Source organism: Actinoplanes sp. NPDC048988 (assembly GCF_043197815.1).
Taxonomy (GTDB): domain Bacteria; phylum Actinomycetota; class Actinomycetes; order Mycobacteriales; family Micromonosporaceae; genus Actinoplanes.
The window spans coordinates 571,093-801,778 of the sequence record NZ_JBICTW010000001.1 but is presented as its reverse complement, the minus strand read 5'-3'; the positions used below and the strand labels follow the sequence as shown (position 1 = coordinate 801,778).

At 73.2% G+C, this 230,686-nt stretch carries 124 protein-coding genes and 2 pseudogenes (2 of these 126 running past the window's edge); 72 read left to right on the top strand and 54 right to left on the bottom strand.

Annotated elements, in window-relative coordinates; translation table 11 throughout:
* The 5 genes and pseudogenes from ACGFJ7_RS03390 to ACGFJ7_RS03370 form a co-directional block, all read left to right on the top strand.
* On the top strand, positions 1 to 8,408 hold the 3' portion of the coding sequence (locus tag ACGFJ7_RS03390; RefSeq protein WP_392640622.1) for an SDR family NAD(P)-dependent oxidoreductase. Its footprint begins 646 nt before the window's first position; 8,408 of the gene's 9,054 nt are visible here — the last part of the coding sequence; its start codon lies off the left edge, out of view; it ends in the stop codon at positions 8,406 to 8,408.
* The gene (locus ACGFJ7_RS03385) at positions 8,405 to 18,658 is read left to right on the top strand and encodes an SDR family NAD(P)-dependent oxidoreductase (protein WP_392640619.1); all 10,254 of its coding nucleotides are present in this window, start codon (positions 8,405 to 8,407) and stop codon (positions 18,656 to 18,658) included. Before ACGFJ7_RS03390 ends, ACGFJ7_RS03385 begins: the two co-directional genes overlap by 4 nt.
* A 25-nt stretch (positions 18,659 to 18,683) precedes the next feature.
* Positions 18,684 to 29,078 (top strand): SDR family NAD(P)-dependent oxidoreductase, encoded by a 10,395-nt coding sequence (locus tag ACGFJ7_RS03380; protein ID WP_392640617.1) that lies wholly within the window; start codon positions 18,684 to 18,686, stop codon positions 29,076 to 29,078.
* A gap of 47 nt (positions 29,079 to 29,125) precedes the next feature.
* The gene (locus ACGFJ7_RS03375; RefSeq protein ID WP_392640614.1) at positions 29,126 to 41,212 is read left to right on the top strand and encodes a type I polyketide synthase; all 12,087 of its coding nucleotides are present in this window, start codon (positions 29,126 to 29,128) and stop codon (positions 41,210 to 41,212) included.
* Positions 41,213 to 41,245: 33 nt separating this feature from the next.
* Positions 41,246 to 51,259 (top strand): annotated as a pseudogene (locus ACGFJ7_RS03370) (type I polyketide synthase); the annotation flags it as partial.
* A gap of 119 nt (positions 51,260 to 51,378) precedes the next feature.
* Here the strand turns inward: ACGFJ7_RS03370 and ACGFJ7_RS03365 are convergent.
* Both ACGFJ7_RS03365 and ACGFJ7_RS03360 read right to left on the bottom strand, forming a co-directional pair.
* Complete coding sequence (locus ACGFJ7_RS03365; RefSeq protein WP_360242639.1) at positions 51,379 to 51,606, bottom strand: DUF5988 family protein; 228 nt, start codon at positions 51,604 to 51,606, stop codon at positions 51,379 to 51,381.
* A 51-nt stretch (positions 51,607 to 51,657) separates the two neighbouring features.
* Positions 51,658 to 53,517, bottom strand: a complete 1,860-nt coding sequence (locus ACGFJ7_RS03360) for a BTAD domain-containing putative transcriptional regulator (protein ID WP_392640611.1) — start codon at positions 53,515 to 53,517, stop codon at positions 51,658 to 51,660.
* A gap of 281 nt (positions 53,518 to 53,798) precedes the next feature.
* On the opposite strand from ACGFJ7_RS03360, the gene ACGFJ7_RS03355 reads away from it, so the two are divergent.
* The 5 genes from ACGFJ7_RS03355 (at position 53,799) to ACGFJ7_RS03335 (ending at position 82,549) form a co-directional block, all read left to right on the top strand.
* On the top strand, positions 53,799 to 54,227 hold the full coding sequence (locus ACGFJ7_RS03355) for an SRPBCC family protein (protein WP_392640606.1): 429 nt from the start codon (positions 53,799 to 53,801) through the stop codon (positions 54,225 to 54,227).
* Positions 54,228 to 54,344: 117 nt separating this feature from the next.
* A complete protein-coding gene (locus ACGFJ7_RS03350) occupies positions 54,345 to 55,313 on the top strand; it encodes a hypothetical protein (RefSeq protein WP_392640603.1) in 969 nt (322 codons plus the stop codon).
* A gap of 41 nt (positions 55,314 to 55,354) precedes the next feature.
* A complete protein-coding gene (locus ACGFJ7_RS03345) occupies positions 55,355 to 71,794 on the top strand; it encodes an SDR family NAD(P)-dependent oxidoreductase (RefSeq protein ID WP_392640600.1) in 16,440 nt (5,479 codons plus the stop codon).
* 29 nt (positions 71,795 to 71,823) lie between these two features.
* On the top strand, positions 71,824 to 81,879 hold the full coding sequence (locus ACGFJ7_RS03340; protein ID WP_392640597.1) for a type I polyketide synthase: 10,056 nt from the start codon (positions 71,824 to 71,826) through the stop codon (positions 81,877 to 81,879).
* A 4-nt stretch (positions 81,880 to 81,883) separates the two neighbouring features.
* Positions 81,884 to 82,549: a class I SAM-dependent methyltransferase gene (locus ACGFJ7_RS03335; RefSeq protein ID WP_360242621.1), complete on the top strand. Its 666-nt coding sequence runs from the start codon at positions 81,884 to 81,886 to the stop codon at positions 82,547 to 82,549.
* Positions 82,550 to 82,692: 143 nt separating this feature from the next.
* Here the strand turns inward: ACGFJ7_RS03335 and ACGFJ7_RS03330 are convergent, their stop codons facing one another.
* Complete coding sequence (locus tag ACGFJ7_RS03330) at positions 82,693 to 84,021, bottom strand: methylaspartate mutase (RefSeq protein ID WP_360242618.1); 1,329 nt, start codon at positions 84,019 to 84,021, stop codon at positions 82,693 to 82,695.
* Entirely contained in the window at positions 84,018 to 84,509 is a 492-nt protein-coding gene (locus tag ACGFJ7_RS03325) for a cobalamin-dependent protein (protein WP_360242615.1), read from the bottom strand. Before ACGFJ7_RS03325 ends, ACGFJ7_RS03330 begins: the two co-directional genes overlap by 4 nt.
* A gap of 109 nt (positions 84,510 to 84,618) precedes the next feature.
* Here ACGFJ7_RS03325 and ACGFJ7_RS03320 point away from each other — a divergent pair, with 109 nt between their 5' ends.
* The gene (locus ACGFJ7_RS03320) at positions 84,619 to 85,485 is read left to right on the top strand and encodes a methyltransferase domain-containing protein (protein WP_360242612.1); all 867 of its coding nucleotides are present in this window, start codon (positions 84,619 to 84,621) and stop codon (positions 85,483 to 85,485) included.
* A gap of 28 nt (positions 85,486 to 85,513) precedes the next feature.
* Here the strand turns inward: ACGFJ7_RS03320 and ACGFJ7_RS03315 are convergent, their stop codons facing one another.
* From ACGFJ7_RS03315 to ACGFJ7_RS03290, 6 genes are read right to left on the bottom strand one after another with little or no spacing between them, the layout of a single operon-like run.
* Positions 85,514 to 86,713, bottom strand: a complete 1,200-nt coding sequence (locus tag ACGFJ7_RS03315; RefSeq protein ID WP_392640591.1) for a methylaspartate ammonia-lyase — start codon at positions 86,711 to 86,713, stop codon at positions 85,514 to 85,516.
* Positions 86,713 to 87,777, bottom strand: a complete 1,065-nt coding sequence (locus ACGFJ7_RS03310) for a hypothetical protein (protein WP_360242606.1) — start codon at positions 87,775 to 87,777, stop codon at positions 86,713 to 86,715. Before ACGFJ7_RS03310 ends, ACGFJ7_RS03315 begins: the two co-directional genes overlap by 1 nt.
* Positions 87,778 to 87,812: 35 nt before the next feature.
* On the bottom strand, positions 87,813 to 88,871 hold the full coding sequence (locus ACGFJ7_RS03305) for an HAD-IIIC family phosphatase (RefSeq protein ID WP_392640589.1): 1,059 nt from the start codon (positions 88,869 to 88,871) through the stop codon (positions 87,813 to 87,815).
* 5 nt (positions 88,872 to 88,876) lie between these two features.
* The gene (locus ACGFJ7_RS03300; protein WP_360242600.1) at positions 88,877 to 90,010 is read right to left on the bottom strand and encodes an acyl-CoA dehydrogenase family protein; all 1,134 of its coding nucleotides are present in this window, start codon (positions 90,008 to 90,010) and stop codon (positions 88,877 to 88,879) included.
* The gene (locus tag ACGFJ7_RS03295) at positions 90,003 to 90,278 is read right to left on the bottom strand and encodes a phosphopantetheine-binding protein (RefSeq protein WP_360242597.1); all 276 of its coding nucleotides are present in this window, start codon (positions 90,276 to 90,278) and stop codon (positions 90,003 to 90,005) included. The genes ACGFJ7_RS03300 and ACGFJ7_RS03295 overlap by 8 nt, the downstream gene beginning before the upstream one ends.
* Positions 90,275 to 91,138 carry a 3-hydroxyacyl-CoA dehydrogenase family protein gene (locus ACGFJ7_RS03290; protein ID WP_360242594.1) on the bottom strand — a complete coding sequence of 288 codons (864 nt, stop codon included), beginning with the start codon at positions 91,136 to 91,138 and terminating at the stop codon, positions 90,275 to 90,277. The genes ACGFJ7_RS03295 and ACGFJ7_RS03290 overlap by 4 nt, the downstream gene beginning before the upstream one ends.
* 185 nt (positions 91,139 to 91,323) lie before the next feature.
* Between ACGFJ7_RS03290 and ACGFJ7_RS03285 the strand changes: the two genes are divergently transcribed.
* On the top strand, positions 91,324 to 96,678 hold the full coding sequence (locus tag ACGFJ7_RS03285) for a type I polyketide synthase (RefSeq protein WP_360242591.1): 5,355 nt from the start codon (positions 91,324 to 91,326) through the stop codon (positions 96,676 to 96,678).
* Between the two features lie 36 nt (positions 96,679 to 96,714).
* The gene (locus ACGFJ7_RS03280; RefSeq protein WP_392640586.1) at positions 96,715 to 112,485 is read left to right on the top strand and encodes a type I polyketide synthase; all 15,771 of its coding nucleotides are present in this window, start codon (positions 96,715 to 96,717) and stop codon (positions 112,483 to 112,485) included.
* A 59-nt stretch (positions 112,486 to 112,544) separates the two neighbouring features.
* Here the strand turns inward: ACGFJ7_RS03280 and rfbA are convergent, their stop codons facing one another.
* Positions 112,545 to 113,429, bottom strand: coding sequence for a glucose-1-phosphate thymidylyltransferase RfbA (gene rfbA / locus ACGFJ7_RS03275; RefSeq protein ID WP_360242585.1), 885 nt, complete (start codon positions 113,427 to 113,429; stop codon positions 112,545 to 112,547).
* 198 nt (positions 113,430 to 113,627) lie between these two features.
* Here rfbA and ACGFJ7_RS03270 point away from each other — a divergent pair, with 198 nt between their 5' ends.
* Positions 113,628 to 114,818, top strand: coding sequence for a cytochrome P450 (locus ACGFJ7_RS03270; RefSeq protein WP_360242582.1), 1,191 nt, complete (start codon positions 113,628 to 113,630; stop codon positions 114,816 to 114,818).
* A gap of 10 nt (positions 114,819 to 114,828) precedes the next feature.
* Here the strand turns inward: ACGFJ7_RS03270 and ACGFJ7_RS03265 are convergent, their stop codons facing one another.
* The 4 genes from ACGFJ7_RS03265 to ACGFJ7_RS03250 are packed head-to-tail and all read right to left on the bottom strand — an operon-like array spanning position 114,829 to position 119,815.
* Positions 114,829 to 116,043 (bottom strand): macrolide family glycosyltransferase, encoded by a 1,215-nt coding sequence (locus tag ACGFJ7_RS03265; protein WP_360242579.1) that lies wholly within the window; start codon positions 116,041 to 116,043, stop codon positions 114,829 to 114,831.
* A 16-nt stretch (positions 116,044 to 116,059) separates the two neighbouring features.
* On the bottom strand, positions 116,060 to 117,271 hold the full coding sequence (locus ACGFJ7_RS03260) for a macrolide family glycosyltransferase (protein ID WP_360242576.1): 1,212 nt from the start codon (positions 117,269 to 117,271) through the stop codon (positions 116,060 to 116,062).
* A gap of 22 nt (positions 117,272 to 117,293) precedes the next feature.
* Entirely contained in the window at positions 117,294 to 118,688 is a 1,395-nt protein-coding gene (locus tag ACGFJ7_RS03255) for an NDP-hexose 2,3-dehydratase family protein (protein WP_392640580.1), read from the bottom strand.
* Positions 118,689 to 118,705: 17 nt separating this feature from the next.
* Positions 118,706 to 119,815 (bottom strand): DegT/DnrJ/EryC1/StrS family aminotransferase, encoded by a 1,110-nt coding sequence (locus tag ACGFJ7_RS03250; RefSeq protein WP_360242570.1) that lies wholly within the window; start codon positions 119,813 to 119,815, stop codon positions 118,706 to 118,708.
* A gap of 175 nt (positions 119,816 to 119,990) precedes the next feature.
* Here ACGFJ7_RS03250 and ACGFJ7_RS03245 point away from each other — a divergent pair, with 175 nt between their 5' ends.
* The 18 genes from ACGFJ7_RS03245 to ACGFJ7_RS03160 all read left to right on the top strand — a co-directional run bounded on the left by ACGFJ7_RS03245 (position 119,991) and on the right by ACGFJ7_RS03160 (position 135,140).
* Positions 119,991 to 120,755, top strand: a complete 765-nt coding sequence (locus tag ACGFJ7_RS03245; RefSeq protein WP_360242567.1) for an NAD-dependent epimerase/dehydratase family protein — start codon at positions 119,991 to 119,993, stop codon at positions 120,753 to 120,755.
* A gap of 33 nt (positions 120,756 to 120,788) precedes the next feature.
* The gene (locus tag ACGFJ7_RS03240) at positions 120,789 to 121,793 is read left to right on the top strand and encodes a Gfo/Idh/MocA family oxidoreductase (RefSeq protein ID WP_360242564.1); all 1,005 of its coding nucleotides are present in this window, start codon (positions 120,789 to 120,791) and stop codon (positions 121,791 to 121,793) included.
* Complete coding sequence (locus ACGFJ7_RS03235; RefSeq protein ID WP_360242561.1) at positions 121,790 to 123,034, top strand: macrolide family glycosyltransferase; 1,245 nt, start codon at positions 121,790 to 121,792, stop codon at positions 123,032 to 123,034. Before ACGFJ7_RS03240 ends, ACGFJ7_RS03235 begins: the two co-directional genes overlap by 4 nt.
* Positions 123,031 to 123,867 carry a metallophosphoesterase gene (locus tag ACGFJ7_RS03230; RefSeq protein WP_360242558.1) on the top strand — a complete coding sequence of 279 codons (837 nt, stop codon included), beginning with the start codon at positions 123,031 to 123,033 and terminating at the stop codon, positions 123,865 to 123,867. Before ACGFJ7_RS03235 ends, ACGFJ7_RS03230 begins: the two co-directional genes overlap by 4 nt.
* Positions 123,864 to 124,523, top strand: a complete 660-nt coding sequence (locus tag ACGFJ7_RS03225; RefSeq protein ID WP_392640574.1) for a 4'-phosphopantetheinyl transferase — start codon at positions 123,864 to 123,866, stop codon at positions 124,521 to 124,523. The genes ACGFJ7_RS03230 and ACGFJ7_RS03225 overlap by 4 nt, the downstream gene beginning before the upstream one ends.
* 32 nt (positions 124,524 to 124,555) lie before the next feature.
* Positions 124,556 to 125,077, top strand: coding sequence for a hypothetical protein (locus ACGFJ7_RS03220; protein ID WP_392640571.1), 522 nt, complete (start codon positions 124,556 to 124,558; stop codon positions 125,075 to 125,077).
* 215 nt (positions 125,078 to 125,292) lie between these two features.
* Positions 125,293 to 125,553, top strand: coding sequence for a hypothetical protein (locus tag ACGFJ7_RS03215; protein WP_360242552.1), 261 nt, complete (start codon positions 125,293 to 125,295; stop codon positions 125,551 to 125,553).
* Complete coding sequence (gene atpB, locus ACGFJ7_RS03210; RefSeq protein WP_360242549.1) at positions 125,550 to 126,338, top strand: F0F1 ATP synthase subunit A; 789 nt, start codon at positions 125,550 to 125,552, stop codon at positions 126,336 to 126,338. Before ACGFJ7_RS03215 ends, atpB begins: the two co-directional genes overlap by 4 nt.
* Before the next feature lie 70 nt (positions 126,339 to 126,408).
* Positions 126,409 to 126,636 carry an ATP synthase F0 subunit C gene (locus tag ACGFJ7_RS03205; protein WP_360242546.1) on the top strand — a complete coding sequence of 76 codons (228 nt, stop codon included), beginning with the start codon at positions 126,409 to 126,411 and terminating at the stop codon, positions 126,634 to 126,636.
* Between the two features lie 30 nt (positions 126,637 to 126,666).
* Entirely contained in the window at positions 126,667 to 127,221 is a 555-nt protein-coding gene (locus ACGFJ7_RS03200; protein WP_360242543.1) for a F0F1 ATP synthase subunit B, read from the top strand.
* Positions 127,221 to 128,042, top strand: coding sequence for a F0F1 ATP synthase subunit delta (locus ACGFJ7_RS03195; RefSeq protein WP_360242540.1), 822 nt, complete (start codon positions 127,221 to 127,223; stop codon positions 128,040 to 128,042). Before ACGFJ7_RS03200 ends, ACGFJ7_RS03195 begins: the two co-directional genes overlap by 1 nt.
* Before the next feature lie 90 nt (positions 128,043 to 128,132).
* On the top strand, positions 128,133 to 129,782 hold the full coding sequence (gene atpA, locus ACGFJ7_RS03190) for a F0F1 ATP synthase subunit alpha (protein WP_360242537.1): 1,650 nt from the start codon (positions 128,133 to 128,135) through the stop codon (positions 129,780 to 129,782).
* A 2-nt stretch (positions 129,783 to 129,784) separates the two neighbouring features.
* Positions 129,785 to 130,714: a F0F1 ATP synthase subunit gamma gene (locus tag ACGFJ7_RS03185; protein WP_360242534.1), complete on the top strand. Its 930-nt coding sequence runs from the start codon at positions 129,785 to 129,787 to the stop codon at positions 130,712 to 130,714.
* Positions 130,714 to 132,156 (top strand): F0F1 ATP synthase subunit beta, encoded by a 1,443-nt coding sequence (atpD, locus tag ACGFJ7_RS03180; protein ID WP_360242531.1) that lies wholly within the window; start codon positions 130,714 to 130,716, stop codon positions 132,154 to 132,156. The genes ACGFJ7_RS03185 and atpD overlap by 1 nt, the downstream gene beginning before the upstream one ends.
* A 236-nt stretch (positions 132,157 to 132,392) precedes the next feature.
* Positions 132,393 to 133,448 (top strand): LCP family protein, encoded by a 1,056-nt coding sequence (locus ACGFJ7_RS03175; protein WP_360243598.1) that lies wholly within the window; start codon positions 132,393 to 132,395, stop codon positions 133,446 to 133,448.
* Between the two features lie 69 nt (positions 133,449 to 133,517).
* Positions 133,518 to 133,799, top strand: a complete 282-nt coding sequence (locus ACGFJ7_RS03170; RefSeq protein ID WP_360242528.1) for a F0F1 ATP synthase subunit epsilon — start codon at positions 133,518 to 133,520, stop codon at positions 133,797 to 133,799.
* 9 nt (positions 133,800 to 133,808) lie between these two features.
* Entirely contained in the window at positions 133,809 to 134,273 is a 465-nt protein-coding gene (locus ACGFJ7_RS03165) for a DUF2550 domain-containing protein (RefSeq protein WP_360242525.1), read from the top strand.
* 60 nt (positions 134,274 to 134,333) lie between these two features.
* Positions 134,334 to 135,140: a PhzF family phenazine biosynthesis protein gene (locus ACGFJ7_RS03160; protein WP_392640563.1), complete on the top strand. Its 807-nt coding sequence runs from the start codon at positions 134,334 to 134,336 to the stop codon at positions 135,138 to 135,140.
* Here the strand turns inward: ACGFJ7_RS03160 and ACGFJ7_RS03155 are convergent.
* Together ACGFJ7_RS03155 and ACGFJ7_RS03150 are read right to left on the bottom strand one after the other, a co-directional pair.
* On the bottom strand, positions 135,115 to 136,179 hold the full coding sequence (locus ACGFJ7_RS03155) for a hypothetical protein (RefSeq protein ID WP_392640560.1): 1,065 nt from the start codon (positions 136,177 to 136,179) through the stop codon (positions 135,115 to 135,117). The genes ACGFJ7_RS03160 and ACGFJ7_RS03155 overlap by 26 nt on opposite strands.
* Positions 136,180 to 136,423: 244 nt before the next feature.
* Positions 136,424 to 137,002, bottom strand: coding sequence for a cob(I)yrinic acid a,c-diamide adenosyltransferase (locus tag ACGFJ7_RS03150; protein ID WP_392640557.1), 579 nt, complete (start codon positions 137,000 to 137,002; stop codon positions 136,424 to 136,426).
* Between the two features lie 42 nt (positions 137,003 to 137,044).
* On the opposite strand from ACGFJ7_RS03150, the gene murA reads away from it, so the two are divergent.
* Positions 137,045 to 138,334: a UDP-N-acetylglucosamine 1-carboxyvinyltransferase gene (gene murA, locus ACGFJ7_RS03145; protein WP_392640554.1), complete on the top strand. Its 1,290-nt coding sequence runs from the start codon at positions 137,045 to 137,047 to the stop codon at positions 138,332 to 138,334.
* A 7-nt stretch (positions 138,335 to 138,341) separates the two neighbouring features.
* Here murA and ACGFJ7_RS03140 read toward each other — a convergent pair whose 3' ends face one another.
* Positions 138,342 to 138,698 (bottom strand): hypothetical protein, encoded by a 357-nt coding sequence (locus ACGFJ7_RS03140; RefSeq protein ID WP_360242507.1) that lies wholly within the window; start codon positions 138,696 to 138,698, stop codon positions 138,342 to 138,344.
* A 134-nt stretch (positions 138,699 to 138,832) separates the two neighbouring features.
* On the opposite strand from ACGFJ7_RS03140, the gene ACGFJ7_RS03135 reads away from it, so the two are divergent.
* Positions 138,833 to 139,681, top strand: a complete 849-nt coding sequence (locus ACGFJ7_RS03135) for a 3-hydroxyacyl-CoA dehydrogenase family protein (protein WP_360242504.1) — start codon at positions 138,833 to 138,835, stop codon at positions 139,679 to 139,681.
* A gap of 45 nt (positions 139,682 to 139,726) precedes the next feature.
* The gene (locus tag ACGFJ7_RS03130; protein ID WP_360242501.1) at positions 139,727 to 140,080 is read left to right on the top strand and encodes a hypothetical protein; all 354 of its coding nucleotides are present in this window, start codon (positions 139,727 to 139,729) and stop codon (positions 140,078 to 140,080) included.
* Here the strand turns inward: ACGFJ7_RS03130 and ACGFJ7_RS03125 are convergent.
* From ACGFJ7_RS03125 to ACGFJ7_RS03105, 5 genes are read right to left on the bottom strand one after another with little or no spacing between them, the layout of a single operon-like run.
* Complete coding sequence (locus tag ACGFJ7_RS03125) at positions 140,028 to 141,314, bottom strand: hemolysin family protein (RefSeq protein WP_360242498.1); 1,287 nt, start codon at positions 141,312 to 141,314, stop codon at positions 140,028 to 140,030. The genes ACGFJ7_RS03130 and ACGFJ7_RS03125 overlap by 53 nt on opposite strands.
* Before the next feature lie 38 nt (positions 141,315 to 141,352).
* Positions 141,353 to 142,090 carry a hypothetical protein gene (locus tag ACGFJ7_RS03120; protein ID WP_360242495.1) on the bottom strand — a complete coding sequence of 246 codons (738 nt, stop codon included), beginning with the start codon at positions 142,088 to 142,090 and terminating at the stop codon, positions 141,353 to 141,355.
* On the bottom strand, positions 142,077 to 144,674 hold the full coding sequence (locus tag ACGFJ7_RS03115) for an FtsK/SpoIIIE domain-containing protein (protein ID WP_360242492.1): 2,598 nt from the start codon (positions 144,672 to 144,674) through the stop codon (positions 142,077 to 142,079). Before ACGFJ7_RS03115 ends, ACGFJ7_RS03120 begins: the two co-directional genes overlap by 14 nt.
* 38 nt (positions 144,675 to 144,712) lie before the next feature.
* Positions 144,713 to 146,017, bottom strand: a complete 1,305-nt coding sequence (locus ACGFJ7_RS03110; protein ID WP_392640548.1) for a hypothetical protein — start codon at positions 146,015 to 146,017, stop codon at positions 144,713 to 144,715.
* 8 nt (positions 146,018 to 146,025) lie between these two features.
* Positions 146,026 to 146,652 (bottom strand): DUF4126 domain-containing protein, encoded by a 627-nt coding sequence (locus ACGFJ7_RS03105; RefSeq protein ID WP_360242486.1) that lies wholly within the window; start codon positions 146,650 to 146,652, stop codon positions 146,026 to 146,028.
* Between the two features lie 52 nt (positions 146,653 to 146,704).
* On the opposite strand from ACGFJ7_RS03105, the gene nucS reads away from it, so the two are divergent.
* Together nucS and ACGFJ7_RS03095 are read left to right on the top strand one after the other, a co-directional pair.
* Positions 146,705 to 147,364, top strand: a complete 660-nt coding sequence (gene nucS, locus ACGFJ7_RS03100; protein ID WP_360242483.1) for an endonuclease NucS — start codon at positions 146,705 to 146,707, stop codon at positions 147,362 to 147,364.
* Between the two features lie 115 nt (positions 147,365 to 147,479).
* Positions 147,480 to 147,836 (top strand): aldo/keto reductase, encoded by a 357-nt coding sequence (locus ACGFJ7_RS03095; RefSeq protein WP_360243595.1) that lies wholly within the window; start codon positions 147,480 to 147,482, stop codon positions 147,834 to 147,836.
* On the opposite strand, the gene ACGFJ7_RS03090 is transcribed toward ACGFJ7_RS03095, so the two are convergent.
* Genes ACGFJ7_RS03090 through ACGFJ7_RS03080 form a run of 3 tightly spaced genes read right to left on the bottom strand, consistent with a single transcriptional unit; the run spans position 147,735 to position 151,372 of the window.
* Positions 147,735 to 149,231 carry a DUF6297 family protein gene (locus tag ACGFJ7_RS03090; protein ID WP_360242480.1) on the bottom strand — a complete coding sequence of 499 codons (1,497 nt, stop codon included), beginning with the start codon at positions 149,229 to 149,231 and terminating at the stop codon, positions 147,735 to 147,737. The two genes, ACGFJ7_RS03095 and ACGFJ7_RS03090, sit on opposite strands and share 102 nt — an antisense overlap.
* A complete protein-coding gene (locus ACGFJ7_RS03085; protein WP_360242477.1) occupies positions 149,228 to 149,866 on the bottom strand; it encodes an ABC transporter ATP-binding protein in 639 nt (212 codons plus the stop codon). The genes ACGFJ7_RS03090 and ACGFJ7_RS03085 overlap by 4 nt, the downstream gene beginning before the upstream one ends.
* 15 nt (positions 149,867 to 149,881) lie before the next feature.
* The gene (locus ACGFJ7_RS03080; protein WP_360242474.1) at positions 149,882 to 151,372 is read right to left on the bottom strand and encodes an aldehyde dehydrogenase family protein; all 1,491 of its coding nucleotides are present in this window, start codon (positions 151,370 to 151,372) and stop codon (positions 149,882 to 149,884) included.
* 60 nt (positions 151,373 to 151,432) lie between these two features.
* On the opposite strand from ACGFJ7_RS03080, the gene ACGFJ7_RS03075 reads away from it, so the two are divergent.
* Positions 151,433 to 151,771 (top strand): hypothetical protein, encoded by a 339-nt coding sequence (locus tag ACGFJ7_RS03075; protein ID WP_360242471.1) that lies wholly within the window; start codon positions 151,433 to 151,435, stop codon positions 151,769 to 151,771.
* 131 nt (positions 151,772 to 151,902) lie between these two features.
* On the top strand, positions 151,903 to 152,676 hold the full coding sequence (locus ACGFJ7_RS03070) for an alpha/beta hydrolase (RefSeq protein ID WP_360242467.1): 774 nt from the start codon (positions 151,903 to 151,905) through the stop codon (positions 152,674 to 152,676).
* Here ACGFJ7_RS03070 and ACGFJ7_RS03065 read toward each other — a convergent pair.
* The 5 genes from ACGFJ7_RS03065 to mce form a co-directional block, all read right to left on the bottom strand.
* Positions 152,673 to 153,866, bottom strand: a complete 1,194-nt coding sequence (locus tag ACGFJ7_RS03065) for a helix-turn-helix domain-containing protein (RefSeq protein WP_392640540.1) — start codon at positions 153,864 to 153,866, stop codon at positions 152,673 to 152,675. The genes ACGFJ7_RS03070 and ACGFJ7_RS03065 overlap by 4 nt on opposite strands.
* A 54-nt stretch (positions 153,867 to 153,920) precedes the next feature.
* A complete protein-coding gene (locus ACGFJ7_RS03060) occupies positions 153,921 to 155,024 on the bottom strand; it encodes an AI-2E family transporter (protein WP_392640537.1) in 1,104 nt (367 codons plus the stop codon).
* A gap of 297 nt (positions 155,025 to 155,321) precedes the next feature.
* A complete protein-coding gene (locus ACGFJ7_RS03055; protein ID WP_360242457.1) occupies positions 155,322 to 156,782 on the bottom strand; it encodes a Laminin subunit beta-1 in 1,461 nt (486 codons plus the stop codon).
* 253 nt (positions 156,783 to 157,035) lie between these two features.
* Positions 157,036 to 158,382, bottom strand: coding sequence for a DivIVA domain-containing protein (locus ACGFJ7_RS03050; RefSeq protein ID WP_360242454.1), 1,347 nt, complete (start codon positions 158,380 to 158,382; stop codon positions 157,036 to 157,038).
* Between the two features lie 180 nt (positions 158,383 to 158,562).
* Complete coding sequence (gene mce / locus ACGFJ7_RS03045; protein ID WP_392640533.1) at positions 158,563 to 159,051, bottom strand: methylmalonyl-CoA epimerase; 489 nt, start codon at positions 159,049 to 159,051, stop codon at positions 158,563 to 158,565.
* A 56-nt stretch (positions 159,052 to 159,107) separates the two neighbouring features.
* Between mce and ACGFJ7_RS03040 the strand changes: the two genes are divergently transcribed.
* The 3 genes from ACGFJ7_RS03040 (at position 159,108) to ACGFJ7_RS03030 (ending at position 161,855) form a co-directional block, all read left to right on the top strand.
* The gene (locus ACGFJ7_RS03040; RefSeq protein ID WP_360242448.1) at positions 159,108 to 160,289 is read left to right on the top strand and encodes an acetyl-CoA C-acetyltransferase; all 1,182 of its coding nucleotides are present in this window, start codon (positions 159,108 to 159,110) and stop codon (positions 160,287 to 160,289) included.
* On the top strand, positions 160,286 to 161,239 hold the full coding sequence (meaB, locus tag ACGFJ7_RS03035; RefSeq protein ID WP_360242445.1) for a methylmalonyl Co-A mutase-associated GTPase MeaB: 954 nt from the start codon (positions 160,286 to 160,288) through the stop codon (positions 161,237 to 161,239). Before ACGFJ7_RS03040 ends, meaB begins: the two co-directional genes overlap by 4 nt.
* Before the next feature lie 160 nt (positions 161,240 to 161,399).
* Complete coding sequence (locus tag ACGFJ7_RS03030; protein ID WP_360242442.1) at positions 161,400 to 161,855, top strand: hypothetical protein; 456 nt, start codon at positions 161,400 to 161,402, stop codon at positions 161,853 to 161,855.
* Positions 161,856 to 162,546: 691 nt separating this feature from the next.
* On the opposite strand, the gene ACGFJ7_RS03025 is transcribed toward ACGFJ7_RS03030, so the two are convergent.
* The gene (locus ACGFJ7_RS03025) at positions 162,547 to 163,152 is read right to left on the bottom strand and encodes a PadR family transcriptional regulator (RefSeq protein WP_392640528.1); all 606 of its coding nucleotides are present in this window, start codon (positions 163,150 to 163,152) and stop codon (positions 162,547 to 162,549) included.
* Between the two features lie 53 nt (positions 163,153 to 163,205).
* On the opposite strand from ACGFJ7_RS03025, the gene ACGFJ7_RS03020 reads away from it, so the two are divergent.
* Positions 163,206 to 164,357 (top strand): FAD-dependent monooxygenase, encoded by a 1,152-nt coding sequence (locus ACGFJ7_RS03020; RefSeq protein ID WP_360242436.1) that lies wholly within the window; start codon positions 163,206 to 163,208, stop codon positions 164,355 to 164,357.
* A gap of 33 nt (positions 164,358 to 164,390) precedes the next feature.
* Positions 164,391 to 166,064 carry a methylmalonyl-CoA mutase family protein gene (locus ACGFJ7_RS03015; protein WP_360242433.1) on the top strand — a complete coding sequence of 558 codons (1,674 nt, stop codon included), beginning with the start codon at positions 164,391 to 164,393 and terminating at the stop codon, positions 166,062 to 166,064.
* On the opposite strand, the gene ACGFJ7_RS03010 is transcribed toward ACGFJ7_RS03015, so the two are convergent.
* The gene (locus ACGFJ7_RS03010; RefSeq protein WP_360242430.1) at positions 166,040 to 166,615 is read right to left on the bottom strand and encodes a helix-turn-helix domain-containing protein; all 576 of its coding nucleotides are present in this window, start codon (positions 166,613 to 166,615) and stop codon (positions 166,040 to 166,042) included. The two genes, ACGFJ7_RS03015 and ACGFJ7_RS03010, sit on opposite strands and share 25 nt — an antisense overlap.
* A gap of 96 nt (positions 166,616 to 166,711) precedes the next feature.
* Between ACGFJ7_RS03010 and ACGFJ7_RS03005 the strand changes: the two genes are divergently transcribed.
* Both ACGFJ7_RS03005 and ACGFJ7_RS03000 read left to right on the top strand, forming a co-directional pair.
* Positions 166,712 to 167,659 carry a tetratricopeptide repeat protein gene (locus ACGFJ7_RS03005; RefSeq protein ID WP_360242427.1) on the top strand — a complete coding sequence of 316 codons (948 nt, stop codon included), beginning with the start codon at positions 166,712 to 166,714 and terminating at the stop codon, positions 167,657 to 167,659.
* A gap of 16 nt (positions 167,660 to 167,675) precedes the next feature.
* A pseudogene (locus ACGFJ7_RS03000) lies at positions 167,676 to 168,570 on the top strand (arginase family protein); the annotation flags it as partial.
* 782 nt (positions 168,571 to 169,352) lie between these two features.
* Here ACGFJ7_RS03000 and ACGFJ7_RS02995 read toward each other — a convergent pair.
* Positions 169,353 to 171,263 (bottom strand): penicillin-binding transpeptidase domain-containing protein, encoded by a 1,911-nt coding sequence (locus tag ACGFJ7_RS02995; protein WP_392640525.1) that lies wholly within the window; start codon positions 171,261 to 171,263, stop codon positions 169,353 to 169,355.
* Positions 171,264 to 171,473: 210 nt separating this feature from the next.
* Here ACGFJ7_RS02995 and ACGFJ7_RS02990 point away from each other — a divergent pair, with 210 nt between their 5' ends.
* Positions 171,474 to 176,408 carry an NAD-glutamate dehydrogenase gene (locus tag ACGFJ7_RS02990; RefSeq protein WP_392640523.1) on the top strand — a complete coding sequence of 1,645 codons (4,935 nt, stop codon included), beginning with the start codon at positions 171,474 to 171,476 and terminating at the stop codon, positions 176,406 to 176,408.
* Here ACGFJ7_RS02990 and ACGFJ7_RS02985 read toward each other — a convergent pair.
* Positions 176,386 to 177,009 (bottom strand): GntR family transcriptional regulator, encoded by a 624-nt coding sequence (locus ACGFJ7_RS02985; RefSeq protein ID WP_392640521.1) that lies wholly within the window; start codon positions 177,007 to 177,009, stop codon positions 176,386 to 176,388. The two genes, ACGFJ7_RS02990 and ACGFJ7_RS02985, sit on opposite strands and share 23 nt — an antisense overlap.
* 52 nt (positions 177,010 to 177,061) lie before the next feature.
* On the opposite strand from ACGFJ7_RS02985, the gene ACGFJ7_RS02980 reads away from it, so the two are divergent.
* Positions 177,062 to 177,598 (top strand): YbhB/YbcL family Raf kinase inhibitor-like protein, encoded by a 537-nt coding sequence (locus ACGFJ7_RS02980; protein WP_360242416.1) that lies wholly within the window; start codon positions 177,062 to 177,064, stop codon positions 177,596 to 177,598.
* A 1,143-nt stretch (positions 177,599 to 178,741) separates the two neighbouring features.
* Positions 178,742 to 180,889 carry a heavy metal translocating P-type ATPase gene (locus ACGFJ7_RS02975; RefSeq protein WP_360242413.1) on the top strand — a complete coding sequence of 716 codons (2,148 nt, stop codon included), beginning with the start codon at positions 178,742 to 178,744 and terminating at the stop codon, positions 180,887 to 180,889.
* A 320-nt stretch (positions 180,890 to 181,209) separates the two neighbouring features.
* On the opposite strand, the gene ACGFJ7_RS02970 is transcribed toward ACGFJ7_RS02975, so the two are convergent.
* From ACGFJ7_RS02970 to ACGFJ7_RS02960, 3 genes are read right to left on the bottom strand one after another with little or no spacing between them, the layout of a single operon-like run.
* Positions 181,210 to 181,962: a TetR family transcriptional regulator gene (locus ACGFJ7_RS02970; protein WP_392640519.1), complete on the bottom strand. Its 753-nt coding sequence runs from the start codon at positions 181,960 to 181,962 to the stop codon at positions 181,210 to 181,212.
* On the bottom strand, positions 181,943 to 182,464 hold the full coding sequence (locus ACGFJ7_RS02965; protein ID WP_392640517.1) for a thiol-disulfide oxidoreductase DCC family protein: 522 nt from the start codon (positions 182,462 to 182,464) through the stop codon (positions 181,943 to 181,945). Before ACGFJ7_RS02965 ends, ACGFJ7_RS02970 begins: the two co-directional genes overlap by 20 nt.
* Positions 182,461 to 182,883 (bottom strand): hypothetical protein, encoded by a 423-nt coding sequence (locus ACGFJ7_RS02960; protein ID WP_360242407.1) that lies wholly within the window; start codon positions 182,881 to 182,883, stop codon positions 182,461 to 182,463. Before ACGFJ7_RS02960 ends, ACGFJ7_RS02965 begins: the two co-directional genes overlap by 4 nt.
* Before the next feature lie 295 nt (positions 182,884 to 183,178).
* Here ACGFJ7_RS02960 and ACGFJ7_RS02955 point away from each other — a divergent pair, with 295 nt between their 5' ends.
* Genes ACGFJ7_RS02955 through ACGFJ7_RS02945 form a run of 3 tightly spaced genes read left to right on the top strand, consistent with a single transcriptional unit; the run spans position 183,179 to position 186,091 of the window.
* The gene (locus ACGFJ7_RS02955; RefSeq protein WP_360242404.1) at positions 183,179 to 184,369 is read left to right on the top strand and encodes an ROK family transcriptional regulator; all 1,191 of its coding nucleotides are present in this window, start codon (positions 183,179 to 183,181) and stop codon (positions 184,367 to 184,369) included.
* A 26-nt stretch (positions 184,370 to 184,395) separates the two neighbouring features.
* The gene (locus tag ACGFJ7_RS02950) at positions 184,396 to 185,196 is read left to right on the top strand and encodes an ABC transporter ATP-binding protein (RefSeq protein ID WP_392640514.1); all 801 of its coding nucleotides are present in this window, start codon (positions 184,396 to 184,398) and stop codon (positions 185,194 to 185,196) included.
* 1 nt (position 185,197) lies between these two features.
* Positions 185,198 to 186,091, top strand: coding sequence for a ribokinase (locus ACGFJ7_RS02945; RefSeq protein ID WP_360242398.1), 894 nt, complete (start codon positions 185,198 to 185,200; stop codon positions 186,089 to 186,091).
* A 7-nt stretch (positions 186,092 to 186,098) separates the two neighbouring features.
* Here ACGFJ7_RS02945 and ACGFJ7_RS02940 read toward each other — a convergent pair whose 3' ends face one another.
* The 4 genes from ACGFJ7_RS02940 to ACGFJ7_RS02925 are packed head-to-tail and all read right to left on the bottom strand — an operon-like array spanning position 186,099 to position 188,379.
* Entirely contained in the window at positions 186,099 to 186,986 is an 888-nt protein-coding gene (locus tag ACGFJ7_RS02940; protein WP_360242395.1) for a methyl-accepting chemotaxis protein, read from the bottom strand.
* Positions 186,986 to 187,519 carry a PAS domain-containing protein gene (locus ACGFJ7_RS02935; RefSeq protein ID WP_360242392.1) on the bottom strand — a complete coding sequence of 178 codons (534 nt, stop codon included), beginning with the start codon at positions 187,517 to 187,519 and terminating at the stop codon, positions 186,986 to 186,988. The genes ACGFJ7_RS02940 and ACGFJ7_RS02935 overlap by 1 nt, the downstream gene beginning before the upstream one ends.
* A 39-nt stretch (positions 187,520 to 187,558) precedes the next feature.
* Positions 187,559 to 187,915, bottom strand: coding sequence for a hypothetical protein (locus ACGFJ7_RS02930; protein WP_360242389.1), 357 nt, complete (start codon positions 187,913 to 187,915; stop codon positions 187,559 to 187,561).
* A 5-nt stretch (positions 187,916 to 187,920) separates the two neighbouring features.
* Positions 187,921 to 188,379 carry a DUF6232 family protein gene (locus tag ACGFJ7_RS02925; RefSeq protein WP_360242386.1) on the bottom strand — a complete coding sequence of 153 codons (459 nt, stop codon included), beginning with the start codon at positions 188,377 to 188,379 and terminating at the stop codon, positions 187,921 to 187,923.
* A 55-nt stretch (positions 188,380 to 188,434) separates the two neighbouring features.
* Between ACGFJ7_RS02925 and ACGFJ7_RS02920 the strand changes: the two genes are divergently transcribed.
* Genes ACGFJ7_RS02920 through ACGFJ7_RS02905 form a run of 4 tightly spaced genes read left to right on the top strand, consistent with a single transcriptional unit; the run spans position 188,435 to position 193,126 of the window.
* The gene (locus tag ACGFJ7_RS02920) at positions 188,435 to 189,208 is read left to right on the top strand and encodes an enoyl-CoA hydratase/isomerase family protein (protein ID WP_392640509.1); all 774 of its coding nucleotides are present in this window, start codon (positions 188,435 to 188,437) and stop codon (positions 189,206 to 189,208) included.
* 40 nt (positions 189,209 to 189,248) lie between these two features.
* The gene (locus tag ACGFJ7_RS02915; RefSeq protein WP_360242380.1) at positions 189,249 to 189,851 is read left to right on the top strand and encodes a hypothetical protein; all 603 of its coding nucleotides are present in this window, start codon (positions 189,249 to 189,251) and stop codon (positions 189,849 to 189,851) included.
* Between the two features lie 26 nt (positions 189,852 to 189,877).
* Entirely contained in the window at positions 189,878 to 191,482 is a 1,605-nt protein-coding gene (locus ACGFJ7_RS02910; RefSeq protein ID WP_360242377.1) for an Hsp70 family protein, read from the top strand.
* Between the two features lie 21 nt (positions 191,483 to 191,503).
* Positions 191,504 to 193,126 (top strand): acetolactate synthase, encoded by a 1,623-nt coding sequence (locus tag ACGFJ7_RS02905; RefSeq protein ID WP_360242374.1) that lies wholly within the window; start codon positions 191,504 to 191,506, stop codon positions 193,124 to 193,126.
* On the opposite strand, the gene ACGFJ7_RS02900 is transcribed toward ACGFJ7_RS02905, so the two are convergent.
* From ACGFJ7_RS02900 to ACGFJ7_RS02890, 3 genes are all read right to left on the bottom strand, one after another.
* Positions 193,123 to 193,464, bottom strand: a complete 342-nt coding sequence (locus ACGFJ7_RS02900) for a PLDc N-terminal domain-containing protein (protein ID WP_360242371.1) — start codon at positions 193,462 to 193,464, stop codon at positions 193,123 to 193,125. The genes ACGFJ7_RS02905 and ACGFJ7_RS02900 overlap by 4 nt on opposite strands.
* Positions 193,465 to 194,630: 1,166 nt before the next feature.
* Positions 194,631 to 194,933: a DUF202 domain-containing protein gene (locus tag ACGFJ7_RS02895; RefSeq protein ID WP_392640504.1), complete on the bottom strand. Its 303-nt coding sequence runs from the start codon at positions 194,931 to 194,933 to the stop codon at positions 194,631 to 194,633.
* Between the two features lie 10 nt (positions 194,934 to 194,943).
* Positions 194,944 to 195,324: a DUF202 domain-containing protein gene (locus ACGFJ7_RS02890; RefSeq protein WP_360242365.1), complete on the bottom strand. Its 381-nt coding sequence runs from the start codon at positions 195,322 to 195,324 to the stop codon at positions 194,944 to 194,946.
* A gap of 366 nt (positions 195,325 to 195,690) precedes the next feature.
* Here ACGFJ7_RS02890 and ACGFJ7_RS02885 point away from each other — a divergent pair, with 366 nt between their 5' ends.
* From ACGFJ7_RS02885 to gatA, 10 genes are all read left to right on the top strand, one after another.
* A complete protein-coding gene (locus ACGFJ7_RS02885; protein WP_360242362.1) occupies positions 195,691 to 196,470 on the top strand; it encodes an electron transfer flavoprotein subunit beta/FixA family protein in 780 nt (259 codons plus the stop codon).
* A gap of 12 nt (positions 196,471 to 196,482) precedes the next feature.
* Positions 196,483 to 197,406, top strand: a complete 924-nt coding sequence (locus tag ACGFJ7_RS02880) for an electron transfer flavoprotein subunit alpha/FixB family protein (protein WP_360242360.1) — start codon at positions 196,483 to 196,485, stop codon at positions 197,404 to 197,406.
* Positions 197,407 to 197,476: 70 nt separating this feature from the next.
* Positions 197,477 to 198,652: a cysteine desulfurase family protein gene (locus ACGFJ7_RS02875; protein ID WP_360242357.1), complete on the top strand. Its 1,176-nt coding sequence runs from the start codon at positions 197,477 to 197,479 to the stop codon at positions 198,650 to 198,652.
* 20 nt (positions 198,653 to 198,672) lie between these two features.
* On the top strand, positions 198,673 to 199,869 hold the full coding sequence (mnmA, locus tag ACGFJ7_RS02870; protein ID WP_392640499.1) for a tRNA 2-thiouridine(34) synthase MnmA: 1,197 nt from the start codon (positions 198,673 to 198,675) through the stop codon (positions 199,867 to 199,869).
* Complete coding sequence (locus ACGFJ7_RS02865) at positions 199,862 to 200,866, top strand: methionine synthase (RefSeq protein WP_392640496.1); 1,005 nt, start codon at positions 199,862 to 199,864, stop codon at positions 200,864 to 200,866. Before mnmA ends, ACGFJ7_RS02865 begins: the two co-directional genes overlap by 8 nt.
* A 76-nt stretch (positions 200,867 to 200,942) precedes the next feature.
* The gene (gene ligA / locus ACGFJ7_RS02860; RefSeq protein ID WP_392640493.1) at positions 200,943 to 203,282 is read left to right on the top strand and encodes an NAD-dependent DNA ligase LigA; all 2,340 of its coding nucleotides are present in this window, start codon (positions 200,943 to 200,945) and stop codon (positions 203,280 to 203,282) included.
* A 438-nt stretch (positions 203,283 to 203,720) separates the two neighbouring features.
* Positions 203,721 to 204,281, top strand: coding sequence for a hypothetical protein (locus ACGFJ7_RS02855; protein ID WP_392640490.1), 561 nt, complete (start codon positions 203,721 to 203,723; stop codon positions 204,279 to 204,281).
* A 233-nt stretch (positions 204,282 to 204,514) separates the two neighbouring features.
* Complete coding sequence (locus ACGFJ7_RS02850; RefSeq protein ID WP_392641281.1) at positions 204,515 to 206,392, top strand: putative bifunctional diguanylate cyclase/phosphodiesterase; 1,878 nt, start codon at positions 204,515 to 204,517, stop codon at positions 206,390 to 206,392.
* A 525-nt stretch (positions 206,393 to 206,917) separates the two neighbouring features.
* Entirely contained in the window at positions 206,918 to 207,217 is a 300-nt protein-coding gene (gene gatC / locus ACGFJ7_RS02845) for an Asp-tRNA(Asn)/Glu-tRNA(Gln) amidotransferase subunit GatC (RefSeq protein ID WP_392640488.1), read from the top strand.
* Between the two features lie 5 nt (positions 207,218 to 207,222).
* Positions 207,223 to 208,686: an Asp-tRNA(Asn)/Glu-tRNA(Gln) amidotransferase subunit GatA gene (gene gatA / locus ACGFJ7_RS02840; RefSeq protein ID WP_360242341.1), complete on the top strand. Its 1,464-nt coding sequence runs from the start codon at positions 207,223 to 207,225 to the stop codon at positions 208,684 to 208,686.
* 18 nt (positions 208,687 to 208,704) lie between these two features.
* Here gatA and ACGFJ7_RS02835 read toward each other — a convergent pair whose 3' ends face one another.
* Positions 208,705 to 210,162 (bottom strand): M1 family metallopeptidase, encoded by a 1,458-nt coding sequence (locus tag ACGFJ7_RS02835; RefSeq protein ID WP_360242338.1) that lies wholly within the window; start codon positions 210,160 to 210,162, stop codon positions 208,705 to 208,707.
* 126 nt (positions 210,163 to 210,288) lie between these two features.
* Here ACGFJ7_RS02835 and gatB point away from each other — a divergent pair, with 126 nt between their 5' ends.
* Entirely contained in the window at positions 210,289 to 211,788 is a 1,500-nt protein-coding gene (gene gatB / locus ACGFJ7_RS02830; protein ID WP_360242335.1) for an Asp-tRNA(Asn)/Glu-tRNA(Gln) amidotransferase subunit GatB, read from the top strand.
* Between the two features lie 218 nt (positions 211,789 to 212,006).
* On the opposite strand, the gene ACGFJ7_RS02825 is transcribed toward gatB, so the two are convergent.
* From ACGFJ7_RS02825 to ACGFJ7_RS02810, 4 genes are read right to left on the bottom strand one after another with little or no spacing between them, the layout of a single operon-like run.
* Positions 212,007 to 213,050: a hypothetical protein gene (locus tag ACGFJ7_RS02825; protein WP_392640483.1), complete on the bottom strand. Its 1,044-nt coding sequence runs from the start codon at positions 213,048 to 213,050 to the stop codon at positions 212,007 to 212,009.
* Between the two features lie 41 nt (positions 213,051 to 213,091).
* Complete coding sequence (locus ACGFJ7_RS02820; RefSeq protein WP_392640481.1) at positions 213,092 to 214,732, bottom strand: metallophosphoesterase; 1,641 nt, start codon at positions 214,730 to 214,732, stop codon at positions 213,092 to 213,094.
* A gap of 46 nt (positions 214,733 to 214,778) precedes the next feature.
* Positions 214,779 to 215,960: a PQQ-dependent sugar dehydrogenase gene (locus tag ACGFJ7_RS02815; protein WP_392640478.1), complete on the bottom strand. Its 1,182-nt coding sequence runs from the start codon at positions 215,958 to 215,960 to the stop codon at positions 214,779 to 214,781.
* A gap of 48 nt (positions 215,961 to 216,008) precedes the next feature.
* The gene (locus tag ACGFJ7_RS02810; RefSeq protein WP_360242323.1) at positions 216,009 to 216,383 is read right to left on the bottom strand and encodes a PH domain-containing protein; all 375 of its coding nucleotides are present in this window, start codon (positions 216,381 to 216,383) and stop codon (positions 216,009 to 216,011) included.
* A gap of 65 nt (positions 216,384 to 216,448) precedes the next feature.
* On the opposite strand from ACGFJ7_RS02810, the gene ACGFJ7_RS02805 reads away from it, so the two are divergent.
* The 3 genes from ACGFJ7_RS02805 to ACGFJ7_RS02795 all read left to right on the top strand — a co-directional run bounded on the left by ACGFJ7_RS02805 (position 216,449) and on the right by ACGFJ7_RS02795 (position 220,557).
* Positions 216,449 to 217,525, top strand: coding sequence for a WD40/YVTN/BNR-like repeat-containing protein (locus ACGFJ7_RS02805; protein WP_392640476.1), 1,077 nt, complete (start codon positions 216,449 to 216,451; stop codon positions 217,523 to 217,525).
* Positions 217,525 to 217,821: a MoaD/ThiS family protein gene (locus tag ACGFJ7_RS02800; protein ID WP_392640474.1), complete on the top strand. Its 297-nt coding sequence runs from the start codon at positions 217,525 to 217,527 to the stop codon at positions 217,819 to 217,821. Before ACGFJ7_RS02805 ends, ACGFJ7_RS02800 begins: the two co-directional genes overlap by 1 nt.
* 102 nt (positions 217,822 to 217,923) lie before the next feature.
* Positions 217,924 to 220,557 (top strand): EAL domain-containing protein, encoded by a 2,634-nt coding sequence (locus ACGFJ7_RS02795; RefSeq protein ID WP_392641279.1) that lies wholly within the window; start codon positions 217,924 to 217,926, stop codon positions 220,555 to 220,557.
* 677 nt (positions 220,558 to 221,234) lie between these two features.
* Here ACGFJ7_RS02795 and ACGFJ7_RS02790 read toward each other — a convergent pair.
* From ACGFJ7_RS02790 to ACGFJ7_RS02775, 4 genes are all read right to left on the bottom strand, one after another.
* Positions 221,235 to 223,724, bottom strand: a complete 2,490-nt coding sequence (locus tag ACGFJ7_RS02790; RefSeq protein WP_392640471.1) for a glycoside hydrolase family 2 protein — start codon at positions 223,722 to 223,724, stop codon at positions 221,235 to 221,237.
* An 18-nt stretch (positions 223,725 to 223,742) separates the two neighbouring features.
* Positions 223,743 to 224,522: a carbohydrate ABC transporter permease gene (locus ACGFJ7_RS02785; RefSeq protein WP_392641277.1), complete on the bottom strand. Its 780-nt coding sequence runs from the start codon at positions 224,520 to 224,522 to the stop codon at positions 223,743 to 223,745.
* Between the two features lie 77 nt (positions 224,523 to 224,599).
* Positions 224,600 to 225,583: a sugar ABC transporter permease gene (locus ACGFJ7_RS02780; protein ID WP_360242305.1), complete on the bottom strand. Its 984-nt coding sequence runs from the start codon at positions 225,581 to 225,583 to the stop codon at positions 224,600 to 224,602.
* Positions 225,584 to 225,641: 58 nt separating this feature from the next.
* Positions 225,642 to 226,928, bottom strand: coding sequence for an extracellular solute-binding protein (locus tag ACGFJ7_RS02775; protein WP_392640468.1), 1,287 nt, complete (start codon positions 226,926 to 226,928; stop codon positions 225,642 to 225,644).
* A 300-nt stretch (positions 226,929 to 227,228) separates the two neighbouring features.
* On the opposite strand from ACGFJ7_RS02775, the gene ACGFJ7_RS02770 reads away from it, so the two are divergent.
* Both ACGFJ7_RS02770 and ACGFJ7_RS02765 read left to right on the top strand, forming a co-directional pair.
* Positions 227,229 to 228,242 (top strand): LacI family DNA-binding transcriptional regulator, encoded by a 1,014-nt coding sequence (locus ACGFJ7_RS02770; protein ID WP_360242299.1) that lies wholly within the window; start codon positions 227,229 to 227,231, stop codon positions 228,240 to 228,242.
* A gap of 38 nt (positions 228,243 to 228,280) precedes the next feature.
* Positions 228,281 to 230,686, top strand: partial view of an MFS transporter gene (locus ACGFJ7_RS02765; RefSeq protein WP_392640465.1) — the 5' portion only. The gene runs 315 nt beyond the window's last position; 2,406 of the gene's 2,721 nt are visible here — the first part of the coding sequence; it begins with the start codon at positions 228,281 to 228,283; its stop codon lies off the right edge, out of view.

Genomic DNA, 230,686 nt, shown 5'->3' with positions numbered 1-230,686 from the left:
GGGTGCTCAGCACCGAACGATTCGGCGGCCTGTCGCCCGACGGCGTCTGCCACACCTTCGACACGGCGGCCAACGGCTACGCCCGCGGCGAGGGCGGCGTCTGCCTGCTGCTCAAACCGCTGAGCCGGGCGCTGGCCGACGGGGACCGGGTGGTCGGCGTGCTGCGCGGCAGCGCCGTGAACAACGACGGCGGCGGCCGGTCGCTGACCGACCCCGACGCGCGGGCCCAGGCGGCCGTGCTGCACGAGGCGTACCGGGACGCCGGTGTGGATCCGGCGGCGGTGCGGTACGTCGAGCTGCACGGCACCGGGACCCGCGCCGGTGACCCGGTGGAGGCGGCCGCACTGGGCGAGGCGGCCGGCGCGGCCGACGGGCGTACCGAGCCGCTGCAGGTCGGCTCGGTCAAGACCAACATCGGGCATCTGGAGGCGGCCGCGGGCCTGGCCGGCCTGCTCAAGGTTCTGCTCTGCGTCGATCGCGGCGAACTGGTCGCCGGTCTGAACTTCCGTGCCGCTCCCGAGGACATCCCGCTGGACCGGCTCAACCTGCGCGTGCGGACCGAGGCGGGGCCGTGGCCCGAGGGACCGCGCCTGGCCGGAGTGAGCGCGTGGGGGATGGGCGGCACGAACTGTCACGTGGTCGTCGCCGGACCTCCGTCCTGGCCGGCCGGCGAGCAGGCGGAGCCCGGGGAGCCGGCGGCACCGTTCGTGCTGAGCGCCCGGGACCCGCAGGCGCTGCGGGAGACGGCCGGGCGGCTGGCCGAGCGGCTGGCCGACGGGCCGGACGGGGTCGCCTCGGCGCTGGTGCGCACCCGGACCGCCTTCGCGCATCGCGCCGTGCTCCTCACCGGGCCGGCCGAGCTGCGAGCCCAGCTCGGCCTGCTGGCCGAGGGAGAGCCGGCGCCCGGCGCGGTCACCGGGGTGGCGACCGAGCGAGGCGGCACGGTCTTCGTCTTCCCCGGCCAGGGCGCACAGTGGGACGGCATGGCCGGCGAGCTGTACCGGACGTCGCGGGCCTTCCGGGAGAGCATCGACCAGTCGGCGAGCGCCCTCGGGCCGTACGTGGACTGGTCGCTGCTCGACGTGGTGACCGGGGCGCCGGGCGCGGCTTCGCTCGACCGGGTGGACGTCGTGCAGCCGGTGCTGTTCGCCATGATGGTCGGCCTCGCCGCGCTCTGGCGCGAGCTGGGTGTCCACCCGGACGCGGTCGCCGGGCACTCGCAGGGCGAGATCGCGGCCGCGTACGTCGCCGGGGCCCTCGACCTGGACGACGCGGCTCGGATCGTCGCCCTGCGCAGCCGTGCCCTGCGCGAGCTGGCCGGCACCGGCGGCATGGTCTCGGTGGCGCTGGGCGCCGAGGAGGTGGACGGGTGGCTGGCCCGGCTCGCCGCCGGCGGTGTCGAGGTCGCGGCGGTCAACGGGCCGGCCGCGACGGTGGTCTCGGGCGAGCGGGCCGGCCTGGAACGGCTGGTGGCCGCGCTGACCGAGGCCGGCGTGCGGGCACGATGGATCCAGGTGGACTACGCGTCGCACGCGGCGGGCGTCGAGCCGCTGGCCGGGCCGCTGACCGCCGCGCTGGCCGGGATCCGGCCGCGCTCGGCCACGACCGCCTTCTACTCCACCGTCACCGGCGAGCGGATCGACACCACCGCGCTCGGCGCCGACTACTGGTACGGCAACCTGCGACGGCCAGTCCGCTTCGCTCCCGCGGTCCAGCGGTTGATCGCCGAGGGACACCACACGTTCGTCGAGATGAGCCCGCACCCGGTGCTCGTCGGACCGGTGCAGGACACGGCCGACGGCGCGGGCGAGGACGTGGTCACCGTCGGCTCGCTCCGGCGCGGCGAGGGTGGCCTGCGGCGGCTGCTCACCTCGGCCGCTCAGGCGTACGTCCGAGGGCTCGCGGTGGACTGGACGGCGGTGGTGCCGCGGCCGGGCGGGCCGCCGGCGCGACTGCCCACCTACCCGTTCCAGCGCCGGCGCTACTGGCTGGACACGTTCAGCGGGGGCGCCGCCGCACCGGAAGCCGTGCCCGCGAACGACAGCCGATCGCTGCTGCGAACGGTACGGGCCGCGGTCGCCGGCACCCTGGGGTACTCGTCGGCCGACGACATCGACCCGGCTCGCACCTTCAAGGAACTGGGGCTCGACTCCGCGATGGCGGTGGACCTGCGTGGACGGCTCGCCGTCGCGCTCGGCGTCCGCGCCACCCCCGCCATGATCTTCGACCACCCGACGCCGGCCCGGCTCGCCCGGCACCTCGGCGGCGCGACGGCGGCCCCTGAGCCGGAGGAGAGCGTGGCCGCGTCCGGTGAGCCGGTGGCGATCGTCGCCATGGCCTGCCGGTTCCCGGGCGGGGTGGACTCGCCCGAGGCGCTCTGGCGGCTGCTCGCCGAGGAACGCGACGCCATCACGCCGTTCCCCGAGAACCGCGGCTGGGACCTCGGCGCGCTCTTCGACCCGGACCCCGACCGGCCCGGCACCACGTACGCCCGGGCCGGCGGCTTCCTGCACGACGCCGACCGGTTCGACGCCGGCCTCTTCGGGATCTCGGCCCGGGAGGCGCTGGCCATGGACCCGCAGCAGCGGCTGCTGCTGCAGACCGGCTGGGAGGCGCTCGAACGGGCCGGCATCGCCGCCGAGGAGCTGCGCGGCACCCGGACCGGGGTCTTCATGGGCGTCATGAGCCAGCAGTACGGCCCGCGGCTCAGCGAGGCACCGCCCGAGCTGGGCGGGCACCTGCTCACCGGCGGCTCGGTCAGCGTCGCGTCCGGGCGCCTCGCGTACGTGCTCGGCCTGGAGGGGCCCGCGCTCACGGTCGACACCGCCTGCTCCTCGTCGCTGGTCGCCATGCATCTGGCGCGGGCCTCGCTGCTCGCCGGCGAGTGCACGACGGCGCTGGTGGGCGGGGCTTGCGTGATGACCGATCCGGGGCTGTTCACCGAGTTCAGCCGCCAGCGGGGACTCGCGCCGGACGGACGGTGCAAGCCGTTCGCCGCCGCCGCGGACGGCACCGCGTGGGCCGAGGGCGCGGCCGTCCTGGTGCTGGAACGACTCTCCGAGGCGCGGCGCAAGGGCCATCCGGTGCTGGCGTTGCTGCGCGGGTCGGCGGTCAACTCCGACGGTGCCAGCAACGGGCTGGCCGCGCCGAACGGGCCGGCCCAGCAGCGGGTGATCCGCCAGGCCCTCGCGTCGGCGGGACTGCGACCGGCCGATGTGGACGCGGTCGAGGCGCACGGCACCGGCACCCGGCTCGGCGACCCGATCGAGGCCGGGGCGCTGCTCGCCACCTACGGCGCCCAACGGCCCGCCGACCGGCCCCTGTGGCTCGGATCGATCAAGTCGAACATCGGGCACGCCCAGGCTGCGGCCGGCATGGCCGGTGTGATCAAGATGGTGATGGCGATGCGCCACGGGACGCTGCCGGCGACGCTGCACGTCGACGAGCCGACACCGTTCGCCGACTGGACCGGCGGCGCCGTGCGGCTGCTGACCGCGGCGCGGCCGTGGCCGGCGCCGGACCACCCGCGCCGGGCCGGGGTGTCCTCGTTCGGCATCTCCGGCACGAACGCCCACGTCGTCCTCGAGCACGCGGAGCCGGAGCAGGAGCAGGAGCCGGAGCAGGAGCCCGAGCCCGAGCCGGGCGTCGTGCCCTGGCCGCTGTCGGCGAACGATCCGGCGGCCCTGACCGACCACGCGAGGCGTCTCGCCGGCGCCGTGGCCGGACTCAACCCCCGCGACGTGGCCGCCACCCTGGCGCGTCGCACTGCCCTGGCTTACCGGGCTGTCGTCACGGGCCGCGACGAGGCCGAGCTGACCGGCCGGCTCGAGGCGCTGGCCGCGGGCGGCACACCGGCCGGAGTGGCCGTGGGCACGGTCGCCGAGCAGGGCCGCGTCGTCTTCGTCTTTCCCGGTCAGGGCACCCAGTGGCAGGGCATGGCCGTGCGGCTGCTGGCCGAGTCGGAGCCGTTCGCCCGGCAGATCGCCGCGTGCGAGCGCGCGCTTCGGCCGCACGTCGACTGGTCGCTCACCGCGGTGCTCCGGGGTGAGCCCGGCGCCCCGCCGCCGGAGCGGGTCGACGTGGTCCAGCCGGCCCTGTTCGCGGTGATGGTCGCGCTCGCCGAGCTGTGGCGCACGGCCGGCGTGACACCGGACGCGGTGGCCGGGCATTCCCAGGGCGAGATCGCCGCGGCGTACGTGGCGGGCGCCCTGAGCCTGGAGGACGCGGCCCGGGTCGTGGCCCTGCGGGGCAAGGCGCTCCGCTCGATCGCCGGCTCCGGCGCGATGGCCTCGATCGGCCTGCCGGCGGCCGAGGTGGCGGACCGGCTGGGCGACGGCGGGCCGGCCGTCGCGGCCTTGAACGGTCCCACCAGCACCGTGGTCGCCGGGGACGCCGGTGCCGTACGGCAGCTGGTCGAAGATCTCACGGCGGAGGGGGTGCGCGCCCGCCTCATCCCGGTCGACTACGCCTCGCACAGCGCCGGTGTCGAGCCGCTGCGCGACCTCCTGCACCAGGAGCTCGCGTCGATCGAGCCCCGCTCGGCGCCGATCACGTTCCTGTCGACCGTCACCGCCGAGGCCGTCGACACGTCCCGGCTGGACGCCGGCTACTGGTACCGCAACCTGCGCGAGCCGGTCCGCTTCCAGCCGGCCGTGTCGGCCCTGCACGAGGACGGGCACACGGTGTTCGTCGAAGTCAGCCCCCATCCGGTCCTCGTCTACGGCATCCAGGAGACGCTCGACGAGGTGGGCCGCGGCGTTGCCGTCGGAACTCTCCGCCGCGACGAAGGCGGCCTGGAGAGGTTCCTCGCCTCGGCGGGCGAGCTGTACGTGGCCGGCGTACCGGTCGACTGGTCCGCCTTCGGCGCGGGCGGGCGCCGGGTCGACCTGCCCACCTATCCGTTCCGGACCGACTCGTACTGGCTGACCGCTCCCGGTCGCGACGATCCGGCCCAACTCGGCCTGGACCGGGCCGCGCATCCTCTGCTCGGCGCCGAGGTCGACCTGCCCGACGGCGGCCGCCTGCACACCGGGCGCCTGGGCCTCGACGCGCACCCGTGGCTGGCCGGCCATCACATCCTCGGCACGGCCATGCTGCCGGCGGCCGCCTTCGTGGACCTGGTGGACTCGGTCACCCACGGCCGCATCGAGGAGCTGACGCTCGAGGCGCCGCTGCGGCTGCGGCCGGGTGCGACGGTCGCCCTGCAAGCCGGCGTCGGCGCGCCCGACGAGACCGGCCGCCGCACCGTCGTCGTGCGGTCGCGTGACGGCTCGTCCTGGACGCGGCACGGCACCGCCGTGGTCACCGCCGAGCGGCCACCGGAGCCCGGCGTCCCGGCCGGGGCGTGGCCGCCGGAGGGGGCGCGGGAGGTCGACCTCGAAGCCGAGTACGGCGCGCTGGCCGAGGCCGGTTTCGCCTACGGCGGCGCCTTCCGCGGCGTGCGGCGGGCGTGGGCGGGCGACGCCATGATCTGCGCCGAGGTCGAGCTCGACGACGACCGGCGGAGTGATGCGGCGGGTTACGGCCTGCATCCGGCGCTGCTGGACGCGGCCGCGCAGACGGTCCTGCTCGGCGGTGGCACACCGGCGTTGCCGTTCGCCTGGACCGACGTGGTGCTGTACCGCCCGGGCGCGACCGTCCTGCGGGTCCGGGCCACCCGCCTGGCCGCGGACCGCTTCTCGCTGCTGCTCACCGATCCGGCGGACCGCCCGGTGGCCGTCGCCGGCTCGCTGCTGATGCGCCCGCCCGCCGCCGGCGGCACACTGCTGCATCGGCTCGACTGGGTCGAGGCGCCCGCGGGCGCACCGGCCGGGCCGCCCGGGGTGGTGCTGCGGGGCCCGGATCGGTACGGGCTCGCCGGCGCCCTCGGCGAGCCGCCGGCCGCCCCGGAGGCCGCGACCGTGCTGTTCTGCCCCGACCCGTGCGTCGACGAGGGCACCGTGGCCGAGCGGACGCTGACGGCGACCCACCGGCTCCTCGACGTGGTGCAGGAGTGGCTGGGCGAGGACCGGCAGCCGCCGGCGCGGTTGGTGATCGTCACCTCCGGAGCCGTGGACGGGCCGATCGACCCCGTCCAGGCGGCGATGTGGGGCCTGATCCGGACCGCTCGCACCGAGCACCCCGGCGCGTTCGCCCTGCTCGACGTGGACGGGCCGGTGCCGGCCGAGACGCTGCGGGCGGCGCTGGCGGTGCCGGGCGGGCAGGCGGCCGTCCGCGGCGGCCGCGTCCGGGTGCCGCGGCTGAACCCGGTTACCGGGGACGATCTGCCGCCGGTTCCCGACGGGCCCTGGCGCCTGGAGAACCCGGTCCGGGGCACCTTGGACACCCTGCGGCCGGTGCCGTGCCCCGAGGCCGCGGCGCCGCTCGCGGAGCACGAGATCCGGGTCGCCGTCCGGGCCGCCGGGATGAACTTCCGCGACGTCCTCAACGCGCTCGGGCTCTACCCGGGCGAGGCGGGAGCGCTGGGCCTGGAGGGCGCGGGGGTCGTGCTGGAGACCGGCGCCGGGGTGCGCGGGCTGAGGGCCGGCGACCGGGTGATGGGCCTCATGCGCGGCTCCTACGGGCCGACCGTGGTGACCGACCACCGGCTGGTGGTGCCGATCCCGGCCGGCTGGTCCTTCGGCACGGCCGCGAGCGTTCCGGTGGCCTACCTGACCGCCTACCACGCCCTGGTCGGCCTGGCGGCGCTGCGGCCCGGAGAGTCGTTGCTGGTGCACGCGGCCGCCGGTGGGGTCGGCACCGCCGCGGTCCAGCTCGGCCTCCATCTCGGCGCGCGGGTGTACGGCACCGCCGCCCCCGCCAAGTGGCCCGCCCTGCGCGCCGCCGGCCTGCCCGAGGAACGGATCGCCTCGTCCCGGGACCTCGGCTTCGAGGACCGCCTGCGCGCGGCGGCCGGTCCGGCCGGCATCGACGTGGTGCTCAACGCGCTGGCCGGCGACTTCGTCGACGTCTCGCTGCGGCTGCTCGCACCGGGCGGCCGGTTCGTGGAGATGGGCAAGACCGACCCGCGCGACCCGGCGCAGGTGGCCGAGCAGCACCGTGGCGTCCACTACGCGGCCTTCGATCTCACCGAACTGCCGCCGGAGGAGATCCAGCGGATGCTGCGCGCGGTGCTCGACCTGTTCGCCGAGGGTGGACTGCGCCCGCCCCCGGTCCGTTTCGCCGACGTGCGCCGCGCGCCGGAGCTGTTCCGGTCGCTCAGCCAGGGCGGCCCGGGCGGCAAGCTGGTGCTCACCGTGCCGGCTCGGCCCGGCCGCCACGGGACGGTCCTGGTCACCGGCGGCACCGGCGGGCTGGGCCTGGTGACGGCGCGGCACCTGGCCGTCGAGCACGGGCTGCGCCGGTTGCTGCTGCTGAGCCGGTCCGGGGCCGCGGCCGAGGGCGCCGCCGCGACGATCGCCGAACTCACCGCGGCCGGTGTCGACGTGGACGTGGTCGCGTGCGACGTCGCCGACCGTGCGAGCCTGGCCCGGGTGCTCGCCCGGATCCCGGCCGAGCATCCGCTCACCGCCGTGGTGCACGCGGCCGGTGTGCTCGACGACGCCGTGGTCACGGCCCAGGATCGCGACCGCCTGGCCGCCGTGATGGCACCGAAGACTCGGGCCGCCTGGCACCTGCACGAGCTGACCCAGGATCTGGACCTGGCCGAGTTCGTGCTCTTCTCGTCGGTGGTCGGCGTGCTCGGCGGAGCCGGGCAGGCCAACTACGCCGCCGCCAACGCCTCCCTGGACGCCCTGGCCTCGGTGCGGCGCGCACAGGGCCGGCCGGCCCGGTCGCTCGCCTGGGGCCTCTGGGCCGAGGCGAGCGGGATGACCGGCCGGATGACCGATCGTGACCGCGAACGGATGCGGCAGGCGGGCGTGGCGCCGATGAGCACGGCCGCCGGGCTCGCCGCGTACGACCTGGCCCGGGACCGCGACGAGGCGGTCCTGGTGGCCGCCCGGCTGGACCGGGCGCCGGCGCCGCCCGAGGCCACCCCGTCGCGGCCGGAGCCGGACCTGGCCGGCCGGCTGCGGGCCATGTCCACCGTGGAGCGCGGCGACTACCTGGTCGGCCTCGTCCGCGAGCACGCCGCCGCGGTGCTGGGCCGGGGCGGCCGGGAGACGGTCACGCCCGGCCAGTCGTTCCGGGCTCTCGGCTTCGACTCGCTGACCTCGGTGGAGCTGCGCAACCGGCTGAGCCGGGCGGCGGGGCTGCGCCTACCGGCCTCCGCGGTGTTCGACTTCCCCACCCTGGAGCGACTGGCCGGCCGGATCGGCGAGCTGCTGATCCCACCGCGCCCGTCTCCGCCCCCGTCCCCGCCGCCCGCCGCGGGCGACGGCGCGCCGGCCGGCGACATCGACGAGATGGACGCCGAGGCGCTGATTGTGATGGCACTGAGCGCGAACCCGGAATCGGAGCACCGATGACCGCATCGACCGACCAGCTCGTCGCCGCCCTCCGCTCGGCTCTCAAGGACGCCGAGGCCCTGCGCAAGGAGAACCGGCGGCTCACCACCGAGGCGGCCGAGCCGGTCGCGATCGTCGGCATGGCCTGCCGGTACCCCGGCGGCGCGGACACCCCGGAGAAGCTGTGGGACCTGGTGGCCGGCGAGGTCGACGCGATCCGCGGCTTCCCGGCCGACCGCGGCTGGGACCTCGGCGAGCTCTACGACCCCGACCCCGCGGTCACCGGCACCTGCTACGTCCGCGAGGGCGGCTTTCTCGACGGCGCGGGCGAGTTCGACGCCGGCTTCTTCGGCCTGGGACCGCGCGAGGCCGCGGCCATGGATCCGCAGCAGCGGCTGCTGCTGGAGGTGGCCTGGGAGACGGTGGAGCGGGCCGGCATCGACCCGCACTCGCTGGACGGCAGCCGCACCGGTGTCTTCGTCGGCGCCATCGCACAGGACTACGCGCCGAGCGCCCTGGTGCCGCCGGAGGCGGAGGGCCACGTGCTCACCGGCACCACCACCAGCGTCGCCTCCGGCCGGCTGGCCTACGCGCTCGGCCTGCGGGGCCCGGCGCTCACCGTGGACACCGCCTGCTCGTCCTCTCTGGTGGCGCTGCACCTGGCGATCCGGTCGCTGCGGGCCGGTGAGTGCACGATGGCGCTGGCCGGCGGGGCGACCGTGATGGCCACGCCCGGTCTGCTCGTCGAGTTCAGCCGGCAGCGCGGTCTCGCGCCGGACGCGCGCTGCAAGGCGTTCGGCGCCGGCGCGGACGGCACGTCGCTGGGCGAGGGCGCCGGTCTGCTGTTGCTGGAGCGGCTCTCTGACGCTCGCCGTAACGGCCACCCCGTGCTCGCCGTCGTGCGCGGCTCGGCGGTCAACTCCGACGGCGCCAGCAACGGGCTGACCGCGCCGAACGGGCCCGCGCAGGAGCGGGTGATCCACGACGCCCTCGCCTCCGCCGGGCTCACCGTCGCCGACGTGGACTTGCTCGAGGCCCACGGCACCGGCACCGCGCTCGGCGACCCGATCGAGGCGCAGGCGCTGCTGGCCACGTACGGGCAGCGGGAGACCGGCGCCGGGCCGCTGTGGCTCGGCTCGATCAAGTCGAACATCGGGCATGCGCAGGCCGCGGCCGGGGTGGCCGGCGTGATCAAACTGGTGCTGGCGATGCGGCACGGCGTCATGCCGCGCACGCTGCACGCCGACGAGCCGTCCGGCCACGTGGACTGGTCGGCGGGCGCCGTCTCGCTGCTGCGGAGCGCGCGGCCCTGGCCGCCGGCCGGCTCCCGGCCGCGCCGCGCCGCCGTGTCGTCGTTCGGCATCAGCGGCACGAACGCGCATCTGATCCTGCAGGAGGCGCCCGACGAGGAGCCCGTCCCGCCACGCTCGCCGCTGCTGGCCGGGCCGCCCGCGTTCGTGCTGTCGGCGAAGGACCCGGCCGTGCTGCCCGCGCAGGCGGCCCGGCTGTCGCGGGTGCTCGACCGGGCCGACCCGGCCGACGTGAGTCACTCGCTGGCGAGGGGCCGGTCGGCGTTGCGGCACCGCGCCGTCGTGCTCGGCGGCGACCGGGACGCCCTCGACCGGCTCGCCGCCGGGGAGACCGGCCCGATGATCGTCACCGGCACGGCGCCCGAACCGGGCCGGGTGGCCGTGCTCTTCACCGGTCAGGGCAGCCAGCGGGCCGGCATGGCGGACGAGCTGTACCGGGCCGCGCCGGCCTTCGCCGCCGCCTTCGACGAGATCACCACCCACCTGAACGAGCACCTGGAGCGCCCCGTCCGGGAGCTGCTGCGCACCGGTGACCTCGAGCGCACGGCGCACGCCCAGCCGGCGCTCTTCGCGGTCGAGGTCGCGCTCTTCCGGTTCCTGGAGAGCGCCGGGATGACCGCGCACTATCTGCTCGGCCACTCGATCGGCGAGCTGTCCGCCGCGTGCGCGGCCGGAGTCTTCTCGCCCGCCGACGCGGCCCGGCTGGTGGCCGCCCGCGGGGCGCTGATGCAGTCGATGCCGGCGGGCGGGGCCATGCTGGCCGTCGAGGCGGGCGAGCGGGAGGTCGTGGACGCCCTGGCCGGCCTGGGCGAGGCGGTGGATCTGGCCGCGGTCAACGGGCCCCGCGCGGTGGTGGTCTCCGGCGACGCCGCCGCGATCGACCGGCTGGACCGGATCTGGGCGGGCGAGGGCCGGCGGACCCGGCGCCTGCGGGTCAGCCACGCCTTCCACTCCCGGCACATGGACGGCATGCTGGCCGAGTTCCGCCGGGTGGCCGGGACGGTGTCGCCGCGCGAGCCGCGGATCCCGGTCGTCTCCAACCTCACCGGCCGTCCGCTCACCGCCGAGCAGGCGAGCTCACCGGACTACTGGGTGCGGCAGGTGCGCGAGACCGTCCGGTTCGCCGAGGGCGTGCGCTGGCTGGACGGTCAGGGCGTCACCGCGTACGTCGAGGCCGGGCCCGACGGGACGCTCGCCGCTGCGGTGCGCGACTGCGTGCCCGAGGGCCCGGCGATGGTCTCGCTGCTGCGCCGTGACCGTCCTGAGGTCGCCACGGTCGGCGACGCGCTGGCCCGGGCCTGGGTGGCGGGCGCGGACGTGGACTGGGCGGCGCTCGGCGGCGGCCGCCGGATCGACCTGCCGACCTATCCGTTCCGTCGCCGGCACCACTGGCTGCCGGCTCGGCCCGCCTCGGCGAGCGCGGAGGGACTGGGCCTGGGCGCCGTGCGGCATCCCCTGCTCGGCGCCGCCGTGCCGTTGCCGGACTCCGGCGGCCGGGTCTTCACCGGCCGGGTGTCGCGGGCGGCGCAGCCGTGGCTCGAGGACCACGTCGTGCACGGCGCCACCGTGCTGCCCGGCACGGTCTGGGTCGAGCTGGCCGCCCAGGCGGCGCGCCGGTGCGGGCTCGGCGAGGTGTCCGAGCTGACCCTGCACGAGCCGTTGCTGATCGGCGCGGACGACGTCGCGATCCAGGTCGCGGTGGGCCCGGCCGCGGCGGACGGCGGTTGCCCGGTCACCGTGCACGTCCGGCCCGCCGCCGGGCCCGACGATCGACCGTGGACGAGGCACGCCTCCGGGGTGCTCGGCGTGGCCACGCCGCCGCCCGCCACCGGATGGGCCGCCGTGTGGCCGCCGGCCGGGGCCGAACCGGTGGACCTGACCGACCGTTACACCGGCCTGGACGCGGCCGGTCTCACCTACGGCCCCGCCTTCCGCGGGCTGAGCGCGGCGTGGCGGCGCGGGCCGGAGGTCTTCGCCGAGGTGGAGCTCGACCCGGCACTGCATGCCGACGCGAGCGCTTTCGCCGTGCATCCGGCGCTGCTCGACGCCGCCCTGCACGCCGTCGGGCTGGCCGCGGACATGGACGACCTGACGGGCCGGCCCGTGCTGCCCTTCTCGTGGACCGGGGTGGACCTGGACGGCGCCGGCCGGACCGGTCTGCGTGTCCGGGTGTCGACGCTCGGCGCTGACCGGGTGCGGGTGGACGCGGCCGACGAGGCGGGCCGGCCGGTGGCGACCATCGGCTCGCTGTCGCTGCGCCCGGTCTCCGCCGAGCGCTTCGCCGGCACGGGATCCGGGGCCCTCTACCGTACGGAGTGGACGCCGGTCACCGATCCGGCCGCCGAGGGCGAGGCGGTATTCGTCGACTTTCCCGGCGCCGGGGATCCGGCGCGGGCCGCCCGGTGGGCGCTGGCGCGGGTGCGGCCCTGGCTCGAGGAGGGCACCGGCCGCCTGGTGATCGTTCTCCGCGGCGCCGCCTCCCTCGAGGCGGCGGCCGTGCGGGGTGTGCTGCGGTCGGCCGAGACCGAGCACCCCGGCCGGTTCGGGCTGCTCGACCTCGACGACGGCGCCGAGACTCCCGTGGTCGATCGGGCCGAACTGGCCGTCCGGGACGGCGTGGTGCTCGAACCACGGCTGGCCGCCCTGCCCGCGCCGGCCGGCGGCGACGCCGTGCCGTTCGGGCCGGACGGCACGGTACTGGTCACCGGGGGCACCGGCGCGCTCGGCCGGCTGATCGCCCGCCACCTGGTGACCCGGTGGGGCGTACGGCATCTCGTGCTCACCGGCCGTCGCGGCCCGGCCGCCGAAGGAGCCGGCGAGCTCGTCGCCGAGCTGAGCGCGGCCGGGGCCGAGGTGCGGGTCGTGGCTGGCGACGTCGCCGACCCCGCCGGCCTGGCCGAGGTGCTGGCGCGGATCTCCCCCGCCGCGCCGCTGCGCGGGATCGTCCACGCGGCCGGCGTCCTCGGCGACGCCCCGGTGCGCGAGCTGACCGGTGACCGGATGGACGAGGTGCTGGCGGCCAAGGCCGGCGGGGCGCTCCTGCTCGACGAGTTGACCCGGGGCACCGAGCTGACCGCCTTCGTGCTGTTCTCCTCCGTGGCGGGCATCCTGGGCACCGCCGGACAGGCGGCCTACGCGGCGGCCAACGCGGTGCTCGACGAGCTGGCCGTGCGGCGCCGCGCGGCCGGTCTCGTGGCCACCTCCCTCGCCTGGGGGCCATGGGACGTCGAGGACGGCATGGTGGGTGGCCTGGCCGGCGCCGACCAGCGGCGGCTCGCCGGTCTCGGCCTGGCACCGCTCGCCCCGGCCCAGGCGCTGGAGCTGTTCGACGCCGCCTGCCGCACCGCCGAGCCGGTCTGCGTGCCGCTGCGGCTCGACCACCGCGCCCGGGCTGTCCCGCCCGTGTTGCGGGGCCTGCTCGGTGACCGCCGGCCACCCGTCCCGGCCGCCGGTAACGGGGTCGTGCGGCGGCTGCGCGACATGTCCGGCGAGGACCGCGAGGCGTACCTGCTGGACCTGGTGCGGGCCCGGGTCGCCGCGGTGCTCGGCCATTCCGGTGCGGACGCCGTGCCGGCCGACCGGACCTTCAAGGAGCTCGGTTTCGACTCGCTCAGCGCGGTCGAGCTGCGCGACGGCCTGGCGGCGGCGACGGGTGCCCGCCTGCCCGCCGGCCTCGTCTTCGACCACCCCACGCCGCGGGCGGTCACCCGGGCCGTCCTCGAGACGCTGGCCCCGCCTCCCGCCGCCGACCTCGCCACGGCGCCCGCCCGCCCGGTGGACGAGCCGGTCGCGGTGGTCGGCATGGCCTGCCGCTATCCCGGCGGGGTGACCACCCCGGAGCAGCTGTGGCGCCTGGTCGACGGCGGCGTCGACGCCGTGAGCGACTTCCCGGCCGACCGCGGCTGGGATCTGGCGGCCCTCTACCACCCGGACCCCGAGCACCCCGGCACGTCGTACACCCGGCACGGCGGTTTCCTGTACGACGCCGCCGCCTTCGACGCCGCCTTCTTCGGCATCTCCCCCCGCGAGGCGCTGGCCATGGATCCGCAGCACCGGCTGCTGCTGGAGACCGCCTGGGAGGCGTTTGAGCACGCCGGCATCGACCCGGACGCGATGCGCGGCAGCGACACCGGCGTCTTCGCCGGTGTCATGTACCACGACTACGGCACCCGGCCCCAGGACGCACCGGAGTCGCTCGGCGGCTACCTGCTGACCGGTACCGCCGGCAGCGTCATGTCCGGTCGGATCGCGTACTCGTTCGGCTTCGAGGGGCCCGCGGTCTCCGTCGACACCGCCTGCTCCTCCTCGCTGGTCGCCCTGCACCTGGCCGCCCGGTCGCTGCGCTCGGGCGAATGCTCGCTGGCGCTCGCCGGCGGCGCCACGGTGATGGCCACCCCGGACACGTTCGTCGAGTTCAGCCGCCAGCGCGGGCTGGCTCCCGACGGCCGCTGCAAACCCTATGCGGCCGAGGCGGACGGCACGGGCTGGTCGGAGGGCGCGGGGATGCTGGTGCTGGAGCGGTTGTCCGACGCCCTCCGGCACGGCCACCCGGTGCTCGCCGTCGTCCGCGGCTCCGCGGTCAACTCGGACGGCGCCAGCAACGGCCTCACCGCACCGAACGGCCCGGCCCAGCAGCGGGTGATCCGGCGTGCCCTGGACGGCGCCGGGCTGGCACCGGCCGATGTCGACGTCGTGGAGGGACACGGCACCGGCACCCGGCTCGGCGACCCGATCGAGGCCGAGGCGCTGATCGCCGTCTACGGCCGGGAGCGCGGTCCGGAGCGGCCGCTGTGGCTCGGGTCGATCAAGTCGAACATCGGGCACACCCAGGCCGCGGCCGGCGTGGCCGGCGTGATCAAGATGGTCGAGGCGCTGCGGCACGAGCGGCTCCCGCGCACCCTGCACGCCGGCCGGCCGACGCCGGAGGTGGACTGGGACTCCGGCGGCGTGCGGCTGCTCGACGAGGCCGAGGCCTGGCCGGCCGGCCCGCGGCCGCGCCGCGCCGCCGTCTCCTCCTTCGGGATCAGCGGCACGAACGCCCACGTCATTCTCGAGGAGGCGCCCGCCGCGCCGCCCGCGCCGGCCCGGCCGGCCGTACCGCCGGCGGCGCTGGCCTGGCCCCTCTCGGCGCGTGACCCCGGGGCGTTGCGCGAGCAGGCGCGCCGGCTGCACGACTTCCTGCGGCGCCACCCGGAGATCGCGGCCGGGGACGTCGCCCGCACCCTCGGCGTGCACCGGGCCGCGCTGGCCGAACGAGCGGTCGTCGTCGGCCCCGACCGCGAGGCGCTGCTCGACGATCTCGCGGCGTTCGCGGCCGGGCGCGAGTCGCCGCACGTCGTCCACGGCACCGCCGACGGCGCCCGGCGGCCGGTGTTCGTCTTCCCCGGCCAGGGATCGCAGTGGGCCGGCATGGCGGTCCGGATGCTCGCCGAGTCCGAGCCCTTCGCGCGCGAGATGGCCGCCTGCGAGCAGGCTCTCGCGCCGTACCTGGACTGGTCGCTGCTGGACGTGCTGCGCGAGGCGGACGGCGCGCCCGCCCTCGATCGGGTCGACGTGGTGCAGCCGGTGCTGTTCGCGGTGATGGTCTCGCTCGCCGCGGCCTGGCGGTGGGCCGGAGTGGAACCGGCCGCCGTCGTGGGGCACTCGCAGGGCGAGATCGCCGCGGCGTACGTGGCCGGCGCGCTGTCCCTGGCCGACGCGGCGCGGATCGTGGCGTTGCGCAGCTCCGCGCTGCGCCGGATCGCCGGGCGGGGCGGGATGGCCTCGGTGGCGCTGCCCGCCGAGGAGGTGACGGCGCGGCTGGAGCCGTACGGCGGACGGCTCTGCGTCGCGGCGTACAACGGCCCGGCCGCGGTGGTGGTGGCGGGCGACGCCGACGCCCTGGACGACCTGATCGCCGTGATGACCGCGGAGCAGGTGCGGGTGCGGCGGATCGCCGTCGACTACGCCTCGCACTCCCCGCACGTCAGCGCGATCCGGGACGAACTGCTGGAGCTGCTGGAACCGGTCACCCCGCGCACGCCGGCCGTGCCCATGTACTCCACTGTCACGAGCCGGCCCCTCGAGGAGGGCGAGGTCCACGCCGCGTACTGGTACGAGAACCTGCGCCGCCCGGTCCGGTTCGCGCCGGTGATCGAGCAGCTCGCGGAGCGCGGCTTCGATACGTACGTCGAGGTCAGCCCGCATCCCGTGCTCCTGACCGCCGTACGCCAGGTGGTCGAGACGGCTCTGCCCGACCCGGCCGTGGTGGCGACCATGAAGCGTGGCGACTGCGGCGCCCGGCGCATGGCCCTGGCCGTCGCCGAGGCCGCGGTGCGCGGCGCCGAGGTGAACTGGGCGCGCCTGTCGCCCGGCGAGCGGATCAGCCTGCCGCTCTACCCCTTCCAACGCGAGCGGTTCTGGCTGGTGCCCGGGTCCGGCCGGTCCCGGGGCGAGCACCCGCTGCTTCCCGTCGCCGTTCCCGATCCGGAAAGCGGCCAGTGGACGCTGGTGGGCGACGTCTCGGTGCGGCGCCACCCCTGGCTGGCGGACCACACCGTCGGCGGCGTGCCGGTGCTGCCCGGCACCGTGGTCGCCGAGATGGCCCTGCACGCGGCCGAGCGGATCGGCCCGGCGTCCGTGGACGAACTGGTCCTGCACGTCCCGGTGCCGTTGACCGGCGACATCGAGGTGCAACTGCGGGCCGGCGCCGAGAACGACGGCCGCCGCGCGCTGCGGTTCTTCTTCCGCCCGGCCGGCGGCGAGGAGCCATGGTCGTCCTTCGCCGACGGCTGGCTCGCGGCCGCGCCGGCCACGGAATCCGCCGCTCTCCCGGCGGGCGCCTGGCCCCCGGCCGGCTCCGCACCGGTCGGTGTCACCGATCTCTATGCGCGGATCGCCGAGGCCGGCGTCGGGTACGGCCCGGTCTTCCAGGGTGTACGGCGGGTCTGGCGGGCCGGCGCCGACGTGTACGCCGAGGTAGGGCTCCCCGAGACGGCAGTGGCCGACCGGTGGAGCGGCCCGCATCCGGCGCTGCTGGACGCGGTGCTGCAGGTGCGGGAGGCGGCGTGGCCACACACCGGCGATCAGGTCCTGATGCCGTTCTCGTGGCAGGGGCTGCGGACGTTCGCGACGACGGCGACCAGCTTGCGGGTACGGATGTCCCCGGCCGGCGACGACGCCGTGGCGCTGGCCGTGACCGATTCCGACGGTCGTCCGGTGCTCGCCGCCGAGTCGTACGTTGCCCGGCCGGCCCGTGCCGGCCGCGTCGCCGGCGCCGGCCGCCTGTACCGACCGGCATGGGTGCCCGCCGAGGCCGGCGCCGCCCCGGCACCGGAGATCGAGGTGCTGACGGCGACCGGCGCCGGCGATGTCCACGCCGCCGTATCGGACGTCCTGAAGGCGGTGCGGGCCTGGTTGTCCGCCGACCGGGGTGCGGCGACCCTCGTCGTGACCGTCCCGGACGATGACGACCCGGCCGGGCACGCGGTCCGTGGCCTGATCCGCACCGCTCAGGCCGAGCATCCGGGCCGCCTCGTGCTGCTGGTGACCGAGAACGGGCGGGCCGGCGAGTCCGAGGCCCGGGCGGCCGTGGCCACCGGCGAGCCGCAAGTGGCCCTGCGCCACGGCGAGCTGCACACCCTCCGGCTGACTCCGCTACCCCCGCGGGCCGCCGGGGAACTCGGCTGGCGGCCCGGCGGCACGGTGCTCGTCACCGGCGCCGGCGGCGGCCTCGCCCCGCTGGTGGCCCGCCACCTCGTGACCCGGCACGGCGTCACGAACCTGGTGCTGGTGAGCCGGCGGGGCCCCGCCGCGCCGGGTACGGCCGAGCTGGTCGCCGAGCTGAGCGGGCTCGGCGCCACCGCGACCGTGCGGGCCTGCGACGTCGGCGACGCCGCGGCGGTCCGTGAGCTGATCGCCGGCATCCCGGCCGGGCATCCCCTCACCGCCGTGGTGCACACCGCGGCCGTCCTCGACGACGGGATCCTCACCGACGTGCGGCCCGAGCAGGTCGACCGCGTCCTGCGGGCCAAGGTGGGCGGCGCCCTCAATCTGCACGAGGCCACCGAAAACCTGGATCTGGCGGCCTTCGTCCTGTTCTCCTCCGCCGCCGGCCTCCTCGGCGGGGCCGGACAGGCCGGATACGCGGCCGCCAACGCCGCCCTCGACGGCCTGGCCCGGCACCGGCACGCCCGAGGGCTGCCGGCGCTTTCGCTGGCCTGGGGCCTGTGGGCCGAGCGTGGCGGCATGGCCGGCCGTCTCGGCGACGTCGACCTGCGGCGCGACCACCGCCTCGGGTTCCGCGAGATGACCGCCGAGGACGCACTGCACCTCTTCGACCTCGCGCTCACCGGCACCGATCCCGTGGTGGCGCCGATGAATCTCGACCTCGCCGTCCTCCGCGGCCGGGCCGGCTCCGGGGACATCCCGGCGATCCTGCGGGCGCTCGTGCCGGCCGGGCCCCGGACCGCGCCCGGCGGCCGCGACGCGGAGCTGATCGACCGGCTGGGCGCCCTGGCCGAGGACGAGCAGCTGCGCGTCCTGGAGGACCTCGTGCGCCGTCGCGCCGGCGAGGTGCTGGGCATGGACCGCCCCCTGCCGTCCGGCAAGGCCTTCCGCGAGCTCGGCTTCGACTCGCTGACCGCGCTCGAGCTGCGCAACCGGCTCGGGTCGAGCACCGGGCTGCGGCTGCCGGTGACGCTGGTCTTCGACCATCCCACGCCGGGCGCCGTGGCCGCGCGGCTGCGGCGGGAACTGGCCGGCGGCGAGCAGCGGCCGCCCGAGCCGGCCGTGGACGACGCCGAGCTGCGCCGGATCCTCGCGACCGTTCCGCTGGCCGGGCTGCGGGCCGAGGGGCTGCTCGATCCGCTGCTGCGGCTCGCCGCCGCCGGCTCCGTGGCGACGGCGCCCGAGACCGACGCCCTGGCCGACCTCGATCTCGACCAACTGGTCGACATCGCCCTCGACGGCATCGAACCATGACCGACTCACCGGGTGGAGATGGACAGTGACGTACTCCGCGGACAAGGTGGCCGACGCGCTGCGTACCTCGCTTCGGGAGGTCGAGCGCCTGCGCCGGCAGAACCAGCAGATGGCCGACGCGGCGCGCGAGCCGATCGCCGTGGTCGGCATGGCCTGCCGGTTCCCCGGCGGGGTGGGCTCGCCGGAGGCCTTGTGGGACCTGGTGGTCTCGGGATCCGGCGCGGTGTCCGGCCCGCCGCCGGCCCGCGGATGGAGCCGGGACTGGCCGGGCGGGTTCCTGGCCGAGGCGGGCGAGTTCGACCCCGCCCTGTTCGGGATCTCGCCGCGGGAGGCGCTGGCGATGGATCCGCAGCAGCGGCTGCTGCTGGAGACGTCGTGGGAGGGGCTGGAACGCGCGGGCATCGACCCGATGTCGTTGCGCGGCACCGACACGGGCGTGTTCGCCGGGACGAACGGCGAGTGGTACAGCGCGGTGCGCGGCGACGACGGCGAGTCGATGTCGGGCACGGCGACGAGCTTCCTGGCCGGCCGGGTGTCGTATTCGTTCGGGTTCGAGGGTCCGGCGGTGGTGGTGGATACGGCGTGTTCGTCGTCGTTGGTGGCGGTGCATTTGGCGGCGCAGTCGTTGCGTGGTGGTGAGAGCACGTTGGCGTTGGCGGGTGGGGTGACGGTGATGGCGTCGCCGTTGGTGTTGGAGGAGTTTGAGCGTCAGGGTGGGTTGTCGTCGGATGGCCGGTGTCGTGCCTTTTCGGAGGGTGCCGATGGGACGGTGTTGGCTGAGGGTGTCGGCGTGCTGGTGTTGGAGCGGCTGTCCGACGCGCGGCGCAACGGGCGGCGGATTCTCGCGATTGTGCGGGGGTCGGCGGTCAACCAGGACGGTGCGTCGAACGGTTTGACGGCGCCGAATGGTCCGTCGCAGCAGCGGGTGATCGGTGCGGCGTTGGCGTCGGCTGGGTTGGAACCCTCCGATGTGGATGCGGTGGAGGCGCATGGGACGGGCACCAAGTTGGGTGATCCGATTGAGGCGCAGGCGTTGCTGGCCACGTATGGCGCGGATCGTGACGAGCCGCTGTGGCTGGGGTCGATCAAGTCGAACATTGGCCATACCCAGGCGGCGGCTGGTGTGGCTGGTGTGATCAAGATGGTGATGGCGATGCGGTATGGGGTGTTGCCGTCGACGTTGCATGTGGATGAGCCGTCGCCGTTGGTGGATTGGTCGGCGGGTGCTGTCGAGTTGTTGAGGCAGTCGCGTCCGTGGCCGGAGGGTGATCGTCCGCGCCGGGCGGGGGTGTCGTCGTTCGGTATCTCGGGCACCAACGCCCATCTGATCTTGGAGCAGGGTGAGGAACCGGAAGCTGCCGAGCCCGCTGGTGCGGGGCCGGTGCCGCTGATCATTTCTGGGCATACGGCGGATGTGGTGCGGGAGCAGGCCGAGCGGTTGGCCGCTGTCCTGGACACGGTCGACATTTCCGACATGGCCAGCGGGTTGGTTCGAGGCCGAGCGGTGCTCGAGCATCGTGCCGTTGTGGTGGCCGCCGATCCGGCGGAAGCGGCGGCCGGTCTGGCTGAGGTGGTGCCGGGCAGCGCGGAGTCCGAGCCGGAGCTGGGGTTTGTGTTCTCGGGTCAGGGTGCGCAGCGGTGGCGGATGGGCCAGCAGCTCCAGCGGTTCGACGTCTTCCGGGACACTTTGACGGAGATTTCTGCATATTTCCCAGGCCTGGAGGATGTTCTTTACGGCGATGATGCCGAGGCGGTGACCGCGACCGGGTGGGCGCAGCCGGGCCTGTTCGCCTTTGAGGTGGCTCTGTTCCGGTTGTTGGAGTCGTGGAATGTTCGCCCGGCCGTCGTGGTGGGTCATTCGGTCGGGGAGATCAGTGCTGCGCATGTCGCCGGGGTGTTGTCCCTGGAAGATGCGTGCCGGTTGGTGGTGGCCCGAGCAAGCCTGATGCAAGCGTTGCCGGCCGGTGGGGTGATGGCCGCGGTCGAGGCCACCGAGGCCGAGCTTGCTGAGCTGATCGAGGGCGAGTCGTTGGTGTCGATTGCCGCGGTGAACGCTGTCCGGTCGGTGGTGGTGTCCGGTGACGAGGCCGGGGTGCGCAGGGTCGTTGGGGATCGGCGGGTGCGGTGGCTGACGGTTAGTCACGCGTTTCATTCGCCGTTGATGGAGCCGATGTTGGCCGGGTTCGCTTCGGTGTGTGAGCAGCTGACTTTCCACCCGCCCCGGATCCCGGTGCTGGCTAGTGGTGACGTGACTTCTGCGGCCTACTGGGTCGATCAAGTAAGGGCGACCGTGCGTTTCGCGGACGCGATCGCCGCCGGGTCCCATGTCGGTCAGTGGGTGGAGGTTGGCCCGGACACGGTCTTGGCGGGGTTGATCGACGGCGACGCGGTGGGGTTGCTGCGCCGTGGCCGGGATGAGGTGCGGACTCTGCTGGCTGGCGTTGGCCGCCTGTGGTCGAGTGGTGTGCCGGTGGATTGGGCGGCGATCGTGCCGGATCGGGGTCCGGTCGACCTGCCCACCTATCCGTTCCAGCACCGCACCTACTGGCCCGCCCCGCGGAGTGCCTCCCGTGCCGGATGGCGGTACGACGTGCGCTGGACTGCCGTCGAGGAGCCGGAGCAGACACACGGCGACGGTGTGTGGTTGCTCGTCGTCCCGCCGGGACACGAGCTCACCGATCCCTGCGCGGCCGCGCTCGCGGCCACCGGCCGTACGCCGCTCGTGCTCGTCGCCGACGCCGGGACGTCGCGCGGCACGCTGGCGGCCCGGGTGCGGGACGCCCTGGCCGGCCGGATCGCCGAGGGGGTGCTCCGGCTCGGATCCGGCGCCGACGACCGCGCCGAGGTGACGGCGCTGACCACGCTCGTGCAGGCGCTGGCCGACGCCGAGGTGGACGGCCGGCTCTGGTCGGTCACCACCGGCGCGGTCGCGATCGAACCCGGCGAGACGGTACGGCCGTGGCAGACGGCGGTGTGGGGGATGGGCCAGGTCGCGGCGCTGGAACACCCGCGGCGCTGGGGCGGGCTGATCGACCTGCCCGCCGGCTCGGAACCGGCCGTGGCCGAGTGCCTCATCCGTCAGGTCACCGCCGCGTCCACCGAGGATCAACTGGCGCTGCGAAGCGACGGTGCGTATGCCCGGCGGCTGGCCCGCGTCACCGCAGAGGTCGAGCACGCGTGGAAGCCGCGTGGCACCGTGCTGGTCACCGGCGGTACCGGAGCCCTCGGTGCCCACGCGGCGCGCTGGCTCGCCCGTAACGGCGCCGGGCATCTGGTGCTCGCGAGCCGCCGGGGACCCGGAGCCGAGGGCGTGGACGCGTTGCGGGCCGAGCTCGAGGAGACCGGCGTACGCGTGACCGTGGCGGCCTGCGACGTCACCGACCGGGAGGCGCTGGCCGCCTTGCTCGATCGGATCGGGTCCTCGCTGACCGCGGTGATCCACACGGCGGGGGTGGGCGAGTACCGGCCGATCCTGGAGGCCGGCCCCGACGAGGTGTTCACCGCCAAGACCGTGGGTGCGGCCCATCTCGACGAGCTTCTCGGCGACCGGGAGCTCGACGCGTTCGTGCTCTACTCGTCGGTCGCCGCGGCCTGGGGATACGCGGGCGGCGCCGGATACGCGGCGGCGAACGGCTACCTCGACGGGCTCGCGCGGCGCCGGCGTGCCCGGGGCCTGACCGGCACCTCGATCGCCTGGGGCAGCTGGGCCGGTGCCGGGATGGCACTCACCGCACCGGATCGGGTGCTGGAGCGCAACGGCGTCCGGGCCATGGCGCCGGCGGCCGCGGTCCAGGAACTCGGCCGGGCCGCGCGCGGCGACCGGGCGTACGTGATCGTCGCCGACATCGCGTGGGAGCGGTTCGCCCCGACGTACACCGTGGCGCGGCCCAGCCCCTTCCTGGCCGGATTGCCCGAGGTGGCGGAGATGTTGCGGCCGCCGGTCGCCCCCGAGATCACGGCCGGCCCGCCGGCCCTGGCCGGGCTGACCCCGCAGCGGCGGTACGCCGAGCTGCTCACGATGATCCGCGAGGAGGCGGCGCGGATCCTGGGCCACGAGTCGGCCGAGCTCGTCGGCGTCGAGCGGGCGTTCCGCGACCTGGGTTTCGACTCGCTGACCGCCGTGGAGCTCCGTGACCGGCTCAGCCGGCGGACGGGGATGCCGCTGTCGGGCACGCTGGTCTTCGACCACCCCACCGCCGCGCGTCTCGCCGACCACCTGACCGGGTTGATCGCCGGTGCCGCACCGGAGACCCCGGCCGCGCCCGGCCGTGCCGTCGCGGACGAGCCGATCGCCATCGTCGGTATGGCCTGCCGGTTCCCGGCCGGCGTCGACTCGCCCGAGGATCTCTGGCGGCTGCTCCTCGACGGGGCGGACGCGGTGGCGCCGTTCCCGGCCGACCGCGGATGGGACCTCGACCCGCTGGCGTCCCGCGCGCGGGAAGGTGCGTTTCTGGCCGACGCGGCCGGCTTCGACGCGGCGTTCTTCGGGATCTCGCCGCGCGAGGCCCTGGCCATGGACCCGCAGCAGCGGCTGCTGCTCGAGGTGGCCTGGGAGGCGGTGGAGCGGGCCGGAATGGACCCGTCGGCGCTGCGCGGCACGCCGGCCGGGGTGTTCGTCGGCATGTCGGAGCAGAACTACGCCGGTCACCTGCGCGGATCGGACACCGAGGCCGACGGTCACCTGCTGACCGGGAACACGGCCAGCGTCGCGTCGGGGCGGCTCGCCTACGTGCTCGGGCTCGAAGGACCCGCGGTCACGGTCGACACCGCGTGCTCGTCGTCGCTGGTGGCGATGCACCTCGCGGCGCAGTCGCTGCGCGGCGGGGAGTCGTCGCTGGCCCTGGCGGGCGGCGTGACGGTGATGGCGACGCCGGAGGCGTTCGTCGAGTTCACCCGGCAGGGCGGGCTCGCGCCGGACGGCCGGTGCAAGTCGTTCGCGGCGGCGGCCGACGGCATGGGCTGGGGTGAGGGTGTGGGCGTGCTGGTGCTGGAGCGGTTGTCGGACGCCCGGCGGAACGGGAGGCGGATTCTCGCGATCGTGCGGGGGTCGGCGGTCAATCAGGATGGTGCGTCGAACGGGTTGACGGCGCCGAATGGTCCGTCTCAGCAGCGGGTGATCGGTGCGGCGTTGGCGTCGGCCGGGTTGCATACCTCCGATGTGGACGCCGTGGAGGGGCACGGGACGGGAACGCGGCTGGGTGATCCGATCGAGGCGCAGGCGTTGCTGGCCACGTATGGCGCGGACCGTGACGAGCCGCTGTGGTTGGGGTCGGTCAAATCGAACATCGGCCACACCCAGGCCGCGGCCGGTGTGGCCGGTGTGATCAAAATGGTCATGGCCATGCGGCACGGCGTATTGCCGTCGACGTTGCATGTGGATGAGCCGTCGCCCGTCGTGGATTGGTCGGCGGGGTCGGTGGAGCTGGTGACCTCGACGCGGGAGTGGCCGCGGTCGGATCGTCCGCGCCGGGCGGGAGTGTCGTCGTTCGGTATCTCGGGCACCAATGCCCATCTGATCCTGGAGCAGGGTGAGGAGCTGGAGGCTGCCGAGCCGGCCGTCGAGGGGCCGTGGCCGCTGATCGTTTCCGGTCGGTCGCCGGAGGCGGTGCGCGAGCAGGCCGTCCGCCTGGCCGATCGCCTGGACGCGGTCGACGTGGCCGACATGGCCGCCGGGCTGATCCGGAGCCGGGCGGCGCTCGATCACCGGGCGGTGGTCGTAGCGGGGGACCGCGACGAGGCGGCGGCCGGTCTGGCTGAGGTAGTGCCGACGGCTGCTGTGGCGGAGCCGGAGCTGGGGTTCGTCTTCTCGGGTCAAGGTGCGCAGCGGTGGCGGATGGGGCAGCAGCTCAAGCGGTTCGACGTCTTCCGGGACACCTTGGCCGAGATTTCTGCCCATTTCCCGGGTTTGGACGCTGTTCTTTACGGCGATGATCCTGAGGCGGTCACGGCGACGGGTTGGGCGCAGCCGGGCCTGTTCGCGTTTGAGGTGGCTCTGTTTCGGCTGTTGGAGTCGTGGAATGTTCGCCCGGCGGTCGTGGTGGGTCATTCGATCGGGGAGATCAGTGCTGCGCATGTCGCCGGGGTGTTGTCTCTTCAGGATGCGTGCCGGTTGGTGGCGGCCCGGGCGAGTCTGATGCAGGCGTTGCCGGCGGGTGGGGTGATGGCCGCGGTGGAGGCCAGCGAGGCCGAGCTTGCTGAGCTGGTGGAGAGCGAGCCGTTGGTGTCGATTGCCGCGGTGAACGCTGTCCGGTCGGTGGTGGTGTCCGGTGACGAGGCCGGGGTGCGCAGGGTTGTGGGGGATCGGCGGGTGCGATGGCTGACGGTTAGTCACGCCTTCCATTCGCCGTTGATGGAGCCGATGCTGGCCGAGTTCGCTTCGGTGTGTGAGCAGCTGACTTTCCACCCGCCTCGGATCCCGCTGTTGGCTAGTGGTGACGTGACTTCTGCGGCCTACTGGGTCGAGCAAGTTAGGGCGACGGTGCGTTTCGCCGACGCGATCGCCGCCGGATCTGATGTGAGCCAGTGGGTGGAGGTCGGCCCGGACACCGTCTTGGCGGGGTTGATCGACGGCGATGCGGTGGGGTTGCTGCGCCGGGGCCGGGATGAGGTGCGGACTCTGCTGGCTGGTGTCGGCCGCCTGTGGTCGAGTGGTGTGCCGGTGGATTGGGCGGCGATCGTGCCGGATCGGGGTCCGGTGGACCTGCCGACCTACGCGTTCCAGCACCGCCACTACTGGCCCCGGGCATCGCGCCGCCTCACCGACGTGACCGGCCACGGCCTGGCCGCCACCGGCCACCCGGCCCTGACCGTCCTGGTACCGACCCCCGACGGCGACGACGTGCGCTTCACCGGCCACTTCTCCCCGGCCGCTCAGCCCTGGCTGACCGACCACACCGTCCTGGGCTCCGTCGTCGTCCCAGGCGCGGCGATCGCCGATCTGCTGCTGACCGCCGGGGCCCAGGCCGGCTGCCCCACGCTGGCCGAGCTCACCCTGGACGCGCCGCTGGTCCTCGACGACGGGGACGTCCGCCTCCACGTGGTCGTCCGCGGCCCGGACCCCGCCGGGGACCGCCCGGTCGAGCTCTACGCCCAGCGCGGCGCGGACGCCCCTTGGCAGCGCCACGCCGGTGGCCTGCTCACCTCGGCCACGCCGATGCCCGGGACGACCGCCGGCCCGTGGCCGCCCGCCGGGGCCGAGCCGCTGGACCCGGAGGAGGTGTACGCCCGCCTCACCGCGCTCGGCTTGGGCTACGGGCCGGCCTTCCGCGCCGTGCGCCGGGTCTGGCGGACCGGGGACGACCTGCTGGCCGAGGTCGCGGTCGCCGCCGAGGAGGCCGCCGCGTTCGCGATTCATCCGGCCCTGCTCGACGGTGCCCTGCATCCCGCCGTGCTCGGCGACGACGGGGAATCCGGCGCGCGGGTGCCGTTCGCCTGGCGGGGCGTCTCCGTGTATCGCCGCGGGGCCGCCGAGCTCCGCGTGCGCCTGCGCCGTCCGGACGCCGGCACGCTGTCGCTCACCGCCACGGCGCCGGACGGCGCGCCCGTGCTGTCGGTGGAGCGGCTCGACGTACGGCCGATGGCGGCCCCCGCGGCGACCGGCGACGACCTGTACCGGATCGAGTGGCAGCCCGTCGCCCTGCCGCCGGGCGAGTCCGTGACCGCCGCCGTGGTCGGCCCGAATCCGTGGGGCATACCCGTGCCCACCGTCGACCTCGACGAGTTGGCCGCGGGCGGCGCCCAACCCGTCCTCTGCTGCGGTGACGGCCGGCCGGAGCCCGAGGCGGTGCGGCGTACGGCGGGGGACCTGCTCGGGATCGTGCGGGAGTGGCTGGCCGACGAGCGCTTCGCCGGCACCGGCCTGACCGTGCTGACCAGGCACGCCGTCGCGACCGGTCCCGGCGACGACCCGGCCGACCTGGCCGCCGCCGCGAGCTGGGGACTGCTGCGTTCGGCGCAGGCCGAGCATCCCGGCCGGATCCGGCTGGTCGACACCGACGCGGAGCTCTCGGCCGATCTGCTGCTCTCCGTCCTCGCGGCCGGTCTGCCCGAGGTGGCGCTGCGCCGGGGACACGCCTACACGCGACGTCTGGTCCGCGCGGCCGGCGACCCGCCGCTGTCCGTGCCGGACGGCCACTGGCACTTGGCCGGCAATGAACCCGGAACGCTCGACGGTCTCGCCCTGCTGCCCGCTGTCGCGCCCGCCGGGCCGCCGGCGGCCGGACGCGTCCGGGTGGCGGTGCGGGCGGCGGGGGTCAACTTCCGTGACGTCCTGGCCGTGCTGGGCATGTATCCCGGCGAGGTGAGCCTGGGCGTGGAGGGTGCCGGCGTCGTCCTCGAGACCGGGCCGGGCGTCACCGGGCTGCGACCCGGTGATCGCGTCGCCGGGCTGCTCGACGGGGCCTTCGCCCCGGCGGCCGAGGCGGATCACCGGCTGCTGTTCCGGATGCCGGAGGAGTGGACGTTCGCCGCGGGCGCCGCGACGCCCATCACCTTCCTGACCGCCTACTACGCCCTGGTCGATCTGGCCGGTGTGAAGCCGGGGGACCGGGTCCTGATCCACGCCGGCGCCGGTGGCGTGGGCACCGCGGCCGTGCAGCTGGCCCAGCACCTGGGCGCGGAGGTCTTCGCGACCGCGAGCCCCGGCAAGTGGCCCGCGCTGAGAGCCGCCGGTCTGCTCGCTGACCACATCGCCTCCTCCCGCGACCTCGGCTTCGAGGAGCGGTTCCGAGCCGTGACCGGCGGCCGCGGCGTGGACGTGGTGCTCGACTCGCTCGCCGGCGAGTTCGTCGACGCGTCGCTGCGCCTGCTCGGCCCGGGCGGCCGGTTCCTCGAGATGGGCAAGACCGACGTCCGCGACCCGGAGACCGTCGCGCGTGCTCACCCCGGCGTGCACTACCAGGCCTTCGACACCCGTGAGGCCGGGCCGGATCGCATCGCTCAGATGTACGCCGAGCTGCTGCGTCTGTTCGCCGCGGGCGCGCTGCGGTTGCCTCCGCTGACCGCGTGGGACGTGCGGCGGGCGCCGGCCGCGCTGCGGGCCCTGAGCCGCGCCGAACTCATCGGCAAGGCGGTGCTGACCATGCCGCGCGCGCTGCGGACGGACGGGACCGTGCTGATCACCGGGGGGACGGGAGCCCTCGGCGCGTGCCTGGCCCGGCATCTGGTCACCCGGCACGGCGTGCGGAACCTGGTGCTGACCAGCCGTCGGGGGCCGGACGCGCCGGGCGCCGCCGGCCTGAGCGCCGAGCTGGTGGCGGCGGGCGCCGACGTCACGGTGGTGGCCTGTGACGTCGCGGACGATGAGGGGCTGGCCGAGGTCCTGCGCCGGATCCCCGGCGATCGCCCGCTGCGCGGCGTGGTGCACGCCGCCGGCCTGCTCGACGACGGGCTGTTCATGTCGCTCACCCCGGAGCGGCTGGCGGCGGTGTCCCGGCCCAAAGTGGACGGCGCCTGGAACCTTCACCGCCGGACCGCGCACCTCGACCTCGACCTGTTCGTGCTCTACTCGGCCGCCGCCGCCACGCTCGGCAGCCCGGGACAGGCCAACTACGCCGCCGCCAACGCGTATCTCGACGCCCTGGCCGCGCATCGGCAGGCCCGCGGCCTGCCCGCCCGCTCGCTCGCCTGGGGGCCCTGGGCGGCCGAGGCCGGCGGGATGACCGCGGCCTTGGGCGAGCGCGACAGCGCCCGGCTGAGCCGGTCCGGTCTGGTGCCGCTCACGCCCGAGCAGGGCCTGTTCCTCTATGACGCCGCGAGCACCGCCGACGAGCCGGTGCTCGCCCCGATCCGGATGAACCTGGCGGCGTTGCGCGGGCGCGACGCGGGCGAGGTGCCGGCCGTCCTGAGCGACCTGATCGGCCGCCGGCCCGCGGCGGTGCCCGTCGGAACGCCCTCGGCGGTGCCCTGGGCGCAGAGGCTGGCCGGCCGCGACGGCGCCGAGCAACTCGCCGACCTGCTGGAGCTCGTCCGCGGCGAGACGGCCGGTGTACTCGGCCACGCCTCGGCCGCCGAGGTCGAGCCGGAGCGCGCGTTCAAGGAGATGGGCATGGACTCGCTCACCTCCGTCGAGCTGCGCAACCGGCTCGCGGCGGCCACCGGGGTGCGCCTGCCCGCCGCGCTGGCCTTCGACCACCCGACACCGGCCGCGGTCGCGGAACACCTGCACGGCCTGCTGTGCGCCGGAGCCGACCCGGCCGAACAGGCCTGGGCGGCGCTCGACGCCGTGGAGGCGATCGTGACCCGGCTCGGTGCCGGCGACCCGGTCCACGCCCGGCTCACAAGCCGTCTGCAAGGGCTCTTGGGAAAGCTGGACGGCATCGGCGCGGACACCGGGTCCGCGGTGGCCGTTCAGGACCTGTCGTCGGCCTCGGCCGACGAGGTCCTCGCCTTCATCGACAGCGAACTGGGCGGCTTGAACTGACCGTGCCCGCCGGCGTTCGCGCGCCGCGGCGAGATGGAGCTGAACCCGTGGCTGACGAGGAAAAGCTGGTCGACTACCTCAAGCGGGTCACCGCCGATCTGCACAAGACCCGGCAGCGGCTGCTGGAGATGGAGTCACGGACCCACGAGCCGATCGCGGTGGTGGCCACGGCGTGCCGGTACCCGGGCGGCGTCGGCAGCGCCGAGGACCTGTGGCGGCTGGTCGGTGACGGTGTCGACGCGGTGACGACGTTCCCCGAGGACCGCGGCTGGGACCTCGGCGCGCTGTTCGGCCCGGATCCCGACCGGCCCGGCTCCTCGGTCACCCGGCACGGCGGCTTCCTGCGCGACGCGGGCGCCTTCGACGCGGGCTTCTTCGGCATCTCGCCGCGCGAGGCGCTCGCCATGGACCCGCAGCAACGGCTGCTGCTGGAGACGTCGTGGGAGCTGTTCGAAGGGGCCGGCATCGACCCGCGCGCGGTCCGCGGCAGCCGCGGCGGCGTCTTCGTGGGGGTCGCCGACCAGGACTACGGCGTCTCCCTGGCCCGGCCGCCGGCCTGGCTGGAGGGCAACCTGCTCACCGGCGTGACCACCAGCGTCGCGTCCGGCCGGATCGCCTACACCTTCGGGCTGGAGGGCCCGGTCCTGACCGTCGACACGGCCTGCTCGTCGTCGCTGGTGGCGCTGCACCTCGCGGTGCGCGCGCTGCGCGGTGGCGAATGCGACCTGGCGATCGCCGGCGGCGCCACCGTGATGGCCACACCCCGGCTCTTCCAGGAGTTCTCCCGCCAGCGTGGCCTGGCCCCCGACGGCCGCTGCAAGGCGTTCGCCGCTTCGGCCGACGGCACCGGGTGGGGCGAGGGCGCCGGTGTGCTGCTGCTCGAACGTCTCTCCGACGCGCGCCGCAACGGCCGCCGCGTCCTCGGGCTGATCCGCGGTAGCGCGATCAACTCCGACGGCGCCTCCAACGGGCTGACCGCGCCGAACGGCCCGTCGCAACAGCGGGTGATCCGCCAGGCGCTCGACGACGCCCAGCTCACCCCGGGCGACATCGACGCGGTGGAGGCGCACGGCACGGGCACCGCGCTGGGCGATCCGATCGAGGCCGACGCGCTGCTCGCGGCGTACGGGCGGCAGCGGTCCCGGCCGCTCTGGCTGGGCTCGGTGAAGTCGAACATCGGGCACACCCAGGCCGCGGCCGGGGTGGCCGGCGTGATCAAGATGATCGCGGCCATGCGCGAGGGCGTGCTGCCGCGCACGTTGCACGCGGACGAGCCGACCCCGCACGTCGACTGGTCGGCCGGCGAGCTGCGGCTGCTGACCGAGGCGCGGCCGTGGGCGAAGGACGGCGACGTCCGGCGGTGCGCGGTCTCGTCGTTCGGCATCAGCGGCACGAACGCGCACGTCGTGCTCGAACAGGCCCCGCGGGCCGAGGCGCCGGCCGGGCCGCGGCCGGAACCGCCGGCCGTGCCGGTGGTGCTCTCCGCGCGCACCCCGGAGGCCCTGAGGGCGCAGGCCCGGCAGCTGATCGGCCAGGACGCCGACCCGGCCGACGTCGCCCGCACCCTCGCCACCGCCCGCTCGGCGTTCCGCTACCGGACCGGCTTCGCCGCCACCGGCCGCGACGACCTGACGAGCCGGCTCGCCGCCGTGGCCGACGGGCCGGCGGCCGAGCCGCTGCGCCGCGACCCGGGCGGCACCGCCTTCCTCTTCACCGGCCAGGGCGCGCAGCGGCTCGGCATGGGCAGCCGCCTCTACGCCGTCCACCCCGCCTTCGCCGCCGCCTTCGACGAGGTGTGCGAGGCGCTCGACGCCCACCTCGAGTCGCCGATCCGGTCGATCATTGCCGGCGGCGACATCGAGTCGCTGTCGCGGACCGTGCACACCCAGGCCGGCCTGTTCGCGGTCGAGGTCGCGCTGTTCCGCCTCCTCGCGTCCTGGGGCATCCACCCCGACGTGGTCGTCGGGCACTCCATCGGGGAACTGGCCGCCGTGCACGCCGCCGGCGCGCTCTCGCTGGCCGACGCCGCCCGCCTGGTCACGGCGCGAGGACGGCTCATGCAGCGGCTCCCGGCCGGCGGCGCGATGATCGCGGTGCGGGCCACCGAGGCCGAGGCGGCCGAGGCGCTCGCCGCGGCGGACGGCCGGGTGAGCCTCGCGGCGGTGAACGGGCCGGAGGCGGTCGTGCTCTCCGGCGACGAGGAGACGGTCACGGCGATCGCCGCCGGCTTCGCCGAGCGGGGGCGCCGCACCCGGCGGCTGACCGTCAGTCACGCCTTCCACTCGGCGCACATGGACCCGATGCTCGACGCCTTCCGCGCGGTCGCCGCCGAGGTCAGCATCGCCGAGCCGGTGGTGCCGATCGTGTCCACAGTGACCGGAACGCCGATCGACCGGGCCCGGCTGGCCGACCCCGACCACTGGGTGCGTCAGGTGCGCGGCACCGTCCGCTTCGCCGACGCCGTCGTGGCCGCCGCCGGGCGGGGAGCCGGCACCTTCGCCGAGATCGGGCCGGACGCCGTACTGACCCCGCTCGGCCGCGACAGCGTGCCGGACGCCGAGTTCGTGCCGGTGTTGCGGTCCGACCGGGACGAGGCGGTCGCGGTCGCCGCGGCGCTGGCCCGTTTCTTCGAGCGCGGGGTCCCGGTGGACTGGGCCCGCGTCCACGCCGCCACCGGCGGCCGGATCGTCGACCTGCCCACCTACCCCTTCCAGCGCGAGCACTACTGGCTCACCGACGACAGCCGGTCCGGCGACGAGGGCGGCACCCCGGAGCCGCCCGCCGCCGAGCCGCCGGCCGTGGCCCCGGCCCTGTCGGCCCGTCTCGCCGGGCTCGATCCGGCCGGCCGGCATCGCGTGCTGCTCGATCTGGTGCGGGGCGAGGCCGCCGTCGTGCTCGACCATCGCTCGGCCGCCGCCGTCGACCCCGACCTGGCGTTCCGCGAGCTCGGCTTCACCTCGCTCTCGGCCGTGCAGTTGCGCGACCGCCTGGCCGCGGCCGCCGGCCTGACCCTGCCGGCGTCGCTGGTCTTCGACCACCCGACCCCCGGCGAACTGGCCGCCCACCTGGCCGCCGTGCTGGCCGGCGAGGAGCCGGACGACGACGCGCCGCCCACGGCGGCCCGGCCGGACGAGCCGATCGCCGTCGTCGCGATGGCCTGCCGCTATCCCGGCGGGGTCGAGTCACCCGAGCAGCTGTGGCAGCTCGTCGACACCGGCGGCGACGCGATCGGCGGATTCCCGGCCGACCGGGGCTGGGATCTCGACCGGCTCTACCACCCGGACCCGGAACACCCCGGCACCAGCTACACGCGCGAGGGCGGATTCCTCTACGGTGCCGCCGAGTTCGACGGCGCGCTGTTCGGGCTGTCGCCGCGGGAGAGCCTGGCCATGGACCCCCAGCAGCGGCTGATCCTCCAGATCAGCTGGGAGGCGTTCGAACGGGCGGGCATCGACCCGCTGTCGATGCGGGGCTCGCGCACCGGCGTCTTCGCCGGAGTGGCCGGCCGCGACTACGGCAGCGACCTGACCGAGACGCCGGAAGGGCTGGAGGGGCATCTGCTCACCGGCAACGCGCTCAGCGTCGTCTCCGGGCGGGTCGCCTACACCTTCGGCCTCGCCGGGCCGGCCCTCACCGTCGACACCGCCTGCTCGTCGTCGCTGGTCGCGCTGCACCTGGCCGCGCAGTCCCTGCAGCGCGGCGAGTGCTCGATGGCGCTGGCCGGAGGGGTGACCGTGATGGCCACGCCGGTCGAGTTCGTCGAGTTCTCCCGTCAGCGCGGGCTCGCGGCCGACGGCCGGTGCAAGGCGTTCTCGGCCGGCGCCGACGGCACGGGGTGGGGCGAGGGCGCCGGTGTGTTGTTGCTGGAGCGGCTCTCGGACGCGCGCCGCAACGGGCACCCGGTGCTGGGGGTCATCCGCGGCTCGGCGGTGAACTCGGACGGGGCGAGCAACGGGCTGAGCGCGCCGAACGGCACAGCCCAGCAGCGGGTGATCCGGCAGGCCCTCGCGGCCGGCGGGCTGCGGGCGTCCGATGTGGACGCGGTCGAGGCGCACGGCACCGGCACCACCCTGGGCGACCCGATCGAGGCCGAGGCGCTGCTGGCCACCTATGGCCGCCGGCGGGACACCGAGCGCCCGCTCTGGCTCGGCTCGGTCAAGTCGAACATCGGGCACACCCAGGCCGCGGCCGGTGTGGCCGGCGTCATCAAAATGATCATGGCGATGCGCAACGGCGTGCTGCCACGCACCCTGCACGCCGACGAGCCGAGCCCGCACGTCGACTGGTCGGCGGGCACCGTCCGGCTGCTGCGGGAGGCGCGCGAGTGGCCCGGCACCGGCCAGGCCCGGCGAGCGGCCGTCTCCGCGTTCGGGGTGAGCGGCACCAACGCGCACGTCGTCCTGGAGGAACCGCCCACCGATCCCACGCCCGCGGCACCCGCACAGCCCGGGCTCTTCCCGGGAACGGCGGACGTCCCGTGGGTGCTCTCCGCCCGCGGTGAGGCCGCGCTGCGCCGCCAGGCCGACCGGCTGGCCCCGTGGGCGGACGGCGAGGCCGGCGCCGACGCGGTGGCACGAGCCCTGGTCACCGGGCGGGCCGCCCTCGAGCACCGGGCCGTCGTGCTGGCCGACGGGCCCGGCCGCCGCCGCGCCCTGACCGCGCTGTCCAGCGGCGAGCCCGATCCGGACCTCGTGACGGGCGAGGCCGTGACGGCCGGGCCGGCCGTCTTCGTCTTCCCGGGCCAGGGCGCCCAATGGGCCGGCATGGCCGCCGGGTTGCTCGACCGGTCCCCGGTCTTCCGGGCCGCCGCCGACCGCTGTGAGCAGGCCCTGTCCCCGTACGTCGACTGGTCGCTCGCCGCGGTGCTGCGGCAGGAGCCGGGGGCGCCGTCGCTGGACCGGGTCGACGTCGTGCAACCCGCCTCCTGGGCCGTCATGGTGGCGCTGGCCGAGCTCTGGCGGGCCGCCGGCGTGGCACCGGCCGCGGTGATCGGCCACTCCCAGGGCGAGATCGCCGCGGCCTGCGTCGCCGGTGCGCTCGACCTGGCCGACGGTGCCCGCGTGGTGGCCCTGCGCAGCCGCATCCTGCTCGCCCTCTCCGGTCGCGGAGCGATGGCCTCGGTCTCCTGCCGGCCGGCCGAGGCCGAGCGCCTGCTCGCCGGCCGGCGCGACCGTCTCTCGCTGGCCGCCGAGAACGCGCCCGGCGCCGTCGTCGTGGCCGGTGAGCCCGAGGCGGTCGACGAACTGCTGGCGGTCTGCGCGGCCGACGGCGTACGGGCCCGGCGGATCGCGGTCGACTACGCCTCCCACTCGGCCCACGTCGAGGAGATTCGGGACGCGCTGGCCGAGGCGCTCGCCCCGGTCACCGCCCGGCCGGCGCGGCTGCCGTTCTTCTCCACGACCGAGGACACCACTGGGGACGCCGGTGAGGTCGCCGACGCCGGCTACTGGTACCGCAACCTGCGCGGAACGGTCCGATTCGCGCCCGCCGTCCGGGCCGCGCTGGACGCCGGTTTCCGCACCTTCATCGAGGTCAGCTCGCACCCCGTGCTCGGCGCGGCCGTCCTCGCGGTCGCCGAGGAGCACGGCGACGGCGACGAGGTCGTCCTCGCCCGGACCCTGCGCCGCGACGGCGACGACGTCCGCGAGTTCGAGACCGCGGCGGCCGAGGCCTACGTCCGTGGCGTGCCGGTCGACTGGACGGCCGTGCTGGGCTCCGCGGATTCCCCACTTCCCCAGCTGCCCACCTACCCGTTCGAGCGGGACCGGTACTGGCTGTCGGCCCCGGCCCGGACGGCCGCGGGGGACACGGACCCGGCCGGCGACTGGTTCTGGTCGGCGGTCGATCGCGCCGACGCCGGGCTCCTCGCCGGACGGCTCGGCTCGGAGAACGAGGACGCCCTGCGCCGGCTGCTCCCGGCGCTCGCGTCGTGGCGCCGCACGCACCGCGACGAGCAGGTCATCGACTCCTGGCGGTACCGGGTCGCCTGGCGCCCGCTGCGCCCGGACCCGACCCCGGTCACCGGCCGGTGGCTGCTCCTGGCACCCGCCGGGGAGAACGAGACGGCCCAGACGTTCGCGGCCGACCTGGCCCGGCTCGGTGCGCGGGTGGAGCGGATCGACATACCCCGGGACGCCGCCCGCGCGTCCCTGGCCACGCTGGTGGCCGACGCGGCCGCGGCCGGTCCGGTCGACCGCGTGCTGTCCCTGCTCACCCTCGACGACACGACGGCGCCCGGCCACCCCGACGTTCCGTACGGCTTCGCCGCCACGGTCGCCCTCGTCCAGGCGCTCGGCGACGCCGGCATCGACACCCGGCTGTGGTGTCTCACCCGGGCCGCGGTCACCACCGGGGCCGGCGATCCGCTGCGCCACCCGGCCCAGGCCCCGGTCTGGGGCTTCGGCCGAGTGATGGTGCTCGAACACCCGGACCGCTGGGGCGGCGTGGCCGACCTGCCGGAGAGCCCGGCCCCCGCGCTCCGGGAGGACCTTCTGCGGCACATCGCCGGCTCCTCGGCCGAGGACCAGATCGCCGCCCGCCCGTCCGGCCTGCTCGCCCGCCGCCTGGTCCGGGCCCCGCTCGACGGCGCGCCGGCGATCCGCCGGTGGCAGCCGGCCGGAACGGTCCTGATCACCGGCGGGACCGGCGCCATCGGCGCCCACGTCGCCCGCTGGGCGGCCGGTCGCGGCGCGCCCCGCATCGTGCTGACCAGCCGGCGCGGGGCCGGCGCCGAGGGCGCGGGCGAACTCGCGGCGGAACTGACCGGCCTCGGCGCCGAGGTCACGATCGTCGCCTGCGACGTCGCCGACCGGGCGGCCCTGGAGCGGCTGCTCGCCGACATCCCCGTCGACCAGCCGCTGGACGCGGTCTTCCACGCGACCGGGGTCCTGGACGACGGCCTGATCGACACCCTCACCCCGGAGCAGGTGAACCGGGTGCTGCGGGCCAAGATGACCGCCGCCCGTCACCTGCACGAGCTCACCGCCGGCCGGGAGCTGTCCGCCTTCGTACTGCTGTCGTCGGCCGGCGCCACGGTCGGCGCCCCCGGCCAGGGCAACTACGTGCCCGGCAACGCGTATCTCGACGCGCTGGCCCAGCACCGCCGCTCGCTCGGCCTGCCCGCGACCACTGTCGCCTGGGGCGCGTGGGCGGGCACCGGAATGGCCACCGGCGCTGTCAAGGACCTGCTCGACCGGCACGGTGTGCCGGCGATCGAGCCGCGGCTCGCGCTGACCGCCCTCGAGCAGGTGCTCGACCACGACGAGACGCTCACCCTGGTCGCCGACACCCGCTGGGACCGCTACTACGTCGCCATGACCGCGGTCCGGCCCAATCCCCTCTTCGCCGAGATCCCCGAGGTGATCAGCCTGCCGGCCGACCGGGGCCGGGCCGAGCCCGCGGACGTCGCGCCGGGCGCCGGCGACCTGCGCAGCCGGCTGGCCGGGCGGCCCGCCGACGAACGCCGGCGTCACCTGGCCGACCTGGTCCGCGCCACGGCGGCGGCGATCCTGGGCCACGCCGGGGCGGACGCGGTGAACGCCCGGCGGCCCTTCACCGAGCTCGGCTTCGACTCCGTCTCCGCTGTCGACCTGCGCAACCGGCTGCGCACCGCGACCGGGTTGCGGTTGCCGGCGACCCTCATCTACGACTACCCGAGCCCGGTCGCGCTCGCCCGCCATCTCGACGGCGAGCTGGGCCTCGACGGTGAAATGAGCCTCGACGGCGAGGCCCCGGCGATCGCCACGCCGCCCGCGCCGGCCGCGGTGGACGAGCCGATCGCCGTGGTCGGCATGGCATGCCGGTTCCCCGGCGGGGTGGGCTCGCCCGAGGCGCTGTGGGACGTGATCGCGTCCGGGGCGGACGCCGTCTCGGCGGCGCCGCCGGACCGGGGCTGGGACCGCGCCTGGCACGGCGGGTTCCTCACCGCGGCGGCCGAGTTCGACGCGGAGCTGTTCGGGATCTCGCCGCGGGAGGCGCTGGCGATGGATCCGCAGCAGCGGTTGCTGCTGGAGACGTCGTGGGAGGGGCTGGAACGCGCGGGCATCGATCCGACGTCGCTGGCCGCCAGCCGTACCGGCGTCTTCATCGGCGTCTCCGGCAGCGACTACGCGCTGGCGTTGCGCGCCTCCGAGCACGACTCCGGTGGGCACGTGATGACCGGCAACGCGACCAGCGTGATCGCCGGCCGGGTGTCGTATTCGTTCGGGTTCGAGGGTCCGGCGGTGGTGGTGGATACGGCGTGTTCGTCGTCGTTGGTGGCGGTGCATTTGGCGGCGCAGTCGTTGCGTGGTGGTGAGTCGTCGTTGGCGTTGGCGGGTGGGGTGACGGTGATGGCGTCGCCGTTGGTGTTGGAGGAGTTTGAGCGTCAGGGTGGGTTGTCGTCGGATGGCCGGTGTCGTGCCTTTTCGGAGGGTGCCGATGGGACGGTGTTGGCTGAGGGTGTCGGCGTGCTGGTGTTGGAGCGGCTGTCCGACGCGCGGCGCAACGGGCGGCGGATTCTCGCGATTGTGCGGGGGTCGGCGGTCAACCAGGACGGTGCGTCGAACGGTTTGACGGCGCCGAATGGTCCGTCGCAGCAGCGGGTGATCGGTGCGGCGTTGGCGTCGGCCCAGTTACAACCCTCCGATGTGGACGCCGTGGAGGGGCACGGGACGGGAACGCGGTTGGGTGATCCGATTGAGGCGCAGGCGTTGCTGGCCACGTATGGCGCGGATCGTGACGAGCCGCTGTGGTTGGGGTCGGTCAAGTCGAACATCGGCCACACCCAGGCCGCGGCTGGTGTGGCTGGTGTGATCAAGATGGTGATGGCGATGCGGTATGGCGTATTGCCGTCGACGTTGCATGTAGATGAGCCGTCGCCGTTGGTGGATTGGTCGGCGGGTGCCGTGCAGCTGTTGACCTCGGCGCGGGAGTGGCCGCGGTCGGGGCGTCCGCGCCGGGCGGGGGTGTCGTCGTTCGGTATCTCGGGCACCAACGCCCACCTGATCCTGGAACAAGGCGAGGAGCCGGAAGTTGCCAGGCCCGCCGAGAAGGGGCCGTGGCCGCTAATCGTTTCCGGTCGGTCGGCCGAGGCGGTGCGCGCGGGGGCCACTCGGCTGCGGAGCCTGCTCGAGACGGCGGACATCTCCCTCGTGGCCGGCGGGCTGATCCGGAGCCGGGCGGCGCTCGATCACCGGGCGGTGGTCGTAGCGGGGGACCGCGACGAGGCGGCGGCCGGTCTGGCTGAGGTAGTGCCGACGGCCGCTGTGGCGGAGCCGGAGCTGGGGTTCGTGTTCTCGGGTCAAGGTGCGCAGCGGTGGCGGATGGGTGAGCAGCTCCAGCGGTTCGACGTCTTCCGAGACACCTTGGCCGAGATTTCTGCATATTTCCCCGGCTTGGAGGATGTTCTTTACGGCGATGATCCTGAGGCGGTGACCGCGACGGGGTGGGCGCAGCCGGGCCTGTTCGCGTTCGAAGTGGCTCTGTTCCGGTTGCTGGAGTCGTGGAACATTCGCCCGGCCGTCGTGGTGGGTCATTCGATCGGGGAGATCAGTGCTGCGCATGTCGCCGGGGTGTTGCCCCTGGAAGATGCGTGCCGGTTGGTGGCGGCCCGAGCAAGCCTGATGCAAGCGTTGCCGGCGGGTGGGGTGATGGCCGCGGTTGAGGCCAGCGAGGCTGAGCTCGCCGAGCTGATCGACGGCGAGGCGTTGGTGTCGATTGCCGCGGTGAACGCTGTCCGGTCGGTGGTGGTGTCCGGTGACGAGGCCGGGGTGCGCAGGGTTGTCGGGGATCGGCGGGTGCGATGGCTGACGGTTAGCCATGCGTTTCATTCGCCGTTGATGGAGCCGATGCTGGCCGAGTTCGCCTCCGTATGTGAACAGCTGACTTTCCACCCGCCCCGCATCCCGCTGTTGGCTAGTGGTGACGTGGCTTCTGCGGCCTACTGGGTTGATCAGGTAAGGGCGACGGTGCGTTTCGCCGACGCGATCGCCGCCGGATCTGATGTGAGCCACTGGGTGGAAGTCGGCCCGGACACGGTTCTGGCGGGGTTGATCGACGGGGTGGGGTTGCTGCGCCGGGATCGTGATGAGGTGCGGACTCTGCTGGCTGGTGTCGGCCGCCTGTGGTCGAGTGGTGTGCCGGTGGATTGGGCGGCGATCGTGCCCGGTCGGGGTCCGGTCGACCTGCCCACCTATCCGTTCCAGCACCGCACCTACTGGCCCGCCCTCCCCGCGCCGGCTCGCGCCGACGGGTCCTCGTGGCGGTACGAGATCGACTGGGCCCCGATCGCGGGTCTTCCCACGCCGGCGCCCGGTCGATGGCTGGCCCTCGCCGTCCCCGGCGACCCCCTCACGGACGTCTGCGCCGACGCCTTTCCCACCGCTGGCTGTGACCTCTCCGTCCTCGCCGTCGCCGCCGACGAGACCCGGCCGAGTCTCGCCGCGCGGTTGCGCGACGAGGCGCCCGCCGGGGTCCTCCTCCTCGCTTCGCCCGAGGCGGGGCATGCCGCCCTCGCCATGCTCGTCACCGTCGTCCAAGCGCTCGGCGACGCCGGTGTCCCGGCGCCGCTGTGGTGCGTCACCCGGGGCGCGGTGGCCGCACCCGGCGACGACACCCCGGTCGACCCGTGGCAGGCCGCGGTCTGGGGACTCGGCCGCGTCGCCGCGCTGGAGCATCCCGACCGCTGGGGTGGCCTGGTCGACCTTCCGCCCTCCGCCGCCGGCGCGCGCCTGCTGCCCCGCGCGGTCGGCGCACCCGAGGATCAGATCGCGCTGCGCGGTGACGCCGCGTACGGCCGGCGCCTGCGCCGCACCCGGCCGCAACCGCCGGCACGGCCGTGGCGGCCGGCGGGCACCGTGCTGGTCACCGGCGGGACCGGCGCGCTCGGTGGCCGTACCGCTCGATGGCTGGCGGAGGCCGGCGCCGAGCATCTGCTGCTTCTGAGCCGTCGCGGCGACCGGGCCGAGGGCTCGGCCGAGCTGGCGGCCGAGCTGACCGCCGCCGGGGCGCGGGTCACCGTGACGGCGTGCGACGTCACCGACCGCGCCGCCCTGGCCGCCGTCCTCGACGACCTTCCACCCGAGCTGCCCCTGACCGCGGTGGTGCACACCGCCGGCGTGCTCGAGACCGGTCCGCTGGCCGAGCTGACCCCCGGCGAGCTCGACGCGGCGCTGCGGGCCAAGGTCGTGGCGGCGCGCAACCTGCACGAGCTGACCGCTGACCGCGACCTGGACGCGTTCGTGCTCTTCTCCTCGATCGCCGGCGTGTGGGGCAGCGGCAACCAGGGTGGCTACGCCGCGGCCAACGCGTATCTCGACGGTCTGGCCGCCATGCGCCGGCAGGCCGGCCTTCCCGCCACCTCGGTGGCGTGGGGCGCCTGGGACGGCGGCGGGATGTCGCAGGGGCCGGCCGCCGCGTGGCTCAGCCGCCGTGGTGTCGTGCCGATGGACCCCGAGGTCGCGGTGACGGCCATGGCGGAGACGGCCGGTGCCGGCGCGCCCGGCATGATCGTCGCGGACATCGCCTGGGACCGGTTCGTGCCCGGCTTCACGATGAGCCGGCGCCAGCCGCTGATCGAGGAGATCGACGAGGTCGCGGCCGTGCTCGGCGCGGCCGACGCGCCACCGGCCGGCGACGCGGCCACGGATCTGTCCGGGCGGCTGTCGGCCCTGCCACCGGCGGAACGGACCCGGGTGCTGGTCGATCTGGTCGGCCGCACCGCCGCCGGGGTGCTGGGCTACCCGGCCGACGAGCCGGTCCCCGCCGACCGGGCCTTCAAGGACCTCGGGTTCGACTCGTTGACCTCGGTGGACATGCGCCGGGCGCTGAGCGAGGCCACCGGCCTGCGGCTGCCGGCGACGGTGGTCTTCGACCATCCGACCCCGCAGGCGCTGGCCGCCTTCCTGGACGACAAGCTCGGCCGGGACACCGCGCGAGCCGGCACCCCCGTGCTGGCGCAGCTCGACCTGCTGGAGGCCACGCTGGCCGGGCTGGCCGCCGGCGACGCCGTACGGCCCAAGGTCGCCACAAGGTTGCGCGGCCTGCTTCTGCAGTGGGGCGACCAGGGCGCCGCCGCGGGCGACGGCGAACGGCTGGACGAGGCGAGCGACGAGGAACTGTTCGCATTCATCCGCACCGAGCTCGGCCGATCATGAGCCGTCCCGCCGGGGCGGAAGGAGAGGGTGGCAATGGCGAAGGAAGAGGAGCTCCGCGAATACCTGCGCTGGGTCACCAACGACCTGCACAGGGCGCGGCAGCGGCTGCTGGAGATGGAGAACCGCGAACGCGAGCCGATCGCGATCGTGGGCATGTCGTGCCGGTACCCGGGCGGTGTCGACTCGCCGGAGGCGCTGTGGCGGCTGGTCGACGGGGGCGCCGACGCGGTCGGTGACTTCCCGGCCGACCGGGGCTGGGACCTCGACGCGCTCTACGACCCGGATCCCGAACGCTCCGGCACCTGCTACACCCGGCAGGGCGGTTTCCTGTACGACGCGGCCGACTTCGACCCGGGCTTCTTCGGCATCTCGCCGCGCGAGGCGCAGGTCATGGACCCGCAGCAGCGGCTGCTCCTGGAGACCTCGTGGGAGGTCGTCGAGCGGGCCGGCCTGGACCCGCGCGCCCTGCGGGGCAGCGCGACCGGCGTGTTCGTGGGCGTCTCGGGCCGGGACTACGGCGACGGGTTGGACGCCGTGCCGGCCGGTGCGGAGGGCTTCCTGCTGACCGGCACCGCGACCAGCGTCGCCTCGGGCCGGATCGCCTACACGCTCGGCCTCGAGGGCCCGGCGGTCACGATCGACACCGCCTGCTCGTCGTCGCTGGTCGCGATGCACCTCGCCTGCCAGGCGCTGCGGCTCGGCGAATGCTCGATGGCGATGGCGGGCGGCGTGGCGGTGATGTCGACCCCGGCCGTGCTGGTCGAGTTCAGCCGCCAGCGCGGGCTGTCACCGGACGGGCGGTGCAAGGCGTACGCCGACGCGGCCGACGGCACCGGCTGGGGCGAGGGCGCCGGCATGGTGCTGCTGGAACGGCTCTCCGACGCGCGCCGCCGCAACCACCGGGTGCTCGGCGTGATCCGCGGCTCGGCGGTCAACCAGGACGGCGCCTCCAACGGGCTGACCGCCCCGAACGGGCTCGCCCAACAGGCCGTCATTCGGCAGGCGCTGGTGCACGCCGGTGTCGCCGCCGACCAGGTGGACGTGGTCGAGGGACACGGCACCGGCACGACCCTGGGCGACCCGATCGAGGCGCAGGCGCTGCTCGACGCGTACGGGCCCGGCCGGCCGGCGGACCGCCCGCTCTGGCTCGGCTCGGTCAAGTCGAATCTCGGGCACACCCAGGCGGCGGCCGGAGTGGCCGGCGTGATCAAGATGGTCATGGCGATGCGGCACGGCGTTCTGCCCAAGACGCTGCACGTCGACCGGCCGAGCCGGCACGTGGACTGGTCGGCGGGCGCGGTGTCGCTGCTGACCGAGAGCCGCCCCTGGCCCGCCGGCGAGGACCCGCGCCGCGCGGCGGTGTCGGCCTTCGGCGTCAGCGGCACGAACGCCCACCTCATACTCGAGCAGGACACCGGCCCGTCCCCGGAGGCCGGGGCGCCGGCGGCCGAGCCGTTCGGCGGCTCACCGACCGTGCCGTGGCCGCTCTCCGGCCGGACGCCCGAGGCGCTGGCCGGCCAGGCCGCCCGGCTCCTCGCGCCGGCCGCGCCGGACGGTACCGACCCGCGCCGGGTGGCCGCGGCGCTCGCCACGACCCGCAGCGGTTTCGAACACCGCGCCGTGGTGCTCGCCGCCGACGCCGGCGCCCGGACCGCCGCGCTGGAGGCGCTCGCCGCCGGCCGGGAGGCGCCCCAGGTGGTGCTCGGCTCCGTGGTGCCCGGTTCCGGGCCGGTCTTCGTCTTTCCCGGTCAGGGCTCGCAGTGGGCCGGCATGGCGCGGCGGCTCGCCGAACGGGTGCCGGCCTTCCGCGCGAGCATCGAGCGCTGCGCCGCGGCGCTGGACCCGCACACCGGCTGGTCGCTGACGGCGGTGCTCGGGCAGGAGACGAGCGCGCCGCCGCTGGACCGCGTGGACGTCGTGCAGCCGGCCCTGTTCGCGGTCATGGTCTCGCTCGCCGAGCTGTGGGAGTCGCTGGGGGTGCGCCCGGCCGCCGTGATCGGTCACTCGCAAGGGGAGATCGCCGCCGCGTACGTCTGCGGCGCCCTGTCCCTCGACGACGCCGCGAAGGTGGTCGCCCTGCGCAGCCGGGCCCTGCGGGGCATCGCCGGCCGGGGCGGGATGGTGTCGTTCGCCCTGCCCGCCGGCACGCTGCGGGAATGGATCGACCGGGATCGCCTGGAGCTGCACCTGGCCGCCGTCAACGGCCCCGGCGCCGTGGTCGTGGCCGGCGAGCCGGGCGCGCTCGACGCGCTGATCGCCCGCTGCGCCGAGCAAGGGATCCGTGCCCGGCGGGTGCCGGTGGACTACGCCTCGCACTCGCCGCACGTCGACGAGCTCACCGGCGAGATCCGTGGCCTGCTCGCCGGTGTCGAGCCGGGGGCGGCCCGGGTGCCGTTCCTCTCGTCGGTCACCGGCGAGCCCTTCGACACCACCGGGCTCACCCCGGAGTACTGGTGCCGCAACCTGCGCGAGACGGTCGAGTTCGAGCGGGCCGTCCGGGCCGCCCTCGATCAGCGGTACGGCGTCTTCGTCGAGGTGAGCCCGCACCCGGTGCTCCTGCCGGCGATCCAGGAGACGATCGAGGCGGCCGGCCGGCCCGGTGCCACAGTGGGCACCCTGCGCCGCGACGAGGACGACGTGGAACGGATGATCCGGTCCGCGGCCGAGGCGGCCACCCGCGGGCTGCCGGTCGACTGGACGGCGGTGCTCGGCGGAACCTTCGCGCCGGTGGAGCTGCCCACGTACGCGTTCCAGCGCACCCGGCACTGGCTGGACGAGCAGCGCCCGGCGGCCCCGGCCTCCGGCACCCCGGACGAGAGCGAGCCGGCCTTCTGGGACGCCGTGGAGCGCGGTGACCTGGCCGAGCTCGGCCGCGTGCTCCGGGTCGACGCCGGCCTCGACGCCTGGCGCCTGGTGCTGCCCGAGTTGAGCGAGTGGCGGCGCGACCGGCGGCAGGAGTCGGCGGTCCGGTCCTGGCGGTACCACGTGCGGTGGAAGCCGATGCCGCCGACGGCCGCCCCGCCCGCGACCGGATCCTGGGCCGCCCTGGTGCCCGCAACGGCCGCGGACCGGCTGGAGCCACTGGTGGCGTCGCTCGGCGCGCGCCCGGTGGTGGTGCCGGAGACGGGCGACCAGGACGTCCTCGCCGGTCTCCTCGGCGACCTGGACGTAGACGGAGTGTTCTCTCTGCTGGCCCTCGGCGATCCGGGGCGGGCGCTGACCGGCACCCTGGCGCTGATCCGGGCGCTGGCCGGCCTCGGGCGCCGCACACCGCTGTGGGTGCTCACCGAGGGCGCGGTGTCGGTGGGTCGCTCGGACCCGCCGCCGGTGCCCGATCAGGCCGCGGTCGCGGGCCTGGCCCGGGTGGCCGCGCTCGAGCATCCGGAGATCTGGGGCGGCCTCGCCGATCTGCCGGCCGGCCTCGGTGACGGCGTCGAACGGCTCGCGGCCCTGCTGACCGGCGACGAGGATCAGGTGGCGGTGCGCTCCTCCGGGGCGTACGCGCGCCGCATGGTCCGGACCCGGACCGGGCCGGACGCCGGGACGCCCTGGCAGCCGCGCGGCACCGTCCTGGTCACCGGCGGCACCGGTGCCATCGGCGGTGAGGTCGCCACCTGGCTGGCCCGTTCGGGGGTCCGGCATGTGGTACTGACCAGCCGTCGCGGCCCGGACGCGCCGGGCGCCTCCGAGTTGCGTGACCGGCTACGCGCGCTCGGCGCCGAGGTCACCGTGGCCGCGTGCGACGTGGCGGACCGGGCGGCGCTGGCCGCGCTCCTGGACGAGGTGGGCCCGGTCTCGGCCGTGGTGCACGCCGCCGGCGTCGGCCAGTTCACCATGCTGGCCGACACCGATGCCGGCGAGATGGCGAGCGTCGTCTCCGGCAAGGTCGAGGGCGCCCGCAACCTCGACGCCCTGCTCGACGGCGAGCAGCTGGACGCCTTCGTGCTCTTCTCGTCCGGGGCCGCGGTGTGGGGCAGTGCCGGACAGGGCGCCTACGCGGCGGGAAACGCCTACCTCGACGCCCTGGCCGAGGCGCGCCGCGCTCGCGGTGCCGTCGCCACCTCGGTGGCCTGGGGCAGCTGGGCGGGCGGCGGCATGGTCGACGACGAGGCCGACGCGCTGCTGCGCCGGCGCGGCGTGCGGCCGATGGCGCCCGAGCGGGCCGTCCGGGCCCTCGCCGACGCGGTGGGCCGCGACGACGCCACCGCGGTGGTGGCCGATGTGGACTGGGCGCGGTTCGTGCCGACCTTCACGCTGGCCCGGCGGCGGCCGCTGATCGAGGACATCCCGGAGGTCGCGGAGGCGTTGCGTGCGCCGGCGGCCGCCGCCGAGGACGGCGCCTCCGCGCTGCGTGAACGGCTGCGCGAGCTCACCGACGGCGAGCGGCGCGGCGAGCTTCTCTCGCTCGTGCGGACCCAGGCCGCCCTGGTCCTCGGGCACTCCTCGGCCGACGCGGTCACGGCGTCACGGGCCTTCCGCGACCTCGGCTTCGACTCGCTGACCGCCGTCGAGCTGCGCAACCGGCTCACCACCGCGACCGGGCTGCGGCTGCCCACGACGATCGTCTTCGACCAGCCGTCGGCCGAGGTCCTCGCCCGTCACCTGCTGGCCGAGCTGCTGCCCGACGGCTCCTCGGCCGCCACCGCGCCCACGGCGGCGGCACCGGCCGACGAGCCGGTGGCGATCGTGGGGATGGCGTGCCGGTTCCCCGGCGGCGCCGACTCCCCGGAGGCGCTCTGGCGGCTGGTCCAGGACGAGACCGACGCGGTGACCGGCTTCCCGGCCGACCGTGGCTGGGACGTCGACCGGCTGTTCCACCCGGACCCGGATCACCCCGGCACCTCGTACGTGCGGCACGGCGCTTTCCTCGACGGCGCCGCCGACTTCGACGCGGACTTCTTCGGCATCAGCCCGCGCGAGGCGCTGGCGATGGACCCGCAGCAGCGGCTGCTGCTGGAGACGACCTGGGAGGCGCTGGAACGGGCCGGGGTGGATCCACGCCGGCTGCGCGGCAGCCGGACCGGGGTGTTCGCCGGCGTGGCCGGCGGCGACTACGCCGATCGGGCCGCCACCGCGCCGCCCGGCGCCGAGGGATACCTCGGCACGGGCAACGCGGCGAGCGTGGCCTCCGGCCGCGTCGCCTACCTCTTCGGGCTCGAGGGCCCGGCGCTGACCGTGGACACGGCGTGCTCCTCGTCGCTGGTGGCGCTGCACCTCGCGGCGCAGGCGCTGCGCCGCGACGAGTGCTCCTTGGCGCTGGCCGGCGGCGTCGCCGTGCTCTCCAGCCCGAAGGCGTTCGTGGAGTTCTCCCGGCAGCGCGGGCTGGCGCCGGATGGACGGTGCAAGCCGTTCGCCGCGGCCGCCGACGGCACCGCCTGGGGTGAGGGCGTCGGCGTCCTCGTGCTGGAGCGGCTCTCCGACGCCCGGCGCAACGGGCATCGGGTGCTGGCGCTGGTGCGCGGCTCGGCGGTCAACTCCGACGGCGCCTCGAACGGGCTCACCGCCCCCAATGGGCCGTCGCAGCAGCGTGTCATCCAGCAGGCGCTCGCGTCGGCCGGTCTGACGCCGCGCGAGGTCGACGCGGTGGAGGCGCACGGCACCGGCACCACCCTGGGCGACCCCATCGAGGCGCAGGCGCTGCTCGCGACGTATGGCCAGGACCGTGACGGCGCACCGCTGTGGCTGGGCTCGGTCAAGTCGAACATCGGCCACACGGCCGCGTCGGCGGGCATGGCCGGGATCGTGAAGATGGTCATGGCGATGCGGCACGGCGAGCTGCCCCGCACGCTGCACGTCGACGAGCCGACCCCGCACGTGGACTGGAGCTCCGGCGGCGTCCGTCTGCTCACCGACCCCGTGGCCTGGCCCGAGACCGGCCGCCCGCGCCGGGCCGGCGTCTCGGCCTTCGGCATCAGCGGAACCAACGCCCACGTGATCCTCGAGCAGGGACCCGGCGGCGCACCCGCCGAGCCGCCGGCCGGGACCCCGGCCGGACCGGTCGCCTGGCTGCTCTCCGCGGCCGGCCCGGAAGCGTTGCGGGACCAGGCCCGGCGCCTGCGCGAGAGCCTGACCGGCCGGCCGCTGCCGCCGGCCCGCGACGTCGCCGTGGCGCTCGCCACCACCCGGGCCGCGCTGGAGCACCGGGCGGTGCTCGTGGGCGCCGAGACCGGCGAGCTCCTGGAGCGGCTCACCGCGATCGAGGACGGTCGCCCGCGGGCCGGCGTGTGGCCGGGAACGGCGCGCTCCGGCAAGCTGGCCGCGCTCTTCTCCGGGCAGGGCGCGCAGCGGGCCGGCATGGGCCGGGAGCTCTACGTGTCCCATCCCGTCTTCGCCGAGGCGCTCGACGAGGTGTGCTCGCACCTCGACCCGCATATGGACCGGCCGCTGCGGGACGTGCTCTTCGACGCCGAGACCCCAGACGCCGACCACCCGATGCACCGCACCGAATACACGCAGGCCGCGCTCTTCGCGGTCGAGGTGGCACTGTTCAGGCTGCTCAGCGCGTGGGGGGTGACGCCCGAAGCGGTCGGCGGCCACTCGATCGGGGAGATCACCGCCGCCCACGTGGCCGGGATCCTCTCGCTGGCTGACGCGTGCCGGCTCGTGGCGGCCCGGGGGCGCCTCATGCAGGCGTTGCCCCCGGGCGGCGCCATGATGGCCGTGGAAGCGGACGAGGCCACCGTTCGGCAGCTGCTGGCCGGCCGGGAGCACGAGGCCGCCGTCGCCGCCGTGAACGCGCCCCGATCGGTGGTGGTGTCCGGTGTGGAGGCCGCGGTCCGCGCGGTGGCCGACGCGGTCGCCGAGGGCGGTGGCCGGGTCAAGCGGCTGCGGGTCAGTCACGCGTTCCACTCGCCGCTGATGGCGCCGATGCTCGCCGAGTTCGGCCGGGTCGCGGAGGATCTCACCTACGAGCCGGCCCGGATCCCGGTGCTGTCCGCCCTCACGGGCGCCCTGGCGACCGGCGACGACCTGCGCACCGCCGAGTACTGGACCCGGCACGTCCGCGAGGCGGTCCGCTTCGCCGACGGGGTCGCGGCCCTGCGGCGGTTCGGCGCCGACACGTTCCTCGAGGTCGGGCCCGACTCGGTGCTGACCGCGCCGGCCCAGGACTGCCTGGCCGCGTCCGACGGCGAGGTGACCTGCGTGGCGGTGCAGCGCGGTGGGCGACCCGAGGCGGAGAGCCTGATGGCCGCCGTCGCCGCCCTGGTCGCGCGGGGGACCGAGCCGGACTGGGCGGCGGTTCTCGGAGCCGCGCCGGCCGCGCCGGTGGCTCTGCCCACATATCCGTTCCAGCGGCGGCGCTACTGGCTGGCATCGGTGCCGGGCGACGACCCGACTTCCCTGGGACTCTCGGATCCGGGGCATCCGCTGCTCGGCGCCGGGCTCGACCTGCCCGGCACCGGCGAGCACGCGTTCTCGGCCCGGGTGTCCGCGCGTACCCACCCGTGGCTGCTCGACCACGCGGTCGCCGGCTCGGTCGTCGTGCCGGGCACGGCGTTCGTCGAGATGGTGCTGGCCGCCGGGGCTCGGGTCGGCGCGGCGCACGTCGAGGAGCTGACCCTCACCGCACCGCTCGTGTTGGCGGAGGGCGCCGAGGTGGTGCTGCGCGTCGTGGTGGGGGAGCCCGACGGTGACGAGCGCCGGACGGTCGCCGTCCATGCGCGCCGGCACGGCGCCGAGGAGGCGTGGGCCCAGCATGCCTCCGGGGTGCTGACACCGCAGCCGGCATACCCCGGCGACGTGCCGTTGTGGCCGCCGGACGCCGAGCCTCTCCCGCTCGGCGACCACTACGCGGCGATGACCGGTACCGGATTCCGCTACGGGCCGGCCTTCCAGGGCCTGGTCGCGGCCCGGCGGATCGGCGGCGACATCGGCGCCGAGGCACGGCTGCCCGAGACGCTCGACCCGGACCGGTACGGCATTCACCCCGCGCTGTTCGACGCGGCCCTGCACGGCATCGGGCTCGGCGCGTTCCTGCCGGCCGGTGGCCGGCCGCGGCTGCCCTTCTCCTGGCGTGGTGTCACCCTGTACCGGCCGGGAGCCCGGTCGCTGCGGGTACAAATCCGGGCGGCCGGGAACGGTGCGGTCGCCGTCGTCGCGGCCGACGAGCACGGCGCGCCGGTCTTCACGATCGAGGAGCTGACGCTGCGCGAGCTGCCCGAGGACGCGCTGAGCGACACCGGCGAGCAGGTCCTGCTGCGCGCGGCGTGGGAGACGGTCGACACCGCCGGGCTGCCGGCCGGCGGCGCGCGCTGGGACGCGTTCGGGGACCCCGAGCTCGTCCGCCGGCTCGCCGGCGCGCCGGACGCCGAGGTGCTCGCGCACGCCGGCCTGGCCGAACGGGACGCCGCGGGCGCTCCGGTGCCGGACGCGGTGTTCTGGGCGGTGCCCGGCACCGGCGAGGGCGTACCGGAGCCGGACGCGGTCGCCGAGGTGACGGAGGAGGCCCGGCGTACGTTGCGCGACTGGCTGGCCGGGGAGCGCTCCGGCGTGCCGCTGATCGTGGTGACGAGCGGCGCCGTCCGCGAGGTGCCGGCGCCCGGCGGGGCGGCGGTGTGGGGCATGGTGCGCTCGGCCCAGCAGGAGCATCCGGGCCGGTTCGTGCTGCTCGACATCGACGACGATCCCGACTCGGTCTGGGCGCTGCCCGACGCGGTGGCGGCCGCCCTGCACGGCGAACAGACCCAGCTCGCGCTGCGCGGTGGCGAGGTGTCGGCGCCCCGGTGGGTCCCGGCCGCCGAACCCTCGCCCGGCGATCCGGGCCTGGCCGAACCGGGCTGGGGCGACGGCACGGTGCTGGTGACCGGGGCCACCGGCTGGCTCGGTGGTCTGGTGGCGCGGCACCTCGCGACCGCACACGGCGTCCGCCGGCTGCTGCTCGTGGGCCGGCGCGGGCGGTCCGCCGAGGGCATGCCCGAACTCATCGACGACCTGACGGCGGCCGGGGCGGAGGTGGACGTGGCCGCGGCCGACGTGGCCGACCGCGACGAGCTGGCCGCGGTGCTCGCCGCCGTGCCGGCCGAGCGTCCGCTGACCGCGGTCGTGCACGCGGCCGGGATCGTGGCCGACGCCGTGGTGAGCTCGCTGTCCGCGGAACGGCTACGGGCCGTGCTGCGCCCTAAAGTGGACGGTGCGATCAACCTGCACGAGTTGACCCGCGAGCACGAGCTCGCCGCCTTCGTGCTCTTCTCCTCGATCGCCGGCACCTTCGGCGGCGCCGGGCAGGGCGCGTACGCCGCGGCGAACGCGTTCCTCGACGCCCTGTCCACGCACCGCCGGGCGGCCGGCCTGGCCGCCGGCTCGCTGGCGTGGGGGCCGTGGGACGCCGAGGCCGGGATGACCGCGGAGCTCGGCGCGGCGCATCGCGACCGGATGCGCCGGGCCGGCCTGCTTCCGCTGTCGGCGCGGCAGGGCCTGACGCTCTTCGACCGGGCGCTGCGGCTCGATGCCGGCACGGTGGTGGTGGCCAGGGCCGAGAAGAAGGCCGCGGGACCGGCGGACGCGGGCGCCACCGTACGGCCGGCCGTTGGCCCGGACCGGCCGGATTTCCGGACGCTGCCTCCCGCGGAGCGGGTCGTCCGGCTCACCGAGGTGGTGCGTGAGGCGGCCGCCGCGGTGCTCGGGCACGGGTCCACCGCGAGTATCCGGGCCGACCGCGCCTTCAAGGACGTGGGGTTCGACTCGTTGACCGCGGTGGAGCTGCGCAACCAGCTCACGGCGGCCACGGGAGTGCGCCTCCCGGCCACGTTGATCTTCGATTACCCCGCGCCCGCCACGCTCGCCGAGCACCTGTCCGCGCAGATCGGCGGGGCGGACAGCGGCGCCGCCGCGGCCCCGGACGTGGACGCGCTGGAACGGTGGCTGCTCACCGGGGCGGGCGACGCCGACGACCGCAAGGCCGTCGCCGGTCGGCTGCGGGCCCTGCTGGGCCGGTGGGAGGCCGCGGCCGCGACGGCACCGGAACGCGCCGAGGCCGACATCGCCGGAACCACGGCGGACGAACTGCTCAGCATCATCGACCAGGAGTTCGGCGACCTGCCCCGCTGATCGCACCGGCCGCCGCCACCGGAGCACACGGTGGCGGCGGCCCGGGTTGTGCGGGGCCTCGCGCCAGGGCACAGCGAAAGGCCGGGTAGCTCGCGCTACCCGGCCTCCGGCTCGTCGCGTCACTCGGCGATGGTCGTCCGCATCGTCCAGCGGAACACCAGGGGACTGCCGGCGGACGCTTCGTCGGCACGTTCGAAATGCTCATAGCCGCCGTAGTACGGCACCTTCACCTTCCGGTCCGCGGCGGCGACGGTGATCCGCCGCTGGTCGGCGGGGATGTCGACGGGACCGCCTTCCAGGGTCGCGGTGACGGCTTCGTCGGGCGATGAGACGTGGAGCTGGGTCAAGGGGAACACCTCCAGTTACGTCGGCCGGCCCGCCGCGCGGACCGGCCCGGCTCAGGCCGCCGCCGCCGTGGCGGGCAGCCGGGTGGCGCCGGTCCGGGCTTCCGCCCTGTTCCGCGGCCGGGCCGCATCGTCGCGGCCGGTCCCGGTGCCGAGAAGGTAGTCACGGAGCAGCGGGTGCATCGCATACCGGCCGATGCCGCGGGATTCCAGCATGTTGGCGTCCACCAGCGACTCCAGCACGCGTTCGGCCTCGGCCGGGTCCAGCGCCGCCGCCATGGCCGCCGCGCCGACGTCGAAGCTCTCCGCCGGGTGGGCGCCGAGCAGGGTGATCACCCGCTGCTGCGTGGCGTGCAGGCGGCGGTACGACTCGGCGAAGCTCGCGTCGAGGCTCAAGGTCGCCGTGGACAGCCGGTTCAGCCCGTCCGGGTCGCGCAGCCGTTCGATCAGATCCCCGAGCCGCCAGGACGGGCGGTTGCCGAGCCGGGCGCCGACGATGCGCAGCGCCAGCGGAAGGCGGTGGCAGAGGTTCGCGAGGATGCCGACGTTGTCCGGCTCGCCGGCCGTGCGTGCCTCACCCAGCATCCGTCCCAGCAGCATCCCGGCGTCCCGTTCGGACATCGGCTCCAGGGTCATGGTGTGCCGGGTGCGCAGGCCGTCCAGCCGCCCGCGACTGGTGATCAGCACCAGGCAGTTGCGGCTGCCGGGCAGCAGCGGCTCCACCTGGGCCAGGCTCGCGGCGTCGTCCAGCACCACCACGACACGGCGGTGCATCAGCTGCGTACGCCACATCGCGGCGCGCTGTTCGAGAGTCGCCGGCAGCGCCTGCTCGCCCACGCCGAGCAGCAGCAACAGCGCGCCGAGCGCGTCCGCCGGGTCGCGCGGCCGCCGATCGGGCCGGTGGCCGTGCAGCTCGAGGAAGAGCTGCCCGTCGGGGTAGTGGTCGGCCAGCAGATGGGCGACGTGCACCATGAGGGCCGTCTTGCCGACGCCGGGCATGCCGTTCACCGCGTTGACCAGCAACGCCGTGCGGCTCGGGTCGTCCGGGGTGATCACTTCGAGCAGCCGGTGCACCTCGTCGGTGCGCCCGGTGAAGTCCTCGACGTCCGGCGGCAGGTTGTGCCGCCCGGCGGTGTCCGCGCTGTGCCGATGCTCCAGTACCGCGTCGTTGTTGAGGATCTGCTGGTGCAGCGCCTGCAGGGCGGATCCGGGCTCGACACCCAGCTCCTCGACGAGGGCGTGCCGGGCGGCGCGGAAGACGTGCAGCGCCTCGGCCTGCTGCCCGCAGCGGTAGAGGGCCAGCATGAGCAGCCGGACCAGCCGCTGGCGCAGCGGATAACGCTGGGTCAGCACGCGCAGCTCCGGAACGACCTCCTGGTGCCGGCCGAGGCTCAGCTCGTGTTCCAGCCACTCGGCCATCACGGCGACCCGCGACTCGTCCAGCGACACCGCGTAGACCTCGGCGAACTTGGCGCTGATGTTCGCCAGCGCGGGACCTCGCCAGCACTTGAGGGCACTCTTGAGCAGGTCGCAGGCCTCGTCCGGGCGGCCCTGCTCGGCCGCGGCCCGGCCCCGGTCCATCAGGTCCTGGAAGAGCTCGGAGTCGAGTTCGCCCGGCTCCACCCGCAGCCGGTATCCGTCCGCGTCGGTGCGGATCCGGTCGGCGCCGTCCGGGCCGGTCGCCGCCAGGCGGGACCGGAGCCGGCAGACGTACGAGTGCAGGGTGGCCGCGGCGGTCGGCGGTGGCTCGCCGTCCCAGATCGCGTCCGACAGCCAGTCGATCCGCAACGTCTGATTGGCGTTCACGACCAGGGCGGCGAGCAGCGTCTTGGTCTTGGGGCCGCCGACCGCGATCGTCTCTCCGCTGTCGGTGCCGGCCTCCACCGGACCGAGGATGCGGAACTTCATGGTCATCCCCCGATCATCACGAGCGTCGCGGCCCGGGCCGCGGTGCTGCCGGCGGGCCGTTGCCGTGTCGGACGAGATCGACGCTAGGGGCGGCGTCCGGACGCCGGTAACCCCTAACAGCGGCACGGCCGGAGGGGTCGGGGTTAGGGGTGCGCCCTGATACGTAGCTTATTAATCCATTCTTGTGATGCGCTGGCAACCGCCTTGCATTCCGATGATCGGGTCTTCAAATAGCGGCCGGCGGCGGCGTACGTTGCATTTCCCGACATGAATTCGAGGAGTCGTCGATGGCACGCGCACAAGCAAGCGCCGAGTATTCGGAATCCCCGGAGGCGGTGTGGCGCACGCTCACCGACCTGCGGCGGCAGCCACAATGGGTCGCTTTTCACAAGCAGTGGATCGCCGAGCCGCCGGAGCGCCCGGCGGAGGGCGCCACCTTCAAGGAGAGCGTCGCGATCCTCGGGCCACCGGCCACGGTGGACTGGGAGATCGTCACCGTCAAGAGCCGTGAGCTGCTCGAACTGTCCGGCCAGGGTACGACCGGAGTGGCCGCCCGGCTCGTCTACCAGGTGACCGCCGGTGCGGCCGGCAGCGTCCTCTCCATCGACATGGAGCTCACCGGCGGTCCGGTCGTCGGCCCGATCGGCGACATGATCCAGGATGCCGCGCAGAAACTCGTCGAGAGCAGCCTCGCCGCTTTCCCGGCCGCCCGCTGAGCGCCGGCGGCCGTACAAGCGCACTGCAAGGCCGCTGGCAGCCGGGCCGCCTACCGTGGCCCGCGGCGGCGCATTCCGCCCCTTGCCGGTCGTCCCGCTCGAAGAAAGGTTATGCACATGGCCCTTGCCTACACATTCGGCGGCGGAATGGCGATGGAGGCCCCCGGCCGGGCGCTCTACGACAGCTTTCCGGCCATTCGTGACTGGTTCGCGCAGGTCGCCGAATGGACGGGGATATCGCCCGACCGTATACTGACCGAGGACTTCACGGCGGCCTTCCACTCCGGCGACGTCTCGGCCCACCCCGATCTGCGTTTCGTCGCCGAGGCGCGCCAGGCGGCGTACTCGATCGGCATCGCCGACGTGCTCGCCGACCGCGGCATCCGGCCCGACATCATCGGCGGCTCCAGCCTCGGCTTCCAGATCGGCGCGACCATCGCCGGTGCGATCGACCGCCGCGAGTTCTTCGAGTACCTGCGGCACGCCACCTCGTCCCCGCTGCACCCGGAGGGCGAGCCGCCGCAGGGCATCGCCGTCTGCGTGGTGCCGCACGACGAAGGCGTCGAGGGCTTCATCGGCGGCCGCGCCGGCGTGGACCTCGCCTGCGAGATCGGTCAGTTCATCGACGGCCGCAACGGCATGTACATGTTCTCCGGCTACGTCGACGCGCTGCGCGAACTCGCCGCCGAGAAGCCGGCCGGCCTGGTCAACGTGGTCACCGTGCTCGGTGGCGGCCACAGCCCGCTGCAGCAGTTCCGCCACGACTGGATCGCCCCGCACGTCGCCGGCATGACGTTCACCGATCCGGCGGTGCCGCTGGTCTCCGGGCTCAGCGACCGCAAGCTGACCACCGCCGGCGAGGTGCGGGCCGACCTGCTCGCCAACTCGATCACCACCACTCGGATGGCGCACGTGATCCGCGGCCTCGAACGGGAGGGAACCCAGCTCGCGCTCGTGCTGGGCGTCTCGTCGGGTGCCGGCATGTTCGTCTTCCCGTTCCAGGTCTTCCCGGTGGTCGCACCGGCGGACTTCGAAGCCGTGGGCTCGGCCGTCTACGAGGCCGGGATCCCCCTGGGCGCCCGCTGACCGGGCGTCACCAGCACCACTGATCGACTAGAGGGGCGAACGTGGCCAACGAAGAGCAGCTCGTCGAATACCTCCGGCGGATGACCACCGACCTGCGCCACGCGCGCCGGCGGATCGACGATCTGGAGGCCGCGGCCGGCGAGCCCATCGCGATCGTCGGCATGGCCTGCCGCTTTCCCGGCGGGGTCACCGACCCGGAGTCGCTGTGGGAGCTGGTCGCGTCAGGCACCGACGCGGTCGGCGACTTCCCCGAGGACCGGGACTGGCCACTCGACACGCTCTACGACCCCGACCCGGACCGCCCCGGCACCGCGTACGTCCGGCAGGGCGCCTTCCTGCACGATGCCGGCGAGTTCGACCCGGGCCTGTTCGGCATCTCGCCGCGCGAGGCGCTGGCGATGGACCCGCAGCAGCGGCTCCTGCTGGAGACGGCCTGGGAGAGCCTGGAGCGGACCGGCATCGACCCGTTGTCGCTGCGCGGCAGCCGTACGGGCGTGTTCGCGGGTTTGATGTACCACGACTACGCGTCGCAGATCGGGGTGGCGCCCGAGGAGATCGAGGGCTACCTCAGCACCGGCGTGGCCGGCAGCGTCGCCTCGGGCCGCATCTCCTACACGTTCGGTCTCGAAGGCCCGGCGGTGACCGTGGACACCGCGTGCTCGTCGTCGCTGGTGGCGCTGCACCTGGCGGCGCAGTCGCTGCGCAGCGGGGAGAGCACCCTGGCGCTCGCGGGCGGTGTCACGGTGATGGCCACCCCCGGCACCTTCGTGGAGCTCTCCCGTCAGCGGGGCCTCGCTCCGGACGGCCGGTGCAAGTCGTTCGCGGCCGGCGCCGACGGCACCGGTTGGGGCGAGGGTGTCGGCCTGCTGGTGCTGGAGAAGCTGTCCGACGCGCGGCGCAACGGCCGGCAGGTTCTCGCGATCGTGCGGGGGTCGGCCGTGAATCAGGACGGCGCCTCCAACGGGCTGACGGCGCCGAACGGGCCGTCGCAGCAACGGGTGATCCGCGAAGCGCTGGCCTCGGGCGGACTTCGCACGTCCGATGTGGACGCGGTGGAGGCGCACGGAACCGGTACGCGGCTGGGTGATCCGATCGAGGCGCAGGCGTTGCTGGCCACGTACGGCGCGGATCGTGACGAGCCGTTGTGGTTGGGGTCGATCAAGTCGAACATCGGGCACACCCAGGCCGCGGCCGGTGTGGCTGGTGTGATCAAGATGGTGATGGCGATGCGGCACGGGGTGCTGCCGTCGACGTTGCACGTGGATGAGCCGTCGCCGTTCGTGGACTGGTCAGCGGGTGCCGTCCAGCTGCTGACCTCGGCGCGGGAGTGGCCGCGGTCGGATCGTCCGCGCCGGGCGGCCGTGTCCTCGTTCGGCATCTCGGGCACGAACGCCCACGTCGTCCTCGAGGCCGCGCCGCGGGAGGACCCGGCCGAGCGCCCGGAACTGCCCGTGATGCCGCTGATCCTTTCCGGTCAATCGGCCGAGGCGGTACGGGATCAGGCCGCCCGCCTGTCCGCGGCACTGCCCACGACGGGTCTCGCCGACATGGCGAGCGGGCTGGCGCGGGGGCGCGCCCGACTCGATCACCGAGCCGTTGTGGTGGCCGCGGATCCGGCGGAGGCGGTGGCCGGTCTGGCTGAGGTAGTGCCGACGGCTGCTGTGGCGGAGCCGGAGCTGGGGTTCGTGTTCTCGGGTCAGGGTGCGCAACGGTGGCGGATGGGCGAGCAGCTCCAGCGGTTCGACGTCTTCCGGGACACCTTGAGCGAGATTTCCGCTCATTTCCCGGGTCTGGAGGACGTTCTTTACGGCGATGATCCCGAGGCGGTCACGGCGACCGGGTGGGCGCAGCCGGGCCTGTTCGCGTTCGAGGTGGCTCTGTTCCGGTTGCTGGAGTCGTGGAACATTCGCCCGGCCGTCGTGGTGGGTCATTCGGTCGGGGAGATCAGTGCTGCGCATGTCGCCGGGGTGCTGTCTCTTCAGGATGCGTGCCGGTTGGTGGCGGCCCGAGCAAGCCTGATGCAAGCGTTGCCGGCGGGTGGGGTGATGGCCGCGGTCGAGGCCAGCGAGGCCGAGCTCGCTGAGCTGGTGGAGAGCGAGCCGTTGGTGTCGATTGCCGCGGTGAACGCTGTCCGGTCGGTGGTGGTGTCCGGTGACGAGGCCGGGGTGCGCAGGGTTGTGGGGGATCGGCGGGTGCGATGGCTGACGGTTAGTCACGCCTTCCATTCGCCGTTGATGGAGCCGATGCTGGCCGAGTTCGCTTCGGTGTGTGAGCAGCTGACTTTCCACCCGCCTCGGATCCCGCTGTTGGCTAGTGGTGACGTGACTTCTGCGGCCTACTGGGTCGAGCAAGTTAGGGCGACGGTGCGTTTCGCCGACGCGATCGCCGCCGGATCTGATGTGAGCCAGTGGGTGGAGGTCGGCCCGGACACCGTCTTGGCGGGGTTGATCGACGGCGACGCGGTGGGGTTGCTGCGCCGTGGCCGGGATGAGGTGCGGACTCTGCTGGCTGGTGTCGGCCGCCTGTGGTCGAGTGGTGTGCCGGTGGACTGGGCAGCGATCGTGCCCGGTCGGGGTCCGGTCGACCTGCCGACCTACGCGTTTCAGCATCAGCGGTATTGGTTGCCGGCCGCCGCCGGTGCCGGTGACGCCGCCTCGCTCGGGTTGCTTCCGCTGGATCATCCGTTGCTCGGTGCGCTGGTCACCACGCCTGACAGTGACCGGTTGGTGTTCACCGGGCGTCTCTCGGTCGCGGCTCAGCCCTGGCTGGCCGATCATCTGGTGCACGGCACCACCCTGTTGCCCGGCACCGCCCATCTGGAATTGGTCACTCGCGCCGCTGCCGAGACCGAGCATCCCCACCTGCACGACCTCACCCTCCACCAACCCCTCACCCTCGACGGACGGGAGGACGTGCAGCTGCGCCTGACCGTCGAGCCCGCCGACGACACGGGCCTGCGCGCGTTCACCGTGCACTCGCGCCCCGGCCACGCGGACGGCGGGCCGTGGACCGCGCATGCCGCCGGTCTTCTCGGCGCCGAGGAGCCGATGACCGAGGCCGCCCCGGCCGTCTGGCCGCCCGAGGGCGCCGAGGAGCTGCCGGTCGCCGGCCTCTACGAGCGGATGGAGGAGGCCGGCTTCCGCTACGGACCGTCCTTCCGCGGCCTGCGTGCGGCCTGGCGGCACGGCGACGAGATCCTGGCCGAGGTGGCCCTGCCCGAGGAGGCGGCCGGTCAGGCCCGCCGGTACGGCCTGCACCCGGCCCTGTTCGACTCGGCCCTGCACGCCCTGGCCCTGACCGGCGACGACAGCGGGCGCATCCCGTTCGCGTTCTCCGGTGTGCGTCTGCGGCCGAGCGGGGCCGCCTCGTTGCGGGTGCGGATCGCGGGCGCCGTCGGCGACGCCGGGCCGCTGGCGCTGCGGCTGACCGATTCGGCCGGTCTCCCGGTGGCTGAGGTCGACGCCCTGACGCTGCGCGAGGTCACGCCGGAGCAGGTGCACGCCGCCGCGGCGGGGGACAGCCTGCACTCCGTACGGTGGGAAGCCGTCGCCCTCCAGGAGCGCGACCTGTCGTGGGCGGTGTGCGGATCGCCGCTCGAGGCCGTTCCCGGCGCACCGCACCACCCGGACCTCGACGGCCTGCTCGGCTCGCTCTCCGGCGCCGCGCCGGACGTCGTGCTCGCGCCCCTGCCGGCCCTCGGCGAGCCCGATCCCGCGACGGCCACGCACGCGCTGACCCGTCACACCCTCGACCTGCTGCAGCGCTGGCTGAGTGAACCCGCTCTGCGCGAGTCCCGCCTGGTTCTGGTGGCGGACGACAGCGACGGCGCCCCGGCCCCGGCTCGGGCCGCCGCTTTCGGGCTGGCGCGAAGCGTGCAGGCCGAGCATCCCGGGCGCGTCGTCCTGCTGCACCTCGGCGCCGGCTTCGCCGAGCCGCAACTGATCGCGGCGGCGCTCGGCACCGGCGAACCCGAGCTGGCCTTCCGGGACGGCGCGGTGACCGTGCCCCGCCTGCGCCCGGTGGCCGACGCCACCACGACCGACGCCGCCCCGGAGAGCACGCGTTGGAGCGAGGGTACGATTCTGATCACCGGCGGCACGGGCGGCCTCGGCCGCCGCGTCGCCCGGCACCTGGTGCGGGCGCACGGCGTACGTGACCTGGTGCTGCTCGGGCGGCGGGGAGCGCAGGCGCCTGGCGCGGCCGGACAGCGCGGCGAACTGGAAGCCCTCGGCGCCCGCGTGCGGATCGTGGCCGGCGATGTCGCGGACCGGGAGGCCCTCCCCGCGATCCTGGCGGCCGAGCCCGGTGTGACAGCGATCGTGCACGCCGCCGGGACGCTCGACGACGGTGTCGCCGAATCGCTGACGCCCGAGCGGCTCGACCACACGCTGGCGGCCAAGGTCGACGGCGCCGTACACCTGGACGAGCTCACCGCCGGCCGTGACGTCGCCCTCGTGCTCTTCTCCTCGGCCGCGGGCGTCATCGGAAGTGGCGGGCAGGCCGCCTATGCCGCCGCCAACGCGTTCCTCGACGAGTTCGCCGTGCGGCGGGCCGCGGCCGGTCGTCCCACCGTCGCGCTCGCGTGGGGTCCCTGGGACGCGGAGGGGATGACGGAACGCCTCGCCGGCGCCGACCTCTCCCGGATGACGTCCTCCGGTCTGCTGCCCCTCAGCGAGCAGGATGCTCTGGCGCTGCTCGATCGCGGGCTCGCGCATCTGGGCACCCCCGTGGCGGCGCTGGTGCCGCTGCGGCTGGACCGGGCCGTCCTGCGACGCCAGGCGGCCACCGCCGAGCTGCCGGCGGTGCTGCGTGGCATGGCGCCCCCGCCCCGCCGCCAGGTCATGGCCGGCGGGCCGGCCGGCACGATGGCCCGCCAGCTGCTGGCGGCGCCCGAGGAGGACCGGCGGCGTATCGTCGCCGACCTCGTACGCGGGCAGGTCGCCGAGGTGCTGGGCCACAGCGTCGAGGCGATCGATGTGACGCGTTCCTTCCAGCAGATCGGCTTCGACTCGCTCACCGCGCTCGACCTGCGCAACCGGCTCGCCGCAGCCACCGGCCTGCGGCTGGCGGCCGGGTTGGTCTTCGACCGTCCCACCCCGGCGGCCGTCGCCGATCACCTGCTGACCGAGTTGCTCGGCCAGGACGAGGGCCTCGGGCGTACGGCGGTGAGCACCGCCACCGACGAGCCGATCGCGATCGTCGGCATGGCCTGCCGCTACCCGGGCGGCGTCACCGGCCCCGACTCGCTGTGGCAGTTGCTCGCCGGCGAGGTGGACGCGGTCACGGCGTTCCCCGGCGACCGCGGCTGGGACCTGTCGTCCGGCGGCCACGGGCGGCGCGGTGCCTTCATGGACGGGGTGGCGGACTTCGACCCCGCCCTGTTCGGGATCTCGCCGCGGGAGGCGCTGGCGATGGATCCGCAGCAGCGGTTGCTGCTGGAGACGTCGTGGGAGGGGCTGGAACGCGCGGGCATCGACCCGTTGTCGCTGCGCGGCAGCCGTACCGGTGTGTTCGCCGGGATCATGTCGCACGACTACGGCTCCTGGTTGCGGCACGACCCGGGCCTGATCGCCGGGCACGGCGGTCTCGGCGTGGCCGGCAGCGTGCTGACCGGGCGGGTGTCGTACTCGCTCGGGTTCGAGGGCCCGGCCATCACGGTCGACACCGCGTGTTCGTCCTCGCTGGTGGCCGTGCATCTGGCCGCGCAGTCGCTGCGCAGTGGCGAGAGCACGCTGGCGCTGGCCGGCGGCGTCACGGTGATGTCGACGCCCGACATCTTCGCGGAGTTCGCGGCCGACGGCCTGGCCGGCGACGGCCGGTGCAAGCCGTTCGCGGCCGCGGCCGACGGCACCGGCTGGGGCGAGGGTGTCGGCGTGCTGGTGCTGGAGCGGCTGTCGGACGCCCGGCGGAACGGGCGGCGGATTCTCGCGATCGTGCGGGGCTCGGCGGTCAACCAGGACGGTGCGTCGAACGGTTTGACGGCGCCGAATGGCCCTTCGCAGCAGCGGGTGATCGGTGCGGCGTTGGTGTCAGCGGGTCTGCGTGCGTCTGATGTGGATGCGGTGGAGGCGCACGGGACCGGTACGCGGCTGGGTGATCCGATCGAGGCGCAGGCGTTGCTGGCAACGTATGGCGCGGATCGTGACGAGCCGCTGTGGCTGGGGTCGATCAAGTCGAACATTGGCCACACCCAGGCCGCGGCTGGTGTGGCTGGTGTGATCAAGATGGTGATGGCGATGCGGCACGGCGTGTTGCCGTCGACGTTGCATGTGGATGAGCCGTCGCCGTTGGTGGATTGGTCGGCGGGTGCTGTCGAGTTGTTGAGGCAGTCGCGTCCGTGGCCGGAGGGTGATCGTCCGCGCCGGGCGGGGGTGTCGTCGTTCGGTATCTCGGGCACCAACGCCCACCTGATCCTGGAGCAGGGCGAGGAACCGGAGGCCGCCGAGCCCGCCGTGGCGGGGCCGTGGCCGCTGATTATCTCGGGGCACAGGGCGGATGTGGTGCGGGAGCAGGCCGAGCGGCTGGCGGCTGTCCTAGACACGGTCGACATCTCCGACATGGCCAGCGGGTTGGTTCGGGGCCGGGCGGCATTCGGTCATCGTGCCGTTGTGGTGGCCGCCGATCCGGCGGAAGCGGCGACCGGCCTGGCTCAGGTCGCGGCGTCCCCCGTCCCGGCCGCGGAGCCGGTGCTCGGGTTCGTGTTCTCCGGTCAGGGTGCGCAGCGTTGGCGGATGGGGCAGGAGCTGCGGCAATATGCGGTCTTCCGCGATGTCCTGGCCGAGGTTTGCGCCTATTTCCCGGGTTTGGACGCTGTTCTTTACGGCGATGATCCTGAGGCGGTCACGGCGACCGAGTGGGCGCAGCCAGGCCTGTTCGCCTTTGAGGTGGCTCTGTTCCGGCTGTTGGAGTCGTGGAACATTCGCCCGGCCGTCCTGGTCGGTCACTCGATCGGGGAGATCAGCGCTGCGCATGTCGCCGGGGTGCTGTCTCTTCAGGATACGTGCCGGTTGGTGGCGGCCCGAGCAAGCCTGATGCAGGCACTTCCGGCCGGTGGGGTGATGGCCGCGGTTGAAGCCACCGAAGCTGAGCTCGCCGAGCTGATCGACGGCGAGGCGTTGGTGTCGATTGCCGCGGTGAACGCTGTCCGGTCGGTGGTGGTGTCCGGTGACGAGGCCGGGGTGCGCAGGGTTGTCGGGGATCGGCGGGTGCGATGGCTGACGGTTAGCCATGCGTTTCATTCGCCGTTGATGGAGCCGATGCTGGCCGAGTTCGCCTCCGTATGTGAACAGCTGACTTTCCACCCGCCCCGCATCCCGCTGTTGGCTAGTGGTGACGTGGCTTCTGCGGCCTACTGGGTTGATCAGGTAAGGGCGACGGTGCGTTTCGCCGACGCGATCGCCGCCGGATCTGATGTGAGCCACTGGGTGGAAGTCGGCCCGGACACGGTCCTGGCCGGGTTGATCGACGGGGTGGGGTTGCTGCGCCGGGATCGGGATGAGGTGCGGACTCTGCTGGCTGGTGTTGGCCGCCTGTGGTCGGGTGGTGTGCCGGTGGATTGGGCGGCGATCGTGCCCGGTCGGGGTCCGGTCGACCTGCCGACCTACGCGTTTCAGCATCAGCGGTATTGGTTGCCGGCCGCCGCCGGTGCCGGTGACGCCGCCTCGCTCGGGTTGCTTCCGCTGGATCATCCGTTGCTCGGTGCGCTGGTCACCACGCCTGACAGTGACCGGTTGGTGTTCACCGGGCGTCTCTCGGTCGCGGCTCAGCCCTGGCTGGCCGATCATCTCGTGCACGGCACCACCCTGTTGCCCGGCACCGCCCATCTGGAACTGGTCATCCGCGCCGCCGCCGAGACCGAGCATCCCCACCTGCACGACCTCACCCTCCACCAACCCCTCACCCTCGACGGTGACGTCCTCGTCCGAGTGGTGGTCGAACCGGCCGCCGACGGCCGCCGGGCCGTCGCGGTCCACGGCCAGCGCCCCGGCGAGACGGAGTGGACCCGGTACGCCGAGGGCATCCTCGGCCAGGCCGCCGCGGCCCGCCCCGAGCCGTTCCCGTCCTGGCCGCCGGCCGGCGCCGAGCCGGTCGACCTGACCGGCCTCTACGACCGGCTCGCGCTCTCCGGCCTCGAGTACGGCCCCGCCTTCCGCGGCCTGCGCGCCGCCTGGCGGCACGGCGGCGAGATCCTGGCCGAGGTCGCCCTGCCCGACGACGTGGCGGTGCACGCTCCCGGTTACGGCCTGCACCCGGCCCTGCTCGACTCGGCCCTGCACGCCGTCGCCCTCCTGCCGGCCACCGGCGACGACGAGGCCGGCCCGTCCCGGCTGCCGTTCCTGTGGTCCGGGGTCAGCACCTACGCGCCGGCCGGCGCCGCCCTGCGGGTGCGGATCACAAGTGCGGGCCCGGGAAACGTGGCGCTGAGCTTCGCCGACCCGGCCGGCGCCCCGGTCGTGGACGTCCGCTCGCTCACCCTGCGCCCGGTCACCGCCGGCCAGCTCGGCGCGGCCGCCACCCGCAACTGGCTGTTCCGGCCGGTCTGGACCCCTCTCACCGACCTCGCCGGTCCCGCCGGCGGCGTCGTGCGGCTGGACGTTCCCGGCGAGCTGCCGGCGGGTGACCTGGCCGAGCGGGCCGAGGCGGCCGTCACGAACCTGCTCGCCGATCTCGTGTCGTGGCTGTCCGACGAGCAGCACGCCGGCTCGCGGCTGGCCGTCGTCACGCGGGGTGCCGTCGCGCTCGGCGACGAGGTGCCCGACCCTGTGGGCGCGGCGTTGTGGGGACTGGTGCGTTCGGCCCAGACCGAGCATCCGGGCCGGCTGCTGCTGGTCGACGTGGACGACGACCCGGCCTCGCGACGGCTGCTGGAGACCGGCCTCGACGGCGACGAACCGCAGGTCGCGATCCGCGCCGGCGCCCGCTTCGCGCCGCGCCTGGCCCGGGTGCCCGCCGCCAACGACGCCGGGCCGGTCAACGACGCCGGGCCGGTCAACGACGCCGGGCCGGTCAACGACGCCGGGCCGGTCAACGACGCCGGGCCGGTCAACGACGCCGGGCCGGTCAACGACGCTGGGCCGGCCAACGACGCTGGGCCGGCCGACGGTGAGGCGGAGGCAGCGTGGGCGCGGGGTGCGGTGCTGATCACCGGCGCGACCGGAGCGCTCGGCGAGGCCGTGGCGCGCGACCTGGTGGACACCCGCGGCGTGCGCCGTCTGCTGCTCCTCAGCCGTCGCGGCCCGGAGGCGCCCGGCGCCGAACGGCTGCGCGCCGAGCTGGCCGAGCGCGGCGCCGAGGTCGAGCTTCGGGCCTGCGACGTCGCCGATCCCGCCGCCCTGGAGGCGGTGCTGCGCCACTACACGCACCCGATCACCCACGTGGTGCACGCCGCCGGTGTCCTCGACGACGGTGTGCTCACCGGCCTCACCCCGGACCGGGTCGCCCGCGTGCTCCGGCCCAAGGTCGCCGCCGCCGTCGCCCTGGACCGGCTGCTGCCCGACGCCCGTTTCGTCTTCTTCTCGTCCGCTTCCCACCTGGTCGGCGGGGCCGGTCAGGCCCACTACGCCGCCGCCAACGCCTTCCTCGACGCGTTCGCCCAGCGGCGTGGGGGCGGCGCCCAGTCGCTCGCCTGGGGACCATGGGCGGGCGCCGGCATGGCCGGGGACGTGCCCCGCGCCGGCGACGGCGGGATCGTCCCGCTGCTTCCCGCCGAGGGCCTGGCCCTGTGGAACGCGGCCGTCGAGCGCACCGACGTGGTCCTCGTGCCGCTGCGCCTCGACCTCGCGGCGGCCGCCGCCGCCCCGGAGGTGCCCCCGCTGCTCCGCGGTCTCGTCCGGCCGCGCGCCGCGGCGGCCGCGAACCCGGGCCGTGGCCTGCGCCACCTGGCCGGGCTGACCGGCCGGCAACGCCGGGAAGCCCTGGAACATCTGGTCCAGGCGCAGGTCGCCGACGTGCTCGGCTGGGGCTCGCCCGATGCCGTGGCAGCCACCACCCCGTTCACCGACCTGGGGCTGGACTCGCTCGGCGCGATCGAGCTGCGCAACCGGCTCGACGCCGCGACCGGGCTGCGCCTGCCCGCCACCCTGGCCTTCGATCACCCCACGGTGGCCGCCGTGGCCGCGCTGCTGGACGAGGAGGACGGCGAGAGCGGCGACCACCGGACCGTCGCGGCCACGGGTGCGGGTGACGACGACCCGATCGTCGTGATCGGCATCGGATGCCGGTACCCCGGCGGCGTCCAGTCGGCCGACGACCTGTGGCGGCTCGTGCGGGACGGGCGTGACGGGGTGTCGCCGTTCCCCACGGACCGGGGCTGGGACCTTTCCGCCCTCCACGACCACGACCCGGCCGCGGACGGGCGCTCGTACGTCCGGGAGGGCGCCTTCCTCGACGGCGCGCCCCTGTTCGACGCGGCGTTCTTCGGCATCTCCCCGCGCGAGGCGCTGGCGATGGACCCGCAGCAGCGACTGCTGCTGGAGACCGGCTGGGAGGCGCTCGAGCACGCGGGCATCGACCCGGAGACGCTGCGCGGCGGGCGGACCGGGGTCTTCGTCGGCGTCTCGGCTCAGGATTACGCCGCGCTCCTGACGGCGGCCGACGAGCCGCTCGACGGGTACGTCGCGACCGCCAACTCGTCCAGTGTGGCCTCCGGCCGGATCGCCTACCTGTTCGGTCTGGAGGGGCCGGCGGTCACCATCGACACGGCCTGCTCGTCCTCGCTGGTCGCCATGCACCTGGCCGCACAGTCCCTGCGTACCGGGGAGAGCTCGCTGGCCCTGGCCGGCGGCGTGTCGGTGATGGCGACCCCCGCCGCGTTCGTCGCGTTCTCGCGGCAGCGGGCCTTGGCGCCGGACGGCCGCTGCAAGCCGTTCGCGGCGGCCGCCGACGGCACCAGCTGGGGCGAGGGCGTCGGGCTCGTCGTCCTGGAGCGGCTGTCGGATGCGCGGCGCAACGGCCACCGGGTTCTCGCCGTGCTGCGCGGCAGCGCGGTCAACTCCGACGGCGCCTCCAACGGCCTCACCGCGCCCAACGGCCCCTCGCAGCAGCGGGTCATCCGCCAGGCGCTGGCCAACGCGCGGCTCACGCCGGCCGAGGTGGACGCGGTGGAGGCGCACGGTACGGGCACCCGGCTGGGCGACCCCATCGAGGCGCAGGCGCTGATGGCCACCTATGGCGCCGACCGGCCGGGCGAACCCCTCTGGCTCGGCTCCGTCAAGTCGAACATCGCGCACACCCAATCCGCCGCCGGCGCGGCCGGTGTCATCAAAATGATCATGGCGATGCGGCATGGCGTGCTGCCGCCGACCCTGCACGTGGACGAGCCGTCCCCGCACGTCGACTGGTCGGCCGGCACCGTACGGCTGCTGACCGAGGCGCGGCCCTGGCCGGGAGCCGCGCGGCCACGCCGGGCGGCGGTGTCCTCGTTCGGCATGAGCGGCACCAACGCCCACGTCGTCCTGGAGCAGGCGCCCGAGGAGGCGGCCGTGGCGCCGGACCCGGTGCCGGAGCATCCGCTCTCCTTCGTCCTCTCCGCCCGCGACGAGGCGGCCCTGACCGCCCAGGCCGAGCGGCTGCGCGAGCACCTCGCCGAGCGGCCCGGCCTGCCGTTGACCGGCCTCGCCCACGCGCTTGTGCGCACCCGGGCGGCCGGCCGCTTCCGCGCTGTGGTCCGGGCGGGCGATCGCGAGGAACTGCTCACCGCCCTCGCCGGGCTGGACACCGCGATCACCGGGACCGCGCCGGCCGACCCTCGGCCGGTCCTGGTCTTCGGCGGTCAGGGTGCGCAGTGGGCGGGGATGGCGGCGTCGTTGTGGTCGGTGTCGCCGGTTTTTGCGGAGTCGATGGTGGCGTGTGAGGCGGCGTTGGAGCCGTTTGTGGGGTGGTCGTTGCGGGAGGTGGTGTTGGGGGGTGGGCCGGGGTTGGAGCGGGTTGATGTGGTGCAGCCGGTGTTGTTTGCGGTGATGGTGTCGTTGGCGCGGTTGTGGGAGTCGTGTGGGGTGCGGCCGTCGGCGGTGGTGGGTCATTCGCAGGGTGAGATCGCGGCGGCGGTGGTGGCGGGTGCGTTGTCGTTGGTGGATGGTGCGCGGGTGGTGGGGTTGCGGTCGCGGGCGTTGCGGGCGCTGGCCGGCACCGGCGGCATGATCTCCGTGGTGCTGCCCGAGGCCGAGGTGCGTGAGCTGATCGCCGCCTGGCCGGACCGGCTCTTCGTCGCGGCCGTCAACAGCCCGCGGGCCACGGTGGTGGTCGGCGAGGCCGAGGCGCTGACCGGATTCGAGCGCGAGCTGTCCCGGCGCGGCGTCATGCGGTGGCGCATCCCGGGCGTCGACTTCTCGGCCCACTCGCCGGCCATCGACGTGCTCGCCGCCGAGATCGCCGCCGACCTGGCACCGGTCACCCCGCGGGACACGCCGGTGACGATCTACTCCGCGGTCAGCGGCGAGGTCGTGCCGGGAAGCGAGCTCGACGGCGCCTACTGGTACCGCAACGTCCGCGAGAGCGTGCGCTTCCAGGACGCGGTGACCGCCGCCCTGGCCGCCGGGCATCGCCGGTTCCTCGAGGTCAGCCCGCACCCGGTGCTCGTGCCCGCGCTGGCCGAGGTCTTCGAGGACGGCGGGTTCGACGACGCCGTGGCGATCGGCACGCTGCGCCGGGAGGACGGCGGCTGGGATCGCTTCACCGCCTCCGCGGCCGAGGCCTGGGCACACGGCATGCCCGTGCGGTGGGAGTCTCTCCTGCCGGAGAGCTCGGCGTCCTTTGTGGAACTGCCGTCCTACCCCTTCCAGCGCGACCGCTTCTGGCTCGAGGTCGGCCCGGCCGCCGGCGACGTGACCGCTCTCGGCCTCGGCACGGTCGACCACCCGTTCGTGGGCGCCGCGGTCGACCTGGCCGGCGGCTCCGGGGTGGTGCTCACCGGCCTGCTCTCCCGGCCGGCGGCCCCCTGGCTGGCCGACCACGCGCTCAACGGGCAGGTCCTGGTCCCGGGCGCCCTCTTCGCCGAGCTGGCCCTGCAAGCCGGTGCCCGCTCCGGCCACCCCGGCCTGGAGGAGTTGCGCGTCGAGGCGCCGCTGATCCTGCCCGCCGACGAGGCCGTGTTCGTGCAGGTCCGCGCGGAGGAATCCGGCGACGGCCGGCACGACGTGACGATCCACGCGCGCCCGGCCGGCGGCTCGGCCTGGACCGCCCACGCCGCCGGCGTGCTCGCCTCCGCCGCACCGCCGGCCACGAGCGAGTCGCCGGCGGTGCCCGCGGACGCGCGGCCGGTCGAGGTGGCCGGGCTGTACGAGCGCCTGGCCGAGGCCGGCTACGAGTACGGCCCGGCGTTCCGCGGGCTGATCGCCGCCTGGAGGCGGGGCGACGAGGTGTGGACCGACATCGCGCTGCCCGAGCCCCGGGCCGCCGAGGCCGATCGCTTCGGCTTGCATCCGGCCCTGCTCGACGCCGCCCTGCACGGGCTCTTCCTGCGCGACGACGGCGACGGCGCGCTGCGCCTGCCGTTCGCCTGGACCGGCGTGCGGCTGCGGGCGACCGGCGCCACCGTCCTGCGGGTTCGGATCTCGCCGGCCGGCGCCGACGGGGTGCGCCTGGTCATGTGGGACCCGGCCGGCCAGGTCGTGGCCGAGGTGGACACGCTGGTGCTGCGCGAGGTGCGCGCCGGCGAGCTGAGCCCGGCGCCACGGCAGCCGCTCTTCCACGTGGACTGGCCGGTCCTGACCCGGCCCGGCGCGGCGGCAAGCATCGCCGTGCTGGGCGCCGACCCGTTCGGCATCCTGGACGCGGCGACCCCGGTCCTGGCCGGGATGGGCGCGCTCGACGACGGCGACCGGCCGGACGTGCTGCTGGCCTGTGTCACGTCCGGGAACGGTGGCGATCTGGCCGCCGCCGCCCACGACGCCGCCGGGTGGGCGCTCCGCCTCGTCGGCGACTGGCTCTCCGCCGACCGCGGCGACGTGCAGCTCGCGGTGGTGACCCGCGGCGCCGTCGCGGCCCGCGACGGCGAGGACGTGCCCGATCTGGCCACCGCGCCGGTCTGGGGCCTGCTGCGGTCGGCCCAGTCCGAGCATCCGGAACGGTTCCGGCTGATCGACGTGGACGGCTCGGCCACCGCCGAGCTGCTGAGCGCCGCCCTCGCCACCGACGAGCCGCAGCTCGCGGTGCGCGACGGCGAGGTGCTGGTGCCCCGGCTGGCCCGGATCGAGAGCATGGACGCGCTCGTCCCGCCCGTACGGACTCCCGCCTGGAAGCTGGAGACGGTCGGCAAGGGCACCTTCGAGAACCTCGAACTGATCTCCGTGCCGGAGATGCTCGAACCGCTGGGGGAGGGGCAGGTACGCCTGGCGGTGCGGGCCTCGGGCATGAACTTCCGGGACGTGATCGTCGGCCTCGACATGGTCGCGGGCCAGGACCACCTGGGCGGCGAGGCGGCCGGCGTGGTGCTCGACGTCGGCCCCGGCGTCGACAACGTCGCACCGGGCGACCGGGTGCTGGGCCTCTGCTTCGGCTCGTTCGGCCCGATCGGCGTCTCCGATCACCGCTGGCTGGTCAAGCTGCCCGACGGGTGGACGTACGAGCAGGGCGCCGCGATCCCGATCGCGTGGATGACGGCGTACTACGGGCTGGTCGACCTGGCCCGGGTGCAGCCGGGCGAGAAGGTGCTGATCCACGCCGCGGCCGGCGGCGTCGGACTGGCGGCCGTGCCGCTGGCCCGCCACCTCGGCGCCGAGGTCTACGGCACGGCGAGCCCGCCGAAGTGGCCGGCATTGCGCGCGGCCGGCCTGGACGACGAGCACATCGCCAACTCGCGCACGCTCGACTTCGAGCCGCGGTTCCTGGCCGCGACCGGCGGCGACGGCATGGACGTCGTGCTGGACTGCCTGGCCGACGAGTTCGTCGACGCCGGCCTGCGGCTGCTGCCACGGGGCGGGCGGTTCATGGAGATGGGCAAGACCGACAAGCGGGATCCGGACAAGGTCGCCGCCGAGTACCCGGGCGTGGTCTACAACGTCTACGACCTCATGGAGGCCGGGCCGCGGCGTCTGCAGGAGATGCTCACCGAGATCGTGCGCCTGCTGGACACCGGCGTCCTGCCGCACTCGCCGCTGACCACCTGGGATGTGCGCCGGGCGCCGGAGGCGCTGCGCGCGCTGAGCCAGGCCCGCCTGGTGGGCAAGGTGGTGCTGACCGTTCCCCGGCCGCTCGACCCGGACGGCACGGTGCTGGTGACCGGGGCCACCGGCACGCTCGGCGCCCTGGTCAGCCGGCACCTGGTCACCGCGTACGGCGTCCGGAACCTCGTGCTGACCAGCCGATCCGGCCTCGATGCGGCGGGCGCGCGGGAGCTGACCGGCGAGCTGACCGCCCTCGGCGCCCGCGTCCGGACGGTCGCCTGCGACGTCGCCGACCGCGCCGCGCTGGCCGAGGTGCTGGCGGGCGTGCCGGCGGACCACCCGCTCACCGCGGTCGTGCACACCGCCGGCGTCCTGGACGACGGACTGGTCGACTCGCTGACCCCCGCGCAGCTCGACCGGGTGCTCCGTCCCAAGATCGACGGAGCGGTGAACCTGCACGAGCTCACCGCGGACGCCGACCTGGCCGCGTTCGTGCTGTTCTCCTCGGCGGCGGCCACCTTCGGTGCGCCGGGCCAGGCGAACTACGCGGCCGCCAACACGTTCCTCGACGCCCTGGCCCAGCACCGGCGATCGGCCGGCCTGCCCGCCTCGGCGATGGCCTGGGGGCTGTGGGACGAGCGCAGCACGATGACCGGCCACCTCGACGACACCCAGGTGCGGCGGATGGGCGCCGGCCTGGACAGCGCCACCGGTCTCGACCTGTTCGACCTGGCGACGGTCGTGGACCGCGCGGTGACCGTGCCGGCGATGATCGACCTCGCGTCGATCGATGCGGAATCGGTACCGCCGCTGCTGCGCGGCCTGAGGCGGGCCGGGGCGGCGACGGCTCGTGCGGCGACCTCGGCCGCGGGGGCCCAGCCGCTGCGCGATCGGCTGGCCGCGCTGCCGCCGTCCGAGCGGTCCCGCGCCCTGCTGGAGCTCGTGCGCGTCAACGCCGCGACGGTCCTCGGGCACTCCGGGCCGGCCGGGGTGGAACCGGGCCGCGCCTTCAAGGAAATCGGCTTCGACTCGCTCACCTCGGTGGAGCTGCGCAACCGGTTGAGCAAGGCCGCCGGCCTGCGACTGCCGACCACGCTGGTGTTCGACCATCCGACGCCGCTCGCCCTCGCCGCCTTCGTGGAGGGCGAGCTTTTCCCGGACGCCGGCGGCGCCGATGTCGACACCGTGCTGGCCGAGCTGACCCGGCTCGGTGAGTCGCTCGTCGCGCTCGATCCCGACGCCCACGACCGGACCCGCATCGGCGCCCGGCTGCGCGACCTGATGACCCGCTGGCAGGCGCCGGCGGCGGCGCCCGACGACCTCGACGCCGCCACCAACGACGAACTGTTCGACCTGGTGGACCAGGGGCTCGATCTGTGACCCGCCGCCGTAGGCCAAGGAGCTGACCGATGTCCGAGGAAGAGAAGCTTCGCGAGTACCTCAAGCGGGCCATCGCCGACAGCCGCCGGGCGCGGGCCCGCCTGACCGAGGTCGAGGAGCGGGCCCGCGAACCGATCGCCATCGTCGGGATGGCCTGCCGCTACCCACTCGGCATCGGCTCGCCGGAGGAGCTGTGGGCCGCCGTGGCCGCCGGCACGGACGCCATCGGCCCGTTCCCGGGCAACCGGGGGTGGAGCGACGAGCTGTTCGAGCCCGGGTCCGCCGCGACGGCGAGCTCGCGCACCCGGGAGGGCGCGTTCCTCACCGATCCGGGCGACTTCGACGCCGCCTTCTTCGGCATCTCGCCCCGCGAGGCCCTGTCCATGGACCCTCAGCAGCGGCAGGTGCTGGAAACGTCGTGGGAGGCGCTGGAACGGGCGGGCATCGATCCGGCCTCGCTGCACGGCAGCGCGACCGGCGTCTACGTCGGCGGCATCACGCAGGAGTATCCCGCGCTGCTCGCGGCCACCGGCCTGGACCGCGAGGGGTACGCGCTGACCGGCACCACCAGCAGCGTGATGTCGGGCCGGGTGGCGTACGCGCTGGGCCTGGAAGGGCCGGCGGTGACCGTGGACACCGCGTGCTCGTCGTCCCTGGTCGCCATCCACCTGGCCATGTACGGCCTGCGGGCCGGCGAATGCGGCCTCGCCCTGGCCGCCGGGGTCAACGTGATGGCCACGCCGCAGTTCTTCGCCGCCTTCTCCGGCCAGGGCGCGGTCGCGCCGGACGGGCGCTGCAAGTCGTTCGCCGCCGCCGCCGACGGGATCGGTTTCGGCGAGGGCGTCGGCGTGCTGGTGCTGGAACGGCTCGGCGACGCGCGCCGCAACGGCCACCGGGTGCTCGCGGTGCTGCGCGGCTCCGCGGTGAACTCGGACGGCGCCAGCAACGGGCTCACCGCCCCGAACGGGCCGTCGCAGCAGCGGGTGATCCGGCGGGCGCTGGCCGCCGCGAGCCTGGAGCCCGGCGACGTCGACGCGGTGGAGGCGCACGGCACCGGCACCCGGCTGGGCGACCCGATCGAGGCGCAGGCGCTGCTCGCGACGTACGGTCGCGGCCGTTCCGCCGGCCGTCCCCTGTGGCTCGGCTCGGCCAAGTCGAACTTCGGGCACACCCAGGCCGCGGCCGGCGTCACCGGCGTGATCAAGATGGTGATGGCGCTGCGGCACCGGCTGCTGCCGCGCACGCTGCACGTGGACGCGCCGACGCCGCACGTCGACTGGGAGTCGGCTCCCGTGCGGCTGCTGACCGAGGAACAACCTTGGCCGGCCGGTGACCGGCCGCGGCGCGCCGGTGTCTCGTCGTTCGGCATCAGCGGAACCAACGCCCACCTGATCCTGGAGGAGGCGCCGCCCGCCCCCGAGGGCGACCCCGAGCCGGGCACGGAGCCCGGCGACCTTCCATGGATCGTCTCCGGCCGGTCGGCGGCCGCCCTGCGGGACCAGTCCCGTCGCCTCGCCGAGCATCTGGCGGAGCACCCGGGCCCGACGCCGGCCGCGGTCGCGCGGTCGCTGGCCGGCGCCCGGTCCGCCTTCCGGCACCGCGCGGTGCTGCTCGACGACGCCGAGGGGCGGATCTCCGCGCTCGATGCCCTGGCGCGCGAGGAGCCCGTCGCCACCGCCGTCACCGGCACCGCCGACGGCGGCCAGCGCGTGGTCTTCGTCTTCCCCGGCCAGGGCGGTCAATGGCCGGGCATGGGCGCCGACCTGCTCGACTCGTCGCCGGTCTTCTCCGATCGGATGCGTGAGTGCTCGGCGGCTTTCGCGCCGCACCTGGACTACTCGCCGGAGGCGGTGCTGCGGGGCGAACCGGGCGCGCCGCCGCTGGACCGGGTCGACGTCACTCAGGTGGTGAACTTCGCCGTCATGGTCTCGCTGGCCGCCCTGTGGCGCTCGGCCGGCGTCGAGCCCGCCGCGGTGATCGGGCACAGCCAGGGCGAGGTGGCCGCCGCGTGCGTGGCCGGCGCCCTGTCGCTGGCGGACGCGGCCCGGGTCATCGCGGTGCGGGGCCGCGAGGCGCTCCGCTTGGACGGCATCGGCGGCCTCCTCTCGGTGTGGCAGCCGGCCGGCGAGGCCGCGGAGCTGATCGAGCCCTGGGGCGACCGGCTCACCGTCGGCGCCGTGAACGGGCCCCACACGGTGATCGTGTCCGGCGAGAACGCCGCCCTGGACGAGCTGGCCGAGGTGTGCGCCGGGCGCGGCGTCCGCGCGCGGCGGGTCGCGATGCGGTACGCCTCCCACTCGCGCTACGTCGAGCGCATCCGCGACGACCTGGGCCGGGCCCTCGGCGAGGTCCGGGCGGCCGATGCGCCGATCGCCTTCTACTCCACCGTCACCGGGTCGCTGTTCGGCACGGACGGGCTCGACGCCGCGTACTGGTATCGAAACCTGCGCGAGCCGGTGCGCATGCACGACGCCGTCCAGGCCGCCCTGTACGACGGCTGCGACATGTTCGTCGAGGTCAGCCCGCACCCGGTGCTCGTCGGCGCGGTGCAGGACACGATCGCCGCCCGGTCCGCGCCCGCGACGGCGCTGGGCACGTTGCGGCGCGACGAGCCGGAGGCCTCGCGGATGCGGCGGTCGCTGGCCGAGGCCTACGTGGCGGGCGCGCCGGTGGACTGGCGGTCGCTGCTCGGCCCCGGCCCGTCGGCCGAGCTGCCCACGTACGCCTTCCAGCATCAGCGTTTCTGGGTGGAGGTGCCGGCCGCCACCGTCGCCGCCGAGGACTCGGCATTCTGGGACGCCGTCGGCGCCGGCGATCCGGCGACCCTGGCCGCCACCATCGGCCTGAACGACCCCGTCGCGCTGCGCGAGGTGGCCCCGGCCCTGGCCCGCTTCCACCGCCGCCGGCAGCAAGACTCCATAGTGGACTCCTGGCGTTACCGGGTGGTGTGGCGCCGGGCCGATCTTCCCGCCGCGGTGCCGTCCGGCACCTGGCTGCTGGTCACCTCGGGGGACGACACCGCCGCCGAGCCGGCCGCCGCCGAGCGGGCTCTCGTGCGGGCCGGCGCCGGCGTCGTCCGCCTCGACCTGCCGCCCGGCACCGGCCGGGAGGTCGCCGGTGCCCGCCTGCGGGAGATCGCCGAGCGGCACGGGGACCTGGCCGGGGTGCTGTCGTACGCCGGTCTGCATCAGCGGCCCGACCCGGCCCACGTGCCCCTCACCGCCGGGACGGTGGCCACCGTCGCGCTGGTGCAGGGCCTGCTCGACGCCGGCATCGGCGCGCGGCTCTGGGTCGTCACCCGCGGCGCCGAGCAGGTCGTTCCGGCCGACCCGGTGTCGGCCGAGGCCGCGGCGCTGGCCGGGCTGGCCCGCATCGCCGGCCTGGAGCACCCCGGCACCTGGGGCGGAATGGTGGACCTGCCCGCCGCGTCGGCCCGGCCCGACGCGGACGCGGCCACGCTGTGCACCCTGCTCGGCGGCGCGGCCGAGGACCGGGGCGAGGACCAGTTCGCGCTGCGCGCCGGCGGCGTCCTCGTCCGCCGGCTGGCGCGCGCGAGCCGCCCGCGCGGCGCCGGGGAGGGCTGGCGGCCCCGGGGCACCGTCCTGGTCACCGGCGGCACCGGCGGCGTCGGCGCCGAGGTCGCGCGCTGGCTGGCGGCGAACGGCGCGGAGCACGTCGTGCTGGTCAGCCGGGGCGGCCCGGCCGCGGCGGGCGCCGCGGCGCTGCTGGACGAACTGGACGTGCCGGCGACCGCGCTCGCCTGCGACATGGCCGACCGGGCCGCCGTCGCCGCGATGCTCGAGGCGCTGCCGGCCGAGCCGCCGCTGACCGCGGTGGTGCACGCGGCCGGTGTCGGCGCGCAGCAGGCGCTGGCCGACCTGACCCCGGAGGAGGCGGCCCGGGTCGCCGCCGGGAAGGCGGCCGGGGCCCGGCACCTCGACGAGTTGCTCGGCGACCGGGCGCTCGACGCCTTCGTTCTCTTCTCCTCGGCCGCGGCCGTGTGGGGCAGCGCCGGCATGGCGGCCTACGCGGCCGCGAACGCCTACCTGGACGGGCTCGCCGCCGATCGCCGCGCCCGCGGGCTGGCCGCCACCTCGATCGCGTGGGGCGGCTGGGCCGGCGCCGGCATGGGCCGGCTCGTCGACGACGCGCACACCCGGCAGGGCGTGCGCATGATGCCCCCGGCGGCGGCCCTGACCGCGTTGCGCCGGGCGGTGGAGCAGCGTGACGTCACGGTGACGGTCGCCGACGTGGACTGGACCCGGTTCGCCGAGCTCTATTCGCTCTCCCGGCGGCGACCGCTGCTCGACGAGGTGGCCGAGGCCTCCTCCGCCGGCGCGGAACCGGGCGACGACTCGCGCGCCGCCGCGCTCAGCCGCCGGTTGGCCCGGGCCGCCGACAGCGAGCGCGACGAGATCGTCCGCGATCTCGTCCGGGCCGAGGCGGCCGCGGTGCTGGGCCACGCCGGTGGCGACGAACTGCCGGCCGAGGTGTCCTTCAAGGACCTCGGCCTCACGTCGGTGACGGCGGTCGAGCTCCGGCAGCGGCTCGCCGTCGCCACCGGGCTGAGCCTGCCCGCCACGCTCGTCTTCGACCATCCCAGCGTCGACGCGGTGACCAGGCTGCTCCGCCGGCAGATGGCCGGTGGGCGAGCCGAGGCCGAGGGGCCGGCGCCGATGGCCGCGGTGGCGGATGCCGACGATCCCGTGGTGATCGTCGGCATGGCCTGCCGCTACCCGGGCGGCGTCACCGGGCCCGCATCGATGTGGGCGCTGCTGGCCAACGGCACCGACGCGGTGGGCCCCTTCCCGGCCGACCGGGGATGGACCGGCGACGGCGCCGGCTACCGGGCCGAGGGCGGCTTCCTCTACGACGCGGCCGGCTTCGATCACGCCTTCTTCGGCATCTCCCCGCGCGAGGCGCAGGCCATGGACCCGCAACAGCGACTGCTGCTGGAAACCGGCTGGGAGGCGGTCGAACACGCCGGCATCGACCCGGCCCGGCTGCGCGGCAGCGCCACCGGCGTCTTCGTGGGCGCCGGACCGTCCGACTACTCCGCCCTGCTCGGTGCCGCCCGCGGCGGGGCCGAGGGCTTCGCCATGACCGGCACGGCCGGATCCATCATCTCCGGGCGCCTCTCGTACGTCCTCGGACTCGAGGGACCGTCCCTCACGGTGGACACCGGCTGCTCCTCGTCGCTGGTCACCGTCCACCTGGCCGCCCAGGCCCTGCGCGCCGGCGAGTGCGACCTCGCCCTGGCCGGCGGCGTGACGGTGATGTCCACACCGGTGGCGTTCGCCGAGTTCGCCCGCCAGGGCGGCCTGGCCGGCGACGCCCGGTGCAAGTCGTTCGCCGGCGCGGCCGACGGCACCGGCTGGAGCGAGGGCGTGGGCCTGGTGGTGCTCGAACGGCTCTCCGCCGCCCGCCGCCACGGTCACCGCGTGCTCGCCGTGCTGCGCGGCTCGGCGGTGAACTCCGACGGCGCGTCGAACGGCCTCACCGCGCCCAACGGGCCCTCGCAGGAGCGGGTGATCCGGGCCGCGCTGGCCTCGGCCGGGCTGGCCCCGGGCGACGTGGGCGCCGTGGAGGCGCACGGCACCGGCACCGCCCTGGGCGACCCGATCGAGGCGCGGGCGCTGCTCGCCACGTACGGCGCCGGACGGCCGGCCGACCGGCCGCTCTGGCTCGGGTCGGTCAAGTCGAACATCGGGCACACCCAGGCCGCCGCGGGCGTCGCCGGGATCATCAAGATGGTGCTCGCCCTGAGCCACGAGCGGCTGCCGACGACGTTGCACGTCGACGAGCCGACGCCGCACGCCGACTGGTCGTCCGGCGCCGTGCGCCTGGTGACCGAGGCCCGGCCCTGGCCGCGCGGTGACCGGCCGCGGCGGGCGGGGATCTCCTCGTTCGGCATCAGCGGCACCAACGCCCACCTGATCATCGAGGAGGCGCCGGCGGAGCCCGAGCCGGCCCCGCGCGCGGCCGGCCCCGCGCTGCCCGTGGTGGTGACGGCCCGCACGCCGGAGGCATTGGCCGCACAGGCCGCCCGGCTCCGGACGTGGCTCGCCGACCGGCCCGGCCTGTCCTGCGCGGACCTGGCGTACTCGCTGATGACCACCCGAACCGGTTTCGAGCACCGCGCGGTGGTGACCGCCGGCGACCGGGACGGCGTGCTGGCCGGGCTGGGCGCCGTGGCCGAGGGCCGGGCCGCACCCGGCGTGTCGGTGAACCGTGCCCGCGCCGGCGGCCAGGTGGTCTTCGTCTTCCCCGGTCAGGGTGCGCAGTGGGCGGGGATGGCGGCGTCGTTGTGGTCGGTGTCGCCGGTTTTTGCGGAGTCGATGGTGGCGTGTGAGGCGGCGTTGGAGCCGTTTGTGGGGTGGTCGTTGCGGGAGGTGGTGTTGGGGGGTGGGCCGGGGTTGGAGCGGGTTGATGTGGTGCAGCCGGTGTTGTTTGCGGTGATGGTGTCGTTGGCGCGGTTGTGGGAGTCGTGTGGGGTGCGGCCGTCGGCGGTGGTGGGTCATTCGCAGGGTGAGATCGCGGCGGCGGTGGTGGCGGGTGCGTTGTCGTTGGTGGATGGTGCGCGGGTGGTGGGGTTGCGGTCGCGGGCGTTGCGGGCGCTGGCCGGCACCGGCGGCATGGCCAGCGTCGACCTTCCCGCGGAGGACGTCGAGCCGCTGCTGGAACGCTGGGACGGCCGGCTGTCGGTCGCCGCGGTGAACGGCCCGCGGACCGTCGTCGTCTCCGGCGAGGCCCCGGCGCTGGACGAGCTGCTCGCGCACTGCACCGGCTCGGACGTCCGGGCCCGGCGCATCGCGGTCGACTACGCCTCGCACTCCGCTCAGGTGGAGCGGATCCGTGAGGAGATCCTCGAGTCCCTGTCCGGCGTCACGCCTCGGCCGGCGGCCGTCCCGTTCTACTCGACGCTCACCGCCTCGCCGCTTCCCGGCGAGCGGCTCGACGCCGGCTACTGGTACGAGAACCTGCGCCGTCCGGTGCGGCTGCGAGCGGCGGTCGACCTGCTGGACGCCGACGGCTTCCAGCTCTACGTCGAGTGCAGTCCGCATCCGGTGCTCACCGTGGGCGTGCAGGACACCCTGCACGACCGGGACAGCGCCGCCGTGGTGCTCGGCACGCTGCGCCGCGACGACGGCGGCCTGGACCGCTTCCGGGCCGGCCTCGCCGAGGTTCACCTGCACGGCGTCGAGGTCGACTGGTCCGGTGCGCTCGGCGACGTCGAGGTGACGACCGTCGAACTGCCCACGTATCCGTTCCAGCGCACCCGCCACTGGCTGGACGGGCCGGTGCGCGCGGCCGACGTGACCGCCGCCGGCCTGACGGATCCGGCGCACCCGCTGCTGGCCGCCGGGGTGGAGGTGGCCGACTCGGGCGCCGTCGTCTTCACCGCCCGGCTGTCCCGCGCGGCCGCACCCTGGCTGGGCGACCACGTGGTGGCCGGGGCCGCGGTGCTGCCGGCCACCGCGCTGGCCGAGATGGTGGCCAAGAGCGGCGAGGTGGTGGGGCTCGGCCGGGTCGCCGAGCTGACCCTGCACGCGCCGGTGCTGGTTCCGGCCGAGGGCGCGGTGGACCTGCAGCTGACGGTCGGCCCGGAGGACGAGAGCGGGCGGCGCCCGGTGCGGCTGCACGGCCGGGCCGGCGCCGACGAGAGCTGGCAGGTGCACGGGAGCGGCTGGCTGGCCACGTCCGAGCCGGCGGCCGGCGACGACCTGGGCGCCTGGCCTCCCGCCGGCGCGCGCCCGCTCGCGGTCGACGACCTCTACGGCGGTCTGGCCGCGGCCGGTGTCGAGCTCGGGCCCGCGTTCCACGGGCTGCAGGCGGCGTGGACCACCGGCGACGCGGTCTACACCGAGGTCGCCCTGCCCGGCGAGGCCGGCGGGGAGGCGACCGGTCACCTGATCCATCCGGCGCTGCTCGACGCGGCCCTGCAAGGCATAGCGCTCGGTGAGCTGCTGCCGGAGGCGGGCGGGGGACACCGCCCGTTCTCCTTCACGGACCTCGAGATCCACCGGCCGGTGACCGGAACGGTGCGGGTCCGGCTGACCGCCGCCGGCGCCGACTCGGTTGCGGTGCTGCTGGCCGACGAGGCCGGAGACCCGGTCGGGACCATCGGGTCGCTGGTGCTGCGCGCCGTTCCGGTCGACGAGATCCGGGCCGGCGCCGCGGGAACGCATGACGGCCTCTTCCGCGTTGACTGGATGCCGATGCCGCCCACCGGGCCGGAGTCCGTCTCGATCGCCGTTCTCGGCGCCGGCCTCCCGCTCGACGGGGTGCGCCGCTTCCGCGACCTCGCGGACCTGAACCGGGCGGTGGACGACGGCGAGCCCATGCCGGACCTGGTTCTCGTGGCCGGCGTTCCCGATGTTCCCGGTCCCGGCGCTCCGGACCCGGAGGCGGGGCTCGCGGCACGGACCCGGGCGGCCACCCGGCACGTGCTGGCGCTGATCCGGGCCTGGACCGCGGACGACCGGCCGGCCGGACCGCGGCTCGCCTTCGTGACGCGCGGGGCGGTCACGGCCGCCGCGGACGACGACGGGCCGGACCCGGTGGCCACCGCGGTCTGGGGCCTCGTGCGCTCGGCCCACGCCGAACACCCGGACCGGTTCCGCGTGATCGACGTGGACGGCGCCGAGTCGTCGGCGCGAGCGCTGACCACGCTGAGCGTCGCCGAGGAGCAGTCCGCGCTGCGTGCCGGCCGGCTGCTGGTGCCGAGGCTGGCCCGGCTGCCGCGGGGCGAGCACGACTCCGTCCCGTCGGCCTCCTTCGACCCGGCGGGCCTGGTCCTGGTCACCGGCGCCACGGGCGGGGTCGGCTCGCTGATCACCGAGCATCTCGTCGCCGCTCACGGCGTACGCCATCTGCTGCTTCTCAGCCGCCGCGGCGGCGACGCGCCGGGCGCCGGCGAACTGGTGGACCGGCTGCGTCACCTCGGCGCCGAGGTGACGCTCGCGGCCTGCGACGTCGGCGACCGCGACGCGCTGCACCGCATCGTCCGGCGGGCCGAGGCCGGCCGGCCGCTGAGCGCCGTGGTGCACAGCGCCGGCGTCTTCGACGACGGGCTGCTCGCCTCGCTGACCGAGAACCAGGTCGACACCGTCTACCGCGTCAAGGTCGACGCCGCGGCGCACCTGCACGAGCTCACCCGGGACCGGCCGTCGGTGCCGCTGGTGCTCTTCTCCTCCAGCGCGGGTGTGCTGGGCGGCGCCGGTCAGGGCAACTACGCGGCGGCCAACGCGTTCCTGGACGGCCTCGCCGCGCACCGGCGGTCGCTGGGCCTGCCCGGCACGTCGCTCGCCTGGGGGCTGTGGGCCGACGAGCGGGGCATGGGCGGGCAGATCGGCGAGGCACAGCGGCAGCGCCACGCCCGGCGCGGCATCGTCGCGATGCCGGCCGCGGACGGCCTGGCCCTGTTCGACGCGGCCTGCCTCGCCTCCGAGCCGGCGGTGCTGCCGATGCGGCTGGACTGGCCCGCGCTGTACGCCAAGGGCCGCGTGACCGGCGTCCCCCCGCTGCTGCGCAACCTGGTCCGCGTGGCCCGGCGCCGGGCCGGCGCCGACCGGGCGGACCTGACGCGCCGGCTGAGCGGGCTGAACGACCACGAGCGGGCGGCCGCGCTGACCGACCTGGTCCGCGAGCTCGCGGCCGGGGTGCTCGGGTACGAGTCGCCGGCCGCGGTGGACCCCGAGCGGCCGTTCCGGGACCTCGGCTTCGACTCGCTCACCGCGGTGGAGCTGCGCAACCTGCTCAACGCGGCGACGGGGCTGCGACTGCCGGTCACCGTCGTCTTCGACCATCCGCAACCGGCCATGCTGGCCGACCGGCTGGCGGGCGAGCTGTTCGCCGGCGCGGCGCCGCGGCCGACCGCCGCCGACCCCGAGGAGCAGCGCGTCCGGGACCTGCTCGCGGCCGTGCCGATCGGCCGGCTGCGCACCGCCGGACTGCTCGACGCGCTGCTGGCGCTGGGCGATCCCGCCGCCGAGCCGGACCGCCCGGCCGGACGGCGGGCCGAGATCGAGGCCATGGACGCCGGCGCGCTGGTGCGCATGGCCATGGCCGAGGACAGGAGATGACGACGTGGCCGACCACCTGACGCTCACCCCGGACCTGCTCGACTACGTACGGCGGACGTCCCTGCGCGACGACGATGTCCTGCGCGAGCTGCGGGAGGTGACCGCCGAGCTGCCGGCGGGCCGGGCCCTGCAGGTGGCCGCGGAGGAGGGGCAGCTGCTCGCGCTGCTGGTCGCGCTGACCGGCGCCCGGACCGTGCTCGAGATCGGCACGTACACCGGCTACAGCGCGCTGTGCATGGCCCGCGCCCTGCCGCCCGGCGGCGTCGTGGTGACGTGCGACATCACCGCACGGTGGCCGGCCGTCGGGCGGCCGTTCTGGGAGCGCGCCGGCGTCGCCGACCGCATCGACCTGCGCATCGGCGACGCCCGCGAGACGCTCGCCGGCTTGGCCGCCGAGCGCGGCCCGGGCGGCATCGACCTCGCGTTCATCGACGCCGACAAGACCGGCTACCGGGAGTACTACGAGGCCGTGCTGCCGTTGCTCCGCCCCGGCGGCCTGATCGTGCTGGACAACACGCTCTTCTTCGGCCGCGTGGCCGACCCCACGGCTACCGACGCCGACACCGAGGCCATCCGCGAGCTGAACGAGGTGCTGCACGGCGACGACCGCGTCGACCTGTCCCTGCTCGCCACGGCGGACGGCATCACCCTGGCCCGCAAGCGGGCCTGACCCAAAGGAGGAACGATGCGAGGTGATGTCCGGCGTACGCCGGCGGCGCGGCCCGTCGGCCGCGACGAGCTGGTGGAGTCCCTGGTGGCCGCGCTGAGCGCGCTGCCCGGTCTGCTCGCGGCGATGCCCGTGCTCGGCCCCGATCACCAACTGGTGAGGGCGAACCGCCAGTCGTCGGCCGAATCGCCCTCGACGGCCGCCGGCCGCGGCGTGCCGGACGCCGGGCCGTCGTAGGTGCGGCGCACGTAGGACAGGTCGGCCAGCAGGCCGGCCGAGGTGACGCGCCGGCCGTCGTCGCGCACCGGCCGGCGCACCGGCAGCGCGCCGGTGTCGGACCAGCGCAGCCGGCCGTCGGCCGCCACATAGCCACGGGTCCGGCCCCGGTTGTCCGGATGCAGGCAGTACGGCACGTCGAGGTAGCCCTTGCCGAACGCGAGCAGCAGCGCCTGGCCGATCTCCGCGTGCAGGCCCAGCACCGCCTCGATGATCTGCCGGGCCTCCTGGTAGACCTCGGAGTCGTCACCGAACGGCAGCGGCACGACGTCGGAGGAGGCGAACGAGCCGGCGTAGCGCAGGGCCGCGACGTTCTCCTTCACGGTCGGGATGCGCCGCGACTCGGCGACCGTCTTGACGATCAGCCGCTCCGAGCCGCTGTAGACGGCCAGCCGCGCCGAGTGCCCGAGGAGCCGGATCGCGCCGTCGTCGGTGGCCGGGTACAGCCCCATGTACGTGTAGATGACGGTGTGCCAGTCGGTGGTGGGCAGCAGCTCCGCGCACAACCGGCGCAGCGCCCCCACCGCTTCCAGGTCCTGGGCCAGGTTGGTCTGCTGGGCGTAGCTGACCGACACGCTGCGGATCCCGTACCGGCAGAAGAACAGCGCCTCGAGCACGCTGATCGCCACCAGCAGGCTCGGCGGGCACAGCTGGCCCAGCAGGCAGCCGCCGAACGTCTCCAGGTGCGGCTCGACACCCCGCTCGCGGAGGGCCGCGAAGCGGTCCACGCAGCGGGCCCAGTTGGCCACCGACTCGGCCAGCGGCGTACGCCCGTAGGGCAGGCAGTACGAGACCGGCCCGCCCTCGGTGACGTCGAGCCCGAGGCGGATGAGGGCGTCGAAGATGTGGTGCGGTGTCGCCGACCCGTGCCGCACCTGCACGGGGAAGCCGGGCCCGCGGATCCCGTCGAGCATCGCCCGCGTGACCGACAGGTCGTGGCTGGCGATCGGGTAGCCGTTCAGCAGCGCGCCGTCGGCCAGCGCCCGGGACACCGCGGCCAGATCACCGACGCGGGTGTAGCTGTCCAGGGTGATCGTGCCGACGGTGGCGTGCCCGGCGCGCCGGGTCGCGGCCAGCCCGGCCCGCATCTGTGCCGGGTCGCCGAAACCCATGCGCGGCTGCACGACCAGGTCGCCTCGGTCGGCGGCCGCACGCACGAAGGCGCCGAAGCCGCCGGGTGAGTGCTGCCGGGCGCTCATGCCGTGGCCTCGATGGCGCTCGTGGCCGTGCCGGCCGCGAGCGCCACGAACGACTGGAAGCTGTCGATGCCGTCGTCGGCGAACACCGCGTCGAACCCGGCCGCCACGAGCTCCGCCGAGAGGGCGTCCACCCGGTCCGTCGACACGCTCAGCTTGCCGCCGATCACCACGGGGGTCGTGCTCAGCCCGGGGCACTCGCGCAGCCCGCGGATCACCCGGAGCGCGTCGGTGTGCCCGTGGCCGTTGACGCTGCTCATCACGACCATCGCCGGCGCGAGCCGCCGGCACTGCTCGATCAGCACCGCGTCGGGCACGCACGGGCCGAGGTTGACCACCTCGTAACCGAGTTCCTCGATGAGCAGCTGGAGGTACACCAGGTTCCAGGTGTGTGAGTCGGAGGCGAGCCCGGTCACGACCACTCGGGGTGGCCCGGGCAGTTTTTCCACGTCGGTCATCCGGCCGCTTTCCACCTGTGTCGGAATTCGCATTCCTGTGCGAGCGTAGCGGCGTTCGGCGACCGGCCGTACCCCTAGCTCATCCACCCTTACCAGCGGTTTAAGGGTTGTCCGGTCACGCCGGCGGTCGTTAGAAAAAGGCATGACTGCCCACGAGAGTGTCGACCAGGGAAAGGTGCGGTCGTACTACGAGTTCCGCGGCCGCAAGAATACGGGATGGGCCCTTTACCGCAGTTTTCTCGGTGTCCGGAGGTTCTATGTGAACTACGGCTACTGGGAGCCGGGATGCCCGGGCCTGGACGAGGCCGGCGACGCGCTGGCCGACCTGCTCGCCGAGACGGCCGGCATCACCGCGGGCGATCGGGTGCTTGACGCCGGATTCGGCTATGGCGAGCAGGACGTCCGCTGGGCCCGGACCCGCGGGCCGCTGCGCATCCACGGCCTGAACATCACGCCGGCGCAGGTCGAAGCGGCCCGCGAGCGGATCGCGGCCGAGGGGCTGTCCGACTCGATCGACCTGCGCGCCGGGTCGGCGACGGAGGTGCCGCTCGGTGACGCGACGGTCGACCGGGTCGTGGCGCTCGAGTCGGCCATGCACTTCCACACCCGGCAGCGGTTCTTCGAGGAGGCGGCTCGGGTGCTGGTGCCCGGCGGCACTCTGGCCACGGCCGACATCCTGCCCAGCCGGGCCGAGGAACCGGGGCGGGGACCGCTGGCGCGTCTCGGCCGCAAGCTGCGCGAGCGGACCATGCCGTCGGAGAACTGGTACACGATGGACGAGTACGCGGAGCGGCTGAAGCGCGCCGGCTTCGTCGACGTGCACGTCCGGTCGATCACCGAGCGGGTGATCGCTCCCCGGCTCGACTACATCCGGTCGAGGTTCTCCGCCCCGGAGAACAGCGGGCGATCGTGGTTCGAGCGCGTGCAGATGCGGCTGTTCCTCTCGGTCGCCGAGAAGCAGCGTGGCACCCGTGAATACGTCCTGGCCGTGGCGCGCAAGCCGGAGTGACGGCGCCGGCCGGCGCCGGCCGCGACGGTCAGCGCCGGCCGAGCATCGCCAGCACGCGTGCCTGCTCGTTGCGCACCAGCATGAGTCCCTCGTCGACACCCATGCCGGGTTTGGCCAGCTGGACGTCGGGCCGGGCGGCCAGGGCGACGTGGACCGAGACGCGCGCCGAGACCTCGGTCTCGGCGCAGCTGCCGCCGAGCAGCGCGCCGACGCCGGCCTGCCGGCAGTGCCGCACGGCGAGCAGGCTGTCCTCGATGCTGCCCAGGTCGGGCATCTTGATCTGGATCATGTCGCAGGCACCGGCCGCGACGAAGGCCAGGACGTCGTCCAGGGTGTTGCACCACTCGTCGGCCACCACTTCGACCGCGCTGTCCCGCTCCCGCAGCGCCGCCCGCAACGCGGCCATGCCGTCGATCTGCGCGGAACGGCTGCCGAGGTCGACCGGCGACTCGATCCGCAGCGGGTAGCCGGCCGCGGCCTTCTCGAGCCCGGTCAGGTGGTCGGCCACCGCCCGCAGGTCGCCGTCGAAGGCGAGCCCGGCCGTGCCGTACAGGTCGAAGTGGAGCACCGGCCGGTAGCCGGCGCCGCCGAGCCGGGCGATCCGGGCGGCGAGCCAGGCGACGTACTCGGGCAGGGCCTCGAACTTGGCCATGTTGTTGATCAGGCCGTGCGGCAGCGCGTCGGCCCGCTTCATGATCATCTTGTCGGCGTTGTCGTACCGGTCGTCGCCCGACTGCGCGTAGACCGGCACCGGCCGGTCCGGCAGCGCGAGACCGTACTCGTCGCAGAGCACCTCGCAGATGGTGCGGCGCCGGGCCGAGGCGACGGCGGACGCCCAGGCCTGACTGAGCCCGTAGCGCAGCGCGATGCTGTCGCCGGCCGCCGCCAGCACCTCCGGCAGCGCCGGCCGGAACTGGTCCGCGGTCCGGCCGGTCAGGTCCCGGCGCAGCCGCTCGGTGATGCGATCGTCAGGTTCCAGGGGCGCCTCCCGGCCGCCCGCTCCCGCGTACTGCACGGTCACCGCGTCACCCCAGGCGACCGTGCCGTCCTCGAGCCGCAGGCCCAGGCCGAGCCCGCGCGCCGGCACCCGGACGGCGGCGAATCCCGCGGTCAGAGGTGCGCCGGCGTACGCCTGCCCGTCGCGGACCGCGCCCGCGCGCACCGCCGCGAGATCGTCGTGGAAGAACCCGCCGGCGATCGGCGTCACCAGGACGTCGGTGACCCGCATCAGTAGACGCCTTCGGGCATCTTCCGGGTGTCCTGCAACGGCAGGACGTTGGCGACCCCGTCGCACGGGAAGGCGTCGCCGGTGTCGTGCCGGATCGCCTGGTCACGTTCGAGGATGTTGGGCAGGAACAGGTCGTCGTGCAGGGCGGTCAGCATCACGCGGCCGAGCTCGCCGTACTCGACCGTCCGGGTCCAGTCGCTCTTGTCCACCACTGCGAGCGTCACCTGCGGGAAGTTGGGCAGGTACGGGAGGATGTCGCCGTCCTTCTCGGCCGGGATGCCGGCGGAGCTGCCGAACGTGTTGCCGTAGCTGCGCCCGACGATCGCGCCCCGGAGCACCTCGGTGAAGGAGCGGAACATGGCCGGGGTGATGTGGGTGCCGCTGATCCGCACGCCCTCCAGCGCGGTGGCCAGCTCCGGCGCCCGCCGGATCAGGGCGTTCAGCAGCACCGGGGTGGTGTTCAGGTAGTTCACGCGCTGGCTGCGCATGATGGTCGTGACCTGCTCGATGATGTGATCGGTGTACTCGTCGGCCTCGGCCAGCTTGCCGGCCCGGATCAGCCGCTTCACCCAGCGCGGGTCGGCGTCGACCGTGTGCACGACGCCGCCGTACGAGGCGAGCTCGGGGATGCCGTTGGCGATCAGGTGCGGCCCGGTCGGGGTGGCCTGCACCCAGGTGCCGTCGGTGCGGAAGCCCTCGCGAGCGAACGACCAGTGCCGCCAGGCCCGGCGCTGCCGGGTCATCTCGGGCGTGTAGAGCACGCGGCAGGGATCGCCGGTGGTGCCGCCGGACTCCCACACCCGCCCGGAGAGCGGCCGGGGGACCGCGAGCGGGATCAGGTCGGCCGGGTCGAGCTCGCGCAGCTCCGGCAGCGGGAACGGGCCGAACGCCTTCAGCTCCGCGTAGCGCGTGATGTCGCGCGGGTCGAAGTCGAGCCCGGCGGCGCGCTTGAGCCAATAGGGGCTGCCCGTCTCCGGGTCGAAGTGCCGCCGCACCACGCGGCGGGTCCACTCGTCGATGTCCGTCTGCAGCCACGTGCCGACCAGGTCCGCGAAATCCGTCATGGCAGGGTCCTTTCGATCAGGAGGGGGAGCGGGCGTCACCGCAGGGCGGTCTCGAGCCGCATGGTGCTGGGTGGGTCCTGCCGTGCGGCGACGAGATGCAGGCGCTCGATGCCGTCGTCGCCGGGGCGGATCGCGGCCCGGCAGGCGCAGTCGTCGTCGGTGAAACCGGCGAACCGGTAGGCGATCTCCATCATTCGGTTGCGCGGCGTGCGCCGGAAGTCGGCGATCAGGTGCGCCCCGGCCCGGGCGGCCCGGTCGGTGAGCCAGTTGATGATGACGGCGCCCGCGCCCAGCGAGACGACCCGGCACGAGGTGGCCAGCAGCCGCAGGTGCCAGGCGCCGGGGTGCTTCTCGACGAGCATCACCCCCACCGCGCCGTACGGGCCGAAGCGGTCGTCGATCGAGGTGACCAGCACCTCGTGCGCGGGGTCGTCCAGCAGCTCGCGCAGGGCGGCGTCGGAGTAGTGCACGCCGGTCGCGTTCATCTGACTGGTACGGCGGGTCAGCTCCTCGACCCGGTCCAGGTCGCCGGGCGACCCGGCGGCGATCCGCACCCGCAGCTCGAGCGAGCGCAGGAATTCCTCGTCCGGCCCGTCGAACGCGGCCCGGACGGCGTCACGCCGGAAGGACGCCTGGTACATGGCCCGGCGACGGCGCGAGTCACTGGTCACGACGGCGGGCGTGAACTCCGGTAAGCCGGACAGGGCGGCCGCCTGCTCGTGGGTGTAGCAGCGCACCTCGGGCAGGTGGTAGGCCACCTCGGCCCGCTCGGCCGGCTGATCGTCGACGAAGGCCATGGCGCCCAGGGCGAAGCTGAGCTCGGCGGCGATCTCGCGCACGGCGTCGGACTTGCGGCCGAAGCCGATGCGGGGGAGCACGAAGTAGTCGGCCAGGCCGAGCTTCTCCAGCTGCGCCCAGGCCATCTCGTGGTCGTTGCGGCTGGCCACGGAGTGCAGGATGCCCCGGGCGTCCAGCTCCTCGACCGTCTCGCGGACGCCGGGGCGCAGCCGCGGCTCGTCGCCCTCGAGCAGGGTGCCCTCCCAGACCGTGTTGTCCAGGTCCCAGACCAGGCACTTGACCGTGACGGGTTCCATCGCCCTCACCTCCCGGTCCGGGCGGGCAGCGCCTCGACCGTGTGCCGCGCCAGGATGAGCTGGCAGATCTCGTTGCTGCCCTCGATGATCTCCATGAGCTTGGCGTCGCGATGGGCGCGGGCGACCACGTGACCGTCGTGGGCGCCCGCCGAGGCGAGCACCTGCATCGCGATCTCCGCGCCGCGGGCCGCCCCGGTCGCGCTGACCTGCTTGGCCAGGACGGTGGCGACCACCATCTCGGCGCTGCCCGAGTCCCAGCGGGCGCTGGCGTGCTCGCACGCGCGGAGGGCGTTCTGCTCGGCCACGTAGAGCTCGGCGAGGTGGCGGGCCACCAGCTGGTGCCCGGCGAGCGGGCGGCCGGACTGGTGGCGGGTGGTGGCGTGCGCGGCCGCGGCCTGCCGGCAGGCGGTCAGGATCCCCGCACTGCCCCAGGCCACGGACATCCGGCCGTACGCGAGCACAGTGGTGATCAGCATCGGCAGTGCCTGAGCGGTGCCGCCGAGCAGGTGGTCCACGGGGAGCCGGACGTCGTCCAGGTCGATGTCGGCGTGTCCCGCGGCCCGGCAGCCGTGCGCGTCGGCGATGGGCCGCACGCGCACGCCGGGTGCGCCGGCGGGCACCACGACAGCCGCGGCGCCGTCCTCGTACCGACCGAAGACGACGAGCAGATCGGCGGTCGCGGCGGCGGTGCACCAGACCTTCGCGCCGTCCACGACGACCCGGTCGCCCTCGCGCCGGATCGAGGCTCGCATCGCCGTGAGGTCGCTGCCGGCCGCCGGCTCGCTGAACGCCACCGCGGCGAGCCGGCCCCGGCACAGCTCCGGCAGCAGGCGCGCCCGTTGCGCGGCGTCGCCGAGCCGCTGCACCGCCCAGGCGGCCATGCCCTGCGAGGTCATCACGCTCCGCACCGAGCTGCAGAGGCTTCCCACGAACGCGGTCAGCTCGCCGTTGTCGCGGCTGGACAATCCCGGCCCGCCGTGGGACGGCGGAACCTGTGCGCAGAGCGCTCCGGCCGCGCCGAGCTCCCGCAGCACGTCGACCGGGATCCGGCCGGCCCGATCCCACGCCCCGGCGTCGTCGCCGATCAGCTTGGCCGCCAGGTCCGCCAGGTCCGCGAGGCCGCCGCCGGCCTCAGGCACCGCCGGTCTCCCGCAGCCGCAGGACCAGCCCGGTCATCGACACGATCGTGCGGAAGTTGTCCATCCGCAGGTCCGGCCCGGCGATCATGATGCCGAACGTCTGCTCCAGGTGCACCACGAGCTCCATGGCGAACATGGAGGTGACGGTGCCCGACGCGAAGATGTCGAAATCGGGCGCCACAGTGGCCTTCAGCCGCTTTTCGAGAAATTGCTGGATCGAGCTCTCGACCTGTGCGGACGCGGCCGGGCCGGCAGAGGAAATGGTCACGGTTGCGCCTCTCCGTAATCGTAGAAGCCACGCCCGGTCTTGCGGCCGTGGTCTCCCTTTCGCACTTTTTCCAGGAGGTTCTCGCAGGGCCGGAAGCGCTCCTCGCCGGTGCGCTGGTGCAGCACCCACAGCGAGTCGGCGAGGTTGTCCAGCCCGATCAGGTCGGCGGTGCGCAGCGGGCCGGTGCGGTGCCCGAGGCACCCCTCCATGAGCGCGTCCACCTGCTCGGCGGTCGCGACGCCCTCGGCCACGATGCGGGCCGCGTCGTTGATCATCGGGTGCAGCAGCCGGCTGGTGACGAAGCCCGGAGCGTCGCGGACCACGATCACCTGCCGGTCCAGCACGGCGAGCAGATCGCGCACGGCGGCCAGGGTGGCCTCCCCGGTGCGCGGACCGCGGATCACCTCGACCGCGCGGATCAGGTAGGGCGGGTTCATGAAGTGCACGCCGATCAGCCGGGCCGGATCGTCCACCGCGCCGGCCAGCTCGTCGACCGGGATGGACGAGGTGTTGCTGATGATCGGCGTGCCCGACGCCAGCACCGCGCAGGCCTCGGCCAGCGCCTTGGCCTTCGTGCCGGCGTGCTCGGTGACCGCCTCGACCAGCACCGTGGTGTCGCCGGCGCCGTCGAGGGACTCGCTCGCCGACAGCTCGCCGGGCGCGCGCTCCGCCGGTGCCGCGCCGAGCAGCCGCGCCAGGCGCAGCTGACGGTCCACGTCGGCGTGCAGCCGGGCCAGCCGCCGCGGGTCGGTCTCGACCACCCGCACCGGCACGCCGTGCAGCAGGGCGGTGGTCGTGATGCTGACGCCCATCACGCCCGCGCCCACCACCGTCAGGCGGTGCGCATTTGACTCAGTCATCGATTCTCCCAGCCCGGCCGAATGGAATTCCGCGCGGTTTCCGCCAGGCTAGGAAGCCCATTCCGGTCGCTACAACCCCACATTCCGGTTAGGGGTGGGAGCGACATTAGTGGTGCTTAGGGGTGTCGAATGGGCGGGCGTGGCTCCCAAGCTGACTGCACAGCTGAGGGAGGGCGGCGGTCGGGATGGACACCTCACCGGCGGCGGTCGTCGACGCGCTGCGTACGGCACTGCTGGCCAATGAGCGCCTGCGGGACGAGAATGACCGGCTGCGCGGCTCGGCCGCCGAGCCGATCGCGGTGATCGGCATGGCCTGCCGGTACGCCGGAACGGAGGGCCCGGAGGCCTACTGGCGCCTGATCGACCAGGGCGGCGACGGGATGCGCGAGCCGCCGCCCGAGCGCGGGTGGGACATGCCCGCCGACGTGTCACTGCCCGGCGGCTTCCTGCCCGCCGTCCACGACTTCGACCCCGGCTTCTTCGGCATCTCGCCGCGCGAGGCAGCTCTGCTCGACCCGCAGCAGCGGATCCTGCTCGAGACGGCCTGGCAGGCGTTCGAGGACGCCCGTATCGACCCGCGGGAGCTGCGGGGCAGCCGCACCGGCGTGTTCGTCGGCGGCTCCTCGCACGAGTACGTGATGGTGCTCGCCGCCGCTCGGGACAGCGCGGGGCATCACGGCACCGCGGCCGGCGCCAGCGTGCTGGCCGGCCGGATCGCCTACACGCTGGGGTTGCAGGGACCGGCCGTCACGGTCGACACGGCTTGCTCGTCGTCGCTGGTCGGCCTTCATCTGGCGGCGCACTCGCTGCGTACCGGGGAAAGCTCGCTGGCGCTGGCCGGTGGCGTCTCGGTGCTGTTCAGCCCGGGCCTGTTCGCCGAGTTCGCGACGCAGGGCGGTCAGGCCGGCGACGGGCGCTGCAAGTCGTTCGCCGAGGCGGCCGACGGCACCGGCTGGGGCGAGGGATCCGGTCTGCTGGTGCTGGAGCGGCTCTCCGACGCCCGCCGGCACGGCCATCGGGTGCACGCGGTGCTGCGCGGATCGGCCGTCAACGCGGACGGCGCCTCCAACGGCCTGACCGCGCCGAACGGCGCCGCCCAGCAGCGGGTGATCCGCGACGCCCTGGCCGGCGCCGGTCTCACCCCGTGCGATGTGGACGCGGTGGAGGCGCACGGCACGGGCACCCGGCTCGGCGACCCGATCGAGGCGCAGGCGCTGCTGGCCACGTACGGCCGCGACCGCGACCGTCCCCTCTGGCTCGGCTCGGTGAAGTCGAACATCGGCCACACCCAGGCCGCGGCCGGCGTCGCCGGCGTCATCAAGATGGTGCAGGCCCTGCGGCACGGCGTGCTGCCCCGCACGCTGCACGTGGATCGGCCCACCCCGCACGTGGACTGGTCGGCCGGTTCCGTCCGGCTGCTCACCGAGGCGCAACCCTGGCCCCGGGGCGAGCGGCCGCGGCGGGCCGCCGTCTCCTCGTTCGGGATCAGCGGCACCAACGCCCATCTCATCCTCGAGGAGGCGCCGGAGCAGGCCGAGCCCGAGCCCGCGCCGCCGCCCGCGGTCCCGGTGCCGGTGCTGCTCTCCGCGCGGGGCGCCGCCGCCCTCCGGGCTCAGGCCGGCGCCCTGCACGCGGCGCTGACGGCGGGCCCCGAAGCCGGTCTCGCGGCGATCGGCCGGTCCACGGCGCTGACCCGGGCCGCGCTCGAGCACCGGGCGGTGGTGCTCGCCGGCGATCACGAGACGCTGCTGACCGGACTCGACGCGCTGCGCTCGGGCCGGACCGGGCCGGGTGTGGTGACGGGCGAGATCACCGGAGGCCGGCTCGCGTACCTCTTCTCCGGTCAGGGTTCGCAGCGGCCGGGCGCCGGCGCCGAGATGGCCCGCCGGTTCCCCGCATTCGCCGAGGCCCTGCACGAGATCTGCGGTCATCTCGACCCGGAGCTCGACCGGCCGCTGCGCGACGTGCTGTTCGCCGAGCCCGGCTCGGCCGAGGCCGGGCTGCTCGACCAGACCCGCTACACGCAGCCCGCGCTCTTCGCGGTGCAGGTGGCCCTCCACCGCCTGCTCGCCGGCTGGGGGCTCACCCCGGACCTGCTGCTCGGGCACTCCGTCGGGGAGATCAGCGCGGCTCACGTCGCCGGCGTGCTCGACCTGCCCGATGCCTGCGCCCTCGTCGCCGCGCGGGGCCGTCTCATGCAGCGGCTGCCCGAGACCGGCGCGATGATCGCCGTGGAGGCGGCTCCGCACGAGGTCGCCGGCTCGATCGGCCCCGATCTCGACGTCGCCGCGCACAACGGCCCCCGCTCGGTGGTGCTCTCCGGCCGGGCCGAGACGGTGGAGGAGGCCGCCGAGCGCTTCCGGGCCGCGGGCCGGCGCACCCGGCGCCTGACCGTGAGCCACGCCTTCCACTCGCCGCTGATGGAGCCGATGCTCGACGGCTTCCGCGCGGTCGCCGAACGCCTCACCTATCGGCCGCCCACGGCGACGATCGTGTCCACGGTCTCCGGCACGGCCGCCGGGCCGGAGATCGCCACCGCCGGCTACTGGGTGCGGCACGCCCGGGCCACGGTGCGGTTCCACGAGGCGGCCGTCGAGGCGATGGGCGCGGGCGCGCGGAACTGGCTCGAGCTCGGTCCCGGCGGAACGCTGACCGCGCTGGTCCGGGAGATCCACGCGGAGACCGGCGACGACCGGCCGGCCGGCTTCCACACCGCGCTGCGCGGCTCCGGACCCGAGCCGGAGGGCCTGCTGGAAGCGATCGGCGGCGCCCACGCGGCCGGCGCCCGGGTGGACTGGAAGGCCTTCTTCGCCCCCTACGGCGGCCAGATCGTCGACCTGCCCACGTACGCGTTCCAGCGTTCGGCGCATCGCCCGGTGCCGGCGCCGCCGGCGGCCGGGGCGGCCTTGCTCGGGCTGTCCGACGGCGAGCACCCGGTGCTCCGGGGCTGGCTGCCGGAGCCCGGCGACGCCGGCGGAACCCTCACCGGGCGGCTCTCGGTGCGGGACCACCCGTGGATCGCCGACCACGCGCTGCACGGCACGGTCGTCGTGCCCGGCGCCGCCCTGGTGGAGATGGCCGCACACGCCGGGCGGCGGGTCGGATGCGCGGTTGTGGACGAGCTCGTGCTGGCGGCGCCGCTCGTCCTCACCGAGCGCGGCGAACGGCGGCTCCGCGTGACGGCCGGCACCGCCGATCCGGCGGGTCGCCGGCCGGTGACCGTGTACTCGGCGGCCGGTGACGAGGACTGGACCGTGCACGCGACCGGCGTGCTCGGCCCCGAACCGCAAGCCCGGCCGGCCGAGCTTCCGGCGCCGTGGCCGCCGGCCGGGGCGCGCCCGGTCGACGTCGCGGGACATTACGAGGCGGTCATCGCCGGCGGCATGGCCTTCGGGCCGGCCTTCCGCGGCCTCCGGTCGGTCTGGCGGCACGGCGGGGAGGTGTACGCCGAGGTGGCGCTGCCGTCGCCGGACCCGGACGGCTACCCGGCCCATCCCGCCCTGCTCGACGCGGTGCTGCACGCGCTGCCGTACGGCGACTTCGTGGCCGGTGGGCCGGCGCCGCTGGTGCCGTTCGCCTTCCGGGGCGTCCGCCTGACCGGGTCCGGCGCGACCCGCCTGCGGGTGCGGCTGTCCCCGGCCGGCCCGCCCGGTGAGCGCACGATCGCGATCACCGCGGCCGAGCCGGACGGGCGCGTCGTGCTGCACGCCGACGGGCTCGCCGTCCGGCCGCTTCCGGCCGAGCAGGTGCGGGCGGCCACCCCGGACGGCGCCGACCTCTACGAACTGCGCTGGGAACCGGCGCCCGGTCCGCCCGCCCGGCCGGCTGGGGGAGATGCTCGTCCCGAACTGGCCGCGCCCCGGGTCCTGCGGGTGCCGGCCGGTGCACCGGTACGCGCCGCGCTGAGACGTGTCCTCGACGGGCTGCGGGAGTGGCTGGACGACGGCGAGGGCGTGCTCGCCGTGGTGACCCGCGGCGCCGTCGCGACCGAGCCGGGCGCCCCCGCCGATCCGGTGGGCGCCGCGGTCTGGGGGCTGGTCCGGGCCGCCCAGTCCGAGCACCCGGACCGGTTCGTGCTGATCGACGTCGAGGACGACGGCGACGCCACGGACGAGGTGGCGACGGCCATGGCGGCCGGGGAGGCCCAGGTGGCGGTCCGCGGTGGCGCCGCCCGGGTGCCCCGGCTGGTCCGCGCCGTCTGCTCGCCGGCCGCGCCCGGTTCCCCGTACGCCGAAGGCACCGTCCTGGTGACCGGCGGCACCGGCGACCTCGGCGCCCACCTGAGCCGGCACCTGGTGACCCGGCACGGCGCCCGCCGGCTGATCCTGCTCAGCCGCGGCGGCCCGGCCGCACCGGGCGCCGCCGAGCTGACCGCCGAGCTCACCGCGGCCGGCGCCGAGGTGTCGGTCGTGGCGGCCGACGCGGCCGACCCCACGGCCCTGCGCGAGGTGCTGGCGGCCGTGCCCGGCGAGCACCCGCTGCGGGCCGTGGTGCATGTGGCCGGCGTGGTCGCCGACGGGGTCGTGGCCTCGATGACCGAGGACGGCCTGAACGCCGTGCTGCCGTCCAAGGTGGACGCCGCCCGGAACCTGCACGAGCTCACCCGCGACCTCGGGCTCGCCGCCTTCGTCCTCTTCTCCTCGTCGGCCGGGTGGCTGGGCAGCGCGGGCCAGGCCAACTACGCCGCGGCCAACGCGTATCTGGACGCGCTCGCGACGGCCCGCCGGGCCGAGGGCCTGCCCGCCCTCTCGCTGGCGTGGGGCCCGTGGGACACCGGTGCCGGCATGACCGGCCGGCTCACCGGCGCCCAGCGGTCCCGGATGGCCAGGGCCGGGATGCACGCGTTCGCCCCGGCCCAGGCGCTGGCTGCCTTCGACGCGGCCCAGCAGGCCGAGGCGCCCGCCGTCATGCCGCTGCACCTCGACCGGGCGGTTCTGCGCACGCTGGCGCACCGGCTGCCCCCGCTCTTCGCGACGCTGGCCCCGGCCCGCCGGGACGAACCGGGCCCGGCCGTCGCCGAGCCGTCCGGCGCCGCGTGGCCGGAGACGCTGGCGGCGCTCAGCGAACCGGAACGGCAGCGCGTCGTGCTGGATCTGATCCGCTCCCACGTGGCCCGGATCCTGGGCCACGGCGGGCCCGACGACGTCGAGGTGTCGCGCGGCTTCCTCGATCTCGGCTTCGACTCGCTCAGCGCTGTGGAGCTGCGCAACGCGCTGACCGGCGTGACCGGCCTGCGGCTGCCACCGACCCTGCTGTTCGACCACCCCACCCCGCTGGCTCTGGCCCGGCACCTGATCGCCGCCGTGCCCGCCGCCGGACCGGCCACGCCGGTGCTGGACGACCTGTCCCGGCTGGAGGCGGCCCTGGCCGGCCTGCGCCCGGACGACCCGGAGCTGCCCGGCATCGCCGAGCGCGTGGCCGCTCTGGCCGAGCGGCTCTCCTACCGGCCGGCGGCCGAGGTGGACGTCTCGTCGGCCAGCGCCGAGGAGCTGTTCGCCTACATCGACGGGGGCCTCGGGCTGTCCCCCGCCGACGACTGACTCCCGCAGCCCCGCTCATCTGACGAGGACGTGGTAATGGCCAACGAGCAGAAGCTTCTCGACTATCTCAAGCTGGTGACGGCGGACCTGCAGCAGACCCGCCGGCGCCTGGCGGAGACCGAGACGCAGGCGCACGAGCCGATCGCCATCATCGCGATGGCGTGCCGCTACCCGGGCGGGGTGCGCGGGCCCGAGGATCTGTGGGAGCTCGTCGCGGCGGGCGGTGACGCGGTCGCCGGCGCTCCCGGTGACCGGGGCTGGGACCTCCCTGAGGGCGCGGCCAACGGCGCGTTCCTCTACGACGCGGCCGACTTCGACCCGGCGCCGTTCGGGCTCACCGAGGCCGAGGCGCTGGCCATGGACCCGCAGCAGCGGTTGCTCCTGGAGACCTCGTGGGAGGCGTTCGAGCGGGCCGGCATCGACCCGCACTCGCTGCGCGGCAGCGCCACCGGGGTGTTCGCCGGGCTGATGTACCACGACTACGCCTCCCGGCTGCGCTGGGTGCCCGAGCACGTCGCCGGATACCTGGGCACCGGCACCACCGGCAGCATCGCCTCGGGCCGGGTGGCGTACACCTTCGGCCTCGAAGGGCCGGCTCTCACGATCGACACCGCGTGCTCGTCCTCGCTGGTCGCCCTGCACCTCGCGGCGCAGTCGCTGCGCAAGGGCGAGTCGTCGCTCGCGCTCGCGGGCGGGGTCGCGGTGATGGCCACCCCGGCGCCGTTCGTCAGCTTCGCCGACCAGGGCGGTCTCGCCCACGACGGCCGCTGCCGGTCGTTCGCCGCGGCGGCCGACGGCGTCGGCTGGGCCGAGGGCGCCGGCCTGCTGCTGCTGGAACGGCTCTCGGACGCGCGGCGCAACGGCCACCCGGTGCACGCGGTGATCCGGGGCAGCGCGGTGAACTCCGACGGCGCGTCCAGCGGCCTGACCGCCCCGAACGGGCCGTCCCAGCAGAGCGTCATCCGGCAGGCCCTGGCGAGCGCGCGGCTGCGCCCGCGCGACGTCGACGTGGTGGAGGCGCACGGCACCGGCACCCGGCTCGGTGACCCCATCGAGGCGCAGGCGCTGCTCGCCACGTACGGACAGGACCGGCCGGCGGGCGAGCCGCTCTGGCTCGGCTCGGTCAAGTCGAACATCGGCCACGCCCAGGCCGCGGCGGGGGCGGCCGGGGTCATGAAGATGGTGTACGCGCTGCGGCACGGCCTGCTGCCGCGAACCCTGCACGTGGACGAGCCGACGCCGCAGGTCGACTGGGAGTCGGGCGACGTGCGGCTGCTGACCGAGCCCCGCCCCTGGCCGGCGGCGCCGGACCGCCCGCGCCGCGCCGCCGTCTCGTCGTTCGGCATCAGCGGGACCAACGCACACCTCATCATCGAGGAGGCGCCCGCTTCGGAACCATCGGCGACGCCGGCGACGCCGGCGACCGGGCTGATCCCGCCGCTGCTGCTCTCGGCGGCCGGCGCGGAGGCCCTGGCCGGTCAGGCCGCGCGCCTGGCCGAGCACCTGCGGAGCAACCCCGGCGAGCCGCTCGGCGAGGTGGCCCGCTCGCTGGTCGCCACCCGGGCCGCGCTGCGCCACCGCGCCGCGATCCTGCCGGACGGCCGGGAGGCCGCCGTCGCCGGGCTCGACGCGCTGGCCGCGGGCGAGCTGTCGTCCGCAGTGGTCCGCGGCGTGGCCGGACCGGCCAGGGTCGCCATGGTCTTCGCCGGGCAGGGCGCGCAGCGCGTCGGCATGGGCCGCGAGCTCTACGCCGCGGCGCCCGCCTTCGCCGCCGCCCTCGACGAGGTGTGCGCCGTGATCGACCCGATCCTCGGCGAGTCGCTGCGTCAGGTCATGTTCACCGGCCCGGCGGAGAAGCTCGACCGGACCGGCTACGCCCAGCCGGCGCTCTTCGCGTTCGAGGTCGCGATGGTCCGGCTCCTCGGCACGTACGGCGTGCGGCCGGACGCGGTGCTCGGGCACTCGGTCGGCGAGCTGGTCGCCGCGCACGTCGCCGGATCGCTGCCGCTCGAGGAGGCGGCCCGGCTGGTGACCGAGCGCGGCCGGCTCATGCAGCGGCTGCCCGCCGGTGGCGCCATGACGGCGGTCGAGGCGGACGAGGCCGAGGTGGCCGGCCTGCTCGACGGGCGGGCCGATCTCGCCGCGGTCAACGGGCCACGCTCGGTCGTGATCTCCGGCGACGAGGAGGCGGTCGACGCGATAGCGGCCGAGTTACGCTCCCGTGGGCGCCGCACCCGCCGGCTCGCGGTCAGCCACGCCTTCCACTCGCACCGGATGGATCCGATGCTGGCCGAGTTCCGGCAGGTTCTGGCCGGTGTGGAGTTCCGCGAGCCGGGCCCGCTGCTGCTGTCGACCGTCACCGGTGGTGCGGTCACCGCCGCCGACCTGGCCGACCCCGCGCACTGGGAGCGCAACGTGCGCCGGCCGGTGCGCTTCGCCGCGACCGCCGCCGCGCTGCCGTCCGCCGGGCGGTTCGCGGCGGTGCTGGAGATCGGCCCGGACGCGGTGCTCACCCCGATGGTCGAGCAGTGCCTGGCCGGTGCCGACCCGGCGCCGGTGGCCGTGCCCGTGCTCCGCGCCGGCGCCGGCGCCGGCGAGACGCGACACGTCGCGGACGCCCTGGCCCGGCTCTTCGTCGCCGGGGTCGAGGTGGACTGGAACGCCGCGGGACCGCGGCCCGCGTACCGGGCCCTGCCGACGTACGCCTTCGACCGGACAAGGCTGTGGCTGGACGGCGTGCCGCCCGGAGACGCGGAGGGCGCCGCGGCCGCACCGCCGGTGGAGACGGAGTTCTGGGCGGCCGTGGAGCGCGGCGACCTCGACGGCCTGGCCGCCACCCTGACGGTCGGGACAGCCGAGCTGGAGTCGCTGCGCACGCTCGTGCCGGCCCTGTCGGCGTGGCGTCGTTCGTCGCGCGCGGAGGCCGCGGTCGGCGCGTGGCGTTACCGGATCGGGTGGCGGCCGTTCACCCCGGAACCCGGCCATCCGGCCGGCACCTGGCTGCTGCTGGGCACCGAGGGACACGCCGTCCCCGACGGGGATCTCCTCGCCGCCGCCCTGGCCGCCGGCGGCGCCGACGTGGTGACGCGGACCGTCGCGCCCGGCCGCGACGAGGTGGCCGGCGCCCTGCACGAGGTGATCGCCGAGCACGGCGAGCTCACCGGCGTGCTCTCGTTGCCGGCCCGGGCCGGCCTGGCCGCCACGCTCGACCTGGTGCGGCTGCTCGGCGACGAGGGCGTCGGCGCGCCCCTGTGGTGCCTCACCCGGCACGCGGTCGCGGTGGACGCCGCCGACGTGGCGCCCGACCCGGCACAGGCCGAGATCTGGGGCCTCGGCCGGGTGGTGGGCCTCGAGCACGCCGACCGCTGGGGCGGGCTGGTCGACCTCCCGGCCCGGCTCGACGAGCGTACGGCCCGGGCGGTCGCGGCCGTGCTGGCCGACGGGCGCGGCGAGGACCAGGTGGCGGTGCGCGGCAGCGGCGTGCACGTCCGGCGGTTGCGGCGGGCCCCGCTCGACCGGTCCCGGCGGCCGTGGCGTCCGGCCGGCACCGTGCTGATCACCGGCGGCACCGGCGGCATCGGCGCCCACGTGGCCCGCGCTCTCGCGGCCGCCGGCGCGCCCCACCTGCTGCTCGCGAGCCGGCGCGGCCCCGGCGCACCGGGCGTGCCCGAGCTCGTGGCCGAGCTGGCCGGGCTCGGATGCGCGGCCGAGGCGGTCGCCTGCGACATGACCGACCGGCGCGATGTGGCCGCGCTGCTCGCCGGCATCCCGGACGAGCGCCCGCTGACCGCCGTCCTGCACGCCGCGGGTGCGCCGCAGTACCGGCCGGTGGCCGAGCTGGACGCGGCGGCGCTGGCCGAGGTGAGCGCGGCCAAGGTCACCGGGGCCGACCTGCTCGACGAGCTGCTGTCCGACCGCGACCTGGACGCCTTCGTGCTCTTCTCCTCGGCGGCGGCGGTGTGGGGAAGCTCCGGCAGCGGCGGCTACGCCGCGGCCAACGCCCACCTCGACGCCCTGGCCGAGGCCCGGCGCCGCCGCGGCCTGCGGGCCACCTCGGTCGCGTGGGGTGGCTGGGCCGGCGGTGGCATGGTCGACGCGCTCGGCGAGCGGATGCTCGAACGTCAGGGCCTGCCGGTGATGGACCCGGCCCTGGCCGTGTCGGCGCTGCGCCACGCGATCGAGGCCGACGAGACCTGCGTGACCGTCGCCGACGTCGACTGGCCGCGGTTCGCCGCCACCTTCACCCTGGCCCGTCGCCGGCCGCTGCTCGACGAGATCCCGGAGGCGGCGGCCGAGGCCGGCCCCGCCGTCCGCCCGGCGTCGGCGCTGGCCGGCCGGCTCCGCGAGCTGCCCGAGGCCGAGGCGCGCGACAGCCTGGTGCGGCTCGTGCTGGACGAGGCCACCGCCGTGCTCGGGGAGACGGCCGCCGAGCCCGTCGTGGCCTCGCGCGCCTTCCGCGACATGGGCTTCGACTCGATGGCGGCGGTGGAGCTGCGCAACCGGCTGGCCGCCGCGGCCGGTGTCCGGCTGCCGGCCACCCTCGTCTTCGACCACCCGACCCCGGAGCGCCTGGCCGCGTACCTGTTCACCGATCTGACCGGCGCCGCGACCGGAGCGGCCACGACCGCCGCGGCCACCGCCGACACCGGCGAGCCGGTCGCCATCGTCGGCATGGCCTGCCGCTATCCCGGCGGGGTCGCCTCGCCCGAGGACCTGTGGCGGCTCGTCGCCGACGGCACGGACGCGATCGGTCCCTTCCCACGGGACCGCGGCTGGGACCTGGACGGCGCCCCGTACGGCAAGGACGGCGGCTTCCTGGACGGTGCCGGCGACTTCGACCCGCTCTTCTTCGGGATCTCGCCGCGCGAGGCGCAGGCCACCGACCCGCAGCAGTGGCTGCTGCTCGAGACGTCCTGGGAGGCGTTCGAGCGGGCCGGCATCGACCCGCGCACGCTCGAGGGCTCGCCGACCGGCGTCTTCGTCGGCGGCGCCTCGGCCGAGTTCGCGGGCCTGCTCGCCGCCTCCGGCGCCGACATCCTCGGCCACGGCCTGACCGGCACCTCGGCCAGCGTGATGTCCGGGCGCATCGCCTACACCTACGGCCTGCAGGGCCCGGCCGTCACGATCGACACCGCCTGCTCGTCGTCGCTCGTCGCGATCCACCTGGCCATGCAGTCGCTGCGCAACGGCGAGAGCTCGCTCGCCCTGGCCGGCGGCGTGACCGTGATGGCGACGCCGGCCGCCTTCGCCGAGTTCACCAAGCAGGGCGGGCTCGCCGGGGACGGCCGGTGCCGGTCGTACGCCGCCGCCGCGGACGGCACGGGCTGGGGCGAAGGCGCCGGCCTGCTCGTCCTGGAGCGGCTGTCCGACGCCGAGCGCAACGGGCACCGGGTGCTGGCCGTGATCCGTGGCAGCGCGATCAACCAGGACGGCGCCTCCAACGGCCTGACCGCCCCGAACGGCCCGGCCCAGCAGCGGGTGATCGGCCAGGCGCTGGCCAACGCGGGCCTGGCGCCGCAGGACGTGGACGCGGTCGAGGGGCACGGCACGGCCACGACGCTGGGCGACCCGATCGAGGCCCAGGCGCTGCTGGCGACGTACGGGCAGAACCGGGCCGCCGACCGGCCGCTCTGGCTCGGTTCGGTCAAGTCGAACATCGGGCACACGCAGTCGGCCGCCGGTGTCGCCGGTGTCATCAAGATGGTGATGGCGCTGCGGCACGCGACGTTGCCGCCGACCCTGCACGTGGATGAGCCCACCCCGCGGGTCGACTGGTCCACCGGCGCGGTGCGGCTGCTGACCGCCGGGCGGGCCTGGCCCGCCGTGGACCGGCCGCGCCGGGCCGCCGTCTCCTCGTTCGGCGCGAGCGGCACCAACGCCCACCTCATCCTCGAAGAGGCGGCGCCCGGCCCCGACGTCCCGGCCGAGCCCGGTGAGCCGCTGCCGGTGCTGCTCTCCGGCCGCACCCCGGCCGCCCTGCGCCGCCAGGCGCGCCGGCTGCTCGATCACCTGACCGCTCATCCGCCGGCGTCGCTCGCGCGGGTCGCCTACACGCTGGCCACCACGCGGCGCCCGCTGGAGCATCGCGCCGGGATCGACGCCGCCGGCACCGAGCGGCTGCTTCCCGCCCTGGCCGCCCTGGCCGAGGACGCGCCCGCCGCGGACGTCGCCACGGGCGCGGCGGTGCTGGGCAAGACCGTGTTCGTCTTTCCCGGCCAGGGCGCGCAGTGGCCGGGGATGGCCGCCGACCTGATCGGCACCGACCCCGTCTTCACCGAGCGGATGCACGAGTGCGCCGCCGCCCTGGCGCCGCACGTGGACTTCTCCGTGCTCGACGTGGTGCGCGGCGAACCGGGCGCGCCGTCGCTCGACCGGGTCGACGTGGTGCAGCCGGTGCTGTTCGCGGTGATGCTGGCGCTGGCCGAGATGTGGCGGGCCGCCGGCGTGCGCCCGGAGGCCGTCATCGGGCACTCCCAGGGCGAGATCGCCGCCGCGGTCTTCGCGGGCGCGCTGACGCTCGACGACGGCGCGCGGGTGGTCGCGTTGCGCAGCCGTGCCCTGACGGCGCTCGGCGGGCACGGTGGCATGGTGTCGGTGCCCCTGCCCGAGCAGGAGGTGTCGCGCCTGCTCGACGGCCAGGGCAACGCGATCGGCATCGCGGCGGTGAACGGCCCGCGCTCCACTGTGGTCTCCGGCGAGCCGGCCGCCGTGCGGGAGCTGCTGGACCGGTGCGCCGCCGAGAACGTCGCGGCCCGGCGCGTCGAGGTGGACTACGCCTCGCACTCCGCGCAGGTGGAGAGCATGCGCGAGACGCTCGCCGAGCTGCTGGCCCCGGTCACGCCACGCTCGGGTGAGCTGCCTTTGTACTCCACGTTGACCGGCGCGCGCCTGGACGGCGCCGAGATGGACGCCGGCTACTGGTTCCGGAATCTGCGCGACCAGGTGCGTCTGCACCAGGCGGTGGGCGCCGCGCTCGGCGACGGGTATCGCGCCTTCGTCGAGTGCAGCCCGCATCCGGTGCTCACCATCGGCGTCCGCGAGACGCTGGAGGAGTCCGGCGTCGCCGGGTGGGCCGGTGGCACGCTGCGCCGCGACGAAGCCGGCCGGGAGCGCTTCCGGCGGTCGCTGACCGAGGCCTGGGCACACGGCGTTCCCGTCGACTGGGCGAGACTCGCGCCGTGGGGCCGCCGTCCCTCCCTCGACCTGGAGCTGCCGACCTATCCGTTCGAGCACCAGCACTACTGGCTGACGCCCCGGGCCGGGACGGCCGATGTGGCGGCGGCCGGGCTGGTGCCCGCCGGGCATCCGCTGCTGGCCGCGGAGGTCGAGCTCCCGGGCGGGCACGGCGTGGTCTTCAGCGGCACGCTCGCCCGGGGCCGGCAGGCGTGGCTGCCCGCCGGCCCGGCCGGCGCCGTCCTGGTCGAGCTGGTCACGCGGGCCGGTGACCGGTACGGATCCGGGCGGCTGGCCGAGCTGACCGTCCACGAGCCGCCGGCCGTGCCGGACGAGGGCCTGCAGCTCCGGGTGTTCCTGCCCGCCCCGGACGGCGCGGAGGGATACCCGGTGGAGGTGTACGCGCGGCCGGCCGGTGCCGAGGAGGACGCGTGGAGCCGGCTCGCCACCGGCCGCCTCGCGGGCGATCCCGCCGTGCCGGCCGAGTTGCCGTGGCCACCGCCGGAGGCCGAGCCGGTGCCGGCCCCGCCGGGCGTGCGGGCGCTCTGGCAGTCATCCGGCGCCCGGTACGCCGAGGTCGAGCTGACCGGGCGCGAGCGTGAGGAGGCCGCGTCGTACGGCTTGCACCCGGCGCTCCTGGACCGGGCGCTGAGCGTCCTGGACGGTGTCGTGCCGGCCGCCTGGTCGGGTGTGACGCTGCACGCGAGCGGCGCCGACAGCCTGCGGGTGCGGCTCACCACCGGCGCCTCGGGTGCCGTCCGGATCGACGCGGCCGATCCGCTCGGCGCCCCCGTCCTGACCGTCGAGGCGGTGACCCTGCGGTCGGTGGACGACTCGCCGGCCCGGTCGTGGCGCTACCGGGTGCGGTGGCTGCCGGTGCCGGTACCGGCCGCGCCGCGACCGTCCGGTGCCTGGCTCGTGATCTCGTCGCCGGGCTCGGCGACGGACCCGGTCGCCGCCGCCCTCGCCGAAGGCGGCGCCGCCGTCCGCGAGGTTCCCGCGGACCCGGCCGCCCTCGCCCGGGCCGCCGCCGGCACGGAGGTCGCCGGCGTGCTGTTCCGCCCGCTCTCCGGCGACCCGGCCGAGGCCCTGACCGTCCTGCGCGCCCTGATCGACGCGGGTCTCCGGGCGCCGGTGTGGTGGTTGACCACCGGCGCCGTGTCGGCCGGCCCGGCGGACGCGCCGCCGGTGCCCGAGCGGGCGCCGGTCTGGGGCTTCGCCCGGGTCGCGGCGCTGGAACACCCGGAGCTCTGGGGCGGGCTGATCGACATGCCGGCCGACCCCGGCCGGGAGACCGTCGACCGGGTCGTCGCGGTGCTGCACGCCGGAGCCGACGGCGAGGATCAGGTGGCCGTGCGCGCCGAGGGCGTGTACGCGCGCCGCATGATGCGCGCCGCCACGCCGGCTCCGGCCGGGGCGCCGTGGCAGCCGCGCGGCACGGTGCTGGTCACCGGGGGCACGGGCGCGGTCGGCGGGCATGTGGCCCGCTGGCTGGCCCGCTCCGGCGCCGAGCACGTCGTGGTGACCGGCCGCCGGGGGCCCGAGGCGCCGGGCGCCGCCGACCTCGCCCGGGAGCTGCGCGCCGCGGGCGCGGAGGCGACGGTGGCGTCCTGCGACGTGGCCGACCGGGCCGCCCTGGCGGCCCTGCTCGACCGGATCGGCCCGGTTTCGGCCGTGGTCCACGCGGCCGGGACCGGTCAGTTCACGATGATCGGCGACACCGGCGCCGCCGAGCTCGCCGCGGTGCTGTCCGGCAAGGTGGACGGCGCCCGGCACCTCGACGAGCTGCTCGAGGGCCACGAGCTGGACGCCTTCGTGCTGTTCTCGTCGGGCGCCGCCATCTGGGGCAGCGCCGGGCAGGCCGGGTACGCCGCCGCCAACACCTACCTCGACGCGCTGGCCGAGGCCCGGCGGGCCCGCGGCGCGGTGGCCACCTCGGTGGCCTGGGGCAGCTGGGCCGGCGGCGGCATGGTGGACGACGCGGGCGACGCGATGCTGCGCCGCCGCGGCATCCGCCGGATGGACCCCGGCGCGGCGCTGCTCGCGATGCGCGACGCGGTCGACGGGGCCGAGCCCACGGCGGTGGTCGCGGACATCGACTGGGCGGCGTTCGTGCCGAGCTTCACCCTGATCCGCGCCCGCCCGCTGATCTCCGACATCCCTGAGGTGCGCGCCGCGCTGCGCGACGAGCGGGACGGCACCGGCTCCCGGCGGCCCGGCCCGGCCCGCCGGTCGGCCGCGACCTCGGCCGACGTGGCCGGGACGGAGCTCGCGGCCAGGCTGGCGGGCATGCCGCCCGGCGAGCGCCGGCGGCACCTCTACGAGACGGTTCGCGCGCACATCGCCGCGGTGCTGGGCGAGGCGGTCCGCGACGCGGTCGAGCCGGACCGCCCGTTCAAGGCACTCGGGTTCGACTCGCTGAGCGCCGTCGAACTGCGCAACCGGCTCGGCGCGGCCGCCGGTCTGCGGCTGCCGGCCACCCTGGTCTTCGACCATCCGACACCGGCCGCCGTCGTCGATCTTCTCCTCGCCGAGTTCGGCGCGGCCGAGGAGATCGTGCCGGCCGCGGCCGAGGCGCCGGCCGGATCGGCCGAGCCCATCGCCATCGTCGGCATGGGCTGCCGGTATCCCGGGGGAGTGACGACACCGGAGGACCTGTGGCGGCTGGTGGCCGCGGGCACCGACGCCGTCGCGGACATCCCCGCCGACCGCGGGTGGGACCTGGACCGGCTCTACGGTCAGGACGCCGCGGTCCGCGCCACCGGCGGCGGATTCCTCGCCGACGTGGCGGGCTTCGACGCCGCGTTCTTCGGGATCTCACCGCGCGAGGCGACCGTCATGGACCCGCAGCAGCGGCTGCTGCTCGAAACCGCCTGGGAGGCGCTGGAACGCGCCGGCACCGACCCCAGCTCGATCCGCGGCACGCGGACCGGCGTCTTCGTCGGCGGCAGCTCGCAGGACTACGTGGCCCACCTCTCCTCGGTGGCCGACGACGCGGCGGGTCACCTGCTCAGCGGTACCGCCGGCAGCGTCCTGTCCGGCCGGCTGGCCTACGTGCTCGGCGCCGAAGGGCCCACGGTCACCGTCGACACGGCGTGCTCGTCGTCGCTGGTGGCGTTGCACCTGGCGGCGCAGTCGCTGCGCACCGGGGAGAGCACTCTGGCCCTGGCCGGCGGCGTCTCGGTGCTGTTCACGCCGGTGCTGTTCGCGGAGTTCTCCCGGCAGGGCGGGCTGGCGCCGGACGGCCGGTGCAAGGCGTTCGCGGCGGCCGCCGACGGCACCGGCTGGGCCGAGGGGGCGGGCCTGCTCGTGCTGGAGCGGCTCTCCGACGCGCGGCGCAACGGGCGCCGGATCCTGGCCGTGCTCCGCGGGTCGGCCGTCAACCAGGACGGCGCCTCCAACGGGCTGACCGCGCCGAACGGGCCGTCGCAGCAGCGGGTGATCCGCCAGGCGCTCGGCGCCGCCGGCATCGAGCCGGGCGACGTGGACGTCGTCGAGGCGCACGGCACCGGCACGACCCTGGGCGACCCGATCGAGGCGCAGGCGCTGCTGGCCACGTACGGCCGTGAGCGCCCGGCCGAGGCCCCGCTGTGGCTCGGCTCGATCAAGTCGAACATCGGCCACGCGCAGGCGGCCGCGGGCGTGGCCGGAGTGATCAAGATGGTGCAGGCGCTGCGCCACGGGACGATGCCGCCCACCCTGCACGTGGACGAGCCGTCGCCCGAGGTGGACTGGTCGGCGGGCGCGGTGCGGCTGCTGACCGAGCCCCGCGACTGGCCGTCCGGCGACCGGCCCCGGCGGGCCGGTGTGTCGGCCTTCGGCATCAGCGGCACCAACGCGCACGTCATCCTGGAGGAGGCGCCCGCGCCCGTCGGCACGCCGCCGGACACGCCGGCCGGGTCACTCCCGGTCCTGCTCTCCGCCCGGTCCGCCGCCGCGCTCGCCGTGCAGGCGGCGCGGTTGCGCGAGCACCTGCTCGACCGGCCGCAGGACACCCCGGTCGCCGTGGCCGGGGCGCTCGTCGCCGGCCGGGCCCACCTGCGGCACCGGGCGGCCCTGCGCGCCGCCGACCGCGACGGCCTGCTCGCCGCCCTCGACGCGCTCTCCTCCGGGCGGGCCGCTCCCGGCCTGTTCCGCGGGGTGGCCCGCGGCGGGCCGCTGGCCGTCATTCTTCCCGGCCAGGGCGCGCAGCGGCCGGGCATGGGCCGGGATCTGTACGAGCGGCGTCCCGCCTTCCGGGCCGCCTTGGACGAGCTGTGCGGCGCCCTGCTGGCCGCCGGCGGACCGGGCGATCTGCTCGAGGTCATGTTCGCCGCCGACGACGCCCGGCTGCACCGCACCGAATACGCCCAGCCCGCGCTCTTCGCGTACGAGGCCGCCCTCTACCGCGACCTGGAGTCGTCCGGGGTGCGCGCCGACATCGTGGCCGGTCACTCGGTCGGTGAGCTGACGGCCGCGTACCTCTGCGGTGCGCTCGGCCTGGCCGACGCGTGCCGGATGGTCGTGGCCCGCGGCGCCCTCATGCAGCGACTGCCCGGCGGCGGCGGGATGACGGCGATCGGCGCGTCCGAGGCGGAGGTGGCCGCGGTTCTCGCCGCCGAGCCCGGCGTCGGCGGCCGGGCCGGCATCGCCGCCGTCAACGGCCCCCGCTCGGTGGTGGTCTCCGGTGACGCCGACGCGGTGGACGCGGTGGCGTCGCGGCTCGCCGCCCGCGGGCACCGCACTCGCCCGCTCACGGTCAGCCACGCGTTCCACTCCGCACACATGGAGCCCATGCTCGACGCGTTCGCCGAGGTGACCGCGGACCTGACGGTGCACGCGCCGGACCTGACGATGATCTCCACGGTGACCGGACGCGCCGTGGAGGCGGGGACGGCGGCCGACCCGGGCCACTGGCGCGCGAACGTGCGCTCCACCGTGCGCTTCTCGGACGCGCTCGACGCGATCCTCGCCGCCGGGGCCACGACCGTCCTGGAGGTGGGGCCGGCCACGGTGCTCACGTCCGCCGTCCACGAAGCGATCGAGGGCGCGGAACCGGGTCGCCGCCCGGCGGTCCTCAGCGTCGCCCGCTCCGGCCGCGCCGGTCCGGAGTCCGTCCTGGACGCCCTGGCCGGGCTGCACGTCGCCGGCGCACACGTCGACTGGCCGGCGGCGCGCGGCGCCACGGCCGTGGCCGCCGACCTGCCCACCTACCCGTTCGAGCACCAGCGGTTCTGGCTCACAGCATCGGCCGGCGCGGCCCGGGGCGACGTCGCCGCGGCCGGGCTGGGCGCGGTGGACCACCCGGTGCTGAGCGCGATGCTGGATCAGCCGGAGACCGGCGGGGTGACGCTGACCGGCGCGGTGTCGGTCCGCACCCATCCGTGGCTGGCCGACCACGCCGTCGCGGGCGGCGCCCTCTTCCCCGGCACCGCCTTCGCCGAGCTGTTCGTCCAGGCCGGTGACGCGCTCGGGTGCGACCGCGTGCAGGAGCTGGTCCTGCGGGCGCCCCTGCTGGTGCCGGACGACGCGACCGTCGCCCTCCAGGTCACCGTCGGCGCGGCCGGATCCGGTGAACAGCGGCCGGTCCAGGTCTTCGCCCGCGCGGGTGCCGCCGCCGACTGGACGCTGCACGCCACCGGCGCGGTGCGGCCGGGCACCGGCACGACCCGGCCCACCGGCCCGGCGCACTGGCCGCCGCCCGGCGCCGAGCCGGTCGAGCTGGACGGCTTCCACGACCGCATCGCCGAGCGTGGGCTCGCCTACGGCCCGAGCTTCCGCGGTCTGCGGGCGGCGTGGCGCGACCGGGACGGCCTCTGGCTGGAGGCGGCGCTGCCGGTCGAGGCCGGCGGGTTCGCGCTGCATCCGGCCCTGCTCGACGCCGTTCTGCAGGGTGTCGCGCTCGATTCGGCGCGGGACGTCGGCGTCCCGTTCAGCTTCACCGGCCTCAGCGTGCACGCCACCGGGGCGACCACGGTCCGGGCCCGCCTCACCGGCACCGCGGCCGACGGGTTCCACGTGGCGGTGACCGACCCGGAGGGCTCGGCCGTGGCGGAGATCGAATCGCTCGCCCTGCGCGTGCTCGACCCGCGGCGGAGCGCGAACACGGCTGGGCTTCTCGCTCCGGAGTGGATAGTGGCGCCCGGCACCGTCGACGAGCCACCCCGGCGGGAGATGTGGGTGCTCGCCGGCGCGGACGGCCCGGAGGCCGGCCGGCGCCTGTCCGCCGGCGGACTGCTCCTGGTCGAGGATCCGGATCCGGCCGGCGCCCTCGGGCACGGCGTCACCCGGCACGCCGTGGCGCCGGTGCGGCCCGACGCCGCGCTTCCGGCCGGCCCGGCCGGGGTGCACGCCGAGGTCGCGCGGGTGCTGCGGATCCTGCAGGAGTGGCTGGCCGCCGACGTCCCGGCCGGCTCCCGGCTGGTGGTCCTCACCGAGCGGGCGGCGGCCGTGCGGCCGGGCGAGGACGTCACCGGGCTGGCCGGCGCGGCCGTGCACGGCCTGGTGCGCGCCGCCCAGTCCGAGCATCCCGGGCGGATCGTGCTGGTCGACGTCGACGACGTGACCGCCGCGGCCGGGCTGCTGCCTCTCGCCACCGCGACCGCCCTCGCCCTCGACGAGCCCGTGGTCGCCGTCCGGGACGGCGAGATCCGCCTGCCCCGCCTGACCGCGGTGCCCGCCCCGTCATCGCCGGTTGCCCCGCCGGTGCCCTCCGGCACGGTGCTGGTGGTCGGGGCCGGCGGGGCTCTGGGCGGCCTGGTGGCCCGGCATCTGGTCACCGCGCACGGCGCCCGCGACCTGCTGCTGATCGGCCGGCGGGGAGATCGGGCACCGGGCGCGGCCGAGCTCACGGCCGGCCTGACGGCGCTGGGCGCCCGGGTCACCTGGGCCGCCTGCGACGCCGCCGACGCGACCGACCTCGAGAAGGTCGTCGAGAACGCCGAGCCCGCGGTCACCGGCGTCGTGCACGCCGGCGGTGTGCTCGACGACGGCGTGCTCGCCGCGCTCACCCCGGAGCGGCTCTTCCCCGTCCTGCGCCCGAAGGTCGACGCGGCCTGGAACCTGCACCGGCTCACCGAGCGGCACCCGATCTCGATGTTCGTGCTCTTCTCGTCCACGGCCGGGACGTTCGGCACCGCCGGACAGGCCAACTACGCGGCCGCGAACGCCTACCTCGACGCGCTGGCCACCCACCGCCGGGCCCTCGGGCTGCCGGCGCACTCGCTGGCCTGGGGCCTCTGGGACGTCGCCGGCGGCATGGCTGGGCAGGTCGGCGACCGGCGCTGGAAGCGGTCCGGCACCGAGGGGCTCACCCCCGAGCAGGGGCTGTCGCTCATGGACGCCGCGCTCGGCGGCACCCCGCCGGTCGTCGTGGCGGCCCGGCTCGATCGGCGGCACCCGTCAGCCGCGCCGGCACCGGCGCTGCTGCGCGGGGCCGCCCGCACCCGGCCGGTCGCGCGGCCCGATCGGGACGCCCCGGCCGGCCTGCGGACCCGGCTGGCCGGGATGCCCGGCCCGGACCGGATGGCCGCGCTGCACGACGTGGTCCGCTCGGCCGCGGCCGGCGTGCTCGGCCACCCCGGCCCGGCGGCGATCGCCGACGCCGACGTCTTCGCCGAGCTCGGATTCGACTCGCTGATGTCGGTCGAGCTGCGCAACGCGCTCGCCGCCACCACCGGGGTGAGCCTGGCCACCACCGTCGTCTTCGACCATCCGACGATCTCCGGGCTCGCGGCCGAACTGCACGACTCGCTCACCGCCGGCCCGGCCGCCGCGCCGCCCGAGGCGGCCGGTGAGCCGGAGTACGACGGCGACGGCACCACCCTGGCGGCGCTCTACCGCCGCGCCTCCGAACTGGGCGAGTACGTGGACGGCACGACGATGCTCCAGCTCGCGTCCCGGTTCCGGCCGAGCTTCCGCACCGCGGAGGAGTCCACGGTCCGGCCGGAGCTGATCCGGCTGTGTGCCGGCCCGGCCGGCCCGCCGCTGATCTGCTTCCCGTCGCCGACCGTCTTCGGCGGCCCGCACGAGTACACCCCGCTCGCGGCCGAGCTGCGCGGGCGGCGCGACGTGTGGTCGCCGGTCTATCCCGGCTTCGTGGCCGGCGAGCGCCTGCCGGCCGACTTCGCCGCGCTGGTGGACTTCCTCGCCGCCGGGGTGCTGGCGCGCACCGGCGGGGGGCCGTGCACCGTGGTGGGCCGCTCGTCGGGTGGCACGGTGGCCCACCTGGTGGCGGCCCGCCTGGAGGAGCTGGGCGCCCCGGTGAGCGGCCTGGTGCTGCTCGACACGTACCCGCCGAGCAGTTCGGCCCTGCACTACATCCTGCCGGTGCTGCAGAAGTCGTCGCTGGACGCCGAGGCCAAGGTGGGCCCGATGACCGACGTCCGGCTCACCGCGATGGCCGGCTACTTCGGCTTCTTCGGCGAGTGGTCGATGAAGCCGGTCAAGGCGCCCACCGTGCTGATGCGGGCGTCCGAGCTGGTGCCGGCCGACGAGCCGCCGAAGAGCGAGGCCGACTGGCGCTCGTCGTGGCCGCTGGAGCACACCGTGCTCGACGTCCCCGGCAACCACTTCACGATGATGGCCGAGGAGATCGCCTCGACGGCCGCCGCGATCGAGGAGTGGATCGGGCGTACCGCCCAGGACAAGCCCTAGGATCCGGGCGAACGGAAGGGGGCCACCGGCATGCCGGTGGCCCCCTTCTCCGCCGACGGTCAGACGGGCGCGGGAACCCACTCCCAGTCGAGCTGCTGGAGCAGGTAGGAGCCGTAGCCGCTGCGCTCCAGCGGCCCGGCCAGCGCCCGCAGCTGGTCGTCGTCGATGAAGCCGGCCCGCCAGGCCGCCTCCTCCACGCACCCGATCTTGATGCCCTGGCGCTCCTCGATGACGCGGACGTACTCGGCCGCGTGCACCAGGCTGGCGAAGGTGCCGGTGTCGAGCCAGACCGTGCCGCGGTCGAGGGGGGTGACCGACAGCCGCCCCTGGCGCAGATACTCCTCGTTGACCGAGGTGATCTCGAGTTCGCCCCGGCCGCTGGCCCGCAGGTCGCGGGCGATCCGCACCGCCTCGGAATCGTAGTAGTAGAGGCCCGGCACGGCGTACCGGGACCGGGGCCGGGCCGGCTTCTCCTCGATGGAGAGCGCCCGCCCGGCGGCGTCGAACTCGACCACGCCGAACGAGCTCGGATCGGCCACCGCGTAGGCGAAGACCCGGCCGCCCGGGAGGTCGCCGCCCGTGTCGAGCTGGCGCCCCAGCTCGGGACCGTGGAACAGGTTGTCGCCGAGGATGAGGGCCACGGAGTCGCCGTCCAGGAACTCCTCGCCGATCACCAGGGCGCGGGCGATGCCGTCCGGGTGGGGCTGCACCGCGTACTCCAGGCGCAGGCCCAGTTGCGAGCCGTCGCCGAGCAGGCGCCGGAACTGCGCCTGGTCCTCCGGTGTCGTGATGATCAGAATCTCCCGGATGCCCACGCCGACCAGTGTGGACAAGGGGTAATAGATCATCGGCTTGTCGAACACCGGCATGAGTTGTTTGGACACCGCCTGAGTGACCGGCCAGAGCCGGGAGCCGGTGCCGCCGGCCAGAATGATTCCCCGCATTGTTCGAGCGTAATGAGCAAGGGGGTCCGCCAGCTCGGAAAACAGGGGTACTTATCGGATCCTAGGGGGCCTATGGTGAGCGTAGATGGCCATTTGGAAATGGCTGTCATCGATTCCGGAGACCATTGCGGAATCGTCGTGATCTCGCGCCTGGAGGGCGTTCGCAGAGATTATCGGAAAATGTGAGGAGAGACGCCGATGACTGTCACGGGGGAGCAGTTGGAAGTCATCGAGATGAGGGACCCCTACACCCTCTACCGTCAATTGCGCCGGAAACGGCCGGTCGCCCGGGTGCGGCTGCCCATGGGGCTTCCATGCTGGCTGGTCACCCGGCACGACGATGTGCGCGCGGCCCTCAACCACCCCGGCCTGATCAAGGACGGGCGCCGGACGATCGCCGCCCTCATGGGCGGGAGGGGCAGCGTCGTGCCCGCCGTCCACCACTTGCTGAACCTCGACCCGCCCGACCACACCCGGCTGCGCACCCTGGTCGCCGGCGCCTTCACGGCGCGGGCCACCGCGCGGTGGGAGCCGGCGGTCGCCCGGGCCGTCGCCGTCGGCGTCGACGCGATGGCCGGCCGGGAGACGGCCGACCTGATGGCCGACTTCGCGCTGCCGGTGACTCGCGAAATCATCTGCGACGTGATCGGCATCGCCGCCGAGGACCGGGCGGCGTTCCTGGGCTGGGCCGAGAAGGCGATGCTGGGCAACTCCACCCAGGCCGTCGACGACTGCGCCGAGCTGTTGAAACGCTACCGCCGCGAGCTGCCGGCGGATCCCGCCGCCGCCCCGGTGGGACTCGTGCCGCACCTTCTGCGCACCGCCGGCGAGCCCGGCCGGATCACCGGCGCCGAGCTCGTCTCCATGGCCTTCCTGCTGCTCATCGCCGGCTGGGAGACGACGGCGGCGGCCATCGGCAACGGCGTTCTGACGCTGATCACGCACCCGGAGCAGCTGGCCGCGGTGCGGGCCGAGCCGTCCCGCCTCGACGGTGTGGTGGAGGAGCTGCTGCGCTTCGAGAGCCCGGTCAACCTGGCCACCATGCGGGTCAGCGCCACCGCGCTGCGGCTCGGTGAGGCCGACGTCCCGGCCGGTGAGCTCGTCATGCTCGCGCTCGGGGCCGCCAACCGCGACGGGGACCGCTTCGCCGCCGGAGACCGGCTCGACCTCGACGCCGACCCCACCGGGCATCTGGCGTTCGGCCACGGCATCCACCGGTGCCTGGGCGCGCCGCTCGGCCGGCTGATCGCCCGGCGGGCCATCGGCGAGCTGCTGCGGGTCTTCCCGGATCTGCGGCTGGACGTCGCCCCCGATCTGATCCGGTGGCAGCCGCTGCTGCTGCGGGGTCCCGCCGAGCTGCCGGTGCGCCCGGGGGACCCGCGAGCCTGAGCCGGGGCGGTCAGCCCTTGGCGCACAACCGTTCGATCTCGTCGGCGGCGCGTTCCGCGCCGCCGGCCCGGCGGATGTCCTGGCGAAGCCGGGCGGCCGCCGAGGCGTAGCCGGGCGACGAGGTCAGCTCGGTCACCGCCGCGACGAGTCGTTCGGCGGTGACCTCCTCCGGCGCGATCAGCGAACCCAGGCCGAGTTCCACCACCCGTTCCGCGTTCACCCTGTTCTCGCCCCACTGAGGCACGAGCACCATCGGCACGCCCATCGCCAGCGACTGCATGACGCTGCTCATGCCGCCCTGGCAGACCAGGGCCCGGGCGTGCGCCAGCACGTCGAGGTGCGGCACCCAGGGGTGCAGCTCGACGCCGGGCGGCACCGGCCCGAGCTCCTCCGGGGCGAACCGGTCGCCGATCGTCATGACCAGATGCAGTCCGGAGCCGGCGAAGGCGTCGACGCAGGTCCGGAAGAACTCGGGGCCGGCCTGGATCGTGGTGCCGAGCGAGATGAGCACCACGGGCGCGCCGGAGGCGGGCGGCTGCCACGTGGCGGCGGCCGGGTCGTGCTCCTGGCAGGGGCCGACGAAGGCGTACCGGTCGTCGAAGGTATCGCCGGCCAGCTGGAACTCCTTCGGCAGGAAGACCAGGTTGAGGGGCTCCACGGCGCCGAGCACCTCGGCCGGGGAGATGACGCCGTCGCCGCCGAGGGCACGCACCGAGTCGGTCAGGCGGGTGAAGAAGTCGACGCCGGCGGTGCTCTGCGGCTGGAAGAGCCGCTCGCTGCCCGCCGTACGGGCGAAGACGTTGCGGGTGAGCTGGGTGTGCGCGTTGGAAGCGAACAACGGCGACATCTGCACCGCCGGCACTCCCCACCGCCGCGAGGTCACCCGGCCCGCGGCCATCACCGTGAGGTCGTACGCGAGCAGGTCCGGCGGGTCGTCGTCGAGCACGGGGCGCAGCGCGGCCGCGATCGCCTCGGACTCGTCGAACGAGCGCATCACCACGTCGACCACCTGGGACGCGCCGTAGTCGAGGTGCATGCCGTGCTCGGCGTAGGGCGACTCGTACCGCACCACGTCGGCGCCGGCGGCGGCGAAGGTGCCGGCGAAGGCGCCCGCCGCGGCGTACGTGACCCGGTGTCCCCTTGCGACGAGCTCGCGGACGATGCTCACGGTCGGGATGACGTGACCGTGACTGGGAATGTTCATGACGGCGATGTGGCGGGACATGGTCCTCCTCGGTGACTCAGCTCTTGTCCAGGAATCGTTCGAGCTCGTCGGCGGCCCGCGCCGCGCCGCCGGCGGAGCGGACCTTCGCCCCCATCGCGGCGACCGCCCGGCGCATGGCGGCGTCTCCGGCCACCTCGGTCACGGTGTCGCGCAGCGCCGCCGCGGTCACCTCGCCCGGGTCCAGGCGCCGGCCCAGGCCGAGCTCCACCGCCCGCCGTACGTTGATCCGCGCCTCGCCGGCGTGCGGCACCATCACCATCGGCACGCCGGCCGCCAGCGACTCCATGATGCTGGTCATGCCGCCCTGAAAGAGGAAGACGCCGGCGTGCGCCAGCACGTCCGGATGGGCGATCCACGGATGCACCTCGACGTTGGGCGGCAACGGGCCGAGCTCGGCCCGGTCGAGCCGGCCCACGGTCATCACCACGTGCAGCGGCGCGTCCCGGAAGGCCTCGACGCAGGCCCGGAAGAAATCGGGATGCCGGTCGTACGTGGTACCGAGCGAGATCAGCACGATCGGGCCGGCCGGGTCGGCGGGTGGCGACCAGGCGCCCGTCTCCGCCGGTCGCACCCGATGGCACGGGCCGACGAAGGCGTACCGGTCGTCGAAGGTCTCGTGCCCGATCTGGAAGTCCTTGGGGAAGAAGGCGAGGTTCAGCGGCTCGATGCGGGCCAGCAGCTGCCAGGCCGGCACGTCGGCACCGCCCAGCGCCGTGACGCCGTCGCGGATCAGGCCCATGATGTCGCCGGCCGGTGCCGCGGCGTCGTAGCCGGCGGTGGTGCCCTCCGCCGCCTCGGCGAACAGCTGCACCGGGTTGACCTGGGCGTTCGAGGCGAAGATGGGGAACATCTGCACGGCCGGCAGGCCCCACCGGTGCGCCGCGACCCGGCCGGCGGCGTACTGCATGAGGTCGTAGACCAGGACGTCCGGCCGCCGGTGGTCCAGCGCCGGCACGAGCGCGCGCATGACCGCCGCGCCCTCGGCGAAGGCCCGCTCGGTGAGCCGGTGGAGCACGTCCGGGGTGTACGGGAGTTCGGGCGGGTTGGTGCCGGTGGGGGAGTCGTACGTGATCACCTCGGCCCCGGCCTCCCGGGGCAGGTGGGCCAGGTCCTCGGGCACCACGTAGGTGACCATGTGACCACGCTGGACCAGCTCGCGCACGACTCCCACGGTCGGGATGACGTGCCCGTGACTCGGGATGCTGAGGAAGGTGATGTGCCGTGACACGGCGGGCCTCTCGGATCGATGGTCAGAAGGTGTGACCGGCCAGGCCGCGCAGGCAGGCCACCAGGCTGCGTACCTGGACGTTGACGTAGTGGCTGTGCCGCATGAGCGCGCCGAGCTGGCGCAGGGTCACCCACCGGTAGTCGGGGTGGTCGATCACGGCGGCCGGGGTGCGGCTCTCCACCACCAGGTAGCGGTTGCGCGCGTGGTAGAGCCGGCCGCCCTCCTCGGAGTGGATGACGTCGAAGAGGATCTGCTCCTCCTCGGCCGCCAGCACCTCGTCGAGGAACAACGGCCGGGCCGCCCGCGGCAGCCGGTCGTAGGTGTCCGGTGTGCACTGCACGGTCGGGGCGACCTCCACGACGTCGAGGTAGCCGGGCTCGACCCGGGCCTGCACCAGGACGTGCAGCACGCCGTCGACGCGGCGTACGAGCAGCGCGTTCAGGCCGAGCCCGCGCGGCGCGAAGATGGGCTGGCTCCACCGGGCGACCTCCCGGCCGGTGGCCTCCACGTCGACACCGATGACGTCGAAGAAGAGCCCCTCGTCGTGCGAGATGCGCCCGTCGCGGTGACCCCAGCCGGCGACCTCGCTCAGCGTGATCGGCCGTACGAGCACCTCCCGGCGGCTGCGAACGGCGGTGAGCCAGCGCAGGATCTCGTCCAGGTCGTGCCGGGCCGGCCGCTCCCCGGTGATCGAGGCGACCAGCGCGCCGGTGCGCGCGTCGTGCGGATCGGCGCTGTCGTGCGGGCCGGGACCAGGCATCGGCAGGCAGCCCAGCACGGTCCGGGTGTCCATGTTGACCAGGTTGTCCACGGCCAGCAGCGATCCCAGCTCGCCGGCGGTGAGCCAGCGGAAGCCCTCCAGCACCTCCACCTCGCCGGTCACCTCGACGACCATGTTGCGGTTGCGCTTGCGGTAGAACCAGGTGCCGTGCTCGGACTGGCGAACGTCGGCGTGCACGATGTGCCGCTCGCTCTGCTGGAAGTACTCGAGGTAGGGGACCGCACGCCCGGCGTGCACCCGGGTGTAGTTGCTTCGGGTGGCCTGCACGGTCGGGGAGAGCTGGACGCCGTTGCAGTTGCCCGGCTCGACCTTGGCCTGGACGAGAAGATGCGGCACCCCGCCGAACCTCTTGACCAGCAGGCCCAGGATGCCGATGTCGGGCTGATCCATGATCGGCTGGCGCCAGTGCTCGAGCGGGCTGCCGGAGACATGCACGTCCAGCCCGGTCACCGTGAAGAAGCGGCCGCTGCGATGGCTGATGTCGCCGGTGCGCTGGTCGGTCTGCCACCGGTTCAGCGCCTCCAGCGGCGTGATGCCCACTGTCATCCGGTTGCGCTCGCCGTACTCCGACAGCCAGGCGGCGATGCCGGGAGTGAGCGGGCTGGGCGGGGCCGGGACCGCGATCGTCCGTGCCACGGGCATGAACCCTCCGATCAGAGGTTGGCGAGCACCGACCGGACGCTGTCGATGACCTTGTCCTGCTGGCCGGGGCGCAGCGACGGATACATCGGCAGGGAGAAGATCTCCTGGGCCAGGCGTTCGGTGACGGGCAGCGACCCGGGCCCCTGCCGCAGGTGGGCGAAGCCGGACATGGTGTGCACCGGCCAGGGGTAGCTGACGTTGAGCAGGATGTCGTGCGCCTTCAGCGCCTCGATGATGTCGTCGCGGCGCGGGTGCCGTACGACGTACAGGTAATAGACGTGGTCGTTGCCGGGCGCGATCTCCGGCAGCACCAGGCCGGTGCCGGCCAGGCCCTCCGCGTACCGCCGGGCCACCGCACGCCGGCCGGCCAGGTAGGAGTCGAAGCGCTTGAGCTTGCGGCGCAGGATCTCGGCGTGCACCTCGTCGAGCCGGCTGTTGTATCCCGGCGTGGAGACGACGTAGTAACGCTCCTCCATGCCGTAGTAACGCAACCGGCGGAGGTTGTCCGCGGTCGGGCCGTCGTCGGTGATCACCGCCCCGCCGTCGCCGTACGCCCCGAGCACCTTGGTCGGGTAGAACGAGAAGGCCGCCGCGTCGCCCATGGTGCCGGCGAGCTCGCCGTGGTGCCGGGCCCCGTGCGCCTGGGCGCAGTCCTCCAGGAGGGCCAGGCCGTGCCGCTCGGCCAGCTCGCGCAGCGGTGCCATGTCCACGCACTGGCCGTAGAGGTGCACCGGGAGCAGGCACCGGGTGCGATCGGTGATCGCGGCGGCGACCTGGGCCACGTCCATCAGGTAGGTGCCGGGATCCACGTCGACGAAGACCGGGGTGGCGCCCACCGCGTCGATCGCGACGACGGTCGGCGCGGCCGTGTTGGACACCGTGACGACCTCGCAGCCGGGGCCCACGCCGAGGGCGCGCAGCGCCAGCACGAGCGCGTTCGTGCCGTTGTCGACGCCGACGCAGTGCCGTACACCGTGCAGCGCGGCGTAGTCCGTCTCGAAGCCGCGCACGCTGTCGCCGAGCACGAGCTGTCCGGAGCGGAAGACGGTGTCGACCGCGTCGAGGATGTCGTCGCGCTCGCTCTCGTACTCGTCGCGGTAGTCCCACACGCGAGTCGTCATGTCAGGTCCTTCGAGGTCGTGGCCCGGAATGATCGCAGCCAACCGGACGTCTCCCGGTGCGAACAACCCCTAGACCTGGCACCACCCCCGGCCCGCGATGTAGGGGATCCGGTCGGCCGTCCACTGTGTTGCACTAACGCGGAACTCGGCCAACACGGGCTCGATCGGAGATGCCATGCAGATCGTGGGACGCGGCTTCCTCGCACATCACCTGGCGCCGCTGGCCGACTCGCATCCCCGGGTCGTGGCCGTCGCGGCCGGCGTCTCGACCACCGTGGTCGACCAGACGGCGGAGTTCGACCGCGAGGCCGCGCTCCTCTACGACGTGCTGCACCACTGCCGGGCGACCGGCTCGACGATCGTCTTCTTCTCCACCGCGTCGGCCGCGATGTACGGGGCCGACGCCTCGCCGGGCACGGAGAACGGACCGGTCTTCCCCACCTCGCCGTACGGCCGGCACAAGCTCGCCCTCGAGGGCGTCGTGCAGAACTCCGGCGTCGACTGGCTGGTGTTCCGGCTCAGCCACCTGGTCGGCGACGCGCAGCGCCCGCATCAGCTGCTGCCGTTGCTGGTCGCGGGAGTCCTCGCCGGCACGGTGTCGGTGCACCGGGGCGGTCACCGCGACCTCGTGGACGTGCGGCACATGGTGGTGGCGCTCGACCGGTTGCTGCGCGAGGGCGTGCGCAACCGCACCGTCAACATCGCCTCGGGGATACCGCAGCCCGTCGAGACCATCGTCGCCGGCATCGAGCGCCGTCTCGGGCGTACGGCCGAGCGGCGGGTCATCGACGTGCCGGTGACCCGGACCCTGGTCTCCACCGCCTTGCTGCGCTCGCTCGTGCCGGAGGCCGCGGAGTTCGGCTTCGGACCCGGCTACCTGGACGCGCTCCTGGACAACTACGTCGGTCCGCTCGCCGCCGTCGCGGCCGGCCACCACTGAGGCGATCTGGCCTCGGCCGGAGGGAAACGAGACATGATCGCTAGGGACGACGCACGGCGGGTCCGGGTCGGTGTGCTCGGGTGCGCCGACATCGCCTGGCGCCGCACGCTGCCGGCCATGCTCGCGGTCCCGGAGATCGAGCTGACCGCGATGGCGAGCCGCAGTGCCGCGAAGGCCGCCCGGTTCGCCGCGCGCTTCGGCGGCGAGCCGGTCGAGGGCTACGAACGCGTGCTCGCCGATCCCGGCGTCGACGCGGTCTACCTGCCGCTGCCGGTCCACCTGCACTCGGCCTGGACGGAGCGCGCCCTGCGGGCCGGCAAGCACGTCCTGGTCGAGAAGCCCCTCGCCGCCAGCGCCGCGGACGCCCGCAAGGTGCTCGCGCTGGCCCGCGACCGCGGTCTCGTGCTCTACGAGAACTTCATGTTCCTGCACCATTCGCAGCACGCCGCCGTACGCCGGCTGGTGAGCGAGGGCGCCATCGGCGAGCTGCGCAACTTCGACAGCGCCTTCACCATCCCGCCGCGGCCGCCGGGCGACATCCGCTACGAGCCCGGGCTCGGCGGGGGCGCGCTGCTCGACATCGGCCTTTATCCGATCCGGGCCGCGATGATGCTCATCGGCGAGCTGGACGTGGTCGGCGCCGTGCTCTGCCGCGACCCGGACCGCGGGGCCGTGCTGTCGGGCAGCGTGCTGGCCTGCGGCCCGGGCGGCGTGGCGGTCAGCGCCGTCTTCGGCATGGAGCACTCCTACCGCACCAGCTACGCCCTGTCCGGCAGCACCGGGCGGCTGAGCACCGAGCGGGTCTTCACCCCGCCCGACGGCCACCAGCCGGTGCTCCGGATCGAGCGGCAGGACCACCGCGAGGAGATCGTGCTGCCGGCCGACGCCCAGTTCGTCAACGTGCTGCGGCGCTTCGCCGCGGCGGTGCTGCACGGCGAGGACATCCGCGCCGCGCAGGACGAGGCCGTGATGCAGGCGGATGTCGTCGAGCAGATCACCGCCGTCGCCCGAACCGTCTACCGCAAGATCTCAGCGTGATTGGAGCGGCCGTGTCGCACATCGCCTTCCTCAGCATCCCCAGCCACGGGCACATCATCCCGACCCTCGACGTGGTGCGGGAGCTGGTGCGCCGCGGGCACCGGGTCACGTACGTCACCACGGAGGAGTTCGCCGGCACGGTCGCGGCGGCGGGGGCCGAGCCGGTCCGGTACGCCTCGACCGCCGCCCGCTACCAGGAGGCCTCGACCTACCAGCGGGAGGAGGTCATGGGCATCCTCATGATGTCGCTGGAGGAGGGCACCGGTGCGCTCGACGCCCTGGAGCCGGTGCTCCGCGCCGACCGGCCCGATCTGCTGGTCTACGACCTCACCCTCTACACCGCCGGCCGCGCGGCGAGCCGCAAGCACGGCATCCCGGCGGTGCAGACCTTCCCGATCTTCGCCTCCAACGAGCGGTTCAGCCTCGCCCACCGCGTCTTCCAGCGGGCGGGCGGCGCCGTCGGCGTGCTCAACGGCGGCGACTCCGGCGGTCTGGAGTTCCTCACCGCCCTCCGGGACTGGCTCGAGCGCTACCTCCCCGGCGGCGGGGCGTCCGCGTTCGAGGTGCTGACCACCGTCGAACCTCTCAACCTCGTCTTCCTGCCGCGCGAGTTCCAGATCGAGCAGCAGCTGTTCGACGAGCGGTTCCAGTTCGTCGGCCCGTGCCAGGACCTCGAACCGGGCGGGCAGTGGCAGCCGCCGGGCGACGGGCGGCCGGTCGTGCTCGCCTCGCTCGGCACCACGTACGGCAGCGCGAAGTTCTTCCGGATGTGCGCGGAAGCCTTCGCCGGCCTGCCGCTGCACATGGTGATGACGACGGGCGACAAGTTCGACGTGGCCGAGTTGGGCCCGCTGCCGTCGAACATCGAGGCCCGGCCGTGGGTGCCGCACCTGGATGTGCTCGCGCACGCCGGTGTCCTGGTCACCCAGGGCGGGATGAGCAGCACGATGCAGGCCCTCGCGCTGGGCGTGCCGCTGGTGGTGGTGCCGCACGGTGGGGAGAACGCGGTCAACGCCGACCGGCTGGCGGAACTGGGCTGCGGCACGCTGCTGCCCCCGGAGGAGCTGACCGCCGCCGCCCTGCGCCGGGCCGTGACCGAGACGCTCGCGGACGAGGGCATGCGCGAGGCGGCCGTCCGGATGAGCCGGCACGTGGCGGCCGCCGGTGGCGCGCCCCGGGCCGCCGAGGTGCTCGAGGCCCGGATCGCCGAGGCGGTCGCGGCCGGCCGGGCGGCGGCGTGAGCGCCCTGTTCGCGGTCAGCGACCTGCATGTCGGGTACGCCGAGAACCGCGCGGTGGCCGAGCGGCTGCGCCCGGCGTCGGACGGCGACTGGCTGATCGTCGCCGGTGACGTCGCCGAGATGTTCGCCGACGTCGAGGCCGTGCTGACCACCCTGAGCCGCCGTTTCGCCAAGGTGATCTGGGCACCCGGCAACCACGAGTTGTGGACGCCGAGGGAGGATCCGGTGCAGCTGCGGGGCGTGGCCCGGTATGAGCGTCTCGTCGAGATGTGCCGCGGCATCGGGGTGCTGACCCCGGAGGATCCGTACGCGATCTGGCGCGGCGGGCCTGAGCCGGTCGTGGTCGCGCCGCTCTTCCTTCTGTACGACTACTCGTTCCGTACGCCCACCGCGCCCACCCGGGCACTGGCGCTGGAGCAGGCGTACGAGGCCGGTGTGGTCTGCACCGACGAGTTCCTGCTGCACCCCGACCCGTTCCCGAGCCGCCAGGAGTGGTGCCGCTCGCGGGTGGCCTGGACCGAGCGGCGCCTCGCCGCCCTCGACCCCGCGCTGCCGACCGTGCTGGTCAACCACTATCCGCTGGTGCGGGAGCCGACCCGGGTGCTGCGGTACCCCGAGTTCGCCCAGTGGTGCGGCACCGACCGCACGGCCGACTGGCACGTCCGCTTCCGCGCGGCCGTGGCGGTCTACGGCCACCTGCACATCCCGCGCACCACCTGGTACGACGGGGTGCGGTTCGAGGAGGTCTCGCTCGGCTATCCGCGCGAGTGGCGGCACCGCGGCCCGGCGCCCCAGCCGATGCGCGACGTCCTGCCGGCCGGGGTCCGGGTGTGATCGCCGGCATCCTGCCTCGCGGCGTGGCCGTCGTGGAGGCTTACGACGACTCGGTGCCGGCCCCGCTGTTCCCTGCCGAGGAGGAGTTGGTCCGCGACGCGGTGGCGAAGAGGCGCAGCGAGTTCTCGACCGCGCGGCGCTGCGCCCGGGAGGCCCTGGCCGCGCTGGGCTACCCGCCCCGGCCGATCCTGACCGGTGAGCGAGGAGCGCCCGCCTGGCCGGCGGGTGTGGTCGGCAGCATCACGCACTGTGCCGGTTACCGCACGGCGGTGGTGGCCCCGGCCGCCGATTTCCGGGCGATCGGGGTGGACGCGGAGCCGAACGAGGCGCTGCCTGAGGGGGTGCTGGAGGCGATCGCCCTGCCCGAGGAGCTCGACGCGGTGGCCGCGCTGCGGGCGGCGCGGCCGGGCACGCACTGGGACCGGCTGCTCTTCTGTGCCAAGGAGGCGGTCTACAAGGCGTGGTTCCCGCTGACCCTCCGCTGGCTGGGCTTCGAGGAGGCGGAGGTGCGGATGGACCCGTCGAGGGGCCGGTTCGAGGCGCTGTTGCGGGTCGGCGCCGAGTCGGGCGGGCGGCCACTCACCGGCTTCAGCGGCCGGTTCGTGACGGCCGGTACGCTGATGGCAACCGCCATCGCCGTTCCCGCGCGGTCCTGACGCGCCCCGTCCCGCTTCATGAAGGTCTCACCTTGCCGTTGCCATCCGAGCCCACCGGCCCGCGTTCCGCCTCCCACGGCGACCGCCAGGACCCGGACGACCTCTACGAGCCGTACGTGCCCGTCGAGGATGACGACGACGGCAGGCCGCTGCCGAAGCTGCCCCCGCTGCCCGCGGACCCGCGCTGGAAGCTGGAGCACCTGCCGTTCCTGTCGGCGGTGTCGGTTGCCCTCCTGCTGTGCGCCGCGTCGGTGGGCTTCCTGACCGGCGGCGCGCCGGCGGCGCTCGGCGCCGCTCTCGGTGTGCTGATCGTGACGGTCAGCTACACCGTCTCGACCGTGGTGCTGGCCTGGTCCGACACGGTGCGGCCGGAGTTGATGATGCCTCTCGGCTTGTTGACATATGTCGTGAAATACGTCTTGTTCGGCGTTATTCTGGCGTTCGGAGTATCCGCTGAATGGCCGGGCCGCACCGCCGTCGCGCTGGGCATCGTCGCCGGAGTCGTGGTCTGGACCTCGGTCCAAGCCTGGTGGCTCACCCGCCGACGCGCCTGATGTGATCTGTCACATGCCCGTAACCCCTGTTCAGCAGGGAGTGCGGAATGTATCGAACCCGATCCGGTGACGCGCTTGCTCGCGTTGTGTTGGGTTCTTGTTCGGCTGGAGTACCGTGTTCTTCCAGTTGCGAGACCCCTGACGCCTGGACAACTGCGGTTGTGCGGGGGGTCCCGCTTAGCCTCGTGTTACCTGCTGATATCGTTCGGGCCGTCATGACCGGCCAAGAACCACCCCACAAAGACCCTCGCGACGACGACGGGAAGAGCCCGCTGCCGAACGCCGGCGCGGGCATGACGGCCCTGAGTTATCTGATCGCGGGCATTCTCGTTTGGGGCGGTATCGGCTGGCTTGTCGACTACTTCGTCGGAACCAAGGGCATCTTCGCCGGCATAGGCGCCGTCCTCGGTGTCGGCGGTGCGGTGTACCTCATTGCGCGCCAGGCGATGGCGCCTAACAGGAAAGGGCCAAGGTGATCGATCAGTCGACGGTCCTCGCGGCAGAGTTCCCGCCGAGTGTCGAGGACTTCTACCTGCCCAGCATCCTGCCGTGGGGTGCGGAGGACAACTACTGGTTCACCAAGATCACTCTGCTGGTCTGGGTCGCCGTCGCGGCCATCATCATCTTCTTCCTGGTGTCGTACCGGAAGCCGAAGCTGGTGCCGACCAAGAAGCAGTGGATCGCCGAGAGCATCTACGGCTTCGTGCGCAACAACATCGCCGTTGACATGATCGGCCCGCAGGGTGTGCGCTTCGCGCCGTACCTGACGACGCTGTTCCTGTTCATTCTGGTGAACAACTTCTGGGGGATCGTGCCGCTGGTGCAGATCCCGCCGATGTCGCACATCGCCTTCCCGGCCTTCCTCGCCGTGATCAGTTACGTGCTGTTCATCTGGGTGGGTGTCAAGCACCACGGCATCAAATACTTCAAGCTCGCCGTCGTGCCGACCGCGCCGGGATTCATCCTGCCGCTGCTGGTGCCCATCGAGATCTTCTCGAACTTCCTCGTGCGGCCGTTCGCTCTCGCCGTCCGTCTCTTCGCGAACATGTTCGCCGGGCACATCCTCCTGCTGGTGTTCACCCTGGCCGGCTTCGCGATGTTCAGCGCGAACCCCTGGCTGGCGCCCGTCTCGGTCCTGTCCTGGCTGCTCACCGTCGCGCTCACGTTCCTCGAGTTCGTCGTGATCTGCCTGCAGGCCTACGTCTTCACCGTGCTGACCGCGAGCTACCTGCAGGGCTCCCTGGCCGCCGACGAGCACTGAGTACCACCGATCGCCACATCCCGTTGTCGTCCCGCGTGACAGTCACGCGAGATACCAGGAGGAATCAGTAATGGACGTTTTTGCCGCCGTTGAGGGCAGCACCGCCGCCATCGGCTACGGCCTGGCCGCCATCGGCCCCGGCATCGGTATCGGCCTGGTCTTCTCGGCCTACATCCAGGCGACGGCGCGTCAGCCCGAGTCGTCCCGCCTGACCCTGCCGTTCGTCTGGATCGGCTTCGCCGTCATCGAGGCGCTCGCCCTGCTGGGTATCGCATTCGGCTTCGTCTGGGCCGGCTGATAGTCCTTTCCGCCTCGTTGGGAGGTCTCCATGCTCACCTACCTAGCCGCTGAGGCCGCGGAGACGGAACACAACCCGATCATTCCTGTTTGGCAGGAGATCGTGATCGGGTCGATCGCCTTCGCCATCCTCTGCTTCGTGCTGATGAAGTTCGTCTTCCCCCAGATGGAGAAGACCTTCAAGGCGCGAGTCGACGCCATCGAGGGTGGCATCAAGCGTGCCGAGGCCGCCCAGGCCGAGGCCAACCAGCTGCTCGAGCAGTACCGCGCGCAGCTCGCCGAGGCTCGCACCGAGGCCGCGCGCATCCGCGACGAGGCCCGGGCCGACGCCGAGGGCATTCGTCAGGACGTGCTGGCCAAGGCTCGCGAGGAGTCGGACCGCATCATCGCGGCCGGCAACGAGCAGCTGGCGGCTCAGCGCGAGAGCATCGTGCGCGAGCTCCGCTCCGAGGTGGGCACGCTCGCCGTCGACCTGGCCGGCAAGATCGTGGGCGAGGCTCTCGCCGACGAGGCGCGCAGCCGCGGCACGGTCGAGCGGTTCATCGACGAGCTCGGCGCGGCCGGCTCGGCGGGCGGGCGGCGCTGATGGCGTCGACCGTCAGCCAGCAGGCCTACGCCGAGGCGGCCGCCAAGCTCACCGGCAGCACCGGCACGGCCACGGCCGCGCAGGTTGCCACCGTCGCCGACGAGATCCTGTCGGTGGCCGGCATCCTGCGGGCCCAGCCCGCCCTGCGCCGGGCGCTGACCGACCCGTCGCGCTCCGGTGCGGACCGGGGCGAGCTGCTGCGCTCGCTGCTGTCCGGCAAGGTCTCGCAGGTCACCGTCGACGTTCTGGCCTCGCTCGTGTCCGGCCGGTTCTCCCGGCCGGCCGAACTGCTCGACGTCGTCGAGCGCCTCGGCGCCGAGGCCGTGCTGTCCGGCGCTCAGAAGGCCGACACCCTGGCCGAGGTCGAGGACGAGCTGTTCCGCTTCGGGCAGATCGTCTCGGGCAACCCCGAGCTGGCCATCACGCTCAGTGACCCCGGCGCTCCGACCGAGCGCCGGGTTAAGCTGGTGGAGGACTTGCTGAAGGGCAAGGCCCAGCCGGCCACGGTAAGGCTCGTCGAGGTGGCGCTCGAGGGCTTCGGGGGCCGTAGCTTCGAGGGATCGCTGACCAGGCTGGTCGAGCTGACCGCCGCGAAGCGCGATCGCGAGGTCGCGTACGTGACGGTCGCCAAGCCGCTCACCGACGCCGACGAGCAGGCGCTGGCTGCCAAGTTGTCCGACATCTACGGCCGGCCGGTCTCGCTGAAGGTCGACGTCGATCCTTCGATCATCGGCGGCGTCAGCGTCAAGGTCGGCTCCGACCTCTACGACGGCACGATCCTGCGGCGGCTCAACGCCGCGAAGCAGGCGTTCTCCAAGTAACTTTTCCCTCGGCCCGCGCGGTTTTCCGCGCGGGGCTGAGCAGGCCCCTCGGTGGCGGCGACGTCCCGAGCTAGACAGAGAAGGCAGAGGATGGCCGAGCTGACCATCTCCTCGGACGAGATCCGGGGGGCGCTAGAGCGCTACGTCTCGTCCTACACGCCCGAGGTCTCCCGCGAGGAGGTCGGCATCGTCTCCGATGCGGGCGACGGCATCGCGCACGTCGAGGGCCTGCCCTCGACGATGGCGAACGAACTGCTCGAGTTCGCCGACGGCACGCTGGGTGTCGCGCAGAACCTCGACGTCCGCGAGATCGGCGTCGTGATCCTGGGCGACTACACCGGCATCGAGGAGGGGCAGCAGGTCAAGCGGACCGGCCGCGTCCTCTCGGTCCCGGTCGGCGACGCCTTCCTCGGTCGCGTGGTCGACCCGCTGGGCCGGCCGATCGACGACCGCGGCGAGATCGTCAGCGAGGGCGAGCGCGAGCTCGAGCTCCAGGCGCCCAACGTCATGGCCCGGCAGCCGGTGAAGCAGCCGCTGCAGACCGGCATCAAGGCGATCGACGCCATGACGCCGATCGGCCGCGGCCAGCGCCAGCTGATCATCGGTGACCGCAAGACCGGCAAGACCACTGTCGCGATCGACACGATCATCAACCAGCGCGCGAACTGGGAGTCCGGCGACCCGGACAAGCAGGTCCGCTGCATCTACGTCGCGATCGGCCAGAAGGCCACCACCATCGCGTCGATCCGGGGCACCCTCGAGGAGCAGGGCGCGCTGGAGTACACGACGATCGTCGCGGCTCCGGCCTCCGACCCGGCCGGCTTCAAGTACATCGCCCCGTACACCGGCTCGGCCATCGGCCAGCACTGGATGTACAACGGCAAGCACGTCCTGATCGTCTTCGACGACCTGACCAAGCAGGCCGAGGCCTACCGCGCCGTGTCGCTGCTGCTGCGCCGCCCGCCGGGCCGCGAGGCGTACCCGGGCGACGTCTTCTACCTGCACTCCCGCCTGCTCGAGCGCTGCGCCAAGCTCTCGAACGAGCTGGGTGGCGGCTCGATGACCGGCCTGCCGATCATCGAGACCAAGGCCAACGACATCTCGGCCTACATCCCGACCAACGTCATCTCGATCACCGACGGCCAGATCTTCCTGGAGACCGACCTGTTCGCCTCGGGTGTCCGCCCGGCGATCAACGTCGGTACCTCGGTGTCCCGGGTGGGTGGCTCGGCGCAGGTCAAGGCGATGCGCTCGGTCTCCGGCCGCCTGCGTCTCGACCTGGCCCAGTTCCGTGAGCTGGAGGCCTTCTCGGCCTTCGCCTCCGACCTGGACAAGGCGTCGCGGGCCCAGCTCGAGAAGGGCGTCCGCCTGGTCGAGCTGCTCAAGCAGCCGCAGTACTCGCCGTACTCGGTGGTCGACGAGGTCATCGTGATCTGGGCCGGCACCACCGGCCAGCTCGACGACATCGACGTCAGCGACGTGCGCCGCTTCGAGCAGGACTTCCTCGGCTGGATCAAGCGGCACCGCAGCGACACCTACACCGCCATCGACTCGACCGGCCTGCTGTCGGACGACGACGTGGAGAACCTGAAGAGCGGCGTGACCGAGTTCAAGGAGCTCTTCAAGCGCGGCGAGACCGGTTCCGCGGTCAACGAGAACCCGGCCGAGCCGCTGGAAGAGGGCCGCCAGACGCGCGAGACGGTGACCCGCGAGGTCAGCCGTCCGGCCGAAGGCCAGTAGTCATGGCCGGTCAGGTACAGGCCCTCCGGCGGCGCATCCGCACCGTCCGGTCGACCAAGAAGATCGCGAAGGCGCAGGAGCTGGTGGCCACCAGCCGCATCGCCAAGGCGCAGGAGCGGGTCGCCGCCTCCAAGCCGTACGCGGAGGCGATCACCCAGGTCCTGACCGCCCTGGCGTCCAACGCGACGATCGACAACCCCCTGCTGGTCCCGCGTGAGCGGGTCCGGCGGGCGGGTGTCCTGCTCATCACCAGCGACCGCGGCCTGGCCGGCGCCTACAACGCCAACGCCATCCGTACCGCCGAGCAGCTGATCTCCCGCCTCAAGGCGGACGGCAAGGACGCGGTGCTGTACGTCGTCGGCCGCAAGGGCGTCGGCTACTACCGGTTCCGCAACCGGCCGATCGAGACCAGCTGGACGGGCTTCTCCGAGCGGCCGTCGTTCTCCGACGCCAAGGCCATCGGTGACGCCCTGCTGGAGGCGTTCGTCGCCGGCGCGGACGACTCCGACGCCACGTACGGCCCGGACGGCATCCAGGGCGTCGACGAGCTGCACATCGTCAGCACGCAGTTCAAGTCGCTGATGACGCAGTCCGCCGAGGCGCACTTCCTGGCCCCGATGCAGGTCGAGGAGCGCGAGGTCGAGCCCGGGCTGCGCCCGGCCTACGAGTTCGAGCCGGACGCCGACGAGCTGCTCGACGCGCTGCTGCCGAAGTACCTCAACACGCGGATCTACGCGGCGTTGCTGTCCTCGGCGGCCAGCGAGTCGGCTTCGCGCCGGCGGGCGATGAAGAGCGCGTCGGACAACGCGGACGACCTGCTCAAGCGGTACACGCGCGAGATGAACTCCGCGCGGCAGGCCGCGATCACCCAGGAAATCAGTGAGATCGTTGGCGGCGTCGAGGCGCTGTCCTCGGCAGGAAGTGATACGTGATGACTGCTGTAGCTGAGCCCACCAAGGCGGAGACCGGTGTCGGCCGCGTCGTCCGGGTCATCGGCCCGGTCGTCGACGCCGAGTTCCCCCGTGACGCCATGCCCGACATCTTCAACGCGCTGCACGTGCAGGTGACCCTCTCCGAGGGCACCAAGACGCTGACGCTCGAGGTCGCCCAGCACCTGGGTGACAACATCGTCCGCGCCATCTCGATGCAGCCGACCGACGGCCTGATCCGCGGCGCCGAGGTCAAGGACACCGGCGCGCCGATCTCGGTGCCCGTCGGTGACGTGACCAAGGGCCACGTGTTCAACGCCCTCGGCGAGGTGCTCAACGCCGACCCGGCGACCCTGGACATCCAGGAGCGCTGGTCGATCCACCGCAAGCCCCCGGCGTTCGCGGACCTCGAGCCGAAGACCGAGATGCTGGAGACCGGCATCAAGGTGCTCGACCTGCTCGCGCCGTACGTGCGTGGTGGCAAGATCGGCCTGTTCGGCGGCGCCGGCGTGGGCAAGACGGTGCTCATCCAGGAGATGATCATCCGCGTTGCCCGTAACTTCGGTGGTACGTCGGTGTTCGCCGGCGTGGGTGAGCGCACCCGCGAGGGCAACGACCTCATCCTGGAGATGGAGGAGGGTGGCGTTCTCGACAAGACCGCCCTCGTCTTCGGCCAGATGGACGAGCCGCCGGGCACCCGTCTGCGGGTGGCGCTGAGCGCGCTGACCATGGCGGAGTACTTCCGGGACGTCCAGAACCAGGAGGTGCTGCTCTTCATCGACAACATCTTCCGGTTCACCCAGGCCGGTTCCGAGGTGTCGACGCTGCTCGGCCGTATGCCGTCCGCCGTGGGTTACCAGCCCACGCTGGCCGACGAGATGGGCGAGCTCCAGGAGCGGATCACGTCGGTCCGGGGCAAGGCGATCACCTCGCTGCAGGCGATCTACGTGCCCGCCGACGACTACACCGACCCGGCGCCGGCCACCACGTTCGCCCACCTGGACGCGACCACGAACCTCGAGCGGTCGATCTCCGACAAGGGCATCTACCCGGCCGTGGACCCGCTGGCCTCCAGCTCGCGGATCCTGGCGCCCGAGTTCGTCGGCGCCGAGCACTACGCGGTCGCCCGCGAGGTGCAGCGCATCCTGCAGAAGTACAAGGACCTGCAGGACATCATCGCCATTCTCGGTATGGACGAGCTCTCCGAGGAGGACAAGGTCACGGTGCAGCGGGCTCGCCGCATCGAGCGCTTCCTCTCGCAGAACACGTACGCGGCCGAGCAGTTCACCGGCGTTCCCGGCTCGACGGTCCCGCTCAAGGAGACCATCGAGGCGTTCAAGAAGATCAGCGAGGGTGAGTACGACAACTACCCCGAGCAGGCCTTCTTCATGTGCGGTGGTCTCGAGGACCTCGAGAAGAACGCGCACGAGCTGATGAAGGGCTGAGCTGGCTCAGCGACTGTGGAGCCGCGCCGACCTTATGGTGGGCGCGGCTTCGCCGTACCTAGGGAAGCTTTTGTCTGATTTGCGGCTTCTGCGAGTCTCAGATCTGCTGGCTCTTTCTGGGTACTCTTGTCGTTCGTCAGGCGGCCGAGATCGACAACCGTTGGGGGAGACCTGTGGCCAGAAAAAGGCGCGCGCCCTTGTGGGCGCGGCTCTGCGCGATCTTCGGCTGCGTCCTCATGGTGGTCAGCGGTGGTGCCATCGTCACGCAGCAGGTGCTGGTGGCCCGGTACGCCGGGGCCGTGGAGACCCAGGACCTGTTCGGTGAGCCGGCCGTCGGCGCCACGAAAAAGCCCGTCTCCGACATCAAGGGCCCGCTGAACATTCTTCTGGTCGGCGTCGACCCGCGTACCGAGACGCAGACCCCGCTCTCCGACTCGATCATCGTGGCCCACATCCCCCGGGGCCTGGACCAGGCTTATCTCTTCTCGGTCCCGCGCGACCTGATCGTCGACATCCCGCCGTTCGCCAAGACCGGTTTCAAGGGCGGCCGATCCAAGATCAACGCCGCCATGGGGTACGGCAGCTCGGTCGGCAACGGCAAGCACGACGTCGTCCAGGGCTTCGACCTGCTCGCCAAGACGGTCGGCCGGCTCACCGGCATCAAGGAGTTCGACGCCGGCGTCATCCTGAACTTCAACGGCTTCAAGGCGATCGTCGAGGCCATGGGCGGCGTCACCATGACGATCGACCAGAACGTGAAGTCGGAGCACCTCCAGCCGAACGGCCAGACCCGTCCGCGCTACGACCGCTGCGCCGACAACAGCTGCGCCCACCCGTACTACGGCCCCCAGGCCGAATACAAGGTCGGTACCCGCCACCTGCAGGGCTGGCAGGCCCTCGACTACGTGCGGCAGCGCTACGGCCTGCCCCGCGGCGACTACGACCGCCAGCGCCACCAGCAGCAGTTCATCAAGGCCCTGGCCAAGCAGGCGCTCAGCAAGAACGTGGTGACCAGCCCGACCAAGCTCGACGCGGTGCTCAAGGCGGCCGGCAAGGCGCTGATCTTCGACGGCAACGGCCACAACGTGGTCGACTGGGCCTTCGCGCTGAAGAGCCTGCGCTCCGACGACATCACCCTGATCAAGCTGCCGGGCGACTCGGTCATCGTGAACGGCGACTATCGGGGCGAGGCGCTGGAGGACAGCGCCGAGGACTTCTTCAAGGCCGTACGCGACGATCAGGTGCAGAACTTCATCTTCCGCAACCCTGAGTACATCAACAGCAACGTCTGACCTGCTGCGGTCCCGGCAAAGGGGGCCGTCTAGACTTCACCCAATCGGATTCATACACAGGAGGACAGCGTGGCCAACCAGCTGCCCGTCAAGGTCGTAGCCGTCGAGCAAAGCGTCTGGTCCGGTGAGGCCGAGATGCTCGTCGCGCGGACCACCGAGGGTGAGATCGGCGTCCTGCCGGGTCACTCCCCGCTGCTGGGCCTGCTGAAGGAGCCCTCGCAGGTGCGGGTCAAGCTCGCCGGCGGCGAGCAGTTGACGTATGACGTCACCGGCGGTTTCCTCTCGATCGACGCCGACGGCGTCACCGTTCTCGCCGAGAGCGCGACCCCCGCCACCCCCGAGACTCACTGACGATCGGCGATGGAGATTCTGGAAGTCGTCGGAATCTGCCTCATCGCTGCGCTCGTCTGTCTCTTAGCGATCTTCTTCCGCCGCCGGCTGCTCATGGTCGGCGGCGGAACCATTCGCCTCCAGATCCACCTCAGCACCATGGTGCCGGGCCGCGGCTGGTCCACGGCGATCGGCCAGTTCGCCGGCGGTGAGCTGCGCATCCACCGGATGTTCAGCTTCGCCTTCCGCCCCAAGCGCGTGCTCGACCGCGGCACCCTCACGATCGAGGAGCGCCGACGCCCTCAGGGCCCCGAGCGCCTCACCATCCCCGGCCACTGGGTGGTGCTCAAGCTGGCCACGGCCACCGACGAGATCGAGATCGCGATGGCCGAGTCCACGGTGACCGGCTTCCTCTCCTGGCTCGAGGCGGCCCCGCCCGGTCCGCCCGGCAGCGTCGCCCGCCCGGTGATCCGCCCCCGCACGATCGAGCAGTAGGCGGCCGCGCCTTTCCAGGTGGCTCTCGCCGCGTACGGCCGCGGGCTTTAGCGTCGAACCATGCGGATTCGAATCATCGATGCCTTCACCGAGCAGCCGTTCGCCGGGAACCCGGCCGGCGTGGTGGTGCTGGACGGCCCCACGTTCCCCGACGCTGCGTGGATGCAGGCGGTCGCGGCCGAGGTGAACCTGTCCGAGACGGCCTTCCTGCACCCCGTTCCGGCCTCGTCCGGAGCTGATTACGCGCTGCGGTGGTTCACTCCGGCGGTCGAGGTGGCGCTCTGCGGGCACGCCACGCTGGCCACGGCCCACGCGCTGCAGAGCACCGGCCTGGTGCGCTTCGCCACCCGCAGCGGCATCTTGACGGCCGATACGGACGAGAAGGGCTGGATCACACTCGACTTCCCGACGGCCCCGCTGAGCCCGATCCAGGCCGACCCGAGCGTGCTGGACGCGCTGGGGGTGACTCCGCTGTCGGTGCACCACACCGGCCCGAACACGGACGACCTGCTGATCGAAGTGCTCGAGGAGTCGGCGGTGCGCGAGCTGACACCGGACCTGACGGCGCTGGCCACTGTCGAGAACCGGGGCGTGGTGGTGACGGCCCGCGCCGACGACCCGAACGGCGGCTACGACTTCGTCTCCCGCTTCTTCGGCGCGGCCGCGGGCGTGGCGGAGGACCCGGTGACCGGAAGCGCTCACACGGCCCTGGCCCCGTTCTGGTCCGCCCGTCTGGGCGGCCGCACGGAGCTCACCGGCTACCAGGCGTCCCCGCGGGGCGGCTACGTGCGGGTCGCCCTCCGCGGCGACCGCACGCTGCTGACCGGCAAGGCGGTAACCGTCATCGACGGCACCCTGCACGCCTGACCCCGGGCTGGTGGAGGCCCTCGTAGACGCGGTCGCGCAGGGCGTTGGCACGGCGGCGGGGGAGGGTGGCGTGCAGGTCGCGGAGGATGACGCGGACCAGGACGTTCACCTCGCCTGGGCGCATGGCCAGGCGGTCGCGGGAGGCGGGCGGGAGGTCGTCCGGTGGGGTCGCCGAGAGGATGCTGACCTCCTCGACCAGGGTGGCGTCGGTGCCGAGGATGTCGCGTACCCGGTCGCCGATCTCCTCGGCGGTCACCCCCTCCGGCAGGGCGACCGAGACGTCGCGGTGGGCGGCGGGCTGGGCCGAGACCGGGCGGTACGGGGTCAGGTCGAGCATCTGTGCCGCCACCCGAGGGTCGTTCGAGCGCAGCAGCCGGATGTCGCCGATGCCCTTGCGCAGCATGAGAAGGCGGTCCAGTCCGAGCCCGAGGGCCAGCCCGGCTCCGGCGACACGCGGTGCGGCGATTCCACACTCGCCGATCTCGACCCAGTCGCCGGCCGCCCGGGCTTCGATCTCCAGGCCATTGGTGGTGTACGGGTGGTCTGCCGGACTTGTTCGCCAAGGGACTCCGGGGAGTGCGGCGGCGAGCGTGGTCTCGACGAGTTCGAGCAGACCGCTGGGCTGCGGGGCGGCCGTGGTGACCCGCCACAGGTCCAGCTGATGTGGTGTGCCGGTGTGCAGGCGGTCGATGCAGTCGCGGCGATAGACGATGCCGGGGCAGGCGATGAGGGTGTCGGGGGCTCGGAGGCGGCGCAGGGCGCCCGGAATCAGGGCCGATGTCTGAGAGCGCAGCATCCGCCGTTCGCCGACATAACGGGTGTAGCGGGCGTCCCGGGTGATCGCCGCTGGGCTGTACCCGAGATGGTCGTAGTTGTCGGCCACGTCGACTATCCGGTCGCCGCGATGGACCAGGAGGTCGGCTGCCGGCCAGCGGGTGGTGACGGCGTCGAGGATGGCGGCCAGGATCTCCTGGATCGCGTGCGGGCCCTGCGCCGGGTCGGTCAGGTCGCGGACGGCGAGGTCGTCGGTGAGGGACATGGGATTCTCCGCTTCGGGAAGATGCGGGAAGCCCACGAAAATGGCCGCCCGCGAGGGGCGGCCAGGAACGCGCAGATCAGCCGGCCGCCGGGGGCCGGCTGAAGGCGGTCGCGCGTGAGGTCATGTCTTCATGGTGACATGGAGGGGAAGCGAATTACGGCGGCCCCGGCTGGAGCTCGACCTCGTAGCCCCATGAATCCGCGAGGTAGGCGGCGTACGACGACGGGCCGCCCGCGTGCGGGTGCTACTCCGCCGTACCGCCGCCGGGCACCCACTTCACGTCGCCGCCGGGGTTGGCCACGCGGGAGAGGATGAACAGCAGGTCCGAGAGGCGGTTGAGATATTTGGCCGGCAGCTGACTCGTACGGGAAGGGTCGGCCTGAAGAAGGGCCCAGGACGAGCGTTCCGCGCGCCGGGCCACCGTGCGGGCCACGTGCAGCAGGGCCGCGCCGGGGGTGCCGCCCGGGAGGATGAAGCTGTCCAGCGCCGGCAGCCGCTCCAGGAACTCGTCACACCAGCCCTCGAGCCGTGTCACGTACTCCTCGGTGATCCGCAGCGGCGGGTAGGGCGGGTCCTCCGACAGCGGGTTGCAGAGGTCGGCGCCGACGTCGAAGAGATCGTTCTGTACGACCTTGAGCACGGCGCGGACGTCGTCGGGCAGGTCACCCATCGCCAGGGCGACGCCCAGGGCGGCGTTGCACTCGTCAGCGTCGGCGTACGCCGCGATGCGCGGATCGGTCTTGTCGGCGATCTCGTTGTTGCCCAGGCGGGTCTGCCCGCCGTCGCCTGTGCGGGTGTAGATGCGGGTGAGGTGAACGGCCATGCCCCCACCCTACGGAGCACCGGTTCGTCGGCGACTCATACCATGGCCCGCGTGGATGTGATCAGGGTGAAGGGCGGTACCGCGCTGACCGGTGAGGTCGGCGTGGGTGGCGCGAAGAACTCGGCTCTCAAGCTGATGGCGGTCGCTCTGCTCGCGCAGGGCCGCAGCGTGGTCGAGAACGTTCCGCGCATCACCGACATCGCCATCATGGCCGAGGTGCTGCGGCGACTGGGCTGCCAGGTCACCTTGGACGGGGGCGAGGCGACCATCGACGTGCCGGCCGAGCCGGGCAGCGAGGCCGATTACGACCTGGTGCGCCGGCTGCGGGCGTCGATCTGCGTGCTCGGGCCGCTGCTGGCCCGTCGCGGGTACGTGCGGGTGGCCCTGCCGGGCGGTGACATGATCGGCTCACGGGGGCTCGACATGCACGTCTCCGGCCTGGCCCGGATGGGTGCGGAGATCTCCGGCGAGCACGGCTTCGTGATCGCCTCGGCGCCGCACGGCCTGCGCGGCAGCAAGATCTGGCTCGACTTCCCGAGCGTCGGCGCCACCGAGAACCTGCTGATGGCGGCCGTCCTGGCCAAGGGCACCACCGAGATCGACAACGCGGCCCGCGAGCCGGAGATCGTCGACATCTGCGAGATGCTCACCGACATGGGCGCCCGGATCGACGGCGCCGGCTCGTCGACGCTGACCATCGAGGGCGTCGACGAGTTGCACCCGGTGCGGCACACCACCGTGGGCGACCGGATCGTGGGCGGCACCTGGGCGTTCGCCGCCGCGATGACCCGTGGCGACGTGACCGTGCGAGGAGTGCGGCCGGAGTTCCTCGACATCGCCCTCGACAAGTTGGTCACGGCCGGCGCGACGGTCGAGCCGGGAGACAACTTCTTCCGGGTACGCATGGACGAGCGCCCCAAGGCGGTCGACATCGTCACCCTGCCCTACCCGGGCTTTGCGACGGACCTGCTGCCGATGGCGATCGGCCTGGCCTCGGTGGCCGAGGGCTCCTCACTGATCACCGAGAACATCTTCGACGGCCGCTTCATGTTCGTGAACGAGATGGTCCGGCTGGGCGCCGACATCCGTACCGACGGGCACCACGCCGTGGTCAACGGCCGGCCGCGCCTGTCCGGGGCGCCGGTGCGCGCGACGGACATCCGGGCCGGCGCCGGCCTGGTCATCGCCGGTCTCTGCGCCGACGGGGTCACCGAGGTGGGCGAGGTGCACCACATCGACCGCGGCTACCCCGACTTCGTGGCCGACCTGGCCGGGCTGGGGGCCGAGGTGGAGCGGGCCGACGTGCCCGAGCCGACCTTCGACTTCCAGTGAGGGCGGTCTAGAGCGCCGGCGAGTCGCCGACCAGGCGGCGGGCCTCTTCGACCTGTTCGGGAAAGACGAGCACGGCCGTACGCCCGTCGCGGGCGACCGCCTGGGTGGCGCGGATCCCGGCGTCGCCGAGGAGTCGCCGGATCTCGTCGGCGACCTCGGCGTCGATCGTGACGGCGGCCGGGCAGAGCAGGCCGTAGTCGTCCGGGTCGCCGAAGATGGCGAGACCGTCGGCGCACGGGTCACCCGCGGGTTCGCGGGTGTGTGTCCATTGCAGGCCCATGCGCCAGAAAACCGCACCGAGGAAGCCGACCAGACCGACGGCGATCAGTGGCCCGAGGAGGTACCAGCCGTTACCTGTGGCCATGCGCATAGTCTCGCACCGCTACGCCGGCTTTTAAGAGGATTTGACCCGATAGAAAGACAGTCCCTCCGCCTGAGTTTCCGTTAAGTAACAAGGCTAGGGTGAGGCCGACGACACTCTTACCAGAGGAGAGGCACATGGCGGGTCGACTCGCGGTCATCGGCTCCGGACTGATGGGTTCCGGCATCGCGCAGGTCTCGGCGCAGGCGGGCTGGCAGGTCACCATGCGGGACGTCGACGACGCCTCGCTGCACCGGGGCATGACGGCGATCCGGGATTCGCTGGGCCGGTTCACGGCCAAGGGCAAGATCTCCGACGAGGACGCCGAGGCGGCCATCAGCCGCATCACGACCACCACCGATCTGGACGCGGTGGCCGACGCCGACATCGTGGTCGAGGCGATCTACGAGAAGGTCGAGGCCAAGCACGAGGTCTTCCGCTCGCTCGACAAGATCTGCAAGGCCGGCGCGGTGCTCGGCACCAACACCTCGGCCATCCCGATCACCCAGATCGCCACGGTCACCGAGCGGCCCGAGTCGGTCGTCGGCATCCACTTCTTCTCGCCGGTGCCGATGATGAAGCTGGTCGAGCTCGTCCGCGGCTACCAGACCTCCGACGACACGCTGGCCACGGCCCGGTCGTACGCCGAAGAGGTCGGCAAGACCTGTGTCGAGGTCAAGCGCGACGTCGCCGGCTTCGTGTCCAACCGGCTCTTCTCGGCCCTGCTGGTCGAGGCGATCAAGCTGGTCGAGACGGGGGTGGTGAGCGCGGCCGACCTCGACACGGTGATGAAGCTGGGCTTCGGCCACTCGATGGGGCCGCTGGCCACCGTCGACCTGACCGGGCTCGACGTCATGCTCAACGCGGCCGGCAACATCTACCGCGACACCGCCGACGAGAAATTCTTCCCGCCGGAGTTGCTCCAGCGCATGGTCCAGGCCGGTGACCTGGGCCGGAAGTCGGGCAAGGGTTTCTACACGTACTGATCGCGTTCGGGGCCGCTCACCGCGAGCGGCCCCTACGATCGCCCTATGACGCCTGAGCAGATGGAGTGGGCGCTGGCCGAGGCCGGCAAGGGCGCCCTGGCCGTCGCTCCGGGCTGGTTCCGGTGCTGGGGGACCTCCGACGAGAAGTGGTCGGCGGTGAACGTCAAGGGCGCCACCCAGCTGATCGTCAACCACAGCCGGGAGGACGACCGGCACCCGAACAGCTGGACGGTCCGGGCGGTCTTCGGTGATCACGCGGTGGAGCTGCGGGTCGGGCCGTACGACGCGAAGGAACACGCGATCCTGGTGGCGCACGCGGTGCTCTCCGTCGCGTACGCCGAAGGTCCTAGTCGAATTCCGGGTCCGGTCGCGGCGCCGGGCGTACCCGAACCTGCGTGATGGCGCGGCCGGTGACCTCGACGACCTCGGCGGTGTGCCCGTCGACCTCCACCACCTCGCCGGGCTTGGTGGGAATGTGCCCGAGCTGGGCCAGGACCAGGCCCGCCACCGTCGTGTAGTCGCCCTCGTCCTCGCGTTCGACGTCGACGCCGATGTCCGGCAGATCGTGCATCGGGAAGGTGCCGGGCAACAGCATGGCGCCGTCCGGCTCGCGCACCACCGACTGCACGTCGCGGTCGGTCTCGTCGTAGATCTCGCCGACGACCTCCTCGACCAGGTCCTCCATGGTGACGATGCCGTCGATGGAGCCGCGCTCGTCGACCACGAAGGCGAACTGCTGGTGCTGGACGCGCAGCTGGCGCATCGCGTCGGACACCTTCAGCGTCTCGGGCAGGAAGAGCGCGGTGTACAGGTGGTCGCGCACCGGGCCCGGCGCGTCGATCAGGTCGCGCAGGTGGACCACGCCGAGCACGTCGTCCAGGCCCATCGGCCCGGTCACCGGGGCGCGGGAGTGCCCGCTGGCGACGAGCCGGGTGAGCGCTTCGTTCGACGGCAGGTCGGCCGGCAGGGTGAGCACGTCGCGCCGGGGCACCAGCACCTCGCGCAGGATCCGCTCGGCGATCTCGAAGGCGCCGCTGATGATCGTGCGCTGTTCCGGGGTGAACTCCTGCTGCTGGGTGACCATGTCGCGGATCTCCTCGGTGCTGACCTCCTCGCGGGTCGCGTTCGGGTCGACCCCGGCCATCCGTACGACGAGATCGGTCGACTTGCCGAGCAGCCAGTTCACCGGGCGTGACAGCGTGGACAGCATGTCCAGCGGCCGGGCGGCCAGCAGCGCCCACCCCTCGGCCCGCTGCATCGCGATCCGCTTGGGGGCGAGCTCACCGACCACCAGCGTGAAGAAGGTCAGCACCATGGTGACGAGCACGATCGCCACCGGCTCGGCCGCGCTGCCGAGAAAGCCCAGCGGGCCGGTCAACGGCTTGGCCAGTGAGGTGGCGGCGGCGGCCGAGGCCAGGAAGCCGGCCAGCGTGATGCCGATCTGGATGGTGGCCAGGAACCGGTTCGGGTCGCGGGCCAGCCGGGCCAGCGTGCGCCCGCCCCGCGACTGCCGCTCGAGGCGCTGCAACTGGCTGTCCCGCAGCGAGATCAGCGCCATCTCGCTGCCGGAGAAGGCGGCGTTCACCAGCACCAGCACGACGACCAGAACGATCTGCCACCCATATCCGCCCACGGCTCGCTTTTACCCCTTCGACGTGACCGCCAAGCCTGTCAGTGCTTGGCCGCGAAGGCCAGGGACATCATGGTCGCGGCGACCATGCCGCCCAGCAGGGTCAGGCCGATGCCGCCGATGTCGAGGCGGGCCAGGAGCCGCTTGTGGGCGACCAGCGCCGCCACCGGCACCCCGGCCGAGGGGGCGACCAGGAAGGCCAGCCAGCCGAGCCCGCGCAGGAATGGGCCGCCCCACACGCCCGTACTGCCGAAGGTCACCAGGCCCGACCCGACGAGACCCGCCAGCGCCGCGACCACCGCGCCCAGGATCGGCAGCAGTGGGAGCGCCCAGCGGGGCAGGGAACGGCGGCCGGCCGGATGGATGGTGTGGTCGATCCGCTCGGCGGCCCGGGCCAGCAGCGCCCGCGGCGCCTTCACCTGCGGCGTCTCCGGGCTGCGGGGCAGGGCGGCCCGGGGCACGGCGTCGACCGGCACCGGATCCGGCATCTCGCCCAGCGCCCGCACCCGCAGGCCACGGGCCCGGCGCAGCTGATCCCAGAGCCGGGCCGCCTCACGGTCCACATCGAGCACCTGCGCCGCGGCCGCGCCGGCCCAGCGGTCGGCCGAGAGGGCGTCACCCTCGGCCCGGGACAGCTCGCCCGCGGCCTGGGCGGCGCTCTCCTGGTACGCGTGCTCGGCGTTGCTGATCTCGGTGTCCCGACGCCGGGTGGCCTCGGCCAGGGCGCTCACCATGAGCTGGTAGTCGCGGCCGATCGGCTGACGGTCACGTGTGGTCACTGTTCACCTCATACGGGACGATGACTTCCGGAGTTCGGTGCACCGAGCGGTCGAAGAACAGGGCGCGGCGGTGGCGCGGATACCACGCCGGGCCGCCGGGCTGCGGATAGAGCGGGGCCAGGTCGGGTCCCTGCACGTCGAGGGCCACCCAGGCGCCGATCGGGTCGAGGCGGGCGCCGGGCCCGCCCAGGCTGTCGCGCAGCCGGCCCACCGAGCGCCACCAGCCGAGCACGTGGGTGCGATGCTCGGGGCCGTCGACCAGCAGGCGGCGCAGCGCGGCCGGGTCGGCACCGGCGTCCAGCGCGTAGCCGAGCACGTAGTGCGGGATCGTGCCGAACGGCTCGGCCGGCACCGCGTCACACCAGTCGGCCGACGGCAGCTCCGCCATCAGCCGGGCCGCCGCCCGGGCCGCGTCCGGGTCGAGGCAGACGACGCTGAAATGCGCCGGCCCCTGCGCGGCCAGCGACAGCGCGGCCGCCGCGAGCACGTCGCACGCCTCCTCGGTGCGGGTGCCGAGTACGGCCAGGTTGCGGCCGGGCATCCGGCCCAGGCGCAGCCGCGCCGGGCGGGCGGCCACGTCGATCCGCTCGCCTAGGACCGCGCCCGGCGAGGAGCCGACCGGGGCCGCCGCGTCCGGCACCGGGCCCGCGGGCCGGCAGGTCTCCGGCAGGCGGGGCACGGCGTCGCCGTCGAAGAGCCGGGGCTCCTCGCAGCCCTCCGGGCGATCCCGCCACAGGCGGCGTTGCAGGCTGCGCCAGACCAGCCGGTCGCCGGCGTCGGGCAGGCGCACGACCTGGTTGGCGCCGGACGTGCCGGACTGGGTGTTCACCACCGCGTGGAAGCGCGGGATGACGGCGGCTGCGAGGTTGTCGTCGGCCAGGATCCGCCGCGCCTTGGGCAGGGCGATGCGCAGCGTGAACTGTCCGATCAGGCCGCTGCGGCCCCACAGCGCCTCGATGCCGGAGACGTCCTGGCTGGCCAGGATGAGGTGGATGCCCTGCGAGCGGCCACGCCGGGCCAGGTCCTCGAGCAGGGTGACGGCCTCGTCGGCCACCGCGTCGCGTCCGGAGAGCAGCACCTGGAACTCGTCGATCACGGCGACGATGCGCGGCCAGTGCCCGGTGGGGTCCTCGGCGCGCAGCTCGGCCAGCTTGGTCGCGTCGACCCGCTTGGCCGCCTGGGCCCGGGTCCGCAGCTCCTCGCTCAGGTGCCTCAGCATGGCCAGGCCGAACTCGCGGTCGCCGTTGACGTTGATGCCGGCCAGGCGCACCTGGGGCAGCCAGGCCGGGTCGCGCGGTCCCGGCACGAAGCGGGCGAAGGACACGCCCTCCTTGAAGTCGAGCAGGTAGAAGGCGAGCTCTTCGGGGCCGTAGCGGGTGGCCAGGGCGGCCAGCCAGGCGTACAGCAAATTGGTCTTGCCCGAACCGGACGGGCCGCCGACCAGGGCGTGCGGCGGATCGTCGCCGAGCGGCACCTGGACCAGCGAGCCGTCGGTGGCGTCGCCGATCGGCGCCAGGAGGCCGTGCGCCGACGACTCGGCCCACAGTTCGCGCGGTTCGAGATCGGCGAAGCGGGCGGGCGGCGGCCCGGCCCGCAGGCGCTCCGCGGTGGCCCGGCAGAACGACGTGACCCGCTCGGCCGGCGGTGGGGGATCCAGGCGGATCTCCAGGTCGCCGGTGATGTCGCAGGTCGCGGTCTGATCGGTGACGACCAGACGCCGTACGGTCGGATGGTCGTCCAGCGCGAGACCGCGTACCACCAGATGCACGCCGCAGGCGACGCCGGTGCGCACGATCCGGTCGAGCTGGGCCCGCTGCGCGTTGGTCAGCTCCTCGGCCGTGGCCGGGTCGGCCAGCAGCACCACGACCCGCCACGGCTCGGGCCGGGGACCGGTGGTGGACGCGGTCAGGTCGGCCAGCGACTGGTGCTCCCCGGCCAGCACGGTCTCGTTGACCCGGCAGATGTGCTCGACGAGGTCGTCCAGCGTGGCGCCGAGCGAGCCGGGCGGGACGAAGGAGATGCCGAGCGGGGCGAACGGCGCGAGGGTGCCGCCCAGATGCTCGGGGTCGTAGACGGTGAGCTCGATGTCGCCGGGCCGGCTGCTGCCCAGCGCGCGCAGCAGCAGCCCGGTGATCACGCCGTCCACCACGGGATGGGTGCCCTCGAAATGCAGGTGGGCCGCGTCGAGGAACGGCACCAGCGCGGGCAGGGCGGCGGTGTCGTCCAGGTTGAGCGAGCCGATCCGCAGCAGGCCGGGCCGGGCGCCCGGCGCGGGCTCGGTCGGCGCCCACATCCGCCACGGCAGGCCGGCCGCCCCGGTGGCGCTGACCGCGGCCAGCCGGCGCACGTTACCGGCGAGCCGGGTCGACTCGTGCTGGAAGCGGCGCTGGATGTCGCGGCGGGCGGCGTCGCGGGCCTCGGCGAGCTGGTTCAGGCAGGTGGCGTACGCGTCGCGGACGAGCCGCCGCCGGTTCTGCGCCTCGCCGCGCGCCGACTCCGCCTCGGCCAGCACCGCCCGGGCAGCACCACGCGCCTCGGCCAGCTCCTGCCGGACGACGGCGACCAGCGCGTTGCGGTGACTCACGCTGGGGGATTTTACTCATTTACCTACGAAACGGACAATCATGTGCTGCGTGTCGGTGCGGTCCGCACACTCCACCGGGGCTTTTCCCCCGCCAGGTCGGCCCGTAGCCGGGTCGCGATCACCGCGGCGCCCTCCTCCTGCCAGCGGCGCAGCGTGCGGCGTGGCACCTTCCGGCGCATCCAATCCACGGCCCGCCGGGCGTCCCGGTCCAGGCCGTCCGTGTTCGGCCGGCGGGCGTACGGGTTCAGGCCGAGCACCAGGCAGTAATGCAGTGCGTTGTAGACGCGCCAGGCGTCCGTCGTGTCGAACTCCCCGGCCGGCCGCAGCCGGTCGACGCCCTCGTGCAGCACCGCCCGCAGCCGCAAGGCCCGCTGATCGGAGGTGAGCCGTCTGTCGATCGTGGGCAGGCCGGTCAGCGGGCTGCGCATGAGCCGGCCCAGGTCGCCGAAGTTGTCCAGGGCCTGCTGGGTGAAAAGCCGGAAGTCCTCCTCGGACGCCTCGGTCAGGGGCCGGTGTCTCGGAAGCGCTTCGACTCTCATCAAGAGGCCCGACCGTTCGGCCCGCAACCGGCTGTCGCCACGGAACGCGATCGCGTTCAGCGCCCTCTGCACCGCCCCGGACAGTCCGGCCAGCGTCATCACGACAGCCACCAGAGCGAACTGGAGAATGCGGACCGCACCGGAGTCCACCGCGATCATCGTCAGCGCCGCCGGGCCGCCGAGCAGCACGATGCCGGCCAGGGCGCCCAGCACCGATCGGATCAGGTCGGGACGCAGCCGCTCGCCGGCCAGCATGGCGTCGTTCACCGCGACCAGGAAACCCAGGATCAGCAGGTCGAGCCCGAGCGCCGCGACCACCAGGATCGGCACGCCCAGACTGACCGGCAGCAGCAGCGCGGTCAGCGCCACCCCGTAGAGGGCGGCCGCCACGGTGAAAGCGGCCGGCAACATCGGCGGCCGCACCTGGTCACGGAACCGCCAGAGCAGCACCACCCCGCCGGCCAGCGGAGCCAGCACCACCAGCCGCCCGGCCTCGGGCAACGCCACCACGGTGATCAGGAAAGCGGCCGAGAGCACCATCCAGCCGAGATCGATCTGCCGCCGCTCGGGCAGCGCCGGCGGCAGCATCGCCACCGCCGTGCCGGCCCAGAGCAGGGCCGGCGCGCAGAACAGAACCTGGGCCGCCAGCGAGTCGGGCTCGACCGTCCACACGGCCACCCCGGCCGCGTACGCCAGAAGCGCGGCCGCCGCCCGGGCCGCCGGTCGCCGCACCGGGTCGCGGCCGAGCAGATAGCAGGCGGCCCACCACGCGAGAGCGAAGACGGGAACGGCGATCGCGGGCACCCCGAGAGTCAACCAAACGAGTGCGGTGTGCCGGAACCCGACAGTTGTGTGCGCTTCGCCCTCTTGTGACGGCGGCGACGCACCACCCAGAAGCCGCCGATCACGATCAACAGCAGTCCTACCAGGACCAGGATGGGCAAGACGATGGCCAGAACGGACATCAGAACGCTGCCGATGTCTTCGGCCGTGCTGGCCACCGGAGCGCCGAAACCGGCAGTGGTCGTGTTCACGACGGGCCGCGAGGCGGCCTTCACGCCGTGCACGCAGAGCGCGATGACGACGCCGGCCGCGATCGGCACCCACTGATGCGAGCCGAAGAACGAGCCCGGGTCGCTGACGGTGACGGTCTCGGAGGCCGAGCCGGCACCGAAGGCGAGACCGCCGGCGGTGGGACGCACCACGGTCTGCACGACGTCGTTGACGTGGTCGACGACGGGGACCTTGTCGGCGACGACCTCGATGGCCAGCAGCAGCGCGAGGATGAGCAGGGTCCAGCCGTTGGCGAGCCAGCCCCAGCCGGAGGGAAGATCGATGAGGTCGGTGTACCGGGCCAGCAGGCCCATGGTCACCAGGGGGATGTAGGCATTCAATCCGGCGGATGCCGCCAGGCCGGTGCCGGTGAGCGCTTCGAGCACACCTCCAGGATGGCATTGGGGCGCCAACAACGCCTTCCGGTACGGTTCCCGGGTGCGCCTGGTCATCGCGAAGTGCTCCGTCGACTACGTCGGACGGTTGTCCGCCCACCTGCCTCCGGCCATCCGGCTGTTGATGGTCAAGGCCGACGGCTCGGTCTCCATCCACGCCGACGACCGCGCCTACAAGCCGCTGAACTGGATGAGCCCACCCTGCAAGCTGCACGAGCAGCCCGGCGTGTGGAAGGTCGTCAACAAGGCCGGCGAGGAGCTCCGGATCACCCTGGAGGAGATCTTCCAGGACACGTCGTACGAGCTGGGGGTCGATCCCGGCCTGCAGAAGGACGGCGTCGAGGCCCACCTGCAGGAGCTGCTGGCGGCCCACCCGGAGACCTTCGGCGAGGGCTGGACCCTGGTCCGCCGCGAGTACATGACCGCGATCGGCCCGGTCGACCTGCTCTGCCGCGACGCCGAGGGCAAGGCGGTCGCCGTCGAGATCAAACGCCGCGGCGAGATCGACGGCGTCGAGCAGCTGACCCGCTACCTCGAACTGATGAACCGCGACCCGCTGCTGGCCCCGGTGCAGGGCGTCTTCGCCGCCCAGGAGATCAAGCCCCAGGCCCGCGTCCTCGCCACCGACCGGGGCATCCGCTGCGTCGTCGTCGACTACGACAAGCTGCGCGGCATGGAACGCGACGAGCTGACCCTCTTCTAGTGCGCAGGGGGCCGAGATGGTGCCCCTATGAACGCGATCCACCTCGGGTGGCCGGCCGCCGGGGTTTGCTGGGTGTGGAGACGGTCCAGAACCACTACAGCCTGCTGTACCGCAGCTGCGGGCGCTGACGGACCGGAGGGGTGAGGTCGGCGCGGCCCGGGACGCGTCCGCCGCCGACGTCGCCACCGCGTGGGCCATCGCCAAGGGAACCACCCCGATCGTCGGCGTCACGAAGGTGGGTTACCTCGACGGGTTGGCCCGCGCGCGCGGGATCGAGCTCGCCGACGAGGAGATCGCGGAGCTGGAGGAGCTGGCGGATGCCGCCGAACGTCGACACACGCGGCTTCTGGGAAGCCGACATGGCGGCCGGCTAGCGGTGCAATTCGGTGCGGTTCGTGTCGGTCGTGCCGGACAGGTAGGCGCGGGCGCCGATGACGCCGACCACCGCCTGGACCAGGACCGTCGTCGGTGACAGGGGGTTGCCCTGAGCGATCTCGACCAGGGCCGGCAGGCCCAGCAGCAGCATGTCGGGGCCCATCACCGCGTTGACCAGCGGGCCCGTCGAGAGGGTGCCCATCGGGGTGTCCAGGGGCAGCAGGTCGTTGCGGACGAAGCCGGCCCGGGCGCGGTGGACGGCCGCGGCCGCGCCGACCGGGCCCAGAGCCAGGCCGAGAGCCCACCACGGGCCGGAAGGCAGGTCGCCGAACAGGTCCAGGGCGGTCAGGGCCACGGCCGACCACACGGCGGCCAGCACGCCGGGGATCCACAGGCGCTGGAGCACCGCCTGGCGGGAGGAGAGGCCCAGCAGGCGCAGCAGGACCGCGTTGCCGGCGTCGGTACGGACGTTGCCGGTGGCGGTCATGGCCGCGATCAGCGTGCCGAGCAGGACGGCCGTGCCCAGCACCCAGCCGGGCGCGTTGCCCAGCAGCAGCGGGAAGGCGGCCGCGAAGACCAGCCACACCAGGCGGCGGCGCCGGCGCAGCGTCAGCATGATGTCCTGGGCCACCAGCACCGGCAGGCGGGACGGGAGCGTGATCGAGCGCAGCCGGCGGCCGGCCCAGTAACGGCGTTCGATCATGTCGGTCAGGAACGAGGGCTCCATGCCGAAGGCCGTGTCGAACAGGGTGCCGGCCGTGCGCGAGGCGTCCAGGATGTGATCGCTCGGCGTGCGGGCGAGACCTCGTACGACCAGAGCGAGAATGACCACGACCACCACCGCGACGCCCGCGACCAGGGGGACCAGCGTCGGCGCCGGGGGCCAGGCGGTCACCGCGACCGGCTGGTCGAGGGTCGTGTCGACGACCAGGCCGGCGAAACCGGCCGCGAAGACCAGGCTCATCAGCGTGTCCACGGCCGCGCCCCAGCGGCCGCCGGACTGGGCGGCCGCGGCGACCAGCAGCAGGACCAGGCCGAGCAGCGCACCGCCGGCGATGAGCAGGGCGATCTCGTCGCCGATCAGCGTGCGCGGGGCGGTGTGGCCGACGATCGCCACGCCGGCCAGGGCGCCGATCACCGCGGCGACGGCGGCGGCGATGCGCAGGGACGGCATCAGCAGGCCCCGGCGGCTCACCGGGGCGGTCAGCAGCCAGGAGGCGGCGGCCCGGCTCAGGGCGAGCGGGCCGAAGCGGCGCAGGGCCAGGTAGAGCAGGCCGTAACAGAGGGCGGTGAGCGAGGCGCCGGCCAGGCCGGAGGCGTCCGGGTGGGGTGGCCAGAAGACCTCGGCCAGCTGCCGGTGCAGCATGCCGCCGATGATGGCGACGGTCAGGGCGCCGATGTAGAGGCTGCTCAGGGTGGCGCCGCGCTCCCGGTGCGCGGACTGGGTGCGGAGGATCCAGCGGCGTACGGGAGCGAGGGGAACCGTGGTCATCCGGCGACCGCGCTCAGCGATTCCATCGTGGTGATCGCCGCGCCCGAGGCGATCGCGAAGTCGTCGTCGTGGCTGGCCATCAGCAGCGAACCGCCGCCGGCCATGTACTCGGCGAGCAGGCCGGCCACGTCGGCCCGGCCCTCACGGTCGAGGCGCTGCTCGGGCTCGTCGAGGATCAGCAGCGAGCTCGGGCGCAGCAGGGCGATGGCCAGCACGAGCCGCTGCTTCTGGCCGGAGGAGAGCGACGGCGGGATGGCGTCGGCGTGCTTGGCCAGGCCGAAACGTTCCAGCGCCTCGTCGATGCCGGCCTCGGCCGGGTCCTGGCCGTGGGCGCGGCAGACCAGCTCGGCGTGCTCGCGGGCGGTCAGGCCCGGGTACCAGGTCGGGGGCTCGACGGTGGTGACGACGGCCCGCCAGAACTCGGGGGTCGCGCCGGGATCCCCGCCGAAGACCGTGATCTTGCCGCTTTCCACCTCTTGCAGGCCGCTGACGCAGCGCAGCAGGGTGGACTTGCCGACACCGTTCTCGCCGACCACGCAGACACCCTGACCCGTCGGCACGGTGAGGGTGACGTCGACCAGCACCGGCGTGGCCCCGTACCCGGCGTGCAGGCCCTCGACCTCGACCGCTTCCACGTCGAGGACCCTAGCTCACTTACGCCCGTACAGAATCTTCAACGCCCTGATGATCGTCCCGAGCTGAGACGACGTGCGCTCGAAGGTCATCGCCGGCAGCAGCGACGGCCCCCGCCGCACGGTGATCGCCTTGGCCCGGGCGAACTCGCGCAGCCCGTCCTCGCCGTGGATGCGGCCGAAGCCGGAGTCGCCGACCCCGCCGAACGGCAGGGTGCCCATGCCCGAGAAGGTCAGCGCGCCGTTCACCGCGACCATGCCCGAGCGCAGCCGCCGGGCGAGGCGCACGGCGTTCTTCTTCCCGAAGACGGAGCCGCCGAGGCCGTACGCCGTGTCGTTGGCCCGCCGCAGCGCCTCCTCCGCGTCGGCGACCTTGGTGATCGTCAGCGTCGGGCCGAACGTCTCCTCGCGCATCTCGCGGGAGTCGGCCGGAACATCGATCAAAACCGTCGGAGCCACGTACGGCGGTTGCACGGCCCCGGCGCCGCCGAGCACCGCCCGGCCGCCCTTGGCCAGCGCGTCCTCGATGTGGTCGCGGATGATGTCGATCTGCTTAGGCATGGTGATCGGGCCGATCTCCTCGCCGGTGCGCAGCTTGCCGGCCCGTTCCACCACGGCCGCCACGAAGGCGTCGTAGACCGGGGCGACCGCGTACGCCCGCTCGATGCCGATGCAGGTCTGGCCGGCGTTGGTCATCGCGCCCCAGACCGCGGCCTCGGCCGCCGCGTCCACGTCGGCGTCCTCGTCGACGATCATGGCGTCCTTGCCACCGGCCTCGATGACCGCCGGCACCAGGTTGTCGGCGCAGGCAATGAGCACCTTCTTGGCGGTGGCGGTCGAGCCGGTGAAGGCGACCTTGCCGACGCCGGAGCGGCACAGCGCGGCGCCGACGTCGCCGAGCCCGTGCACCGCCTGGAGCACCGGATGCTCCGGCACCACCTCGGCGAACGTGTCGACCAGCCACTGGCCGACGATCGGCGTGTACTCGCTCGGCTTGAAGACGACCGCGTTGCCGGCCGCCAGCGCCCCGGCGATCGGGCCCATCGGGGTGAGAATCGGATAGTTCCAGGGGCCGATCACGCCGACCACGCCGTACGGCTGGTATTCGAGGTGGCCCGAGTGCTCCATGAGGATCAGCCGGCTCGAGGTGCGCCGCGGCCCCAGGACACTCTTGGCGTGGCGGGCCATCCAGTCGAGGTGTTCGACGGCGCCGGCCGCCTCGACCACCGCGTCGGCCCGCGGCTTGCCCGCCTCGAGGCCGGTGAGCTCGGCCAGCTCCTCGACCCGGCGGGCGATCAGCGACCGCCAGCGCAGCAGCCGCTCGCGGCGCCCGTCGAACCCGAGGGACTGCCACCAGAGGCCGGCTTCCCCGGCCCGGGCGGTGGCGGCGCCGACCGCGGCGGCGTCCGAGACCGGCACGCGGCCCGCCTCGTGGCCGGTGGCCGGGTTGGTGGAGATGAGCACGCCGTCTTCGACGACCGGGATGCCGGGCACGCGAGTAGCGGTCATGGTCGGCAGTCTATGACCGATGTTACCGGCGAGTCAGTACCTCACCGTAGGCTTGATGTCGTGAGTCCCCGCCGCAACCGCCCGCGCCGCCGTGACGGCTCCGACGAGCCACGCCAGCTGACCGACGAGCGGGTCCGCAAGGGCATCGAGGGCGTCCAGCAGTGGCAGGACGGCGAGTGGATGGTCCGGTCCATCTTCGGCGGGGCGGCCGTGAAGTCGTACACCTGCCCGGGATGTCTCCAGGAGATCCGCCCGGGTGTGGCCCACGTGGTGGCCTGGCCGATCGACGGCCGCGGCGACGAATCCGACCGCCGGCACTGGCACACGGGCTGCTGGAAGGCGAGGGACCGGCGCTTTCCGGGCGTGGAGCGCTCCCGCAACGCCCCTCGTTATGGTTAGCCCGTCCAACCACCCCGCCGCCGCCCTTAGCTCGACTGAAGCCCGTCCAACCACCCCACCGCCGCCCTTAGCTCGACTGAAGCCCGTCCAACCACCCCACCGCCGCCCTTAGCTCGACTGAAGGCTGTCTTATGAGCAACCAGATCCGCGCCAACTCGATCCTTCCCGCCCACCGGGAGGACATCGAGTTGCAGACCGCCGACGGCCTCACCCTGGTCGGTGAGCTGGCCCGCCCCCTCGACGGGGAGCCGGTGGCGACGCTGGTCTGCCTGCACCCGCTGCCGACACACGGCGGGATGATGGACAGCCACGTCTTCCGCAAGGCCGCCTGGCGGCTTCCCGCGCTGGCCGGGGTCGCGGTGCTGCGCTTCAACACCCGCGGCACCAGCAGCGTCCGGGGCACCAGCGAGGGTTCCTTCTCGGCCGGCGTCGACGAGAAGTACGACGTGGCCGCCGCCATCGAGTACGCGGAGTTCGCCGACCTGCCGAACATCTGGCTGGTGGGCTGGTCGTTCGGCACCGACCTGACCCTCATGCACGGCCTCGACCCGGCCGTTCAGGGCGCCATCCTGCTGTCGCCGCCGCTGCGCTTCTCGCAGCCCGGCCACCTCGAGGCGTGGGCGAAATCCGACAAGCCGGTCACGGCGCTGATCCCGGAGTTCGACGACTACCTGCGCCCGGCCGAGGCCGCCGAGCGGTTCGCGGCGGTGCCGCAGTGCGAGGTCGTGCCGGTCGACGGCGCCAAGCACCTGTGGGTCGGTGACGCCGAGACGGTGCTCGACGAGATCGTGAAGCGGGTCGCGCCCGCCGTGCCGCTGCCGCTCCCGCGTACCTGGGACGGGCCCATGGAGACCGGCGACATGAGCGCCTACGCCGACCGTACGACCTCGGCCTTCCGCTCCTAGGGCGTCCACAGCCGTTCGGAAAGGCCGCGCAACTCGGAGGCGCCGGTCTGCTCGAGCAGCGCCTGCATGGTGAGCCGCAGGTCGGCCGTGGTGTGCACGTGCTGCGGGGCGATCCGCTCGGCGGTGAGCAGGTAGCGGACCGCCTCGCGCTCGCGGCCGGGGATCCGGGCCAGGGCCCGCGCCGTGTCGGCGTAGTAGAAGACCTGGCGAAAGCCGGCCGCGATCACCGTCGGCGACGCCTGCCGGGCCACCTCGGCGGCCAGGGCGTGATCGCCCGCGTTGACCTCGATGCTGATCTGCCAGATGTCGACGTTCGTCGGCCCGAAGAACAGGCCCATGGTCGTGGTCTCGCCGGTGCGCCGGGCCAGGCTGCGGGCCTCGGCCAGCCACGACTCGCTGTCCTCCGGGTGGCCGCGGCCCCGGGCCGCCTTGGCCGAGATGAGCAGCAGCGAGCCGAGGATCTCGCTGCCGCCCGGCCGGCTCAGATGCCGGCGCAGGCCGTCGGCCGCCCGCTCGGCCAGCGTCTGTCCCCGCTGGTACGAGCCGCTGGCGGTCGCGGCCGTGGCCAGCGCGTACGCCGCGTACGCCAGCAGCACCGGGTCGTCGGTCGCCCGGGCCGCGTCGCGGCAGCGTTCGGCGCCCAGCCAGGCGTCGCCCGGATGACCGAGGTTGCGCAGCACCGACGAGGCTATGAAGGCCGCCTCGCACAGCAGCCGCAGCGCCCGCCGGCGGTCGGGGCCGGCAGTCTCGGCGTGCAGATGGCGGAGCAGGCCCGGCAGCAGCCGCATCGTGCCGGCGTAGTCGCACGCCTGGCGCAGCGTGTCGACCAGCGACAGCACCCGGTCGAGCTCGGCCATCGGCGGCGCCTCGCCGGCGCCCGGCTCGCTCAGGTCGATGTCGATCAACGCGGTCCGCAGGGCCTGCACCCCGGCGCGGGTCGCGGCGGCCGCCCGGTCGGTGCCGGGGACCGCGATGCCGGCCAGGTCGCCGGAGGAGCACTCCAGGGCCTCGGCGATGTCGGCCAGCACGAAACGATTGTTCGCCGCCTGCAGCCCCCGTTCGATGCGCCCCCAGGTGGCATGCGAGATCCCGGCGCGGCTCGCCGCGTACCGGATGCTCCACCCGCGCAGCAGGCGGCGGGCCCGGATGCGTTCCCCCACAGTGGGGTCCGCGAGGGGTCGTGGGCTCATGGCTCGACCGTAATCGGGCCCTCGGCAAACGCGGTACAAAGTTGTACCGCCCGGTCAGCGGGCCTCCTGGCCGGGCTGGACGACCTCGCGCACGATCAGCTGGACGCCGGCCACCATGGGGATCGCGACCAGCGCGCCCACCACGCCGAACAGGGCGACGCCGAGCAGGGCGGCGACCACGGCGGCGACGTCGCTGACCTTCACCGAGCGCCGCATGACGTTCGGATAGATCACGTAGTTCTCCACCTGCTGGTAGACGATGAAGAACACGATGCAGACGATGCCGGCGGTCAGCGACGAGGCGAAGCCGACCAGGCTCACGACGATCGCGCCGAGGGTGGCGCCGATCTGCGGGATGAGGTCACAGACGGCGACCACGACGGCCAGGGCGAACGGGTAGCCGAGGCCGAGGATGACGGCGAGCAGCCAGCTGCTGGCGCCGGCCAGCACGGCGATCGAGATCGCGCCGACCATGTACGCGCCGACCTTGGTCAGGATCTCGTCGGTGAGCAGCCGCACCCGGACCCGGCGGGAGGCCGGGACCAGTGAGTACGCCGTCTCGCGCATGCGGTCGAACGAGGCCATGAAGTAGATCGTCAGCACCAGGACCGTGAGCACGTTGAACAGCGTGCCCGCGATCATCCGGCCGGCGCCGACCACGCCGCCGAGGGCGTTGGTGACGGTGCCGGTGTCGAGCGCGGTGCTCACCCGGTGGACGATGTCGTAGCGCTGGACGAGCTCGTTGACGGTCTCGTTGCGCTGGAGCTGCTGGATGTAGTCGGGAAGATTGTCGGCCAGCTGGGTGGTCTGGCTCACCAGCGGCGGGATCAGGGCGATGATGCCACCGGCGATGAGGCCGACCACGGCCAGCGCCACGACGGTCACGGCCAGCCCGCGGGGCAGACCCCACTTGCGCAGCCGGGTGACCGCCGGGTTGAGGCCGATCGCCAGGAACAGCGCGATGAAGATCAGCACCAGGATGGACGCCGCGTTGCGGATGCCCAGGAAGATCGCCCAGGCCAGCAGCACACCGAACCCGCCGAGCAGGCCCATCATGAACGGGTTCCGCTTGTCCAGGGGCGGGCCGGGCCGCCCGAAGCGATGCTCGGGTACCTCGGGCTCTATCGGCTCCGCCGCCGGCTCGGTCTCTTGCGCCACCCGGTTCCTCCACTGTGGTGGGTGAGCCGGGTCCTACCTGTTGCCGGCCGCACATGTCTCGGCCGCGACGCTATCGCCGCACCGCAACGACCGCCACCGCGGAGAACGTGGGGGCGAGCACATCAGCCCCCGCACCGGCCCGCACTGCTCACGCCTGCCCGCGCTGCTCGCGCCGGACCGCGCTGCTCGCGCCGGACCGCGCCGATCTGCGCTGCCGTGCCTGCCCGCGTTGCTCGCGCCGATCTGCGCTGTCGGCGCCGATCGGCGCTGTTCGTGCCGGCCTCGCCCCTGACGGGCTCAGTCGACGTCCGCGCCGACCCGCGTCGACGGCGGGACGGTGACCTTGGCCGATGCCGTGACCTTGCCGGGCGCCTCGGCCGCGTGAGCGCCGGTGGGTGCGGGGGCGGACGCGGCGGCGTGAGCGCCAGTGGGTGCGCCGGTGGGTGCTTCGGCGGCGTGTGAGCCGACCGGGCCGCCGGCCACCGACTTCTCCGGCTCGGGCTCGTCCTGGTCGTCGGCCGACGAGCCGGCGGCGGCCAGGACCGCGGCGGCGGCGAGCTCGGCCACCCGCTTCGCCTCTTTCTGCACCTGGCGGCGGACGTCGGCCGCGTGCCGCTCGGCCGCCTCGCCCGCCTTCTTGGCGTCCTCGACCCGCTTGAGCTCGGCCTCGAGCTCCTTGCGGGCCTCGGCCAGGCTCTGGTGCACCTGGTCGGCCTCCTGGGCGCCGGCGCGGGCCCGCTCCTGCGCGGCCGCCAGTTCCCGCTCGGCCTCGGCCACCTTGGCCTTGGCCGTCTCGAGCTCGCGGCCGGCCTCGGCGATCTTCTCCTGCTGCCCGGCGATCTCGTTGCGGACGGCCGTGGCCTGCTCGTCGGAGCGGCGCAGCACCTCTTCCGCGTACTTGTCGGCCTCGCTGCGCAGGTCGGCGCACTGCTTCTCGACGGCCGCGCGCGTCTGGGTCAGCTCCTGCGCCACGGCCGCGCGCTTCTGGCCCAGCTCGTTGTCGAGCGCGGCCCGCTGCTCGGTGGCCTGGCGCTCGGCCGCCGCCCGCTGCGCGTTGATCTCCTGCTGGGTCTTGTCGCGCAGCGCCTTGATCTCCTGATCGGCCTGCATGCGGGTGGACTGGGCGTAGCCGTCGGCCTCGGTGCGCACGCGGTGGGCCTGCTGCGCCGTCTGCTCGGTGTGCTGCTGGGCCTCGGCCCGCGCCCGGGCCAGCGTGGTCTCGGCCTCGGCCCGCATCTGCTCGGCGCTCTGCCGGGCCGCGGCCAGCGCCTTTTCCGTGGCGGCGCGCTTGGCGGCGTCGGCCCGCTCCTCCTCGGCGCGGCGGGCGGCCAGCGCGATCTCGAAGTCACGGATGCCGTTGTGGGCGTGGGCCTCGGCCTCGGCCCGGACCCGCTCGGCCTCGGCCAGCCGGGCCGCGATGTCGTCGGTGGCGGACTGCTTGATCGCCTCGGCCTGCTCCTCGGCCAGCGCCAGGATCTGCTCGACCCGGGGGCCGAGGTGGCGGAACGAGGCCTCGGCGCCGATGCCGCCCTGGCGGCGCGCCTGCACCGCTTCCTGCTGGAGCCGCTCGATCTGGGCCGACATGGCCTGGATCTGCGTGTACGCCTGCTCGCGCTCGGCCGCCAGCGCGGCGATCTCGTTCTCGGCGCGGGCGACGTACCGCTCGACCTGCTTCTTCTCATAACCGCGGAGGGCGGTCTCGAAGCTGGGTTCGGTAGCCGCGTCAGAGCCGAGACCGAAGATTTCGCCGTGCGACATGCTGTCCATCCTCACATACGCATTGCTGGGCCTCGGGGGGATACACACCCACCTGGCCGGACTATGCGTCTAGTTGTGATTTGTCTGAGCCGACTGGCAAAGCAGACTACGCGCGAGAACGAGTGAGGCCGTACCGGAGCAACCCCGGTACGGCCCGTGTCGATCTTGAAGAAGTCGCCCACCGGCCGGCTACAACCGTTGCGCACCCGCGCAAGGCGCGCAACCGCTGAAGGCCTGGGAAAGGGCTGAGGACTCAGTTGGTCTTGGCCGGCTCCGGCTTGGTCTCGGCCTCGGCCGGCTCGGGCGTTTCCGCAGCTCGCTGGGCCGGAGCGGCCTCCTTGGCGGCGGCTGCGGCGGCCGCCACAGCGGCGGCCGGAGTAGCCGCGGGAGAGGCGGCCGCGGCCTCGGCCGGCTTGGCCGCGCCGACGCCCGGCACCAGGCCCGAGAGGCCCGAGAGCATCTGGCCGAGCTGGTTGGTGACCGCGTCTTTCTGGCGTGTCAGGTCCTCGACCTCGCGCTTGGCGGCCTGCGTGGTGAGTTCCGCCTCAGTACGGGCCTCGCTGAGCAGGCGCTGCGACTCGGCGCGGGCCTCGCTGACCGTTTTCTCCGACAGGGCGCGGGCCTTTTCGGTGGTCTCGGCGGCGTTGCGCTCGGACTCGACCCGGCGCTGCTCGGCGCGCTGCTCGATCTCCTTGGCCCGGTCCTCGGCGGCGCGGGCGCGCTCCTCGGCCTCGGACACCATCTTCTGGGTGGCGCTCACCTGGGCCGCGTGCCGCTGCGACTCCTCGCGCTCGGCCTTCTCGCGCCGTTCGGCGATCTCGAGCGCGAGCGCCTGGAGATCTTTGTCACGCTTGTCGCGCGCGTCGGTCAGCAGCTTGGTCGCCTCGGCCCGCTTCTCCTCGGCCTCGCGCGACGCCTTGGCCCGCAGCTGGGTGATCTCGCGCTCGGCGGTGGCGCGCAGCGACGCGACCTCACGCTCGACGGTCGACTTGAGCTCGGCCACCTCGTGCGCGGTGACCGTGCGCAGCTGCTTGGTCTCACGGTCGGCGTCGGAGCGCAGCGTGTCGGCCTCGCGGCGGGCCTGCACCCGGGCCTCGGCCGCCTCGCGCTCGGCGTGGGTGCGGACCTGGCCGGCCTCACGCTCGGCGGTCGCCTTCATCGCGGCCGCCTCGGCCCGCGCCTTGTCGGTGATCTCCCGAGCCTCGAGGCGCGCCGCGGAGAGGATGCCCTCGGACTCTCGCTTGGCCTCGCTACGGTGATCGTTCGCCTGCTCCTCGGCCAGCCGCAGGATCTGCTCGACCCGGGTGCCCAGCCCGGAGAGCGTCGGCCGATTGTTCTCTTCCAGCAGTTTGTTGCTGTCGGCGAGCTTCTGCTCGAGCGCGACCAGCCGTTGCTCGGCCTGGCGCAGACGGCGCTGCGCGTCGTTCATCCGCTGCTCGGCCTCGGCGCCGGCCTGCGTCGACTGATTGATGGCGGCGACCAGCCGGCCGAGGTGGGCGTCCACCTGCCCGCGGTCATAACCCCGCAGCACCACCGTGAAGTCGTGCTGAGAGTTCGCGCCGTCGAAGAATGCCAAGTTTTGATCCTGCTGCTGGGGCATTGGGCCATCCTGGCGAAGACACCCCGGCCACGCAAGAGCGGGCGGGCATCGGAAAGGACACGTTAGATCACCTTTGAGCTGCCCGAAACCCACCCGTTCGGTGTGGGTGTCGCTGCTCATCCGCGATGCGGGAGAGTGCCGTCCGTGTCCCTCCGATCCTGCCAGGCGGAGGCTCCGACGTCAGGATGATTCATCCGAAGGACTGACAGGCTGGACCAACTCCACCAAAACGCCTCCAGCGTCCTTCGGGTGAACGAAGTTGATCCGCGACCCGGCGGTGCCGCGTTTCGGGGTCTCGTACAGCAATCGCAGTCCTCGCGCCCGCAGGGCGGCCGAGGCCGCCTCGACGTCGGCCACCGTGTAGGCGAGCTGCTGGAGGCCGGGCCCGTTGCGGTCGAGGAACTTGGCGATCGCCGAGTCGGGCCGGGCCGGCGCCAGCAGCTGCAGCCGCGGGCCGCTGCCGTCACCCACGGCGAGCATGGCCTCCCGTACGCCCTGTTCCTCGTTCGTCTCCTCGTGCACACAGCGCAGGCCGAAGTTGCCGGCGTAGAAGGCTATTGCCGCGTCGAGATCGGCGACGGCGATGCCGACGTGGTCGATGCGGAGCAGGCCGATCTCGGGCGCTGTGAGATTGTCGGGCTCGGCGACAGTAGGTGGAAGAGATGTCATTCTATTAGTGTTGCCTGAACGCACGTTCAGTCGCCTTTCAAGATGGGAACAATGACGTGACCAGCTCGGTGATCGTGAGTGGAGCCCGGACGCCGATGGGGCGCCTGCTCGGCAACCTCAAGAGCGTATCGGCCACGGCCCTCGGCGGTGCCGCCATCGAAGCCGCCCTCCATCGCGGCGGCGTGCGCCCCGACCAGGTGCAGTACGTGATCATGGGGCAGGTGCTGCAGGCCGGCACCGGCCAGATCACCGCCCGGCAGGCCGCGGTGGCCGCCGGCATCCCGATGACCACTCCGGCCGTCACCGTCAACAAGGTGTGCCTGTCCGGCCTCGACGCGATCGCCCTGGCCGACCAGCTGATCCGGGCCGGCGAGTTCGACATCGTGGTGGCCGGCGGCATGGAATCGATGACCAACGCGCCCCACCTGCTGATGAACCAGCGTCAGGGCACCAAGTTCGGCGACGTTCTGGTGCGCGACCACACGGCGTACGACGGCCTGGTCGATCCCTGGGAGGGGATCTCGATGGGCGAGTCGACCGAGCGGAGCGGCGTCAAGCTCGGCATCACCCGCGCCGAGCAGGACGCCTTCGCCGCCCAGAGCCACCAGCGGGCGGCCGCCGCCCAGCGCGAGGGCCGCTTCGCCGAGGAGATCGTGCCGGTCAAGACCGGCCAGCGCGCCGACGACCCGATCGTCGAGACCGACGAGGGTGTACGCCCGGACGCCACCGCCGAGTCGCTGTCCCGGCTGCGCCCGGCCTTCGCCGCCGGCGGCACGATCACCGCGGGCAGCTCGTCGCCCATCTCCGACGGGGCCGCCGCGGTCGTGGTGATGAGCCGGGCCAAGGCCGAGGAGCTGGGCCTGAACTGGCTCGCCGAGATCACCGCGCACGGCAACGTGGCCGGCCCCGACAGCTCACTGCAGTCCCAGCCGGCCAACGCGATCAAGCACGCCCTGGACAAGGCCCACCTCACCGTCGACGATCTCTGTCTGATCGAGATGAACGAGGCCTTCGCCCAGGTGGTGATCCAGTCGATGCGCGAGCTCAAGGTCGACGACGAGATCGTGAACGTCAACGGCGGCGCGATCGCGCTCGGCCACCCGATCGGCATGTCCGGCGCCCGCCTGGTGCTCACCCTCGCCCTCGAGCTGCGCCGGCGCGGCGGCGGTTACGGCGCGGCCGGCCTCTGCGGCGGCGGTGGCCAGGGCGACGCGCTGATCATCAAGGTGGCGCCTTGAGCAGATCCCGTGACGTCCCCACGCTTGTCGAAAAGGCGCGCGCGGGGGACCCGCGGTCGGTGGCCCGGCTGATCAGCCTGGTCGAGAACGGCGATCCGGCGCTGCCCGAGGTGGCGGCGGCGCTGGCCCCGTACGCCGGTCATGCCCAGATCATCGGCCTGACCGGCTCACCGGGCGTCGGCAAGTCGACGACGACGAACGAGCTGGTGCGCGCCCTGCGCAAGGCGGGCCGCCGGGTCGGCGTGCTGGCGGTCGACCCGTCGAGCCCGTTCACCGGCGGCGCGATCCTCGGCGACCGGGTCCGCATGCAGGAGCACACGACCGATCCGGGCGTCTACATCCGCTCGATGTCCAGCCGCGGCCAGCTGGGCGGCCTCTCGGCCGCGACCCCGCAGGCCGTACGGGTCCTGGAAGGCGCCGGATGCGAGGTGATCCTGGTCGAGACGGTCGGCGTCGGCCAGGCCGAGGTGGAGATCGCCTCCCTCGCCGACACCACGCTGGTGCTGCTGGCCCCCGGCATGGGCGACGCGATCCAGGCGGTCAAGGCGGGCGTGCTCGAGATCGCCGACGTCTTCGTCATCAACAAGGCGGACCGCCCCGGCGCCGACGCCACTTACCGCGACATTCAGGGCATGCTGGGCCTCGGCGAGCGGGCCGCGGGGGAGTGGCGTCCCCAGGTGGTGAAGGCGACAGCGGTCAAGGCCGAGGGCGTCGACGATGTGCTCACGGCCATCGACAAGCATCGCGACTGGCTCGAGAAGACGGAGAATTTGCGGGTACGCCGTGAGCGCCGCGCCGCGGTCGAGGTCGAGGCGATCGCCCTGGGCACCCTGCGGGCCCGCATCGGCAGCTTGCGCGAGGGAACCGCGCTGACCACGCTGGCCGCGGCCGTGGCAGCCGGCGAACTTGATCCCTACGCCGCCGCCGATGAGCTGATCAAGGGCCTCTGAGCACTTACGGCAGATTTGCCGGAAACGGCACGCGCGGACGGCCCGGCGTCTCGCCCGTGCGCCCGATGCCGTCCCGATATTTCCGGCATACGCTGAATTGGTCAGCGCCGGAAAGGATAGCGGACATGATGAGTCACAGGGGCAGCATCCGGGGTGCAGCATGATTGCGCCGATCACCTTCCCCCGGGTCGCCGGAACCACTGCCACGTACCTGCACCCGCTCCTGCAGAGCGCCGCCCTGCAGCAGAGCGCCCGGGTGGCCGACACGCAGCCACGGGCCACCGCGCCCACCCAGGAGATGCCGGCGGTGCCGGCGGTCGCCCAGGTGGACCGTACGGCCGCCTACAGCGCCGGCCTGGCCCGCGACGCGGCCATGGCCGTGAACACGGTGAAGGCCACGGCCAAGGTCGCCCCCACGGTCGACGAGACCGACCCGGGCACCATGCTGGCCCGCCAGATGGTCATGGAACGCGCCTCGACCCAGGTGGGCGTCCTGCTCAGCCGCGCGGCCGGCGAGCGCCGGGTGGCCCTGATGAGCGGCGTCCCGGCTTCCCGCCTGGCCGACCTGAACACGACTACGTCCCGCCTCTACCACGCGTTGGACCTGACCGCGTAAACCGTCCCGGCCGGCGCCGGCTCCGCTCATCCCGCGCGGTGGGCGGGCCCGCCTGCGGGGTCCGGCGAGCGCCCTGCTGGTGGCCAGGCCCGCCATGTGGCCGACTGGTTGTGCCGCTCAGCCCGACTGTTTGGTTGCCGCGCTGGTTGTGTCGCTCAGTCCAGCGTGTCCGGTTGCCGGTCTGGTTGTGCCGCTCAGCCCGACTGTCCCGTCCCAGGCTGATTGTGTCGCCCGCCCGACTGTCCGGCCGCCGGGCTCGTCGTGTCGCCCAGCGGGTCTTTCTCTCACGCTCGTCGTGTCGCCCAGCGGGTCTTTCTCTCACGCTCGTCGTGCCGCCCAGCGGGTCTTTCTCTCACGCTCGTCGTGCCGCCCAGCGCGTCTCTCTCACGCTCGTCGTGCCGCCTTGGCTCTTCCAAGCCGTAGCACAAACGCGCCCAGTCGTGCGGTTTCCACAGCGCGCTGGCTGTCCACAGCGGCCCCGCGCGAACGCGGCGATTTCCGGGAGAATGGCTGTCGGGCGGCTCCCCCTGGGGTGGGTGGGCGCTGTGCGGCGGTGTGCGCTGTGCGGCGGTGTGCGCTGTGCGGCGGTGCGCGCTGTGCGGCGGTGCGCGCCGTACAACGGCGCATCCTGCCGGACGGCCATCGAGCGCAACGCGCATGCGCCTCCCCATCCGGCTCTGTGCGCCCCCGCTCAACTGCCAGGCGGGAACCGCTCCAACGTCTCCGCAATCAACTCGGCGCTCCATGTCAGTGAGCCCTCCGCCAAGTCCGCCACCACTCCGCGGAGCCATTTCACCTCCGCGTCGAGCATGGCTACCCGGTATTCGTCCTCGATCAGGAACAGCCGGGGCAGGCCCGCCGGCGCCTGTTCGCGGATTCCGGCCGCCTTCTCCGTCAGTGCCTTCACCCGCTTCTCCAGCAGTTCCCTGACTTGGGCCGGGGGCAGTACCGGCAGGAAGGCCAGCGCCGCCGGGAATTCCGGGAACTCGCGGGCGAGTGCCGGCAGCATGCCGGTCAGCCAGCGGCGCATGGTTGCCGTGCCCTCTTCGGTGATCTCGTAGATGGTGCGTTCGGGGCGGCCGGCTTCGCGTGCCGTGCCGCCGGGGCGGGCCAGGCCGTCGCGGACCAGGCGGTCGAGGGCCTGGTAGACGCTGTTGCGCTGGGCCACGTTGACCAGTTGGTCCTGGCCACGCTCCTTGATCATCTGCTGCATCCGGTAGGGGTGCATGGGCGCTTCCATGAGCAGCGCCAGCAGCACCATGCCCAGGGTGGACCGGCGCGGTTCGGAGGTGGCCACGTGATCAGCGTACGGGGTTGACTCCTCATAGTCATAGTATGCATAGTCAGAGTATGACTAATCGAATCGCAGTGATCGCCGGCGGCGGGATCGCCGGCACCGTGACCGCGCTCGCCCTGCAACGGGCCGGCTGGCAACCGCGCGTCTACGAGGCGTACGACCAGAGGGAGGGTGCCTGGCTCACCGTGGCCGTCAACGGCCTCGCGGCCCTCCGTGAGCTCGGCGAGGACCCGGCCGAGATCCTGGCCGCCGGCTTCCCCACGCCGCGGCTGACGATGAGCAACGCCAAGGGGCGGCGGCTGGCCGTGGTGCCGCTGGGTGGCCCCATGCCGGACGGCACCGTCACGACGACGATCAAGCGAACTGACCTGTACGCGGCGTTGCGGCGAGCCGCCGGGCGGCGCGGCATCCCGATCGAGCACGGCAAGCGGCTGACCGGCTTCACCGAGGAGCCCGACGGCGTGACCGTGACGTTCGCCGACGGTACGAACGTGCGTGGCGACCTCCTGGTCGGCGCCGACGGGCTCCGGTCGCGGACCCGGCAACTGCTCAATCCGGAGGGGCCGCGGCCGCGCTATCTCGGGCTGCTCAACGCCGGCGGGTTCACCGACCGGCCGGTCGAGGCGCCGCTGGACCGTACTCCCGGGATGATGCACATGGCCTTCGGCCGGCGGGCCTTCTTCGGCTGGGGTGTCGCTCCCGACGGCCGCGTGTGGTGGTTCGCCAATCCGGCCCGCAAGCGGCCGGTCGAGCCGGGGGAGTTCTCCCCCGAGCAGTGGCGGGCCTACTTGATCGAGCTGTTCGAGGGTGACGATCTGCCCGCCGCGGCGATCATCCGGGCCACCGACGTGGCGCTCGGGCCGTGGAACACCGACGACCTGCCCCGGGTGCCGGCGTGGCACAGCGAGCGGGTCGTGCTCGTCGGCGACGCCGCCCACGCCGTCTCGCCGTCCTCGGGTCAGGGCGCGTCGATGGCGATCGAGGACGCGGTGGCGCTGGGGCGGAGTGCTTCGCTGGCCGAATACGAGCGGCGCCGTCGTGCCCGGGTCGAGCGCGTGGTCGCGTACGGGAAGAGAAGTGGCAGTTCGAAGACCGCCGGGCCGATCGGGTCGATGATCCGGGACGCGATGTTCCCGCTGGTCATGAAGATGCTGTACCGCAAGGGCGATCCGCAGGCCTGGATCTTCGAGCGAAGAGAGCCTTAGGGATCGTTCAGGTTTGCCCCTAGGATGGTGCGCATGGACGCAGCCGACATCGAGGCCGGACGCGAGCGGTGGCAGCGCCGTTACGACGCCGCCCGCAAGCGCGACGCTGACTTCACCACCCTGTCCGGCGCCACGGTCGACCCCGTCTACGGGCCGCCGGCGGGCGCCGCCTATCCCGGGTTCGACCGCATCGGCTGGCCGGGCGAGTTCCCGTACACCCGGGGCCTCTATCCCACCGGCTATCGCGGGCGCACCTGGACGATCCGGCAGTTCGCCGGCTTCGGCAACGCGCAGCAGACCAACGAGCGTTACAAGATGATCCTCGCCGCCGGCGGGGGTGGCCTCAGCGTCGCCTTCGACATGCCGACGCTGATGGGCCGCGACTCCGACGACCCGCAGTCGCTCGGTGAGGTCGGGCACTGCGGGGTGGCGATCGACTCCGCGGCCGACATGGATGTGCTCTTCGACGGCATCGACCTCGAGAAGACGACCACCAGCATGACGATCTCCGGCCCGGCCGTGCCGATCTTCTGCATGTACCTGGTGGCCGCCGAACGTCAGGGCGCCGACATCCACAAGCTCGACGGCACGCTGCAGACCGACATCTTCAAGGAGTACATCGCTCAGAAGGAGTGGCTTTTCCAGCCCGAGCCGCACCTGCGCCTCATCGGCGACCTGATGGAGTACTGCGCCCGCGAGATCCCGAAGTACAAGCCGCTGTCGGTCAGCGGCTACCACATCCGTGAGGCCGGCTCGACCGCCGCCCAGGAGCTGGCGTACACGCTGGCCGACGGCTTCGGGTACGTCGAGCTCGGGCTCAGCCGCGGGCTCGACGTCGACCAGTTCGCGCCCGGGCTGAGCTTCTTCTTCGACGCGCACATCGACTTCTTCGAGGAGATCGCCAAGTTCCGCGCCGCCCGCCGCATCTGGGCGCGGCACCTGCGCGACGACTACGGCGCGACCAGCGAAAAGGCGCTGTGGCTGAAGTTCCACACGCAGACGGCCGGCGTCTCCCTGACGGCACAACAACCGGTCAACAACGTCGTCCGTACGGCGGTGGAGGCGCTCGCCGCGGTCCTGGGCGGCACTAACTCGCTGCACACCAACGCGCTCGACGAGACCTTGGCGCTGCCCACCGACGAGTCGGCCGAGATCGCGCTGCGTACGCAACAGGTCCTCATGGAGGAGACCGGCGTGATCAACGTGGCCGATCCGCTCGGCGGCTCCTGGTATCTCGAGGAGCTGACCGACCGCATCGAGGCGGAGGCCGAGGAGATCTTCACCCGCATCCGCGATCTCGGTCACGACGGCAGCATCACGGCCGGCATCCTGCGCGGTATCGAGGACGGCTGGTTCACCGCCAACATCGCCGAGGCGGCGTTCGTCTACCAGCAGGCGCTGGAGAAGAACGAGAAGCGGATCGTCGGCGTCAACGCCCACACCGGCACGGTGGCCAAGGAGCTGGAGATCCTGCGGGTCTCCCACGAGGTCGAGGTGGTGCAGAAACGGGAGCTGGGGGCCAGGAAGGCCGGGCGTGATCCGGTACGCGTGAAGGACGCCCTCGACCGCATGCTGGCCGCGGCCCGCAGCGGGGACAACATGATCCCGGCCATGCTCGACGCGGCGCGAGCCGAGGCTAGCCTCGGGGAGATCTGCGACGCGCTCAAACAGGAGTGGGGCATCTACCGCGAGCCGGCCCGGTTCTGAAGACCTTCCAGGAGTACGCCGAGGTAGCGCTCCGCCGCGTCGTCGCCACCGGCGCGGACGGCGTGCTGCACACCGCACATCAGCCGGCGCAGGTCGTCGCCGGTGATGTCGGGCCGGACCGCGCCCGCGGCCCGGGCCCGGGCGAGCACGGTGCCGAACGCCTCGAACAGTTCGGCGCTGAGCTCCCGGGTCTCGGTGCAGGCGAAGTCGCTTTTCTGCATGACGGCGGCCAGCGCGGGATCGGCCAGCATCAGCCGGAGCCCGGCGCGCATGATCCGGGCGAAGCCGGTCGCCGGGTCGGTGTCGCGCTCGGCGGCGCGGGCGTCGGACACCAGCGCCGCGAAGCTGTCGGCGGCGAGCGCCTCGAGCAGCACCTGATGGCTCTCGAAGTGCCGGTACGCGGTGCCGACGCCCACGCCGGCCTCTTTGGCGATGGCGTTCATCGGCAGGGTGACGTCGCCGTTGCGCAGCCGCTCGCGGGCGACCGAGAGCATCAATTCGCGCACCCGGGCCGAGTCGGCCCGAAGCTTCTCGGGATTCAGCGACGGCATACTAAAAGGATAACTCATCCGTTATGCTGTGACGTCCGATATCAGGCCCGCCGCGGCGCGGCGGAGCGCCTTGTCAGCGTGCGAGACTAGGTAACCATGAGCGACCCACGGACCACTCCGTCGATCTTCACCCGCGGCGCGGTCGATCTCAGCGCGCTGCGCGCGCCCTCTCCGGCGCCGAGCCGCCCCGCTGCCCCCGCCGACACCCAGGCAGACGCGCACGGCGGACCGCCTCCCGGCGCCATCCCGGGCGGGCTGCCCGGCGGTGCCGGCCCCGAGACGATCATCGACGTCACCGAGGCCAACTTCCAGTCGGCCGTCCTCGAGCGTTCGCTCGCGACGCCGGTCATCCTCGACTTCTGGGCCGACTGGTGCGAGCCCTGCAAGCAGCTGTCCCCGATCCTGGAGCGGCTCGCCCAGGCCGGCGGCGGCTCGTGGGTGCTCGGCAAGGTCGATGTGGACGCCAACCCGCGCCTCGCTCAGGCGCTGCGCGTGCAGGGCATCCCGATGGTGGTCGCGGTGGTCGGCGGCCAGCTCGTCGAGGGCTTCACCGGCGTGCTTCCCGAGTCCCAGGTCAAGCAGTACGTGGACGCGGTGCTCAAGGCCGGCGGCGTAGCCGTGCAGCAGGCCGAGGACCCGCGGCTCGACGCGGCCGACGACGCCCTGATGACCGGCGACCTCGACGAGGCCGAGGCGGCGTACCGGAAAATCCTGGCCGAGTCCCCGCAGGACGCCGCCGCCGAGTCCGGTCTGGCCCAGGTCGAGCTCTACCGCCGCATCCAGGGCGCCGACCCGGCGGCCGCGCTGGCCAAGGCCGACGAGTCCCCCGACGACGTCGACGCCCAGCGCCTGGCGGCCGACATCGAGGTGCTCAGCGGCCAGGCCGACAAGGCCTACGCGCGCCTGGTCGCCCTGGTCAAGCGCACGGCGGGCGACGACCGGGACGCCGTACGCAAGCACCTGCTCTCGCTGTTCAGCGTGGCCGGTCCCGACGATCCCGCGGTGGCCGGCGCCCGGCGCGCCCTGGCCAGCGCCCTCTTCTAGGCAGGGGAGCCGCTCCGTGCGCCGCATCGCTGTCCTCGACGCACCGTCCAATCTCGGTCTGCGCCCGCCGACCGAGACGTCGGTGCCGGGCTGCGCCAAGGCGCCCGGAGCGCTCCGCGACAAGGGCCTGATCACCAAGCTGGCCGCCCGCGACGCGGGCTGCCTGACCCCGCCGAGGTACGACCCGGGCGACTGGCGCCCGGGCGACGGCGTGGCCCACGCGCAACAGATAGCGGCGTACTCCCGGGCCCTGGCCGACCGCATCGGCGCGATCCTCGACGCCGGCGAGTTCCCGGTGGTCCTGGGCGGCGACTGCTCCATCCTGCTCGGCTCGGGCGTGGCGATGCACCGCCTGGGCGAGGCCGTCGGCGGCCGCATAGGCCTGGTCTTCGTGGACGGCCATTCCGACTTCCGCCACCCCGGGAACGCTTCCTACGTGGGTGCCGCCGCCGGCGAGGACCTGGCCCTGGTGACCGGCCGGGGCCAGGCCGACCTGGCCGCGATAGAGAGCCGCCGCCCGTACTTCCGCGACGTGGACGTGGTGGTCCTGGGCATCCGTGCCCAGGACGAGTACCGCCTGGACCTTCAGGCCGCCGGCATAGTCACCCGCCCGGTGACGGCCCTGCGGGCCGAGGGTGCGGCCCGGAGCGCCCAGTGGGCCCGAGATCAGCTGGTCGACTGCGCCGGTTACTGGGTCCACGTGGACGTCGACGTCCTGGATCCGGCCGTGATGCCGGCCGTGGACGCCCCTTCCCCCGGCGGCATCGCGTTCCCCGAGCTGGAGATCCTGCTGTCCGGCCTGGTCGAGTCCCCGCACTGCCTGGGCGTCGAGATCACCGTCTTCGACCCCGACTACGACCCCGACGGCCGCTACGCCTCGGAGATCACCAACGCCGTGGTGTCGGGCCTCGAGGTCGCCCACAACGTGACCCCGCGCCCCGATCTGGTCGCCGCCCGGGCCGACATCGACAGCACGACCGCCTCCATCGAGTGGGAGCACCGCCGAGCGAGGGCCGCCGCCGACAGCGTGACGCTGGCCGCCGCCGGCATGTCGGCCGGCCCGGATGACGCCCTGGACGAGTCCGCGGTCCCGGCCACGACGATCCTGGCCGTGGCGGAGGGCGCCGAGACACCGCCCCTGCCTCGCGATCCCGATCAGGAGACCCCGGACGAGGCTCCGGAGGACGACGATCGGGAAGCGGGCGACGACGAGCCGGCCGAGCCCGCCAACCCCGAGCCCACTGATATCGCGGATCGGGACGGCCCGGTCGAGTTCGCCGAATTGTCCGATGTCGCCGACCCCGTTGATCAGGACGCCCCGCCCGAGACCTCTGATAGTGCCGATCTCATCGAGGTCTCCGGAGGCGACGGAGACGACGGCCCCGCCGATGAGGCCGAGCGCGCCGATTCCGAGGCCGCGGCGGACGTCGAGGCGGAACCTGACCTCGAACCTGAGTTCGACGCCGAGCCCGAGTTCGAGGCCGAGCCGGCGGCCGCGGCGCGGCTGGTGCCGAGGCCGCTGGGGCAGGCGCCGTTGCTGGACTCCGATCCGCTGCCCGCGACCCGGCCCGGCATGCTGCGCCCGCGAATCAGCGAGGAGCCGGCGCCGGACAACTTCTCCCTGCCGGCCCAGCGGCCGGCGTTCGAGGTTGGCCTCGGCCCCGGTCAGGGCACGCCGGCCGACATCGCCTGACTACTTCGCCAGCGCTCGCAGGAAGCGGTCCACCGCGGGGACCGCTGCTTCCGAGCCGGCGCCGCCCTTCTGGACCATCACGGCGAAGGCCACGTCGCCCTGATATCCGATGAACCACGAGTGGGTGTCCTCGGTGGTCTCGGCGAACTCGGCGGTTCCCGTCTTTCCCTGTACCGGGCCTCCCGGGGCCGACTTCAAAGCCGTTGCGGTGCCGGCCGTCACCACCTCGCGCATCATCTGGCGCAGCGGGGTCACCGCCGCCTCGTCCAGCTTCGGGCCGTCGGCGGCGGGGGCCGCGGGGGCCGGGTCCACCACCAGCCTCGGCTGCTTGAACTGGCCCCGGGCGATCGCCGCGGTGGCGCCGGCCATGGCTACCGGGCTCACCGCGGTGGCGCCCTGGCCGAACGTGGCGGCGGCCAGTTCGGTCGGGGTGGCGGCGGGGGAGACCTTGCCGCTGAACGCGTCCACTCCCAGGTCCCACTTGGCACCCAGGCCGAGGTCGCTCGCCGCCTTTTGCAAGCCCTCGGCGGTCAGTTTCGGGGCGAGAGCCACGAACGCCGTGTTGCACGATTTCGCGAAGTCGACGTGGAACGGGACGTTGCCCAGGACCTCGCCGTCGGCGTTCTTGAACTCCCGGCCGGCCACCGTCGCCTTCGCCGGGCACGCCACCGTCGTGTCGGCCGTCACCGCCTTGCGCTGCAACAACCCGTACGCGGAAACGGCCTTGAAGGTCGACCCGGGTGGGACCTGACCGGTGAGGGCCGTGTCGACCGTGCCGCCGTCGGGGCCGTTGGCCACGGCCAGGACGGAGCCGTCGCTGATTTTGACGGCGACCAGGGAGCTCGGCTGTTTGATCGAGGCCAGGGCCTGGTCGGCCGCCAGCTGGGTCTTCACGTCGATCGTCGTCTTGATCGGTTTGCCGGCCACCGGCTTCGACGTGAAGATCTCGGTGTCCTTGGGGGTGTCGTCGGCCTCGGAGGTCGGGCGGGCGACGACCACCGACAGGCCCGGTGTGCCGCGCAGCGTCGTGTCGTACTTCTCTTGCAGGCCGCCGTGGCCGACTATGTCGCCCTGGCTGATGGTCTTCGGGTTCTCGTCGATGTCGTCGCGGGTCGCCTGGTCGGCCGTGCCGAGCAGAGCGCGGGCGAAGGCCCTGGTCGGGGCCAGGTCGCGGGTCGCCTCCTGGAACTGGGTGCCCTTCAGCGGGCGGACCTGGTTGCGGATCTTGAGATAGTCGGGGCGGCGGAGGGTGACCACGTCGACGAAGGCGCCCGGGTCGGAGGCCTTCACCCGGGTCGCCAAGTCGGCCATGTCCACCGTCACGCCGACCTTGGCCAGCGCGGTGGCCAGGTCTTTCTGCAGCTTCGGGAGGTCGGCGATGTTCTGCGGGACGACGCCGATGGTCACCACCTCGCGGGCCGTGACGATGGGCTGTCCGGCCGCGTCGAGGATGCTGGCCCGGGTCGAGGGGAGGCGCCGGAGCCGGACCTTGTCGCCGGCGACCAGGTCGCTCTGGACCAGCGCGGGCTCCCAGACCACCGACCAGCCGTCGGTGTTCTTCTTGGTGAGACGGACCGTGCTCTCGTACGACCAGATGACGTCGCCCGGCAGCTGCCACTCGAGTTTGATCGGGTGGGTCGCGTCGTCGCCGGTGGTCTTCGCCTCGCCGGTCTTGGTGACCGTCATCTTGGCGTTCACCAGCTCGCCGGTGAGTTCCTTGAGCTGGGCCTGCACGTCGGCCGAGGCGAGCTTGCCGCCGGCCGCGCTGACGAAGCCGACCTTGCTCAGGTCGTTGCCGCGCCAGCCGCTCAGGAAGTCGTCGAGCGTGTCGTCCGGGCCGTCCTTGGAGCATCCGGCGAGCAGGCCGGTGGCCAGAGTCAGCGTGGCGACCGTGGCGGCGAACCTGCGCATGGCATCACCTTTCGCGGGGTATTAGGACGGACCAGACGTGACGGTAGTCAACCGATGCCCGTCCCGTTGACCCGAGTCCGGTGACAAAGGTCAAAATCGCCGCCGATCGGACCGTTCACACCGCGAGTGTGATCGCCGCCTCCGGCGCGTTCTAGGCTGTCGTCGACATGTTCGAGCCCACAGTGTGGTGGGTGAGGGGAGCGCCAGACCATGGCTGTCGCCGATGAGGCCGCAACCGAGACCGAAGCCGATCTGGACTATGCCGCCGGACCGGGGCTGGCCCTGACGGGGCGCCTCGGCGCCTCCGCCGAGGAGGGCGAGCTCGACGAGCCGCTGCCCAACGGGGAGCGGTTGGTGGCCCAGGCCGTCGAGGTAGCGGGCCGCGATCACGCAACTGCCCAGCTCGTGGGCCGCTTCTGGCGGTTCGCGCCCGACGAGGAGCTGGTCGGGTTCACGCCGCGGGAGATGTACGACGCCGCGGTCGCCCATCGCGAGCTCGCCCGCACCAGGTTGCCGGGCGAGCTGAAACTGGCCATCACGCCGCCGTCCGGGTCGCAGTGCCACACGGTCGTGCAGATCGTCACCGACGACATGCCGTTCCTGGTCGACTCGGTGATCGCGTTGCTGTCGGCCCACCAGTTGCAGGTGCACCTGCTGGTGCACCCGTTGATCGTGGTGCGGCGCGAGCCGCTCGGCGCGCTGGCCGAGCTGGCGGCCGATGTCGAGCCGGACGACGCGATCGAGGGTGACCTGGTCGAGAGCTGGATCCGCATCGAGATCGACCCGATCCGTTCCGAGGACACCCGGGAGCAGCTGCTCAACGAGGTCCGCCGGGTGCTGACCGACGTGCGCGACGCGGTCGAGGACTGGCCCCGGATGCGCCAGCGGGCCATAGTGATCGCCGACGAGCTGGCCACCGCTCGCGGCTCCGAGCGCAAGCTGCCGGTGCCGGACAAGGACGTCACCGACTCCATCGAGCTGCTCAAGTGGCTGGCCCACGACCATTTCACGTTCCTGGGCTACCGGGAGTACCGGCTCGACGGTGACGTGCTCGGCGCCGTGCCCGGCACGGGGCTGGGTATCCTGCGCGGCGACAGCAAGCCCCGCAAGCTGTCGTCGATGACCCCCGAGGCGTACAAGAGGGCCCTGGAGAAAAGGCTCCTGGTCATCACCAAGGCCAATTCGCGGGCCACGGTGCACCGCTCGGCCTACCTCGACTACATCAGCTTCAAGATGTTCGGGCCGGACGGCGAGGTGATCGGTGAGCGGCGCTTCCTGGGCCTGTTCAGCTCCTCGGCGTACCGGACCAGCGTCCGTGAGTTGCCGGTCGTCAAGCGCAAGGTCATGGAGGTGCTCGACCGCTCGGGCCTGTCGCCGCGCGGGCACTCCGGCAAGGACCTGCTGCAGATCCTCGAGACCTACCCCCGCGACGAGCTTTTCCAGATCAAGACCGATGACCTGTACGAGGCGGTGATCGGTGTCCTGCGGATGGCCGGCCGCCGCCAGCTGCGCCTGTTCCTGCGGCGCGACGGCTACGGCCGGTTCATCTCGTGCCTGGTCTACATGCCGCGCGACCGGTTCACCACCGGCAACCGCCTGCACATGCAGGAGATCCTGCTCCGCGAGCTGAACGGCGTGGGTCTCGACTACACGACCCGGGTCACCGAGCGGATGCTGGCCCGGGTGCACTTCATCGTGCGTACGGACCCGGCCGACCCGCCGGGCAAGGTCGACCCGAACGCGCTGGCCGAGATGCTGGCCGACGCCACCCGCATGTGGGACGACGACTTCTCCCTGGTGCTCGAGCGCAAGCTCGGCGAGGAGGCGGCCCGCGACCTGTTCGGCCGCTACTCGACGGCGTACCCCGACAGTTACAAGGACGGCCACACGCCGTACGAGGGCATGCAGGACCTGGCCAAACTCGAGCTCCTCGAGGAGGAGGGCCAGCTCGAGATGCACCTGTACCGCAAGCGGCGGCCGGGCCGGACGGGCGAGCCCGAGCCGGACGAGCACGACGTGCGGTTCAAGGTCTACCGGTACGGCGAGCCGATGCTGCTCTCGGCGGTGCTGCCGGTGCTGCACTCGCTCGGCGTGCAGGTGGTCGACGAGCGGCCGTACGAGATCCGGCGCAGCGACGGCACCATCTACCTGTACGACTTCGGGTTGCGGCCGCCGGCCGCGCACCGCGAGCTGGCCGAGGTCCGCCCGCAGGTGGAGAACGCGTTCGCGGCCGCCTGGCGGGGCGAGGCCGAGGTCGACGGCTTCAACGAGCTGGTGCTACGGGCCGGGCTCACCTGGCGTCAGGTGGTGGTGCTGCGGGCGTACGCCAAATATCAGCGCCAGACCGGCAGCGTCTTCTCCCAGCGCTACCTCGAGTCGACCTTCATCGCTTACCCGGAGATCGCCCGCCTGCTGGTGCGCCTGTTCGAGACGCGGTTCTCGCCGCGGCTGGAGGCCGGCGAGGAGCAGCGGTCGCATCTGGCCGGCGAGCTGGTCGACCGGATCACCGGGCTGCTCGACGACGTGGACAGCCTCGACCAGGACCGGATTCTGCGCTCGTACCTGACGCTGATCCAGGCCACGCTGCGGACCAGTTTCTTCCAGCGCGGCGCCGACGGGCGGCCGAAGTCGTACGTGGCGTTCAAGCTCGACCCGCAGGCCATCCCCGACCTGCCCCAGCCGCGCCCGAAGTACGAGATCTTCGTGTACTCGCCGCGCTTCGAGGGCGTCCACCTGCGGTTCGGCGCGGTGGCCCGCGGTGGGCTGCGCTGGTCGGACCGGCGCGAGGATTTCCGTACGGAGATTCTGGGCCTGGTCAAGGCGCAGATGGTGAAGAACGCGGTGATCGTGCCGGTCGGCGCCAAGGGCGGCTTCGTGCTCAAGCAGAAGCCGGGCGACCGGGACGAGGCGGTGGAGTGCTACAAGCGCTTCATCACGGCCCTGCTCGACGTCACCGACAACATCCACAGTGGCAAGATCGTGCCGCCGCGGGACGTGGTCCGGCACGACGGCGACGACCCGTACCTGGTGGTCGCGGCCGACAAGGGCACGGCCACGTTCTCGGACATCGCCAACGAGATCTCCGTGGGCAAGGACTTCTGGATGGGCGACGCCTTCGCGAGCGGTGGCTCGGCCGGCTACGACCACAAGAAGATGGGCATCACGGCGCGGGGCGCGTGGGAATCGGTCAAGAAGCACTTCCGCGACCTCGGCCTCGACACCCAGACCCAGGACTTCACAGTGGTCGGCGTGGGCGACATGAGCGGCGACGTCTTCGGCAACGGGATGCTGCTCTCGTCGCACATCAAGCTCGTGGCCGCCTTCGACCACCGGCACATCTTCCTGGACCCCGCTCCCGATCCGGCCGCGTCGTTCGCCGAGCGCCGGCGGCTCTTCGACCTGCCGCGCTCCTCGTGGGACGATTACGACAAGTCGCTTATTTCGCAGGGCGGTGGGGTCTATCCCCGTACGGCGAAATCGATCCCTGTCTCGCCGGAGGTGCGCGCTGCCCTCGATCTGGGCGACGCCACGGCGATCAGCCCGGTCGAGCTCATGCGGGCCATCCTGCGCGCGCCGGTCGACCTGTTGTGGAACGGCGGCATCGGCACGTACGTCAAGTCGTCCGCCGAGACGCACGCGGACGTCGGCGACAAGGGCAACGACGCCATCCGCGTCAACGGCGGCCAGCTGCGCTGCCGGGTCGTGGGCGAGGGCGGCAACCTGGGCCTGACCCAGCGCGGGCGCATCGAGTTCGCCCGCACCGGCGGCCGCATCTACACCGACTTCATCGATAACACGGCCGGTGTGGACTGCTCCGACCACGAGGTCAACATCAAGATCCTGCTGGGCGGCGCGGTCACCGACGGCGAGTTGTCCCTGCCCGAGCGGGACGAGCTGCTGGCCACCATGACCGACGAGGTCGCGGCGCTGGTGCTGCGCGACAACTACGAGCAGGCGCAGGCCCTGGGCAACGCCCGCTCCCAGGCACACTCGCTGCTGCCGGTGCACCGGCGCATGCTGACCTGGCTGGAGGAGAGCGGGCAGCTCAACCGCGAGCTCGAAGCCCTGCCGACCGACGCCGAGCTGGCCACCCGCTACGAGAACGGCGAGGGGCTGACGGCGCCCGAGTTCGCGGTCCTTCTGGCGTACGTCAAGATCGCCGCGGAGCGGGAGGTCCTGGCCGACGAGCTGGTCGACGAGCCGTGGACGGCCTCCGTCCTGTCCGGATACTTCCCGACGCCGCTGCGCGAGCGGTTCGCCACCCGGATGGCCGGCCACCGGCTGCGCCGCGAGATCATCACGACGGTCCTGGTCAACGAGGTGGTCAACCGCGGCGGTACGTCGTTCATCTTCCGCGCCATGGAGGAGAGCGGCGCCTCGGCGGCCGACGTCATCCGGGCCTACGTGGTCATCCGCGACACGTACGGGCTGGCCGGCATCTGGGCCGAAGCCGAGGCCCTGGACAACAAGGTGCCGACGCCGGCCCAGACACTGGTCTTCCTGGAGTCGCGGCGGCTGCTCGACCGGGCCGTCCGCTGGCTGGTGAGCACCCGGCGCTCGCCGATCGACGTGGCCGGCGAGGTGGCGCGGCTGCGGCACGGCGTACAGGACCTCATGCCGAGAATGTCGGCGGTGCTCAAGGGCAACGAACGTCTCTCGATGGACGAGCACATCGGCTGGCTGGTCGACAAGGGCGTGCCGATGGAGCTGGCCGAGCGGGTGACGCTGGTCAACTACGGTTTCGGCCTGCTCGACATCCTGGAGACGGGCGTGGCCACCGGCCGCGACGCGGACGAGGTGGCCCCGGTCTACTTCGCCCTGTCCGAGCGCTTCCACATCGACCAGCTGCTGTCGCACATCTCCAAGCTCCCGCGCGGCGACCGCTGGCAGACGCTGGCCCGCATGGCGTTGCGGTACGACCTGTACGCGGCGCTGGCCGCCCTGACAGCCGAGGTCCTGCAGTCGACACCGGCGGACGCCTCGGCCGACGACCGCGTCTCCGAATGGGAACGCGTCAATGCCGCCTCCATCGCCCGGGCCGCCAACGCCATGGGCAACGTGGGCGACACCCCGGCCGAGCTGGCCGCCCTGTCGGTGCTGCTGCGCCAGATCCGAACCCTGGTCAAGACCTCGTCAGCGGCTTGACGGTCCGGGTCACGTGATGGCGTAGGAGGCCGGCCGCCCGGTCGGCCTCCCGCGCCAGAACGGCCTCCTCCAGCGCCAGATGTTCGGCGGCGGCGTCGCGGGCCGGCCCCTTGACGGCCGACCAGCGCCGGGCCAGCTCGCTGTCGGTCCAGAGCCGGTCGAAGGTGCCCATCAGCACGTCGTTGCCGCACGCCTCGAGCAGCGTGCGATGAAAAAGCCGATGGGCCTCGGACCAGCCATCGGGATCCTGCTCGTACGGCGTGGCCCGCGCCAGCCGATGATGGGCGGCCCGCACACGGACCTCCCACTCGAGGTCACCGCGCTCGATGGCCATCCGCAGCATGGCCGGTTCGACGGTGGCCCGCGCCTCGGCGATCTGCTGCCACCGCTCGTCACCGGTGTCCGGCACGGCGAAGCCCCGGTTGGGCAGCCGGTCGGCCAGCCCTTCACCGACCAGGCGCAGCAGGGTCTCGCGGGCGACGGCCAGGCTGACCACATGCTGGGTGGCCAGTTCCTGCGGCTTCAGGGGCTGCCGCGGGGCGAAGTCGCCGTGCAGGATGGCCGCCCGCAGCGCCAGGTACATCCGTTCCGAGGGGGTCACAAGGATCACCCTATCTGGCGCAGATAATCGATTATCCGTAGGGTAGTCGACTATGAACGATCCTTTCGCGCGCCTTCCTTCGGCGCCCACCTTCACAGTCACCAGCACAACCGTCGCCGACGGGCAGCCACTGCCCGCCGCACAGCACTCCGGCATGTTCGGCATCCCCGGCGGCGAGGACGCCTCCCCGCAGCTGAGCTGGAGCGGGGCGCCGGCCGGAACGAAGAGTTACGCGGTGACGGTGTACGACCCGGACGCGCCGACCGGTTCCGGTTTCTGGCACTGGGCGGTCGCCAACATCCCGGCCGACGTCACGTCCCTGCCCGAGGGCGCGGGCGACGACAGCGGCTCCGGCTTGCCGCCAGGCGCGGTGCAGTTGCCGAACGACGCCCGGTTGGCCCGCTTCCTGGGCGCGGCCCCGCCGGCCGGCCACGGCGCACACCGCTACTTCATCACGGTGCACGCCCTGGACGTCCCCGACATCGGCGTCCCGGCCGACGCCACCCCAGCCAACCTCGGCTTCACCATGGCCGGCCACATCCTCGGCCGAGCCACCCTGATCGCCACAGCGGAGACCCCGGCAAGCTGACCCCGCCCCTCCCCGCCGCTCGTCAGGGCCCGGCCCCAGCCGGGCCCTGCCCGCCGCCGCGCTGTCGGCCCCGTCTCGGCACCGCCCCTGGCTTCCCGCTCGGCCCGCCTCTCGCCTCCAGCACGGCGTCGACCTTGGCTTGCCGCCCGGCATCGGCCTGGCCCGCACGGCATCGGCCTCGGTCGCACCGCCCGGCGTCGATCTCGGTCGCCCGCCTGCCGTCGGCTCTAGCCTCCTGCCCGGCGTCGGCCTCGGTCGCCCGCCTGCCGTCGGCCCTAGCCTTCTACCCGACCATGGCCCCGGCGACAAGCCCCGGCCCGAGCGTGAACCTCGAATTCGGCCGACTTCAGCCTCGGGTCTTAGCTGGCTTCGACCTCGCCCGACTCGGCCGCATCCCTGGCCCCCTTGAGAAGCTGCGCGATTCGGCCTCGGCTCGGCTACGGCTCCGGCTCGGCTACGGCTCCGGCCCGTCTCTGGCTCCGGCTCCCGCCCGGCTCCGGCTCCCGCCCGGCTCCGGCCGGAGCCTCGGTTCGAATTTGGGCCCTGGCCCGAGAATGCCAGCCCGAGCCAAACTGGGCCTCAACACCGACCCGTCTCGACGCCAAATCCAACTTCGGCAGCGGCCCCGGCCTCGACCCCGGCTTGGCACTGCCTCGGCCCTTCCCTTGCCGTCCCGCGCCCTCGCATGCCGTCCGTTGCCGTGCCGCGCCGTCTCTTGCCGTACCGCGCCGTTCCATGCTGTGCCGCACCGTCCCATGCTGTGCCGCGCCGTCCCATGCTGTGCCGCGCCGTACCGGACCATCCCATGCCGTCGCATGCCGTACCGGGCCGTCCCACGCGGTCCCATGGCATACCGGGGCCGTCCCACGGCGTACCGCGCCGTCCCACGGCGTACCGCGCCGTCCCACGGCGTACCGCGCCGTCCGATGCCGTTTCGCGCTGTCTGGGGCTGTCCGCAATGTCCGGCGCTGCCCTGCCCAGCCCTGCTTGCAAGCGCTGGAGAGAGTCCTGCCGAACGCGACGCGGACGACCCTGCGCGGGCAGGGGCACGTTGCTGAGCGGTCGGCGCCCGCAAGGGTGGCCGCATCCATCCAGGGCTTACGGTGAGGCATACCCGTACCCCCGAGGGGTATGCTCGGAGGCATGGAGCGGGTGATCGAGCTGGAGATCGGTGGGATGACGTGCGCGGCGTGCGCCAATCGCATCGAGAAGAAGCTGAATCGGGTGGACGGCGTGACGGCCACTGTCAACTACGCCACGGAGAAAGCGCGGGCCACGGTTCCGGTCTCCGTCTCCGCCGCCGACCTGATCGCTGTGGTCGAGAAGACCGGCTACACGGCGGCCGAGCCCGCGCCGGAGAAGCCGGTGGACGTCGCGGAGCGGCGGGATCCGCTGCGCGACCGGCTGCTGATCTCGGCCGTGCTCAGCCTTCCGGTGATCGTCTTGGCCATGGTTCCGTCATGGCAGTTCGACTACTGGCAGTGGTTGTCGCTCGTGCTTGCTTCACCCGTCGTGGTGTACGGCGGGTGGCCGTTCCACCGGTCGGCCTTCGTGAACCTGCGGCACGGCGCGGCCACCATGGACACGCTCGTGTCGATGGGCACGCTGGCCGCCTTCGGATGGTCGATCTGGGCGCTGTTCCTCGGTGACGCCGGGATGCCGGGCATGACGCACCCGTTCTCCCTGACCGCGAGCGACGGCGACGCGATCTACCTGGAGGCGGCGGCCGGGGTCACCACCTTCCTGCTCGCCGGGCGCTATCTGGAGGCGCGGGCCAAGCGCCGCGCCGGTGACGCGCTGCGGTCGCTGCTCGAGCTCGGGGCCAAGCAGGTCACCGTCCTCGCGGACGGCGTCGAGCGGGTCATTCCGGCCGGCGATCTCACGCCGGGTGACATCTTCCTGGTACGGCCGGGTGAGAAGGTCGCCACCGACGGCGTGGTGGTCGACGGAGTGTCGGCGCTGGACGTCAGCCTGCTGACCGGTGAGTCGGTGCCGGTCGAGGTACGGCCGGGTGACCCGGTGACGGGCGCGACGGTGAACGCCGGCGGGCGCCTGGTGGTGCGGGCCGAGAAGGTGGGCGCCGACACCCAGTTGTCGCAGATGGCGCGATTGGTCGAGGAGGCGCAGAACGGCAAGGCGGCCGTGCAGCGCCTGGCCGACCGGATCTCGGGCGTGTTCGTGCCGGTGGTGATCGCCCTCGCGGTGGGGACGCTCGGCTACTGGCTCGGTACCGGCGAGGGATCGTCCGCGGCGTTCACGGCGGCGGTGGCCGTACTGATCATCGCCTGCCCCTGTGCCCTCGGCCTGGCCACGCCGACGGCCTTGCTGGTGGGTACGGGCCGTGGCGCCCAGTTGGGCATCCTGATCCGGGGCGTGGAGGCCCTGGAGTCGACCCGCCGGGCCGACACGATCGTGCTGGACAAGACGGGCACGGTGACCACGGGCCGGATGGCGCTGGCGGCGCTGATCCCGGCCGGCGGAACCGACCCGGCGGAGCTGTTGAGGCTGGCGGGCGCGGTCGAGGCGGCCTCGGAGCACCCGATCGGCCGCGCGATCGCGGACGCCGCCCGGGAGAAGGGCGCGCTGCCCGCGGTCACGGACTTCCACGCGACGGCCGGCGTCGGCGTGCGCGGCCGCGTCGGTGGCGTGGAAGTAGTGATCGGGGCCGGGGCGCCGCCCTCGGCGGCTGTCGACGGCTCGACCTGGGTCGAGGTGTCCGTCGATGGGGTGGTGGCGGGGTGGCTGGGGCTGGCCGACGCCGTACGGCCGACGAGCCGGGCCGCGATCGCCCGGCTCCGGCGGCTGGGGCTGGAGCCGATGCTGGTCACCGGCGATGCCGCGCCGGTCGCCGAGGCGGTGGCGGCCGAGGTCGGCATCACCAAGGTCTTCGCGGGGGTGCTGCCGGCGGGCAAGGTGGACGTGGTCAAGGGTCTGCAGGCCGAGGGCAAGTCGGTGGCCATGGTCGGCGACGGCGTCAACGACGCGGCCGCGCTGGCCCAGGCCGATCTCGGGTTGGCGATGGGCGCCGGCACCGACGTCGCGATCCAGGCTTCAGATCTCACTTTGGTACGCGATGACCTGAGCGCCGCCGTGGACGCGGTGCGGTTGTCGCGCCGCACCCTGAACATCATCCGCGGCAACCTGTTCTGGGCCTTCGCCTACAACGTGGCGGCTCTGCCGCTGGCCGCGGCCGGCCTGCTCAACCCGATGATCGCCGGGGCCACGATGGCGCTGAGCTCGGTCTTCGTGGTTCTCAACAGCTTGCGCCTGCGGTCTTTCAAGGCGGCCTGAGGTTCTGCGGCCCGAATGCAGCGTGAGCCGGGCCGGCGGCGGATTGCTCCCGAAATCCGCGGCCGGGCCCGGCTCACCGTCTGCGTCGCGAAGGCTCGAACCGGTCCCGTGGCCCGAGCCCACTGTCCGCGACGTCCCCAGATCCACCTGCGGTGATAACGCTACGTGCCGGTGGTTGCCGGCCGAAAGCTCTCGGTGGCCGAAATGGCCGTTCGGCCCACGCGGAATGGGCGACAGATCCGGCTATTTCTGGACAGCAAGGGATATAGGTCCAGAGCCGATCACTTACCGTGGCGGCGGTGATGCACTACCGAAAGTGATCAATCGTCCCGGCGAATGCTGTCGATCAGGCCCAGCACCTGCCGCAACGCGGGCCGCAGCACCCGCAGCCGGGACAGCGAGACGAGCCGGTCGATCAGCGGCACGACGCCGTCGATGAGCCGGCGGGTGCGCCTCTGGCCCGGCGACCTGTCGTACACCCAAAAGAGAATGACCCCCATCCACCCGAGCCACAGCAACTCGGGCAGCTCACGGCGCAACTCCGGATCGAGCTTGGCCGTCGAACCCTCCACCACATCCCGGAAGATCGCGATGGCCGCCTCACGCGCCGGCGACGACTCCCGCGAGAACGGACTCAGCGGCGACGACGGCTCGGCCGCGCTCTTGAAGAAGGTGGCGGCAAACGAGTGGTACGGGCCGTTGACGTCGATGCCCGCGTGCAACACCCCGCGCAGTCGCGGCGCCAAATCCTTCTCGGCGGCGAAGACTTCTTCCGCCGCCGCCCGGTGCGCGGCTTGGTTCCGGTCGTAGAACCCCTGAATCAGGTGTTCCTTGGAGTCGAAGTAGTAGTACGCGTTCCCGACCGCGACCCCCGCCTCCTTGGCGATGGCCCGCATGGTCGTCTCGGCGTACCCCCGCTCCCGGAAAAGCCGAAGCGCCGTCTCCAGAATCAGCTGCCGCGTCTGCTCGCCCCGAGCCCGCCGAGGTTTCTCCACCCGGGAGGGCGGCTCGGTGAGCGGGGTGGCCGGCGATGGGTCGTCCGGGCCGGTCGGCTCAGCGGCAGCGGTCGTCACACCCGTCACCGTAGTCCCCCGCCCAGTCCGCGCGTGCCTCCCCGACCTCGGTGGCCGGCGTGCGCGTCGCCTCCCGGAGGGCGGACACGGCGGCGATGAACTTGCGGGCGGTCGGCAGCAGCACCGGCGAACTGATCCGTTCCGCCATGGCCCGGTAGTCGGCAAGCGCCCACAGGCATGCCACCCAGGCCGCGTCCCCCACGTAGACCGAGCCGTCATCGCCGATCACCGTGATGTCCCGCAGTGTCGCCTCATGGTCCAGTCCGGCGAACCGTTGCCGCGCCACGGCCGACCCCGCGGGGATGAATTCCAGCGGTACGAGTTGAGCCCGCCCCCGCAACCAGCGCCCCGCAGCCCGGCAGATCGGGCACCCCGCGTCGTAGAGAACAGCGAAGGACCCGATCCCGCCGAGTGGTTCGGTCCGGCCGGCCCCGTGACCGGCCGGACCGAGTTCATGGTGGCCGTTCCCGGAGCCGGCCGGGTTGATTTCGCGAGTTCTCATGCTCGGGCCGGCGGTGGGGTCTGCGGGTGGAACGGAAGGCGGCCGGCCGGCGGCAGTGGGGGGACGGCTTGCTGCTGGCGCAGGCGGCCGCGCCGGTAGCGGCCCAGGAAGAAGACGTTGCAGAAGTGCAGAACCCCGAGGACGAGCAGCACCAGCCCGATCTTCATGGACAGGGTCTCCAGTGCCTCGCTCGTGTCGGCGATCGCGCCTCCCGATCGCATGGCCACCGTGACGTATCCCAGATTCAGCAGGTAGAAGCCCATCACCAGCAGTTGGTTGACCGCCTTGGCCAGCTTCGCGTCGGCGAAGACGTCGGCCAGGAAGACCATCCCGTTGCGGGACAGCGTGGTGGCCACCCAGACGGTCAGGCCGACGCTGACCGCGAGATACGCGAGGTACATCCACACCTTCGGATCCATGGGATCGCCTTTCTTGAACGTGTTCAAGTAACACTCATGAGCGTAGACCGAAACTTGAACATGTTCAACAAGAGCGGTGCGCGGCGCTATGACGGCGAGGGCTCGGTTGCGCTGGGAGGTGGGAAGGGTGAAGGCGGGGCTTCGGGCCTGGTCGGCGTGGGCGGGACCTGCCATGATCGCTCGAGGTCGATCGGTGGGGGAGTTGCCGACGCGCCGGGACCGCTACGCTGCGCCTACCCGTTTGATGGGTGCCGGTAATCTAATAGGAAATAATCCTAAATAAGTAGGGGATCGCATGGCCGCCACCCGCCTTCCGGGCACGCCCCGGCTGTTGCGCGCGCTCAACGACCGCGCGGCGCTGGAACTGTTGCTCTCGCGCGGGCCGCTGACCCGGGCCCAGCTGGGCGAGATGACCGGCCTCAGCAAGGTCACCGCCTCGCAGCTGGTGGAGCGCCTGGAGCAGCGCGGTCTCGTGCGCCGGGTCGGTGAGCAGGCCGGCGGTCGCGGGCCCAACGCCCAGCTGTACGCGGTCACCCCGGGCAGCGCCCACGTCATCGGCGTCGACGTCGGGCCCGATCGGGTCGTCGCCGCCTGTGCCGACATCACCGGCACGATCATCGGGCGCGACGAGCAGTCCACCAAGGACACCGACGACCCGGTCGGCGTCGTGCACAACGCTGTCGTGCGGGCCGCGACCGAGGCCGGCGCCGACATGGGCTCGGTGCGGCGGGTCGTGCTCGGCACCCCGGGCCTGGTCGATCCGCAGAGCGGCGAGATCTCCTTCGCCTGGGATCTGCCCCGCTGGCATCGTGGGCTGCTCGACGACCTTCGCCGCGACCTGCACACCCCGGTCGTCTTCGGCAACGACGTGAACATGGCCGCCGTCGCCGAGCAGAGCACCGGCGCCGCCACCGGGGTTCGCGATTTCGTGCTGATCTGGGCCGGCCGCGGTGTCGGTCTGGCCAGTGTCATCGACGGCCGCCTGCATCAGGGCAGCACGGGCGCCGCCGGCGAGATCGGCTATCTGCCCGTGCCCGGCGCCGAGGTGCCCCGGCACTCGTCCAAGCGGGCGGCCAAGGGCGGCGTGCGTGGCGCCTTCCAGAGCCTGGCCGGGGCCGAGGCGGTCAAGACCATCGGCAAGAAGTACGGCTTCCGCGGCGCCGAGGCGGCCGATGTGATCCGGGACGCCGTCGCCGCCGGTGAGGCCGGCGAGCCGGTGCTCGACGAGCTCGCCGCGCGGCTGGCCCTGGGTGTCGCGGCCACCTGTGTCGTTCTCGACCCGCCTCTGGTCGTGCTGGCGGGCGAGATCAGTCACGCCGGTGGCCCGGCCCTGGCCGAGCGCGTCGAGCAGGAGGTCGCCGCGATCACGCTGGTCCACCCGAAGGTCGTCATCACCGAGGTGGAGTCCGATCCGGTGCTGCACGGCGCGCTGTGGACGGCCCTCGACGCCGTACGGGATGAGGTGTTCGGGTCTACAACGGCCTGAGGTAAAACGCGTGGTTGGATGGTCCCGTGACTCTCCCTCCCGACGACGACACCGTCATCGCGTTCGACCGGGTCAGCGTGATCCGCAACGGCAACTTCCTGGTTCGGAGCCTGTCCTGGCAGGTCGAGCTGGACGAGCGCTGGGTGGTCCTCGGGCCGAACGGCGCCGGTAAGACGACCCTGCTCAACCTGGCCTCGGGCCGGCTTCACCCCTCCCGCGGCACGGCCTACGTGCTGGCCGAGCGTCTCGGGCGCACCGACATCAACGAGCTGCGGACCCGCATCGGCCTGGCCACCGGCCAGTTCGCCGACCGGGTGCCGGCCGACGAGCGGGTCCTCGATGTCGTGGTCACCGCCGCCTGGTCGGTGGTGGGCCGCTGGCGGGAGAGCTACGACCCGCAGGACGAGGCGCGCGCCCGGCAACTGCTGGCCCAGCTCGGCATGGGCACGCTGGTCGACCGCGAGTTCGGCACCCTCTCCGAGGGCGAGCGCAAGCGCACCCTGATCGCCCGGGCACTGATGACCGACCCCGAGCTGATGCTGCTCGACGAGCCCAGCGCCGGCCTCGACCTGGGCGGCCGGGAGGATCTGATCGCCCGCCTCACCGAGCTCGCCCTCGACCCCGACTCGCCGGCCATGGTGCTGGTCACCCACCACGTCGAGGAGATCCCGCCGGGCTTCACCCACGGGCTGCTGCTGCGCGAGGGCACCATCGTCGCGGCCGGCCTGCTGGGCGAGGTGATGACCGCCGACAACCTGTCCAAGACGTTCGGCCTGCCGCTGATCATCGACCGGTTCGGCGACCGGTACACGGCCCGGGCGGCCTGACGTGTCCCCGCGGATCGTGGTCGCCGGCAGCGCCAACATGGACCTGGTCGGGCTGGCCGAGCGCCTGCCCCGGCCGGGTGAGACGGTGCTGGGCGACGACTTCCTGATGATGCCGGGCGGCAAGGGCGCCAATCAGGCGATCGGCGCCACCCGGGCCGGCGGACGCACCTGCTTCCTCGGCGCGATCGGCTCCGACTCGTTCGGCGTCAACCTGAACGCCCAGCTCAACGGGGCCGGCGTCGACATGACCCACGTGCGGACGACGTACGGGGTCTCCGGCGTCGCCGTGATCATGGTGGATCGCGCCGGGGAGAACTCGATCCTGGTCGCGCCGGGCGCCAACAACGCCTTCACCGGCCTGAGCGACGGCGAGCGGGACGAGATCGCGGCCGCCGACGTGCTGCTCTGCCAGCAGGAGATTCCGGTCGAGACCGTGATCGAGGCGGCCCGGGCCGCGCGGGCGGGCGGCACCCGGATGATCCTGAACGCGGCCCCGGCCCGGGAGCTGCCGCCGGAGCTGCTGGAGAACGTCGACCTGCTGGTGGTCAACGAGGTCGAGGCCCTGGCCGTCACCGGCGGCGACACGATCGACGTGCCGGCCCTGCTCGCCCTGGTGCCGCGGGTGGTGCTGACGCTGGGCGGGAGCGGTTCCCGGTACGCCGACCGCGAGGGCCGCGACGAGCAGGTCCCGTCGTTCAAGGTGAATGTCGTCGACACGACCGCCGCCGGCGACGCCTTCACCGCCGCGCTGGCCGTGGCCTGGGGTGAGGGCCGCGATCTGATCGAGGCGGTGCGCTGGGCCAACGCGGCCGGGGCCGCCTGCGTACGCAAGGTCGGCGCCTCCAATTCGTTGCCCACGCGCGCGGCGATCGACGAGATCTACAACGGGGGCTAGAGCGGGGCTAGGTCTGGCGGGCCGTGGTGACGAAGCGGTTGACCTCGGACCGCAGCACCTCGGCCAGCTGGGAGAGGCCGGTGCTGCCCACGTCGCCGCCGCCGTCGACCGCGGCGGCGATGCCGTCGACCAGGCCGCTCATCTCGCGGATGCTGTTGGTGACCGTCTCGAGGACCGTCACCGCGTCGTTCGCCACCTCCTGCACGGTGTTGACCTGTCCCATGATCTCGTCGCTGGAGGCGCTGGTCTCCGTGGCCAGGTTCTTCACCTCGCCCGCGACCACGCTGAAGCCCTTGCCGGCCTCACCGGCGCGGGCAGCCTCGATGGTCGCGTTCAGCGCGAGCAGCCGGGTCTGCTTGGCCACCGCGTTGATCAGGTCGACCGCCGTCCGGATCTGATCGGAGGCCGCGCGCAGCCCGGTCACCGTGGACAGGCCGCGCTCCGCCTCGCTCACCGCGTCGCGCGCGAAGTCGGCGAGCCCGTTGGCCGTGGCCCCCATCTCGGTGGCCGCGGTCGCCACCTGCTCCGACACCGAGAGCACGGCCGACTCCAGGTCGTCGGCGAGCGCGACCCGGGCCGCGTTCGCCTCGGCGATGCGGGCCGCGTTCTGGCTCATCACCGATGTGGAAGCGGAGATCTCCTCGGCCGCCGTCTTGAACGCGCCGCGCAGGCCGCGGGTCAGGATGCGGCGGTGGAAGCGTCCCTGCGCGGCCGCCGCCGAGGCCGCGCTCGACTCCCGCAGGAACGCGTCGCTGGTGTCGAGCAGGTTGTTGATCGCCTCGCGGGCGGCCACGGCCTCGTCGGTGTCGCCGATCGAGGGCAGGCGCGCCTCCAGGTCACCGGCGGCCGCCCGGCGGCACACATCGGTGATCAGCCGGAGGACCTCGTCGGCCATCAGCGGGCACCGGTGGTCAGGGCCCAGACATATTCGTCGTACGTCTGGCCGCCGAGTTCCGCCAGCATCGCCTGCCACCCCGCCTCGACCGCCGCCTTGGTGTTCGGCGCGCCCCGCTCGGCCGTGAGCAGCCGGTCGTACAGGCGGCTCACCTCGGTGATCACGTGCTTGTCGGGGGAGCGGCGGTTGGAGTGGTAGCCGGCGAGCCGGCCGTCAGCCGCGTACGAGGGCGTGACGTGGGCGAAGACCCAGTAGTGGGCGCCGTCGGCGGCCAGATTCTTCACGTACGCGAAGATCTCCTGCCGTTGCTCGAGGGTGTCCCAGAGCAGCTTGAAGACGGCCCGGGGCATGTCCGGGTGCCGGATGAGGTTGTGCGGCTGCCCGACCGCCTCGGCCTCGGTGAGGGCCGAGGTCCGCAGGAAGACGCTGTTGGCGTACGTGATGACGCCGCGCGGATCGGTCTTCGTCACGATGATCTCGTCGAGGCCGAAGGTCCGCTCGACACCGGTGGGGCGCGTCTGGGTGGCTCGCATCAGTTCCGATGGTCACCGACTCGTCCCCCCGCCCGCACGCTATTGGGCAAAAACGCGGCGGGCCCAGAGAACGAGCGGTATCTGCAACGGCAGCCGCCCGTAGGCGACGGCTCGCTTGGCCGGCGAGGCGTGCCGCCAGTCGACCGCCATCTTGACGTTGGCCGGGAAGACCGCGGCGAACAGGCCGGCCGCGGCCAGGGCGCCCACGCGCCGGGTGCGGGGATGCGCGACGGCGGCCGCCACGGCCAGCTCGGCGGCGCCGCTCAGATAGGTCCAGGTGCGCGGGGAGCCCGGCAGGGAGCGCGGCACGATCGCGTCGAACGGCTTCGGGGCGGCGAAGTGCAGCGCGCCCGTGGTCGCGAGCAGGACCGAGAGCCCGGCGGCTTGTTTGTTCATCCGCGTCACTTTAGAGAAGGTTCGAGCGCCCGCTGAAGGGCCCGGTAGACGCGGCCGAAGCGCGCCGAGTCGGGCGTGCGCAGCAGCATGACCTTGCCGGTCGGGGTCCGGGCCCAGATCTCCCGGGTGCGGCTGCCTCGGTCGTACGAGCGGTCGACCTGCTCCAGAAGCACGTCGGCCAGCGGCGCCGTGGCCAGGCCGACCAGCACGCCGCCGCCCACCAGCGCGATGGTGGTGCTGGTGGAGGCGTCGATCAGCAGCGCCACCATGATGCCGAGCGCACCCAGCAGGATCGGGACGAGAATGGCCAGGCCCAGCGCGCCCCGGCCGGCGATCGTCGCCCAGGACCGGCGCCCACGCGTGTGCCAGACCTGGATCAGGTCGTCCAGAGCCAGATCGACACCGTTCATCCGGACGCCGCCGGACGTGATCCACACGTCCGGGTCCCGGTAGTAGGTGGTCATTGTCATCTCCGTACCCGTCGTAGGCTGACCTGAACCAATACTCAGGAGGCTGTTCGTGGGCGAGTTCGTGACGCTGGAGACCAACGACGGTATCGGAACCATCAAGCTGAACCGGCCCCCGATGAACGCTCTCAATACCCAACTTCAGGAAGAACTTCGCGCCGTCGCGCATTCCGCCGCCGGCGACGAGGGAGTCAAGGCCGTCATCGTGTACGGCGGTGAGAAGGTCTTCGCCGCGGGCGCCGACATCACCGAGTTCACCAAGGTCGGCTACCAGGAGATGGCGATCCGCGCCGAGGCGCTGTCGAGCGCGTTCGACGCCGTCGCCCGCATCCCCAAGCCGGTCGCCGCCGCGATCACCGGCTACGCGCTCGGCGGCGGCTGTGAGCTGGCCCTGGCCTGCGACTGGCGAGTGGTGGCGGACGACGCCAAGCTCGGCCAGCCCGAGATCAAGCTGGGCATCATCCCGGGCGCCGGTGGCACCCAGCGGCTGGCCCGGCTGATCGGGCCGGCCCGCGCCAAGGATCTGATCTTCTCGGGCCGCATGGTCGACGCCGAGGAGGCCCTGCGGATCGGCCTGGCCGACCGGGTGGCGCCGGCCGCCGACGTCTACCGGACGGCGGTCGAGCTCGTCCGGCCGTACGTGACCGGGCCGTCGCTGGCCCTGCGGGCGGCCAAGCTGGCCGTGGACGGCGGGCTCAACCTCGACCTCGCCTCCGGCCTGGCCCTGGAGTCGCAGCTGTTCGCCGGGTTGTTCGCCACCGACGACCGGATCGAGGGCACCACCGCCTTCGTCGAGAAGCGTAAACCCACATTTACGGGCCGCTGACCCTCGCATATATCGATCAGTTGCCATAAAGTCACGCGGTGTGGAACCGGTCCCGGTCACGCGTGGGGTGCGGCGCACCGTGCGCATGGCCGTGGCCCTGGTGATCGGGCAGGCTCTGCTCTGCGCCCTGATCGGCTGGCTCACGCTCGGCCGGTCCGGCTCCGAGTCCGGCGGTTCCGGTGCGGCGGTCGACCAGGCCGCCGCCCCGCCACCGCGCCCGTCGGCGGCCGCGCCGGCGCCCGCCGTTCCCGCTCCCGAGCCGCCGGTGGCGGCCCCGCGCAGCCCCGAGGCGCCGGTGTCGAAGACGCGCCGCCCCACCCGGAAAGCCACCACCACCGTCACCGCCGCCGCGCCGGAGGCGACCAAGCCACCGCCGGTCACCTCGAAGCCCGCTGTGCCGAGCGTCACGCCGTCGAGCGAGTTGATCATGCTGCCGCCCGAGCCGCCGGAGTCACCCGTCGCCTCGCCCAGCAGCTCACCCACGCCCGGTGACCGGCCGCGGCCGGACGGTGAGCAGTTTCAGCGCGATGTGACAGTCGGTGATCGTTGTTGGCCCGAGGGTGCCTTCGGGCGCACCCGCGACGGCGAACTCGTTCGCTGTCTGCGCGCGCGGTATGACCCTCCGCGCTGGAAGATCGTCTGACGGCGGGTACCCCCTAGACTCGGTCCATGCCCATCGACCAAGGTGAGCCGAAGAGGCATGCCCTCGGCGTGGACTTCGGTACCTCGAACACTGTCGCGGTGGCGCGCTGGCCCGACGGCCGCGCCCGCCCGATCCTGGTCGACGGGTCCCCGCTGCTTCCCTCGGCCGTCTACGCCGAGCCCGACGGCAGTTTCGTCGTCGGCCGCGACGCCGTGCACGCCGCCCGCTTCGACCCGGCCCGCTTCGAGCCCAACCCGAAACGCCGCATCGACGACGGCCTCGTGCTCCTGGGCGAGCAGGAGGTGCCGGTCGTCGACCTGATCGCGGCGGTGCTGGCCCGGGTGGCCGAGGAATGGCACCGCGCGGTCGGCCCGCTGCTGCCCGAGGTGACGCTCACCTGCCCGGCCACCTGGGGCGCGACCCGCCGCACGCTGCTGGCCGAGGCCGCCGCCCAGGCCGGGCTCACCCGGGCCCGGCTGGTCGCCGAGCCGGTGGCCGCGGCCACGTACTTCGCCGAGGTGCTCGGCCGCGACGTGCCGATCGGGTCGGTCGTCGTGGTCCACGACTTCGGGGCGGGCACCTTCGACGCGAGCGTCGTCGCCCGTACGGCGGAAGGCTTCGAGGTCATGGCCGTCGACGGCCGTGACGACATCGGCGGGCTGGACATCGACGCCGCCATCGTCGAACACCTGAAAACCGACGAGTGGCAGCGCCTGATGGAGCCCACGACGGCCCAGGAGAGGCGCGCGCAGCGTCAGCTCTGGGAGGAGGTGCGGATCGCCAAGGAGCGGCTGTCGCGCACCCAGTCGGCCGACTTCGTGGTGCCGCTGCTCGACACCGAGGTGCACCTGACCCGCGACGAGCTGGAGAAACTGGCCCGGCCGATCCTCGACCAAACCGTACGCATCACCAAGGGCATGCTCGACTGGGCCGACCTGCCCGAGGGCCGGCTGGCCGGCGTCTTCCTGGTCGGTGGGGCCAGCCGCATCCCGCTCGTGGCCACCCTGCTGCACCGCGAGCTGGGCGAGGCGCCGGTGGTGATCGAGCAGCCCGAGCTGGTGGTGGCCGAGGGCAGCATCCTGGCCGGCGCGGCGCTGCTGGCCTCCGGCCCGGCCGCCCCGGGGCCGACGGCCGAGATGCGGCTGGTCTCGACCGGCCTGGCCGACTCCGCGACCGTGCGGGTGGAACCGGCCGTCGTCGAGCACATCCCCGGCACCACCGGACTGCAGCCGCCGGTCGATCCGTGGCCGGACGCCGATCACAGCCACTGGGCGCCCGATCCGCACGCGACCGTGCCGACCCCCAAGTCCGCCTTCGCGCCGCCGGTGAGCGCGCCACCGCCTACCGACCGGCCCATCTCCGTGCCTCCCCGGGCAGTGGCGACCGCGACGCCGAGCCGGCCGATGTCGCCGGTGCCGCAGCCCTATCAGCCGCCGCGCCCGCCGGGGAAGAAGCCGCGCAAGCGTTCCAGCGGCTTCGTACGGTTCCTCCAGATCACGTTCAGCACCCTGCTGATGATCGTCGTTCCCCTGGTGGCGCTGGTGGTGGCGTACGGCTACGGCAACGGGGACTCGCTGCCGCTCGACGCGGAAAATCTGTGGCGCGAGATTCGGGAGCTGCTGGGGATCTGACTCACCGGTAACCTGCTGGGCATGGCTGAGGTGATCGAGGGGCACGGCGGAGATCTGGCGCTGGCGGCCCTGCGTGCGTACGGGGTGACGGAGATGTTCACCCTTTCCGGCGGACACGTGTTCCCGCTCTACGACGCGGCACACAAAACCGGTTTTCCGATCTACGACGTACGCCACGAGCAGTCCGCGGTCTTCGCGGCCGAGGCCGTGGCCAAGCTTCAGCGGCGCCCCGGGCTGGCCGTGCTCACCGCCGGACCCGGCGTGACGAACGGCATCTCCGGCCTGACCAGCGCGTTCTTCAACGCCTCGCCGGTGCTGGTGCTGGGCGGCCGGGCGCCGGCGTTCCGCTGGGGCTCGGGCAGCCTCCAGGAGTTCGACCACGTCCCGCTGGTCAAGACCATCACCAAGTACGCGGGCACGGTCGGCGACACCGACGCGGTCGCGGGCGAGATCGGGGCCGCGCTGACCGCCGCGCTCACCGCCCACCGCGGGCCGGCCTTCCTCGACCTGCCCCTCGAGATCGTCTTCTCCACCGGCGAGGCGGCCGCGCCGGGCACACCGGCGATCCCGGTGATCGAGCCGGACCCTTCCCTGGTCGAGGAAGCCGCCCGCCTCCTGGCCTCGGCCACCCGGCCGGTGATCATCGCGGGGTCGGACGTGTGGGGCGGCGACGCGATCGACGCGCTGAAGGCGGCGGCCGAGGCGCTGCAGGTGCCGGTCTTCACCAACGGCATGGGCCGGGGCGCGCTGCCGCCGACCCACCCGCTCGCCTTCGCCAAGGCCCGGCGGGCCGCCCTCAACGAGGCCGACGTGGTCTGCGTGATCGGCACGCCGCTCGACTTCCGGCTCGGCTTCGGCGAGTTCGGAGAGGCCCAGGTCGTGCACATCGTGGACGCGCCCTCCCAGCGGGCCACGCACGTGACGCCGGCCGTCTCACCCGCCGGCGACCTGCGGCTGATCCTCACGGCGCTGGCCGACCACACCGGCGACCGGGCCGACCACGCCGAGTGGATCGCGGGGCTGCGCTCGGCCGAGGACGCCGGCCAGGCCCGCGACGCCGAGGCGATGGCGGCCGAGACCGACCCGATCAAACCGGCCCGCGTCTACGGCGAGCTGCGCAAAATCCTCGCCCCGGACGCGGTGACGATCGGCGACGGGGGCGACTTCGTCTCGTACGCCGGAAGGTATCTCGAGCCGTCCCGGCCCGGCACCTGGCTCGACCCGGGCCCGTACGGCTGCCTCGGCACCGGCATGGGTTACGCCATGGGCGCCCGGGTCACGTACCCGGACCGGCAGATCTGCGTGCTGTTCGGTGACGGCGCCGCCGGCTTCTCCCTGATGGACGTGGAATCGCTGGTCCGGCAGCAACTCCCGGTGGTCATGGTGGTCGGCAACAACGGCATCTGGGGCCTCGAGAAACACCCCATGCGGGCCATGTACGGGTACGACGTGGCCGCCGACCTGCAACCCGGCCTGCGCTACGACGAGGTGGTCCGTGCCCTCGGCGGCGCCGGAGAGACGGTGGAGAAGGCGTCGGGGATCGGCCCGGCGCTCGAGCGCGCTTTCGCCGCGGGCGTGCCGTACCTGGTGAACGTCCTGACCGACCCGGCCGACGCCTACCCCCGGTCGTCGAACCTGGCCTAGTCCTCCTCGCCCTTGTTCAGCTCCCTTTCCCACTGGGCGAGCATCTCGCTGTCGCGGCGGGACTTCTCGGTGTCGACCGACCGCAGGAAGTCGGGGTCGTCGTCGGGGGAGGTGGGCCTCGAGGCGCCACGGCGCACGGGGCCACCCTCCGTCGGCGGCGGCAGGGGCCGCCCCCAGACGAAGTACGCGATGGGGCCCAGCAGCGGGATCAGCAGGATCACCAGAACCCACACCAGGCGGGGCGCGCTACGCACCCGATCGGCCGAGAGGCAGCTGATCAGCGCCAGCACGAAGAGCACCAGCTGCACGGCAGCCAGGAGGATGAACAACCGGACCATGAGGCAATGATGACGCGCGGCGGCGCTTCCGGCGACGATCAGAGCATGACAACCGGACCGAATTGGTCGGCGCCGCCCCTTTGAGCGCTCCTACGCCGCCCCTTCGCTGCCGTCCGCATGCCTTGGCCTCGCCCAGCTCCGCTTTCCCGACATTTCGCCGTTTTCCTTCCTTCCCTCCTCCGCGTCTCCTCTTCCGCCCCACCTCCACGCTTCTTTCCTGCGCCTCGTTCTTCCTGCCTTGTTCTTCTCGCGCCTCGTTGCCCACGCCTTCCTCCTTCTGTGCCTCGCTGTCCTGCGCCTTCCTTCTTCTGCGCCTTCCTTCTTCTGCGCCTAACTCTCTGCGCCTGCTCTCCTGCGCCTGCTCTCCTGCGCCTGCTCTCCTGCGCCTGCTCTCCCTGCGCCTGCTCTTCCGCGCCTGCTCTTCCGCGCGTCGCGTTGCTTCTTCCGGCGCTCTGTCTTCCAGCGCTCTGTCTTCCGGTTTCCGCTCCTCGCTTCCCGCGCGCTTCTTCGTTCCGGTTCCGCTTCCCGCGCGTTCCTTCCCGCCTCCGCTTCTAGCGCCTTTCCCGCTTCCGCTCCTCGCTCCTTTTTCCCGGACTGCGCGTAGCGCGGCGCTTCCCCACTCGCCCTCTTTCCGCGCTTCCCTCTTCGCGCGAGGGGCGAAGGAGCGACGTCGCGCGAGAGGGCCAGGGGTGACGTTGCGCGAGAGGGCCAGGGTGACGTTGCGCGAGAGGGTCAGAGGTGACGTCACGCGAGAGGGCCAGAGGCCACCTCGCGCGAGAGATGAGGAGGTGACCTCGCGCGAGAGGGGCGGCGGGCGATTTTGCGTTAGGGGCGAGAAGGCGACCTCCGACGAGAGGGCCAAGGGGCGACCTCACGCGCGGGTCAGCGGGGCGATTTCGCGCGAGGGGAGATGGGGTGACCTCGCGCGCGGGTCAGCGGGGCGATTTCGCGCGAGGGGAGATGGGGTGACCTCGCGCGCGAGGTCAGCGGGGCGATTTCGCGTCAGGGGTGAGAGGGCGACCCCGCACGAGAGAGTCGGCGCGTGATTTCGCGCGAGGGGTGAGGGGGTGACCGCGCACGAGAGAGTCGGCGCGTGATTTCGCGCGAGGGGTGAGGGGGTGACCGCGCGAGAGAGGGTCAGCGGGGCGACTTCGCGCGCGAGGGGGTCAGAGGGCGATGACCAGGCCGCCGAGCAGGGCGAAGGCCAGAGTGAGAAGCGCGAAGGCCGGAACGGTGCGGCGTGCGGGCTTGGGTGGGTACGACGTGAGGCCCCTCGCCCGCCGGTAGGCGATGGCTACCATCGCGGCCCAGCCGACCAGGATGAGGGCGGCCCCGATCCATCGCCCGGCGTGGGTGGGGTGGGTGATGGCGGGCCGCAGGGCGAGCAGGGCGACCGCCGCCGCCGAGAGGGCGGTGCGGCGCCAGGCCAGGCGGGTGCGCTCGGCGGCGGCGCCGTGGTCGGCGGTCATGGGTGGGCGTTCAGTCCTTGGCCGCGTTGATCAGGACGGTGATGATCAGGAGCAGGGAGCCGAGGGCGACGGTCATCGCCAGGATCGCCGGGAACTTCGAGCCGGGTAGTTCCTCGCCCAGGCGCATGGCCCGTTCGGTGCGGGCCCAGTGGTCGACCGCGCGCAGCGCGACCACGCCGCCGAGCAGCAGCAGGGCGATGGCCAGGCCCTCGCGGAGGAAGGTGATCGGCAGCGGGGGCAGGAACTGGGCGCAGGCCAGCCCGCCGGCGATCAGCGCCAGGCCCGTACGGATCCAGGCCAGGAAGGTGCGCTCGTTGGCCAGCGAGAACCGGTAGTCGGGCGTACGGCCGACCGTCGGCGTCTTCTCCGGATCGAACCACTCCCGTAACACCCGTTGATTATTGACCGCGGAGGTCCGGAAGGCGGGTCCACAGGATGCGGACTTCGTCACTGACGCAGGCCTCGCGTGGGCGGCCGCATCGGCACCAGGGTGAGTCGGGTCCGGCACGTCCATGGGTGTCCGGCGCGGGGCCGTGAACGCGTGGGGGAGTATGTGAGTCGGACGGAAGCACACCGTCGACCAGCGGAGCGATTTGGCCGGACATATCGCGACACCTCCTTGCCCTGATCGTAGTCGTCTTGCGGGCGGGACGGGTGAGGTGAGTCACTACTAGGTGCACGACACGTGCAACTTACTGGCGGGTAACCTGGCGGGTGTATGGGCCGGCGGTCATAACAGGAGGGTCGTAAAAGCGCGATGAACATCGTCGTACTGGTGAAGCAGGTACCCGACTCCGGTGCCGAGCGCACCCTGAGCTCTTCGGACAACACGGTCGAGCGTGCCTCGGCGAGCAACGTCATCAACGAGATGGACGAGTACGCCATCGAGGAGGCGCTGAAGATCAAGGAGGCGCACGGTGGTGAGGTCACCGTGCTGACGATGGGCCCGGCCGGCGCGACCGAGTCGATCCGCAAGGCGCTGTCGATGGGCCCGGACAAGGCCGTGCACATCTCCGACGACGCGCTGCACGGCTCCTGTGCCGTGGCCACCTCCAAGGTTCTCGCCGCCGCGCTCGGCCAGCTGGGCGCCGACCTGATCATCTGCGGCGCCGAGTCGACCGACGGCCGCGTGCAGGTCCTGCCCCACATGATCGCCGAGCGGCTGGGCATCGCGGCGCTGACCGGCGCCCGCAAGCTCACGGTGGACGGCTCGCAGCTGACCGCCGAGCGGCAGACCGACGAGGGCTACGAGGTCGTCACCGCGGCCACGCCGGCCGTGGTCAGCGTCTGGGACACGATCAACGAGCCGCGGTACCCGTCGTTCAAGGGCATCATGGCCGCCAAGAAGAAGCCGGTGCAGGCCCTGACGCTGGCCGAGGTCGGCGTCGACGCGGGCGAGGTCGGCTTCGCCGGCGCCACGTCGCAGGTGCTCGAGTTCGCCAAGCGGCCGCCGCGTTCGGCCGGCACGAAGATCACTGATGAGGGCGACGGCGGCGCGCAGCTGGTCTCGTACCTCGCCACCGAGAAGTTCGTCTGAGAGGGGCCGGTCATGGCTGAAGTTCTTGTCGTCGTGGAAGGCTCCGTCAAGAAGGTCACGCTGGAGCTGCTGACCATCGCCCGCACGCTGGGCTCCCCGTCCGCCGTCGTCTTCGGCGACGTCGACCAGGCCAAGCTGGCCGAGTACGGCGCGGAGAAGATCTACCAGGCCGAGGCGTACGACTACCTGGTTGCCCCCAAGGCGACCGTCGTGGCGTCCCTCGTCCGCGAGAAGCAGCCGGCCGCCGTGCTGCTCGGCTCGACCCAGGAGGGCAAGGAGATCGCCGGCCGCCTGGCCGTCAAGCTGGACAACGGCCTGCTGACCGACGCGGTCGAGGTGGCCGCCGACGGCACCGCCACCCAGGTCGCCTTCGCCGGCTCCACCATCGTCAAGTCGAAGGTCACCAAGGGCCTGCCGATCGTGACGATCCGCCCGAACTCGGTCACCCCCGAGCCGTCGGCCGCGACGCCGGCCGTCGAGCAGGTCACGGCCGAGCTGTCCGAGGCCGACAAGCTGACCAAGGTCGTCGAGCGGGTCACCGAGACCAAGGGCTCGCGTCCCGAGCTCACCGAGGCCGGCGTGGTCGTCTCCGGTGGCCGCGGCGTCGGCAACGCGGACAACTTCAAGCTGGTCGAGGAGCTGGCCGACCTGCTCGGCGGCGCCGTGGGCGCGTCCCGCGCGGCCGTCGACTCCGGCTTCTACCCCCACCAGTTCCAGGTCGGCCAGACCGGCAAGACCGTGTCGCCGCAGCTGTACGTGGCGCTCGGCATCTCCGGCGCGATCCAGCACCGGGCCGGCATGCAGACCTCGAAGACGATCGTCGCGGTCAACAAGGACCCCGAGGCCCCGATCTTCGAGCTCGCCGACTACGGCGTGGTGGGCGACCTGTTCAAGATCGTGCCGCAGGCCGCCGACGAGATCCGTAAGCGGAAGTAACAGTCCTCACGTACGAGCGGCCCGGCGCTGTGCGCCGGGCCGCTCGTCGTCAGGCATAAGCTTCATCGTGATGGCCTACTTGGATCACGCGGCGACCACGCCGATGCTCGCCGAGGCGCTGGAGGCGTACGTCGCCGCCGCCCGCGAGGTCGGCAATCCGTCGTCCCTGCACGCGGCCGGCCGGCATGCCCGGCGGCTGGTCGAGGAGTCCCGCGAGCGCATCGCCGCGGCCCTCGGCGCCCGCCCGTCCGAGGTGGTCTTCACCAGCGGCGGCACCGAAAGCGACAACCTGGCGACCAAGGGCATCTTCTGGGCCCGCCGGGCGGCCTCGCTCAACCACAACCGCGTGGTGGCGTCCGCGGTCGAGCACCACGCCGTCATGGACGCGGTGGAGTGGCTCGGCGCGCACGAGGGCGCCCAGGTCAGCTGGCTGCCGGTCGACTCCGGCGGCCGGGTCGACCCGGCCGCCCTGGCCGCCGTCGTCGACCAGTACGCGGACGAGATCGCCGTGATCAGCGTGCAGTGGGCGAACAACGAGGTGGGTACGGTCCAGCCGGTCCACGAGCTGGCCGCGCTGGCCTCGGCCGCCGGCATCCCGTTCCACACCGACGCCGTGCAGGCCGTGGGCCAGATTCCGGTCGACTTCACGGCCAGCGGCGCGGCGGCCATGACGGTCACCGGTCACAAGGTGGGCGGACCGGTCGGGGTGGGCGCGCTGCTGCTCGGCCGCGACGTCGCCTGTACGCCGTTGCTGCACGGCGGCGGCCAGGAGCGCGACGTCCGCTCGGGCACGCTCGACACCCCGGGGGTGGTGGCCTTCGCCACGGCCGTCGAGGCGACGGTCAAGAGCCAGGCCGAGTACGCGGTACGGGTCGCCGCCCTGCGTGACGATCTGGTGGCCCGGGTCCGCGCGGCCGTGCCCGACGTCATCTGCAACGGCGTGACCGGCGACCGGCTGCCGGGCAACGCCCACTTCAGCTTCCCCGGCTGCGAGGGCGACGCGCTGTTGCTGCTGCTGGACGCGGCCGGCATCTACTGCTCGACCGGCTCCGCCTGCTCGGCCGGCGTCGCCCAGCCCAGCCACGTGCTGATCGCCATGGGCGCCGACGACGACCGGGCCCGGTCGTCGCTGCGCTTCACCCTCGGTCACACCTCGACCACGGCCGACATCGACGCGCTCGTGGCGGCGCTGCCCGGCGCGGTCGAGCGGGCCCGGCGCGCCACGGCCTGGAAGACGCCCCGCTGACGCCGGATAGGCTTGTCGCCATGCGAGTACTAGCGGCCATGTCGGGCGGAGTCGATTCCGCCGTTGCCGCCGCGCGCGCCCACGACGCCGGTCACGACGTCACCGGGGTGCACCTGGCGCTGGCGCGAAACCCACAGACCTACCGGACGGGCGCGCGGGGCTGCTGCACGCTGGAAGACTCCCGCGACGCTCGCCGGGCGGCCGACGTGATCGGCATCCCGTTCTACGTGTGGGACATGGCCGACCAGTTCCACGAGAGCGTGGTCGACGACTTCGTCGCCGAGTACGCGGCGGGCCGTACGCCCAATCCCTGCCTCCGCTGCAACGAGAAGATCAAGTTCGAGGCGGTGCTCGACCGGGCGGTCGCCCTCGGCTTCGACGCCGTGGTCACCGGCCACCACGCCCGGCTCGGCGCCGACGGCCTGCTGCGGCGCAGCGTCGACGAGGCCAAGGACCAGTCGTACGTGCTGGCCGTGCTCACCGGCGCCCAGCTCTCCCGGGCGGTCTTCCCGCTGGGCGACTCGACCAAGGCGCAGGTGCGTGACGAGGCGGCGGCCCGCGGCCTGGCCGTGGCCGACAAGCCCGACTCGCACGACATCTGCTTCATCGCCGACGGCGACACCAAGGGCTTCCTGCAGCGCAAGCTGGGCGAGGCGCCGGGCGACATCGTCGACGGCCGTACGGGTGAGAAGGTCGGCACCCACAACGGCGCGTACGCGTACACGGTCGGCCAGCGCAAGGGTCTCGACCTGCGCGTACCGGCCGCCGACGGCCGCCCGCGCTACGTCCTGTCGATCACCCCGGTGTCCAACACGGTGACCGTCGGCCCCCGCGAGGACCTCGAGGTCGACGTGGTGACGGCGACCCGCCCGATCTGGCACGGCGCCGACACCCCCGTCGAGTGCGACGTGCAGCTGCGCGCCCACGGCGAGGTGGTCCCGGCCGTGGTCACGGTCGCCGACGGCACCCTGACCGCCCGCCTCCTCACCCCGGCCCGCGGAGTGGCCGCCGGCCAGGCGATCGTCGCCTACCGCCGCGACCCGTCGGCCGGCGACATCGTCCTCGGCTCAGCCACCATCACCGCGGGCACGGCCTCGGACGCGCTGCGTCCTTCCGCGCCCTCCACCTCCGCGCCCTCCGCCACCGATCCCGGTGATCTTGAGGTGCGGGTCGCGGAGCCGGTGGCGGCCGGTGCCTCGGGGCACGGCCGTGGCTGAATTTCCGTGGCCGGCGGGGGCGGCCACCGGCATCGGGTCGCTGCCGGGGACGGACATCGTCGAGGCGCAGCGGGTCGTGTTCGGGGAACTGCCCGACCTCCCGCATCTGGCTGAGCTGCCGGCTCGCGGGCCGGGGGCCGACATGATCGGGCGCAGCGCCGGGTTCCTCGTGGAGTTGCCGGTGCAGCTCTACGCGGGCCAGTGGCAGGTGGCGCCGCGGCCGGGCAAGGACCTTCGGCGTACGGCCGATCTGCTCGAACGTGACCTGGACCAGCTCACCGAGCAGGGGGACGGGTTCACGGGCACGCTGAAACTCCAGTCGGCCGGGCCGTGGACGCTCGCGGCGAGCATCGACCGGTCGATCGGCGGCCGGCTGCTGCGCGATCCGGGCGCCGTCCGGGATCTGACCGACTCGCTGGCCGAGGGGCTGCGCAAGCACGTCGACGAGGTGCGCAAACGGCTGCCCCGGGCGAGCATCCTGCTTCAGGTGGACGAGCCGTCGCTGCCGGCCGTGCTGGCCGGGCAGGTGCCGACCGAGAGTGGACTCGGCGCCTACCGGGCGGTCGACGGGCCGGACGCGGCCACGGCCCTTCGGACGATCGTCGAAGCCGTCGGGGTGCCCGTCGTCGCGCATTGCTGTGCACCCGGCGTACCCCTCAATGTCTTGAAAGACGCGGGCAGCGCGGGCGTAGCGGTGGACCTGGCGTTGCTGAAAGACCTCGACCCGCTGGGTGAGGCGATCGAAGCGGGGATGGGCCTCTTCGCGGGCGCCGTCCCGTCGACCGGCAGCCCGGCCGCCGGTGATCCGTCGGCGGCCGGCAAGCGTACGGCCGAACGGGTCTCGACGCTGTGGAAGCGGCTCGGCTTCCCGGCCGCGCGGTTGCCGGAGCAGGTCGTCATCACCCCGGCCTGTGGACTGGCGGGGGCCACCGCGCCGTACGCGCGAGAAGCCCTGACCGCCTGCCGGGAGGCCGCGCGGAGGCTGGCCGAGACCTGATCCACGCGCGCCGGGCCACAAAAATGTCGGAGGTGGCGACTACCGTTCTCCCCAGAGGTCGAGCAAGGGGGTCACGGTGCCTGAGCAGGCGAAGTCCAAGCAGCAGGAGAGCGACGAGGCCGTCGTCGCGGGTCCTACCGCCGAGCAGGAGGCCGCCGCCGGCAAGGACCCGACGCCCGAGGCGAGCGCGCGTCACGCCGAGCTGAGCGACGAGCTCCGCGGTCATCAGTACCGCTATTACGTGCTCGACTCGCCGACCATCTCCGACGCCGAGTTCGACAAGCTGCTGCGTGAGCTCGAGGCGATCGAGGCGGAGTTCCCGGCGCTGCGTACGCCCGACTCGCCGACCCAGAACGTCGGCGGCACGTTCTCCACGCTGTTCACCCCGGTCGAGCATGCCGAGCGCATGCTCTCGCTCGACAACGTCTTCGACGACGACGAGCTCAGCGGCTGGGTCGACCGCACGGTCCGCGACGCCGGCGGGCCGGTCGAGTTCATCTGTGAGCTCAAGGTCGACGGTTTGGCGATCAATTTGACGTACGAGAAAGGCCGTCTCGTCCGTGGCGCCACCCGGGGCGACGGGCGCACCGGTGAGGACGTGACGTCAAACGTCCGCACGATCCGCGAGATCCCCGAGCGGCTGGCCGGCGACAACCCGCCCGACCTGCTCGAGGTGCGCGGCGAGATCTACTTCCCGGTCTCCGCGTTCGCCGACCTCAACGCGTCGCTGGTCGAGCAGGGCAAGGCGCCGTTCGCCAACCCGCGCAACGCGGCCGCGGGCAGCCTGCGGCAGAAAGACCCGCGGGTCACCGCCTCGCGCGGCCTGCGCATGGTCGTGCACGGCATCGGCGCCCGGGAGGGATTCGCGCCGGCGTCACAGTCACACGCGTACGAGGCCCTGAAATCCTGGGGTCTGCCGACCAGCTCCCGCTGGAAACTGGTCGACGGTCTCGACGGCATCCGCGAGTTCATCGCCTACTACGGCGAGCATCGCCACGACGTCGAGCACGAGATCGACGGCGTGGTCATCAAGTGCGACTCGGTGGCCATCCAAGGCCGCCTGGGCTCGACGTCGCGGGCGCCGCGCTGGGCGATCGCCTACAAGTACCCGCCCGAGGAGGTCACGACCAAGCTGCTCGACATCGCGGTGAACGTCGGCCGCACCGGCCGGGTCACGCCGTTCGCGGTCCTCGAGCCGGTGAAGGTGGCGGGTTCCACGGTCGCGCAGGCCACGCTGCACAACGCGCGTGAGGTCGAGCGCAAGGGCGTGCTGATCGGCGACACCATCGTGCTGCGCAAGGCCGGCGACGTGATTCCCGAGGTGCTGGGCCCGGTGGTCGACCTCCGGCCGGACGACGCGCACCCGTTCGTGATGCCGACGCACTGCCCCGCCTGCGGCACCAAGCTGGCGCCGGCGAAGGAAAGCGACATCGACATCCGGTGCCCCAACACGCGTTCCTGCCCCGCGCAGCTCCGCGAGCGCGTCTTCCACCTGGCCGGCCGGGGCGCCTTCGACATCGAGGTGCTGGGTTACAAGGCGGCGCAGGCCCTGCTCGACTCCGGCGTCATCACCGACGAGGGCGAGCTGTTCGCGCTGACCGAGGACCAGTTGCGCCAGTCCCCGTTCTTCGTCAACCAGGACGGCAGCCTCGGCACGAACGCGGTGAAGCTCCTGGAAAACCTGGAAGGCGCCAAGGACCGCCCTTTGTGGCGCGTGCTGGTCGCTCTCTCGATCCGACACGTCGGCCCAACCGCGGCCCAGGCTCTGGCCCGCCAGTTCGGCTCGATGGAGGCCATCGAGGCGATCGTGGCGGCCCCACCCGGAAGCCCCGAGGAGGCCGCCGCAGTCGAGGCCGCCACCGAGTCCACGGGCGCCGCGGTCGAGGCCGCCACCGAGTCCACGGGCGCCGCGGTCGAGGCGGCCACCGAGTCCACGGGCGCCGCAGTCGAGGCCGCCGCCGCCTCCTCCTCCAAGGTCAAGGCTGAGCCGGATGTGTTGTCCTCCGTGGACGGCGTCGGGCCGACGATCGCCGAGAGCCTTCGTGAGTGGTTCACCGTCGACTGGCATCGGGAGATCGTCCGCAAGTGGCGCGAGGCCGGCGTCCGCATGGCCGACGAGCGGGTCGACGAAGGCCCGCGACCTCTCGAGGGCATGACCGTCGTCGTGACCGGAACGCTCGCCAACTACTCCCGCGACCAGGCAACCGAGGCGGTCACCGCCCGGGGCGGAAAGGTGAGCGGCTCCGTCTCGAAAAAGACGGCCTTCGTCGTGGTCGGCGACAACCCCGGAAGCAAGTACGACAAGGCCATCTCGCTCAAGGTCCCGGTCCTCGACGAAGAGGGCTTCGCAGTCCTCCTCGCCGACGGCCCCGACGCGGCCCGGGAAGTCGCCGAGATCGGCCCCGACGAAACCTGACGCCGCTGCACTAGCCGCCGGCCCCCGCATGCGCCCGCAGGTGACCGCCAGCGGTTACTTGCGGCCGCGGGTGACTGCCGGCCCGAGCGCGGCCGCGGGTGACCGCCGGCCCGTGCGTACGGCCGCAGGTGACCGCCGGCCCCGAGCGGCCGCTGGTGGCGTCGGCCCGAGTGCGGCCGCAGGTGACCGTCGGCCCCGAATGCGGCCGCTGGTGGCGTCGGCCCGAGTGCGGCCGCAGGTGACCGTCGGCCCCGCATGCGGCCGCTGGTGGCGTCGGCCCGAGTGCGGCCGCAGGTGACCGTCGGCCCCGCATGCGGCCGCAGGTGGCCGCCGGTCGGCGATGGCTGGCGGTTGCGTTCGAGGCGGGCTGGCGGGCGGCACGTATTCAGCGCGCGGCGGGGCGTCACTCGAAGGAGGTAATTTGGGTTTAATGCACGTTTGAGGGCTTATGCCGATTTGATAACGGCAAAGCGGTTTCGCGGCGAAAAGACCATGTGGATCTATCGTGAGAACGATCGGTTGATCGACGCCATGGTGGAGGTCGCATGGACGCCGCACGCCCCCGCAACTCCACGGCGAACCGCCGCCCGCCCGAGCCCGGCCGTGCCGATTCCGGCCGTGCCGATTCCGGCCGTGCCGATTCCGGCCGTGATGAGTCCGGTCACGCCGATTCCGGCAGTGCTGGTTCCGGTTGCGCCGATCCCGGCGGCGCTGATTCGGGTCGTGCCGGTTTTGGTCGTGCTGAGTTCGGTCGTGCCGGGGGTGAGCGCGTGTCCGGCGACGGGCCGTGTTCAGGCGCGGCGCGGGCGCTCGACGGTGATGGATCGTGGCCGGAAGAGCTTCGGGCGTTCGACGGCGACGAATCGTGGCCTGAGCAGACTCTCGACGGCGACGGGTCGTGGCCGGATGGGGCGGGGGCGGTGGGCGGCGGCGGGTCGTGGCCGGATCGGGCGCGGGCTGTTGGCGGCGACGAGTCCTGGCCGGATGGGGCTCCGGTAGATGACGGTGATGGGAACTGGCTGGGGGCCGGTGGCCGGTCGCGAGGTTTCGGTGGGGCTGGGGGACGGTCGCGCGGCGGGCGGGGGAACGGGTCGGGAGGCCGTGAACGGTTGCGCGGGCCCAAGCGGCGGCGGGCCCTGATCGTCACCGGGGGGCTGGCGCTGGCGGTCGACGGGCTGCTCTGGGTTGTGAGCCGGGACGGGTTCGGGGAGTTGCCGGCCGCCTACTGGCTGATGGGGGCGTTGGCCGTGGTGGTTGACGCCCGGCCTTATGTCGTGGCCGATCGGCGGGCCAGTTCGGTGATTCTTCCGTCCATCTGCTTCACCTTCGCCATCGCCCTCGCCTGGGGGTTCGGGCCGGCGCTGGCCGTTCAGGTGGTTGCCGTCGCGGTGGCGGGCGTGCGGATGCGGCAGCCGGTGCGGCGGACTCTGCATCTGGCCGGGCAGCATGCGGTGGCGCTGGGGGCCACGGCGGCGGTGGCCGCGGCGGTCTCGTTGCGGATCGGGCCCCGGTACGACTGGGACGACGCCCTGCTGACCGTGGCGGCGGCCAGCGCGTGGATCGTGGCCCGGTACGGGCTGGCCGCCGTCGTGGCCCGTGCCGTGGCGGAGCGGCCGGCGTCGCGGGCCCGGTGGCGGCAGCGTGGGGTCGAGGTGCTGGCGACCGGGGCTCTGCTTCTTCTCGGGCCGGTGGTGCTCGCCACCGCGCAGGTCGGGCTGGCCTTCGTACCCCTGGTCCTGCTTGCCCTGCACGCCGTCCACCGGATGGTTCGCTCGGCGGGTGAGTTCGAGCGGGCCTCGCGGGTGGACGCTCTGACCGGGCTGCCCAATCGCCGTGCTCTCCAGGCTTCCGTGCTGTCGCAGGGGCGGGGGAAGCGGCTCGCGCTTCTGCTTCTCGATCTCGACCGGTTCCGTACGGTCAATGACGCCCTCGGGCACAGCGTGGGGGACCGCCTTCTCGTGGAGGTGGCGCGGCGGCTCGCGGACGTCGTACCCGCACACGATCTTGTTGTTCGGCTGGGCGGGGACGAGTTCGCCGTGCTGGCCACGCGGGTGGACGGGGCGCCGGGCGCACGCCGTATCGCGCACCATCTCGCCGAAGCCCTGAACCGGCCGTTCGCCTTCGACGGCATGCCGGTCGACGTGTCCGCCTCGATCGGGATCGCCTTGCAGCGCGAGCCGGGCGGGGACGGCGCCACCCTGCTGCGGCAGGCCGAGACCGCCATGTACGACGCGAAGCAGCGCGGGGACCAGGTCGCCGTCTACGGCCCGGACGCGGCGCACCACTCGCCCGACCGGCTCGCCCTGCTGGCCGACCTGCGGCACGCGCTGCGGGAGGACGCGCCCGACGACGGGATCACGCTGTTCTACCAGCCGCAGATCGCCATCGCGACCGGTGAGGTGGTCGGGGTCGAGGCGTTGTTGCGCTGGCGGCACCCGGAGCGCGGCCTGGTCGGCCCGGAGGAGCTGATCCGGGTCGCCGAACCCACCCCGGTGATGCGACTGTTGACCGAGCGGGTGCTGCACGACGTGATCGCCCAGCTCGCGCAGTGGCGGGACGCCGGACGGCCGATCCGGGCCGCTGTCAACGTGAGCGCCCGCGACCTGCACGCCGGCGACATCGCCGATCGGGTCGAGGACCTCTTGCGGGTGTACGCCGTACCGGCCGACCTCCTCCAGTTGGAGATCACCGAGAGCGCGCTGATGGCCGACCCGCACCGGGTGCTGAACACGATCACCCGGCTCGACCGGATGGGCATCGCCATCTCCCTGGACGACTTCGGCACCGGCTACTCCTCCCTGCAGCACCTGCGCCGCCTCCCGCTGGCCGAGGTGAAGATCGACCGCTCGTTCGTCCTGGGCATGGCCACCGACCGCGGCGACGCCGCCATCGTCCGCTCGGTCATCGACCTGGCCGAGGCCCTGGGCCTGCGCGCCGTAGCCGAGGGCGTCGAGGACGAGCGCACCTGGCGCCTCCTGGCCGAGGCCGGCTGCCACGCCGCCCAGGGCTGGTTCCACGCCCGCCCCATGCCCGCCCCCGACCTGGCCGTCTGGCTGACCCGCTACCGCCCGGTCCGCCTGCCCCGTCCCGCCCTCCCCACCACACAGTGACCGCGCCCCCGCAGCCAGCTCTTCTATACGCGGCACCCGCGACTGCTGCGAGGCGCTTCTCCCGCGCCGGCCGCGGCCGTTCGTGCGCAATGGCCGCGGGCTGAGTGTGGGCCGCTTCTCCGCGCGCAGCGCCCCACTTCCGCCGCGGGCTGTTCGTCCGCGCGCCGTGGCCCCAATGCCTATCACGAACCGCGCCCTCCGGCGCCTGCGAAAGCGGGCGCCTGTGGACAACGCCAGAACTGTGGATAACTCGCGATCCGCCCGGCCCGAGGGTGTTTGATGGGCGCAACCACTCACGCACGTCGCCGTGGTGGGGTGAGCGTTCTGGGCGCGCCAGCGCCCAGCCCGGCCCGCCGCGGCCCTCGACGGGAGTTGCGGTCCGTACGCACCACCCCGCTACGACATGGTCCTTGATCTTGGTTGAAGTTCCTGTCGGGAGTGACAAACCCGTCCCGCCAGCAGCCGGGTGACGTCGGCGAAATAGACTCCACCAGTCAGCGTCGCATTCGAGAAAGTAGGGGCAGGATGGCCGCCATCTCCCGCGAAGAGGTCGCGCATCTGGCGCGCCTGTCGCGGCTCGCCGTGACCGAGGAGGAACTGGACCGGTTCGCGGGGCAGCTCGACGTGATCCTCCAGTCCGTCGCCCGGATCGGTGACGTGGCGGCGGATGACATCCCGCCGACCTCGCACTCGGTGCCGCTGACGAATGTGTACCGCGACGACGTCCCGCAGCCGTCCCTCACCCAGGAGCAGGCGCTCTCCGGCGCGCCCGACCCCTACGAGGGCCGTTTCCGGGTGCCGCGGATCCTGGACGAGGAGGACTGACCGCCGTGACCGATCTGACCAGGATGTCGGCGGCCCAGCTGGCCAAGACGATCGCCGACAAGCAGGCTTCGGCCGTCGAGGTCGCCACCGCCCACCTCGACCGGATCGACGCGGTCGACGAGCGGGTGCACGCGTTCCTGCACGTCGACCGTGAGGGCGCGCTGGCCGCGGCCGAGCGGGTCGACCGGGGTGAGGTGACCGGGCCGCTGGCCGGCGTGCCGATCGCCGTCAAGGATGTCATCGCCACCAAGGGCGTGCCGACCACCGCCGCCTCGAAGATTCTCGAGGGCTGGCGCCCGCCGTACGACGCGACGCTCGTCGAGCGACTGCGCGCGGCCGGCACGGTGATGCTGGGCAAGACCAACATGGACGAGTTCGCGATGGGCTCGTCGACCGAGTATTCGGCGTACGGGCCCACGAACAACCCGTGGGATCTCGGGCGCATCCCGGGCGGCTCGGGTGGTGGCAGCGCGGCCGCCCTCGCCGCGTACGAGGCGCCGCTCGCCATCGGCACCGACACCGGCGGCTCGATCCGCCAGCCGGGCGCGGTCACCGGCACGGTCGGGGCCAAGCCGACGTACGGCGGCACCTCGCGCTACGGCCTCATCGCCTTCTCCTCGTCGCTCGACACGCCCGGGCCCTGCGCCCGTACGGTCGAGGACGCGGCCCTGCTCCACTCGGTGATCGCCGGGCACGACCCGCGCGACTCCACCTCGATCCCGCAGCCGGTGCCGGACGTGGTCGCCGCGGCCCGCCGTGGTGGCTCGGGTGACCTGGCCGGCGTCAAGCTGGGCCTGGTCAAGGAATTCGCCGGCGACGGCTCGGAGCCGGGCGTGCTGGCCGCCTTCCACGAGTCGCTCGAGGCCCTGGTCAAGCTGGGCGCCGAGGTCGTCGAGGTCTCCTGCCCGCACTTCCAGTACGCGCTGCCGGCCTACTACCTGATCGCCCCGAGCGAGGCCTCGTCGAACCTGGCCCGCTTCGACGGCGTCCGGTACGGCCTGCGCGTCGGCGACGACGGCAACCACTCGCTCGAGGAGGTCATGTCGCTGACCCGCGAGGCCGGCTTCGGCCCCGAGGTGAAGCGCCGGATCATCCTGGGCACGTACGCGCTGTCGTCCGGCTACTACGACGCGTACTACGGCCAGGCCCAGAAGGTCCGCACGCTGATCACCCGCGACTTCGAGTCGGCCTTCGAGAAGGTTGACGTGCTGGTCTCCCCGACCACGCCGTTCGTCGCGTTCCCGTTCGGCTCGCGCACCAGCGACCCGTACCAGATGTACCTGGCCGACCTCTTCACGATTCCGACCAACCTGTACGGCGGCCCGGCCATCTCGGTCCCGTGCGGCCTGTCCGAGGGCCTGCCGGTCGGTTTCCAGGTGATGGCGCCGACCATGGCCGACGACCGCATGTACCGCGTCGCGGCCGCCCTGGAGTCGGCGGTCGGCACCCTCACCCCGCCCGCGCTGTAGTCAGCGGCAAGTCCACCCCTATGCGGGGGTGGACTTGCCGTCCAGCCAGTTGGTGATCAGCTTGGTGAAGTCCTTTCCGGTCTGCTTGTTGACGAAGGCTATGAAGGACGCCCGGTCCTGCTGGGTGTTCTTCTGGGTCTGGACCCAGGCTCGGCCCAGGGCGAAGAACTTCGCGTCGCCGAGGGCGTCGTTGAGTTCTTTGAGCATGGCGGCCGGGCAGATGTAGACGTTGCTCTCGGCGAAGTTGGCCGCCTTGGGCGAGCCGGGCGGGCCGAGTTTCGCGCGCAGCTTGGCGTCGGACTGCCGGAGATAGGTTTCCAGCGCGGCGTCGCTGAACTTGTCGATGCTCTGCTGGTAGAGAAACTGCGTGTACGTCGCCCAGCCCTCGTTGAGCCACAGGTCGGTCCAGCTGCTCGGGGTGACCGAGTCGCCGAACCACTGGTGTGCGTACTCGTGGAGTAGATCCTCCTCGTAGGCGGCCGGGTCGAACTTCGCCGGCTTGCCGCCCATCGTGATCATCTGCTGGGTCTCCATGCCGGAGGCGGAGTCGACGATGACGATGCCGCCGGTGGGGAACGGGTACTTCCCGAAGCGCTTCTCCAGGAAGCTGATGAACTGCGGCGACTTCTTCAGCGACGGCAGCAGGCGCTCGTCGGTGCCCGGGCGGTACCAGTACGTCAGCGGCAGGCCGTTCGGGCCCTTGGCGGTGATCCGCTTGTACTTGCCGACGGCCAAGGTCTGCAGATATGACGCCATCGGGTCGGTGCTGCGGTAGCTGAACGTGGTGCCGGTCTGCCCGGCCGGGGTGCCGGCCGCGATCGCCGACCAGCCCGGCGGCACGGTCACCGCGATGTCGTACAGGGCCTTGTCGGACGGTTGATCGTTGGCCGGGTACCAGGTGAAGGCGCCGAACGGCTCCTGCATCGTCCAGAGGCCGCCCTCCTTGGTGATGGTCAGGCCGAGCGGTTCGACGTCGCTACGGTGCGACGGGATCGGCGTGGTGGCCGGCTTCCCGTGGTATCCGACGGTCAGGGTGACCGGCTCGTCGCTTTTCACGGTGGCCGGGACGACGAGCTTTTCGGCCGTCACCTTCGCGCCCTTCGCCGGTACGCCGTCCACGGTGACCTGATCCAGGGCGTACGGCTTGAAGTCGAGCTTGATCTCCGACGCGTCGGCGGTGGGGCGGATGCGCAGCGTGGCCGTGCCGGTGAGGGTCTTCGTGGTGGGTTTCCAGGCCAGCTTCAGGTCGTAGTGCAGGACGTCGAGCGCCGCCGTGCCGTGCTTGGGATAGAGCTTGTCGGCCACCGGCTTCGACGTGCCGGCCTGCCAGGCCGAGTAGTCGATCGCGGCGGCGGTGGAGGGAGCCGGGGTCGGCGGGGTGGTCGACGTGGTCGGCGAGGGGGTGGGCGTGCCGTCGCATCCGGCCAGCAGAACTGACGCGGTGAGGGCGACGACGGCGAGGGGAACGCGTCGCATGGCCCGGAACCGTACCTAAATGATCATCCGCTGTGGGGTCGGTCGTGGGTCACCCGAAATTCTGTCGGTGGGGCCCACTAGTCTTAAAGCCGTTCAGTCGCCGGTCTTCACCTGGGAGCTCACCGCATGACCACCACCGTGCTGCCCTCATACGAGGACGCCATCGCGCGTTACGAGCCGGTCATCGGCCTCGAGACCCACGTCGAGCTGGGCACGGCCACCAAGATGTTCTGCGGCTGCCGCACCGATTTCGGCGCCGAGCCCAACACCCAGGTCTGCCCCGTCTGCCTGGCCCTGCCCGGCGCGCTGCCGGTCGCCAACCGGGCCGGCATCGAGGCGACCATCCGGATCGGGCTCGCGCTCAACTGCGACATCGCCACCTGGTGCCGCATGGCGCGGAAGAACTACTTCTACCCCGACATGCCGAAGAACTTCCAGACCTCGCAGTACGACGAGCCGCTGTGCACCGACGGCTACGTCGACGTGGAGTACGAGGGCCAGAGCTACCGCATCGGCATCGAGCGTGTCCACCTCGAGGAGGACACCGGCAAGACCCTGCACGTGGGCGGCGCGACCGGCCGCATCCAGGGCGCCACCGAGTCGCTGGTCGACTACAACCGCGCCGGTATCCCGCTGGTCGAGATCGTGACCAAGCCGGTTCCGGGTCTCGGCGCGCTCGCCCCCGAGATCGCCCGGGCCTACGTGACCGAGCTGCGCGACATCATCCGCTCGCTCGGTGTCTCCGACGTGCGCATGGAGCAGGGCTCGCTGCGCTGCGACGTCAACACCTCGCTCAACAAGCCGGGCGAGGAGTGGGGCACCCGTACCGAGACGAAGAACGTCAACTCGCTGCGCTCCGTCGAGCGCGCGGTCCGTTCCGAGATCATCCGGCAGACGGCGGTCCTCGACGAGGGCGGCCGCATCGTGCAGGAGACCCGCCACTTCCACGAGGACCGCGGCGACACCAGCCCGGGCCGCTCGAAGGAGACGGCGACCGACTACCGCTACTTCCCCGAGCCCGACCTCGTGCCGATCGCGCCCGACCCGGCGTGGGTTCAGGAGCTCAAGGCGGCTCTGCCCGAGCGGCCGAGCGCCAAGCGGGCCCGGCTCAGCGAGGAGTGGGGGATCAGCGCGGTCGACATGCAGTCCGTGGCCAACGCGGGCGCGGTCGAGCTGATCGAGGAGACCATCGCCGCCGGCGCGTCCCCCGCGGGCGCCCGCAAGTGGTGGATGGGCGAGCTGGCCCGCCGCGCCAACGAGACCGGCGTCGAGCTGGCCGAGGTCGGTGCCACGCCGGCCCAGGTCGCGGCCCTGCAGAAACTGGTCGACGAGGGCAAGCTCAACGACAAGCTGGCCCGCACGGTGCTCGAGGGTGTCGTGGCCGGCGAGGGCGACCCGGCCGCGGTCATGGCCGCGCGGGGCCTCGAGGTCGTCTCCGACACGGGCGCGCTGACCGCCGCCGTCGACGAGGCCATCGCCGCCAACCCCGACATCGCCGCCAAGATCCGCGACGGCAAGGTCGCCGCGGCCGGCGCGCTGGTCGGCGCGGTCATGAAGACCACCCGCGGCCAGGCCGACGCGAAGTCCGTCCGCGAACTCATCCTGCAGCGGCTCGGCGTCTCTTAAATTCACAAGAAGTAGTACGGATCGACGAACGGCACCGAGGTCACAAGCCCGGGCGCTGCCGTCCCGGCCTCTCTGCCGCGGCTGCCGGGCTGTCCTGCAACGAAAGCAGCTCGTCACGCCGCCCGCGCTTCGCGGGCGGCGTGACGCGCGTCAGGCGCCGGGCGCCGCGGCCTGGGTGGGGTTCGGGGGCTGCGGCGGTGACGCGTTAGCGCAGTGCGTCAGGCGTCGGGGGTCGCGGCCGCGGTGGGTTCGGGGGCCATGGCGGTGAGGGCTGTGGGCGAGTGCGCCGGGTAAAGAGCCCAGCGGCGGGCCGAGCGGGTGCGGGCCAGGAAAGCCGGGATGCGGTTGGGCCGGACCGTCTGGTACCAGAGGGAGCCGGAAGCGGCGTCCTCCAGGAGGCCGTAGTACTCGTCGGCCTCGGTGGGGGTGAAGCCCTCGGGGCCGGCCTCGGACGGCGGGTTCGGGTAGACGGTGATGATCGCGCCGGGCGGCACCGCGGCGCGCACGGCGGTCAGGTCGCCGGTCGGCGGGATCAGGGCCCAGCGGCGGGCCACGCCCTCGGTGGTCTCCAGCAGGGCCAGTTCGGTGCCCGCCTGCTCGGCCAGGTCGCGGACGCTGTCCCAGAAGGCGTCGTCGGCGGGCGGTACGTCGGTGGACGTCTCGGCCCGGGACACCGGCGGCAGTGGCTGGGCGGGGACCGGCTTGGTGGTGGAGCCGATCCGGAAGGCGACGCCCGCGGTGGCGACCGCTCGGCGGATGGTTCGGCGGAGCTGCCAGACGCCGTACAGCAAGAATCCGAGACCGGCGACGCGGAAGGACTGGATGGCCGCGCTACGGCCGAGGGCGGCGGCCAGCGTGTCCAAGTCGCCCGGTACGGCCCGGTCGCGGTCGACCACTGACACCACGATCGACAGGACGAGGCACACGGCCCAGGCGCTCACCGACCAGTGCCGGAGCAGGCTCGGCTCGGCGCCGATCCGGCGGATGATCTCCAGGGTCTTCTTGCGCCACCAGAAGTACGTACCGATGTAGGCCACCATGAACATCGTGGCCAGCAGGTCGAAGACGTACGGATCCTCGAGCACCGTGGACGCCAGCCCGGAGACCTCACCGGTGCCGTCGGCCTTGATCCAGGAGCGCAGCTGAAGGTCGGTGACGACGAGGGCGAGGCTGGCCAGCGCGGTGCCCAGGATGGTGGCCAGGGTGGCGTTGGTGTGTACCTCCCAGGCGCGGGGCGGCCGGGCGGTGACAGTGTCGGACATGGTGATTCCCCGTGATCAAGAGAATGAGCGCGGGGAATCTATCAGCGCTGAGGGACCACCGGGACCACCGAGGCCGACGGGGACGGTGACTCCTCCGGCTCGGCGCCGACGACGTTGCGCTGCATCTCCACGTTGGATTCGCCGGTGCCGCCCAGCGAGATGTCGTCGTACGCCTTGAGCTGGTGTCTCTCGTCGAAGTAGAGGACCGACAGGCTCAGCGGGGTCGGCTCCTCCTTCTCCAGGCCGCGCAGGCCGGCCCCGCCCGTGGAGCCCTCGACCAGCAGGCGGGTCGTGATCGGCTGCTGGGTGGTCCCGCCGGACGAGGGCGCCGGGGACGGCGACGCGGACGCGCCGGGATCGGCCGGCGGCGCCGGCAGCAGGCTGACCTCGCGCTGATGCTTGTGGCCGGCCAGGACCAGCGGCACCACACCGGACAGCGGCGGCGCCATCGCGGGATCGTGGACCAGGGCGACGTCGACCGGCTTGCCCGAGGCCCGGATCGTGTCGGCGAGCTGGCTCCCCGAACGCAGCAGCGGGCTCTCCTGCGTACTCGCCGGATCCTGCGCCGCCGGGGTTTCGCTCTTGTCCGGGGTGAACTCCGGGTCGCCGATGCCGGCGATGGTCAGGCCGTCCACCGTGGTGATCTGGTTGTCCAGCACCACCGCGTTGTCCTGGCGCTTGACCGCGGCCTGGATGGCGGCCGAGTCGTGATTTCCGCGGACCCAGATGTACGGGACCCCGACCGACGGGATCGACGCCGCGTACCCGGTCTCGGCGCTGCTGCCCCAGTCGACCAGGTCGCCGGTGTCGACCACGGCGTCGATCTCGAAGGTCTGCACCACGGTGCGGATCAGGCCCCAGGAGGACGGGTTCAGGTGGAGGTCGGACACGTGCAGGATGCGCGTGGTGTTCGCCTCCGGCTCGTACACCGGAAGCGAGGAGACCGTCGTGTAGAGCCGGCTCACGTTGCTGACGATCTGCTGCAGCTGGTCGGCGTACTTGCCGTAGTTGTCGGCGATCCGGCGGGCGTCACCGACGACGGCCGGCGCGTTCACCAGCAGACCCTCGTACCGCGGCTCGGCGATCGAGTCGGGCCGCAGCGTGCCGGCCGCCAGTCCGAGGCTGCCGCCGGTCACCACCAGGGCGGTCAGGCCGGCCGCGGCCACCCGCCGGACGTTGCGGAAGATCAGAGCCGAGAGGATCAGAGCGGCCAGTACGGAGATACCGAGCGTCCGCACGCCGAGCTGGATCACGCCGGTGCGGACGTCGTCCACCGCCCGGTCGCCGGCCGAGGTCAGCGCGGTCGGGTCGTCGATCAGCGCCTCGGTCCGGCTCTGGTCGAGCGAGGACAGGTTGACCTTGAGGTGGATCGGGCCGTCGTGGCTGTCCAGGTGCAGCGAGCCGAGCGGCGGAAGGTCGACCTCGGTGCCGCCGAGCAGCGACGGGCTGATCGACATCTCGGCGCGGAACGGGCCGACGTTCAGGTCGGCGTGCGCGAAGAGCATCGTGCCGACGACGACACCGCCGACGCTGACCAGCGCGACCGCCGCCCCGATACGAAGCCGGCGGGTCCACCGGTTGCGGTGCACCCGCCCGGTGACCCGGGCCGTCGCCCGTGCCCATCGGTCCACTGCTGCCCACCAGCGGCGCCACGTCGCCGCCGAGGCCGTCTGCTCGGTCATCGTCGGCTCCCTGCCCCCACCCGCTTCCCGTCAAACCGTGCCATGGTCAGGTGCGACCGGCCCCACCATCGGAGAAGACCAGCCGAATGATGCGGTCGTCGTCGGTGGCCGGGGTGCCGCCGTCCTCCCGGTTCGACGTGCTCACCCAGAGCGAGCCGTCGGGGGCGGCGGCGATGGCCCGCAGCCGGCCGTACTCGCCGGTGAGCACGCCCTGCGGCACGCCGATCACGGTCCCGTTGCCGGTCACGTTGAGCAGGTAGACGCGCTGCCCGAGCAGGCAGGCGGTGGCCACGGTCTGCTCGATCACGGCCACACCGGAGCAGGACGACTCGGCGACCGGCCAGCTGAACAGCGGGTTGGTCAGCTTGGCGTCGGTGCCCGCGCCGTCCGTACCGGGCCAGCCGTAGTTCTTGCCCTTGACGATGACGTTGAGTTCGCCGGACTTTTTCTGGCCGGTCTCCGTGGCGTACATCCGCTTGGTCTTGTCCCAGGCGATGCCCTGCACGTTGTGATGGCCGGAGGACCAGACCAGGGAGGTCTTGACCGGGTTTCCGGCGGCGGGCTTGCCGGCGGTGGTCATCCGCAGGATCTTGCCGCCGAGGCTTTTCGGATTCTGGGCCAGCGTGCCCGTGCTCGTGCCGTCGCCCGTCCCCGCGTACAGGAAACCGTCGGGACCGAAGGCGAGCGCGCCACCGTTGGCGTCGGCCGAGCGCGGGATGCCGGTGAGGATCGGCTGGAGCTTGCCGCCGAGGGTGAGCTTGCCGACCCGGTTGTCCTTGGCCGTCGAGTAGTAGACGAAGACGGTCTTGTCGGTGGCGTATTTCGGCGAGACCGCGATGCCGAGCAAGCCGCCGTCGCCGGACGCCTGGACCTCGCTCAACCGTTGCCCCTCGGTGACCGTGAGGCCGTTCGCGTCGGACTCGGGCCCGACCTTGAGGATGCGGCCGGTGTCGCGCTCGGTGACCAGTGCCGTTCCGTCGGGCAGGTAAGCCATGCCCCACGGAACGTCGAGCGCCTTGGCCAGCACGGTGATCGCGACCTCCTGGCTGCCGCCGCCGGGGTCGGCGCTGCTGTCGCCGGACGGCTCGATCGCCGATGGTTTCGGCAGGTTGGGTGGTGCGCCCTGCTGGTCGGGATCGGGCGGGCCGAAGCTGCACGCCGCGGTCAGCGCGAGCACGGCGGCAAGCGCCGCGGCGACGGCCCGGCCCCGGCGGGAACGCACGATCACTCGACCTCCTCGATCTCGACGCACCCCAGGGTAGCGGCGGAACCTGAGTCAGTCGGCGTGCTTGATCTCCTGCCCGCCGGCGGCGAGCACCCGGGGCAGGTTTTCGCTGGTGACGGCGGTCAGCTTGATGACGTTGCCGTTGTCGAGCAGGGCCGAGACCTGGCCGCGGGCGTCGGGGGCGAGCTCGGCGATGCGCGGCCACGGCACCCTGGTGCTGCCGGCGAGCGCCCGGACGCGCAGCTCGTCCGCATAGACGTCGGTGCCGGCGCGCCAGGCCCAGACGAAGAACACGATGGGGATCAGCAGCACCGGGGTGAGCTCCCACCGGGCGCCGGCGAACGGGATGGCGCCGAGGAAGGCCAGACCGGCCGCGACCAGCAGGGCACCGGTCTTGCGGACACGGAGAAGGGGCTTAGAACTCACGTATCCCAGTGTCCCACCCACGTTGTCCGCCATTTCTGTCGGACCCGCGGCGCATACTCGGCGGCATGACAACGCTGCTCGCGATCGGAACGCAGAAAGGGCTGTTCCTGGCCACAAGCGACGACGACCGCCGGACCTGGCAGGTGGGTCCGGTACACTTCTCCGGCACGGCGATCTACACGATCGGCGTGGACACCAGCGGACCGCGGCCGAGGCTTCTCGCCGCCGTGGACAACTCACATTTCGGGCCGAGCATCGCGGTGAGCGAGGACTTCGGCCAGACCTGGGAGGAGCCCGACTCCGCCCCGGTCGCCTTCCCGGCCGACACCGGGGCCTCGGTCGAGCGCATCTGGCAGATCGTGCCCGGCGGTCCCGGCGTGATCTACGCGGGCTCGCAGCCGTCCGCGCTGTTCCGCTCCACCGACGGCGGGCGCTCGTTCGCGCTGGTGCGCGGCCTCTGGGACCACCCACACCGGCCGGAGTGGGGCGCCGGCTTCGGCGGCCAGGCCGTACACACGATCCTGCCCCACCCGGCCGACCCGTCGAGTCTGGTCGTCGCCATGTCGACCGGCGGCGTCTACCGCTCGTCCGACGGCGGCGACAGCTGGGCCCCGGCCAACAAGGGCATCAAGGCCTACTTCATGCCCGATCCGTGGCCCGAGTTCGGCCAGTGTGTGCACCGGGTGGCCCGGGACGCGGACGACCCCCGCCGGCTCTACGCGCAGAACCACCACGGTGTCTACCGCTCGTCCGACGGCGGCGACTCGTGGCAGTCCATCGCCGGCACGCTGCCCAGCGACTTCGGCTTCCCGATGGTCGCCCACCCCAGCCGGCCCGGCGTGATCTGGAACTTCCCGCTCACCGCCGACTCCCAGCGGCACCCCACCGAGCTGCGCTGCCGCGTCTTCCGGTCCACCGACGCCGGCGACAAGTGGGAGGAGCAGAGCAACGGCCTGCCCGGCGGGCCGTACTACCCGGTGGTGCTCCGCGACGCCATGTGCGCCGACGACGGGACCCCGGCCGGCGTCTACTTCGGCACCCGCGCCGGCGAGGTCTTCGCGTCCGGCGATGAGGGTGACTCGTGGACGACAGTGGCGGCTCACCTGCCCGACGTGCTCTCGGTGCGGGCGGTGTCGATCTGATGCCGGTCCTGCTGGTGCCGGGCGTGCTGCGCGCCGAAGCGGGCGGCGCGTCCCGGCTCGAGATCACCGCGTCGGGGTCGCTGGCGGCCGTGCTGGCCGAGGTGGACGAGCGCTGGCCCCGGCTCGCCCGCCGCATCCGCGACGAGCAGGGCGCGGTGCGTCGGTACGTCAACGTCTACGTGGACGGTGAGGACAGCCGGCGCACCGCCGGGCTCGAGACCCCGGTCGCCGAGGGGTCCGAAATCCAGGTGTTGCCGTCCGTGGCGGGAGGGAGCGGCTTCGACGTGCGCCGGTGACTTACTCGGCCGTAACCTGTTCGGGGGAAGCGTCGTTATCCGGACAGCGCCCCCGTACGACCCCCTACCCGGCGAGATTCCCAGAGGATCGTCGTTTTGGCAGTGCAGCCCCCCACCGCACGTGCCACCCGGTCGCCCCACCACCGGGTGTTGATCCTCGGTGTGCCCGCAGCGTTCGCGGCCGCGATCCTGATCGCCGGTGCGAGCGGGCTGATCCCGGCCCGGCTCGCCCTGGCGATCGCCGTCGGCGGTTACGGCCTCGTGGCCGCCGCGATCCTGGTGCGGGCCGCGCTGGCCATCCACCACACCGACGGCACGTTCGTGGCCTGCCGCGGGGCGGGCTTCGTCGGCATGGGCGGTCTCGCGACCGCCCTGACCGCCACGGTGCCCGCCTGGTCGCCGCCCGGAGCGGGGGTCTGGGCCACGATCGGGCTCGGCGTGGCCGCGGCCTGCTACTCCGTCGGCACCCTGCTGCTGCCCGGCGCCGGCCGGGGCTGGGCGCTGCACAGCCGGCGCGCCTTCGACGGGCTGGGCCTCGGCGTCAGCATCGCCTTCGCGGGCTATCTGATCCCGCCCGTCAAACAGGCCCACCCGGCGACCCTGCCGGTCACGCTGATCGCCGCCACCGGCATCGCCATCGTGCTGGTCTCGGTGCTGCGCGGTACGCCGCACCGGCGGCCCGCGATCCGGTGCGGGACCGGGGCGATCATGGTGCTGATCGGCCTCACGATCGCCGCCACACTGGTCACCATGGGTTCGGGCGACACGGTCGCCCTGGCCCTGGTCGGCCTGCCGATGGTGGCCGGCCTGGCGCTCACGGCCGACGGCGGCTCCCGCCGCGACCTGCCGCTGCCGCCGCTCGAACCCCGCAACCCCGATCAATATCTGGCGAGCTACCCGCTGCTCGCGGTGCCGGCCGGAGTCGGCGTGATCGCCGCGATCTGGCACCTGGCCGAGGTGCGCAGCTTCGACCCGACCAGCATCATCCTCGGTATCGCGATGGTGGCCGTGCTGGCGATGCGCGAGCTGCTGGTGGTCCGCGACATCCGCAAGTACGCGGGGCAGTTGCAGACCGCCGAGGCGCACTTCCGCTCACTCGTCGCCGGCGCCACCGACCTCACCCTCGTGCTCGACGAACAGCTGCGCATCCGATGGCAGTCGCCGGCCGCGTCCCGGCTGTTCGGGCTCACCGACGACGAGGTGGTCGGCAAGGCCTTCCGCGACCTGATCCACCCCGACGACGTGGCCGGGGCCCAAGAGATGATCGACTCGGTGCTGGCCGGCGAGCACGCCGACGGTCCGCCCGCGCTGGTCGCGGCCCGGCTGCGCGACGGCGCCGAGCTGTGGCGCGACACCGAGTCGACGATCTCCGACCAGCGGTCGGTGCCCGAGGTGGCGGCCCTGGTGGTGCACGTGCGCGACATCGGGGAGCGGCGTCACCTCGAACGGGCGCTGCACAAACTGTCGTACACCGACCAGCTCACCGGCCTGGCCAACCGGCGCGCGCTGATGCGCGACCTGCTGGCCTACCGGCGGCGGCCGGGCCGGCAGGGCACCCTGCTGGTGATCGACCTGCACGGGCTGGCCGACATCAACGACGCGCGCGGCCGCGAGACCGGCGACGCCGTCCTCATCGAGGTCGGCCGCCGCCTGCGGACCCTGCTCGCCGCCGAGGACGTGCCGGCCCGCCTCGGCGGCGACGAGTTCGCGGTGCTCACCACGGACGGCGCGGTACTGGCGTACGCGCTGGCCACCCGCATCGCGACCGTGCTGTCCGAGCCGCACCAGCTGCCGGGCGCGGTGGTCGAGCTGCACACCAGCATCGGCCTGGCCGAGTTGTCCGGCGGAACCGACTCCGACGAGGTGCTGCGCCACGCCGACCTGGCCCGCAAACGCGCGCGGCAACTCGGCCTGGACCGCGTCGAGTGGTACGACCCCGACGTCGAGATGAAGCTCAACCGCCGCATGGACCTGGAACGCGAGCTGCTCGGCGCGATCGAACGCCACGAGCTCGACCTGGTCTTCCAGCCGGTGGTCGGCCTCCGCGACGACCAGCCGGCCGGCGTCGAGGCCCTGCTCCGCTGGCGCCACCCCACCCTCGGCACGATCATGCCGAACGAACTGCTCCCGATCGCCCGCGCCGTCGGCATCGCCCCCGAACTCGACGAGTGGGTCCTCGACACGGCCTGCAAACACCTGTCGGCCTGGTCGACCGGCGACACGGGCTTCTGGCTGTCGGTGAACGTGTCGCCGCGCGAACTCCTGACGGCTCGCTTCCCCGACCGCGTGGCCACCACCCTGCGGCGGTACGGGATAGCCCCCGAGCGCCTGGTCGTCGAGGTGGCCGAGGACTGGATCGCCGAGGACGTGCCGGCGATCGTGGCGTCCCTGTCGGGCCTGCGCAAACTGGGCGTACGGGCGGCCCTCGACGACTTCGGCTCGGGCCAGGCGTCCCTGTCCCACCTGCGCCGCCTGCCGGTCGACATGCTCAAGCTGCACGCCTCCCTGACCAACACGGCGCCGGAGCCCACACCGGGCGGCGGCCCCGCGGTCATCGACGTCGTGGTCAGCCTCGGCCGCCGCCTCGGACTCGAAATCGTCGCCAAGGGCCTGGAGTCCCCCGACCAGATCAAACGCGCCGCCCAGGCCGGCTGCCTCTACGGCCAGGGTTTCGCCCTGGGCCACCCGGGCCCGGCCGAACGCATCGAGGCGTACCTGGAGACCCACCGAGCCTGACCGCCTTCTCTCGCCGGCGTCGTCCCTCCTCGCACGACCGCCGTCGAACCACGCCACGCCGGCCCACCTCGGCGACGCCCACTGCGGCGCCGGCCCACCTCGGCGACGTCCACCGCGGCGCCGGCCCACCTCGGCGACGGTCCGCCGCAGCGACGGTCCACCGCGCAACGGTCGTCCTTCGCGGTGCTCACGTTGGTCGCACCCACCTTTGGGGCGATCCGCGCTTTTCGAAGTGCGTCTTTGCGGCAGCTCTTCTCTTGTGGCGGCCAGTCCTTTTGCGGCTCGAGACGCCTGGAAACGGCCGCCCTTCGCGGAGTGCGTCTGCCCCCTTCGGCTGGGGCGGCCAGCGCGCCTTGACGGCTTCCTCCCCGGACGCGTGCCTGGATGGCTTCCTTCCCGGCCGCGCGCCTGGATGGCGTCGACGCCGGCCGGCACCCGCACAGGGATTGCGGCGTTGACGCGGCAGTTCCCTGGCCCGCATACCGGTGCCGGCAGGGGCCGGGGTCGAAGAGCGCATTACTTCGCGACGGCCTTTTTTGGGCGCCGCGTAAGCGGATCGGGCCCGTCGAGGCGTCCTTCCAAGTGAGGGGGCAAGAAGGAGGTGGCGTGATGGAGCGGCGTTCGTTGAGAGCAAAGAGCCCGGCGCTCCCAGGGTGGGACTGGGAGCGCCGGGCCGGTCAGTGGGCCACGTCGTTGACGCAGCGGAGGACCGGGTGCTTCGTCAGGTCGGCCGGGTTCAGGGGGACGTCCGACCGGATGGTGAAGGTGGTGGACTCACCGGGCAGGAGGGTCACCGCCGCCTGGTCGGCTTCGGCGGTGGGGTGCAGGCGGTCCGGGAACAGGGTCAGGGAGCGCAGGGTCGTGGCCGCGGTGACGGTGACCTTTGTGGACGTTCCCGTCGTCTCGACCGTGGTCGTGTGCTCGGGGGTGGGCCAGGGGATGTCCTTGTCCTCGGCGAAGAACCACCACGACCGCCGGCCGTCGATCTCGGCGACGATCAGTTCCATGGTGGGGTCGCCGGGGGTGACCACGTCGGCCGGGAGGGGCAGGGTGGTGGCGCCGTTGGTGGCGACCGTGGCGCCGAGGACGGCTGAGGCCAGGATGTCACCGGCCAGGTTGCGGCGGGTCACGGTGGCGGAGAAGGCCCAGGGGGTACGCGCGTCGTTCACCGCTACCAGGGCCGGGGCGCCCGCCGGCGGGACCACCGCGCCCGGCTCGATGTCCGGGTGGGGGCCGCCCGGCTCCAGCGGGGCGCCGGTGCGGGGCTGGAGGGTGAGCAGGCGGTCGGCGTAGGCGTCGCGAAGGGCGTACCACAACGGCTTCTTGCGGCCGTCGCCGTCGACGGCGGCCCATGAGGTCACCGGCCAGCAGTCGTTGAGCTGCCACATGATGACGCCCGAGCAGAGGGGGCGCAGGGAGCGGAAATGTTCGATGCCGAAGGCCAGGGCGCGGGCCTGGTTGAGCTGGGTGAGGTAGTGCCAGTCGTCGAAGTCGCGAGGGGTGGGCAGGTGGTTGGCGAGGCCGCGTTCCAGTTTCTTGTCGCCGTCGACGGCTTTCTGGTGATGCGCCATGCCGGGGGAGTCGTGGGCCAGCGGGTCGTCGAGCAGGGCGCGGCGCAGCGTCGAGTACGCGGGTGGGGCCTGGAAACCGAACTCGGCCACGAAGCGCGGGCGGTAGGCGGCGTACTTCGTGTAGTCGTCGGTGTTCCAGACGTCCCAGATGTGCGTGGTGCCGTACGCCGGGTCGTTCGGGTAGCGCTCCGGGGTGCCGGAGTAGGGACTGCCGGGCCAGTACGGTCGGGTCGGGTCGATCTCGGCGACGATCCGCGGCAGCAGGTCGTAGTAGTAGGCGGCGCCCCAGGAAAGGCCGTTCAGCGCGGGTTTCCAGCCCCAGTCCTCGTGGCCCCACAGGTTCTCGTTGTTGCCGGTCCACATCACGAGGCTCGGGTGCGACGCGAGCCGCAGGACGTTGTGCCGGGCCTCGGCCTCGACCTCCGAGCGGAACGGCTCCTCCTCGGGGTACGCGGCACAGGCGAACAGGAAGTCCTGGCCGACCAGGAAGCCCTGCTCGTCGGCGAGGTCGTAGAAGTCGCCCGACTCGTAGCGGCCGCCGCCCCAGACGCGCAAGTAGTTGACGTTGGCCTCGGCGGCCTGCCGGAAGCGGGCGGCCAGGCGGTCGCGCGTGACCCGGTTGTCGAAGACGTCGTCGGGGATCCAGTTCACGCCGCGCACGGCCACCGGCATGTCGTTGACGATCAGTACGAAGCCGTCGTCCGAGGTGTCGACCCGTACCGTCCGGAAACCGACCCGCCGCGACCACCGGTCGAGCTCCCGAGCCGACGGCGAGGCGGCCGAGGGCGAGTGGGCGGTGGCGGTGACTACGACGTCGAGGTCGTAGAGGGGCTGGTCGCCGTAGCCGCGGGGCCACCACAGGGCGGGGTCGTCGACGGTGAGGATCAGCAGGGCCTCGACGCCGTCCACTGTGGCTTGGGCGGTGCGGCCGGCGATCGAGGCGGTGATGGTGACCGGCTCGTCCGAGGCGCGTTCGAGGTGGACCCGCAACTCGACGCGGCCGGTCCCGCCGGCGACCGTGACCTGGGGGCGGACCTCGGCCAGCCGGGCCACCGACCAGGTGTGCAGGCCGATCGGCTGCCAGATGCCGGCCGTGACCAGGGTGGGGCCCCAGTCCCAGCCGAAGTGGCAGGCCTGCTTGCGGATGAAGTTGAACGGCTCGTCGTACGCGTTGGGGCGGCCGCCCAGCCTCTGTTGCGCCGCCTCGGCGTACGCGTAAGCGCTCGTGAATGTGACCCGCAGGGTGTTGGTGCCGTCCCGCAGCAGCGGGCCGACGTCGAAGCGGTAGCCGCGGTGCATGTTCGCGGTCTCGCCGACCGGCGAGCCGTTCAGCGTGATCGCGGCTACCGTGTCCAGGCCCTCGCAGACGAGGTCCGTGCGATCGGCGCCCGCCGCGAAGGAGAACGTGGTCGAGTAGTCCCAATCGGTTCGGCCGATCCAGGCGAGTTTCTTCTCGTTCTCGTCCAGGTACGGATCGTCGATCCGGCCGGCCGCGAGCAGATCGGTGTGCACGCAGCCGGGAACGGTCGCCGGTACGTCCGCGAGGTCACCCCCGGATACGGTCCAACCTTCGTGCAGGGACTGGTACGAGGTCACGGTTCTCCTTCGAAGCGGTCAGGACTTGACGGCGCCTTCCATGATCCCCCGGACGAGTTGCCGTCCGCCGATCAGGAGCAGGATGATCAGCGGAACGGTGGCCACGAACGCGCCCGCCAGCACCCGCCGGTAGATGACGTAGTTTCCGCTGGCCAGGTCGGAGAGGGCCACCATCGAGGTCGGGAACTCGGTGCCGTTCAGCGTGATCAGCGGCCACTGGAAGTCGTTCCAGGCCATGACGAACGTGAGCAGCCCGAGCACGGCCAGGGCGGGCCTGATCGCCGGCAGCACGATGTTCCAGTAGACGCGCAGGGTCAGCGCGCCGTCGATGCGGGCCGACTCGACCAGCTCGTCCGGCACCGCGTGCGCGATGAACTGGCGCATGTAGAAGACGCCGAACGCGCTGACCAGGCCGGGCGCGATGACCGCGAGCAGGGTGCCGTTCCACTGCAACTTGCCCATCACGATGTAGAGCGCCACCACGCCGAGCTGGTTGGGCACGGTCAGGGTCAGGATCACCACGACCATCAGCGCGTTACGGCCGCGGAAGCGCAACTTGGCGAAGGCGAAGCCGGCCAGCGAACAGAAGAACAGCGTGGCCAGGGTGATCGTCGTGGCGGTGATGAAGCTGTTGATCAGCGAGGCCGTGAAGTAGACGTCCTGGAGCGTGAAGACCTCGTTGAGGTTCACCATCAGCTGGTTGCCGGGAAGGATCGAGGGCGGCATCTTCGTGACCGCCTCGTCGGCGCTCGTCGCGATCACGAACATCCAGTACACCGGGAACGCCGAGAGAATCATGATGAGGACCAGGCCGGTGTACGTCTTCCACGTGCCGGGTGTGTCCTGCGGCGCCCTGAGGGCGTAGCGGTGGGTGCTCACCGGTCACCTCCGATCCGCTTGGTGAGCAGGGCGTTGACGCCGGCCACGACCAGGATGATCAGGAACAGGGCCCAGGACATCGCGGCCGCGTAGCCCAGGTTGAGGTCCTTCCAGCCGACCTTGTAGATGAGCTGGGCGATCGTCTGGAACTGGTGGTCGGAGCCGCCGTAGGCCAACTGCGGGTTCTCGTCGAACATCATCGGCTCGTTGAACAGCTGCAGCCCGCCGATGGTCGACAGGATCACCGTGAAGACCACGACCGGCTGGATCATGGGTACGGTGATCCGCCACAGCTGCCGCCACGGGCCGGCGCCGTCCACGGCGGCCGCCTCGTACACGTCCTTGGGAATGGTCTGCATCGCGCTCAGGTAGAGCAGCGCGTTGTAGCCGATCCACTTCCAGTTGACCATCGTGGCGATCGCGATCCAGCTGCTCCACTTGGCCGCCCGCCAGTCGAGCGGGTCGTCCTGGCCGAAGCCGACCAGCGACAGGAACCAGTTGGCCATCCCGTAGTCGCGGGAGAAGAAGACCGCGAAGACCAGGGTCGAGGCGACGACCGGGGTCAGATAGGGCAGCAGTACGCCGATCCGCCACCAGGTCGTCGCCCGCAGCTTCCGGTTGAGAAGGTTGGCGAGGATCAGCGCCGCGATCAGCTGGGGCACGGTGGAGAGGATGAAGATGCCGAACGTGTTGCCCAGCGCGTTCCAGAAGTCCTCGTCGGACAGCAGCCGGGTGAAGTTGCCGAAGCCGGCCCAGCCGGTCAGCGTCGGGTCGTCGAGGCGCCAGTTCCGCAGCGCCACCACGCCGTTGAAGATGATCGGGAACAGCCCGAAGAAGCCGAACAGGATGAAGAACGGGGCGATCAGTGCGTACGGGATGGTCTTGATGTCGAACCGGTAGAGCCATTGCTTGGCCTTGTTCGGCGTCTTGGGCGGCTCGGCCCGGTGGTGCGCTGCCGGCCGGAGCTGGGTGAGGGACACGGCCACTCCTAGGTGGGGGCGGGGCGGCCCGAAGGCCGCCCCGCCTCTCGACTGAGGGTCAGGACTTGGCGGCCTTCTCGGCTTCCTTGACCGCCTCGGCCCAGGCCGCTTCCGGCTTCAGGCCCCCCTGCTGCACGCGGGTGATGACGTTCTCGACCGCGACGCGGGTCGGGCCGTTCTTCTTGCCCAGGTACTGCGGCTTCAGGTTCTCCGCGGTGGCCGCGAAGATCTGGCCGGTGGGGGCGTTGCTCATGAATTCCTTCTTGTAGTCCAGCACCGCCGGGTCCTTGTAGAGCGCCGGCTGCGAGGGCAGGTTGCCGACGGTCTTGAAGACCTCGATCTGCTGCTCGGGCTGAACCATCCACTTCACGAAGTCGACCGCCGCGTCGACGTTCTTGCCCTGGGCCGGCACGGTCCACCAGGAGCCACCCCAGTTGCCGCCGCCGCCGGGGATCGAGGCGATGTCCCACTTGCCCTTCTGCTCGGGCGCGGTGTCCTGGATGTGGCCGAGCATCCACGCCGGGCAGGCCAGCACGGCGAACTGGTCCTTCTTGAAGCCCTGGTCCCAGTTGGGCTGGAAGCTGGCCAGGTCGGCCGAGATGTCGGCCTGGATGGCCTTCATGCTCGCCTCGAACGCGACCTTGGGGCCGCCGTCCATCTTCAGCTGCTCCTGCTCGTCGTAGAAGCCGACCGGCTGCTGGGCGAGCACGGGGTTGAACATGTTGGTGCCGGAGTCGACGAACTTCTTGCCGGTCTTGGCCTTGTACTGCTTGCCGACCTCGATGAACTGGTCCCAGTTGGTCCAGAGTTTGCTGACGGCCTCCCGGTCGGTGGGCAGGCCGGCCTTCTTGAACAGGTCGGTGCGGTAGCACATGGCCAGGCCGCCGACGTCGGTGCCGAGGCCGATCTGCTTGCCGTCGGCCGACAGCGACTGCTTCCACTTCCAGGGCAGGTACTTCGACTCGAACTCGGCGCCGCCCTTGTCGAGGTAGTTGACGAACTTGTCCGCCTGGCTGCGGAACTGAACGATGAAGCCCTCGTCGATCGCGGAGATGTCCGGGGCACCGTTGCCGGCCACCAGCTTCTTCTGCAGGTCCTCGTGCTGGGCGTTGTACTCGCCCGAGTTCAGCACGATCTTGACGTTCGGGTGGTCCTTCTCGTACGCGGCCTTGAGTTTGTCGAGGCCCATGTCGCCCCAGAAGGCGATCTTGAGCGTGACCTGGCCGCCGTTCGCCTTGTCGTCGTTGCCACCCTCGAGCGCCTGCCCGCTGCATCCGGCGACCACGAGAGTGGCCGCGATGCCCGCGGCGGCGGCACGGAGAGTCCGTTTGCCCAGCCGTTCCATTGCGCCTCCATGACGGAGAGAAGAATTCACTGAACCGGATAAGTTGTGGAGACGCTAAAGCTGACGTCGACGACTGTCAATAGCTTGTTACGGCGGTAATTTGGCAACGTTGTCAGTGGACGGTAAGCAGGACAAATCGGTAAATCAGGGCCATCGGCGTTTACAAACGGCACTGTGTGCGGCAACACTTAACCGATCAAGTCGGCGGGCCGATGTCGTGAAAGGCTTCGTGAGAGCGCTCTACCGATCCGTGCCAGGGCGGGGGACGCCGGTAAGCTCAGCGGGAACAGAGGAGACCGAGTGAAGCGGCCGACGATCGCCGACATCGCGCGGCGTGCCGGAGTGTCGAAAGGCGCCGTGTCGTACGCGCTCAACGGACAGCCGGGTGTCTCCGAGGCGACCCGCCAGCGCATCGTCGCGATCGCCCAGGAGATCGGTTTCAACCCGAACAGCGCCGCCCGTGCCCTGTCCGGGGCCAGCGCCCGCGCCGTGGGCCTGACCCTGTGCCGGCCGGCCCGGATGCTCGGCATCGAGCCGTTCTTCATGGGCCTGATCAGCGGCTTCGAGGCCGAGCTGGCGGCCCGGTCGTACGCGCTGACCCTCCAGGTCGTCGCCACGCCCGAGCTCGAGGTCGAGGTCTACCGCCGCTGGTGGGGCGAGCGCCGGATCGACGGCGTGATCGTCACCGACCTGCGGGAGAACGACGTCCGCATTCCCGTGCTCCAGCAGCTCCAGCTGCCGGCCGTGGTGATCGGCGGCCCCGGCGACACGGGCCGCATCACCCAGGTCTGGTCGGACGACGCCGGTGCGGTCACCGAGACGGTCCGCTACCTGGTCGCCCTCGGCCACCGCCGGATCGCCCGGGTCAGCGGCCTGCCCGATCTGCTGCACACGCAGACCCGTACGAAAGCCTTCTCCGCGGTCTGCGCGTCGCTCGGGCTCAACGAGGCGGTCACCGTGCCGTCCGACTACACCGGCGAGGAGGGCGGCCGGGCCACCCGGCGGCTGCTCATCGGCAACGACCGGCCCACGGCGATCATCTACGACAACGACGTGATGGCGGTGGCCGGCCTGGCCGTGGCGCAGGAGATGGGCCTGGCCGTCCCCGGCGACCTGTCCATCGTGGCCTGGGACGACTCGCCCCTGTGCAGCCTGGTCCACCCGCCGCTGACCGCCCTGAGCCGCGACATCGCCGAGTACGGGGCGCACGCCGCCCGCGAGCTCCTGGCCGCCATCGACGGCAAACAGGTCGGCAACGTCGAGGCCGGCACGGCCCACCTCACCCCGAGGGGAAGTACGGCGCCTCCCCGCTGAGCCGTTCCCACCGGGCAACATTTCTCGTTGCTCGATCCATGGGCGCACCGAACAAGCTGAGCCATCGGCAGATCGTGGAAGTGCTGGCCGGGCTGATGCTCGGCATGTTCCTCGCGGCTCTCGACCAGACCATCGTCACCGCGGCCATCCGGACCATCGGCGACGATCTGCACGGACTGAGCATGCAGGCCTGGGTTACCACGGCCTACCTGATCACGGCGACGATCTCGACTCCGCTGTACGGGAAACTCTCCGACATCTACGGGCGCAAGCGCTTCTTCCTGGCCGCCATCACCATCTTCGTGATCGGGTCGGCCGCCTGCGCCTTCGCCGGCTCGATGTATCAGCTGGCCGGCTTCCGCGCGATGCAGGGCCTGGGCGCGGGCGGCCTGTTCTCGCTCGCTCTGGCCATCGTCGGCGACCTCGTGCCACCCCGCGAACAGGCCCGCTACCAGGGATACTTCCTGGCCGTCTTCGGGTCGGCGAGCGTGCTCGGCCCGGTGATCGGCGGCTTCTTCGCGGGCGCCGACGAGATCCTGGGCATCTCCGGGTGGCGGTGGGTCTTCCTGGTCAACGTGCCGATCGGCGCCCTCGCCCTGGTCGTGGTGGCGCGCGTGCTGCGGATCCGGCACGAGCGGCGCGACCACCGCATCGACTGGTGGGGCGCGCTGACCATCTGCCTCTGCCTCGGCCCGCTGCTCACCGTGGCCGAGCAGGGCCGGGAGTGGGGCTGGACCTCGGCCCGTTCGATCGCCTGCTACGCCGTGGGCGGGGCCGGGCTGCTGCTCTTCCTGCTGGCCGAGCGGCTCATGCGGGAGGAGGCGCTGATCCCGCTGCGGTTCTTCCGCAACCGGACCTTCGCGCTCACCGCGGGCGGCGGATTCGTGGTGGGCATGGGGATGTTCGGGGGGCTTGCGCTACTTCCGCTCTATCTGCAGATCGTGCGTGGAGCGACACCGACCGAGTCCGGGCTCCAGCTGCTGCCGATGACCGCCGGGATCATGCTGGGCTCGCTGATCTCGGGGCAGGTGATCAGCCGCACCGGGCGGTACCGGATCTTCCCGGTGCTCGGCGCCTCTCTCATGATCGTCGGGCTCCTGCTGTTGCACCTGGTCGGCGCGGAAACGCCGTACTGGGAAACCGGTCTTTTCATGGGGGTTTTCGGCCTGGGCCTCGGAGGGGTGCTGCAGCCGGTCACGCTGGCAGTGCAGAACGCCATGGCGCGCTCGGAGATCGGGGTGGCCACGGCGTCGTCGACGTTCTTCCGCCAGATGGGCGCCACCGCCGGCACGGCGATCTTCCTGTCGGTGCTGTTCGCGACGGTCGGCGACAAAATCGGCGACGCTTTCCGGGACGCGGCCGACGATCCGGCCTTCCAGAACGCGCTCAAGGCACCGGCGCCCGGCGACCAGCCGATCCTGGACGCGATGCGGGGGCGGCCGGCGCTCGACGACACGTCGTTCCTGGAGCGGGTCACTCCGGTGCTGGCCCACCCGTTCAAGGTCGGCTTCTCCGACGCGATGGGCACCCTGTTCCTGCTCGCGGCGGCGGTCCTCGTGGTGGCGTTCGCCCTCTTCCTGTTCCTGCCCGGCCTGCCCCTACGCACCCGAGCCGACCACACGCCCGCCACCGATTCGGCCGCCACCGATCCCGTCGCCACCGATCCCGCCGCCACCGATCCCGCCGCTGCCGATTCCGCCGCCACCGATTCCGCCGCCACCGATTCCGCCGCTGCCGATTCCGCCGCCGAACCTTTCGCTGAACGCGGTACCGAACGCGCCGCCGAGCCCTTCGCCGGACGCGGCGCCAAGCCTTTGGCTGAGCGCGGCGCCGGGCCCTTCACTGAGTGCGGCGCCGAGCCCTTCGCTGAACGCGGCACCGAATGCGGCGCCGAGCCCTTCACCGAATCCGACCGCCGGGCCGAATCCGAGCCCGGCGTGCGGGCCGAGCCTGTGGCCGCCCGTGCGGCACACGTCGAAAGGAAGCCCACAGTGGACACCAAGGACTTCGAGGCCGTCGTCCTGGGCCGGATCGACGGGCCCGGCGGGCTGCCGCTGCCGGGGGCCACCCTCACGATCACCGATTTCCACGGGCGGGAGCTGGCCCGGGCCAGGACCGACCTTGAGGGTACGTACCGAATGACGCTCGCCGCCGGAGGCTCGTTGCTCCTGATCTGCGCGGCCGAGAACCATCAGCCGGCGGCCGCCACCATCAACGTGGGCCCGGGCGAGATCCGCCGCGTGCTGTCACTGGCCGGCGCCGGCCAGATCACCGGCCGGGTGCTCGACCGGGCGGGCCGGCCCGTCGCCGGAACCGCACTGACGCTCACCGGCCCGCAAGGGGAGGTCGTCGCCACCGCCACCGCCGGCGCCGACGGCCGCTACGTGCTGCCCGGCCTGGCCGGCCGCGAGTACACGCTGACCGCCACGGCCCCGCACGCCGCC

Coding starts and splice junctions, on each gene's coding strand:
- ACGFJ7_RS03385 (WP_392640619.1), top strand. CDS start 8,405: ATGACCGCATCGACCGACCAGCTCGTCGCCGCCCTCCGCTCGGCTCTC.
- ACGFJ7_RS03360 (WP_392640611.1), bottom strand. CDS start 53,517: ATGACCATGAAGTTCCGCATCCTCGGTCCGGTGGAGGCCGGCACCGAC.
- ACGFJ7_RS03355 (WP_392640606.1), top strand. CDS start 53,799: ATGGCACGCGCACAAGCAAGCGCCGAGTATTCGGAATCCCCGGAGGCG.
- ACGFJ7_RS03350 (WP_392640603.1), top strand. CDS start 54,345: ATGGCCCTTGCCTACACATTCGGCGGCGGAATGGCGATGGAGGCCCCC.
- ACGFJ7_RS03340 (WP_392640597.1), top strand. CDS start 71,824: ATGTCCGAGGAAGAGAAGCTTCGCGAGTACCTCAAGCGGGCCATCGCC.
- ACGFJ7_RS03330 (WP_360242618.1), bottom strand. CDS start 84,021: ATGAGCGCCCGGCAGCACTCACCCGGCGGCTTCGGCGCCTTCGTGCGT.
- ACGFJ7_RS03325 (WP_360242615.1), bottom strand. CDS start 84,509: ATGCGAATTCCGACACAGGTGGAAAGCGGCCGGATGACCGACGTGGAA.
- ACGFJ7_RS03320 (WP_360242612.1), top strand. CDS start 84,619: ATGACTGCCCACGAGAGTGTCGACCAGGGAAAGGTGCGGTCGTACTAC.
- ACGFJ7_RS03315 (WP_392640591.1), bottom strand. CDS start 86,713: ATGCGGGTCACCGACGTCCTGGTGACGCCGATCGCCGGCGGGTTCTTC.
- ACGFJ7_RS03310 (WP_360242606.1), bottom strand. CDS start 87,777: ATGACGGATTTCGCGGACCTGGTCGGCACGTGGCTGCAGACGGACATC.
- ACGFJ7_RS03305 (WP_392640589.1), bottom strand. CDS start 88,871: ATGGAACCCGTCACGGTCAAGTGCCTGGTCTGGGACCTGGACAACACG.
- ACGFJ7_RS03290 (WP_360242594.1), bottom strand. CDS start 91,138: ATGACTGAGTCAAATGCGCACCGCCTGACGGTGGTGGGCGCGGGCGTG.
- ACGFJ7_RS03285 (WP_360242591.1), top strand. CDS start 91,324: ATGGACACCTCACCGGCGGCGGTCGTCGACGCGCTGCGTACGGCACTG.
- ACGFJ7_RS03280 (WP_392640586.1), top strand. CDS start 96,715: ATGGCCAACGAGCAGAAGCTTCTCGACTATCTCAAGCTGGTGACGGCG.
- rfbA (WP_360242585.1), bottom strand. CDS start 113,429: ATGCGGGGAATCATTCTGGCCGGCGGCACCGGCTCCCGGCTCTGGCCG.
- ACGFJ7_RS03270 (WP_360242582.1), top strand. CDS start 113,628: ATGACTGTCACGGGGGAGCAGTTGGAAGTCATCGAGATGAGGGACCCC.
- ACGFJ7_RS03265 (WP_360242579.1), bottom strand. CDS start 116,043: ATGTCCCGCCACATCGCCGTCATGAACATTCCCAGTCACGGTCACGTC.
- ACGFJ7_RS03250 (WP_360242570.1), bottom strand. CDS start 119,815: ATGACGACTCGCGTGTGGGACTACCGCGACGAGTACGAGAGCGAGCGC.
- ACGFJ7_RS03245 (WP_360242567.1), top strand. CDS start 119,991: ATGCAGATCGTGGGACGCGGCTTCCTCGCACATCACCTGGCGCCGCTG.
- ACGFJ7_RS03240 (WP_360242564.1), top strand. CDS start 120,789: ATGATCGCTAGGGACGACGCACGGCGGGTCCGGGTCGGTGTGCTCGGG.
- ACGFJ7_RS03215 (WP_360242552.1), top strand. CDS start 125,293: ATGACCGGCCAAGAACCACCCCACAAAGACCCTCGCGACGACGACGGG.
- ACGFJ7_RS03205 (WP_360242546.1), top strand. CDS start 126,409: ATGGACGTTTTTGCCGCCGTTGAGGGCAGCACCGCCGCCATCGGCTAC.
- ACGFJ7_RS03200 (WP_360242543.1), top strand. CDS start 126,667: ATGCTCACCTACCTAGCCGCTGAGGCCGCGGAGACGGAACACAACCCG.
- ACGFJ7_RS03195 (WP_360242540.1), top strand. CDS start 127,221: ATGGCGTCGACCGTCAGCCAGCAGGCCTACGCCGAGGCGGCCGCCAAG.
- atpA (WP_360242537.1), top strand. CDS start 128,133: ATGGCCGAGCTGACCATCTCCTCGGACGAGATCCGGGGGGCGCTAGAG.
- ACGFJ7_RS03185 (WP_360242534.1), top strand. CDS start 129,785: ATGGCCGGTCAGGTACAGGCCCTCCGGCGGCGCATCCGCACCGTCCGG.
- atpD (WP_360242531.1), top strand. CDS start 130,714: ATGACTGCTGTAGCTGAGCCCACCAAGGCGGAGACCGGTGTCGGCCGC.
- ACGFJ7_RS03175 (WP_360243598.1), top strand. CDS start 132,393: ATGGTGGTCAGCGGTGGTGCCATCGTCACGCAGCAGGTGCTGGTGGCC.
- ACGFJ7_RS03165 (WP_360242525.1), top strand. CDS start 133,809: ATGGAGATTCTGGAAGTCGTCGGAATCTGCCTCATCGCTGCGCTCGTC.
- ACGFJ7_RS03160 (WP_392640563.1), top strand. CDS start 134,334: ATGCGGATTCGAATCATCGATGCCTTCACCGAGCAGCCGTTCGCCGGG.
- ACGFJ7_RS03155 (WP_392640560.1), bottom strand. CDS start 136,179: ATGTCCCTCACCGACGACCTCGCCGTCCGCGACCTGACCGACCCGGCG.
- ACGFJ7_RS03150 (WP_392640557.1), bottom strand. CDS start 137,002: ATGGCCGTTCACCTCACCCGCATCTACACCCGCACAGGCGACGGCGGG.
- murA (WP_392640554.1), top strand. CDS start 137,045: ATGGCCCGCGTGGATGTGATCAGGGTGAAGGGCGGTACCGCGCTGACC.
- ACGFJ7_RS03140 (WP_360242507.1), bottom strand. CDS start 138,698: ATGGCCACAGGTAACGGCTGGTACCTCCTCGGGCCACTGATCGCCGTC.
- ACGFJ7_RS03135 (WP_360242504.1), top strand. CDS start 138,833: ATGGCGGGTCGACTCGCGGTCATCGGCTCCGGACTGATGGGTTCCGGC.
- ACGFJ7_RS03130 (WP_360242501.1), top strand. CDS start 139,727: ATGACGCCTGAGCAGATGGAGTGGGCGCTGGCCGAGGCCGGCAAGGGC.
- ACGFJ7_RS03090 (WP_360242480.1), bottom strand. CDS start 149,231: ATGACCACGGTTCCCCTCGCTCCCGTACGCCGCTGGATCCTCCGCACC.
- ACGFJ7_RS03080 (WP_360242474.1), bottom strand. CDS start 151,372: ATGACCGCTACTCGCGTGCCCGGCATCCCGGTCGTCGAAGACGGCGTG.
- ACGFJ7_RS03070 (WP_360242467.1), top strand. CDS start 151,903: ATGAGCAACCAGATCCGCGCCAACTCGATCCTTCCCGCCCACCGGGAG.
- ACGFJ7_RS03065 (WP_392640540.1), bottom strand. CDS start 153,866: ATGAGCCCACGACCCCTCGCGGACCCCACTGTGGGGGAACGCATCCGG.
- ACGFJ7_RS03055 (WP_360242457.1), bottom strand. CDS start 156,782: ATGTCGCACGGCGAAATCTTCGGTCTCGGCTCTGACGCGGCTACCGAA.
- ACGFJ7_RS03050 (WP_360242454.1), bottom strand. CDS start 158,382: ATGCCCCAGCAGCAGGATCAAAACTTGGCATTCTTCGACGGCGCGAAC.
- mce (WP_392640533.1), bottom strand. CDS start 159,051: ATGACATCTCTTCCACCTACTGTCGCCGAGCCCGACAATCTCACAGCG.
- ACGFJ7_RS03030 (WP_360242442.1), top strand. CDS start 161,400: ATGATTGCGCCGATCACCTTCCCCCGGGTCGCCGGAACCACTGCCACG.
- ACGFJ7_RS03020 (WP_360242436.1), top strand. CDS start 163,206: ATGACTAATCGAATCGCAGTGATCGCCGGCGGCGGGATCGCCGGCACC.
- ACGFJ7_RS03015 (WP_360242433.1), top strand. CDS start 164,391: ATGGACGCAGCCGACATCGAGGCCGGACGCGAGCGGTGGCAGCGCCGT.
- ACGFJ7_RS03010 (WP_360242430.1), bottom strand. CDS start 166,615: ATGCCGTCGCTGAATCCCGAGAAGCTTCGGGCCGACTCGGCCCGGGTG.
- ACGFJ7_RS03005 (WP_360242427.1), top strand. CDS start 166,712: ATGAGCGACCCACGGACCACTCCGTCGATCTTCACCCGCGGCGCGGTC.
- ACGFJ7_RS02995 (WP_392640525.1), bottom strand. CDS start 171,263: ATGCGCAGGTTCGCCGCCACGGTCGCCACGCTGACTCTGGCCACCGGC.
- ACGFJ7_RS02990 (WP_392640523.1), top strand. CDS start 171,474: ATGGCTGTCGCCGATGAGGCCGCAACCGAGACCGAAGCCGATCTGGAC.
- ACGFJ7_RS02980 (WP_360242416.1), top strand. CDS start 177,062: ATGAACGATCCTTTCGCGCGCCTTCCTTCGGCGCCCACCTTCACAGTC.
- ACGFJ7_RS02975 (WP_360242413.1), top strand. CDS start 178,742: ATGGAGCGGGTGATCGAGCTGGAGATCGGTGGGATGACGTGCGCGGCG.
- ACGFJ7_RS02965 (WP_392640517.1), bottom strand. CDS start 182,464: ATGAGAACTCGCGAAATCAACCCGGCCGGCTCCGGGAACGGCCACCAT.
- ACGFJ7_RS02960 (WP_360242407.1), bottom strand. CDS start 182,883: ATGGATCCGAAGGTGTGGATGTACCTCGCGTATCTCGCGGTCAGCGTC.
- ACGFJ7_RS02955 (WP_360242404.1), top strand. CDS start 183,179: ATGGCCGCCACCCGCCTTCCGGGCACGCCCCGGCTGTTGCGCGCGCTC.
- ACGFJ7_RS02940 (WP_360242395.1), bottom strand. CDS start 186,986: ATGGCCGACGAGGTCCTCCGGCTGATCACCGATGTGTGCCGCCGGGCG.
- ACGFJ7_RS02935 (WP_360242392.1), bottom strand. CDS start 187,519: ATGCGAGCCACCCAGACGCGCCCCACCGGTGTCGAGCGGACCTTCGGC.
- ACGFJ7_RS02930 (WP_360242389.1), bottom strand. CDS start 187,915: ATGAACAAACAAGCCGCCGGGCTCTCGGTCCTGCTCGCGACCACGGGC.
- ACGFJ7_RS02925 (WP_360242386.1), bottom strand. CDS start 188,379: ATGACCACCTACTACCGGGACCCGGACGTGTGGATCACGTCCGGCGGC.
- ACGFJ7_RS02910 (WP_360242377.1), top strand. CDS start 189,878: ATGCCCATCGACCAAGGTGAGCCGAAGAGGCATGCCCTCGGCGTGGAC.
- ACGFJ7_RS02905 (WP_360242374.1), top strand. CDS start 191,504: ATGGCTGAGGTGATCGAGGGGCACGGCGGAGATCTGGCGCTGGCGGCC.
- ACGFJ7_RS02900 (WP_360242371.1), bottom strand. CDS start 193,464: ATGGTCCGGTTGTTCATCCTCCTGGCTGCCGTGCAGCTGGTGCTCTTC.
- ACGFJ7_RS02895 (WP_392640504.1), bottom strand. CDS start 194,933: ATGACCGCCGACCACGGCGCCGCCGCCGAGCGCACCCGCCTGGCCTGG.
- ACGFJ7_RS02885 (WP_360242362.1), top strand. CDS start 195,691: ATGAACATCGTCGTACTGGTGAAGCAGGTACCCGACTCCGGTGCCGAG.
- ACGFJ7_RS02880 (WP_360242360.1), top strand. CDS start 196,483: ATGGCTGAAGTTCTTGTCGTCGTGGAAGGCTCCGTCAAGAAGGTCACG.
- ACGFJ7_RS02875 (WP_360242357.1), top strand. CDS start 197,477: ATGGCCTACTTGGATCACGCGGCGACCACGCCGATGCTCGCCGAGGCG.
- mnmA (WP_392640499.1), top strand. CDS start 198,673: ATGCGAGTACTAGCGGCCATGTCGGGCGGAGTCGATTCCGCCGTTGCC.
- ACGFJ7_RS02850 (WP_392641281.1), top strand. CDS start 204,515: ATGGGGGCGTTGGCCGTGGTGGTTGACGCCCGGCCTTATGTCGTGGCC.
- gatC (WP_392640488.1), top strand. CDS start 206,918: ATGGCCGCCATCTCCCGCGAAGAGGTCGCGCATCTGGCGCGCCTGTCG.
- ACGFJ7_RS02835 (WP_360242338.1), bottom strand. CDS start 210,162: ATGCGACGCGTTCCCCTCGCCGTCGTCGCCCTCACCGCGTCAGTTCTG.
- gatB (WP_360242335.1), top strand. CDS start 210,289: ATGACCACCACCGTGCTGCCCTCATACGAGGACGCCATCGCGCGTTAC.
- ACGFJ7_RS02825 (WP_392640483.1), bottom strand. CDS start 213,050: ATGTCCGACACTGTCACCGCCCGGCCGCCCCGCGCCTGGGAGGTACAC.
- ACGFJ7_RS02820 (WP_392640481.1), bottom strand. CDS start 214,732: ATGACCGAGCAGACGGCCTCGGCGGCGACGTGGCGCCGCTGGTGGGCA.
- ACGFJ7_RS02805 (WP_392640476.1), top strand. CDS start 216,449: ATGACAACGCTGCTCGCGATCGGAACGCAGAAAGGGCTGTTCCTGGCC.
- ACGFJ7_RS02800 (WP_392640474.1), top strand. CDS start 217,525: ATGCCGGTCCTGCTGGTGCCGGGCGTGCTGCGCGCCGAAGCGGGCGGC.
- ACGFJ7_RS02785 (WP_392641277.1), bottom strand. CDS start 224,522: ATGATTCTCTCGGCGTTCCCGGTGTACTGGATGTTCGTGATCGCGACG.
- ACGFJ7_RS02775 (WP_392640468.1), bottom strand. CDS start 226,928: ATGGAACGGCTGGGCAAACGGACTCTCCGTGCCGCCGCCGCGGGCATC.